Source organism: Streptomyces clavifer (assembly GCF_036345975.1).
Taxonomy (GTDB): domain Bacteria; phylum Actinomycetota; class Actinomycetes; order Streptomycetales; family Streptomycetaceae; genus Streptomyces; species Streptomyces clavifer.
Map to the genome: position 1 here is coordinate 7,274,449 of NZ_CP107793.1, position 227,451 is coordinate 7,501,899.

The window sequence follows — 227,451 nt, forward strand, 5'->3', positions numbered from 1 at the left end:
GGGTGGGGATGGTGGTGGGGATGTTGGCGGTGTTGAAGGCGGGGGGTGGTTATGTGCCTTTGGATCCTGGTTATCCGGAGGCGCGGTTGCGGCATATGGCGGTGGATAGTGGTGTGGGTGTGGTGGTGTGTGATTCGTCTGTGGTGGGGGTGGTTGGTGGGTTGGTTTCCGGGGGTTTGGGTGTGGTGTGTGTGGATGAGGGGGTGTTTCGTTCGGGGTCGGTTGTGGGGCCTGGTGTGGGGGTGTTTTCGGGGGGTGCGGCGTATTGCATTTATACGTCGGGTTCGACGGGTGTGCCGAAGGGGGTGGTGTTGTCGCATGGGAGTGCGGTGGCTTTTGTGGAGTGGGCGGTCGGTGTTTTTGGTGGTGTGAGTGGGGGGTTGTTGTCGCGGGTTCTGGCGTCGACTTCCATGTGTTTTGACTTGTCGGTTTTTGAGGTGTTCGCGCCGTTGGCTGTGGGTGGGTCGGTGGTAGTGGTTCGTGATGTTCTGGAGTTGGCGGAGCGGGCGGTGGTGCCGGTTCCTTCGTTGATTAATTCGGTGCCGTCGGCGGTGGAGGCGTTGGTGGGGGCGTCGGCTTTTCCGGTGGGTGTGGGTGCGGTGAATGTGGCGGGGGAGGTGTTGCGTTCGTCGGTGGTGGATGCGGTGCGTGGGGTGGATGCGGGGGTGCGGGTTTTCAATTTGTATGGTCCGACGGAGGACACGACGTATTCGACGTGGTGTGAGGTGGGTGGGGGTGGTCGGATTACGGTGGGCCGGCCGATTTCGGGGACGCAGGTTTATGTGTGTGACCGGTGGGGTGAGTTGGTGCCGGTGGGTGTGGTGGGGGAGGTGTTTTTGGGTGGTGCGGGTCAGGCGCGGGGGTATTTGGGTCGGCCGGTTCTGACGGCGGAGAGGTTTGTGCCGGATCCGTTCGGTGTGGGGGGTGGTCGTCTGTATCGGACGGGGGATCTGGGGCGGTGGTGTCCGGATGGTGAGTTGGAGTTCCGGGGCCGGGTCGATCATCAGGTGAAGGTGCGTGGTTTCCGGATCGAGTTGGGTGAGGTCGAGGCGGTTCTCGACCGGTCGGGTCTGGTGGGTGAGGCGGTCGTCACCGTGGACGAGGCCGGCCCGGCCGGCGGCACCCTCGTCGCCCACCTCGTCCCCGGCCCCGGGCGGACCACGGGCCAGGGACTCCTCGACGAGATCGAGCAAGCCCTGCGAGCCACGCTTCCGGGTTACATGGTGCCGTCGGTGCTGATGGTGCTGGAGGCGCTGCCCCGCACGCCGAACGGGAAGGTCGACCGGGCCGCACTGCCCCGCCCGGGTGACGTCTCCCGGCACGACCGCACACCGCCGCGTACCCCGGCCGAGGAGACCCTCGCCGGCATCTGGCAGGACGTCCTGCACCTGGACCGCATCGGCGTGCACGACAACTTCTTCGACCTCGGCGGCCACTCGCTCCTCGTCACCCGACTCGTCGCCCGCATACGGGACGAGATGGGCGTGGAGGTACCGCCGCAGAGGTTCTTCGAGGATCCCACCGTGGCGGCCGTCGCGGCGTTCACCGAGACCCGGACCATAGGAGTGCTGTGAGCATGTCTAGTGAGGCAGGCGCTGTTTTCCCCTGTGCGAACGGCCGGCCGGCCGCCGAGGTCGCACCCGGGCCCTCCCGGGGAAGCCATCCGGCGGATCCCTACGACCTGATCGGCGTGGGCTTCGGTCCCTCCAACCTGGCTCTGGCGATCGCGGTCGAGGAACTCGACCCCGGACGAAGCTGCCTGTTCCTGGAGCGCAACACCGGCGTCCGCTGGCATCCGGGCATGCTGATCGAGGGCGCCAGGATGCAGATCTCCTACCTCAAGGACCTGGTCTCCCTGCGGAACCTGGCCAGCCCCTATACCTTCCTCTCCTACCTGAAGGCCAAGGGCAGGCTCGAGAAGTTCATCAACGTCGGGGCGAGCAGGCCGACACGCCTGGAGTACCAGGACTATCTGAGCTGGGTCGCCGAGCACTTCGGCCATGTCGTCAGGTACGAGTCCGAGGTGGTCGCCGTCGTCCCGGTGGCGGGCCCCGGTTCGGAGACACTGGACCTCCTCCGCGTCCGGGTCCGTGACGCGGGATCCGCCGAGTTCCGTGACCTCTATGCCCGCAACGTCGTCCACGCGGGCGGCGGCACCCCGCGCCGGGGAGCGCCGGGACAGATATGCGACGCGTCGTCGGTCATCCATTCCAGCACCTTCCTGGACGCCTTCCCCGCACGGTTCCCGGACCACGACGCCGCCCTCGACCTCGGGGTGGTGGGCGACGGCCAGAGCGCCGCCGAGATCACCAGCCATGTGCTCAAGGGCTACCCGAACGCGCGGGTCCACCTCTTCGTCCCCGGATACGCACTGCGGGCCACGGACAACAACCCCTTCGCGAACGAGCAGTTCTACCAGCGCAACGCCGGGGAGTTCTACGCCAGTGGGGCCCGACGGCGGACGATACTCAGGACCGAACTCCGCAACACCAACTACGGTGCGGTGGAGGCAGGACATCTCGACGAGCTGTACGACATCACCTACGCGGACGAGGTGCGGGGCGCTCCGCGGCTGGTGGTGCACCGTGCCTCACACGTCTCCCGGGTGGTCGAGGACGGCGAGCGGCTGAGCGTCGAGGTGCGCGACCGGACGGACGGTCCCGACCGGACGATGGTCTGCGACGGCCTGGTGCTCGCCACCGGCTACACCCGGGAGCTGCACCCCGCGGTCTTCGGGGAGCTCACCCCGCTGCTGTCGCGTGACGAGTCGGGTGAACTGCTCGTCACGGCCGACTGCAGGGTGCGCACCGACGAGCGCGTCACCGCCGGTTTCTACGTCCAGGGGTACGCGGAGTCCGCGTACGGCATCGGCGACACCCTGCTGTCGCTGCTGCCCTTCAGGTCACAGCAGATCGTCGACGACATCCGGGGCCGGCTCCCCGCCGGACGCCCGGTGGCCGTCGAGGAGTCGGCCCCCTACCCGCCGAGCCACTACGTGGAGACGGACCTGGACCGGATCCGTTCCCTGATGGAGCGGTTCAACTTCGCCACGGTCATCTCCGTCGCCCGGGACGCGCGAGTCCTGGTGACCCATGTCCCGCTGGTGGTGGAACGCGACCGGGGTGGCGAGCACGGCATGCTCATCGGCCACCTCGACCGGTCCAACCCCCAGGTGGAGCTCCTGCGCGACCGTCCGGTCACCGTCGTCTTCCACGGCCCCGACGCCTATCTCTCGCCGGACGTCCTGAAGGCGGACAGGCTGCCCACCTGGAACTCGATGTCCGTCCACGTCCGGGGGCACGCCAGGCTGTTCTCCGGCAGGGACGAACTGATGCGCGTCTTCAACGGCCTGTGCGAACAGGCCGAAGGGGAGTCCGGCTCCTACTGGCTGCGGCCGGACGACACCCGGATCGAGCAACTGCGCGGCCAGGTCGTCGGGTTCGAGGTCGACATCCATGAACTGACCGGCAGGTTCAAGCTGTCGCAGGAACTCGACGAGGCCAACCGCGAGCTGGCGGCCGCCGACATGGCTCGCGGCACGAGTGCGGAACGGCAGGCGTTCATCGAGCGGGCCTTCGACCTGCAACCGAGGCCCGACGTCCTCGGTCCTCCGGGCGGGCCCGGCGTCGGCGGCTGCCCGGTGGGCGGGGCCCGGGCCGCCGGCGGGACGACAGCCGTCGCGGACAACGAGAGGGAGACCGCGCGGTGACCGCACGCTGACCCGAATCAGGCCCACGATCCCGGACCGGCCCGGCAGGTGCCGGACGGGGAGCCGGGGACGACAACTCGGAAGGAGACCGTGTCCCATGCGGTGGAACGGAATCTATGTCAATGCCTGCGCGGCCGTGCTCGGCCGCGGTGAGCAGACCGCGGTCGCCGTGGCAGAGGGCCGCTACGACGCCGACGAGGCCGCCGCGGACGGCTTCCTGTCCATCAGCGTCATCGACGACGGGCCCGCGGTCGAGCTCGCCGTGAAGGCGGGCGGCCTGGTGATGGCCCGCAGCACGGCGTCCGACGACATCGCCCTGGTCGTCCACTCCAGCTGCAACTACCAGGGCCTCGACCACTTCGCCCCGGCCTCCTACGTCCAGGGCCGCACCGTCGGCGGCTGCGCCGCCGCGGTCGAGGTCAAGCAGTACTCCAACGGCGGGCTCGCCGCCGTGGAGATCGCGGCGGCCTATCTCGCCAACTGCTCCGACACGTCGAGCGCGTTGCTCACCACCAGCGACATCTTCGCCTTGCCCGCCTTCGACCGGTACCGCTCCGACAAGGGAGTCGTGTTCGGTGACGGTGGCACCGGCCTGGTGCTCTCCCGGGCCGGCGGGGTGGCCCGGCTGCTGTCGACGGCCGTGATCAGCGACGGCACCTACGGCGCGGTCTACCTCGGCAACAGCCCCTTCGAGGAACAGGCTCCGGACGCCGGAGTGGTCGACCTGCGGTCCAGGCGCGCCGACTACCTCGTCGACAACGGCGAACTCCTCCTCAAAATAGTCCAGTCGCTCACCGAACGGCAGCAGGAGAGCGTCTCGGTCGCCCTGGCCGACGCCGGTCTCGAAGCGGGGGACATCGACCGCTGGGTCCTCACCAACGTCGGCCGCACCCTGGACGACGTCGAGTTCCGGGAGATGTTCGGGATCGAGGAGGAGAAGACCACCTGGGAGTGGGGCCGCAGGGTCGGTCACATCGGCGCCGCGGACCAGATAGCCGGCCTCACCCACCTCCTGGAGACCGGTGATGTCGGCCCGGGCGACCGGGTCGCCCTGTGCGGCATCGGCATGGGATTCACCTACGCCTGTGCCGTGGTCGAGATCCTCGAGCGGCCCCAGTGGCCGGCCGAAGCGTCATGACCGGTCCCACCTCTTCCGGTCCCACCCCTTCCGGACCCGCGCCGACGGACGACCTGCTCGAACGCGTCGACGCCCTGCTCCGGTCACCGGAGGCGACGGACCCGGACCTCGGGGACCAGCTCGCCCGGGCCGAGGACCCGCTCCTGCTCTGCGAGGCAGGCATCCTGCTGGAGAACGTCACCGCGGCGCGGGTCTCCCGTACCGCACCACGCCGTACGACGCCGCTGCGGATCGCCGTCGCAGCCACCTTCACCGCCGACGGAGTGGTGCCGCTCCTGCGGACCGCACTGCTGGCCTCCGGACTCGACGCCGAGATCCACCTCTGCCCCTACGGCCGGCTCGACGACCAGCTCACCGACCCGGCGTCCGCCCTGGCGGCCTTCCGGCCCGAGGTGACGCTCTGCCTCCGGGATTCCGGCTCGCTGCTCCCCGCCGACTGGGACCCTTCGGATCTGGACGCGGTGCGTGACGTCCTCCTCGAACAGGTCGCCGCCACCGGCATGGCGGCGGCCGGCTTCGCGGAGCGCACCGGCTCCGCCGTCCTGCTGCACACGGTGCCGTTGCCCCGCCCCGACCGGGACAGCGTGATCGGCTACCGGTCCAGGGCCGCGCTCGGCCGGATCTGGCGGGAGGCCAACACCCTGCTGCTGCGAGCGGGCGAAGAGCACGCCGGGGTGTACGCCTTCGACCTGGAGGCGGCGCTCGCCGACGCCCCCGGTCCGCTGCGGGACGAACGGCGCTACCGCTTCGGCCGGATGGCATGGACGCCCCACGTCGAACTCGTCTGCGCCCGGGAGGCGGCGGCGTTCGCCCGCGGTGTCACCGGCCTCGGCCGCAAAGTCCTCGTACTCGACCTGGACAACACCCTGTGGGGAGGCGTCGTCGGTGACGACGGCCCTGCCGGCATCGAACTGGGCACCCTGTACCCGGGGGACTGCTACACCGACCTCCAGCGCCGCGCCCTCGCCCTGCGGCGCCAAGGGGTATTGCTCGCCGTGTGCAGCAAGAACGACGCCGGCCTGGTGAACCAGGTGCTCGCCGACCATCCGGACATGGTGCTGCGGCCGGACGACTTCGTCGCCGTGCTGGCCGACTGGCAGCCGAAGGACACCCGGATCGCCGCGTTGGCCGAGGAACTCTCGCTGGGACTCGATGCGTTCACGTTCGCCGACGACAGTGCCTTCGAGTGCGGCCTGGTCCGTGGCTCGCTGCCCCAGGTGGACGTCGTCCATCTGGAGGGCGACCCGGCGGGCCACTCCTCGAAAATCCTCGACCCGGCCCGTTTCGCACAGCTGGGCACCACCGTCACCGACACCGAGCGCACCACCCTCTACCGGAAGCGGCGTGCGAGACACCGGTTCGGCGCCACCCAGGGATCGGTCGAGGAGTATCTCAGTGGGTTGGGCATCCAGGTGCTGGTGGGTGCGGCCGACGAGTTCACCCTGCCCCGTCTGGTCCAACTGGAGTTACGCACCAGCCAGTTCAACATGACCGGCGCAGCCCACGGTGAGGCACTCACCCGCCGGATGGCCGGATCGGCCGACCACGCCGTGCTCACCGTGGAGGTGACCGACCGCTTCGGCGCCGAGGGCGTGGTCGGAGGGGTGTGGCTGGACCGCGGCCCCGAACGCTGGACGGTGCGGAACATGGTCCTCAGCTGCCGGGTGCTCTCCCGGGGCGTCGAACGGGCTGTGCTCCAGCACGTCGCCGACCGGGCCGGGGCGGAGGGAGCCACCCTGCTGGAAGCGGACTACACACCGACGGAACGCAACGGGCCCGCGGCGTCCCTCTACCCCGACGCCGGCCTCTCCCGCCGAGAACAGGACCCCGACGGCACCCTGCACTACCTGGCACGGCTCGACGAGCTCATGCCCCTCACCCCCGACTGGATCGCCCTCGCCCCCAAGGAGACCCTCGACCATGCCTGACGTGATGAGCACCCTGCCCGGCCTCGTAGCCCGCGTCACCCGGCACCCGGCGGACGAGATCACCGCCGACTCGCGGTTCTCGGGGCTCGGCCGCTGGGGCAGCCTGGTGGCCGTACGCCTGCTCGCCAACATCGAGCAGACCTATGGAGTCCGGCTCGACCTGCGGGACTACCTGAAGATCGGGACGGTGGGGGAGCTGGCCGACGAGATCTCCCGCCACCTCGCCGCCCGGGCCACCCCCGCCGGATGACCACCGCCGCAGACGAGGGGCCCTGCCATGATCCTCGGGATCGACCACGTCGGGTTGGTCACGTCCGACCCCGTGAGGGCGGGCGCCCAGCTCGCCGCACTCGGCCTGACCAGGACCGACCACGGCATCGCCACTGCCTACCGGGTCGCCTGCGAGTTCTGGGGCCTGCCCGGACTCTCCTCGGGGACGGAGATCGAGCTGGTCTCCCCGACCGGCCCGGGTTCCGCGGTCGACGGGCGCCTCGACGAGCAGGGGCCCGGTCTCTACCACCTCGCCCTGATCGTGGACGACCTCGCCCACGAGACGAGCAGACTGCGTGAACAAGGGCTCCTCGCGCTCGACACCGAACCCTGCCGCGGGGCCCGGCCAGGCATGAGCGTGGCCTTCATGTACCTGCCGGAGCCCACGGAACTTCTGGTCGAACTCGTCCACTACGAGCGGTTCCCGGCCCGATAGCGCCTCGACGCGACGCGGGTCGGGTACGAACAGAGAGAGGAATCCCCATGGATGTCATGACCGCGGTGCTGACACGCCGCAGTGAGCACGTGCTCCACGCGCCCGCACCGGACGACGCGGAGTTCACGTACCTCCTCAGGGGGGCGAGCCTCGCTCCCGACCACGGCAGGCTCCGCCCCTGGCGCTGGATCCTGCTGCGCAGCGAAGAGCGAGCCGAACTCGGACTGAGCATCGCAGCCGAGACGGACGCCGGTGCGGCGGAGACGGAACGGCTGAGGAACAAGTACCAGCGAGCCCCCTTGTCCGCGGCGCTGGTCTTCGCCCCCCGCGAGCACCCGGTCCCGGAGTGGGAACAGCTGGCGGCCGCCAGCTGCATGGCGCACTCGCTGATGCTGCTGCTGCACGCCAGGGACTACGGCAGCATATGGCGGACGGGCCGGCTCGCCACCAGCTCCGCGGTCGGGGAGTTCCTCGGCCTGCGAGGCTCCGAGCGGCTCCTCGGAATCCTGGACATCGGTACCCCGGACGCCGCCTCGGGGCGGAGCCGGCGGGTCCCCGACGACGTGTCGGGGAACATCACCCGCTTCAAGGTGCCCGGAGACCGGGCGCCAGGCCCCGCCCCGGCCGGGAGCCAGGGCGGGAGGTGAACGCCTGGGCGGGCCGGTCGCGCCGTCGTCGGTCGCCGTCCCCGCGGCGACCCGGCTCAGCTGTGGGTCCGTAGTGCGCGCCGGCGGTGTACCGGTCTCGTACTGTCGTAGCACGGGGCCCCGGGCAGCCGCTCTTCCGGGACCGAGCGCCGGTGCCGGCGCCGGAGGGAGGACGAACGCGCCCCGGCCCTCGGCGCCGCGGATCGCATGGGTGCCAGGCAGCGTCCGGCGCCGGGAAAGCACGTGCGATGCAGTGACGTGACGGAGGGCCGGAGCAGGTCACTGCGCCGCGCGAGCACCTGACCGGGTGGCCTTCTCCGTTCCGTGCCAGTCCAGCATGAGGACGGTGGCGTCGTCCTTCAGATTGCCGCGGCAGGCGTTCAGTACCGCTGCCGTCAGGGCGCGAACGGCCTCCCTGGGATGCCAGGAGCGGGTGTCGCGCACGAGCGAGGCCAGGTCGACAGCCGAGGCGCCTCGTTCCTGCATGCCGTCGGTGAGCAGGACCAGACGGTCGCCCGGATTCAGCTGCAGCTTCTGGAGCTGGTACGAGTTGGGAGCCGCCACACCGAACGGCAGATTGACGGCCAGCTTGACCTCCTCGGCCTCGGCCTCTCCCTCCCGGAGCCGCAACGGCCAGGGATGCCCCGCATTGACCAGCTCGCAGGCGCCCGTGTCGAGGCGGACGCAGAGCAGTTGTCCGGTGGCCAGCCCACGACTGTGGGTCAGCAGGGCCTCGTGGACCTGATGGGCCTGGCGGAGGGCGTCGCAACCGGTGCGGCGGGCCCCGCGCAACGCACCCGTGACCAGCGTGGCCAGCAGGGCGGACTCCGTGTCGTGGCCCATGGCATCGGTGATGGACAGGTGCAGCGTCTCCCGGTCGAGCGTGTAGTCGTAGGTGTCGCCCCCGATGTCGTCCGCCGGCACCAGGCCGGCGGCGAGGGTGAACTGAGGCGCCTCGCAGCAGGAGGACGACGGAAGCAGCTGGTGCTGGATCTCGGCTGCGAGGCTGGTCCGGGTGGTGCGCCGTCCCGCGTGGTACAGGTCGGTGAAGCGGCGATCCGTGACGATGATGTAGGCCAGCGCATGGGCCACGTCGTTGATCTGCCGCAGAACGGTGTCGTCTGTGTACTGCAGAGTCACCTCCAGCAAGCCGATGCAGTCACCGCGATTGGTCACGGGCGAGATCACGCGCCGCCCGCCTTGACCGTCCGTCTCCACTTGCTGGAGCTGTCTGCGCAGAACCGTCTCGTAAATGCTGCCCTGCAAATCGATCTGCTCGGCCGTGTCCTCCTTCTCTCCTTCTGTGGGCGCGTTCAGGCGTAGTAGGCGCTGCCCCAGAAGATCGACGAACAGGAACGACACCGACTGCGCCCCGAAGCGCTTGCGAAGGTCGTGCGCGATGACGTCGACGGACTCTCCGGGCGGCCGGGACTCCGCTGCGGCCAGAAGTTCGGCCAGTTCCAGATCTCCCACATTCATGGCAGCCTCCCATCGTTTGTCGACAACTCCTGCCCCGGAATTCGCCGACCGCACCCGGTACGTCCTGCGTGCCCGGTCGCAGGGTTCCGTTTCTCCGGCACGTTCACGATGCGGTGTGATGCAGCCGGCCTTGCAGCTGGTCCGCCTGACGCCGCGCCACGGTCCTCCGGCGCCGGGCCGCGGCGGTCCCCGGAGGCGATGAGGCGGCTTTGCAGGGCCGACCGGGGCATTGGACGGTTCCGGGCCGCATCGAGTCGGCTCGCGGGGGCATATGGAAGTCCCGCGGCCGTACGATTCGGCTCTTGCAAGAGGAGACGACATGGAAACGCTCTGGGCCTGCCCCGCACAGCTGAACCGCTCGCTGGACGATGAGGTGATCGGTTACGAGATGGAAGCCCCGGACGGGAGTGTCGGCACCGTCGTCAGGACCTCCCAGGTCCCTGGCTTCGACCACCTGGTGGTCGATGCCGGGATCTGGAAGTTCGGCAGAAGCGTCGTCGTGCCGGCCGGCATGGTGACCAGCGTCGATGACGCCGCACGCGTGATCCATGTCGGATGCAGCAGGGAGCAGATCAAGGAGGCCCCTCGCTTCGAGCGCGACCAGGACACCGGCGATCTCTTCTATCTGCAGAAGCTGGGCGCGTACTACGAGTCGCCGGCCGTTGCCGCGGAATGACGGCGCGGCCCGGCCGCCGGACGGGAACGCATCGACGGCGGGCACGCCGGGCCCCTCCTGGGGGACCGGCAACCCGCCGTCGCCGTAGAACTGCTGACCGATCAGGCGCTCTGGAGACTGTCGTCCTGCTGCGTCCCGGTGGTCCCGCACCTGGCAGAAGAGCCCAGGGGCTGAACGCCGAGCATGCTGTCGGCGAGACGGAGGGCCTCCGCGATCTGCCGGGTGCCGGTCATCACGCACAGCGTGTACGTGGCGTCCTCGACGGCCCGGGCCGTCGAACCCGTGGAGCGGCGAGCGTCCTCGATGCGCGCGTCGGCATAGCGGGCCAGAGCATTTCGCAGGTCCTGAGGACCAGGTGTCAGCACAGCGTGTTCTCCTTGGGATTCGATACACGTCCGGTGCGGGCCGCGCGTCATCGCGTGTGCCGCCGTCACGCGTGTACCCGCTTCCGAGCGGAGTACGCTCCCCGCCCGTGCGCACACCGACCATGCGTCCGGCCCGCGACGATGTGTCATCGCGGGCCGATGACCGGAAACCACGTCCGGTACGTGAGCGGTGGGACGGGATGCGGAGACCGAGGCAGGCTTCGGCTTCGCCGGAGCGGCGCCGACCGGTGGTGTCACCCCTCGACGCGGGTCAGGTCGACCTGGTCATCCAACCGGAGCACGAGCCTGCCTTGATCGTCTTGGGTCCCCAGTTACCGAGGCAGGCACGGAAACGGATGCTGTCGTTGGAGCCGTCGGGGAAGTCCTTGTTCTTGTAGCGGACGGCACCGACACCGTCCGCATTGAAGGTGGCGCCGTAGCGGACGACGCGGTTCTGGCCGTCTCGGATTTCCCAGTCCACAACGGCGGAGTAGCCGTCCGACTTTCCGTCGTAGAGGTAGAACCAGTCTCCCAGCGCGGAGTAGCAGACGGTGGCCGACCGGTCGTTTCCGCCGATGCCGGCGCATTCCCAGCTGTCCACACTGGAAGGGCCCGTGGTCGCGGTGGCACGTTCGGTCTCGGCGGAAGCGGCGGATGCCTGGGTGACGGTCAGGAGAACAGCGGCGGACAGGGTGCCGGCGAGAGTGCCTATGCGCCGGAGGGAGCGATTTTTGATCACAAGGTTCCTTTGCTGAGCTCTACGCGGTCGAAGGCCGCCATCATTCCCAGCCACCCGAGCATGGTCAACCTGTTAAACGAAGGCCCTACGCCTTTGTGCTGAGGTACTCCGTCAGGGGTGGGGCGCCGCGCGCACCGCTCGGCCGCACTGCCTGGTGGAAGCCGGTCCCGGTTTCGGTGGTGCCACAACCACGCTTTCTCGGCTACGAGTTCACCCTGGAAGCGGACACACGACCGTGACGATCCCACCGGTGCGGGAGTATGCAGGTATGACCGTATCCATCGCGCACCTCAGTGATCCGCACCTGAAGACCGGCTCGCTCGCCGGCGCTCCCGCAGAGGGTTTGTACCGAGCCCTCGGCCGTGTTCTCACGATCGATCCGGCGCCCGACTGCGTGGTGATCACCGGCGACCTGGTGGATCGGGGCGGTGCGGAGGACTACAGGGCGCTGCGTGAGGTGATCGAGCGCTTCCCCCTGCCTCTGCACCTGGTGGCCGGCAACCACGACGAACCCCGAGCCCTGTTGGACGAGTTCGCCGGAACGCGATTCATGGGTGACGGGGCCGAGGCGCGCTATGCGGTGGACTACGCCGCGTTCACCCTCGTCACCCTGGACTCGACGGTGCCCGCGTCGCCGGGCGGCCATCTGGGCGCCACCCAGCTCCGATGGCTCGATGAAGTGCTGCGGCGCAGGCCGCAGGTTCCGGCGATCATCTGCCTGCACCACCCTCCGATGGCGGTCGGCATTCCGTACCTGGACGGGATGGGCCTGGACGACGGCAAGGACCTGGCCGACGTACTCGCCCGGCACGGGAATGTCGTGCGCGTGCTGGCGGGTCACGTTCACCGCTCCATCACCGCCCCCTTCGCGGGCAGCACCCTGGCCATCGCCCCCAGCACCCACCTCCAGAGCGGTTTGGCTCTCCAGGGCGGCATCCCCGACTTCGTCCCTGAGCCGACGTCGTTCCTGCTTCATCTGCTGGCCGGCTCCTCCTGGGTCACCCACAGCGTTGCCGTCAGCCATGCCGCAGGTCCGGTCGCCACCTTCTGACAGGTCCGGGCCGCGGTCCTCAGGCCCGCGACCGTGACGGCATCACGTTCCGCCGTACGCGGAGCGGCAGCCGGCACGGACGCGGTCAGCGTCTACGGTGCCACCACGCCACATCCGGATCCGCCAGAGGCTCGGGGTACGTTCGTCCGAGCAGCACCACGTCCAGACGTTCGACCTGTACCCGCAGTTCGGTGGCGGCCTTCGGCGGCAGCAGACGCAGGGCATCCTGCAGCTTGTCCCGGGCCCACCCCTCTCCGCAGCACCGGCAGGTGAATTCGGCCTCCCACTGCCTCCACCGGCGCTCAGTTCCGTGGACGCGCACGGACCATACGCTCAGTGCCACTGACACGACGCCCGGAGACAACCGCTCCCGTTCGAGAACGCGGATGGCGGCGTTCGCCGGTCCCGACAGACCCGGAACATCGCGATACCGGATCCAGGGCCTTCCTCGAGGGAGTTGCCGCGGTCGAAGTGAGGCCGGTCTTCTACGAGGCACGACCCCTTCGCATGCACGTCATGCACGGCATCCTCCCACGACCCGTGTCGGGCCGGACACGTCTGCGAGTCGGAGGGCGGGGAGCGTGGGAGCGCCCCCGTGCACAGGACCTCAGCCGGAGGTCCCGCGAACCCGCCCCCGGGTGTCAGACCCGCGCGACCTTCTCCTTCTTCTCGCTCTTCCAGAAGCCCGAGAAGGTGATGCGCCCTTTCGGCAGACCTGCTCGGACGAGGTGGCGCCGGCCCTCGGCGGCGAGGGTCGACTCGCCCACGACGAACGCGTAGCCCGCCTCGTCGACGGTGTCGTGCCGACGGAGTTCCTCCAGGGCGGCTGCGCCGGGCACGGCGGTCGCGTCGTCGCGGATCACCCAGGTCACCGACACACCGGCCGGCGCGTCCAGTGGACGGCGGTCCTCGGCGTGCGGGATCTCCTGGATGACCCGTCCTACGGTGTCGCGCGGGAGGGAGCGGAGGATGCCCGCCGTCGACGGCAGGCCGCTCTCGTCGGCGACCACGAGCACCTCGGTGGCGTCGTCCGGGCGGTCGAAGATGAGGCCCTGGTCCAGCAGGGCGACCGGGTCACCGGGGCGGGCCGCGCACGCCCATATTGCCGCAGCGCCCTCGAGTTCACCCTCCGGCCCGCAGTGCACGACGAAGTCGATGTCCATCTCGGCTGCTTCGGGGCGGAAGCCGGCGACGGTGTAGTTGGCGCAGTGCGGCCGCACGTCCTCCGGGATGGCGAAATAGGGGTCCCACCATCGCGCGCCGGTCAGCTCGGGGAGTACGAACTCCACCTGGTGCGGCAGGCGCAGGAAGAGCCGGAACCAGTGGTCGTACCCCAGCCACGGGAAGTCGACGAGGGTGGCACCGGTGATCGTCACCCGTTGTATCGACGGAGTGAAGCGCTCGCTGCGGACCACTTCGCCACGGAACAGACCGGGATGCTTGGGCATGAGCCTGGGGGTTTTCGACACGAACGAAGGTTAGCCTAAGCTAATCTCATCCCCAACCCCCGGGTGAGCCGGCACGTTGCCCTACCGACGTCCCCTTCACCCTGGGGGTCAGTGGTCGGGCACCGCGTGCTCAGGGAGTGTCCCGAGATGCGGTCCCGGGCTCACTCCGCACTCCGGGCGGCGTGGAGCAGGACGTCGGAGGTGTACCGGAACTCTTCCAGGAGCCGTGTCGCCTCGGTGACGAGGACGCCGTACGGGGCAGAGGGGTCGGCGAGGGACAGGGACAACCGGCGGGTCTCCTCGATCACCTCGTCGCGGCGGGCCTCCGCCCTGTCGGTGAGCAGATCCAGCTCCTCCGCCTGAGGGAGCAGAGTCGTCTCGTCCAGGGTCGTCAGCACTTCGGCGACGGCGCCGACGGACTCCAGGAACGCCGCGTACCGCAGGAGGAAGGGTCGTCGGGCCTCGTCCTCCTCGCGGTACCGGTCGAGTCCGCGTGCGAGGGCCGCCACCTGGTAGAGCGTGCGTTCCAGGGCGCCGAGCACCGCCTCGTAGCCCTGGAACCCCGGGTGGCCCCGGTAGCGCAGCATCAGACGCCGAGGATTGAGCAGGGCGCTCTCCTTGGCTGTCCGGAGCCCCGTCCGAGCCTGTTCGATCATCCCTCCCGTACGTGCGGCGCGGGCCCGCCACTGCCCTGTGGAGTCCTGGTCGGGTACTCCCTCGGCGAGCACGGGATACATGTCGGCGAGGAGGCCGTGGAGGGTGTGAGCGAGGCTCCGGATGCTGTACTCGGCGCTTCGGTAGCGCAGCGGCGGCGCCACGAGGACGTTGACGGCGGTGCCGATCGCGCAGCCGATCAGGACGAGCAGCACGATCTCTCCCAGCTGGGAGAATCGTTCGGAGTCCCCGGACGAAGAGGTGTAGGTCGAGAAAGCGAAGAAGGCGGCAGTGGCGACCTGAGGACCCTGGACGCCCAGAAGGGGCCAACGCCCGATGGTGAGGGCGATGAGGGCGACAAGGACGAAGGTCAGGAGGTCGGGGCCGGCGAGGAAGCCGAGAGCGGCCTGCACCAGGACCCCCGCGACGACCGCCCCGACGTAGCGCAGAGATTGCACGACCGAGCGGTACACGGTCACCTGCATGATCAGCACCGCCGAGAACGGGGCGAACGCGGGCGAGCTCGCGTCGAGAGCGTAGGAGGAGGTCGCCCAGGCCAGCGTGGCGGCGAGGGCGCTCTTCCCGATCACGAGCAGGGTGTCGCGCTCGTCTCCCGAGTACGAGAAAGCGCGCCGCCACCAGTGGGTCAGCGCGGCGAACCGCCCCGTGTCCGGTCGTCCGGTCGTCGTGCCAGGAGTCATGAAGGCTTCGTCCTCCGGCTCTCGGAGTCTCTGGAACCGCTGTCGGTCCGGTTCAGGTGTCCGCGTCGCGGTCTTTCCACGGCGTCCGCCAAGCGGAAGCCGAGCCGGACGAGGGCTCTGTGTCAGTGGGCGCGCGTCGCCCGATCCCGGGGCGTCGACGTCCTCCGCCCCGGTCCGGCGGCGTCAGTCGAGCGTCCGTACCCGCTCCGCCAGCCGCCCGAGGTGGTCGCCGTACCCGTCCCGGGCGCGCGCACTCAGGCGTGCGGACGTGAGGACGGGAAACCGTCGCGTGCGCAGCACGCGGTGCCCGGTCGTGCGGAGGGCGGCGACCAGAGCGCGGTCCTCCCCGGTCGCCAGTGCGGGATACCCGCCGCAGCGCAGGTAGGCGTCCGCCCGCACGCCGAGGTTGGCCCCGTGGACATGCGGGTGGTCGTCGGGTCGGCCGCTGCAGCGGCCGACGGAGTCGTACTCCCGTATGTGGTCGCGGATCACCTCGGTGAGCCCGGGGTGCCAGCCCTGCGGCCTGACCGTACCCACGACCGCGTCCCACCCCTCTTCGGCGCGTGCTCGCTGATGAGCCAGCCAGCGCGAGGGGACTTCGCTGTCGGCATCGGTGGATGCGATCCACACGGTGGCCGGGTCCAGGCCGAGCGTGCGAAGCGCCAGCGAAGTGCCTACGGCTCTGGCCCTCCCGGGGTTGCGGGATCGCAGCGGGGCGATCAGGGCGCCCCCCTGCGCGGCGACCGACCGGGTGGCGTCGGTGCAGGCGTCCGCGGCGACCACCACGATCAGCTCGGTGGAGACCATGGCGGGATGCCGGGCGGACCGGGCCACGGCCTCGAGCGCGACGGGCAGGAGAGCCTGTTCGTTGTGTGCGGGAATCACCACGGCCACGGCGGCGATGCCCGTCACACCAGCCCCTCGTGGCCGGCGGGGGAGAGGGGCGGGGACTCGCCGGGCGAGAGCCGGCTGAAGGTCTGCAGAACGAAGTCCTCTTCCCTGTGGTCGGACCGGAGCAGCAGGTCGCGCTCATGAGCGAGCCGATCGGCCAATTGGGCACCTGTGTGCAGATGCTCGGGAACAGGGTGGTTCCAGTGGACCGTGACCAGCGTTCCGCCGGGTTCGAGCGAGCCGATCGCACGTGACAGCAGTTCGCTCAGCTGACCTTCGTCGAAGTAGTAGAGCAGTTCCGAGAGCACGACGAGGTCGAAGCGGCCCTCGGGCCACTCCTGTGGCACGGTGAGCCGCTCGACCTCGACGTGGGGGAGATGGGAGGTGCGCTCGCGGGTGGTCCCGACCGCGGACGCGACCCGGTCCGCAGCGAGGAGCCGTTCACACCGGGGAGCGAGGAGCTGGGTCAACTGCCCTACGGAGCAAGCTGGTTCGAAGGCCCGGCGGAACGTGGGCCTGGGCAGCGAGGCGACGGTCAACGCGTACTTGCGCTGTTCGTACCAGCGCTCCCGGAGCCCCCAGGGATCCGGCTTCCCCTTGTACATCTCTTCGAAGTATCCGGCCGGAGTGCTCACTGGAAGACCACCTCCACAGGGCGCAGATGGTGGGCGAGCTCCTCGGGCGGGAGGACTGCGGCCTCGTGCTCCCCGGGCCCCAGCGGCAGGATCTGCGAGACGAAGGCATCGACGGCGTGCCGCTTGCGCTGCTGGATCTCGGCGGGCAGGGAGAGGCACCTGGCCCGCTCCCACGGCACGCGGGAGTCACCTGGGTGTGCCCAGTGCCACATCCACACCGGGTACTCGGCAAAGGGTGCGTCGACTTCCGCGGCCGCGGCACGGGCCGCACGACCGGCCGCCTCATGATCACTGTGCACGTCGCCGGTCCAGGGCGCTGCGACGAGGGCCGCGCCGGAACACAGTGGGACGAGGGCTCGCCGGACCTCGTCCTCGTGCCGGTCCACTCCGGAATCGGGGACGTGCAGCCGTACGATCTCGGCGCTGCCGGCCCCGAGCCGTTCCAGGGCGGTCCGTGTCTCCGCCGCCCGTTTGTCGGCCAGTTCCCGAGGGAGCAGGATCCTGCTGTCCGGGTGGGACGCTTCCCCGTCGGTGACGGTCACGACGGTGATGCCGCGCCCGGCGGCGGCAAGCCGGGCGAGCGTGCCACCGAGACCCAGAACCTCGTCGTCGGGGTGGGCGGCCACCACGACGACCCTTCCCCCGGGCGGCAGGGGGAACTCGCGAAGATGTTTCCAGCCCGTCCACGCCCGCCAGACGCTCTCGTCGGTACCGGGGGCCTGGATGGCATCCGCGTAGCCTGCCGCGCCGTCGGTACGTGTGGTCATCCTTCTTCCTTGCCGCTGACGAGGGCGCCGAGCTCCGCGAGGCTGCGCTCGGCGTGGTGCTGACGGGTGTACACCGTGAGGTCGGCGACGTTGCGCGCGTGCCGCTGGTCGCGACAGAGCGGGCCCGCTCCGGTGGAGCGGCCGACGTGTCCGAGGGTCCGGTCGCAGACGGCCTCCACCAGGCCCCGCACCCGCAGGCTGTGCAGGCGTGCCTCACCCTTGCGGTCCATGGGGTCGGCGTCGATCGCCGCTGCGGCAGCCGACAGCAGCAGGCCGGCCGCGCGCAGATCGATGTCGACGGCGCCCAGGTGGGCCTCGGCGTGGGGACCCGCGCCGCGGGCGACCGCCGCGCGAAGGGGGCGGGCGACGGCATGGGCCCCGCCCAGCCAGCAGGCCGCCACCCCGATGCCTCCGTGCTGGAACCCGGGCCGGTTCACGTACCCCTCGATGTCACCGACCGGATCCGCCGGGGCAGAGCGGAAACGTACATCCGGTGTGTCCGAGCCGGCCATGCCGAGCGCCTGCCAGGTGCCCTCGACCGGTTCGGACGTGTCCGAGGCGAGGGCGACGGCGAACAGGCGCCGGCCTTCCTCCGTGCGGGCGGTGACCAGCGCGTGCGTGCAACTGTGCGCTCCGGAGCAGTACTGCTTGAGCCCGCTCACGCTCCACCGGCCGGCGGGGTCCCGTGCCGCGGACAGGCCCTCGCCAGGGGGCTCGGCCGCCCACACTCCCCAGCGTTGGCCAGGTACCGGCGCCGGTCCGTCCAGTTCCGCGAGGACGGCCAGGGCGTCGACGTGGCCCTCGACCAGGCGGGCGAGGCACAGGTCCTCCTCGGCCACTGCCTGAAGGGCGGCGAAACGCTCGGCGGTCGCCCCGCTCCCCGGCAGGGGGAAGCGCGATTCACCCGCGTCGATGGCTGCGACGGCCGCGGAGAAGCGTGCCGAGACCTCGGCGCGCCACGTACGCGCGTCGAAGTCATCGGCTCCACCGGGCGGGCGCGAAGCCTGGAGTACGGCGGTTTCCCGCGCAGCGTCCTGAGTCATTCACGTGTCCTTCATCTGTGCTGCCGCGCTGTCCCCCACCGGCTGCCCCCGCAACGGTCCGGGTAACGTGCGGCCGCGGCCCGGTCCCGTGCGGCGACACCGGCACTCCACGCCGCGTCCCCCGTGGTCCGGGGCCACGTCCCTTCCACCACTGGGAAGCGCTCGCGGCGCCCGGATGCCGGGACTCTGCCGTGCCGTGGGCATCGCCCCGTCGGGGTCCCGGGAGCGCCCTCCACCACGTCGGCCGAGGTGTCTGCCGTGCGGGCCATAGCCTCACGATCTCCCCTCCACGCTTCGGCAGCACGCGGAGACGTCCAGACGAGGCCACTTCCGGGAGCCTCGTCGACGCGCGGCTCACCATTCGTGGACGCGGTCGACCGGGAGGTCGCTTCCGCGGACCGACGACGACGTCCCGGTGACCGACGGACGGGGCCGAGGTCAGAGCGGCTCCGTCTGGTCCGAGCCGGGCAGCGGCTGTTCGGCCCAGATGGTTTTGCCGGTGCCGGTGTAGCGGGTTCCCCAGCGCTCGGTGAGGCCGGCGACGAGGAGGAGCCCCCGTCCCCCCTCGTCGAAGATCCGGGCGCGACGCAGATGGGGAGCGGTGCTGCTGCTGTCGGAGACCTCGCAGATGAGCGCGTGGTCCCGGATGAGGCGGAGCCGGACCGGATCGCCACCGCCGTAGCGGATGGCGTTGGTGACCAGTTCGCTGACGACCAGCTCCGTGGTGAACACGAGGTCGTCCAGACCCCATGCCATCAGTTGCGCGGAGGCGCCTTTGCGGGCGGTGGAGACGACAGCCGGATCGGCAGCGAGGTCCCACGAGGCGTAATGGCCTGCATCCAGGCGGCGGGTACGGGCGAGTAGCAGAGCGACGTCGTCGTTCGGCTGCTCGGGAACCAGCGCGTCCATGACTGTGTCGCAGGCCTCGTCGAGGGAGTGTGCGGGGCGGCCGAGCAGGTCGCGCAGCTCGGCGAGGACGGTGTCCACGTCCCTGTCCACGTTCGCGATCAGCCCGTCCGTGTAGAGGGCCAGTCGACTGCCCTCGGGAAGCTCGAACTCGGCTGCTTCGAAGGCCAGGCCACCCACGCCGAGCGGCGGCCCGCAGGGCAGTTCCAGTTGCTCGACGGTGCCGTCGGGGCGGACCAGCATCGGCTCCGGGTGGCCCGCCCTCGCCATCGTGCAGCATCCGCCCGTCGGGTCGTACACGGCGTAGAGGCAGGTCGCACCGGCGACCGTCGCGCCTTCGGCGCTGTCCGCCGGCTCTTCACGGTCGAGCGTCAGCACCAGCTCGTCGAGCTGGGTGAGCAGTTCCTCGGGAGTGAGGTCGACGTCGGCGAGGGTCCGTACCGCGGTGCGGAGCCTGCCCATGGTCGCCGAGGCGTGGAGGCCGTGACCGACGACGTCGCCGACGACCAGGGCGACCCGGGCGCCGGACAGCGGGATGACGTCGAACCAGTCTCCCCCGATCCCGGCGCCGTTGGTGTTCGGGAGGTAGCGCGACGTGACCTCGACGGCACTCTGGCGGGCTGCGCGACGGGGGAGGAGGCTGCGCTGCAGGGCGAGTGCTGTGGCCCGTTCGCGGGTGTAGCGCCGGGCGTTGTCCACACACACGGCCGCCCGCGACACGAGCTCCGCGGCCAGCTGCAGATCCGTGCTGCCGAACCCTGCGGGGGTGCGGTGCCGGGCGAACACCGTGATGCCGAGGGTGATGCCACGTGCCCGTAGCGGAACAACCAGGACGGAATGGACCTTGTTGACCCGCATGCGCCGCCCGCGCGCCGGTTTCTCCGTCGTCCAGCGCAGCAGAGCCTCTTCGTCGACTGTGTGACGCGACGGCTCTCCGTCGATCAGGGCGCGGCCCACCACGGAGTCCCAGTCGTAGTCGTGGGTCCTACCGAGCGGGACGACCGATTCAGGACACCCTTCGAGCACCGACCGCTGGGCCACCCGGTGGAAGGAGAGCTTGTCCCGGTGCAGCACGGAGCGTGCCTCGTCGCCCGCCAGCACCTCCGCGAGGAGATCGACGGTCACGAAGTCGGCAAAGCCCTCGATGCCGAGTGCCGCCAACTCCTCGGCGGTACGGCCCACATCGAGCGTGCTGCCGATGCGCTTGCTCGCCTTGTCGAGCATGCCCAGGCGCTGGCGCGCCCAGAACTGGTCCGTCGTGTCGAGTGTCACGACGGACACACCCTGGACCTCGCCCGCGGCGTTCCGTACGGGCGACATCGCCGCCTGCCAGACGTGCTCGCTTCCCGCCATCATGAGATGCGTCTCGTAGGGCTCTCCCTCGCCTGTCCTCAAGACGCGGGCAATGGCTTCCGCCAGCCCCTCGCCGCCCTCCAGGAACAGTCCCGGCTCGATCTCGCCGGGCCGCAGCCCCAGAATCGACGCCTCGGGTCTGCCGACGGAGCCGGCCGCCGCGGCGTTGGCCATGGCGAGCAGCTGGTCCCTGCCGAAGTAGGCCACCGGTACCGGCAGCTGGTCCAGGATCCAGCCGCGCACTTCGTCGGACGGTACCCCGGTCGTTCGGCTGCCCTCCGCAGCAGCCGGTGTGGGCTCTCCGCCGTCCGCAGGCGGACCTTCACGGTCCATCTCGTCCTTGCTCATGGACCCATCACTCGTCCTCCCCGCCTGGGCAGGTCGTTACCGAAGCGCACACAGGTGACCTCTGTTCAAGAATGCCCCTGAGTGTCCAGGCTCTCAACCGCCCCTCTCCCCGGCACGGCCGTTTGGCTCAGCCCGCGGCCGTACGGCATCCCCCTCAGCACACCGTGCACGACCGGGCGGCGACGCCCTGCGGCGGCAGCCGGTGGCACGGCGGGACGTGTCACGTCTTCGGGACGGGCGGGAGCCGGCCGTCGGCCGGGCTCGTCGGCGTGACGGTCGTGGCGGGCACACCGTCTCCCCGGACGGGAAGCCGGGTCCTCTGCGCCCCGCTCCCGCCCGGGCATACCCCACGGACCCGTCGACTCGAGGCGGGCCCTACGGCGAGGTGTACTACTGCGGAGAGCGGAGTACGAGCAGGGTGATCTCGCTGGGGGCGAAGACACGGAAGGGCGGGCCCCAGAAGCCGGTGCCGCGGCTGGTGTAGAGGAGGGTGCGGGCGCCGTGACGGCTCAGACCGGCGACGGCTGGCTGGTCGAGGCGGACCAAGTAGTGGAAGGGCCAGATCTGGCCACCGTGGGTGTGGCCGGAGAGCTGCAGGTCGACGCCGTGGGCTGCCGCACGGTCGATGAACTTCGGCTGATGGGCGAGGAGGAGGACGGGGAGGTCGGCGTCGGCGCCGTGAAGGGCTCCGGCGAGGTGGGCGCGGTGGCCCGCCAGCCCGGAGGACTCGGCGGTGACGTCATCGACGCCGGCGACCACGAGGGCGTCACCGCCGCGTTCGAGCAGGAGATGGCGATTGCGCAGCGGCTCCCAGCCCAGCTCGTCCATCAGGTCGACCCAGCCCTGGGCCTCGCTGTAGTACTCGTGGTTGCCGGTGACGTAGACACGGGCCCGAGTCGCCTGCACGGTGCCCAGCGGGGCGGCCTGGGCGCGACGGCGTTCGGCCGTGCCGTCCGCGATGTCGCCGGTGTGGCAGACCAGGTCGGCTTCCAGTGTGTTCACCGTCTCGCAGACCCGGGCCGACCAGCGGGCGCGGTCGAGCGGACCGTAGTGGGTGTCGGTGATCAGGACGACTCGGGTGCCGTCCAACCCGGCTCCCAGACGCGGGAGCCGCACGTCCAGCCGGCGTACGCGTGGCACGCGCCTTGCCTCGGCGTACCCCCAGACGAGCAGCACCGCGGCTACGCCGAGGACGGCCCAGGTGACGATGCGGGCCCGGTCCTGACCGTCACCGACGCCGGTCACGGTCAGGGTGAGCCGCAGCAGGACGCCGAGCAGGACGGACCAGGTGAACAGGACCCAGATGCCGCCCAGCAGCGTGTCACCGATGATCGCCGCCCGGTCCTGCTGGCGCCGACCATGGCCGCGCGTCATCGCGAGCGGCATACCGATCAGGCCGAGGACGAACAGTGCGGTGCCGATCAGGGCGACGGGAAGCGGCCAGTGCTGGCCGGTGTGCAGCAGAACCCAGCACGGCACGGCCCACAGCAGCACGGGGGCGATCAGTGGGACGTAGCGCATCAGGAGCTGCAGTCGGCTCCGTGGAGCCCCTTGCGCTTCACCGGCGGCGGATCGGGTGTTGCTTGTCTCGGTCACGCTTCCCCTCCCGAGGTGCTGCCCGGCGGATCGTGCCCGTATCGGAGCCGAGCGGTGGCCACGGCACAGTCCTCGTACCAGTCGTTCGACCGTCGGCCCGGCACGATCCGCCGATTATGCCCTGATTGTGTTCCGGCCTCAGCTGCCGGAGCCCTTCGGAGAGTTCATTGTCCGCCGTCGCGGAATCCGGCCGACCTCCAGGGTTCGGTGAGTCCGTTCCGGGCGGCCTGCGGGCTCGCGGCCGTGTCACGTCCGGGCACGGCGACCCGATGGATGACGACCTCGTCCGGCGAAGCCGACCCACGACGAGACCTCCAGCGGGTCGAGGAGCACATGTCCCGACGGTGAGGCCTTGCGAGCATCGGCGGGTGACCGACGACAACGAGGAGCTGTGCGCCGCCGACCTGATCGGGAGGCGACTGCTGAAGGTGACCACGGCCCGGCTCCACTACGCCGACGACGAGCCGTCCCTGGTGCATCTGTGGCTTCATCTGGACGGGCTGGGACCGGTTCTGTTCCACACGCCGTCGACCGGTCTGAGGCTGCTCCTCGATGAGCCGCACGGACCGTATGCGGTGGAGGGGCACGGCAGCGTCAGTGTGGTCGACGATTCGCCGGATGGTCCGGTGACCGGATTCCTCGGTCAGCCGGTCCGTTCGGTGCGGGAGATCGACTACAATGACGGCCACGTCGGCTTCACAGCCGGCCTCACGCTCCAGTTCCCCGGCGGCAGCATCCGCCTGCTCGGGCTCGTGGACGAACTCCTCGTCGCCCGCGCCCAGGACCTGGGCGCCGTCGAGGCCCACCTGCACGAGGACGTGACCATCGCGCGGGTGGTGCAGACCTGTGGTGGCTTCCCCTCGCAGTGGGATGCCTGGACCACCAGGGGCCGGTACCTGTACCTGCGGTACCGGCACGGTGAGGGGACCGTCGAGCAGCATCCGAGCGAGGACGTCGGCACCTGGGACGGCGGGGCGTCGAGGCTCTGGACCAGCTGGGACGACGGAACCGGCGGAGGTGTGATCGAACTCGCCGACTTTCTCGCCATGGCGGGACTGCGGCCGGCCCCGGACGCCGAAGTCCGCACCGCACCGCTGACCGGCCGGAAGGCCTGAGGGCGGCGAGGGGCGCACGCCCCGGTGCGCCTCGAAGCCGGACCTCCGCCACGGACCCTCGCCGCTGAGTCGCGCCCGAACAGCAAGCGGCGCATCGTCAGCGGCCTCTGGACTGTCAACCGTCCAGGTCTTCCGGCAGTGTTTCGACTCAGGCCGGGGTGTCCCGGCGTCGGTCGGGAGTGAGGAGGTAGGCGATCGCCATGTCGCTGAGCTCGTCGGCGTACCGGCGCACTGCCGCTTCGCCGGTGACGGGGTCGGGGCGCACGGAGTCGTGGAAGCAGGCGCCGAGGATGGCGCGGGCCGCGGTGTCCAGAGCCGTCTGCGGTGGGGAGCGCCGGATCTGGTCGGTGTACGGGGCTGCCGCTTCGAGCAGGAGGCGATGGATCTCCGTGATGGTGCGTGCCCCGCGGTCCAGTGATCTGGCCCCCCGCGCGCGCAACAACTCGGGGAAGAGGCGGCTGCTGTCGGCGAACGACTCCATCAGGGCGTGCGCGTAGGCGTCCATGACGCCGGACAGTGACGCCTCGGCCATGCGTAGCCGCTCGGCCACGTACTCCTCGCGCTGCTCCAGCATCCGCTCGGACAGGGCGGTGATCAGATGTTCCTTGTCCTCGAAGCGGCGGTAGATCGTTCCGACCGAGACGCCGGCGCGTTCCGCGACCCCGGCGATCGTCATCTCCTCCAGGCCGGACGAGGAGGCGATCTCCTCGGCGGCCCGCAGCACGCGGGCCAGGGTCGCGGCGCTGCGTGCCTGCCGGGGTTCCCGGTACGACGCTGGGTGATCCGGCTTCTCGGTCATGTCCCGCATGGTAGCCGCGGCGGTCTCAGCTGGTCCCTTCGACAACAGGAACGTCGACCGACAGCGAGTAGGCACCGGTAAAGGCGTGCCGGGCCGCAGACGCCCGAGGCGCTCCGGCGGTACGGGGGCTTCAGGCCCCTTCCTCCGGTGCGCGGGCGGTGCTGCCGTCCGGGGTGAGGCAGCGGCGTACGAGTGCGAGGGTGCGCTGTGTGACCGTATCGAGGGGGGTGCCGTTCTCGACGGCGGCCAAGGCGGTGTGCAGCATTCCGGCGATCAGGTCGGCCGTGAGCGCCGGCTCAGGAGCGCCGAGCTCCCGGACGGCGGCGCGGAACGGTTCGACCTGATCCAGGTGGAGTTCCATCAGCCGCTGCTGGCAGGCCGGAGGAAGGCCGGCGTTCATGAGGGCGACGGCGGGCCGGTGTGCGCCTTCGGCGCCCAGGCGGAGGCTTTCCCTGAAGAACGCCTCGACGCGTTCCAGTGGGCCTTTCGCGGTGGCCATGGCGCGGGTGAGTGCCTCGTTGGAGCGCCTGAAGGCTTCCTCGGTGATGGTGGCCAGGAGGGCTGCCGAGGAGTCGAAGTACTGGTAGACGCTGGAACGGGCCAGGCCCGCGCGGGCGCCGACCGCCGCCGGTGTGACGGCGGCGGCGCCCTCGTTGACCAGGATGTCGATCGCCGCCCCGATGAGAGCCTCGCGTTGCTGGGCACGGTGCTCGGCGACGGTGGAGGCGTTGATCTTCGGCATGAGGGGCGGGCTCCTGGAGGGGGGACAGGCCCGGGAATGCGGCGCCGGTTGGCGGCCCCGTCAGGACAGGCGGCCGTCGACCATCTCGTACACCCGGTCGGCAGCCTCCATTATCGCCGTGTCGTGGGTAACCATGACCGTGGCCGTGCCGCGCTCATGGGTCTGCTCGGCGATCAGTCGCACCGCCTCGGCGGACCGTACCCGGTCCAGTGCCGAGGTTGGTTCGTCCACCAGCAGGACGCCGGGGGAGGTCATCAGGGCGCGGGCCAGGCCGGCGCGCTGACGCTCGCCGCCCGACAGCTGGTGCGGACGGGAGCCGGCGCGTGCCTGTCGAGCGCACGAACGGTGCGCTCGTCGGGCCTCTCCGCTCATCCGGACAGTTGGTGCCACGACCGGACCACCCGCACCAGGTCGCGGTAGTCACCAGGGCGGGCGTTTCCCGGGGCACCATCCAACTCTGGGACACCCTCGCCGGCCGACAGATCGGGGTCCTGTCCGGGGACGCGATCAGCCCCGTCTCGGGGGACTTCATGCAACACAGCCTCGTCTTCTCGGCCGACGGGCGCAGTCTGTTGGTGCAGAGTGCGGACGTCACCGTCCGCCGGTGGTCGGTGGACCAGCGGAAAACCACAGGGCACCCCATGGCCGTGGACCACCTGGACAACTTGGTCTCCCTGACCTCGGACGGCACAGCGATCACGGAATCCGCCGACGGCTACGACCTGTGGGCGACTGACACGGGCCGTCATATCGGCGCCTTACCCACCGTGCTCGACATCAGGCGGACAGCGGTCGTCTACGAAGACCGCTGTCCGCCTACGCCAAGGGCTGGAGGCAGTCCTACGATCTACTTCGCGCGAACTGGTTCCCCCACCTCTGCTCCTCGGCCGGGCAAGATTGCACCGAAGAGGAGCGCGAACGCTTCCTGCCCGCGGGTACCCCTCGGGTCCTCCGTGCGAGAACGCGAGCCCCTGGCGTGGGGCGCCGACCGCCAGCTGACTGGTCGCGACTGGAGGAACTGCGTGAGCAGGCCGCCGACTGGGCCGGGTGGTGAGCTTCGTGGTGCGAGTTTCCTACTGCTCCCCGCGCACGCGGGAATGGCCCCCGGATTCAGCCGCGCCTGACGACGTCTCGGAGCTGATCCCGCCTACGTGGGGATGGTTCCCCGTCCCCCGCTCGCAAGAGCGGACCCACGAGTAGACCGTCACGATGCTGACGCCCGTCAGCTCGGCAGCCTCTCGGTCGTCAGCCAGGTCTCGTCCTCTGCTGAAGCCCTCCCGAGCGCATACAAAAGGCCCCGTACCTCCAAAGGCGTCGGGGCCTGCACGTGGACGCAATTGTCCCGTTGTTCGAGAATATGCGTTGCACTAATGCAAAGCGTAAGTGCCTGTTCCGGCGGGCGTCATGACGTGATGGCGGCGAGTTCCTCGCCGGGCAGATCGACGGTCCGTGAGACGCCGAGTTCGGCCTTGATTACGTCGGCCTCGCTGTGCCTGTGGTCATCTAGTTCGTGGTACTCAGTCTCTTCTTCGATTTCGTGCAGTCGACGTGCGAGCTTGAGACGTCGTCTCTTCGTTCGCTCCATGCCGATCCGTGCCTCCAGATCGGCGACAACGGGGGTCGGGGGTCGACCACTCGAATAGGTCCCCATCGCCTCCTGTGCGTCCTGCAAGGCCATCCTGGTGAGGAACACGTAGTCGTCCCATGTGACATAGCCGGTGAAAGGCTGAATCAGTGCGATGGCCTCTCGGCACCGCGTCCTTCTGGCCTCCTCCGACATCGGCAGCACGTTGGCTCGTTTACGGGCCCGACTGAGGAGGACCCGCTGCTCGGCGTTCCAGGTGGCCATGTCCGCACCCGATACCGTCGTCTTCCCGAGGAGTGCGGCTTCCAGGTCACCCAAGATGAGGTACCCCTCCAGTGCAGCTGCTCTTGCGGCTGTGTCGCGCGCGATCTTGTCCGAGGACTTGGCCTGCATACGGGCGCCCAAGATGCTTGCAGCACCACCGATACCGGCACCAATAAGACCGGAGGCGAAGTTGCTCGTCAGGAGGTCGATCCAGTTGCTCATGCCATCATCATGCCGACGGATCAACCCGTCTGGGGTTGATCCCGCCAACTGCGCGAGCCGGCTCGCCGGTTGAGCGACGAGCAGAGGCAGCGCCTGGAGGACATGCGGGAGGAGCGGGAGCTGGCGGTGACGCGGGCCTGGAACCAGCGCCCGTACGGCGGCCACACCGACCAGGAGCTGACCCGGCTCCTCGCCACCGACCCCGTCGACGCCCGCCGGGAGGAGCGGGCCGCGGCCGCCGCCGACGAAGCCAAGGCCGCGCTGCTGCAGGAGATCGAGGACGCCGCCGCCGGCGGAAGCACCCTGGGCGGATCGAGGTCGCACCCATCTACGCGCTACTGGACCACGCCGAGCGAGGAGACCTCCTCGGACTGCCCGGCAACGCCGAACGCCGGCGTCGCCAGGGCCCGGTCGCGCAGCCTGGCGAGCTCGGTCAGATCTTGGGTGCCGCAGCGTCGGCCGAGCATGGGCTGCGGGCGGGCCGCGGGCGAGGTGTTCATCGCCTTCAGGTGCGCCGGGGTGGCGGCGATCGCCTTGCTGCGGCCGCGCGTCCGTACCGGGTCGAGCTTCATCGGCTTGAGCGCCTCGCGGGCCCGCCTTCGTGGCCTGCTTGAGGACTTCGATGCCGTGCCGGCGGGCGGTGACCGTGACGCCGGTGATGCGGCGGGCGATGGTGCTGGGCGCGGCCTTCGTCATCTGGTCGAGCCAGATGACGAAGGCGACCAGGGTGCCCTTGGTGACCGCGGTCAGCGGCAGCGTGTGGCCGGTCCGCCCGGCGAGCCGGCGGTGGAACTCGGCCCAGAGCTCCCAGTCGCGGGCAAGGAGGCGCGGGTCTTCTGCGGCCGGGCGTCCACCAGGTGCTCCACGGCACTCTGGTCGAGCGCGGCGAGCGCGGCGGCCGGTCGCGCTGTCGTACGTCGCGACGTCCCCGGCGGTCTTCGCCTCGTCGGTCGGCAGCAGCTCCGCCTCGACGACGTCGGTGTGCTGCGGTTCCGCGGTCATCCGGCGAGCCTCTCCGTGACCGGCGGGCATGACCGTATTACCGCCCCGGATATCGCATCTTGTCCAAGCCGGTTCACCGGTATCCTTTCCGGCCTGACCACCGCAGGGTCTTCGGATTGTCGAGCACAGGGATGGCATCGTCAGCGTTGAGCCCCTGCCCTGCGGGCGTACGGGCCGGTCGAGGGCTTCGCCCATCTTCCGCAGCGCCGCGCCTGCCGGCGGTGGGCGGGTGGTCACCGGCAGCGGATGCGGGAGATCCGACCAGTCACTGGCCCGATGACGCGCGCCCGTGGGCATGCTTCAGCCGCATGCGCGCCGCCGTCACCTCGCCGGCGCCCACGATCGCCCAGAACACATGGCGCCAATATGCGGCCTACGTAAACCAGTTGCGGACTGCAAAGGAGTGTTGCGTAGGGTGGCCGCACGATCATTGCATCTAGGGGGCGATCAGGATGGTCGAGCGTTGCGATAGCCATGCTCAGGCACGGGGTGGACATCGCGCTCGCGTAGCTGCCCCGCGCACGCGCTGAGCCATGAGCCGCCCCGGCTGCCTTTGCGCCTCGGGCCCGAGAGATCCCCGCGCACCGCACTGAGCGTGATGATCCTGCCGAACACGATTTCAAGGAGAGCTGATGAACATAGCGCGCGCCCTGACCGCTACCGCCGCGACGGCGGCGCTGGTCGCGGGGGCTACGGTCCTCGGCACCGGCACCGCGTCCGCTGCCAGCTACAAGTGCACGACTTCGAAGAAGTCGGTTGACCACCCCGGCAACACGGTCAACGACAACTTCAACTTCTCCGTCAAGACCTGCGCCAAGCGTGAAGGGGGCTACATCTACACCAAGGCGTACGTCTCAGTCGATGGCCCCTGGGGCTTCGCCGGCTCGTCCTCCGTCAACGACGCACGCGCGCTGATCCAGGTCAAGCGGAGCGTGTCCGGGACCGACCCCGTGTCCAAGTACGCATACGGAAATGGTCTGGGCAGCAAGCTGAACAACCTCGACGCCTACGGCAACACGAGCTACACGAGCCCGACCGTGAAGCACAAGGCCGCCGCCGGTAGCCGATACCTCGGCGACAGCGTCATGCAGATCGACTGGAGGAACGACGGCAAGGGGCGGATCAGCTACAACTTCTCCGCATCGCCGACTGTCTGACGCTCACGCGCGCTTGGTGTCCCGCTCTGAAGAAGTGGGGCACCAAGCGCCGGGCCCACACGGAGAGCGAGGTGCTGCCTTGACTGCACGCCTCCAACGCCTCACTCCTCCCACGCGCCACGGGCCACTTTGGCCATGACCTCCGTAGCGATGTCGAGGAGGGGGCGGAAGTTCCCGTGGGCGGCTTCCCACCACGCCCAGGTAAGCGGGTCGAGGATATGGCACGTGATAAGCGCGTCCCAGTCGGCCGCCGCCCGACACCGTTGCGTGTGGTGGTCCTCGTGCGGGAAGTGCCCCGTGCCCGGCGCACTCTCAACACGCTGTCCCGTGGGACAACGTCGCTGCTTTCGTCGAGCAGACGCAACGCGCGGTCCGTGTCGGTGAGGTTGGTCGTGCTGACCATGTCGATCAGGCTGACCATGCCGTCATCGGGCGTGGATCCCGGTTTGTAGCCCTGCTCCTCCATCAGCTCGGGAAGGCGTCTTGCCCGACGCTTGACGGAGAGGAATGCCCCTTCCAGGGCCTTCGCCGGCCTCGCGTCCGCAGCGACGGAGGTGGGGCGTCCGGTCAAGGCGATGGGCGCCACTGCCCGGGACGCGGCGAAGGCCTGCGCCCCGCACGCTCTGGCGGTCAGGGACACGATCGACGCGTTCCGCCAGTCCTCACCGTCGCCCACGAAATCCGTCGCCCGCCGCACAGACACCACCATCATCGCCGCAGTCCCTGAGCAGGTGCGTCCGCTGCTGACCCGGCTGCCGGGCTTGGGGCATCTGCGGACTGGGAGACAGAGGTGCCCCTCCCGGTCTCAGGGACGTTCACCACCCCCGCCCCGGGAGTCTGCGTGCGGACGCGGTGCTGACGGCGCCGGAGGACGGGGTGCCGGTGATGTCCGTGGAGGTCGACAACCACACCGAACCCGCCGCCGCCGTCGCCAGGAAGATCGAGAACTACCCGCCGCTTCTGGGCCCGCCTCTCGATGATCTTCCCGTCCTTGAGCGTGAACAGGTTGAGCATGGGAAAACGTACGTGCGCTCCGCGTGGGGGATGCCGTAGTGCTGGTGCACTCCTCGGTGTACTCTCAGAATGCGAATGCGAATGTGAATTCACATTCGCATCAAATTGGAGGTTCGACCATGACCGACGACCAGACTCTTACGCCCGTCACCGTGACGCTCGAGGCCGGCCCCACCGGCGCCGGGAGCATCGACGACCTCGAGCTCTTCTACGCCCGCCGTGCCCTGGACCGTTTCCGGACACTGCTGGGCCGCCAGGGGCTCCTCGACCTCCTGGCCGCGGACATCGAGGAAGGCAACGCCTTCCTGCGTGAAAGCGCCCGGACCTCCGACGGCAGCTTCAAGGCAGGCACCACCGTCCTCGCCACGCGAGGCCTCAGCTCGGGCACCTTCCTCGCCTGGATGGACGAGGCGTTCGCAGGCGACGAGAGCGCACTCCTCGCAGCACACCCCGAGCACTACGTGATGGGAACCGACGCCATCGGAGCGCGTGTGGTGGAGAACATCGGTCCCCACGTCGCCTCCTTCTACATGGGCGGCTGGGGAACGGACGCCCTGGGTTGGGCCGCGGACGCCGACGAACTGCTCCCGGAGTCGGAATTTCCGCGCAAGATGTCCTCCAACCTCTTCCTGGCCGACGGCACCGTCGTCGGACGGTCACTGATCCAGTTCGGCGACACCGCCGACGGCTTCACGGCCCACCTGACGGTCTACTTCCCGGTCACGTGCCCGGACGAGGTCCTCGACCACCACCTTCGGCACTACGCCGTCGAGTTCAGGAACTGGATCGAGGCCGCCGCGGCTGCCCGCGCCTGAATTGCCCACAGTGCGCGGGGCCGCCCCGGCCCGCCCGGTGGGCAACGCCGCGCCTGTTCTTCGACTGGCCGGAGCTGGACACCGTGCTTGCACGGACCCGGATTCGGCAGAGGCGGACAGGGGGTCGCGAGGGAAGTGTCCACGCTCGTCCTTTCGCCCGTGCTCAGTGCGGTGGACGGCGGGACGGGCGTGTGGCGTGGCGTCGGTCAGCGGCCCGGCCTCGCCAGGGCTCACGGCGCTCATCGCAGGGCCGGCGAAAGTGACAGCCGGGCGGCGATGCGTGAAGCGCGCGGTATCGGAAAGGCGCCGTCCGCTCCACCAGGACACTCCAGCGGGAAGGATCATCGCCGCTGGCCGACGGTGATCCTCTTCCGGGTGCGGACCGGTGTGCAGTGGCGGAAATCCGCCGGAATGATTCGGGCCGTGGGATGAGAGCCAGCCGGGGCCGTCGGGTGCAGGGGTGAGGTGCTGTGGCTTCCGGAGCAGGATGGGGGTGCTGTCAGGGCGGGCCCGGTTCCTCCGGGGCCAGCGCCACCAGTAGTTGACGGATCTCGATGAGCAGGCCGCAGCCGACGGCGGTCGCCGAATTGTCCGCCTGGCTGTGCAGCCGGCCGAGCAGCTGCTCGTAGCGCTCCCAAGCGGCGACCGCGGTCTTTCGAGGGGTGGTTCCGTGCTCCTCGAACCGGGCAAGGGCCTCGGCCCGGTCCGAGCACAGGCGTGCGAGGTCACCGGCCAGAGCCGCGTAGTCACGGGTGAAGCTCCGCGTCGGGGCGGAGAGGGCGTGGGACCGGGCCGCGATGCCGGACATGGTCCGGATGAGCGCCGTGAGGTGGTGCACGACGTTCTCCCACTGGTGGTCGGCCTGAGGCGGCGGATGCGGCACGAAGTGAGCGCGGCGCAGGCGTCGTGCCGGGTTCAGACGGGTACTCTCCGCGGACCGCCGCCGCGCAACCGCCACGGCCTCCACGGCGCTGCGGAGTCTGCGTGCCCGGTCCTCCCACGCCTCGGCTTCCGCCGCGCCCCATGGCTGCGTCAAACCGTCGGCGATCGCTCGCAGGAGACCGGAGCATTCGAGTGCCAGGGCGTGGAGGTTGGAGCGTACGTCGTGGAGGCGTAGGGGCGGCAGGACGAACGCGTTGACCGAGAGGCCGATGGCTGCTCCGATGAACGTCTCCAGGAGACGGTGGCCGATCTCTCCCGGCTGGTAGGAACCGTAGGCGATGACGAACAGGGCGGTGGTCGCACCGTAGATGCCGTGCGGGCCGAGCCGCTGATAGGCCGCTATCAGCGTCAGGGGAGGTAAGGAAATGGCCATGGCGTGCAACGTGCTGCCATTGGTGAGGTACATCGCCACGGAGGCCCAGACCGCGCCCAGGGAGATGATGGCGAGTTGCTGCACACCGGCGCGCAGCGATCTGTAGACGGTCGTGTCGACCAGGATCAGGGCGGTCCACGGAGCCATCAGGGCCATGGGGCTCTCGATCCAGAATGCTGCCAGTGCCCAGGCCAGCATGGCCGCGCCGGCTGCCTTGAGAGCCTGTACGGCAGTGGCGCGCTCGGGGCCGGAGTGCCGCAGGGCCCTGCTCGCACTCCGTCTCACCGCGTCGAGCTCGTATCCCGTGTGCCGCCATACAGTCATGACGAGTGTGCGCAATGCCGACCCTTCCCGCGTGTGGCAGCAGTCGTGTCCATCGGCCAGTCGCGCGCCCGCGCACCCGTTATGCGAACGAGGCAGGACAGGCGCGTGGCCCGGCGAACAGGGCGCCGGGCCACGAACTGGGTTGACGCGGGCCGACAGGGGGAGGCCGGCCGGGGGCGGGCCGCCGCTGCCCGTGGTGGCCGGGTGCCCTGAGGCCCGGTGCGGGTTCAGGCTGCAGCGGCGTATGCCGACTCGAGAGCGACATCGACACGGGGATGGACGACGAGCCTTGCACCTCGGGAGTCGGCATTGTCCTCCAGCAGCCGCCGCACGGGGGCGTCGTGGGTGGCGACCGAGAACAGCACGTTCAGATCGCTGCACTGGCGATGGGCACGCAGGACGGCGCTGGCGGTGGCAGGGCTCGCGGCACCGTCGTTGATGACGACGAGTACCGGTGACGGCTGGTACGCCTGTGTGAAGTCCATGATCCTGGTTGCCAGTTCGGCACGTCCGTTGATCCCCGGGTCCTCCCGCACGGTGAGGACGAGGACATCGTGTTCACGTCTGTGGGACAGCATCGCGACCTCCGCTTCCAGGCCCGGCAACGGGCTCGTGTGCACTGCGTCTGCCCCTCCCGCCTGTTCCCATGCAGGGCATTCCGTCCGCTCGGGTGGCCTCACGGGCGAGGCGTCGGCCGCTGCGTCAGACACCCGGTCGGCAGGACGCTCCGTACCAGGTGAGAGCAGGTCTGCGCTACGGCGGGACGATCTCCGCGGCCGGCTGACGGGACACCGGCTGACCGGCGCACCCGGCACACCGCCCGGGCGCGCGCCGACGCCGCTCGGGCCCGTCGAGTCCGGAACCCCGGGCCTCCAGGCTCCGGGCCGCGGGTGGCCTCGCGTGCAGCTCCTGCCGGGCTAGTGACCTGAGTCGGAGGTTTGTCGTTGGTCGGGTATGGGGCGTCCGGGGTCATCGTCGAAACCCTTGAGCAAAGGCCGAAAAACGCCACCCATCGGTCGACCAGATCGATGGCGGCCGCCACAGGGATGTCACAGTCGGCGATCTCCCGAATCTGGCGGGCGTTCGGACTCGCCCCCACACTGCTCGCAGACGTTCAAGGCAGTGCTGTGGCCGTGAACGTTCACCAGGGCAGGGGCAGGGGCAGGGGCAGGGGCAGGGGCGGGCGCTCGGCCTGGCTATGCTGCACCTCGGGAGTAGCGCTCGGCTGTGAGGGGTTGCGGAATGTTGGTCGACGTGGCCGGGGTGCGCGTACCCATAGGACGAGCGGCGGAGGCGGCGCGAACAGTCTGCGTGGAATACGCTGATGACGCGCTGTATCACCACTCTGTGCGGTCCTACTTCTTCGGTGCAGCCTGGGCGGAGGCTCGCGGCCTCGACTTCGACCGCGAACTGTTCTTCGTTGCAGCGATGCTGCACGACCTGGCTCTCACCCCGCCTTTTGACAGTCACACTCTCGCTTTTGAAGAAGCCGGTGGGCACTTGGCCCGCGTTTTCACAGCCGGTCTTGGCTGGCCGGTTGAGCGACGCGACAGAGTGGCTGACCTGATCGTGCTCCACATGCGAGACGACATCGCGCCGGAAGTGGACGTGGAGAGCCGGCTGTTGCAGGTGGGGACCAGCGCAGATGTGTCTGGAACGGGACTGGAGGCGTTCGGCATCTCCTTCACGGACACCCTTGTCAGTGCCTACCCCCGGCTGGGCTTCGCCCGTTCATTCGTGCGTCTGTTCCAGGACCAGGCGGAACGCAAACCGGGCTGTGCGGCCTCGGAACTGGCAGCAGGAGAGTGGGCGGAACGGACTCTCTCCCATCCGCTCGATCAGGGTTGAAGCCGGACAGGTGTAGGGCGCTGTCATTCGGCTCGGCGACGACACGGCCTCCCCAGCGGATGCCCTTTCTCGATTCGAATGCGGGCGCACTCCTTGCGTTGGGCTGCGAGGACGTCAGCTTGGCGGGCGTTGGTGTTACACCCGCGCGTCCCTGGCAAGCAGACGTTCCCCGCGTGGGCACAGCCCCGCTGAGGCGTTGGGGCGTTCCCGGGGCGGGCTGACGACGAAATCACCTGGCTAACCGTGCACAAGCTCGTTAGTGACCCGAGGAGACCGTTGCGGGCGGCGGCACCCATCGGCTGGTGCGGGGCGCCGTGTCGGTGATGCCGAAGTCCTTCCTGAGTTCCTCGGGGACGGCGTAGTGCATGACCCGCCCGCGGGTGAGGGAGGACAGCTCGAAGAGGGTGGTCAGGTGACCGATGCGGTCCAGTGCCCGGGCGGCGAGGGGTGATCGGTCCTCGATGGCCTCCATGACACCGAGAACATGCGGCATGGCTCCGACGACGGTGTCCCACGTGGTGCGCGGCACCTGGAGCCAGTCGGCACAGGTGTCGCCGACGAGGTAGCGGATGAGCGCGGAGACGACCGGGTCGAAGAAGGTTCCGGGTACGACCTCTTCGTAGAGGTCGATGAGCTGGCGGGTCAGGTGTGCGCCCTCCTCGGAAGGACCCATGTGCCGGAGCATGTACAGATCGAGGAACTGCCTGGCTTCGTCGAGCGACTTGGGTACGGCGTCCTGGTCGACCCCGAGCATCGCGCCGACCACACGCCAGGCGTAGTAGTACGCGTCCGCGCCCTCTGCCGACATGTGGATCCCGAGCCGGTGAAGGCTGTCCAGCACGACCAGGGAGAAGAACATCTGGCCGCCGATCAGGTCCTCCTGACAGATGGGCGTCCCGAGCGCATCGGTGTCCCAACGGTCCTCGCGCCGCAGGTGATGGCGGATGGAGGCGTGGAGGAGGCGCACCTTCTGGGCTGCGGGGATGAAGCGGCTGCCCGTCTCGAAGGCGTCCGGCTGCATCAGGTAGACGGTGAACTGCCCCGTCTCCGCCATTCGCTTGGACGGGTACGAGAGTCCGTGGGTGGCCGACAGCAGCTTCGCCACATGGGGGACGACGTAGCAGGCGGGCATGGAGGCGAAGGACAGGGCGGTGGAGATGTGTACGTTGTTGTCGATGAAGAACAGCCGGGCCTTCTCCATCTCCTCCCAGTCCACCCAGGCCGGCGGTGCACTGGTGGCAGACAGGTACTCCCGGGCGACATCGGGCAGTCCGTCGGGGAGTGGGGCGCCGGCGGTGGAGACGTAGCGCATCAGCGTGTTGAACTTCCCCACCTCGCCGCGCTCGAAGAGTGCGGCGACAGTGGCGTCCGCGAGCTCGTCCCCGGACCGGCGCAGGGCGTCCAACGACGTTTCGGTGTAGGTCATGGCAGTACTCCTTGGGTTGCTCCGAGTCGTCCACACGAGGGCGGAGGCAGCGGCAGCCGGGGGAGGGCCCGTTTCCGCCGAGCTCCCGCAGCGCGTGGTCAGGAGAGGCGGACGGTGACCGAACGTGCCAGAGCGGTCAGGGCGTGCGTGGCGGGTGCGGGCACATCCACCGCGTGCAGGGCATCGAGGGCCTCATCGACCCGTACGGTGATCATCTCCTCGATACGGTCGGGGGCGTGGAGCCGGCGCATCACCTCGCGCACCGTGTGCAGGCCGTCCTCACCCACGTCGCGGCGGCCCAGGATCGTGCGCAACTGCCTCCGCTCGCCCTCACCGGCAACACGCCAGGTTTCCGCCAGAAGGGCCGTGGGCCGGCGGCCGCGCAGATCGTCGGCGTTGGCCTTGCCGGTGGTTCCGGGGCTTCCGAACAGGCCGAGCAGATCGTCCCGCAGCTGGAACGCCTCACCCAACGGCAACCCGTACGCCGTATAGCCCTCGCGCAGCCGCTCCCCGGCCCCGGCCAGGGCGCCGCCGATCAACAGGGGCTGCTCGACGGTGTACTTGGCGGTCTTGTACCGGATCACCTTCAGGGAATCCGTAAGGTCCGGGTCCGCTCCGGTGCGCAGAATCTCCAGGCACTCACCCGCGACGAGTTCCCGGGTCAGCACCGACCACAGCGGGCGGGCCCGGGCGAGGTAGGCCGCCGGCAGACCGCTGGTGGCGAACAGCTGTCCGGCCAGACCCATCAGCAGGTCACCCACCAGCATCGCCAGCGACCTGGCGGCGCCGGCGGCACGCGGGCGGCGGCGAAGCGCACTCCGCAGGGCCACGTGCGCCGTCGGCCGGCCGTGCCTCAAGGGGCTGTCGTCGATGAGGTCGTCGTGCACCACCGCCGCGGCGTGCACCAGCTCCATCGACGCCGCCGCCCGCACCAACGCGTCGTTGTCCGGCTGGCCCACCGCGCGCCAGCCCCAGTAACAGAACGCCGCCCGCAGCCGCTTCCCGTCCGCGACGGCCGCCTCCAACTGCTCGGCCACCGGTCCCAGGGCTGCATCGATCTCGGTGAACCGGTCGGCCTCCTGGGCCACGAACCGGTGCAGTACGTCGTCGACGCGGGCCTTGAACGCGACGGGCTCCCACCGGTCACTCGCCACCGGCGGCCTTCCGGGCCAGTGATTCCCGGGCGAGGACCTCCAGATGGGCCGGGGGAGCGGTGGCGTAGCGGTCCAGGACCAGGCGTCCGCGCGCCAGCAGGTCGTGTTCGGCCCCGGCTGCCAGCTCCGCGGCGTCCGAACGCCGGAGCAATCCGCGCATCGTCCCCAGGGCCGAACCCACCGTGCTCACCGCCAGGTCCGCCAGCCCGGCCAGCAGGAGCACCACCTGCGCCTCCGGGCCCCCACCGTCTCTCGCATCCTGCGTCATGCCGTCTCCCCACACCCACTGCACATCCGGGCGGCGCCGGTCGAGCGCCGTCCCTCTCAGGATCGCGCCGCACCTGGATCGGGAGGGGAGCAAATCACCATCGAGTGAGCACCTCGCCCGGCCGTACGGATGGTGGCGAACACCCTCCCGCGGCGCTCAAACCTCAGCGCCGACGTTGTCCGCTCCTCCGGCGACGGAGCCTCTTCGGTCCGGGCACGGGCTTCGCGGAGTCGTACGTGCCGTCTTCTCCGCAGAACCGGGCATGACCGTCCAACTCGTGAAGTACCGTGCACGGGAAGTTCCCTGACGCTTCGTCAGGACGCCGAGCGCGGAGCGGTCGGGGTCCGCCGTTCCATTACGTCACCCTGCCCGACGGTCACCAGGGCTGGATCGACGTGGCTGGAGCGGGCCGACGGGCAGCTGACGCCGGACCGGCTGCAGGTCACCCTCTTGAGGTGGTTCCCCACGCCGCCCGACGGATCCTGGACAGCTGAGGACCGCGCCGCGACGGGACATCCGCCGGGGCGCGGTTCCCTCCGTGTGCCGGGAGAGGATGGCTTCCGGACGGCCTGTGCCCGGTCGTCCAGCGCCTTCGCGGCGTGGCCGCAGCGCGGGCCGGACACCTGGACCTGGACCTACATCACGTGGTGCGTATGCGGCGAGCCGCTCCGAGCATCGCGTCCACCATGAGGAAGCCGATCAGGGTCACGCCCAGGACAGGCAGCGCCCAGCACAGGGCGGCCACGGCCGGAATGCCCAGGACGAGGGCCGTGAGGGGAAGCCGGCGCCACGCGCCGCGCTCGGGTGCCTTGCCGGCGAGCGCGGTGCGATCGGTCCGTGTCGGGCGACGCTGCCACCACATGCGGTAGCCCCAGATGATCACCGCGGTCAGGCCGAGCGCGATCACCGCGAGCACGATCTGGTTCACGATCCCGAACAGCACGCCCATGTGACCCTGCACGCCGAGCTTGCTGAGCTTGGCCAGGACCGGATACCCGGCCCACCTGTTGTGGGAGACGACCTCGCCGGTCGTAGTGTCCACGGCGACCTGGTCGTAGTGCACCGGCCAGACGTTGTCGGTCTGCGCCACCACCCACGCGCTCGCCGGATCGGCGGGGGGCGTCACCTCCACGGTGCCGTCCAGTCCCGCGCCCCGCGCCGCTGTCAGGGCCGCGGCGAAGGCCGCCGGATCGGCGTCGCCCGCCTCACCCCCGGATCCGCCGTGCTCGGCGTGCTCCGCGTGGTCGCCGGCCGGTGCGTCCCCACCGGGGAGGGCGGTGTCCAGGGCCGGCGCCCGGCCGTTCGTCGCGTCCAGGGCCTGCCCGAACCGCTCACCGGCGTGCTGCGACCAGGTGAGTCCGGTGGCGCTCAGGAACAGCAGACCGAGAGCCAGCCACACCCCCGTGGCCGCATGCCAACTGCGCGTCCGGCGCACCCCGCCCGCCGTGCGGTCCGGGAGCAGCACGCCCCGGGCCGACTTCGCTCGCCTGCCCCTGCTGCGCCCCAGCCACAGGACGAGACCACCCGCGACGATCACCCACAGCCAGCTCGCGGCGACCTCGGAGTACAGGCGTCCGGTCTCCCCGAGATGGAGATTGCGGTGCAGGTCGTCGAGCCACGTGGTGAGCGGTGTCGACCCGAACCAGGTGGTCAGCTCGCCCTGTACCTCGGCGGTATAGGGGTCGACGAACACCGTGCGCTGTTTGTCTCCCAGCTCGGGCACCGAGAGCACCACACGGGTGGTGTCCTCCGGCCCCGGCGGGGTGGTGACGGACATCGTCGTGCCCTCGGGGTGCGCCGAACGCGCGGCGGCTATCTGTTCCGCCAGCGGGCGGGTCTCGCCCCCGACGCGCTCCACACGCAACTGGTCGCCGTACACGAGCGCGTCGAGCTGCGGCGCGAGGGTGTAGGCGAGCCCTGTCAACGCGGCCACCAGCAGGAACGGGGCCACCAGGACACCGGCGTAGAAGTGGAGCCGGACCAGAAGGTGCCGCAGCCCCGCCCAGGACCGGACCGGGCCGAGGTGCTCGGACACCGGCCCGGCCGACGTGGTCCGGTCCGGCGCGGCACCCGTCGGATCGTGGTCGTTCTGCGGCAGCTCTTCGATTCTCGGAGACATGCGTGGTCCTCATCGGTAGGCGGCAGGGCGGACGGCGTGGGCCGGCTCGGGAGGGGCCCGGGCCATGCCCGACGGCCGGTGGGGGGTGGCGCGGACCGGCCTCGGCAGCCGCCGCGCACAAGCCTCGTGAACGGCGGATCGCATCGGCCCCTTCGTCCTTCCACGGGGCAGTAGTCGGTCCGGGGCCCCGGAAAGTTCCCGGCCGATCGACTCCGTTCCGGCAGGCGTCGAAGACCGCTCACGCAGACGTGCGACGGCAGTCTCCCGTGCCCTCGGGCATCAGGGGGTGCGAAGGCGGGTGGTGGGCCGGCCAAGGACTTCCCGCGCCCTCACCGCAGGGGGAACAGCCGCTCCGTCGTCCACGGGGTGAACGGCAGGACACGGATCGGCGCCACCGGCCGCCGGGCGTCCGGCCCTCGGTGGAGCCGTCCGCGCAGGCCCGGACCCGTGGCCAGGCCGGCCGTCGTCCGCCCCCGCGGCCTACGGCGCCGTGTTCATTCGAGGGGCCGGCCCCTGCGCCCCCCTCTCACCATCCGGTCCACAGTAGGTGGTTGATCAGCAGCGCCAGGATCGCCTGCGCGGCCAGCCAGCCCCGGTGATCGCGCCGGGGGAGCAGTGCGGTGGCGGGGAGCAGCCACAGGAGGAACGGTTGCCAGATGCGTTCCGTCTCGGCCTTGCTCATCCCGGAGAGGTCCGCTGCGGCGATGGCCAGCAGCGCCGCCAGCACCAGCAGGGCCAGGCACGTTCCGCCGGTCACCGCGCCACCGCCGCGGGCGGGAAGCAGGCTGCGTACGCCTCCGGGGGCCGCCACGACCGCTCGCCGCAGCCCGGCGACGGTGGCGAGGCCTGCTGCCAGGGTGGCGCAGGCGAGGTTGCCCCAGACCCAGTAGGAGTACGGCCGGACGCCGCCCGCACCCTGGTAGTAGCGCTCGACCAGCAGGTGGTAGGCCTCCCACCAGCTGAATCCGGCCACGGTGAAGGCGACGGGGGCGACCAGCGCCCCGGCGAGGAAGGGCAGGACCGGCCGCGCGGTCCGGGCGAGCAGGAGGACGGCGCACAGGAGTACGCCGATGAGCGTCAGGCCGTAACTCAGGTAGCAGGTCAGCCCGAACAGCACACCGGATCCCGGGGCGGCGTACCGGGCGAGGCGCGTCCTTGCGGTCGCGGCGAGGGCGAGCAGGGCGATCGACCAGGCCGCCACCCCGGCGAAGTAGCCGTCGGCCGAGGTGCCGGTCCAGACGGCGAAGGGAGCGAGCACCAGGAAGGGGGCGGCGCCGCGTGCGAGGCGCTCACCGGCCAGGGCGCGTACGGCGATCAGGACGGCCATCACACCCGACGCGCCGAGCACGATGCACCAGACCCCGGCCCAGGCGCCGCCGCCGAGACCGATGCGGTCCAGGCCGACGAAGGTCAGCGTGGCGCCCGGCGGGTGACCGGCGACATGGGCGGGCCAGTTCCCCGGCGGGCCGATCACGATGTGGTCGGTGAACCCGCGCAGGGCCGACGGGACGTCCTCGAAGCGGTCGATGACCCGCAGGTACTCGTGCTTGGTGGTGAGCCGGCGGGCGACACCCCGGTCCCAGCCCTCGATCAGCGCCAGCGAGAGGATCCAGGCCAGGGACGCCGCCCACGCGGCCACCAGCAGGCGCCGCCACGGCAGCCGTTCCGCGAGGCCGGGCCCGTACGCGACGACGGCGGCCGCGACGGCCACCGCGGCCGGGGTGCCGGGGCCCACGTGCGGGTCCCAGGTGGCGAGCAGCGGCGGCCAGTGGACCTGCAGACTGCCGTTCGCGTTCTGCACCGCCCACCCCACGGCGGACGCCGCCGCCACCAGCAGCAGGCCCACCGCGGCGGCGGCCAGGTCCGGGCGGCGGTCCCTCCGCCCGGCGGGAGGTGCGAACTCCTCGGCGGGGCGGGTGCTGTCGCTGCGCTCCTCGGTCTTCACAGGGGCACGCTATGCACGCCGGTGCCCCGGGCCGCGGTGCGACGCCGCGGCGTCACACAACTGTCAGATCCTCCGGGTGACGTCAGACTTCCGTCAGGAGTCGTACACCCCGCGGGGCCATGGGCCCGGCATAGCGTCGGCCCATGGACGACTCACGTCTCAAGACCCGAGCGCGCCTCGCCGCGCCGCAGCTCCCCTCCACGCCCGCGTTCTGGCGCAGCCCCGTCCGGGGAGTCAGGTTCACCGCGGTGCTCGGAGTGGTCCTCCTCGCCGGGATCACCCTGCTGTTCGTGACCGGCCTGCTGTCGTACGCGGCGTACAACCCGGACCTGGCGGCGGTGAACGACAAGACGCCGGACAAGGGGCTGCTGGGCTTCTACCTCTTCGCCTGGCCGACCGGCCCTCACTGGCTGTACCGCCTGACGCAGGGGCTGCACGTGACCGTGGGCATCGTCCTCGTCCCCGTCCTGCTGGCCAAGCTCTGGTCGGTGGTCCCGAAGCTCTTCGTGATGCCCCCGGCCCGGTCCGTGGCGCAGGCGCTGGAGCGCGTGTCCCTGTTGCTGCTCGTGGGCGGCGTCCTGTTCGAGTTCGTCACCGGGCTGCTGAACATCCAGCTCGAATACCTGTTCCCCGGGTCCTTCTATCCGCTGCACTTCTACGGGGCCTGGGTGTTCGTCGCCGGGTTCGTGGCGCACGTGGGCCTCAAGCTCCCCCGGACCCTGCGCGTCCTCCGGCACGGCATTCCCCCCGCCGCGGACGAACTCGCCACCCCCGACCCCGCACCCCCGACCCTCTCGCGGCGCGGCGCGCTCACCGTCGTCGGAGCCGGGTCCCTGCTCCTGCTGGTCACCTCGGCGGGCCGCAGCTTCGACGGGCCGCTGCGCCGCGTCGCGCTCCTCACCCCGCGCGGCGGCGCCGAGCCGGGAGAAGGGCCCAACGGCTTCCAGATCAACAAGACGGCCGCCAAGGCGGGCATCGTCCCGGCGGACACCCGGGAGCGGTGGCGGCTCACCCTGGCCGGGCCCGCGGGAGAGGTCCGGCTCACCCGGGCACAGCTTCTGGCCATGCCCCAGCACAGTGCGGCGCTGCCCATCGCCTGTGTCGAGGGATGGTCGACCTCCGACCAGTGGTGGCGGGGGGTGCGCCTGCGCGACCTCGCCGCGCTCGCCGGACACGCGGACGGGAGGGCGCCGGACGTCCTGGTCGAGTCGCTCCAGCCCAGCGGCCCCTTCCGTACCGTCGCGCTCCGGGGCAACCAGGTGGCGGACCCGCGCTCACTGCTCGCGTTCGGCGTCAACGGCGAGGAGCTGTCCCTGGACCACGGCTACCCGGCACGGATCGTCGTACCGGCGGCCCCTGGGGTGATGAACACCAAATGGGTGGCCCGGATGACCTTCGGAGGAGTGCGATGAGGAGGCTGCGCCGCTGGTACGGGGCAGGGCCGCTGCACCTGGTCCTCATGGCCGCCTCCTTCGCCATCGCCGCGTACGCGGGGATCCGGCTGCTGGAGGGCGGCGACACCTACCTCGTCGTGCTGTGGTTCGTGGGTGCCGCGCTGCTGCACGACCTGGTCCTGCTGCCGCTGTACACGCTCGCCGACCGGGCCGTGACCGGGGCACTGGGGCGACGGAGGGGACTGGTCAACTTCGTACGGGTCCCCGCGCTCCTGTCCGGGCTGCTCCTGCTGATGTGGTGGCCGCTGATCACACGCCACTCGCACCGCTACGAACCGGCCGCCGGGATGTCCCCCGACAGGTTCCTCGGGAACTGGCTCCTGATCACCGCGGCACTGTTCACACTGTCGGCGCTCTGGCTGGTGGTGCGCACCGTGCGGTCGAGGCGCAGGGTGACGAAGGGACGCCCGTCGGCCTCCCACTGATCGGTGGGCCGCCAGCCGCACAGTCGTGCGTACCGCAGCAGAGCGGGTCTGCCCAGGCGCGCCCAAGGGAAGGGAGGGCCGGGGACGGCCGGTTCGCGCCCGTCGTCCAGTCGGACCTGTACGCGCTCGTCCACGTCCTCCGGCGCCGTCTCCGCGAGGAGGAGGCCGCCCGGGGCGAGCAGCGCGGCGGTCCGGCGGAGCAGGGCGCCGGGGTCGCCCCCGATCCCGAGGTTGCCGTCGAGGAGCAGGGCCGTGCCCCACCGGCCCTCGTCGGGCAGCTGGTCGAAGACGCTGCGGCGCAGCGCCGAACCGCCGAGGCGCCGCGTGTGGGCCACCGCCGCCTCGCTGACGTCGATTCCCAGGGCGCGGTGCCCGTGTGCGGCGAGCGCCGCCACCAGCCGGCCGGGCCCGCAGCCGATGTCCACGACCGGCCCCTCGCAGCGGCGGAGTGCGGAGAGGTCCGCCGCGTCGGCGTCCGCACACCAGCGTTCGACGTCCAGCGGCAGCAGCCAGCCGTCCGCGCGGCGCAGGAAGAGCGGGCCCCGGCCGGTACGAAGGGCGTTGGCGTACGGATCGGCGGCCCAGGCGGTGGGGAGCGGCGGGCCGGTGGGCGGCAGGGTGGTGCTCATCCGACGGCCGTCCGGGTCAGCCGGGCCAGGGTCGCCGCGAACTCCCCGTGTGGCGCGGCCTGCGCGACGTGCCACGCGTCGTCGGCCTCGTCCACGTCCCGCAGTTCCGGCAGATCGCCCACCGTGAGACCTGCGTCTGTCAGGCGGGCCCGCTGGACACCGCCGGTGTGCGGCAGCGACATCGGGATCCCCAGGACCAGCTCCGGCCGCGGTTCGGCCAGGCCCAAGGCCCAGAAGCCACCGTCCTCCGCCGGTCCGAACCAGGCGTCGCACTCGTCCCAGCCGCCCGGCGACAACGCGGGGGCGAGGTGCGCTGCGGTCAGCTGGGGTGTGTCCATGCCGATCAGGAGCGCCGGGCCGGTGCACTCCGCGAACGCGCCGGCGATGCGCTCGTCGAGGCCGCCCGCGCACTGCGGCCGCACCTCGATGCCGGGCGGCAGCCAGGGGCCCGGCCGTCCGTCGAGGACAAGGATCCGGCGACGGGCCGGCAGCGTGCGCACCTGGCGCAGGGTGTCCGCGAGGGAGGCGGCGGCGAGCTCCGCGGCCTCGTCCGGCGTGAACGGCGGAGTGAGCCTGGTCTTGACCCTGCCGGGGACCGGTTCCTTGGCGAGGACGAGCAGCGTCGTCGGCCCCGGCGTCACCGGCAGGTCCCCGCGCCCACGCTGCCCGTCCCGGTCGGCACGCCGGGCGGCCGCCGCAGCACGGCCCGCATGTCGCGGACGGCGTGCCAGGTGCCCCGCCAGGTGCCGGTGACCTTGGACCTGCCGGTACGGGCGAGATAGGGCACATCCGTCTCCGTGACCCTGAGCCCGGCGTCCGACGCCCGGACCACCATCTCCAGCGGATAGCCGCTACGGCGGTCGGTGAGGTCCAGGGCCAGCAGAGCCTCCCGGCGGGCCGCCCGCATCGGCCCCAGATCGCGCAGCCGCAGGCCTGTCCGGGTACGGAGCATCCTGGAGAGGGCGATGTTGCCGGCGCGTGCGTGCGCGGGCCACGCGCCGAAGCGCTCCGGACATCGCCGTCCGAGCACGAGATCGCTCTCGCCCGCGGCCACCCGGGCGACGAGGCCGGGAAGCAGCGCCGGATCGAGGGAACCGTCGCAGTCGCAGAAGCACACGTACGGGGCGGTGGCGGCGAGCAGCCCGGCGTGGCAGGCGGCCCCGAAGCCGCGCCGGGCCTCATGCACGACCGTCGCGCCCCACGCCCGCGCGATGTCCGCGGACCCGTCGGTGGATCCGTTGTCGACGACGACGGCGCGCCAGCCGTCCGGAATCCGCCCCAGCACCCAGGGCAGGGCCGCTGCCTCGTCGAGGCAGGGCAGCACGATGTCCGCGGTGACAGGGGCGGTGAGTTCTGCCGAAGAGTCGTTCACGCCGATCACCCTACGGAGCAGAAACCGGCATTTCGGGCTACAGGTTCTTACGAAACGTGGACATCGACCGTGTGGCGGCGCACGGCCGTCCGAGGCACGGTGCAGGGATGCCAAGGTTGCGGCATGCAGAACAGCCCGTTCGAACCCGCCCCCGGCCCGGCTGCCCACGCCCTCTCCGGACCCGCCCCCGGGGCGTGTCCCGACGGCCCCGCCCGGGTGCCGGAGCCGGACCCGGCCCGGGGATCCGGCCCGCGCGGGCGGGTACTGGTCGTCGACGACGATCCGACGGTCGCCGAAGTCGTCGCCGGATACCTGGACAGGGCCGGCTACGGCGTGGAACGTGCCGTTGACGGTCCCGGGGCCCTGGAGCGCTTCACCGCGAACCGGCCCGACCTGGTGGTCCTCGACCTGATGCTGCCGGGCATGAACGGATTCGAGGTGTGCCGCCGGATGCGCGCGTACGGACCGGTGCCGGTCATCATGCTGACCGCACGGGGAGACGAGGAGGACCGCGTACTCGGCCTGGAGACCGGTGCGGACGACTACGTCACCAAGCCCTTCAGCCCGCGCGAGCTCGTCCTGCGCGTCGCCTCGGTCCTGCGGCGCTCCAGGTCCGGAGCGCCGGAACAGGGAGGCGGGACCCTGAGGACACTCACCGGAGCCGGGCTCTCCCTCGACCCCGGTGCCCGCAGCGCCACGCTCGACGGAGGCGCACTCGCCCTCACCCTCCGCGAGTTCGACCTCCTCTCCTTCTTCCTGCGCCACCCCGGCCGGGCGTTCGCCAGGGAGGAGCTCATGCGCGAGGTGTGGGGCTGGGACTTCGGAGACCTGTCGACGGTGACCGTCCACGTCCGGCGGCTGCGCGGCAAGATCGAGGCGGACCCGGCGAACCCCCGGCTGATCCGGACGGTGTGGGGGGTCGGCTACCGGTGCGACCTGCCGGACGCCGGGGAGCCGGCATGACCGACACGCTGCTCATCGCACTGTTCGCGTTCCTGGGCGCCGGCGTCGCCGGTCTGCTGGGCGCCCTCGCGCTGCGGCTCCTGCGCCACCGTTCCCTCGCCGTCTCCCTGGCCGTGGTGGCCGCGGTCGCGGTCGTCGCCATGCTCGCGGGCACCCTCGCCGTCGCCTGGGCGATGTTCCTGTCACCCCACGACCTCGAGGTCGTCACGACCGTCGTCGCCATGGCCGCCGTGGTGTCCCTGGGCACCGCGATCCTGCTGGGCCGCTGGGTGGCGGCCAGGAGCCGGGACCTGGCACTGGCCACCCGTACGTTCGGAGAAGGAGGCACGTTCGCCGTCCCGCAGGAGCGGACCACCGCCGAATTCGCCGCGCTCAGCCGTGAGCTCGCCGCCACCAGTGCCAGGCTCGACGCGTCGCGGGAGCGCGAACGCGCCCTGGAGGCGTCCCGTCGTGAACTGGTCGCCTGGATCTCGCACGACCTGCGGACACCACTGGCCGGACTGCGCGCGATGTCGGAGGCGCTGGAGGACGGCATGGCCGCAGACTCCGGCCGCTACCTGCGCCAGATCCGTACCGAGGTGGAGCGCATGAACGGCATGGTGGGCGACCTGTTCGAGCTCTCCCGCATCCACGCCGGGTCGCTCACCCTGAGCCCGGCCCGTGTCTCCGTCCACGACCTCGTCGCCGACGCCCTCGCGGGAGCGGACCCACTCGCCCGCGAGCACGGGGTGCGGCTGATCGGGCACCGCGTCGACTCGATGCCCGTCGAGGTCGACAGCAAGGAGATGAGCCGGGTCCTGGGCAACCTCCTGATCAACGCGATCCGCTGCACACCCGCCGACGGCACCGTCGCCGTGGCCGCACACGGCAGGGCCGATGCCGTCGTGCTCTCGGTCACCGACGGGTGCGGCGGCATCCCCGAACCGGATCTGCCGAGGGTCTTCGACACCGGATGGCGCGGTACCCACGCCCGCACGCCCCCGGCCGGGGCAGGACTGGGCCTCGCCATCGTGCGCGGCATCGTCGAGGCCCACTCCGGCCACACCGAGGTCCGGAACGTCGCCGGCGGGTGCTGCTTCGAAGTGACCCTGCCCGCGGTGTGAGCAACCGGGGCGCGAAGGGGGTCAGGCCGTGCCGCCGCGCAGCGGGGCCGCGGCGAACTCCGCCATTCCGTCGGCGAAGCCCACTTCCGGCTTCCATCCCAGCTCGTCACGGAGCCGCCGCGAGTCGGCCGTCACATGGCGCACGTCCCCGAGCCGGTACCCGCCCGTGACGACCGGGTCCGGCCCCCCGCAGGCAGACGCCAGCGCGGACGCCATCTCGCCGATGGTGTGCGGCTCCCCGCTCCCCGTGTTGTACGCGGCGAAGGAGCCCCGCCGCCTGTCGCCGAGTGCGGTCAGCGCCACCGTGTTGGCCGCCGCCACGTCCCGTACGTGCACGAAATCGCGCCGCTGCGCCCCGTCCTCGAACACCTGGGGTGCCTCGTCCCTGGCCAGGGAGGAGCGGAAGAAGGAGGCGACACCGGCGTACGGGGTGTCGCGCGGCATCCCCGGACCGTAGACGTTGTGATAGCGCAGCGAGACGGCCCGCCCGCCGGTGTCGCGGGCCCAGGACGACGCGAGGTGCTCCTGCGCGAGCTTCGTCGCCGCGTACACGTTGCGGGGGTCGGCGGGGGCGTCCTCGGAGACGAGGCCCGGCAGCAACTCCGCACCGCACCGCGGGCAGTACGGTTCGAACCGACCGGCCGCCAGATCAGCGTCCGCACGCGGCCCGGGCCGGACCGTGCCGTGCCGTGGGCAGTCGTACCGGCCCTCCCCGTACACGACCATCGATCCGGCGACGACCAGGTCGCGCACTCCCGCCGCGGCCATCCCGGCGAGCAGGACCGCGGTGCCGAGGTCGTTGCAGCCGACGTACTCCGGCGCGTCCGCGAAGTCCTTGCCCAGGCCGACCATGGCCGCCTGGTGGCACACGGCGTCGACGCCCGTCAGCGCTCCGGCCACCCGCTCCGCGTCGCGCAGGTCCGCGATCACCGCCTGCGTCCCCGGAGGGGGCTGGTAGGAGGCGTCGGGATGGGCCGTGGACAGCAGAGCGTCGAACACCACTGCTTCGTGCCCTGCCGAAACGAGTGCCCGGACGATCTGTGCTCCGATGAATCCGGCTCCGCCGGTGACCAGTACGCGCATGGCCGCCACGCTAGGCCCGCGAGTGGAGGCCGGAGGGCCGTGGTGCGGGCGTGTCACGTAACCGTAAGAACCGGATAGCCGGGGAGCGGTGTGTCCGTCGGCCCGTAAGTCGTGCAGGCCACCGGCACAGGAACGGTCTTCGTACCGGCTGTCGCCGCGGCGTTCCGGCGGCTGGCCGTGATGCCGGCGACGACGTCACCCGCCTGGCGGGCGGCGCGGACTGTCAGTCGTCGTCATCACGGGGCCCCTCTTCGACGACGCCCCTCTCGTCACGCGGGTAGGGAACGATCTGCACCGGACAGTGGGAGTGGTGCAGCAGCGCGTGCACGACGTGGCCGAGTCCCAGCACGGATGCTCCTCGCCGCTCGTGGCTTCCCATGACCAGGAGGCCCGCCCCGCGGCTCGCCTCGACGAGCGCGGACGCCGTGGACCGGGCCGTGAGCACCTCGGTCCGCACGGTGAGACCGGGGTGGTCCTCGCGGATCCGCGCGGCCAGGTCGGCCAGGAGGCGTTCGCCGGGTGCGGCGAGCCGTCCGGCCTCGTCGGGCCGGGCCTGTCGGCTGCCGAACCGGGAGAGCAGATTCCGTACGTTCAGCAGGCGCAGGGAACCCTTGCGGGCCTGTGCCTCCTGAGCGGCCCGGACCAGCCATGCGGCATCCTGCTCGTCCCGGACCGCCGCTGTGACCAGCGATCCGTCCTCGTCCTCGGTCCCACCACGCACCACGACGACGGGTACAGGGCTGCCGACGACCGCTTCGAGGCCGACCGATCCGAGAAGGAGGGGCCCGAACCCCCCGCTGCCCCGACTGCCGACGACGATGACGTCACCCGGCCGGGCCGCCGCGTGGAGCGCGGGGACCGGACTCCTACGGCTCAGCTTGAGGGTGAGGTCGAGCCCGGGGAACCGGTGTCGTACCTCCTGCGCGGCTTCCGCCAGCACGGTGTTGCCGTGCTCCCGGACGTGCTCGGACGTCTCGAACGACGCGAATCGTTCAAGGCGGTCCAGGTCCGCTGCGTGTACGAGACACAGGCTGTGGTGGTTCCGGACGGCCCCCGCCGCACTCCAGAGTGCGGCGGCCCTGGCGTACTCCGAGCCGTCCACCCCCACAACGGTCCTCGCGTCTTCCCTGTCGCCGGACGTGTCGGTGCGCATCACTGCTCCTCGTGCCGTGCGGCTGTCCGCACCTTCATGCTGACACTGCCGGACGTGATGCGGCGACCGCGAGGAGGTTCACCGGGGGCCGTAGGCCCCGCCCGGCGGACGAGCGACCGTGCCGAACGGGCGTTCGGCGCGGCGTCGGCTCCCCGGACGGGCATGACCGAATGGGGCACGTCGGCGACGTCCGCACGGTGGGGCGACGAGCGCGGACGTGCGGACGTCGCCGACGTGGCCGTGCCTCGCGCCTCCGCGCGCGGTCGGCCGCCCTACTGAGGAAGTGTCGCGATCTGGATCAGGTTGCCGCAGGTGTCGTCGAAGACGGCAGTGGTGACCGGGCCCATGTCCAGGGGCTCCTGGGTGAAGCGGACGCCGAGGTCGCGCATCCGCTCGTACTCGCCCCGCACATCGTCGACGGCGAACTGGGCGAGCGGGATACCGTCCTCGGTGAGCGCGTCGCGGTAGGACTTGACGGCCGGGTGGCCGGCGGGCTCCAGGAGGAGCTCGATTCCGCCGGGCTCGTCGGGGGAGACGACGGTCAGCCACCGGTCCTTCTCTCCCACAGGGACGTCGTGCTTCTTCACGAAGCCGAGGACCTCGGTGTAGAACTGCAGGGCCTTGGCCTGGTCGTCCACGAAGACGCTGGTCAGACGGATTTTCATGGGGAGCTCTCTTCCGGTCCGGATCTGTCGGGTGCGAGCCATCGCTCGGCGATCTGCCGTAGCGGGGCCGTGTTCAGGTCGTGGAACTTGTAGCGGCCCTCCCGTCTGGTCTCGACGAGCCCGGCGGCTTCCAGCACGGCGAGGTGCTGGGAGACCGCCTGACGCGAGATACCGAGCTGATGCTTCATGCTGAGCCGCGCGCAGATCTCGAACAGTGTCTGTCCGGACGTGTCCGTGAGTTCGTCGAGGATGGTGCGGCGCGTGGGATCGGCCAAGGCTTTGAAGAGGTCATCGGCCACCGCCACAGCATAGGCAAGCATGTACTTGCCTATCAAGCGGACATGCACCGTGTCCTGAGCCGGTCGGGAGTGCCCGGCCGGGGTGGCGCGGCGTCGGTGGCGCGCAGCCGTGGTCGGGCCCGCGCTGCCCGTGTGCGGTCCGGTTCCGCTCGTCGGGCGACTGCGCTGCCCCGAACGGATCCTCCGTAGCGGTTGTGCAGGGTCCGGGCCGCGGGCGGTGGACACGGGTGGCGCGGTGTTCGTTGGTGGCGGCCTCATGAGGGCTCCGGGACGGGCGGCGCGCTGGGGTGCGGCACGGACGCGCGGCCCCGGGCGGCGTATTGGGCGGCCTGGGTGGCGAACATGGCCGCGTAGCGGCCCCGGGCGGCCATGAGTTCGTCGTGGCTGCCGTGCTCCGTGAGACGCCCCCGGTCGAGGACGTGGATGGTGTCGGCGTGACGGACGCCGGACATCCGGTGGGTGACCAGGACGACGGCCCGGTGCGGGCCGGCGAGCCGGCGGATGGCGTCGAAGGCGGCGATCTCGGCCTCGGGGTCGAGGGCCGAGGTGGGCTCGTCGACGATCAGGACGCTGTCCGCCGGGCAGGACTCCGTACGCCAGTGGGTGCGGGCCAGGCCGATCTTCTGCCACTCGCCCCCGGAGAGTTCGGACGCTCCGCGGAACACCCGGGCGAGCAGGCTGAGCAGGCCGTGGGGGAGCTTCGCGATGACGGGAGCAGCCCCGGCGAAGTCGACGGAGGGCTGGAGGTCCTCGTGCCCGCCGGGTCGGCCAGGGCGGCCGATGCGGATGTTGAGCGCGGCGGTCACCGGCCAGCGCTGGAAGTCCTGGGTCAGCAGGGACACGCGGTCGAACACCTGCGAGCGGTCGAGCCCGGACAGCTCGGCATCCCCCCAGTGCACCGTGCCGCTCTGCGGCAGCAGCAGCCCGGCGAGGACCTTCATCAACGTGCTCTTCCCCGAGCCGTTCTCGCCGACGACGGCCGTCACCGAGCCCATGGGAAGGACGAGGGAGACACCGTCCAGGGCCGGGGCGTCACGCTCCGGGTAGGCGTAGGTGACGCCCTCGAGGAGGACCTGGCCCACCCTCTCGGGCAGCTGCTGCCCGCCGTCGGGGATGGCCCGCCCCGCGGCCTGGGTCAGGAACCGGTCGTGGTCCCGCACATAGAGGCTCTCCTCGTGCAGTTGGTTGACGTTCATGACGAGGGCGCCCAGGCTCGCCGATCCGGACCGCACGGCGATCACGGCGGTACCCGCCACGGCCAGACTCATGTGACCCGCCATGATCAGCCAGAGCATCACACCGTACGTGCTCGCCATCGCGAGCCCGGAGAGCGCTGCGGCCACCAGCTCGGTCAGTGCCTTGCCGTTCGCCAGCCGCTTCTGCTCGGCCTCGGCGCTCTCCGCCATGCCGCGGTACTTCTCCAGCAGGAACGCGCCCACCCCGTGGATCCGCACCTCCTGGGCTGCGGTGCGCTCGGTCAGCAGATTGCTGATCAGGCGGCCGGCCCGCACGTGCTCGACCCAGGTCATCACCGAGACGTACCGCTGCTGCGCCACCCGCATCGCACCCCAGCCGCGTGGGGCGGCGATCAACAGCAGCATCGGAAGCAGGGCGGGGTGCAGCACGGTCAGGATGCCGGCCGTCGCGATGAGGGAGATCGTGCCGTTCAGCGCGGCCACACAGGCGCTGATCATGCGGCGTGCCGAGGCGGCCCCGAACTGGGCCACATCGATCAGGCGGCGGAACTCAGGATCCTCGATCGCCTCCAGTTCGACCACCGTTGCCGCCGCCAGGTACTCCGTCGTGGCGATCCGTTCGACCAGCGGTTCCAGACGACCGGCCCGTGACGTGGACAGGCCGGCGAAGCCGGCGTTCACCACCGCGACCACCGCGCCGACGATCAGCCCCGGCAGCGCGGCGTGCAGCCGGTCGACGGGCGCCCCGCTGCCGAGCAGGGCGTGCATCACCGAGTTGACGGCCAGCAGACCTACGGCTGCCGCGATGCCCTGGCCGACTTCGCTGATACCGACGACGAGGAGCGCGGGCCGGTCGGCAGCCCATGCCCGGCGCAGCGTGCTCGCGACCAGCCGGGGCATGGTCCGGATCGCCGAGAGCATGGTCAGGTCCAGAGGGGCGCCCTCGTGTTCGGCGAAGCCCATGTCGTAGCGCAGGGGGCCGCCGAAAAGCTCCTGCTCGGCGGCGGAGATCGTCGGTTCGACCATCCGAACCCGTCGTAAGTAGTTCCTCATGTGCTGCCTCCTCGGTCGGAGTTCATCCGGTCAGGGTCGTAGGGCCTTCGAAGCGGGGTGCGGAAGATCGCCACTGTGAAGTGGCGGCGGCTCGCCCGGGGTGCTCCGCCGGAACCCGGAAGCGGTCTTCGTACGGCGCGGATTCCGCGTTGCAGAGGGCTGCCCCGTCCGGCGCCGCGCGACGCCACCGCCCCCGGCCGCCCGCCGCCGAGCGGCCCGGGGCGGCGCCGAGCCCGTACTCCTGGTGACGGATGTCGACGTCGGTCCCGGTCTCTTCCGCTGCCGGGCATCGGGCGGCCCGTGCTTGGCCGGCCGCCGGGGCGAACTGCCGACCACGGCCGCTGCCTTCACCGCGCCGAACGCCGGTACCGCGTGCCGGTAGGCGAAGGTCTCGCTCGTATGGAACTCCGGTTCGGGGGTGGTCTTCACGGAGTACCGGACTCCTGTGCGAACGGTCACCTCCCAGACCCGGGAACCCCCTCGCCCCCGCGACGTGGCTCGCACGCCGGAGATCGGGCCCCCCGTCTTCGCGGCCCGGCGTGAAGCCGGCCGGCACGGCTGTGGCCGCGCTCGTGCCGCGTACCTCGGATCCCGGCGGGGCGAGACCACGGCCACCGGCCGGTGCTCGGCGGTGCGCCGTGCGGGAGTGGGAGCGGGCAGGCTCAGTTCGAACACAGGATGAAGGACGGGGAGGAAGGGCGAGCGATGCATGACGTCTCCTGTGCTGCGGTGGAGCGGACGGATGCTTGGACAACGGGGGTACTTCGTCCCCCGTCACGGGTCCGCGAGGGCGAAATCTCGAACGTGATGTCGTATCGGCCGCGAGGCCCCGGCGGGGCCCATCCCGTGGGACGTGATGTTGAGTTCGAATCACTCCTGTGGGTGTGGGTACTCCCGTCGGGGGATTGCCCGGCCGGGGACGATCCGGCCCCGGGTGCGCCCCGTGCCCAGGGGGAGGCGTGCACCCTCTCGCCGCTCTTGTGTGTGAAGGGCAGGGCGGGGCGGCGTCCGGTGCTGTCGGCGGGAGGGAAACCTTTCCGCGGCGCGGGACGTCGAGCGCCGATGATCCGACTGTCGATCAAGATCATTCATGTTGCAGGGGTGAACGGTTCCGGACACATGTGTGACGGTGCACGGTCGGGTGCTCCCGACTCGTACGTACGTGCGCGCACGGCAGCCGGGAAGGGGTGCGTCACGGCGGGTGCTCTCCCGGGGCCGTGCACACACCGGCGATACGTACGGGCCACCCCGCAGCGAACCAGGGTGGCCTGACGCGTTCACGGCGTAGCCGGTGGCCGATAAAAACGCGTGGACCCCGCGGACACTGCCACGGGACACTGCGACGCCTGACCTCCCGTACTCGCGCGGACACCTCGCCGCGAGCCGCGCGGAGGCTCCGCCGTCATGCCCGGCTCGGTCGCGAGGCGACCGGCCGAGGGCATGCCGCACCGGATCGCCCCCGCGGCCGGTACCGCGACGACGCCTCCCCGGAGGCGCGCGCAGCGGGCTCGCCGCACGAACGCACAGGGTGGGGATGGGATTGTCCGAAGCGCGTGAGGAATGGCCGGGCAAGGGGTCGGTGCTCCTGGCACTGCGCTACTACGGGAGGGAGTTGGTCCGCCACCGCTGGCTTACGGCACCCGCGATGCTCCTGCCGGCCCTGGGCAACATCGGCATCAACTACATCGCCCCGCTGATCGTCGCCAAGCTCGTCGGCCACATCGCCGACGGCGGGGGGACCGCACTCGGTTCGCTGCTGCCCTACGTGGTCGCCTTCGCCGGCGTCCTGCTGCTCGCGGAGGCCCTGTGGCGCGTCGGTCTGCACTTCCTGAACCGCCTCGACGCCCGGGGTATCGAGGACCTGTACGTGATCGGAATGGATGAGCTGTTCGCCAAGGACGCCACCTTCTTCCACGACAACTTCGCCGGGTCGCTGACCAAGCGTGTCCTGAGCTTCGCCTCCCGCTTCGAGGAGTGCGTCGACACGCTCACCTTCTCGGTCGTGGGCAGCTTCGTGCCGCTGATCTTCGGGTCGGTCGTGCTGTGGAGCTACGAACCGCTGCTCGTCGTGGGCCTCCTGACGATGATCGCCCTGACCGCGCTGTGCGTGCTGCCACTCATCCGCCGCCGGCAGAGGCTCGTCGACCAGCGCGAGGAGGCGATCGCCCAGGTGTCCGGCCACGTGGCCGACAGTCTGATGAACATGGACACGGTCCGGGCCTTCGGCGCCGAGGAACGCGAGGCCGCCGAGCACCGCTCCCGCGTCGCGGAGTCCCGCCGGCTCACCCTGCGGTCGTGGGACTACGGCAACCTGCGCATCGACACGCTGGTCGCCCCGATGTCCGTACTGACCAATGCCATGGGCCTGCTGCTCGCGGTCACCCTCGGCGGGGGCGGCCACGGCGTGGAGGCGGTCGTCGTCGCCTTCACCTACTACAGCAACGCCACGCGGATCATGTTCGAGTTCAACCAGATCTACCGTCGCCTGGAAAGCTCGATGACGGAGGCGGGGCAGTTCACCGAACTGCTGTTGTCACAGCCGACCGTGCTCGACCCGCCTTCGCCGGAGCCGCTGCGGTCCGAGGCCGCCGGCGTCCGCTTCGAGCAGGTGACCTTCGCCCACGCAGGAGGCAGACCGCTCTTCGACGGCCTCGATCTCGATGTGCGCGCTGGCGCGAAGATCGGGCTCGTCGGCCGGTCCGGCGGTGGCAAGACCACGCTCGGCCGCCTGCTGCTGCGGATGACGGACATCGACGCCGGCCGGATCCTGATCGGCGGACAGGACATCAGCAAGCTCCGGCAGGCCGATCTGCGCAGCCTGATCGGCTACGTGCCGCAGGACCCGGCGATGTTCCACCGCTCCCTGCGCGACAACATCGCTTTCGCCCGGCCGGACGCGACCGAGGCGGAGATCCGCCGCGCGGCCGAGGCGGCGCACGTCACGGAGTTCGCCGACGCGCTGGCGGACGGCTTCGACACCATGGTGGGCGAGCGGGGTGTCAAGCTCTCCGGGGGACAGCGGCAGCGTGTCGCGCTCGCCCGGGCGATTCTGCGGGACGCGCCCATCCTGCTGCTCGACGAGGCGACCAGCGCCCTGGACTCCGAGAGTGAAGTCCTCGTCCAGAAGGCGTTGTGGCACCTCATGGAGGGGCGGACGGCGCTGGTGGTGGCGCACCGGCTCAGCACAGTCGCCGGCATGGACCGGCTCGTCGTCCTCGACCACGGACGAATCGTCGAGCAGGGCACGCACGAGCAGCTGCTCGCCACGGAAGGCGCCTACGCGAAGCTGTGGCGGCACCAGTCGGGCGGCTTCCTGGACGGCGCCCGCGAGCAGGCCGACCTGGCCTGAGCCCGGAGCCCGGAGTTCGAGGACACGGGTCCGCGGCCCGGGCCCGGTCGCGTGGCACCGGCGTACGAGCGGCCCCCGGCACCCTGCCTGGGCCCCCGGATGCCCGGCGCCCCCGTCCGGCACGGCCCCCGGGGCCCGGGCAGCCCCCTCACGCGTCACCCCGGCGGAGCCTCCGATGCGAGCCATGCCGTCCCGAGTCCGTCCAGCCACGCCGGGGGCAGTTCCGCGTGCTCCCACTCCGTCCGGAGCGCCAGCGGTGCGGCGGTGAGGCGTTCGAGCACGGCGATGCTCGTGGGGGAGTGGAGGAGGGAGTAGCGGCCGTGAACGGCGATGCGGCTGCGGGGCCCGTACCGCGCGTACAACCGTGTCAGTCGCTCCCGATGGGACTCGGTGAACTGCTCCAGCCGTCCGGCGTACCCGACCCGTTCCACGACGCTCATCGTGCCGAGTGCCGCCGTGAGGACCTCGTCCGAGACCTCCGGGTCGAGAGCGGAGACGTCGCCGAATGCGAGGGAGAGCGGCGTCACGGCCACCTTCGCGCGCTCCACGTCCACTCTCCCGACGGGGTGATGGCCTCGCGCGGCGTCCCCCGCCGGGGCCGGTGTTCCCGCGCCGATGGCACGCTCCAGGGCGCGCCCGGCGATGCGGGCGAGCTCGTCACCGACGGCCCGGGCGCCGTCACGCCAGCCGACGGCATACAGCTCCCCCTTCTCGTCCGGGACGCCCTCGGCCCTCCCGGCCTCACTGCGCGCGTCCGCGACCGCGCCGGCCTCGACGAGCGCGATCAGTTCTTCGGCCTCGTCCCGGAACACTCCGGCGCGGCCCAGGAGTTCGAAGAGGGTCTCCTTCGCGTTCATGACACTGGCGGAGTCCAGCGGGTCCACTTCGGCGGTGTCGATCGGGTCCTCCTCGTCGGCCTGGGACGGTGCCGGCGCTCCGGCAGGACATGGCACTCCGGTCACCCTCTCCCTGCCCCGGCTGTGGGGCTGCCAGTCGGGGCGGCCGACGTCCAGCTTCTCAAGTGTCCACTCTCCATGACACGGAAGGCCGCCGCCGTGCCCAGGTCTCCCCGTGATCGCTTCGTGTCGCGAACCACTCCCCGGGGGCCGCCGGTCGTGAACGGGGCGGTCCTGCGACTGCCCGGTGTCCGCGTGTGACCACCCCGGCCCGGCACGAGTCCGGTCGGAGCCGTGAGGGGTCTCACCGGGGAGGCACCTGGGACGTGAAGCAGGACGCGCAGGCGCAGGGCGCCGAGGGGGATGTCGTGCAGTAGGGGGCATCGCTCCGCCCGGCATGGGATGCCGGGCCGTATAGCCACCGGGCCGTGTGATCCGGGGTGTCACACGCCGTTGCCGGGGCACCTGGAAAGTCAGAGAGGCTGGGAGGAAGGACATGATGGTGCGGACGGTGGGTGTCGAGGAGGAGCTGCTGCTCGTCGACGAACAGAGCGGTGAGCCCCGTGCTCTTTCGACGGCTGTGCTGGCCTTCGCGGAGAGCCGTGCGGACGGGGACTCGGCCTTCGAAGCGGAGCTCCATGACCAGCAACTGGAGTTCGCCACCGAACCGCGCGCCGACATGCGTGAGCTCGCGGACGAGATACTCCGGTGGCGGGCCGAGGCGGCGGAGAGCGCCGCCCGGGCCGGGGCCGCGGTGGCGGCCCTCGCCACCGCGCCCCTGCCGGTCAGTCCCGCGATCGGTAACGGTGAGAGGCACCGTTGGCTGGCCGAGAGGTTCGGTCTGACCGCGCAGGAGCAGCTGACCGGCGGATGCCACGTACACGTCTCGGTGAACTCGGACGATGAGGGCGTCGGTGTGCTGGACCGCATACGGCCCTGGCTGTCGGTGCTGCTCGCGATGAGCGCCAACTCGCCGTTCTGGCAGGGCCGCGACTCGGCGTACGCCAGTTACCGGAGCAGGGTCTGGGGACGCTGGCCGTCAGCCGGACCGGTCGAGATCTTCGGCTCCGCGGAGCGCTACCACGAGGAGGTCGACGCCCTCGTCGGTACGGGAGTCCTGCGCGACAAGGGAATGATCTACTTCGACGCACGGCTCTCGCACCGGTACCCGACGGTCGAGGTCCGCGTGGCGGACGTGTGCCTGGATCCGGCCGACGCCGCGCTGCTCGCCACACTCGTGCGCGGGCTGGTCGAGACAGCGGCACGCAGCTGGTCGGACGGTGAGCCGGCCGATCCGGTCGGGGTGGGTGTCCTGCGTATGGCCGCCTGGCAGGCCGGCCGCTCGGGGCTGGAGGGGAAGCTGCTGCACCCGGGCACCATGCGCCCCGAGCCCGCGTCCGACGTCGTGGGCGCGTTGCTCGCGCACGTCCGTGACGCCCTGGAGGAGAGCGGCGACCTCGCATCGACCGAGACCGCGCTCAAGAGTCTGCTGGAGCGCGGGACGGGGGCACGGAGCCAGCGGGAGGCACTCGCCCGCACGGGCAGTCTCCGCGCCGCCGTGGCCGAGTGCGTGTCCAGGACGCGCGGCTGACCCAGGGGCTGTCGGCCCGTACGGTGTCCGGACGCGGCGCCCGCCCTCACGGTCGGGCCGCCGTCCTCCGCGCCGGTTGCATCCCCGCACCGGGACCCCGGCCCCGCACGGCGCTACTGCTTCCCGGGTACGGACGTGCCGGCACGCGTCGCGTCCGTACCCCAGCTGGCGAGCAGGCGCAGCGCCTCAGCGGACGCCGAACCCGGCTCCGCGTGATACACGACCACCGACTGCTCGGCGTCGTCGGGCAGCGCGAACGTCTCGAAGGAGAGTGACATCTCACCCACCAGCGGGTGGTGCAGCCGCTTGACGCCGTGGCTCTTCTCCTTGACGTCGTGGGTGGCCCACAGCCGCCGGAACTCCTGGCTCTTCACCGAGAGCTCGCCGACGAGAGCGGAGAGTCGCGGGTCGTCGGGGTGGCAGCCCGCGTCCATCCTCAGGTAGCTGACGATGTCCGACGCCTTCTGGTCCCACTCCACGAACAGCTCTCGGTACTCCGGCTTGAGGAACACCAGCCGCGCCCAGTTCCGCTCCTGCGGCTGCAGCTCCGACCAGTCACCGAAGACCGCCGCGGCCATCCGGTTCCAGGCGAGGATCTCCGCCCGCCGCCCGGACACGTACGCGGGGACACCGTCCATCGTGTCGAGCAGCCGGCTCAGGGATCCGCGCACCCGCTGCTGCCGTGCCGACGACTTCTTCCTGTGCTGCTTGGGCTTCGCGAGGTGGGTGAGATGCGCCTGCTCGGCGTCCGTCAGTCTCAGCGCCCGCGCGATCGCGTCCAGTACCTCCCCGGACACGTTCCGTCCGTTTCCCTGCTCGAGGCGGGTGTAGTACGCCACGGACACACCCGCCAGCTGGGCCAGCTCCTCGCGACGCAGCCCCGGGACCCGGCGGTGCCGTCCGTAGTCGGGCAGCCCGACGTCCTCCGGCTTCAACCGGGCACGCCTGCTGCGCAGGAACTCGCTGAGTTCTGCACGCCGGTCGAGGGACCGCCCCATGTCGTCACCGGGAGCGGCGCCGCCGCCCGGCCGTCGCTCGTCAACCGGCTGCTCGTCCATGGGGCCCAGTATCCACCGTCGTACGCACAGCATCCTGTCCCCGCCAGTGGTAGGACCGCTGGACGTAGGCAGAACCGTGGTCTGGGTGAAGCCCGCGAGCTGGGGCAGGCTGGACGACGTGCCCGGACGGAAGGCTGCCGGGCACCGGACCACTCCTTAGGAGAACTCCCGTATGACCACTGTCGCCGCGTACGCCGCACCCGCCGCCAAGGCTCCGCTGGAGCGCACCACCATCGAGCGTCGTGCGGTCGGCGAGTACGACGTCCTGATCGACATCAAGTTCGCCGGCATCTGCCACTCGGACATCCACCAGGCCCGCGACGGCTGGGCCGAGGGCATCTTCCCGATGGTGCCGGGCCACGAGATCGCCGGTGTCGTCACCGAGGCCGGCCCCGGCGTCACCAAGTTCGCCGTGGGCGACCGCGTCGGAGTCGGCTGCATGGTCGACTCCTGCCGCGAGTGCGACAACTGCAAGGCCGGCCTCGAGCAGTACTGCGTGAAGGGCAACACCGGCACCTACAACGCCGTGGACAAGAACGGCGAGCCCACCTACGGCGGCTACTCGTCGCACATCGTCGTGGACGAGAACTACACCCTCCGCATCCCCGACGGCCTGGCGCTGGACGAGGCCGCGCCGCTGCTCTGCGCAGGCATCACCACGTACTCCCCGCTGAAGCACTGGAACGCCGGTCCGGGCAAGAAGGTCGCCGTCCTCGGTATGGGCGGCCTCGGGCACATGGGCGTCAAGATCGCGCACGGGCTCGGCGCGGAGGTGACCGTGCTCTCGCAGTCCCTGCGCAAGCAGGAGGACGGACTGAAGCTCGGCGCCGACCACTACTACGCCACCAGCGACCCGAAGACCTTCGAGGAACTGGCCGGCACGTTCGACATCATCCTCTCCACGGTCTCCGCACCGCTGGACTTCGGTGCCTACCTCTCCCTCCTGAAGACGGATGGCGCGCTGGTGAACGTCGGCGCCCCGGAGGAGCCGATCTCCGTCAACCTCTTCTCGCTGATCGGCGGCCGTAAGTCCCTTTCGGGCTCCGGTATCGGCGGTATCCAGGAGACCCAGGAGATGCTCGACTTCTGCGCCGAGCACGGCCTCGGGGCGGAGATCGAGCTGATCGCCGCGTCCGAGATCAACGAAGCGTACGAGCGCGTGCTGAACAGCGATGTGCGCTACCGGTTCGTGATCGACGCGGCGACGATCTGAGGTCGTGAACCTTCCGTCCCGGCCCTGCGACCGTCTTCGGCGCGGAGTGCCGGGACGGCAGGTGCCCGGCTGGGCTCGGACACCCTCCGCGGCCGGGCACCCGGCCAACACTTCGGCAGCACACGAGGGCCGAGGCCGGCTGCCCGTACGAGCGGGCAGCCGGGCCCGGTGCCGGCGGCCGGACCGGCGCTGTCGTCGGCCGTGAGGGACGGCCACCGGGAATGTGGTCCCGCCACGCGTCCCGGACCTGCACAATTCACCGTGTGACTGATCGTGATCCGTACCTGTGGCTGGAAGACATCGAGAGTGAGGCCGCGCTCGCGTGGGTGGCCGAGCGGAACGCGGAGACGGCGGCCGAGCTGGCCGGCGGTACCGGGTTCGCCGCCCTGAAGAGAAGCCTGCGGGAGGTGCTGGACGCCTCGGACCGTATCCCCTACACCGTCCGTCGCGGCGCTTTCCTCTACGACTTCTGGCAGGACGCCGAGCACGTGCACGGTCTCTGGCGGCGTACGACCCTGGAGCAGTACCGCAAGGACGACCCGGAATGGGACGTCCTGATCGACGTCGACGCGCTCGTCGCCGCGGAGGGCGAGCCATGGGTGTGGGCCGGTGCACGGGTGCGTTGCCCCGACTACGACCGGGCACTGGTGTGCCTGTCACGCGACGGCGCCGATGCCGTCGCCGTGCGCGAGTTCGACCTGGTGACCCGGACCTTCGTCGAGGGCGGCTTCCAGGTGCCCGAGGCGAGGACGAGGATCGGGTGGATCGACGCCGACACCGTTTTCATCGGTACGGACTTCGGCCCCGGCTCGCTGTCCGACTCCGGCTACCCGCGCACGGTCCGCCGGTGGCGACGCGGTACGCCGCTGGAAGAGGCTGCCCTGGTCTTCGAGGGCGGGGCGGGAGACGTGTCGGTCGGGGGATGGCATGACAACACACCGGGGTTCGAAAGGGACTTCATCGCCCGTTCGCTGGACTTCCACCGTAGCGAGACGTTCCTCCTGGCCCCCGACGCCTCGCTCGTGAGGATCGATGTTCCCGACGACGCCAGTGCTCACGTCCATCGCGAGCACCTGATCGTCACCCTCAAGTCGGACTGGCTGGGACACCGGGCGGGCTCCTTGCTCGTGTTCGGCTTCGACGCCTTCCTGGCGGGCGACCGCACCGCTCAGGTGCTGTTCACCCCGGACGCGCGGACTGCCCTGGCCGGGTACGCGTGGACCCGTCATCACCTCATCCTGGAGACGATGCACGACGTGAGCACCCGTATGGACGTGCTGACCCCCACGTCCGACGGCCCGTGGGCGCGTGCGCCGCTCACAGACGTCCCGGCACTGTCCGCCGCCGCGATCGTGGACACGGACCCCGACGTCTCCGACGAGTACTTCCTGGACGTGTCGGGGTTCCTGCAGCCGTCCACGCTCCACCGCGGGCAGATCGGCGCCGACACGGAAATCCTCAAGCAGGCTCCGGCCCGCTTCGACGCGGCAGGCCTGGCGGTACGGCAGTTCTTCGCGACTTCCCGGGACGGCACACAGGTGCCCTACTTCGTGGTCGGGCCCGGCGGTGCCACCGACGGCCCCGGCCCTGCCCTGCTCTACGGATACGGCGGCTTCGAGGTATCTCTCACCCCCTACTACAGCTCGGTGACGGGCCGGGCGTGGACGGCGCGCGGCGGCACCTACGTGCTGGCCAACATCCGTGGGGGCAGCGAGTACGGACCGGACTGGCACCGGGCCGCGCTCGGCGCGGACCGGCCGCGAGCCTTCGAGGACTTCGCGGCCGTCGCCGAGGACCTCGTCGCGCGGGGCATCACCACCCCGCCCATGCTGGGCGCCATGGGCGGCAGCAACGGTGGCCTGCTCATGGGCGCGATGCTCACCCGCTATCCGCAGTCGTTCGGTGCGATCGTCGCCGAGGTGCCGCTGCTGGACATGCTCCGATTCCACCGGCTCCTCGCCGGTTCGTCCTGGACCGCCGAGTACGGCAACCCGGACGACGAGGCCGATCGCCCGCATCTCCGCGAGCTCTCGCCCTACCACCGGCTCACCGCGGGCCGGCCCTACCCGCCGGTCCTGCTCATGACCTCCACCCGCGACGACCGGGTCCACCCCGGCCATGCGCGCAAGGCCGCCGCCCGGCTGCGCGAGCTCGGCCACCCGGTCCTGCTCCACGAGGACGCGGGAGGTGGCCACACGGGCGCCGGTGACAACGAACGGACCGCCCACAACAGGGCCCTCGTATACACCTTCCTGTGGCAGCACCTCGCACCGGCGGTTCCGCCGGTCTCCGGCTGACCGGGAGGAGGCCGGAGTAGGTGCGACATCGGTCGTGCCCCTCCCGGAGGCTTCCGGGAGGGGCACGACAGGGTGCTGCACACCCTCGCGCTCGACGTACTCGACGGGCGGATCCGGACGATCCGCTCGGTGATCAACCCCGACAAGCTCGGGCACGTGGGCCCGGTGGCGGACGCATGGGCGATCGACCGCGAGCTACGACAGACGCGCCGGCCCCCGGTACGGTGCCCGTCCTTCCGCCTCCGGGCACCCGGCTCGCCCATCGAGTGAGGGACGCTCCGTTCGCGCCGGGCCGTCGTCCGCGAGAGCTCAGGCACCGGTGGTCGGATCACGCGGGCTGCGGCGTGAGTCGCTTGTGGCCCTTCCGGTCGTAATACGCGGTCATCACGAAGCCGAAGACCAGAGCGAGCACGGTACCGACCGCGATCATGGTCCAGGCCCGGGCGAGCCCGGCGTCACCGCGCGCGTCGAAGTAGAGGATCGCGCGGACGCCGTCGCTCAGCTGTCGCATGGGCTCGAAGTGGGAGAGGAAGCGGTAGAACCCGGGTACCGCCTGCAGCGGCACGGTGGCGCCCGAGGACGGCAGTCCCAGAACGATGAACACGAACATGGAGACGAGTTGGCCGATCCCGCCGAACGCGGCGTTGATGGCCTGTACGCCGAGGCCGACCGCCAGGGCCGCGCAGTAGGAGTAGATCCACAGCAGCGGGATGTGGGTCGCGTCCATGCCGAGGATGCCGACGCAGGCGAGCACCACGAGGGAGACGCTGAGGACGGTGATGCCCGCCGTCATGGCCATCTTCAGAAGCAGCGTCTGGGTGCGGCTGATCGGCACGGTCGGCCGGCGCGTGTGCCACGGGCCGATCTCGTTGTCGGCGTAGCCGAGGCCGGTGTCTACACCGTTGCTGATGACGTTGCCGCCCATGAAGCCTGCCAGTACCAGCAGCAGGGTGTAGTAGAAGGCGCTCAGGCCGAGACCGCTGTGGCTTCCGACGGGATGGCCGACCCGGGTGGTGACGGAGACGGGGTCGGTGAGCAGGAGCTTCTGCGTGGGGTCTGCTTCGGGGGCGGACGACGTCAGCTGTTTTCCGATCGTCAGGGAGGCCCGGTGCGCGGCCGCCGTGGCGATCTGGCTCGCGAGGGAGGAACCGAGGCTGCCCTTGCCGGGGTTGGTCAGCACCGTCAGCGTCGGGCGGGAAGTGGCGCTCGTGGTGGTGAGCGCGGCGACGGAGCCGGTGAAACCGGCCGGGATGACCAGGGCGCCGTAGATCCTGTCGGAGTCCAACTGGTCCTGGGTCTGCCGGAGAGTGAGCGTGCGCCACTCGGCCTTTCCGCCCGCCCCGTCGGAGACGACGGCCCGCGTGATCTGTGTGCCCAGATTCGTCTCCTGCCCGGGCAGGGGCTTCCCCCGGTCTCCGTTGACGAGCGCGATCGGCAGGTCGCGCAGTTCGCTCTGCGGGCTGACGATGCCGCCCATGTAGAGCAGGGACAGCAGCAGGGCGAGCAGCCCGGTGAGAACGGTGGGCACCAGCCACAGCTTGGGGAGGCGCAAGAGAGCGCCGGCGCGTGCCTGCGGGCCGGTGTCGGGGGTGGTGCCGTCGGCGGTCATCATTCTCCGTCGTGTCGGGGACCTGCGGTGGGCATCGGCTCGGGAGCCGATCGTGGGCGAGATCGCCGGGGTCCGGACGGGGGAGTACGGCGAGTCGTCCCGAGCCGTGCCGTACTTCGCTCGGCTGGAGCATCCCGAACAGTCAGGCGGTCTGCTCGCGGAGGGGCTACGGACCGGACCGTTCCACCCGGCTCTGCTCGTTCGCCGGTGCCGGGACGATCCTTTCCGAGCACCGTGGGATCGCCGGAACGGCAGGCGACCGGAACCCGCGGCCAACGGGCACCGGGCGCGTACCCGTCCGGCCTCGCCGATTCCGGGCGACCGCGCTGTGCGTCGACGCGCGGCCGGGCCGGCTCCACCCGTCCGGAGCCCGCGGCACCGGTCAGGGAGACCGGCGTTGCACGGCCGAAAGGGTGACCATGGGTCTCGGCCGCGCCGACGCGGGCGCCGGACAGATCTACTACCGGCTCACCTTCGAGAACACCTCCGAGGCCCCCTGCACCCTGCGCGGTTTCCCCGGCGTCTCACTGATAGCGCGTGACGGCGGCGTGATCGGCGCACCGGCCGAGCGAGAGGGTGCTACGAGGGCGCAGACGGTCATCGGTCCAGGGAAGACCGCGCACGTCACCCTGCACACGCTGAACCGGGGCATCGACGACTCCGCCTGCTGGGACCCGCCCGACCACCTCAGGGTCTATCCGCCCGGCTCCGCCGAAGCACCCACCCTGCGTGCCCCCGAACTCCGCATCTGCGGCGACCGCTTCACGACCACCGCGGTGGGCGGATGACCGGCCGGGCCGGGCTGGAACCGCTGCGCGGGGAGCTGGTCGGTTCGTCGACCGCGGTTTCACTGCGGAAGCTGCCCGACAGCCGGTTCGCCACCCGCGTGTGACCGGCCGTCGCTGTCCGCGCTGTCGGCCTCCATCCGGGAGATGGCTTCCAGCGGATGGGGAGTCGCCCGGCTCACCTGCTGGAACGCCCGATAGAAGTCACCCATCACCGCGGCGACCGGCGCGTCACGGAGAAGGAGCGTCGCGACCGATGCCGGCACTTCCGCCGGGGATACGCCTTCGGCGCAGCCGTGCACGAACGCTCTGCGTTCCTCCGGTGTGTATTCGTGGAGTGCGACGGCCAGCCAGTTCACCAGGTGTGTGCTGATGTAGCACTGGTCGTAGGTGCGGTGTTGGCCGAAGAAGTCGGCCTCGTCCCGTGCGAGCTCGAAGCGGGAGGAGATCGCGAGGCCGAAGTCGGTGAAGAAGAGCTGTCGGCCGTCGGTGAGGATGTTCTCGAAGTGGGCGTCGAAATGCAGCAGCCCGCGGGCGTTCATGAAGGAGATGCCGGCTCTCAGCTCGTCGTCGACCATGGCACAGGCCCGCTCGGCCGTCTCGTCATCGGCCCCGATCCGGACGCCCAACCAGTCGTGCAGGTTCTGGGGGATGTACTCCAGGAACAGCACGAGGCTTGCGGTGGACTGCTGGAGGGCTTCGATCCGGCGGCGTACCTCCGATCCGCCTCCCCAGTAGGCGACCGCTCGATCCACATCGGCCAGTTCCTCGGGAAGTGGCCGGCCGGCATCTGGTACCACCCGCCAGTGGTACATCAGGGGGAAGCCCTCGTGTTCTCCCGCGACCACCCAGTTGGTCGTCATGGTGTGCACGGCCAGCTCCCGCCAGGCCCCGAACCCCGGGCCGCCGATGGTACCGATGCCGTAGTGGCAGAAGGCCGGGAGGTCGAACAGATTCGCGGTGGAGTGAACATGCTCAGGCCGTCGTTCCAGATCGGTCAGCCGTACCTGCTTGACGAAGACGGGCGTTCCCTCGACCTCCAACAGGACCGTATTCCCACCGATGCCCGACCCCAGCGGTGCGCCGGCGTCCACGAACGCGCGCAGACCGCGGTCACTGCGCAGCGCCAGCGACGTGGAAACGGTGCCGTGGGCGGTCAGACGAGCACCACGGGACATGTCGGGGCCCTTCATCGCGCCTCCCACCGTGCCCCGCCTCTTGCTCAACGGCCGCCGTGGCACCGGGGCGGGGGTCGAAGGCCACCCTCCCACGTCGGGCCCGGTGGGTGTGGCGTAACCGAGTTGCCTCTGGGGCCGTTGCGGCTGGGTGGCGACAATCGGAGACCAAACCGCGCACCCCCGGGCGCCGGCTCACCGCTGCCCGCCACGACCACGTCGTGGCTCACCCTGCTGCTTGTGGTCTCACGTGGAGCTCAGTGATCGTCCCAGTGCCCTTCGTGCGAGGCGTGCCGGTGGCCGTCGTGGACGTAGTCGACATGGTCCTCGTGCGGCACAGAGACATGGCCGCAGTCCACTCCGTGCTGGTGCTCGTGTCCCTCGTGCACCGAGTGCTCCGGGTTCACGCACTCGTCCACGTGGTCCTCGTGGGTGCGGTGCAGGTGCTTGTCGTGCGCGTAGTCGATGTGGTCGTTGTGCGGGATCGCCACGTGGCCGCATCCCGGGGCGTGCTGGTGCGCGTGCGAGGTGTGGGGGTGGTGCGCCGTGGTCGCGGACATCTCGCTGACTCCTTGTGGGTGCGCTGCCGTGGGGAGAGCCGGGCTCGCCCGCCGGAGAGGGCACTGCAGACGATTCCGGTGTTCATCGCAGCGTAAGCCTGTCCGGGCGCGGACACCTCCGGACGGGGCTGCCGGAGGTACCGGGTGTCACCCACGGCCACCGGACGTCGCTCCGGGTCCTGTCGGGGGAGGCGCGGGAGCGCGCGAGGCGCACGCTCCCGCCCGGCGGGAACGCGCGCCTCGCGCCTCGGAGCACGGTCAGTGCTGCTTGACGCCGCTCAGCTCGTTGGGAGCCTTCGGCAGTTCCACCGAGGCCAGCTGCTTGCCCGACTCGATGTCGATGGCCAGCAGCTTCTTGCCCGACGGGTCCGAGACGTACGCGGTGTGGTCACGCACGAAGAGCGCCGGGCGGGGCTGCTGCCAGTCCAGCGGCTCCTGCCAGGATCCGAGAGCCGGGATCCTCTTGGTCACCTCGCCCGTTCCGGGGTCGATGACATGGATCCTGCCGTCGGTACCCAGGACGAGCGCCTCACCGTGCGGACCGCGTGCCAGCGAACGGAACGTGTAGCTCGTGCCGATGTCGACGAGCCGCATCTTGCCCGTCTCCGTGTCGATGAGCGACACCTGCTCCGGGCGTTCCAGCTCGGCGTCCTTGTCCTTCTTGTAGTCGCCGAGGACGACGGGGGACTCGTCGGACCCGGCCTGGTTGCCGATCCGGCCGTACTTCGTGGGGCTCTTCACCTTCTTGATGGCGCCGTCCTTGTAGACCAGGACACCGTCCTCGCAGCCGATGACGACCGCCTCGTCCTGCGCGGCGGCCTCCCCGTGGACGCCGGGGCACGCCTCGCTGCGCGTGATCTCCTTGCGGTCCTTGTCCAGTACGGCGATTCCGACGCGCTTCTCCTCCGTACCGAGGGTGGTGACCAGCTTCCCGTCGGCGAGCTGGATGGCGACACCGTGGTGCGGAGCGGCGGAGGTGTACGTCTCGCTCTTCGGCTTCGTGGCACCGAGGTCCTCGGGGTCGAAGACCGTGACCACGCCCGTGCCGTCGGTGAAGAGGATGGTCTTGCCCGCGTGGCGTACGACGTGTCCCGGCTTGCTGCCCTCGAACTCGACGTCGGTGAGCTTCTGCCCTGCCGCGTCCAGCACCTGGAAACCGGTCGCGGTCGACACCATCACATGGCGGTCGTCGCCCGCAGGATTGACCCGGTTGAAGCCCTCCAGCGGTATGTCCTCCGCGAGCTTCAGTGTCGTCCCGTCCAGTATGAAGAGGCCCCCGTCGTACGTGGTGACGATCGGGTCCGCGATCCGGGCGGCCGGCGACTTCGACGCCTTGTCCGTCGTCGTCGCGGCGGACTCCTCGGTGTCGCCTCCGCAGGCGGTGAGCGCGACGGAAGCCGCGAGCAGGACGCTGACGGCAACTGCCGTCCTCGGGCGGGCTACATACTTCATCGTGTGGTTTTCCTCTCCCTTGTTGTCGCTCATGACCGGCGACAACGTGGCTATTCGGTGGTCAGACCCTTGGTGATGGATCTCGTGTTGGCGCGCATCATTTCCAGGTACGTGGCCGCGCCCTTTCCCTTCTCGGTGAGGGATTCGGAGAACAGCGGCACGACGTCGACCTCGATGTCGCTCTCGTGTTTCAGGACCTGGGCCAGTCGGTCGGGTTGCGACGAGTCCGCGAAGATCGCCTTCACGCCGGCCGTCTCGATCGCGGTGGCCAGCGACGTGAGGTCGGATGCGCTCGGCGACGCGAGGGTGGTCCCGCTGGGGATCACCGCGCCCACGATCCGGAACCCGAAACGCTGGGCCAGATAACCGAAGACGTGGTGGTTGGTCACCAACTGGCGTCGCTCGGAGGGGATCGTGTCGAACTGCTTCCGCATCCACGAGCTCAGCCCGGTCACCTGCGCCCCGTAGGCGGACGCGTTCTTCTCGACGACGGCCCTGTCGACTCCCTCCACGTGCTCGATGACCTGATCCGCGATGAGTCCGACGGCCGCGCCGACCCGCTCGGGGTCGGTCCAGAAGTGGGGGTCGGGCTCGTCCGCGGACTCGCCCGCCGTATAGGTGAGCGGATCCACGGCGTCGCCCACCGCCAGAGTGGAGACGCCGGCCTCCTCGGCGGCCTCCACATGCCGAAGGACGTTCTCCTCCAGGCCGAGGCCGTTGTAGACGACCAGGTCGGCCTGCTCGATGGACGCCGCCTGCGGAGCCGAGACACCGAAGGAGTGCGGATCGGCGCCGGCCTGCATCAGCACGGTCACCTCGGCCTCGTCACCGATGATGTTGCGGGTGATGTCACCGAGGATGTTCGTCGTGACGACCACCGAGGGGCGGCCCGGGTCGGCCGTGCCGCAGCCGCTCGCGCCCAGGAGCACCACGGCGGTCAGGGACGCGAGGAGGAGACGCGCGGGCCCTCGGCGCCTGCGTGCCGTCGCGCAGTCGTCGCTCATCGGCCGGTCTCCACCATGTACGTCGGCGCGAAGTCGAGCCGGAAGGTCCGGGCCAGTCGAAGCCGGTCGTTGTAGTCGATCTCGTAGACCTTGCGTCCCGCCGCGTCGTTGACGTACGCGCGGGTGGTGTCGACCTCGATGGCGCCGGGCCCCGCCCCCTCCGCGAGGAGTTCCTTGCGCGCGACGCTCTTCCTGGTGGCGGTGTCGTAGGCGGTGAGCACGCCGTCCTTGCCGAGCGCGAGCAGCGGAGAGCCCTCGCCCGCGGTGTTGGCGGCCGCGACCGGCCCGGTGTCGATGTGCGTCCAGGTGCGGGCGGTGACGTCGAGGACCCAGACGGCGTCCTCACCGGATGTGGCCGCGAGCGTGGTGCTGCCCGCCCGGTGATGGAACTCCACGGCCCGCTCCGATGCCTTGACCGCTGTGCCGTACGGGATCTTCTCGGCCTCGAACGTGCCCTCGTCCTCGCTGACCAGGAGCGCACCGTCGGCACACCCGAAGATCACACCCCTGCGGGTGACGGCCTCACCGCGCTGCTGCGCACACGGCTCGTTCAGTGAGGCGACCCGCGCTCCCTTCCGGTCGCGGACCTCGACGGTGGCACTGTCGGCATCCGCCGCTGTGACCAGCAGATGTTCCTTGTAGGGGACGACCGCCCCGCTGCCCGCGCCGGTCAGCACGCTGCCACGCGGGACGCTTCCGCCCTCCAGCTTCCGGCGGTCGAGGAGCCGGGTGCCATCTACCGTGGAGGAGACCGCGGTGACGGCCTGATCGCTGTGGATGTGAGCGGTGCCCTCCACCGCGATCGGCCCCACGTCGCGTATCGCGGCGCGGTAGTAGTGGACGTGGTCGCCGTGGTCCACCGTCCAGGCGCCGGTGTCCACGACGTGGGTGTCGTCGGTGGTGCTCAGGTAGGCGAACCGGCCGTCGGTGCGCAGCCCTTGTACGCCGTCCCTGTCTTCGAGCGGCGTGATGTCCTCGGTGATCAGATCAAGGACCTTGACCGCCCCGGTGCCCGCGTCGGCGAGCACGAGCCGGGACTGCTGCTCCGAGGCTTCCTCGGCTCCCTCGACGTATCCGTGGGGTCGGGCCGGTGCCGAGGCATTGGAGGGTGTGTCCGAGTGGCCGCCGCTCTGGCAGCCGACGAGCAGTCCGGTGCCGACAAGAGCGGCGCAGGAGAGCGCTGTGGCGGTTCGGGTCTTCCTGGGTGTCATGACGGATGTCCGTTTTCCATGTGCGGGCGGTGGGTCGTGGACGAAGGGGGAGTGGACCGCGCCCACCGGTTGTGGAGGCCGGAAGCCGCGGTGGACAGCAGGAACTGGACGACTGCCGTCGCCGCGATGCTCGCCCCGGCAGCCGTGTGGAGGTGCCACGAGAGCAGCAGGCCGATGAATGTCGCGGTGGCTCCGAGGCACGCGGCGCCGATCATGATCACCGGGATGCGCCGGGCCCATGGCAGCACGGCTGCGGGCGGCGCGATCAGCAGCCCGAAGACCAGCAGCGTCCCCACCACGTGGAAGGACGCCACGATGGCCAGCGTGAGCAGGGCCAGCAGAGCCGCGTGCGCCAGGCGTGGCCGGAGTCCCAGTGTGTGTGCCTTGCGCTCGTCGAACGCCAGCGCGACGAAGGGCCGGTAGCCGAATACGGAGATCGCCAGGGCGATGACCAGCGCGCCCCCGAGGTAGGCGAGGTCGGCCGAACGCACGGCGAGGACGTCGCCGAAGAGGAAGCCGGTCAGGTCGACCGCGAACGACTGGGAACGCGAGACGATGATCACGCCCAGCGACAGCATCCCCACGAAGAGCAGGCCGATGCTGGTGTCCTGCGACAGCCGGGGGGACCGGCCGACGACACTGACGCCGAGTGCCATGACCGCGGCGCTCACGGCCGCGCCGACGAGCAGATTGCCGCCCAGCAGTGAGGCCAGAGCGATACCGGGGAGCATGCCGTGCGACATGGCGTCCCCGAAGAACGCCATGCCGCGAAGAACGACCCACGTGCCGGCCAGGGCGCAGATCAGCGACACGAGAATGCCGCCCCACAGGGCCCGTTGGACAAAGGTCACCTCGAAGGGGCCCATCAACCATTCCATGTCGCCGGACACTACAATGAAAATGATTATCACTACAAAGACGCGGGACGGGAAGAGGTTCTGAGATGCAGCGACAGGTAGGACTCGAAGGGGTGTCGGCCGGTTATGCGAGCCGTGCGGTGCTGGAGCAACTCACCCTGCACATACCGGCGTTCACCACAACGGCCGTGGTCGGGCCGAACGGATCGGGCAAGTCCACGCTGCTCGGAGTGATCGCCGGTGTGATCCGGGCAACAGCGGGCGAGGTGGAGCACCGGACGGCCGGGCGCGTCGCGTTCGTGACGCAGCGCAGCAAGGCGGCCGACGTGCTCCCGCTGACGGTGCGCGACGCCGTGGCGATGGGGAGGTGGGGTCGTCGAGGGCTGTGGCGACGGCTGTCGCGGCGGGACTGGGAGGTCGTGGAGACGAGTATGGGGCGACTCGGCATTGCCTCCCTCGCCCACCGGCAGCTCGGGGAGCTGTCGGGTGGTCAGCGCCAGCGCGCCCTCATCGCACAGGGGTTGGCGCAGGAGGCGGACCTGCTTCTGCTCGACGAACCCACTACGGGCCTCGATGCGACGGCTCAGCGGTTGATCGCCGATGTGCTGGCCGAAGTGACGGAGGAGGGCGTCACGGTCGTCCAGGCGACCCATGACCTCGGGGTGGCCAGGTCTGCAGGGCACCTTCTGCTGCTCCAGGAGGGGCGCCTGTGGGGGGAGGGTGATCCTCGGGAAGTCCTCACCGACGACGTCATCGACGCGGTCTGGCGGCTGCCCCGGCGGGTATGAGGTGCGGCAAGGGGTTGACGAGACGGATCGTCTCGTCTAGCTTACGTGCATCGGCCGGCAGCGGGTGCCCCTCTGTCTGCCGCATGACCCCGCTCACCCAGCAAAGGACTGCTCTTGCACCGTGCTCCCGTCGCCACCTCCGTCACTGCCCCCTCTCCCGCCACGTCCCAGATCGCTCTCGCCGAGGTGACCAAGCGCTACGGCGACCGGCTGGTGCTGGACCGTGTGTCCCTCACCGTCCGGGCGGGCGAGAAGGTCGGCGTCGTCGGGGACAACGGCGCCGGCAAGTCCACGCTCCTCCGGCTGCTGGCAGGACAGGAGTCGGTCGACAACGGCAGCCTGACCGTCACTGCACCGGGCGGGATCGGTCACCTTCGCCAGACTCTGGATCTGCCCGGTGCCGCGCGTGTGGGCGATGCCGTGGATCACGTACTGGGTGAACTGCGCGCCCTGGAGCGCCGTATCCGGGTCGCCGAGACCGGACTCGGTACGGCCGGCAGTGCCGAGTTCGAGCACTACGCCGCGCTGGTGGCCGAGTTCGAGGCGCGAGGCGGGCATGGTGCGGATCGCCGGGTCGAGGTGGGCCTGCGCCGTCTCGGCGAGCTTGCGCCCCTGGACCGGAGGCGCAAGCTGAGCACCCTTTCCGGAGGGCAGCGCTCCCGGCTCGCGCTCGCCGCGACGCTGGCCTCGGCTCCCGAGCTGCTGCTGCTCGACGAGCCGACCAACGACCTGGACGATGAGGCCGTGGCATGGCTCGAAGGACATCTGCGCCGGCATCGCGGCACGGTCGTCGTGGCCACGCACGATCGGGCCCTACTGGAGCGCGTCACCGACACCGTTCTGGAGGTGGACCAGGACCGGCGCACGGTACGGCGCTACGGCAACGGTTACGCCGGCTTCCTCACCGCCAGGGCAGCGGCCCGGGCCCGGTGGGTGTGGGAGCACGAGCAATGGCGCAACGAGGTCGCCCGCCAGGAACACCTCGCCCACTCCGGGGCCGGGCTGCTGGCCGGGATCCCCCGCAAGGGGCCGTGGGCGTTCAGCGGCGCCGGGGCGTTCCGGGCCCGTTCCCGGGCGCACGGCGCACAGAGCCGCATCAGGAACGCACGTGAGCGCTTGCAGCGGCTCACGAAGCACCCGGTGCCGCCCCCTCCGCAGCCCCTGCGGTTCACAGGCCGCGTCGAAGGCACGCCGACCGCCGAGGGGGCGACCATGTCGACGCACCTGGAAGACGTCCTGGTCGAAGACCGGTTGTACGTTCCGTCCCTGGAACTGGCTCCTGGTGGCCGGCTCCTCGTCACCGGCCCCAACGGTGTCGGTAAGAGCACCCTCCTGCAGGTGTTGGCAGGCGAACTGATGCCTGACGCCGGTGTCGTGCGCCGGCCGCGGCGGGTCGGATTCCTGCGTCAGCAGAGTGCGCCCGATGACGCTTTCGACGCCCGGACACTCCTCGCCGCCTTCGCAGCAGGCAGGGAGGGCCGGCCCGAGGATCACGTCGGGGCACTGCTTGCGCTCGGCCTCTTCCACGCCGCCGACCTCGCGGTCCTCGTACGGGACCTGTCCGTCGGGCAGCGCCGCAAGCTCGAGCTGGCCCGCCTCGTGACGGCGGGCCCCCTCGACCTGCTCCTGCTCGACGAGCCGACGAACCACCTGGCTCCCGCCCTGGTGGAGGAGATCGAGGCGGCCCTGGCCTGCTACACCGGCACGCTGGTCGTGGTGTCGCACGACCGACTTCTGCGGGAACGCTTCCATGGGCCCCGCCTCGAACTTCCCGTGGCCGCTGGGGAGACGCGCCGGGAACGGACACGACCGGACCGGCCCTCCTGAAGGGTTCGCACTGCCGAAGCCCGTCGGGACCCGGACCATGGTCCACCCCGATCCTTCCTTCTGCGGTCTTGGACCGTGTCTGCTGAATGATCACCCATGGGCTCAGAATGCCGGATGCTTGTTGACGGAGGGTGGCCACCGGTATAGGGCGTCACGTCTTCCCCGTGGCGGGCCATGACGACGAGGAGTGTCAGCGGTGTTGGAGACCTACCTGTCCTGGTACCGCGAGGGCCGGATGGACGAGTCCGCGTTCCGCGCGGTCACCAACCAATTGGCTCAGTCCGGGCTGACCGTCGAGCACCCGACGCTGGGCTGCGGGATGCTGTTGGACGTCGCGGGGGAACAGGTGAAGCTGCCTGTCCAGCGCATCCTGGAGCTTATTGGCCTGTCGGTCGGGCCGCTCTGCATGCAGTTCTGGATGTCGGCCGACACGGACGTGGTGTGCGATATCAGGTACGTGGCGCCGGACACCCAGGTCCTCACCTTCGTGCTCGGAGGATTGACCGAGAACGAGCGTAAGCAGGCCACGGACGCGGTTCAACGGCTGATCCAGCGGGAGTTGGACAGGACTGTCGCGCTGCTCGTCGATCTGGGCGGCGAAACAACGGACGAGGACGATGACGCGCTGGTCCTGTTTGACCGACTGCCGATGGGCCCGCGCCCGGACCGAGTGCAGTTCCGGACGGACCGGCTCAGCGCCGTCCCGGCTGTTCTTGCTGGAGCAGAGGTGACGGATCTCAGCAACGGGCTGAGTACAGTCCGCTGGTAATGATCATCGGGAAGGTTCGCGAAGCCATCGCTCGGGCGCTGCGGTCTGAAGGACAGCACGGAGAAGCATGTAAAGAGCATCCTTCACTCACGACGTTCCCGGCCGGACCGCCGACCGGAGACTGATGAGTCAGTCAGCGAGTTCCGGACCGTGCAGCGGCCGACCGGTGCACCGACTGCCCCGGTCCGGCCCGCGAGGGCGCGGCCGATCGCGGCCGGCGCCGAGCGGAGCCGCTCGGCCTCCTGCCCCGATGTCGGGTGCCGCTCGACGCGGCGTCCCCTCGATGGGGGAGAGGCCGGCGCCCTGCGCGGGGGGAGCGGCCGCATGCGGCGAGCGGACACCAGGGGTGAAACCGGTGCGGCGACACCTTGCACGTAGACGGTTACTCAGCGGTCACTCCGCTGAGCAGCCCTTCCGGCAGACCGGGCCGTCACGTGCCGCAGGTGTCAGGATGTTCTCTATGGACGTGCGGAAAAGGAACCGGGTGACGGTGTCCGGCCGGGATAGCGGCCCGGTGGTGATGCTCGCCCATGGATTCGGGTGCGATCAGAATCTGTGGCGCCTCGTCGCGCCCGTGCTCGAGGAACGCTTCCAGGTGGTCTGTTTCGACCATGTGGGGGCCGGGCAATCCGACGTGTCCGCCTGGAGCGCGAAGAGGTACTCCACCCTGGACGGCTACGTGCAGGACGTGATCGAGATCTGTCAGGAACTGGACCTCGGACCCGTGACCTTCGTCGGGCATTCGGTCAGTTCCATGATCGGTGTCCTCGTAGCCGCTCGGGAGCCCAAGCTCTTCGACAGACTCGTCCTCCTCACGCCTTCGCCGTCCTACATCGACGACGGTGACTACCGGGGCGGGTTCAGCGAACAGGACATCGGCGAACTGCTCGAGTCGCTGGACAGCAACTATCTGGGCTGGTCCGCGACGATGGCCCCGGTGATCATGGGAAATCCGGAACGTCCGGAGCTGGGTGAGGAGCTGACCAACAGCTTCTGCCGGATGGACCCGGAGATCGCCCGGGTGTTCGCGAGAGTGACCTTCCTGTCCGACAACCGGGCGGATCTCGCCGAAGTGAGCGTCCCCACGCTCATCGCCGAGAGCGCGCGTGACACGCTGGCCCCGCGCGAGGTGGGCGCCTTCGTCCACGAGCAGATCCCCGGCAGCGAACTGGTCACTCTGGACGCGACGGGCCACTGCCCCCAGCTGAGCGCCCCCGAGGAGACGGCCGAGGCGATCATTGCCTTCGTGCAGGGGGCGTGACGGTGCCCCCGAGCTGGGAGGAACCCGACGGATGCTGGGCCGTGGGGGACCGGGACCAGGAGCAGCTGCCGTTCTCCGCCCTGCTGGAGGACAGTGCGGAGGACCTGTACGAGAACGCGCCGTGCGGCTACCTCTCCACCTTGCTGGACGGCCGGATCGCCAAGGTCAACCAGACCCTTTTGCAGTGGCTCGGCTACCGGCGGGAGGAACTGGTCGGCCGCAAACAGTTCTCCGACCTGCTGACCATCGGCGGCAAGCTGTACCACGAGACGCATTTTTCGCCGCTGCTGCAGATGCAGGGCGGGATCAGCGGCATCGCACTGGAGCTCAGGACCGCGGACGGCAGCCGGCTGCCCGTCCTGGTCACCTCCACCGTGAAGCAGGACAGCGACGGGCAGCCGCTGCTGATCCGCACCACCCTCCTGGACGCACGGGACAGGCGCACCTACGAGCGCGAGCTGCTGCGAGCCCGGCAGGAGGCCGATCTCGAACGCGAACGACTGCAGCGCCTCGCCACGACCCTGCAGCGCACCTTGATCCCGCCGGCGCTCGAGCCGGTTCCAGGACTGGAAGTGGCCGCGCAGTACCACTTCGCGTCCCCCGACGAGGTGGGAGGGGACTTCTACGACCTGTTTCCGCTGGCTCCGGGCCGCTGGGGATTCTTCATGGGCGACGTGCGCGGCAAGGGCGCGGGCGCGGCTGTGGTGACCTCTCTGGCGCGGTACACCCTGCGGGCCGCCGCGGTCTCGGACCCCGTGCCGGTCACGGTTCTGGCCAACCTCAACAGCGCCCTCAACCGTGAGTTCCAGGAGGACGAACCGCGCTTCTGCACCGTGATCTTCGGCCTGCTCACCCTGGACGGGGAGGACGTGGGTTTCCATGTCGTCCTGGCCGGTGGCGGCCACCCCCCTGCCGTGCTGCTGCGCGCCGACGGCAGCGCCGACTACCTGCCCACGCCGGGAGGACAGCTGGTCGGGGTCGTGCCGGACGCACAGTTCACCACGGCCGCCGTGGAGCTGGGCCCCGGGGACACGCTGCTGCTCTACACCGACGGTCTGACCGAGGCCCGTACCCCGGACCCGGGTGGACGCTACGGCGACGAAGCGCTCCTGGAATTCGCGCGAGGCCTCGCCCCCACGTCGGCTCCCGGCGCCGTCGAGGCGCTCAACGAGCTCCTGGACTCGTTCGGCGAGGGACTCGACGACGACACCGCGCTCCTGGCCATGGGGGTGCCCCGTGCCGAGCACGAGGACGGTGAGGAGACCGGCGCCGAACGGAGGTGAGCAGGAACTGGCCACCGCGAGTTCCTCGCCGGCCCCTCCGCCTCGGCAGCGGATGCCCTACGGGCGGGCCGGCCGCGTGGGAGGGACCGTGCGACCGCGCGGCGCGAACCATGCGCACCTCACGCCGCGAACCGTGCGCACCGCTCGCCGCGCCGTCCGGCCGGTGCTCCGCCGGCCCTGCGACCGGACTGAGCACGGCATCGCTCCACCGCACTCACGGCTCTCGGCAAGTTGCACAAGCCCTGCCGCCGGTCATTGCCGCGATTGCGCAGAGACGGCCGCCGGTTGCTGCCGCAAAATGCGATCACACACCGAAGTGATCCGGATGAACCATTCGGTTCGCCCTGACGTCAGGAGTCGCCTTGCTGTGGAGAAGAAGCCTGCTCGCCCCGTTGGCCGCACTCACCCTTGTCCTGTCCGTATCGGCGGGCGCCGGTACAGCGTCGGCATCCGCTCCCACGGGTACGGCCGCTGCCACCCCCGGCCCTCCCGCGGCCTCGTCCGCCGGTGACTTCGGCGCCCCGGGGCCCTACGCCACCGCCGTGGAAGTCGGAGCGATCACCACCCTCTACTACCCGCGCGACATCGCGGACAGCGACCGCCGCCACCCCGTGATCGTGTGGGGCAACGGCACCAACGGCACTCCCCTCGCCTACCGGGACCTGCTGCTCCACTGGGCGAGCCAGGGGTTCATCGTGGCAGCCGCCAACACCCCGCAGTCCAATCTCGGCATCTCCATGCGAGCGGGCATCGACATGCTCACCCGCAGGAACGCCGACCCGGGCAGCATCTTCCTCCACCGCGTCGACCTGGAGCACATCGGCGCATCGGGGCACTCGCAGGGTGGTGCGGCAGCGATCGTCGTCGGAGCGGACCCCCGCATCGACGCCATCCTGCCGATCCAGCCCGGCCCGCTCGCCGACATCAACGCAGTGCACGTACCCGCGCTCCTTCTGGCCGGCCAGAAGGACAGCATCGTCTTCCCCTTCCTCGTCAAGGCCTTCTACAACGCCGCCGATCACATTCCGGCTGTCTACGGTGAGCTGCGAGGCGCCGACCACTTCACGGTCGTGGGCGACCCAGGCCCGTTCGCCGCACCGACCACCGCGTGGTTCCGTGCCCACCTCATGGGCGACCGGACGGCACGTACGCAGTTCTTCGGCACCGGATGCGGCATCTGCGCCGATACCGCCACCTGGTCCGACGTCCGTCGGAACGCACTGGCCCTGAGCGTCCCGGCCGCCACTCCGTAACCCGCTCCAGCCGATCACCGACGCCCTGGCAGACGTCGTTCCGGTCTGCCCTCTCCACCGCTTCCCCTGCCGCTCCCGCAGGAAGGGGGAGCGGTTCCTTCTCGTGAGAGGACCGCCATGGACATCATCGCGACCACACGCCAGGGAAAGGTACGAGGCCGTGTCCGGGACGGGATAGCCTCCTTCTTCGCCATCCCCTACGCCGCCGCGCCCTTCGGCATCCACCGGTTTCGCGCTCCCGCGCCCGTCCAGTCCTGGGACGGGGTGCGTGACGCGCTGGAGTTCGGGCCGACGGCCCCGCAATGCCCCTACCCGCCGCCCCTCGACCGGTTGATCCCCGAGGTGGAGATCCCGGGGGAGGAGTGTCTCAACCTCAACATCTGGGCTCCGGCGGGCGAGGACGGGCCGCTGCCCGTGATCGTGTGGATCCACGGGGGGTCCCTGCGCAGTGGCTCCGCCGCCGTGCCGCTGTACGACGGCCGGGCCTTCGCGCGCGACGGCGTGGTGCTTGTCTCGATCAACTACCGTCTCGGGGTCGAGGGGTTCGGAGTGTTTCCCGACGCCCCCGACAACCGGGGCCTGCTGGACCAGATCGCCGCCCTGACCTGGGTGCGGGACAACATCGCCGCGTTCCGCGGAGACCCCGGACGCGTCACGGTGTGCGGTGAGTCCGCCGGAGCCGTAAGCATCGCGGCCCTGATGGCCGGAGCTCGTGCGGCCGGACTGTTCCACCGGGCTGTCCTGCAGAGCGGCGCACCGCAGACCGTGACGCGCGGCCAGGGCGCGAAGACCGTGAGGGCGATGGCGAAGAGACTGCGGGTGCCGGCCACGGCGGAGGAGTTCGCCGCCGTGAACCGCGAACGACTGCTGGACGCGCAGGACGCGGTGGTCGGCAGAGCGAACCCGATCAGCGGCGGGCCGGGCTTCCACATCGTCGTCGACGACGACGTGGTACCGGCCGACCCCCCGCTCCCGTCGGTCGACCTCCTGCTCGGCTGCAACCGGGAGGAGTACCGCTTGTGGTTCGTACCGAGCGGAGCGCTTGACCGCGTCAACGGGCTCACGCTCCGGCTGGCCCTGCTGAAATCGCGGATCTCCGGCCGGGTCGCGCGGTTGTACCGGGCGTCCCGGCCGGGGGCGAAGCCAGGTGTGATCCTCGGTGAGATGGCCACGGACTTCCTGCTGCGCGGGCCCCTCAACCGGCTTGCCGACTCCCGGCCGGCCCGCACGTACCTCTACGAGTTCGCCTGGCGTTCCCCGGTCATGGAACTGGGGGCGTGCCACGCCCTGGAGATCGGGTTCGTCTTCGACAACCTCCGCCGCGGTGAGACGCTGACCGGGCCGGACGCCCCTCAGCCGCTGGCCGACGCCATGCACCGGGCCTGGGTCGCCTTCGCCACCACGGGAGATCCGGGCTGGCCCGCCTGGGACGCCCGCCGCCCGGTCATGGTCTTCGACCATCCGCACGCGGGGACCGTGCTCGCGCCGCGCCAGGAGGAGCTGGAGGCCTGGCTCCAGCTTGATCTTTAACCTCGGAGCCCGAACGAGTCCTCGTACTTGATCACTCGGGTTGGTAACTGCCGTACGTGCAGGCGGCCTTCGGCTGAGCATGTGATCCGACCAAGGAACACACAACGCTCAGCACGAAGGCCGTGGGGATGAGTCTGTCGCATCATGCTGTCCGGCAGGATCCGTTTGCGGGACTGTCGGCAGCGCCCGTGGTGTCCGCCAGCGGCAGACACCACGGGCGCCCTCCACCAGGGCCGTTCCCACCCCGTTCCCGTACTACCCTCACCAACTTCTCGTACCGGCTCATCCGCAGGCCGGTGAATGTCTCCACCGACAACGGCTCAGCCGGCAACACCCCACCCGTACAGGAGGAATGCCCTAACTCAGGCGTTCTGCTACACCCTTTAGACCCACGTCTTCCCCTTCGCATTCGACTTCAACTTGTGCTTCTTGACCTTGTCCTTGCAGAGCCGGCACGCGGTCTGCTTCGCCTTGCCGTAGGTCCAGGCAGTGATCTTTCCTCCCACACCCCTGCCGACCGTGTTGTTGTACGAGTCGGCCTTGGAGTCGCGCTTTGCCGCGGCGGACTTGCCGGCGTTCTTTTCGTGCGCGTTGCCGAGGGCCTTCGCGAGGTACGACCCGACCGACCAGGTGAGCATCGCCTGCCAGATGCAGTGGCGGTAGGCGTTCTGCTTCGCTCCGTTCGAGTACCTCTTCTTGGCCTCGCTCAGTGCCCAGTTGGTCACGTAGATCATGTCCGCGCACCACAGGAAGAACAGAGCGCAGATCGCGGCTTCCGGTACGAGCCCGCCGATGGCGTAGTTCCCGCTGATGTCGTAGCAGTTCACCGGGTCGCCGAAGCAGTAGTCGTAGGAGCTGGCGTTGCCTCCGACGATACGGTCGGTGGAGAGGAACCGGCCCGTGGCCGAGTCGTACAGGCGCGCCCCCATGAGTGTGGCGGTGCTCGGCGTTTCCGACGAGCGCCGCTCCGCGCCGATCCAGCCGTACCGGGCCGGGTCGGTGCCGGGAAGGCGGTTGCCGAACTCGTCGTAGCTGTTGACCACCGGAGTCGTGGCGTCCACCAGCGGCAGCTGCGTAGCCACGTCGCCGTGGATGTTGGTGAGCTGGAGGACCACGTCACCGGTGGCGCCGGTCGTGGCGATCAGGTCTCCTGTCAGGTCCGACAGGTTCCGGGTGATCCTGCTGTCACCCTCGTTGATCCACGTGGGGTTGTCCCCGTCGGCGCCGTAGTGGTTGCGCTTGGTCGAGGCCGTCGACCAGGTCCCGTCGTCATCCTTGTTCTCGGTCGTGAACGAGGCGAGCCTGCCGGCCGAGTCGAGGTCCCAGGTGGTGCGCTCGGAGCCCGCCGTGATCTGGCGGACGAGATCGTTGGCGAAGTAGGAGTTCTGGGCTCCGCTGCTCTGGGCGGTGGTGCGGCCGAAGGCGTCGTAGACCGTGCCGGTGGCGATCAGCCTGTCGGCGGTGTCGTACGTGGAGTTGACCGCCTTCGTGGTGGGCGCGCCGCCGTCCACGTCGTCGACCGTGGTCACCAGGGACGTACGGTTGGTGTTGGCGTCGAACCCGTAACCGCGGTGGGTGGTGACGCCGGCCTGGGTGTCGTCGGCCCTGGTCAGGCGTCCTGCCGCGTCGTAGGTGTAGCTCTGGTACGCGCCGCCGCCCGTGTAGGTGGTGCGGGACACGACCTGGCCGTGGATGTTCTCACTGACCGACTCGCCCTGGATGGTCCAGCCGGATTCCCAGTGCCAGTAGCGCGAGGTCTCGTTCCCCGTGGGGTCGAGGTTGTATTCGACGTCGATGTTCCATGGCAGCCTCTGCTTGTAGAGGCGGCCGTCGGAGTCGTAGGAGGCGCTGACGTCGCCCGTGCTCCCGAGGGCCGAGTCGTGCATTCCGGTCGGCTGGCCGGTGAGGCTCTGGTAGCTGTAGGTGGTCTCCGAGGGGACTGAGTCGGTCCTCCGCGTCACCCGGTCGCGGCGGTCGTACTCGGTGCGTGTGACATTGCCCGCACCGTCGTCGTACGAGATCTCACGGCCCAGCCTGTCGGTGACGTGGCGCACCGTGGTGGTCCCGTCGGAGACGGTGACCGCCTGCCCGTTGGCCGGGTTGTAGGTGATGGTCTGCGTCGGTACGGCGGTGCCGGCTCCTCCCGTGATCGTGCTCCTGGTACCGCGCCCGACGGCGTCATAGGTGGTGACCGTGGTGCGCGTCACGCCGTTGGCGGTCTCGGTGACCTTGGCCACCTGGCCCAGGCGGTTGTACTCCAGGGTCTTGGTGGGCAGTTCGTCGGGGTTCGAGCCGCCACCGGTGATCTTGCCTGCCGGGCCGCTGGAGCAGAGCAGGTCGGCCCATTCGGGACGCCCGGAGCAGGCGCCGGTCCCGTCCGCGGTCCAGTAGCGGGAAGCCACCGTCCCCGCGTCCGCGCCGTTGGACTTGGGCTGGATGCTCTTCAGGATGCGGCCCTGGGCGTCGAACTCGGAGGAACGGGTCAGCTTGATCCCGTTCGGGTCCGTGACCGTGGCAGTGGGCAGGCCCTTGACCCAGTCGTAACGGGTGTTGGTGGTACGGACATCGCCGTCGTTCAGGTACCCCTCGATGAATGCGCCGGTTGATGTGGTGGTCGGCTGGTCCGCGACCCGGGCCGACCCATCGGTGGGACGGCCTTCGTCGTACCGGGTGATGGTGTGCTGGCGCGCCGCCACCTGTGTTCCGGCCGGGATGGTGGGGCTGTCGGAGTCGCCCTGGAACTGCTGGGTCAGGGTGACCAGGTGGAGCGGGCCGTACTGCTGCAGCTGCCGTTTGCCGTCGGCGGAGAACTCCGAGACCGTGGCCAGCTTGCGGGCACGTTCCGCAGGCGAGTCGGCGAGGATGCCGAGTTGGCTCTGCGTGGTGACCTGGTAGTCGGCGTTGCCGAGTGCGAGTTCGCGGTTGGTGGCGCCCAGCTCCAGGACGGCGTTGCCGAAGGAGTCGTACTGGGTGGTGGTCAGGTGACGGCCGGGCAGGCCCATGTTGACCTGGAGGCCAGAGGCGTTGGTGTAGGTGGTGGTCGCCTTGTCGTAGTCACCGGCGTTGAGGTCGTTCCCGTTGTGGGATGCGGGCACCTGGTCGGCAGGGAAGACGGCGGTGGCGTCCGTCGGTGCGTCCGTCTGGCCCCACGTCAGGGCCTCGGCAGGGGAGAGCTGATTGGGTGCCTTGGCGCCGGTGAGCGGTACGTCGTAGACCAGCGAGGTGGCCGACGTACCGCCGTCGGTCTCGTCCTCGCTGCCCGGCTTCAGGGTCGGCCGGGACACGGAGAGCAGCATGCCCTCGCCCGCGACCGTGCTGGAGCCGGCCTTCCCGTACGAGAAGGTCCACGGCAGCTCGCCCGGCGGGGTCTGGGTGACCACGCGGCCCGCGCTGTCGTAGGTGTAGGTCGTCTTCAGCGCGGGGGAGACCCTCGGGTCCCACTGCTCACGCAGGCGCCCCGAGGCGTCGTAGGCGTAGTTCGACACGACCGTGGCCGTGGCGTTCGCCGCGCCGGGATCGGTGGACCACAGCCGGATGCGGGCGACCTGCCCGGCGTAGTCGCCCGGTGTGCTCCCGGTGGCTGTGGTGGTGGCGTACTGGTACTCCAGGATCCGGCAGCCCTTGGTGGAAGGGGTGCTCGCGCACGTGGCGTTGGTGACCGCCGAGGTGGGAGCGATCACGTACTTCGGGCGGGCCAGGACGGCGCTGCCCACGACGACCTTCTCCGAGATCAGAGAGGTAGTGGAGTTGTCCGTCGGGAGGCTGCTCTGGGAGAGCTGCCAGATCGTGGCGGCCGCATCGATCTTGGTGAACTGGGAGACGGTCCCCTCGGTGTCCTTGAGGGTGAAGGAGCCGGTCAGACTGCCCGTCAGCGTGAGGGCCTCGGCGCCCTCCTCGGGCTTCCAGCCACCTCCGCTCGTCGCCGTGAACCCGGTCTCCTCGCCGTCGATGTCCACCACCGCGACCGAGGTGTTCGACGTCTTGCGCAGGTACAGCGATTCGGTGGCGGAGAGCTCCGCGGCAGCGCCCGCGGTCCACTGGGGACCGAAGATGGCCACCTGGCCCTCCTGCTGTCCGCCCTCGGAGGGCCGGCGTGAGGACGCCGTGCGGCTGGCCGTCAGGCCGAACGCCGAGCTGTCCGTCTCGGTCAGCACGAAGTCGCCGGTGAGCATGTTGACGTCACCCGGACCTGCGGCCTGGGTGGGCGCGGCGCCCGCCTTCCGGTCGACGGTGATCGAGGTGGCGGGGGAGGCGTCGGTGCTGGTGCCGTCGGTGAAGACCGCGCGGACGTTGATCGGACCGTCCTCGGTGAGGCTGCTGGTGATGTTCCACACCAGCGCCTCGGACAGGCCACCGCTCACAGCGGCCGGCCAGGAGGCGAGGGCGGTGTTGTCCGCCCGGCGACGCACATCGGCGAGCGGGACGTCCTTCCAGGCGTCGGTCTCGCCGCGGCGGTACTGGTAGCGCACCCCGGTGTCGGAGGGCTTGCCCTGACCGGTCAGCACGGCCCGCCGTGCCGGACGGTCGCCCTGGCCCGGCGAGAGCAGGGCCGCGCCCGAGCCGGCGAAGAAGGTGAAGGAAGTGGTGGCGGAGACGTTGCCGGCGGCGTCCCTGGAGCGTGCCGCCAGGGTGTGCTTGCCCGCGCGGAAGACCGGCGTGGCCGTCACCGGCGAGCCGGTGGTGGCGATCGACTGCCACGCCCCGCCGTCCAGCTGCCACTGGACCGACTTCACGTCCGCGGCCGGGGGAGTGAGGGTGAAGGCACCGGTGAAGTCGCCGTTGCCGTCCGGCGTGCCGGACCACTGACCGGCAGGGAAGTCGGCCGAGGCGACCGTGGTCGCGGCAGGCGCCGTGGTGTCCACGACCAGTGTGCGGAACGCCGACCAGGCGCTGGTGGCGGAGCCGTCGGTGGCCCGCGCCCGCCACTTGTAGGAGCCGGCCGACAGCGCGGCGGGGGTCCAGTCCGCCTGGGCGCCCGAGGCGACCGCCGCGCTGTTGCCGGTGCGCAGGGCGGAGGTGCCGGTGGAGGTCCACACCTCGTAGTTGAGGGTGACCTGCGAACCGTCGCCGTCCAGGGCCTTCGCCGACAGCGTCGGCGTGGTGTCGTTGGTGGCGGCTCCGGCAGCCGGGGCTATGAGGGTCGGCAGGTCGGGAACCGAGTTGTAGGTGACCGAGAGATAAGGAGTGTTGGAGGCGGCGTCGCCGGAGTTGAAGCGCTTCCAGCCGGCCGGCTCGTTCTCGTTCGTGGCCCGCAGCCCCAGGTGGTTGCTTCCGTTGCCGTTCCCCGCCCACGCCGTGGCCAGCGAGGTCACGTCCGCGTTGACCCAGCCGTCGTTGCAGGCGCTGGAGAAGCCCTTGGTCTGGGTGCTGGTGGCGTACTTCGTCGTCCAGGCCGGCTGCGCGGTCCAGCGTGATCCGGTCCCGGCGGCCCCGGTCGACCACACTTCCCAACTGGCGGGGGTGCAGGACCAGGAGTGGTAGGCGAACAGGTTGAGCTTCGCCGCGGTGATCTGCTTGCCCGTGATGTTCTTCATCGGGAACGAGAGGAACGACCGGGCCACCTGCGAGGAGCCGTTGTTGCCGAGCTTGAGGTCCGTCGAGGTCGACTGGTCGGTCGTGTAGCCCTGTTGGACGAAGGTGTCGAAGCTGGCCCCGACGCTGATCGCGGGGTCGATCGTCACGGGGAACTGTGTCGTGGGGTCGGCCAGGAACTTTGCGTCCGGCGTCAGGGTCAAGGTGACGGTGTCGCCGTCCTGGACCACCTTCACCGCCACCGGGGCGGTGCGCTCGTGCTCACCGGACGACGTGTGCACCCTCGCGTCCCACATCACCGGCGCGGGCATGGCGCCCACGGGCCTGCCCTTGGAGTCCTTGAAGGAGACCGAACCGTCCGGGTTCGCCTCGGCGGTCAGGCCCTTGGCCGTGAGGCTGTAGGCAATGGCACCGCTCGCATCGACGGCGGAACGATTCTTCAGTTCCAGGAACTGCTCGTAGCCGCTGCGCGTCGACTTGATCAGGAGGTCCGCCGAAGGGAGGGCGTTCCGGTACCGGGCGACGGTGTTCTCCTCACCCTCGATCTCCGGCGCGGGCAGCGCCCCGTACCAACCCAGCTGAATCCGCTGACCGGTCCGGCCCTCCAGCGTCACCAGGGGAACGCCGGCCGAAGCGGTTTTCCTGCCAGTGCTCCTCAGCCCCTTGGGAGCCGCGCTCCGGCCGGCCAGGCGCAGTCCGTGGGGATGCCTGCGGGCCCCGACCGAACCGTCCGAGAGCTTCTGCAGGGAGATGTCGATGTCCTGCCACGCGCCCCGGTCGTCCTTGAACCGGATCGGTCCGGTGTGCGCCTCCTCGGTCACCGAACCGTTGGGGTTCACGTGGACCGTCGAGGTCTCGGTACGCGCGTCCACCGCCTCGATCCGACGGTTCTGGATCTTCGCCTTCAGCCGGGCGGCAGCCACCGACCCCGCGGTCGCCGGCCCGAGATCCTTCGCGTCGGCGGCCTTGTCGGCAGGAACGGCCGTGCGCTCGACGCCCATCGCCAGATTGGCGGTTCCGACCATGACGGTGGCTTCGAACGCCATCGTCAGCACGACGGCCGCTGCCACCGGGCGCAGACGCCTCAACTGAACAGGCGGCAGGAAGGGCTGAACGGACGGTGCGTTCGGTCTTCTTCCTGGCCGCAGGAACTTGCCTGTCACTCTCACTCCTCGCACATGGTGCGGGTGTACCCCGCATGCACATGGGATCCTCACATGTCGCACACAGGTGTCAATGAGTCAGTAAGCGGAGCAGGTGTTTCCCTGGCGGGTGCTCAGAGCCCCACGAGGGGGCATCCGGGCCATCCGGCCGAAAAGGAAGGGGCGTTCGCGGCAAAATGATCATTTGTGGAGCGTGGCGAGCGGCCCACTCTTTGCGTATTCTTGACCCTCCCCGCGCCCCTCCTTCGCACGGAGGCAGCCCTGCCCCGGTTCGATGGGTCATCAGATACCGCAGCGCCAGGTCACGTTGAGTCACCTGGCGCCGCAGGTCTCTTCGAGGGCGAGGCTGTGAGGACCGCGGTGGTGGGCAGCGCAGGGCTGTCGTGGACCTGTTTCAGTCCGAGCAGTCCGCGGGTGAGCCGTCGGCGGCCGCGGTGATCTCCACGCGGTATCCGGATCCGGAGCCGAACTCGGGTCCGGGCTTCCGCTCCTCCGCCTCCAGGATCTCCTTGGTCAGGAAGTAGACGTCCAAAGCGGTCGCCCGGTCTCCTTCGGCCCTGGTGAAGCACAGGCCGGCGAACTGTCCGTCGTTCGATGACCCCTGGTCGGGGCGGGCCGGCTTCCAGCCCTCCTGCTCCGCCACGGTCCGGTAGTGCGCGGCCACTTCGGCCTTGTCGCCGCGGAGCACGTAGGTCCGCGAGGCGTACAGCTGCGCGTCGCCGCTGTCCTGCCAGCAGTCGGACTCCAGCTTCTCGAAGCCCTTGGGGATGATGGCTCCTTCAGGCCGTGAGCCCAGGACGCCGTACGACTCCAGCTTCTCGACCCGGCTCTCGGTGCCATCGCACCCCGAGGCGGACGCGTCGGCGATCGACTGGCATCCGGTGAGAGCTCCGGCTGCCACCGCTACCGTCGAGAGCAGGGCGGCACAACGGCCGGTTCCCGTGTGAAGTGCCAAGTTGACTCCCCTGGTTGATATGCCCGGGCGGCCGGACTTCCGCAGGCCCCGGGGCACTCACGGCGGGTCACGTTAGCACGCTGCTCCTCGGCTCTTGTGCGTAGCCCAACGACCGGCACAGGAACAAGGATCGATCATGTCTGCTTCCTCCACTTCTCCCGCCTCCGGCGAGAACCAGCCGCCCACGGCCAACGATCCCCTGGCGTGGCGGCGGCATCTCCGGCGCCGGCCTCGGCCGCCGCCGGCATCAATGAGACGTGCGACGCCTGGGAAGCGGTCTCGGACTCCCTCTGCGACGCGGACGGCTGGCCGCTGGACGACGAGCTGTACGCGGACGGCAGGGTCGAGCGAGACGCCGCAGCGTGGAACCACGCCGAGGTGTTCCTCGACCACGGACCCGAGGTGCTGGCCGGGGTCCGCGCCGGCGCCGACGGCCCCGACTACGTCGAGGGGCCGATCAGCGACGACCTGTGCCGACTGCGCGGGATCGACACCACCCTGGCCCGAGCGCATCAGCTTCGGCATGAGTGGGACCAGGTCATGGCGCTCATGGACGGCTCGCAACCAGGCTCGCTCCAGCTCTACCAGGAGCGCGCGGGGGAGCACCGCAACTCCGAGGGCCGGCACTACGCGCACGAGCTGTCCTACCAGGGCCCGGCACTCGTACGGGCCAACGAGTACCTGGTCGGCCGGGCGGAGGCGCAACGGCCCGCGCAGACCGAACGGGCGCGCGTGGCCCTGACCCGGTTCACGCCCGGCGCCCGCGGTATTCCGCCTGCTTCGCCTCCCGCTCCCCCGGTGGCGAATCCAGCGGCCCTCGCTCGCACCGCGGACGCTCCTAGCTTGACTCTGAAGCTCCTATGGATCGTCAAGCTGCGAAGTCGTTGTCGGTGAGCTCGTGCATGCGCTCGTGAGGTGGCGGTAGGTCTCTCGCACGACGAAGCGCTTGAGGCATCTGAAGATGTCCTTCGTCTTGAGCCCTTCGAGGGTGCGTCGTGCCCGTAGTCGCGGGTGCGCGGTTCGTGACGCATGCGGACCAGCACGATGGTGTGCAGCGCACGGTTGGCCTGGCGGTCTCCGCCGCGGTTGAGTCCATGGCGGTCGGTGCGACCGGGGATCTTGGAGTTTCCCAGTGGGCCAGCATGATCAGCGGGCATGCTCGGGTGGTTCCGATGACCGATGCAGCTGTCGAGGTGCCCGTTGTCCCTGCGCCCGCGTTCCGGTGAGCACGTACCGTCTCTGACTGCGCGGATCGCGCGGGCGAGCAACCCGGGCGACACCTCGGCCCGTTATGCGCGCCATGGACACATCATCAGCTGGAAGGGGTTCTCCGCTCACCTGACCGAGACCTGTGCTCCCGGCAGCCCCAACGTGATCACGGACGTGGCACCACTGCGGCCACGCGTGCCGCCCGCGGGATCTGTGACCGGTTCCCGTGGCCAGGTCGCCCGGTAGGCCCTCCGTCATGCGAGGTCTCTTGCGACGAGTGCCGCTTGGAGCAGCCGGGCCTCGGCGGGGACGGCGAGATCCAGCCCGGTCAGCACGCTCACCCGGTGCAACCTGTAGTCCAGCGTGTTGCGGTGGACGCAGAGCTCCGCCGCGCTCCGGCTGCGGTTGTGTCCGTGGTCGACGAACACCCGCAGTGTCTCCAGCAGGTACGCATGCTGCGCCAGCGGGTCGAGCTTGGCCGCCAGCCGCAGCAGCGCGTCACCGGGACGCGCGAGCTGGTACTCCAGGAGCACGTCGTCGAGCCGGTACAACCCGGGCGGACGGCCCAAGCGCTGTACGAGTTCGAGTACGCGCCCCGCCTCGGCCGCCGCTGCGGGAACGGTCGCAGGTCCCGCAGCGAGGGCAGCGGCCATGAACACGCACTGGCCCACGTCCTTGCTGAGCGGATCCGGCAGGCCGGACAGGTCGCAGCTGTCCGGCAGCAGCGCGATCCCGGCGACGTGATCCATCAGCACGGGGACGCCCGCGTAGGCCTCGAGGGATGACTGCACGAGCCTGGTCGGCGGGTTCGACTCGAAGGCCAGGGCGACGACCACATGCCCGCCGTCCACCGATATCCGTGCCGTCTCCGCCAGTTCCTCGTAAGGCCGCCCGGCCAGCAGAGCGGTCAGCAGCGCCCGCCGTGCCCGCTTGTCCTCGCTGTGTATGTCCTCCTGTGCAGTGCGGTGCGCGAGGACGACGGCGGGCATGGCCGCGTGCAGGCAGGCCAGCAACTTCGCGCCCGCGCCGGTCAACTCCTCAGGTTCGGCCGTCTCTGCCAGGGTTTGCCACCACACCTCCGCACCGATGAGATAGGCGGCGATCACCGCTTCCAAGGGCACGCGTTCCTCGGCCCGGCGCCCGGACCACTCGATGAGCCGGGTCAGATCCCCCGGGCCCATCGCACCGTCCTCGCGCAGAGCCCGGAGTAGCAGATCGTGCACGGCCGTGATCGACCGCGTCACCTCGCCATCGAGCGTCCTGCGCGACAACTCGCCGTAGAACGGCACCTCCGCCACACAGCGTGCGACGACGGCAGCGGTGAAGTCATCACCGCGCAGCGCCATCCGTGTGTGCAGAGCAGGCATCGACGTATCGTCACACCGCCCGAACACCTCCGTCAATCACTCGATCGTGCGACCCGACCCCGCTCCCACGCCGTCGTCCACCACCGGAAGTCGCCGTCTTCCGGGGTCATCCGATCTGTGCAGTCGATAGTTCGGGACGACTCTGTGACTGCGCCGAGGCCGGTGGGCGTCGGACGAGGCGTGAACGCGCCTCGCCCCTACTGCAGTGATGTCTCCGACGCCTTTGAGGCTCTGATCGAACCGGTCCTCACCACCGAGCGAACCGGGCCCGGAACAGCTGCTCGGGTCCATGGCCTGCAGGCGATGGGGGCGGTGTACCGAAAGGGTTTGTCACGAGGTCGGGACGTCGACGGTGATCACCCCATGACGACCGGAATGTGCCATGCCGACCAGTCCGTGTCTCAGGTTGCGGGTGAGTCCTGGACGGGTAGTTCTTCCGCCAGTTCCATACAACGCAGGCGGGCTGGGGAGAAGTCGTAGGGCATCTTGCCGATGGCTTCGAACGCGCTCATGGAGCCAGCCTCCCGCTTGCCGGAGCCGAGGTCGGTCTCGGCCTCGCCGTCATCGGGGGTGGCAGGGTGCAAAATGTCCCAGGCGTCGAAGAGGGCATCGTCGTCCTCGTCCATGCCGGACTCCTCGATGACGGCGTGCAGGGCGCTTTCGAAGGCGCGCCGCTCGACGGCCACTTGAGCCACCCGTGGATCATCGACGGCGACGCTGTCATCGAGTGCCTCCTCGGCTTCGTCGATGCGGTCGGAATCCTCCCGCAGAGTGGGATGCGTGGCCAGAACAATGAAGCGGGTGGCCTGGACGGCCGCGCCGAGTGGGCCGAAGATGCGCTCGGTGACCAGCAGAGTGTCCAGGTCCGCCTGACGCAGGGAGCCCTCGGGCAGGCTCTTGAGGCGTTCGGTGACGAAGTCGGAGAGCAGGCCCATCCGGCTGCCTTCGGTGCGCATCCGCTGCACGGCGTTTCGTTGCCGCCGCAATTCCGCCTCCTGCTCGGCGAGGGTTTCCTCCAGCCGCTCCAGGATGCCCGCGATACCTTCTCCACTGTCCGCGCCGACGGAAGCCGTGCCGGTGGTAAAGGCGTCACGGATGTCGTCGAGGGCGATCCCGGCGTCGGCCATCTTGCGAATCCACAGCAAGCGGATCATGTCCTCGTACCCGTAGCGGCGGCGGCCGTCGCCGCCCCGCTCGGGCTCGGGGAGCAGACCGATCTCGTGGTAATGACGAATCGCCCGTGGCGTGCTGCCGACGAAGGCCGCCGCGTCACCGATCTTGACCTGACGGGGTGGGATGAAAGACGAGTGCATGAGCATGGACCTTTCCTCAAGGCATCGGGACGTAAGTCCACCGGACCACATGCCGCTACGGAAGGTGCAAGTCCGAACACACCGCTCTGCGCCCACGGCAGGAAATGCGCCCTCTCCGCAGTGACGGCAGGGCCGTCGTTGCCTGCTGGGGCATCCGCACGACGGCAGTGTGGGTTCACAGCCACTGATGAATCGCCGCGACCTGAACCCTGCCTCGAACCGCAAGTGTGTCGAACCGGGTCACCACGGCCGGTGCTGCTTGAGACGGCTGATCCCGCCTTCGACCGCGTGCCGGGCCGGGGGTGGACGCCTGCCGGCAGGCGTCCACCTGCTGGATGGCCGACGGGGCCACTGCCCGAGTCTGCTGTCCCCTCGGGGAACCAGGTGCACCGTATCCGCCGTATGCGTGTTCGGTAGGCTTGCCTTACCTGGTGTGGGTCCCGAGTGTGCGGGTTCCGGTGTCGCAGGTCGGAAGCAGGGGCAGGGCGTAGGTGGGAGACGGTGACCAGGCTCGTGTGCGTCGTGCGTTCGGCAGGCCGGGAACGCTCACGCCGATAGCGGGGGACGCAGGTTTCGGCCGGGCGCCCGGGACGAGGCAGCGTGGATAGGATCGCGCTCGCGGCCGGAGTCCTGTACGTCATCGTCCTGCTGCGCGCCGGAGGGACGTTCGCCATCGGGTGGCTCGCGGGCGCCGGTGCCCGGCGCAGCAGGTTCGCGGGGCGGATCTCTTCGGCGAAGTTCCGGCGTGCCGAGCAGGCGATCCAGCGGTGGGGCGCGCCGGTGGTGGCGGTCTCCTTCCTGACTGTCGGTTTCCAGACCGCCGCCAACTTTCTCGCGGGGAGCATGCGCATGCCGTTGCCGCGCTACCTCCCTGCCCTGTTCGTGGGCGGAGCGGCCTGGGCGCTGATCTACGCGACGGCGGGGCTCGGCCTGCTCGAAGTGCTGGTGCGACTCCTCACCGAGCGGACGGCCATCGAGGGGGCCGCCGTGGCCGTCCTCCTCCTCGGGGCGTGCGGGGTGGTGGTGTTCCGCAGAAGAAGGGCGGTCCCGTCCACCGGTGACACCGGGGACACGGGCAACACCCGGCCCGACGAAGAGTGAACCCGTGGCTGCGGGTTGTCGGTGCCAGGTGACGCCGCTGGAGCGTCGGGTGCCACCATCCGACGCCGCGCCAGAAGCGGGCGTCGGCTGTGCGTCCCGCGCCACCGAGGTCGGCTGCCCGCGAGGCCGGTCATGTCCGGGCTCTCGGGGGTGCCCGGGGCGCGGGCGCAGGGCCTCGGCGGGTGCCTCCCGGCTCGTCGGATGCGAACCTGCCCCCGGACGTCCGGGCCGGCGCTCACAGGCCGGCCCGGACGACGGGATCAGACGAGGTCGAACCGGTCGAGGTTCATCACCTTGTCCCACGCCGCGACGAAGTCCTTCACGAACTTCTCCCTCGCGTCGTCGCTCGCGTAGACCTCCGCGAGCGCCCGCAGCTCGGAGTTCGACCCGAACAGCAGGTCCACACGGCTGCCGGTCCACCTGACCTCGCCCGTGGCGCCGTCGCGTCCCTCGAACGTGCTTGCGTCCTGTGACGTCGCCGTCCACGTCGTGCCCAGGTCGAGCAGATTGACGAAGAAGTCGTTGGTCAGCGATCCAGGGGTCGCGGTGAAGACGCCGAGCGGCGACTGCTGGTGGTTCGCGCCCAGGACGCGGAGACCGCCGACGAGGACCGTCATCTCGGGGGCACTCAGGGTCAGCAGGTTCGCCCGGTCGGTCAACAGGTACTCGGGGGACAATCGGTTGCCCTTGCCGAGGTAGTTGCGGAACCCGTCGGCAGTCGGCTCCAGTGCGGCGAACGACTCCACGTCGGTCTGCTCCTGAGACGCGTCCACGCGGCCCGGTGTGAACGGGACCTCGACGTCGAAGCCCGCGTCCTTGGCGGCCTGCTGGACGGCCGCGGCACCGGCGAGCACGATCAGGTCGGCGAGCGAGATCGCCTTGCCGTCGTCCCTGGCGGAGTTGAACGACTGCTGGATCCCCTCCAGCGTGCTCAGTACCGTCGCCAGCTCGTCGGGGTTGTTGATCTCCCAGCCGCTCTGCGGCTGCAGTCGGATGCGCGCACCGTTCGCGCCGCCGCGCTTGTCGCTGCCGCGGAAGGACGCGGCCGAGGCCCAGGCGGTCGACACGAGCTTTGACACCGACAGGTCCGAGGCGAGGATCCGGCTCTTCAGCGAGGCGATGTCCTCGGCGTCGACCGGCGTGTGGGACACCGCGGGCAGGGGGTCCTGCCACACCAGGGTCTCCGCCGGGACCTCGGGACCGAGGTAGCGCACGACCGGACCCATGTCACGGTGGGTCAGCTTGAACCACGCCCGGGCGAACGCGTCCGCGAACTCGGCGGGGTTCTCGTGGAAGCGCCGAGAGATCGCCTCGTAGGCGGGGTCGAACCGGAGCGAGAGGTCGGTGGTGAGCATCGTCGGGGCGTGGCTCTTCGCCGCGTCGTGGGCGTCGGGGACGGTGCCGGCCCCGGCACCGCCCTTCGGACGCCACTGGTGCGCGCCCGCGGGGCTCTTGAACAGCTCCCATTCGTAGCCGAAGAGGATCTCGAAGAAGCTGTTGTCCCAAGCGATCGGGGTGTTCGTCCAGATGCCCTCGAGGCCGCTGGTGATCGTGTCGCCACCCTTGCCGGTGCCGTAGGAGTTCTTCCAGCCGAGGCCCTGCTCCTCGATCGGGGCGGCCTCGGGGTCGAGGCCCACGCTGTCCGCGGGGCCCGCGCCGTGGGTCTTGCCGAAGGTGTGACCGCCTGCGATCAGGGCGACCGTCTCCTCGTCGTTCATCGCCATCCGGCGGAACGTCTCACGGATGTCGCGGGCTGCGGCGAGCGGGTCCGGATTACCGTTCGGGCCCTCCGGATTGACGTAGATGAGACCCATCTGGACGGCGCCGAGGGGGTTCTCCAGCTCCCTGTCGCCGGTGTAGCGCTCGTCGCCGAGCCACGTGGTCTCGGGACCCCAGTAGACGTCCTCGTCGGGCTCCCACACATCCGCGCGGCCGCCGCCGAAGCCGAAGGTCTCGAAGCCCATCGACTCCAGGGCGACGTTGCCCGTGAGGATCATGAGGTCGGCCCACGAGAGGCTCTGGCCGTACTTCTTCTTGACCGGCCACAGCAGTCGGCGGGCCTTGTCGAGGTTCCCGTTGTCCGGCCAGCTGTTGAGAGGGGCGAAGCGCTGCTGTCCGGCCCCGGCCCCGCCGCGTCCGTCGCTGATCCGGTAGGTGCCCGCGCTGTGCCACGCCATCCGGACCATGAACGGACCGTAGTGGCCGAAGTCGGCCGGCCACCAGTCCTGAGAGGTCGTCAGCAACTCTGCGATGTCCTGCTTCACGGCTGCGAGGTCGAGGGTCTTGAACGCCTCGGCGTAGTCGAACTCCTCACCGAGGGGATTGGCCACTGCGGGGTTCTTGGCAAGGATCTTGAGGTTGAGCCGCTCCGGCCACCACTGGCGGTTTCCGCCACCCTGCGTCGGGTGAGGGGCGCGTCCGTGTGCGACCGGGCAGCCACCTCCGCCCTCCGTCTTCGCGTCTACGACGATTGCATCATGGTTCTCGGACATGGGAATCCTTCCGGGCTGGGCGGATCACATTGCTCAGGACTGCGGGCGGTCGAGCGGTCGGGGGACAGGGACGGGTGGTGCCGGCCCGGCAGGCCGAGAAGCCGCGTCGCCGGGCGGGGCCGGCGAGGGGCGCCGCGCCCCTTGCCCGTCCGACCTCGACGACGGCACGGTATGTCGCACGGACCGTGCCCGGGCCACGGCCCGTCCCAGGCGGTACGGGCGTTCTGCCGTGGGAGGTGCGAGGAGGGCCCCGCTCCGGGGGTGCCGGGAGGTGCCCGGGCAGTGCCGCGCACTGCGGGGTGTGAAGGCCTCGGCGACGCCGGGGCGGTCGCCGTCGTGGACGGTTTCGAGGAGTTCGACGTGCGCGGTTGTCATCCGGTGGCCGGCACCGCGCAGATGCCCGGTGGGTGTCCCGTCACGTCTCCCACTCCTGCCGCACTGGAGTCTTTCTGTCCCTTGGCTATCGCCGGAACCGATCCTACGATGGATCCAGTCCAGGTCAACAAGCGCGCCAAACTCGTATTCAATCGGATCCCGGACGCCTGCCCGGTGAACTCCGGGTATCCCGCCCAACCTGAATAGGTGAACCGATATGAGTGACCTGCTGGTGCGGTTGCGGGGGCGTGGCTGGCGGATGACCTCGCAGCGGCGTGTGGTCGCCGAGGTCCTCGACGGCGACCACGTGCACCTCACGGCCGAGGAGGTGCACGCCCTCGCCGCACAGCGGCTGCCCGAGATCTCGCGTGCGACCGTCTACAACGCCCTGGGTGAACTGGTCTCGCTCGGTGAGGTCGTGGAGGTCTCCGCCGACGGGCGTGCCAAGCGCTTCGACCCCAACGCGCACAGCCCGCACCAGCACCTGGTGTGTGCCGGCTGCGGAACCATCCGTGACGTCCACCCGACCGGCGATCCGCTGGCCGACCTTCCGGCCGGGGAACGCTTCGGCTTCACCGTGCTCGAGGCCGAGGTGACCTACCGCGGGCTGTGCCCGACCTGTTCCCAGGGGCTTCGGCCGGACCCGGATCGATAGGCCGTCCCGACAGTCCGTCCCGCGCACTCACCCGGCAGCCCCTCGCGCGGACTCAACGGAGCGTCGCGTTCGCCCGCGCCGGTGGTGTCCGAGCCCGAGGCGCGTCGGTGGCGTACGAACCGGGCGTCGCGCGAGACGCTCCTGTCCCGGGCACACCGCATCGGACGGGGCGTCGGCGCCCGTCCCCACCGGCGTGAGGTATCTCCCACCGGCGTGAGCCATCTCCCTCTGGTGGGAGATCGACGCCACCGCTACTGATCGGTACCGTCCACGAGGACAGCGGATGCCGAACCCGGCAGCCGGAATGACATCTCCACCTGGGGCCCCGTGCCCGCAACACGACAGGGGACATTGATGTTCCGCAAGGTATTGGTCGCCAACCGGGGCGAGATCGCGATCCGCGCGTTCCGCGCGGCGTTCGAGCTCGGCATCTCCACCGTGGCCGTGTTTCCCTACGAGGACCGTAATTCGCTGCACCGCGCCAAGGCCGACGAGGCCTACCAGATCGGCGAGAAGGGCCACCCGGTGCGGGCCTACCTCTCGGTCGACGAGGTGATCAAGGCCGCGCTGAAGGCGGGTGCCGACGCCGTCTACCCCGGATACGGCTTCCTGTCGGAGAACCCGGGTCTCGCCGCCGCGTGCGCCGAGGCCGGGATCACCTTCGTCGGCCCCCCCGCCTCCGTACTGCACCTCACCGGCAACAAGTCCCGTGCGGTGGCGGCCGCCCGCGAGGCCGGGGTTCCCGTGCTGCAGTCGTCGGAACCGTCCACCGACGTGGACACGCTGGTCGGCGCGGCCGACTCCATCGGCTTCCCGGTGTTCGTCAAGGCCGTCGCCGGCGGCGGCGGACGGGGAATGCGGCGTGTCGCCGAGCCCGCCGAGCTGCGGGAGTCGATCGACGCGGCCATGCGCGAGGCGGAGTCGGCGTTCGGGGACGCCACCGTCTTCCTGGAGCAGGCCGTCCTCAACCCGCGCCACATCGAGGTGCAGATCCTCGCCGACACGCAGGGCAACGTCGTCCACCTGTACGAGCGGGACTGCTCGTTGCAGCGGCGCCACCAGAAGGTCGTCGAGATCGCGCCCGCCCCGAACCTCGACCCGGAGCTGCGCGCGCGCATCTGCGCCGACGCCGTCGCGTTCGCCGAACACATCGGGTACGTCAACGCGGGCACCGTGGAATTCCTGGTCGACGAGCGCGGCAACCACGTCTTCATCGAGATGAACCCGCGGATCCAGGTGGAGCACACGGTCACCGAGCAGGTCACCGGACGCGACCTGGTGATCGGGCAGCTGCGGATCGCCGCGGGGAAGTCGCTTCCGGAGCTGCACCTGACGCAGGACGACATCGTCCTCAACGGCACGGCCATGCAATGCCGCATCACCACCGAGGACCCCGCGAACGGCTTCCGCCCCGACACCGGCACCATCTCCGCGTACCGGTCCCCGGGCGGCCCCGGCGTACGCCTCGACGGCGGGACCGTCCACACCGGTGCCGAGGTGTCCGCCCACTTCGACTCGATGCTGGTCAAGCTGACCTGCCACGGTCACGATTTCGCCAACGCGGCCCGCCGCGCGCGCCGGGCGATCGCCGAGTTCCGTATCCGGGGAGTCGCCACCAACCTGCCGTTCCTGGGCGCGGTGCTCGATCATCCGGGCTTCCGCGAGGGCCGCATCACGACGAGCTTCATCGCCGAGCATCCGGAGCTGATCCGGGCGCGACCCACTGCGGACCGTGGAAGCCGCATGCTCGCCTATCTCGCCGAGACGACCGTCAACCGTCCCCACGGCCCCCGCCCCCGGGTGATCGACCCGGCCGCCAAGCTCCCCGACCTGCCCCCGGGCGCACCGTTCCGCGAAGGCTCACGGCAGCGGCTCGCGGCACTCGGGCCCGAGGCGTTCGCGGCGGAGCTGCGTGCGCAGCGGGCCGTGGCGGTGACGGACACGACCTTCCGGGACGCGCACCAGTCGCTGCTCGCCACCCGGGTGAGGACGCGCGACCTGCTGGCCGTCGCCCCTCACGTCGCCCGTACGGCGCCGGAGCTGCTGAGCCTGGAGTGCTGGGGCGGTGCCACGTACGACGTGGCGCTGCGCTTCCTCGCCGAGGATCCCTGGGAGCGGCTCGCGGCCCTGAGGGAGGCGGTGCCCAACATCTGTACCCAGATGCTGCTGCGCGGGCGCAACACCGTCGGTTACACGCCCTACCCGGTCGAGGTGACCGAGGCATTCGTCGCCGAGGCGGCGTCGACCGGCATGGACATCTTCCGGATCTTCGACGCACTCAACGACGTCTCGCAGATGCGCCCCGCCATCGACGCCGTACGGTCCACGGGCACCGCGCTGGCCGAGGTCGCCCTCTGCTACACCTCGGACCTGTCGGACCCGGCCGAGCGGTTGTACACGCTCGACTACTACCTGCGTCTCGCGGAGCAGATCGTCGAGGCCGGCGCGCACGTCCTCGCCATCAAGGACATGGCCGGTCTGCTGCGCCCGCCGGCCGCCCGGACCCTGGTCACCGCGCTGCGCGAGCGCTTCGACCTCCCCGTGCACCTGCACACCCACGACACGGCGGGAGGCCAGCTCGCCACGCTGATCGCCGCGATCGACGCGGGAGTCGACGCGGTCGACGCCGCCGTCGCCTCGATGGCGGGCACCACGAGCCAGCCGTCGCTGTCGGCACTCGTGGCGGCCACCGATCACACCGCCCGCGCCACCGGCCTCTCGCTCGACGCGGTCGGCGCACTCGAGCCGTACTGGGAAGCCGTGCGCAAGGTCTACAAGCCCTTCGAGTCGGGTCTGGCGTCACCCACCGGGCGCGTCTACCACCACGAGATCCCCGGCGGCCAGCTCTCGAACCTGCGTCAGCAGGCCATCGCGCTCGGTCTCGGCGACCGCTTCGAACTGATCGAGGACTGCTACGCGGCCGCCGACCGGATGCTGGGCCGGCTGGTCAAGGTGACCCCCTCGTCGAAGGTGGTGGGGGACCTCGCCCTGCACCTGGTCGGAGCCGGGGTCGACGCGGCCGACTTCGAGTCCGACCCCGGCAAGTTCGACGTACCGGATTCGGTGGTCGGATTCCTGCGCGGCGAGCTGGGCGACCCGCCCGGGGGATGGCCCGAGCCGTTCCGTACGCGCGCGCTCCAGGGCCGCCCCGCGGAGGCCGGGGCGGCGACCCTGTCGGAGGAGGACCGCGAAGGACTGGGCCGGGAACGGAAGGCGACGCTGAACCGGTTGCTGTTCCCCGGCCCGACCAAGGAGTTCGACGCCCACCGGGAGGCCTACGGCGACACGTCCGTCCTGCCCACACAGGACTTCTTCTACGGGCTGGAACCGGACACCGAGCACACGGTCACGCTGGGAACCGGTGTCACCCTCCTGATCGAGCTGGAAGCGATCTCGGAGGCCGACGAGCGCGGCTTCCGTACGGTGATGGCCACGCTCAACGGGCAGCTCCGCCCGGTGTCGGTGCGGGACACGTCCGTCGCCACCGAGGTCAAGGCCGCGGAGAAGGCCGAGCGGGGCAACGACGGGCATGTCCCCGCACCGTTCGCGGGGGTCGTGACGCTGCAGGTGGAGCAGGGGGCCACGGTGTCGGCGGGTCAGACGGTCGCCACCATCGAGGCGATGAAGATGGAGGCGTCCATCACCGCTCAGCGCGAGGGCACGGTCGCGCGGGTCGCGATCGGCAGGATCCAGCAGGTCGAGGCGGGCGATCTGCTGATCGAGATCGGCTGACGCCGACTTCGTCGGTACGGAAGGCCGGCCGGATGCGATGCCCGGGCGGCCTTCCGTGCGGAAGGCGTCACCCGGTGGACGGGGCCCGTTCGGCCTCGATGCGGCGCAGGCGTTCCGCGTCGGAGCTGCGGGGGCAGGTGCCGCACGCCTCCGCCGGCCGGATCGTGTAGTAGAGGCAGCAGCCCGCCCGGTCCCGGGTGGGGTGCTGCCTGCCGTCGATGTCCGTCAGGTGCCGGAACCCGGCGCCGGCCGGATAGGGCGAGACGGGTCCGGGCAGCAGCCGTCCGGCCGCGGCGACCGCCCGTTCCTCCTCGCCGAGCATGCGGCCCACGTACCAGATGCCCGAGACGAGGTCGTCCTCGACCATTCCCCACAGCGCTCGGGGGCCGCGCCGCACCCGGGGCCCCAACGCCGCGCACAACGGGCGCACCAGATCGGCTACGGCCTTCCTCAGCACATCGCCCAGCGCCGCCTCGTCCGGCATCACGCGCACCCCGGGAAGCCCTTCCGCCGGGTCGCCCGGCAGGCAGGCGAACGTCCCCGGCACCACCTGGTAGCGGTCCTCGCACCTGCCGATGCGTACGTCCTCCGGGCGGGCCAGCGGCACCCGGCGGTCCAGGTACCAGGGCCCGCTGAGCAGCAGGCACATCGACCAGAGGCAGTCGTGGAGGAGGCGGGAGGCGACCACGTCCGGGCGTGCCCGGTGGTCGTAGCGCTCAGCGATCCGGGTGTCCTCCGCGTCGAGGAAGGCATCCAGCAGGCCGGGCCTGAGTGCCAGTTCGGCCACATCGACCCAGCTCTGCCCGGCCGGGGCTCCCGGCTCGGCGATCTCCGCCTCCAGGGCCGGACAGTGCCCGGCCAGACGCCGGTACGTGGACGCGAGGAGGGCCGCGGAGCTCTCGGCGGGCCGGAGGGATGCCGGTGCCGGGGCGAGGATCACGAATGGCTCCTAGAAGGGAGTGCGCACGACGGGCGCGACCCACGGCAATGGCGGCTGCCTGCGGATCAAGCTGCTTAGGGGAGGCTCACCTTACTACCCGTCAGGTGCGTTTACGACGAACCCCCCGCTCATGTCGATCAGTTGGTGGAAATAGGTTTGCCTAACCTAAGCTTCCACACGTTTCTCGTCGTACCAGCGCGCCGGAAGTGACCGCCCATGCAGACGTACCTGCTTGCCCTCAATCCGACCGATTCGGTCATCAGTGGCTTTCTCCCGGCCGCCGGGCGGCTCGGCCTGGCGGTGACGCTGCTCACCGACCAGCCGACGGCGTACGGGCCACCCGGCTCACTCGGGCCGGACGTGGAGGTCGCCGCCTGCGACGTGCGCGACCACCACGCCGTGATCACCCACATCTCCCGGCGAGGGCGACCTGCCGCTGTCTTCACCAACAGCGACCACCTCCAGACCCAGGGCGCCCTCGCCGCCGAGTTCTTCGGCCTGCCCGGCAAGAGCTGGCACGCCACGCTGCGCACCAAGGACAAGGCGCTGATGCGCCGCCACCTCGCCGCCACCGGAGCCGAGCCCGTCCGCGCCGTCGAGATCCTGCCCGGCCAGTCACCGGACGCGTGCGTCGAAGCCGGGGGAGTGCCCTACCCCTGCGTCGTGAAACCGCGCGAGGGTGTGGCCAGCGAGGACGTCGTACGGGCCGACGACCCCGCCGCGCTGCTGCGCCTGTGCGCGGAGATCCGCACACGCCGGCCGGACGCCGCCCTGGTCGTCGAGGAGCTCCTGCCCGGCGAGCTGTACACCCTGGAGACCCTGGGCGACGGCCGGCACCTGCACGTCCTCGGCGGATTCCACACCCGACTCTCGCCCCCGCCCCACTTCATGGAGGAGCGGCTGACCTACGTCCCCGGCCACCCGGCCCCGGTGCGCGAGCAGATCCTCGCCCGGCTCACCGCGCTCGGCGTGGGATTCGGCGCCTGCCACACCGAGTTCGTCGTCCACGAGGGCCGGGCACGCATCATCGAGGTGAACTACCGGGCCATCGGCGACCAATGCGACCTCCTCCTCGCCGATCTGCTCGACATACCGCTCTTCGACCACATCCTCGCCACCCATCTGGGGGAGCCCCTGCCCGAGGACCTCGGCGCCCGCACGGACCGCGCAGCCAGGGTCGACTCCCCGTGTGCCGACCGGGCCGGGGTGCTCACCTCCGCGCCCGGCGCGTCCGACCGGACCGAGGGGGACGTGCGCCTCACCTACCGGCCCCTGCGCCCCACCGGTGAACGCCACCCGCTGCACCGCACCAACCGCGACTACCTCGGCATCCTGCGGACCATAGGACCCGACCAGCACGCGGTGGACCGCGCCGCCGACGAATTCCTCGCGGCTCAGCGGTGGGAGATCACCCCGTGACCGCCGCCCCGGCCCGTACCCCCGACGAACCCGGGGCGACCGGGCCCGATGGTGCCGCGCGCGCCGTGCCGGCCGAAGCCCGCCAACTCCTGCGCGTGCTCGGAGCCCTGCTGCGTGAGGACGTGGCCGGGCTGCGCACCCGCACCACCCTCCTCCACCGTGCCGACGGCCCCTGGCTGCGGCTCGCCACCGGCCCCGGCCACGCCCTGCTCCTCCCCGTGCGCGAGGACGGCTTCCAGAGCACCTGGGCCGCACGGTCGCCCCTCCTGCGCAGGGAACCCGGAGGCGGCGAACTGACCACCTGCGAAAGCGTGCTCGCCGCTCTCGCCGGGCTGGCCGCCCCGGAGGACGCGTCCGGCTACGCGGCCTTCGCCGAGGAGTGCCGCAGCGACCTCGCGGCCCGCCACCTGCACGCCGCGACCCGGGACACGGTCCTCACCCGCCTGACGAACAGCCACGGGCCCCGCCCGGCCCACTGGCACGGCCATGCCGGAACCCTCGCCCACGACACCCTCGCGGCCCGGACCGACCACCCCGTGCACCCCGTCCCCCGAGGCCGGAAGGGGCTGGGAGAGCGCGAACTGCGTGCCTACGCACCAGAGTTCCACCCCCGCTTCGCACTCCGCTGGCTCTCCCTGCCTGCCGAGCTCGTCACATCGTCACCCGCCACGGACGCGCCCGCCACGGACGGCATCGCCACGGGCCCGGCTGCGCACACCGGGGCCGCGTCGGGATCGGCTCCACGCACCGGCCCCGACGCGACGCCCCGCACGGGGCCCGGGACCTCTCCGGCTGCCGGAGGCGTACGGCTGCACGACGGCTGGCCCACCCCCGCCGAGCTGGGGCTGCCCGCCGGCCACCACGAGGGACACGTCCTGCTGCCCGTCCACCCCCTCACCGCGGCCGGCCACCTGCACGACGCGCTGGCCCGGACCGGCCTCGCCCGGCACGCGATCCTCGCCGAGCGGCCCCTGCTCGATGCCGTACCGACCCTGTCCATGCGCACCGTCGCACTCGTCGGCCGACCCGACACCCATCTCAAACTCCCGCTCGCCACAGCCACCCTGGGCCTGCTCAACCGGCGTACCGTCACCCCCGGTTCACTGCGCGACGGTGCCGCCGGACAGCTGCTCCTGGCGGGGGTACTGCGCCGCGAACCCCGGTTCGCCGGGCGCGTCCTGCTGGCCGACGAGACCTGCTATGCACACGCCGGACACGAACTCCTCGCCGTACTCCGCCGCACCATGCCGGCCGGGCTCGACGATGCCGTGGTCCTCCCGCTCGCCGCGCTGCTGGCGCCCGCCCCGGACGGGCGCCCCGTCATCGGCCACCTCGCCGACCGCTTCCACGGCGGCGACCGGATCGCCCTCGCCGACGCCGTCCTGACCCTGCTGCTGGACTGGCAGACGACCCTCTTCGGCCACGGCATCGCCCTGGAGTCCCACCAGCAGAACATCTCCCTCGTCCTCGGCGGCGGCACGGAGGGCCCCCGACTGCTCCTGAAGGACAACGACGGTCCGCGCGTTCACACCCGGCGGCTGGCCGAGGCATGGGGATGCGCGGAGCCGACCGGGGAAGGCCTCGGCTTCACCGACCGGCGGATCTGCGTCACGGAGGACGGGCCCCTCGCCGACCTGTTCACCGCCATCACCGTCCACCTGTGCGCGGGCTCCCTGGCCTTCGGCCTCGCCGCGCACGGCGCCGCGCCCCTCGACCGGCTGCTCGGCCTGATACGCGACCGGCTCACGGAGGCGATCGACCGGACCGCCGCCGTTCGGCCCGACGCCGCTGCCGTACTGCGTGCCCGCGTCCTCGACGCCCCCGAACTGCCCGTGAAGGCCATGGTGACGGCCGGAACCCTGCTCACCAAGGCACGGTCAGGCGCCGCCGACATCAACAAGCACTACACCACCGGCCCCAACTACCTCTTGCGGAAGGCATGACCCCGATGCCCAGCACCACCACGCCCCGCACCCCGGTACGCACACCGGTGCGCCCGCCCACCGCCGACGAGGCGGTCGGCCACACCCTCCTCAACTGCCTGCTGCGCGAGGCGACGGCGCCGGAGGACCGCACCCTCGCCGACGGCCGGCTGGTGCTGCGCCTGCCCCGTCTCGACATGCTCCTGAGGGTCGGCGTGCGCCGGGCCTCCGTCCTGGGCGCCCACCGGTTCAGCGGCCCCGTCAGCATCCTGGAGGGCCTGCCGGGCGGAGCCTGGACGACGATCGGATGGCAGCGGCTCGCCGAGCTGGTGCACGCCGAACTCACGCTGCGCACCGGCACGGAGAACGACGAGTTCCTGGCCCAGGTGGCCGCAGGCCACCGTGCCGTCGACAGCGCCCTCGGCCGCTGGGCCACCGCGGACACCGCCACCCCTGTCGGCACCATCACTCGCACCGCCCCCGACACCACCGGCGACCCGGCCGACGGCGGTGCCCGGTCCGAGGACGACGAGCCACCGGCCGTCCGCGCCGCGGGCCGCCCCGGGGACCCGCTCACCACCTACCTCGCCTCCGAGCAGTCCCTGCTCCTGGGGCACCGCTTCCACCCCACGCCGAAGGCCCACGGCGCCGACCCCGGCACCTGGACGGCGTACGCCCCGGAGGAAGGCGCCCGCTTCCCGCTGCACCTGCTCGCCGTCCGGGAAGGGCTCATGGCCGAGGAGACCGCCGAGCCCGGGGGAGCGGCGGCCCTCGACCGGACCGGAGAGGCGCCGCCCGGCTACCGGCTGCTGCCCGCGCACCCCTGGCAGTACCGACTGCTCGGCGGCCATCCCGCTCTGCGGGCCGCCGTCGCCCGCGGGGACGTGCTCGACCTCGGTCCGGCCGGGCCCCCGGTCACCCCCACCGCCTCCGTGCGGACCATCCACGACGGGCACGCCTTCCTGAAGTTCAGCCTGGACGTGCGCATCACCAACTGCCTGCGGAAGAACGCCTCGTACGAGCTCACCGGCGCGGTCGCCCTGACGCGGCTGCTCGCTCCCGTCCTCGCCGACCTCGCCCGGAGCCATCCCTCCGCCGCCGTGCTCCGCGAGCCCGCCTACCGCTCGCTCGCCCTCCCGGGGCCGGACGGCCGCCCGGACCGTACCCTGCTCGAAGGCTTCGGAGTGATCGTCCGGGAGGGCCTCACCCGCCACACGCCCACGGGCACCACCCCGCTGCTGGCCGCGGCGATCGCCGACGAGTACCCGCTCGGCCCCGGCCGGGTCTCCGCGCTCCTCGCGGGCGCCGGACCGGACGAGGCCGCCGAGTGGTGGCGCCGCTACACGGCCCTGCTCGTCCCGCCCGTCCTCACCGCGTACTTCCGCCACGGCGTGGTCCTCGAACCGCATCTCCAGAACGTCGTCGTCTGCGTGGGCCGCGACGGTGCGCCGGAACGGGTCCTCTTCCGCGACCTGGAAGGCACCAAGCTCCTGCCCGACCACTACGCCGCCGCACTGCGGAGCCTGCCCGGTGAGGTCGCCGAACCCCTGACGTACGACCGGCGGCGCGGCTGGGACCGGGTCGTCTACTGCCTGTTCGTCAATCACCTGGCCGAAGTCCTCGCCGCCGTCGCCGATCTCCACCCCGAGACCGAACCCGCCCTCTGGCGGCAGGTGCGCGCCACTGTGGAACGGAGCGCCGACGCCCTCGGCCGGCCGTCGCAGCTGCGTGCCCTGCTGGCAGGGGCACCGCTGCCCGCCAAGGCCAATCTGCTCACCCGCTGGCAACGGTCGGCGGACCGTGACGCCGGGTACGTCCGACTGCCGTCCCCCCTCGCCGCTCCACCTCCCGGCGGCCGCCCGTACGCTCCCTGACCCCGCGCCCTCCGCACGCCGACGAACGGAACACCGGTGCCCCCCTCCCTGCTCACCCCCGCCGTACGGGTCGAGGCGCAGACCCTCACGACCGGCGAACTGCCGTGTTATGTACACGATCTGACGGCCCTGCAGCGACACGCCGCGACTGTGCGTGCCACCCTCCCGCGCACGGTGGAGCTGTACTACGCGGCGAAGGCCAACCCCGAACGTGAGATCCTCGCCGCCCTCGCGCCGTGGACCGACGGTTTCGAGGTGTCCTCCGGCGGCGAGCTCGCCCATGTCCGGGCCGCAGTGCCGGGGCACCCCCTCGCCTTCTCCGGCCCCGGCAAGACCGCCGACGAACTCGTCGCCGCACTGGCCGCCGGGGTGGAACGCGTGCACGCCGAGAGTCTTCACGAGGTGCGGATGCTCCGGGCGCTGGCGGCCCGCACCCACGTCCCGGGCCGCGCGCCCACCCGGGTCCTGCTCCGCATCAACCCGGCTGTCCCGGACGGGACGCTGGCGGGCAGCGCCCTCACCATGGGAGGGCGCCCCACGCCCTTCGGGATGGGCGCCGAGGAGGCGTCCGAAGCGCTCCGCCTGCTCGCCGGCGACGACTGCCCCGGCCTCGAACCCGCCGGTGTCCACGCGCACCTGGCCAGCGGTCTTCCCGCCGGGGCCCTGCTGCGCGTGGCCGAGGCGATCGTGGTCGCCGCCGCCGAACTGTCCCGTCGTCACCGGACGGCCCTGCCCGAGGTCGGGGTGGGCGGGGGCATGGCCGTGGACTACACGCGCCCCGGGGACCGCTTCGACTGGACGGCCTACGGCACGGGCCTGGACGCCCTGGCCCGGCGTCACCCCGGCCTGCGCCTGCGGGTCGAGCCCGGCCGTGCCCTGACCGCCTACTGCGGCTGGTACGTGACCGAGGTGCTGGACGTGAAGCGCAGCCACGGCGAGGACGTGGCCGTGGTCCGGGGCGGTACGCACCATCTGCGGACGCCCGCGGCGAAGGGGCACGACCAGCCGGCGGAGGTGGTTCCCGTCGAGTCGTGGCCGCACCCGTGGCCCCGGCCGGCGGCGGCCGACGGCCGGGTGACGGTCACCGGTCAGCTCTGCACACCGAAGGACGTCCTCGCGAGAGGGCTGGCCGCGCCCGGTCTCAGGGCGGGGGACCGTGTGGTCTTCGCCCTGGCCGGCGCCTACGCCTGGAACATCTCCCACCGTGACTTCCTGATGCATCCTCCGCCCGGCTTCCGCTTTCTCGGTGGATCGGAGACACCGCCCGCGACGGGGTGCTAGCTTAGGTAAGCCTAACCTAAGGAGCTGAGATGGCAGTCGCCTCTGCCCGTACCGCCGAGCTCTCCCACGCGGAGCGGATCCGCTCGGTCGTCGCCGCCGCGGGCTCACTCGGCCTGACCACCGCCGGCGCGTCCTACGACCTCATCGCCATGCACGTGGTCGACAGCGGGAGGTTCACGCTCCGCGTGCCCGACGACACCCCGCTCGCCGCCGAGGTGGTGTGCGCTCCGCGCGGTGCGCTGGGCGCGCTCGTGGAGTTCACCGACATCGCGCCCGTGCGGGCGCGCGACCGGGTCCGTGCGCGGGTCACGCTGTCCGGCCGTCTGACGCAGTCGGGGCGCCGGGACGGGAACGTCCTCGTCCTCGGCCTGGACCCGGCGCGCGCCGCCATCCACTGGCAGGGGCGTGTCGAACACGTGGACCTCGACGAGGTGTTCCGGACGGAGCCGGACGCCCTCGCCGTCCATGAGGCGGCGATGCTCGGGCACCTGGACGACGACCACCGCGACGTCGTCACCCGGCTCGCCCGCCTCGCCGCCCCGGAGGTCCGCCGCGGGGTGGTCGCCGTCCGCCCGTACGCCATGGACCGGTACGGATTCACGCTCCGCTACGAGTACGCCCGGGGTCACCGCGACGCACGCCTGCTCTTCCCCTCCCCGGTCCGTGACGCCACGGAGGTCGGGGTCCAGGTGGAGGCGCTGCTCGCGCAGTCCCGGCGGTGCCGGGGCGAGTACCGCTTCTGAAGGCCGCTAGCGGTGCGGTCCGGTGCGGGGAGAGCCGCCCGCCCTGCCCGCCGCCACCTGCGCCACCGGCCCCGCGCTTCTTCCCGGACGCCGCAGCCCGGCTGCCGGAGCCTCCGGGATCCGAGCCGCCGGAACGCGGCTCGAAGGCCCTGCCCCGCTGCCGGTCCGCGCGGGGGAGGGCCCTCGGCCCGGGCTCGGGCGTCGACCGCTTACCGACAGTCCGGGGCGGCCGGACCGGCGGTGTTCACGGCTTGCGGGCCACGAACCCCCACTGGTCGACAGCGGTCGGGTGCTCCTCCGTGGGGCGCCAGAACGTGATGGACACGAAGCCCGGCTCGAGCAGCTCCAGGCCCTCCGCGCATCCGGTGATCTCCTCCGGTTCCCGTACCAGGTACGGGGGGTTGTCGCCGGAGTCGTACGCCTCCTGCGCCGCCAGGGTGCGGGGCGTCTTCACCGTGTCGCAGAGCACCAGATAGCTGCCGGAGGGCATCCGGTCCATGTACTGCCGGACCACCTTGATGCCGTCCGCCGGGGTGAGATGACCGAGGGTCGACATCAGGAGCACGGCCACCGGCTTCGACAGATCCAGCGTCGTGCCCGCTTCGTCCACCACCGTGTCCGTCCTGGACAGGTCGGCGTCCACGTAGGCGGTCCTGCCCTCCGGGGCGCTGGTCAGCAGCGCCGCGGCGTGGACGAGGACGATGGGGTCGTTGTCCACGTAGACGATCCGTGCCTGCGGGATGACGGCCTGTGCGACCTCGTGGGTGCTGTTCTCCACCGGCAGTCCGGTGCCCACGTCCAGGAACTGATGCACACCCAGCGTCGCGAGATGGCGGACGGCGCGGGCCTGGAACGCACGGGAGGCCTGTGCGATGTCGGCCATCTGCGGGTAGGCGGCGGTGACCGCGTCCGCCAGCTCCCGATCGACCGGATAGTTGTCCTTCCCGCCCAGCCACGCGTTCCACACCCGCGCGGAATGCGGAACGTCCGATCGGATCTTCTTGCGGAACTCGACGTCGTCGACGGACACGACACTCTCCTACTCACCCGGGGTGCACAGCAGTTGACCCCGGTTCGAGGGGCACACCCACAGGCACGACCGTACCTCTGTGCCGGTGGGGGGACGTACCCGGGCGTACCCGAGGAGCCGCCTTCAGCTCCGCCTCCCGGCCCGGACAACCGGAGCCGGGGACGGCGCGACGCCCCGAGGGGCGGAAGTCCCCCGGGGCACCCGTGCGCCGGGACGTCATGCGCAGTACTGCGCCTGCTTCCCGATCGACCGGTACATGCAGTCCGCGTTCTCCACCAGTTGGAGTACCGCGTCCCTGTTGCGCGAGGTCTCCCGCTCGATGACCTCGTCGGGCGGGTAGAAGCCGCCTCCCGAGGACGAGCCGGGGTACATCTCGAAGGTGTAACCGAAGATCTTCTGCGAGCCCCACAGCCAGTCGTCGATCGAGCCGTCGGTGATGTAGAGGTCGCTGGACTGCTCGGCGGTGTAGCCGTTGCTCGCGCCCATCTTCTGTCCCACGGCGGCGAACGCGTTGCGGTCGTCGGCCGTCATCCCCGCGGCGGTGTCGTTGTACGTGTAGCCGAACGGCCACAGCACCAGCTCGCTGTAGGTGTGGAAGTCGATGCCCGCCTTGATCTGCTGCTTCCCGCCGACCACCCGGCTGCGGACGAAGTCGGCCACGACCTTCGTCTCGGGCGCGGACTCGGCGGCGGTGCCGCGGTAGGTCTCCGACGAGCGGCTGGACGAGGAGCCGCCGCAGCAGCCCCAGTTGTAGGCCCAGTTCCGGTTGAGGTCCGTCCCCACATAGGTGGAGCCGGAGTTGGGCTGCCGGTTCTTGCGCCAGCTCCGGTACGAACCGGAGGCGATGTCGTACTCACCGCCGTCGGGGTTCATGTCCGGCACGATCCAGAGCTCACGGCCGTTGACCGCCTGCGTGATCCGGGAGTCGGTGCCGTAGTCCTCGCCGAGCTCGCGGAGCAGGTAGAGCGCCATCTCCACGGTCAGGTGCTCGCGGGCGTGCTGGTGCGCGGTGAAGAGCACCTCGGGCTCGGCCTCGTCGGTGCCGACGTTGTCGCTCACCTTGATCGCGACGATGTCCCGGCCCTGGTAGGTCTTCCCGATCACACGCTTGTTCATGATCGAGGGGTATGCCGCGATACGTGCGTCGATCTCCGCGTTCATCTCGGCGTAGTTGTGGTACTTGGAGTCCGCCGACGGGAAGTCGAGCACGCCGACGGAACTCTGCGCGTGTGGTTCCGCGCTCGGCGCGGGGAGGACCTCCAGCACGTATCCGTCGGCCCGGAGCTTCTTGGCCTGGGCGGAGTCGGCGGTGATCACGACGCCGTGCTCGTGCACTTCGTCGATCGAGACACCGGTCCGGGCGATCGCGGTGCGGTCGGCGGGGGTGTGGTGCCCGGTGATCTCGTACTGCCGGGTCCGTTCGTCCGCGCTGACGGCCGCGCTGCGGGACGAGGCGTCGGCGCCGGTCACGGCGGTGACGGGGGCGGCGAGGCCGAGGGCGAGCAGGACGGCGAGGGTGGCGGTGCGTCTGACTTTCGTCGGCCGGGGTTTCCGTGCGTTGACGAGTCGCATGCTGGCAGTCTCCTGAGTCCGGTGGGATGGGGGTGGAGCTGTGCGACGCGCACATGGTCCTGACAGGAACCGACCGGGTCAAGAGAGTGGTTCTGGCCACCGACGGTTGGGTCGCGCCCCGCTTCGGCCACCCTCTCCCGGGCGCTGTCGGCCCGCACCCGGTGCGGGCAGTTGCCTCGGACGCCCCGGCCGGGCTCGGGTCGGGGCGGGCGCGCACGGGCGGCCGGCAAGGTCCGCGCAGCGTCCTTCGCCCGGTGCGACACGCGGGGATCGAGGGGAGTGGCGGCCCGCGTTCCTTCAGTCCGCGGCGGTTCTCGCCTGCGGCGGTGCCCCGTCGATGGCGTACCAACTGTTCCTGCTCGTCGGTGAAACGCCGTCACGGGAGCGCATGTTCACAGAGGACCTTCTTCTCGCCGAGGCCGTGGGTGCGCGAGCAGCCGGCGGGCTTCGGTGCGGGCAGGGCGCGGGCCGGTGCGGGTCGGTGCGAGCCGGAACGCAGTACGAACGGGCGCCCGGCGGGCCGGGCCCCGACACGCATCAGGACCGGCTGAAAGGGTGTGGCGACAGGGAGCAGGTACCCGGCGCGCGGAGGCCCGGCCGGGCTGGGAGGCTCACCGCCCCACCCGGGCCACCAGGGTCCATCCGGGCCGCCCGCCCCACGGCCGCCGTGGCAGTCGACCCGGGTGGCGCTCGGTCAGCGTGCGTCGCGCAGCTGAAGAACGTAGGCCGCGGTCAGCGCGACGGCACGGTCCGCGTCATGGGACAGCTCCACGAGGGCACCTGACGCCGTCGGCCCGGGGATGCCCGCCAGAGCCTGGGTCAGCCGTCCGCGTGCGGGCGCTTCGGAGGTGTCACGGGCGAGGTGGTCGACGAGCTCTTCCGCGATCCGGTCCGCCGTCGCGGGGTCGCTCGCCAGCACGCTCAGCGCATCGGCCGCATCGGTGTCGTTCCGTCCCGCCACGATCATGTCGATGAGCGTCGGGAGCGCTTCGGCCGCACCACGGGCCCCCAGCGCCAGAGCCGCGTACCCGCGGACCACGTCGTCGGGATGCGTGAGGGCTTCCCGCAGTCGCCCGGCGGCCTCACTTCCGGGCATCTCGGCGAGGGACTGGACGGCGCGTTCCCGCACCGCGGCCACCGGCGAGCCGAGGCCCTGCGCCAACAACGCCGGGCCATCGTCGCCCGATCGTGCCAGCGCCCACCTCATGGCACCGGCGACGTACGGGTCCGTCTCGCTCAGCGCCGCATCGACCAGTGCCTGCACCGGAACCTGATCGACCGAGGAAAGGGCCGCGCGCTGGCGCGCGTCGGCGCTCTTCGACTCCAGCGCCTGGAGGAGCGCGACGACCTGGAGAACCTCCTCCCAGCCGACGGGATCCACGGCATCGATGCGACACAGGCGCGTCAGCAGTTCGGTCTCCGCCGCTATGCGTTCGCGTGTCCGACGGATGAGGTCGTCGACGAGCACGGAGGGCGTGAAGCCGGAGTCGTCGAGCGCGCGTCCGATCTCACGCAGCGACAGCCCCAGAGACCGCAGGCTCTCGATGTGGAAGATCCGCCGGATGTCCTCGCCGGAGTACTCCCGGTAGCCGGAGCCGGTACGACCCGAGGGACTCACCAGACCGAGCGACTCGTAATGCCGCAGCATGCGGGCACTGACCCCGGACCGTCGCGCCACCTCACCGATCAACACGCTCTATTGTCCCTCGATGCCGGTTCCCCCGAAGGCCACGACGCGTTTCGCCTCCTCGATCGCGCACTCGAATCCGGCGTCCGGGTCGCGCAGCAGCCGTTGGGTGGCGAGCGCGTGGGTGCGCGTGCGCGGGTCGGAGGCCGTGGTCGCGGCGACCAGAGCCGGCTCGATCGCTTCCCCCAGTGCGACCAGCGCCCGGCTGAGACTGAGCTGCGTCTCCCGCTCGCCGCGCCCGAGCTGCGTCGCCAGCACGGTGGCCAGTGTGGACTCCTCGCCTTCCGCCACGAGCACGACAGCGGCCCGCCAGGCGCTCCGTGCCACCTCGTCGTCGGCGTCGGTCAGGAGCGTCCGTGTGATGGCCGGCCATGCCTGCCGGTCTCCGATCTTGGACAGCGTGTGCAGCGCCTGGCTGCGTGCCCGCGCGCGATCCGAGCGGACTTCTCGGAGCAGCCCGGGAAGCGTCAGGGACACCGGATGTCGGGTGAGCGCCCAGGTCAACATCTCGCGGACGAAGAACTCGGGCTCGATCGCGCAGCGTTCGATGAGCTTGTCGACGAAGCTCGGGTCGGGTGCCGTGCCGACCGCCAGAGCAGCCCGCAATCGTACGGACGCATGACCGTCCTCCAACGCATCGAGCGCTCGTGCCGTGTCCGTGTCCCGCTGTGTGATCGTCATCGGGATCACCTCCTTGGCAAGCAGTGAAAGCCCTGTCACGGTGTCAAGGTCAAACAGCGCCCGTTGCGCGCGCACCAGTCACTTGCCGCGTCCCACGCCGCGTGCGGACACAGGGTCGCCGGTCAGCTCCGCGACCTCCGCGAGAAGTCCGGCCCGGTCGATGGCGTCACACCCGGTGGCCGGGACGGTGCAGGCGTAGGCACCGGCGACCGAGCCGTAGAGAGCGCACCGGCGCAGATCCTCGCCCGTCAGCCGCCCGAAGAGGAAGCCGGAGGCGAAGGCGTCACCCGCCCCGTTGGAGTCGACCACCGGCTTGCGCGGCTCCACGACCGGAATGTGCACCAGTCCGTCGGCGGTGAGCAGGTATGCGCCCTCCGCGCCGGCGGTGGCGATCACGGCCTCGGCCCGCCCGCGCTCCAGGATGCGGCGCATGGTCTTCTCGGTGTCGGCCAGGGCGGTGGTGGACACGAAGACGAGGTCTGCCCCGTAGGCGAAGGGCTCGTGATACGGGTTCTCGCCGTCCCAGTCGTGGAGGTCCGTGGAGATGGAGAGGCCCGCTTCCTGCAACTGGGGAAGGGCGAAGGCGCACGGATACGTGAGGGAGACGTGCGCATGGCGGCTCACCGAGGCCAGGGAGCGGACCACGTCCTCGGGCAGGCGGTCCGACTCCCGGGAGCGGCTGTCGTCATAGAGGGAGAGACGCCGCCCGTCGGGGCCGACGAGGTTGACCGCGCGCTTCGTCCCGCCGGGCAGCGGAACCTCGGTGAATCCGATGCCCCGATCGCGGTGGAAGGCCCGGACGAGATCCCCGGAGGGATCGTCCCCGATCATGTCGAGGTGATGCGTGCTCAGCCCCAGCGCGCTCAGGCCCAGTGCCACGAAGTCGCCGGTCTGCCCGGCCCGGGTTTCGATACCGGGCCGGATCATGTAGCTGTCGGCGTACGGAAGGGGGAGCTCGGGGACGTACACGATCGTGTCGACGCCCGCCCCTCCCAGGACGAGGACGTCGTACGCGTTGCCCATCGCTGCTCCTCCGGTATGCGAACCCAGCCCTCGCACCGACGACGGGTTCACGGATGCCTGTGACCGCAGGTGAGTCAAGCAGCCGAGGATGTTCCCGGCAACGGGTTGCAGTGTGTTTCAGCAAGATTTTGCAGCCAGTGGTGACAGTGCCGACGGGGACCGTGGCTGTGTTGCAGGGGTCTCCACGGCGGCTTCCGCGCGAGGCTCTTCGGTCGTGGGTGATCGGGGCGTCTGCACCGGGCGCCGGCTGCGGCGTTCGCCCCGGATCCGGTTCCGGGCCGTGCCGAACGGCGGCGAGGCCGGTCTCCGGGCGGCCGGATGGGCGGGTCGCGGGGTGTCAGCGCGTGCGGTGGTCGGCGATCCACTCCGCCAGGGCGAGCAGTGTGGACTCCGCGCTGTCGGCCATGTGGTCGCGCAACGCTTCGACGTCCGCGCGTGTGTCGCCGAGGACCGGATCGGTGCGCAGCACTTGCCACGACTGTCGCACGATGCTGCCCCTGCCCTGCTCGTGGAGGCTCCACCCCATCGCACGATGCCGTCTTCGGCACCACCGACTACAAAGGCGAACGCGACGCCGAGGTCGGCCCGCACCACCTCGGAATCAGTGACCCATTCGCGCCCGTCACGCCGGTTACGGCCACTGAAACGCGCACCGGCCCACGGACCGTCTCCCGGTGCGTAGCGGACGGCGGCAGCGCTGGGGCTCCATGTCTCGATCAGTGACACGTCACTGATGAGGCGGTACACGGAGTCCGGTGCCGCGTCGACCCAGCAGCGGCGACTGAAGGTGAACGGTGTCAGGTCGAGCCCGTCGAGCGGGTGTTGAGGGGGCGGAGCCGCAGTCGTGGGTTCTTCGGGGGAATCAGGATCGAGAAGGGGCATGCGTTTCATCCTGGAGCCCGGGGCGGAGACGAGCCAGACCCTATGGGTGCCTACCCCCGGAGGGTGCGGCGCCGACAGCCCGGGGCGGGCAGGCCGAGGCGGAGGTGCTGTCGGGCGGCCGGTAGGTGTCCGGCTTCGGGCAAGCCCGGCGGCGAAGCCTCGCGCCGGGCGGAGAGCAGCCGGGCGGCCGCTCGGCGCATGCCGTACTTCTCCCTGCTCACGGCGTGGGGCCTCCTGGTGTTCGCGCGTATCGTTCGGGCGGGTGCCGATGTGCGCGCGGATCTGGAAGGGACCGTCTGAATGGCGACCGGCGACGCGGACGACCATGCCGTCGAGGTACATCTCGACCGGCTCCCGGCCGAGCGCCGCACGGCCTCGACCGAGCCGGCCCTCCGTGTCGGCGTCACCAACGTCAGTCTCTCGGTTCTGAAGAACGGCCGTGCCAAGGCAATGCGATCCACCACGCTCACCCGCGTCGGCACCGTACTCGGCGGTCGGCCGGGCGACCTGCTCTCGTACCCCGGCGGTCGCGACTGACGCGTACGGGAGGGCATCGGCCGCTGTCACCGGCGTGCGCTCCACCATGTGTCTGGCGGAACGGCCGCGCCTCCACAGCGCACGGGTCATCCGTGCCCCCGCCTCCACCAGCGGCACCTCCCACCATCACTCCGTGCCCAGGAGAACCACACGAAAAAGGAGCACCATGGACTGCCTCTCCACGACCTCTGTCCCCGCCGTCGCCGCCCTGCTGAGGGACTTCTCGCTGGAGATGACGGCCAAGGACATCCCCGGACTCGAGGAGGCCCGCACACATATTCCGGCCGGCACCCGGATCAACGTCACCTTCCTCGGCAGCGAGGACCTCGCTATGCGGCTGGCCGCCGCCCGCGCCGTCCAGCAGTCCGGTTTCACCCCCGTTCCGCACATATCGGCCCGCCGTCTGCGCTCACGGTCGGAACTGGATCAATTCCTGGGCGCTCTCAGCTCCGACGGCACCGCGGGCAGCGTCTTCGTCATCGGTGGCGATCCCGTCACGCCGCACGGCCCCTATGGCGACTCCCTCGCGCTCATCCGGTCCGGGCTCCCCCAGAAACACGGTGTACGGCACGTAGGTATCGCCGGTTACCCCGAGGGGCACCCCGCCATCGCGGGCCCGGCGCTCTGGTCGGCCGTCAAGGACAAGACGACCGCCCTGGCACAGCACGGCCTGTCCGGCGATGTCATCACCCAGTTCGGCTTCGACGCCGAGCCGGTGCTCACCTGGGTCGAGGAGGTCCGGAAACGGGGCATCGACGTGCCCGTGCGCGTCGGAGTCCCCGGCCCCGCGGGTGTCAGGCGGCTGATGACGTACGCCGCGCGCTTCGGCGTCGGCACGAGTGCGTCCCTCGCGAAGAAGTACGGATTCTCGGTCACCCAGCTGATGGGCACCGCCGGCCCCGAGCGCTTCATCCGTGCCCTGGCCGATGGTTACGACGAACGCCGCCACGGCGTGCTCAAGCTGCACTTCTACACGTTCGGCGGGCTGGGGGCCACGTCGCGGTGGGTCTCCGACTTCCGTACCGGCGAGGAGAGCTGACGCGATGCCCTCCCGGGGGAGGCCCCGCGTACCTGGCCCGGGAGGGCGGGGTCAGGGCTCAGGCCGCAGGGGCTGATGTCGCAGCGCGTTCGAGGGAGCCCGTGGTCGTCCCCGTCCCGACGGCCGTAGGGCAGCACGATTCGGTTCCCGCGCCGGGCCGAGGGCGAAGAGGCCGTCGTCGATCCGGTGTCCTGATCCCGGTCAGGCATCCCAGGCGCGAGGGCGGCTCAGGGCCTCCCACTCGGGCCGGAGCAGTGAGAGCACTGCAAGGTCGTGGCGGCGGCCGCGGTGGAGACAGGCGGCGCGGCTGACCCCTTCGTGCACGAACCCCGACTTGGTGAGGACCGCGAGGGCGGGGGCGTTCTCCGTATGGGTCTCCACCGCGAGGCGGTGGAACGGCAGTTCGCCGAACGCCAGGTCCACCAAGGCGTCCAAAGCGGCGGAGCCGTGGCCTTGCCCGCGATACTCGGGGGCCAGCATCAGCTCGACCTGTGCCGTGCCGTTGACGATGTTCTGATTGCTCAGCGCGATATGGCCGATCGGGGTGCCGTCAGGGAGGAGAACGAGGAAGTCGTCACGGTCGTCGTCCTCGGTGTCGCGCTCGATGCGCTCGCGCATCGCGGTGAGGGAGCGCGGCCAGATGCCGATCTCGTAGGCGGCGACCGGGTCGGATCGCCAGCCGTGCAGAAGCTCCGCATCGTCCACGTCCACGGCGGCGAGACCAACGGACTCGGCGCGCCGGCAGAGTTCGCGCCCGGTCTCCGCGTCGAGCCCGGCGTCCGCGGTGCCGCTGTCTTCAGTCATGGGTGGATGCTACGAGTGTCTTTCACCCCACGACCACCGGATTTCCCCGCTCCTCCTTCCGGCGCCGCGGGTTCTTCGCCCGTCAGCCGTCGATGAGCGTGGCCCCGCGAGCAGGGCGGGGGCGAGCCCGTCCCTTCGGCGCGCCTGACGGCGGTACGTTCGCCCCGGCGTCGGCGCTGGTCGGCGCGGCGGGCAACGATCCTGCCGATGCCGGACGCGCCGGTCACCGCAGGCGCGTCCCCGGCCCTCCGTCGCGCGGAACGGCCGGTCAGGGCTGGTCGGGATGCCGGTACGGGCCGTCCAGAGCGGCCCATTGGAGCAGCATGATGGTCTTGGCGTCGGCGATGTCCCCGCTGCGAACCATGGCGAGCGCCTCGTCGAAGGGGAGTTCCACGGTCGTGATGTCCTCGCCCTCGGCTGCGATCCCGTAGCCGTCCGCCGCACGGGCCACCCGGTCGTACGGTGCGGCGAAGAAGTGCAGACGTTCGGTGACGGACCCCGGGCTCATGTAGACCTCGAAGACCGGCTCGGGGGTGCCGATGGTGTGTCCGGTCTCCTCGGCAGCCTCCCTGCGGATGGCCTCCTCCGGCGCATCGCCGTCGAGGAGCCCCGCGGCGGTCTCGATCAGCATCCCGTCGCGGTGCCCGTTGACGTAAGCGGGCAGCCGGAACTGACGGGTCAGCAGCACGGTCCGCCGGCCGGTGTTGTAGAGCAGGACCGTCGCGCCGTCGCCCCGGTCGTAGGTCTCGCGCTGCTCCCGGCTCCAGTGCCCGTCGCTGTGCTGGTAGTCGAACGTCGTCCTGCGCAGGACGTACCAGTCGCAGGAGAGCACGGCCACGTCCGTCACACGCACCCGCGGGTTTCCGGACAGGTCGCGGCCGTGCCGGTCCAGGCCCGTGCGGCCGCGCCGGTCGGGGGTGTCCAGGCCGGCGGTCACCGGGCGGCCGGAATGTCGTCGATGCCGGTGTAGACGTCCAGGCCACGGGTCCGGGCGACCTCGGTCATCCGGTCCGCGCCCTTCGAGGGCCCCCCTATGCGCAGGACTGCGTCGCAGCGCTCGAGAAGCCGTTCGGCCAGCGGGTGGAAGATCTCGTCGAAGACCGCGTCGCCCGGCCCGGTGCTTCCCGCGGCACGCACCAGGGGGAGGGCCAGGGCCTCACCGGTGACCGCCAGGTGACCGGCGCGGAAGAGTGTCAGTGCGGCGCGGTCCATCGCCCGTACGTTGGCTTCGAGCAGGGCCGGGTCGTCGCCGGTCCCCGCGCGGTACGGGCCGGCGACCAGGATCATCAGGGGGTGCGGCGCAGAGGTCATGCCAGGTACTCCTCGGTGGTCCCGGCTCAGGCCAGGACGGTGTGGACGCCCGCGTCACGCAGGGCTGTCAGGGTCAGGGGGCCGTTGGGGTGGGTGGCGGGGTCCTCGGCGGCGGAGTCGGTGACGAAGTCGTCCACCGCGCCCACCGCGGCGACCTGGCTGAACGCGCGCACCCCGAGCTTGGTCGCGTCCGCCACCGCGATCGTGCGGGTCGCACCCGCGAGGGCGGCCTGCTTGACGGCCGCGTCGTCCAGCGAGAACTCCGTCCACCCGTGCTCGGCGTGCACACCGCCGATGGACAGCACGAAGCAGTCGAAGGCCAGGGCTTCGAGCGTGCGCAGGGCCAGTGGGCCGACCAGGGACCGCTCGCCGGGACGGGACCGGCCGCCCACGATCAGGAGCTCGATCCCGGGGCGGTCCGCCAGGCACACGGCGGCCTGCAGGCTGAGGACCGCCACCGTCAGAGGGGCCCGTGCGGCCAGGTGCTCCGCGACGTGCACGGTCGTGGTGCCCGCGTCCAGCAGGACACGCGAGCCCGGCTCCACCATCGCCGCCACCGCCGCACCGAGCCGGTCCTTGGTCGCGGCCTGCCACGGCTCGCGCGCCGAGAAGCCCGCGTCCTCCTGCCGGGACCGCGTGGCGACTGCGCCACCGTGCACCCTGCGCACCAGCCCCTGGCGCTCAAGCACGTCCAGGTCTCTGCGCACGGTCATTTCGGAGACCCCCAGGCGATGGGAGAGCTCCGACACGGAAACCCGGTCGGAGCCCTGCACCAGCCGCAGGGTCAGGTCCAGACGATTGGCGACACCCATGGCTCATTTCTAACACAAGCGCGTTTGTTTGAACATCAAGATGTGAGAACAGTGCGGGTCGCACGTCCCGGTCCGTGCCCTCGTGAGGCCATGACACCGACGGGGCCGACCGGCATCCTGGGCGCCATGGACACGAAGACGTCGAGCGCCGACCGGGTCACCGTCGCGGCCTAGGAGAACGTGCCGGGGCGCCTACGGCCGCTGGAGGCCGTACGCGCTTGACTGCGTGAACGCGGCATCGACTGGACGCCGTTCGCCTTCGACGAGATCCGCCGGGGACATGCCCGCGGCATCGGCCCCGACGGGCACCGGCACGGCTGGTCGGGCTTCGCCTGATGGGACAGCCCGGTGTCACGGACCTTGCTCACCTTGCAGCTGTCCTCGGACGTACTCGTCCAGGAGACCGGCATGAGGGCGGGCCCACGGTGGGGTTGCGGCACGGAGAGCGATGCTCGCAGGATCCGCACGGAAGGCGTCGGTGTGAGCCCGCACCTCGCTACGTACGGGCTGTCCGCTCCACCCGCGCGGATGTACGTAGGACGTGTCAGGGAAACCACGGACGCGCGGCGCCGCACCGAGTGGGAGGGTGTGGGCGGTCCAGCGAGCTGCGCTCATCCCGGGCGGCCCGAGGGCCATCGCGAGGGGGGCGGCGAGGTGGAGCGCATAGCGGTCAGGGCCGGACGGGGGGCGGCCCTGACCGGAGGGTGGGTGATCCTGGCGGTGGCCGGATGGCTGATCTGGCTGTTGCCGGGACCCCACCTCGCGGCTGTTCTGGGGGTCGGCCCGTCGGACGGGTCCGTCAGGATCTCCGGGTGCCACGAGGCCACCGACGAGCAGGGCTACGCGGACGGCACCGCCTGCATCGGTGTCTTCATGCCTCGCAAGGAGGGCGAACCCCAGCGGGAGATCACACTGGACAAGGCAGCGAAGCCGCACCCGGCCGGCAGCGTCGTGGAGGTGCGTACGGCCAGAGGGAGGGCTTACGAGCTGTCGGGCGATGCGTTGCTCACGTGGGTCAGCGTCTCCGGATTCATTCTCGGGCCGTTCCTCTTCGTGTCGCTCTGGCTGTTCGCTTGTGCGCGCCACGGCAGATGGGAGAGCGGCGACGGTTACTTCCTGGGCTTCCTCACCTGGGTGGTGGGTGTGCTCGTTCTCAGTGTCGTGGTGGCCATTCCGGTCTGGATCTTCACCGCCCTGTTCGGCTGAGGCCGGTCGCGCACGGAACTGCCGGGCTCGGTGGGTGTGCGCGAGGCTGCGGACCGGCGGCCGTCGAACGGCTGTCCGCTCAACGTGGTAGACATTGCCGTGGAGTTCGGCAGAGGTATCACACCCGTGGGAGCGTCGAGTGACGCCGCCCCACACCGCGACGGCGGAAGCCCACTCGTCGGCCGGTCGGCCGAACTGGGGAAGCTCGACACGGTGATCGACCGTATGGGCCGGGGCGGCCCGTCGCTCGTCGACATCACCGGTGCGGCCGGGATCGGCAAGAGCCGGCTGATGGCGGAGCTGTGCCTGCGCGTCCGGCGACGCGGGGTGACGGTACTGCGCGGCCGGGCCACGGAGTACGAGCGGCACCTCCCGTTCCAGCCGTTCGCCGACGCGTTCGCCGACCTGGACGACCGCCCGCTGCGCGCGGCACCGGCGCTGCTCGACGCGGTCTCCCCGATCCTGGGCGGCCGGGGTGCCGGGCCGTCCCCCGGGCCGGCGTCTGCCACCGCCGACCGCTTCGCTCTCCACCGTTCGGTGGCACGGCTGTTGGCACAGCTCGGCCGGGGCGGCGGGCTGGTGGTGGCGCTGGACGACATGCACTGGGCGGACCCGGCGTCACTGGAGCTCCTGAGCCATCTCGTCCGGCACCCGGTGTCCGGCCCCGTCGTCCTCGTCGTCGCCCGCCGTGACCGGCAGACCCCGTCCGCGCTCACCGCGGCGCTCACCCGCGGAGCCGACACCGACGCGGTGACGCGGATCGGACTGACGCCGCTCGCGGAACAGGAATGTGTCGAAGGATTGGCCTCCGATCTGCCGAGCGGCCGGGCCGCGCAGCTCTACGCCGCCGGTGAGGGCAACCCCCTGTACTTCCTCTCCCTCCTGCACGCGCACCGCGAGCGCGCGGCGCGAGGCGGCACGTCCGCCACGGTCCTCACGAACAGCCTCGGCGAACTGCCGACCGGACTCGCAGCGCTGCTGCTGGACGAGCTGACCCCGCTGACCCCGTCGCAGCGTTGGACCCTGGAGGCGGTCGCCGTACTCGGCGATCACGCCGTGCCCCAGGTGATCGGCAGGGCGACCGGCCTCACCGATGCCGCACTCGACGACGATCTGGGCGCCCTGGAGCGGCGTGACCTCGTGCGGCCGGGCCCGGGCGGCCGGCTGGCGCTGCGCCACCCGGTGATCCGGACCCTGGTCCACGAGTCCACCGCCGCCCGCAGGCGCGTCGAGATCCATCGTGCCGCAGCAGCCGAGCTGGCCCGCGCGGGCGCACCGGCCGTCGAGCAGGCCCAGCACATCGAACGGTCGGTGACCGTCTGGGACCCGCAGGCGTACGCCGTACTGAGGCAGGCCGCCGAACAGACCGCGTCGACGGCACCCACGAGCTGCGCACACTGGCTCGGGGCCGCACTCCGGCTGCTGCCGGACACGGTCGAACACGGACCTGAGCGACGCGATCTGATGCTGCGGCGGGCCCGTGCGCTCGGTGTCGCCGGCGGGCTGCGGGAGTGCAGGGACCTGCTGCACGAGGTGATCGGCTCGGCCGGTCCTGACGAGACCGGTGTCAGGACGCCGGCGGTCGTGCTGTGCGCCTTGACGGAGCGGCACCTCGGAAGGTATCCCGAGGCGATCGCGCTCCTGCGCCGCGAACTGCGCAGACAACCCGAACCGTCACCGTCCGACAGGGTGTCGATCGGCCTCGAACTTAGCTCGTCCGCACCGCACAACACCTCTTACCCGCAGATGCGGGGCGAAGTCGCACGGACCCTCGCGGAAGCCCGCTCCCTGGGCGACGAACTCGGAGAAGCGGGGGCACTGGCGGTCGCCGCCTTCGGCGAGGCCTACGAGGGCGGTGTGGCCGCCGCGGGCGCGTTCGCGGAGCAGGCGGCCGAACTGCTGGACGGACTTCCCGACGGCGACCTCACGGCGGTGTGCGAACCGCTGGCCAGACTGGGCTGGGCGGAGGCGTTCCTCGGCCGCTACACCGACGCCGAGCGCCATGCCGACCGGGGACTGGAGATCGCCCGGCGCAGCGGGCAGGTCTACCTCCTGCCGCTCCTGCTGCTGTGCAAGGCACACGTAGGGATCCAGACCTGCCGACTGCCGTCGGCCCGTGATCTGGCGGCCGAGGCCGAGGACATCGCTCGGGGCATCGGAAGCAGCGAACTGCTCGCGTTCGTCCTGGCCAACAAGGCCCAGGTGCTGGTGGCGGCATCCGAGCCCGGCGCCCCGAAGGCACTGGCGGCCGCCGAGGAAGCCGTAGCCACGATGGGGCCCAGCGACAACTGGCGGGCCTCCATGGCCTGGTCCATGCTCGGCTACGCGGCGCTCACCGGCGGCGATCCGCACCGCGCCCGGGACGCCCTCCTTCGCGCCGGTGGCGACGACCTGCAGGGCCTGCAGCCCTCGATGCGCCCCCTCCTGTCGGAGCTTCTGGTCACGGCGGCCCTCTCCACGGGGGATGTCGACTCCGCGTCGGTCTGGGCCGAGCGGGCCGGTAAGGAGGCGGAGCGGCTCGGGCTGCCGGTGCAGCGCGCCTCCGCACTGCGGAGCGCGGCACAGATCGCACTGCACGGCGGTGACCCGGCCACGGCGGCGACGCTGCTCACCGAGGCAGTGGCGGAAAGTGCACGCTCCGGTGCGGTGTTCTGGGAGGCGCGGTCCCTGCTGCTCGCGGCCCCGGTGATGACGGCCGCCGGGTTGGGCGCGCGGGGCGCGGCCATGTGGGAGCAGGGCCACCGGATGGCCGTCACCGGAGGCGCGGGCCTGCTGATCGGCCTGGCGGAGATGACGCGGCCGCCCGTACCCGGCACCTCCGCACCGGCCACGTCCTTACCCGCCGCGCCCTCCATCACTCCGCCCCGGCTCGCCTCGCTGACGGCGCGCGAACGGGAGGTCGCCGAACTGGTCGCCGAGGGTCTCACCAACCAGGCGATCGCCGCCAGGCTCTACCTCAGTCCTCGCACCGTCGAGACCCACCTCTCCCGGGTGTTCCGAAAGACCGACGTTGCCACCCGGGCGGGACTCGCCGCCCTCATGGCCCGTTCCTGACACCTCGGAGGCATGTCCCGGCGCCGCACGCCACCCGTTGCGGAGCGGGCCGGTCCCCGACGGGGACAGGAAGGCCGACCCGGGACCGGTCAGAGGCGTTCCACGGTGCCGGCAGGCAGCCGACACCGTGGAACGGCCCCTTCCGTGCCCCGGCCCCTCGCGACCGTCCCGCCGAAGGCGCGGAACGGCGCGGCGCAGCCGAGCAGGGTGGCGAAGTCATCTCGCGCACGCACGGCCACCGCTGGTCGCGCGGCTCTGCCGGGAATCACGGCGGCCCGGGGGCGTTGAACCATGCGTGAGCTCTGCCATCGCATCCACCCGGTTCTCCTTCCTCGACCGTTCCCGCACCAGGGAGGGGTACGACGGCCCGCAGGCGCTGCGGGACACCGTCCGGCTGGCCGGTACGGCCGAGGCGCTCGGCTACTACCGCTTCTGGGTGGCCGAGCACCACAGCGTGCCCGGTGTGGCAGGCTCGGCGCCGACCGTCCTGGCCGCGGCCGTGGCGGCCGCGACCTCCACCATCCGCGTCGGTACGGGCGGGGTCATGCTCCCCAACCACCAGCCCTTCGTCGTCGCCGAACAGTTCGGTGTGCTCGCCTCCCTGTTCCCCGGCCGCATCGACATGGGACTGGGGCGCTCCGTGGGCTTCACGGACGGGATCCGCAGAGCTCTGGGCCGGGACAAGGAGGACGCCGACGCCTTCGCCGGTCAGCTCTCCGAGCTCCTCGGCTGGTTCGACGGCACCCAGCGGGCCCACCCTCAGGTGCACGCGAGGCCGGCCGAGGGCCTGCGCGTACCTCCGTACGTCCTGGCGACCGGCGAGGGCGCCGCCATCGCGGCGGCGGCCGGGCTGCCCCTGGTCGTCGGTGATCTCCGCGGTCGCGAGAAGCTGATGCGGGCCGTCGAGGGCTACCGCAGCGGATTCCGTCCCTCGGCCTGGGCCTCGGAGCCGTATGTGGTCGTGGCCGGCACGGTGGCGGTCGCCGAGACCGAGGAAGCCGCCCGCCGGCTCCTGGTACCCGAGGCCTGGTCCATGGCGTACGCGCGCAGCCACGGCAGCTTCCCGCCGCTGGCCCCGGCCGAGCGCATCGAGGGGCTGACCATGACGCCCAAGGAACGTGAGTTGTACGAGAGCGGCCTGCGCGGCCACCTGGCGGGCACGGAGGACGCGGTGGCCGCCGGACTCGAGCTGGTCGTCGGGGAGACGGGCGCGGACGAGGTGCTGGTCACCACGAGTACGTACGACCGGGAGGCTCTGGTGGACTCCCTGGAACGTCTCGCCCGGATCGCAGGGCTGCGAGGAACGCCGGACACGGCGGCGGCCTGACGGGCGAGGCGAGGAGCAGCCCTACGGGCGGGCCGGGGCGGCCCCGCCCGCGGAGAGGGAGGGGCCCGCCGCTCCGCGCGGACGGATCATCGCGACTCCCGGTCCGGAGCGCCGACCGGGGACGTCAGCTGCGGCCGACCGCAGGGGTATCGCGCGCGGGTCCCGGCCGCGCGCTACTCCATGGGATAGATGTCCCCGCTCGCCATTCCGCTGACCTGCACGCTCTCCGATTCCAGCCGACGGGCCCGGTCCTTCAGACGCCGGCGTTCCGCGGGGTCGGTGGCGCGTTCGGCGGCCTCTTCCAGATCCTTCGCGTCGGCACGCATCTGCCGTGCGCGACCGTGGACGTTCTCTGACTCGCTCATGATCACTCCTGGGAGCCGTGCGGAGCGGACCCCTCCACCGAACCAGCCCCCGAGGCGTGGGGCATCTCGGCGGGACCCCCGAAGCGCGGGGTGTGCGCGCCGGCACGGGCTATTCGAACCGGGTGACGTCGCCCGCACCCCGCCGTACGATCTCCACCTCGCCGCCTGAGAAGTCGATGACCGTGGTCGGTTCGGTGCCGCAGTCACCCGAGTCCAGCACGACGTCGACCACGTGGTCGAGGCGTTCCTTGATCTCCCAGCCCTGCGTCAGCGGCTCCTTCTCGTCGGGCAGGAGCAGCGTGCTGGAGAGCAGGGGCTCGCCGAGCTCGGCGAGGAGCGCCTGGGTGACGGCGTGGTCCGGGATCCGGACGCCGACGGTCTTCTTCTTGGGGTGCTGCAACTGCCGCGGCACCTCCCGGGTCGCGGGGAGGATGAAGGTGTAACTGCCGGGGGTCGCCGCCTTGATGCTGCGGAACACGTCGTTGTCGACCTGCACGAACTGCCCCAGTTGTGCGAAGTTCTCGCACACCAGGGTGAAGTGGTGGCGGTCGTCGAGATTCCGGATCGACCGGATCCGTCCGATGCCGTCGCGGCTGCCCAACTGGCAGCCCAACGCGTAGCAGGAGTCGGTCGGGTACGCGACCAGCGCACCCGACCGGATGCTGTCGGCCACATTGCTGATGGTGCGGCGCTGAGGATTCTCGGGGTGTACGTCAAAATACTTCGCCATTGGCCGAGTCTAAGGCTCGGAGGCATACCCGGAGTGCCCGCCGCCCCGCCCTGTGCGAGGCCCTCGCCCCGCGGGCACCTCACGCACACGCCCCCGGACCCACAGGGGTTCCGGGGGCGCTCACGGCCCGAGGTCAGGCGCCGGACGCGTCCAGCATGGCTGCACGGTCGACGACCTTGATCCGCTCCCTGCCCTGCTCCGCCCCGAGCGCCTGCTCGTGGGCGTCCAGGCTGTGCCAGCCCTCGCGGGTGGTGTACCGGACGCCGCGCTGCTCAAGGAAGTCGACGACGGCGTCGGGACCGGGCTGCGCGGGCTCGGCCAGGCGTCCGGCGGCGTGGTCCTCCAGCAGGCAGGCCACCGTCTCGTTGGCGTCGCCCTTGGTGTGCCCGATCAGGCCGATCGGGCCCCGCTTGATCCAGCCGGTGACGTACACCGACTCCATCGGCTCCCCGCCGGTCAGGACGCGTCCCGCGGCGTGCGGGACCGTGCCGGAGGCCACGTCGAACGGGAGCTTCGGGAGCTCCTCCGAGTAGTAGCCGACCGCGCGGTAGACGCTCTGTACGTCCCAGTCCGTGAACCGGCCGGTGCCCTTGACGTTGCCCGTGCCGTCCAGCTCGGTCCGCTCGGTGCGCAGGCCGGCGACGCGGCCGTCCTCTCCGATGACCTCGACCGGGGACTCGAAGAAGTGCAGGAAGAGCTTGTGCGGACGGTCGCCCACGTCCCGGATCGCCCAGTTCTCCAGCGTGGAGGCGACCATGTTGGCCTGCTTGTTCTCCCGCCGCGTCGCGATCGAGCCGTCGTCGTAGTCGATGTCCTCGGGGTTGACGATGACCTCGATGTTCGGCGAGTGGTCCAGCTCGCGCAGTTCCATCGGGCTGAACTTGGCCTGGGCCGGACCGCGCCGCCCGAAGACGTGCACCTCCAGGGCCTTGTTCGCCTTGATGCCGTCGTACACGTTCGCGGGGATCTCGGTCGGGAGCAGTTCGTCCGCCGTCTTGGCCAGGATGCGCGCCACGTCCAGGGCCACATTGCCGACGCCGAGCACGGCGACCTTCTCGGCCTCCAGGGGCCAGGTGCGGGGCACCTCGGGGTGGCCGTCGTACCAGGCGACGAAGTCGGCGGCACCGTAGGAGCCGTCGAGCTCGATGCCGGGTATGTCGAGGGCGCGGTCGGCGTCGGCGCCGGTGGAGAAGATCACGGCGTCGTAGAAGGACCGCAGGTCGTCCAGGCCGATGTCGTTGGGGTAGTCGACGTTGCCGAACAGCCGCAGCTGTGGCTTGTCCAGGACCTGGTGCAGCGCCTTGACGATGCCCTTGATGCGCGGGTGGTCCGGAGCCACCCCGTACCGGATCAGGCCGAAGGGCGCGGGCATGCGCTCGAACAGGTCGATCGATACACCCGGGTCCTGTGCGGCCTCGGATTTGAGCAGCGCGTCCGCTGCGTAGATTCCGGCGGGACCGGCTCCGACGATGGCGACGCGGACGGGGCGTGTCATGGAGGTTGTTCCTTTGGGCGGACGAGCACGGGCAGAGTGCAGCGGAGTAAGGCTTGGCTTACTCCGCTGCCCCCACGGTATGCCCTGCGCCGGAGTGTCCCTGGAGCGGGGCGAGTGCATATTCGGGAAATATCGGGACGTAATTACCTGAAGGGGTCCGGATTCTGTGAGCTGGGACCGCCATGAGCAACTGATTGCCTCCCGGATGCTGAGACGGAAGGGTCGAAAGGTGGGCAGGAGCCTGCCCGACGGAACCCGCCCGCCGGTGGTTCCTGCGCGTCCCCGATCTTCGAGGGCGTCATGATGGGTACACGACGCAGGACTCCTACGAGAGGACAACGCCATGCCGATCGAGGGCGAGTACGAGCCGAGCCCGACGACATGGGTGCGTGAACAGGTCGAGCTCATCGAGAGCTCCGGCGGCACCCAGGGGACCACACTGCGCGGGATGCCCGTCATCCTCCTGACGACACGCGGCGCCAAGAGCGGCAAGCTCCGCAAGACCCCGCTCATGCGGGTCGAGCACGGCGGCGAGTACGCCGTCGTCGCCTCCCTCGGCGGCGCCCCCAAGCACCCCGTCTGGTACTACAACGTGCTGGCCGACCCCCACGTGGAACTGCGCGACGGCACCGTGCAGCAGGACATGACCGCCCGCGAGGTCACGGGTGAGGAGAAGGCCGTGTGGTGGGACCGCGCCGTCGAGGCGTTCCCCGACTACGCCGACTACCAGACCAAGACCGACCGGGAGATCCCCGTATTCGTCCTCTCCCCGTCCGGGGCGCGGTAGCCCCGGACGGGGACGGTCCGGACCGCTACCAGGAGAGCCGGCCGATCCGGGAAGTGATCCGCTCGCGGTCCCAGGCGCCGTCCGCCACCAGCACCCGGTAGCGGCGGGTCAGCGTCGCGCCGGGGGCCAGGGCCAGCTCCTCGTGGAAGGCGAGCGACGGGGCGACGGCTGCGAAGGGCGAGCTGCGGACGAACCAGTGCGCCGGGTGCGCACCGCCCGCGCCGGTGTGATCGTTCCCCGGGGAGTGGATGAAGACGAGCGTGGCGTACCCGTCGACCTCGTCGTGCTCCCCGGTGTACGCCAGCCAATCCGCCTGCTGTCCCATCAGCCCGGGGCCCTCGGCGTCCGGGGTCAGGATCCGCCCGTCCCGGAAGGCGCGCGGACCCCTCCAGAACAGGCCCGTGTACCCCGCGTTCTCCCGCCCGTGCGTCGTGGGGCTGCCGAAACGGAGCGGCTCCTCGCGCCGGTTGGTGATCGCGGACGACCAGGTCAGCGTCCAGCTGCGGCCTTCCTCGTCGATGTCGTGCACCTCGATGCGGCGTGTCTCGTCGGCCCAGTGCTCACCGCTGTGCGGATGCCAGGTCAGCCGCTCGGCGAGGCGGATCCCGTCGTCGTGCACCGACACCTCGTCGAAGCCGGCGTGCGCCATGGAACCGACACGCTCCGGCAGGGCCTGGTACCCCTTGCCGTGTACGTAGCTGTTGCCGCCCCACAGATTCTGGCCCGACAGGTGCGAGGCGGTCATCTGCAGGCCCTTGTGCCAGCGGTGGTCGTTGGGGCGGTAGTCGGTGACCACCCGGCCCGACAGTGTGCGCAGGGGGTGGATGTACGGCTTCGGGGCCTCCCAGGGGTCCTCGGCCCGGTACACGTAGCGCAGCAGCTCGACGCCGCTGTCCGCGACGGTCACCGCGATGTGGTGGCCGTGATGGTGGGTGAGCTCCAGGGAATGCGTCATGCCGGGTCCTCCATGGTCGGCGCCCCGGGCTCCGGCGCCCAGCCGGGAGCATCGCCGTGCAGGGCGGAGTAGTACGGGTCCCCGGGGCGGATCCCGCCCGCACGGACGGTCTCCCCGGTGAAGGCCGCCTTGTAGAGGGCGGCCACCAGTTCGAGGCTCTTGCGGCCGTCGGCGCCGCTGCTGCGTGGCCGGCGTCCCGCCCTGAAGTCGTCCAGCAGCCCACGCAACTGTGCCTCGTGCGAGCTGGGCACGTCGGGTCCGAAGTCGTTCCAGGCGGCGGCCTCTGCGGTGGGGACGCCCGGCGCCGGTGTGATCCGCCAGTCGGCGTTGCGGTGTCCGTACAGGTGGGTGAGCTCGACCGTCGCCCGTTCGCAGTCGATCCGGATGCGGCTCACCTCGTCCGGACTGAGGACGCTGTTCACGACCGTCGCCATCGCGCCGTTCTCGAAACGGACCAGCGCGGTGGACACGTCCTCCGTCTCGACGTCGTGCACCAGCCGTCCCGCCATCGCGCGGATCTCCGACCAAGGGCCGAGCAGATCCAGCAGCAGGTCCATCTGATGGATGCCGTGTCCCATCGCGGGGCCGCCGCCCTCGCTGCTCCACCTGCCGCGCCAGGGAACGGAGTAGTAGGCCTCGTCCCGGTACCAGGTGGTCTGGCAGTGGGCCACCAGGGCCCGGCCCATCGTCTGCCCGGCCAGCAGCTCGCGGACGTGCCGGGAGCCCGAGCCGAAGCGGTGCTGGAACACGATCGCCGCGTACGGCCCACCGTCCCCGGTCCCTTCCGCGGCCTCGATCGCGTCGAAGTCCTCCAGCGACGGGCAGGGCGGTTTCTCGCACCACACCCACGCCCCGGCACGCAGCGCGGCCACGGTCTGGTCGCGGTGGAACCGGGGCGGGGTGCCGATGACGACCAGGTCGGGCCGCTGCTCAGCGAGCATCCGGTCGAGATCCGTGTACGGCCGGGCGATTCCCGCATCCGCGCAGAACGCCCTGACCGCGGTCACGTCGACATCGACCGCCGCGACGATCTCCAGCGGCTGCTCGGCGGCGAGCGCGGTCAGCGCGGACAGATGACTGCCTCGCGCGATCGCACCCGTGCCGACGATCGCGACCCGCACCGTCCCTCGGTGGGAACCATGGCTGGGCGTGACAAACACCCCCTGAGGAGGAGAGATGGCCGCCCACTGGATAGCAAGCGCTTTCTTTCTCCGGGAAACCTAGGCTCCGTGCACAAGCCCGGTCAAGGGGGTCCGGGCCGGTCCGGGGCGTCAGGCCTTCAGCAGCCGCGGCAGCCTGGCCAGCTGCACCGCTTCCTGGAACGGGCCGCCGCCCTCGTGGTCGTTGAAGTCGTACACCTCGATCTCCTTGTCCGGGTGGGCGTACGCGTTGAACGCGGCGAAGACCGTCGACGGCGGGCAGGTCTGATCCTCCAGGGCCACCGAGAACAGCGCGGGCGCCCGCCCGCGCGCCGCGAAGTGGACGCCGTCGAAGTACGCCAGGGTCCGGGCGACCTGTTCGGCGCGGCCCCGGTGCGTCTTGAGGTAGTTGGCGATCTCGCGGTACGGGTTCCGGTCGGTGATCCGGACGGCCCGGGGGAAGTCGCAGAGGAACGGCACATCGGGTGCCACGGCCGCCAGGTCGGGTATCAGGCCACCGACCGCGAGGGCGAGACCGCCGCCCTGGCTCACACCGATCGCGGCGGTGCGGCTCGCGTCGGTCAGCGGGTGCGAGCGGGCCGCCTCCACCGCCCGCGCCGCGTCCGTGATCAGCCGCCGGTAGTAGTACGTGAGCGGGTCCTCGATGCCCCGGGTCATGAATCCGTTGAAGGAGGGGCCGCTGCCCACGGGGTCCGCGGTGTCGCCGGGAGCCCAGCCGCTGCCCTGGCCGCGGGTGTCCATCACGAAGTGGGCCAGGCCCGCGGAGGCCCAGAGCAGGTACGAGTGCGGCAGCCCGCGCCCGCCGCCGTATCCGAGGAACTCCACGACCACCGGCAGCTGTTCCGTGGTGCCCGTGGGCATGACGAGCCAGCCCTTGACCGGGTGTCCGCCGAAGCCGGCGAACGTCACGTCGTACACGTCGACCGTGGTCAGGCCGGTGTCGGTGCGCAGTTCGAAGCGGGCGTCCAGGTCATGGGTCCGTGCCTCGTCGAGGGTGGCCGACCAGAAGGCGTCGAAGTCCTCGGGCTCCACCGAACGGCTGCTGTGGGCGCGCAGTTGATCGAGGGGCAGGTCGAACAGGGACATGCGGGACCACCTTGTGTCGTAGAGATGAATGGTCATACCGTACGACGGTCGGTGCGAGAATCCGATGGGGAGTGCGCGGCGACCGGGCAGGGGGAAATGGCGTTGCCGCTTGATGCGGTGCCTGCGAGGCTTCCGGGATGGCCGACACGGATACCCGCAGTTCGCATCAGGTGACCGCACTCTTCTCGCACGGGCGCCTGACGGCGATCCCCCGGAAGGTGGCCCGTCGCGAGCAGCTGCTCGAACACCTCGCCGACACGCTCTTCGAGCCCGGTCGCGTCTACACGGAGCGTGAGGTGAACGACGCGCTGCTCACGGTGCACGAGGACTGCTCGGCCCTGCGCCGCTACCTCGTGGTCGCCGGCCTGCTCGTACGCCCGAAGGACGGCAGCAGCTACCGGCGGGGGCGGTAACGCTCGCCCGGAGCGGCGAGGGGGCGTCGCCCGCCGGAGCACAGGGCACGCCGGTGCAGCGGATCGGGCCGCAATCGCTGCCGTGGTCGGGGGAGACGGCGCTGGACGCGGAGTATGCCCGGGTGCCCGCTCCCGCCACGTGCGGGGCGGTCGGGCACCCGGGCTCCCGCTCCTCGCCGTGGCCTCTGCGTGGCGTGGCCCGCGGGAGCGGCCGTACACACGAGCCCTGGGTCACGCGGTTCGCGCGCTGCGGGACCGGCCGCACGTGGTTCGCGCGCCGCCGGACCGGCCGGGACCGGGCGGCAGGGTTCAGTTGAGGGTGTCGGGGTCCGGGCCCGTGCGCATGCCGCGGTCGAGGCCGGCGATCGCGGCCATGTCGGCGTCCGAGAGCTCGAAGTCGAAGACATCGATGTTCTGCCGGATGCGGGCGGGCGTGACCGACTTGGGGATCACGACGTTGCCGAGCTGGAGGTGCCAGCGCAGGACGACCTGGGCGGGCGACTTCCCGTGGCGGTCCGCGAGGGAGACCAGGACCTCGTCGTCCAGCAGTGCGCCCTGCGCCAGCGGGCTCCAGGCTTCGGTGGCGATGCCGTGCTCGGCGTGCAGGGCACGCAGCTCGTTCTGCTGGAGGCCTGGGTGCAGCTCGATCTGGTTGACCGCCGGGACGAGAGGGCTCTCGTCCATCAGGCGGCGCAGGTGGGCAGGCTGGAAGTTGGAGACTCCGGCGGCCCGGATCCGGCCGTCGGCCACCAGCTTCTCCAGTGCGCGCCACGTGTCGAGGTAGAGGTCGCGCGCGGGGGTGGGCCAGTGAATGAGGTAGAGGTCCACGAAGTCGAGGCCGAGCTTGGCGAGGCCGGCGTCGAAGGCGGCGAGTGTGGAGTCGTAGCCCTGGTCGGCGTTCCACAGCTTGGTGGTGACGAAAAGGTCCTCGCGCGGCAGTCCGGAGGCCTCGAGGGCGCGGCCCACGCCCGCCTCGTTGCCGTACACGGCAGCCGTGTCGATGGAGCGGTAGCCCGCTTCCAGGGCGGAGGACACGGCTGCGGTCGTCTCGTCGTCCGGGACCTGGAAGACGCCGAAGCCGAGCTGCGGAATGGTGATGCCGTTGTTGAGTGTGACGGTGGGGACCGAGGACATGGTGGGTCCTTCCTGGAGTCGGGCTGCGCCGAGCTGCGTACGATGGTTACTGGCGTCGACAATAGTTGCATGCGCGGGTTAATGGCAAACGCTGGCAACCTGGGCGGTTTGCGACCAGGTGTCGCCGCAGCGCCGGCCGCCCTGGCACCGTCCGGCGTGGCGCCTCGTGGTGCGTCCGCCGGCTCCGGGCGCAGGGAAAGGCGGGACCGACCGGCACCGCCGCCCACCGTGCCACGGTCACCGGTGATCCGCAGGGCGTCCGCGGCCACCCGGCCGCGGATCGCGTGGTGCCGGGCGAGAGGGCCGGTGCCCGTGGCCGTCGGGTGCCGGTCGATGCGGACCGTGCCCGGTGTGGTCATGGGCCGGGTGGGGCGGCCGACCGGGCCGGCGTGCCGTCCGGGCCCCGTGGCGGCGGCGCGTGCGGGACCGCCTCGTCGAGGGGTGCCCGGCCCGGGGCCGTCCCGGGCGGGGGCATGTGCTGGACTGTCCGGGAACACCGGATACAGGAGCTCCTTTGAACAGCTATCGCCACCCCGGCCTCGTCTTCACCGACCACCGGTTCACGGTTCCCCTCGACCACGATGCCCCGGACGGCGAGAAGATCGAGATCTTCGGCCGGGAAGCCGTGGCGAGTGCGAACGTCGGCCAGGACCTGCCGTGGCTGGTCTATCTGGAGGGCGGCCCGGGCTTCGGCGCCCGCCGTTTCATCGGCACGGAGGCATGGCTGGGGCGTGCGGTGCGGGAGTTCCGCGTGCTGCTCCTGGACCAGCGGGGCACCGGCCTCTCCACCCCGGCCAACCGGCAGACCCTGCCGGTGCGCGGAGGCCCGCGGGAGCAGGCCGACTACCTGGCCCACTTCCGGTCCGACAGCATCGTGCGGGACTGCGAAGTGATCCGCCCGCAGCTGACCGGCGGGGCGCCCTGGACGGTCCTGGGGCAGTCCTTCGGCGGCTTCTGCGCGGTCCAGTACCTGTCGTCCGCGCCCGAAGGGCTGGAAGCCGTCCTGATCACAGGGGGGCTGCCTTCCCTGGACGCGCACGCCGACGACGTCTACCGGGCGGCCTATCCGCGCATCGAACGCAAGGTCGCCGCGCACTACGCCCGTTACCCGCAGGACGTCGCCCGTGCCCGCGCCGTCGCCGGTTACCTCGCCGAGCACCGCCCGGAGAGCGGCGGGCACCTGCTGACGCCCGAGGGGTTCCAGTCCCTCGGCATCGTGCTGGGCGGCAGCAACGGCAGCCACCAACTGCACTACCTCCTGGAGAACGCCTTCGTGGAGGGCGCGCACGGGGCCGAGCTCTCGGACACCTTCCAGGAGGCCATGCGCACGGCCACCTCGTTCGCCGGGCACCCGCTGTACGCCCTCATGCACGAGGCGATCTACGGCCGGGGCGCGCAGCCCACCGACTGGTCCGCCGAGCGCGTCCGCGCCGAGTTCCCGCAGTTCGACGCCGCCGCCGCGCTGGCGGGCGACGGGCCGCTGATCTTCACCGGGGAGAGCATCCACCCCTGGCACTTCGAGGTCGATCCCGCGCTGCGCCCCCTGCGCGAAACGGCCGAACTGCTCGCCGCCCGCACCGACTGGCCCGTCCTGTACGACGCCGACCGGCTCGCCGCCAACGAGGTGCCGGTGGCGGCCGCCGTGTACCACGACGACATGTACGTGGACACGGGGCACGCGCTGCGCACCGCCGCCTCGATCCGCGGCCTGCGCACGTGGGTGACCAGTGAATTCGAGCACGACGGGCTGCGGGCGGGCGGCCCCCAGGTGCTGGACCGCCTGCTCGGCCTCGTACGGGGGGAGAGCGACCGGTAGGAACCGGCCGCCCGGGGGCGGGTCAGCGCTGCAGGGCCTCCAGCGTTGCGCCCAGGTCCGCCCCCGAGCGCGGCGCGCTGTTGTACGGCAGCTTCGACAGCGCCGCCGCCATGCCGCAGGTGTTGCTCGCCGCGGAGTACACGAGACCTGCGCCGATGGCCGCGGAGAGCCAGCGCGCGGCCGGGATCCGCCTGCCGGCCAGCAGGCCCACCACGACGAGCGAGCCGGCGGCGAGGCGCACCTGGCGTTCCATGGGCCAGGTGGCCCCGGCGCCTTCCGGGCGGTCCAGGTCGTGTCCGTCGCCCTCCCAGGCGGAGGTTCCGCCGGTCAGGGTGGCGGCGTCGATGTCGGCATCGGCAAGGATCTCGCAGGCCCGGGTGGAGCGGACCCCCGAGGCGCACACCACGAGCAGCGAGCCGCGGGCCGAGGCCGACTTCAGGGCCGGCACCGCCTCGGGGAGCCGGTCCAGCGGGACGTTCAGAGCGCCGGGCACGTGCCCGGCCGCGTACTCGCCGGGAGCCCGCACGTCGATGACGGTGAATTCCTCCAGGCGTGCCGCGGCCTGGGCGGGGGAGAGGGAGGCGGGGCTGATCACGAGCGATTCCTTTCGTTGCCGGAGCGGGGGAGGGACCGGTGTCCCGCACGCCCGCACACCAGAATACCCCTAGGGGTATTTCTCGAGGCTCCGGCTCGCGCGTGGGGCCGACCGGAGCAACTCCGACTTCCCCTGCCCCGGTACGCCTCCGCAATGCCCCGTGCCGCGACGGTCCCCCGGATAGCCTGCCGGTCATGACAGAGCAGTTGGAACCCATGCCCTCGGACTGGCAGCGGGCGCTGGCAGTCGTCGCCCACCCCGACGACCTGGAGTACGGCTGCTCCGCAGCCGTGGCCGGCTGGACCGACGGGGGACGCGAGGTCACCTACCTCCTGGCCACCCGGGGCGAAGCCGGGATCGATACCATCGCCCCGCACGAGTGCGCTCCGCTGCGGGAACGGGAACAGCGGGCGAGTGCCGCGGCCGTCGGCGTACGCGCCGTGGAGTTCCTCGACCACCGCGACGGCGTGATCGAGTACGGCACGGCCCTGCGCCGCGACATCGCCGCGGCCATCCGCCGGCACCGGCCGGAACTGCTCATCACCCTCAATCACCGTGACACCTGGGGCGGTGTCGCCTGGAACACCCCCGACCACCGGGCGGTCGGCCGGGCCGCGCTGGACGCCGCGGGCGACGCGGGCAACCGCTGGATCTTCCCGGAACTGACCGAGCAGGGCCTGCACCCGTGGGACGGGGTGCGCTGGGTGGCGGTCGCGGGCACGGACAGGCCTACGCACGCCGTCGACGCGACGGCGGGATTCGAACGTTCCGTCCAGTCGCTCCTGGCCCACCGCACGTACATCGAAGTGCTTACCGACGAGGATCCGGAGGCATACTGCCGCACCTTCCTCTCGGGAGCGACCGGCGCGAGCGCGGAGCGGTTCGGCGGGCGGCCGGCGGTCGCCTTCGAGGTCTTCGCCCGCTGACGGCGGCCGGGCTCTCCCGTCCGGTTCGGGCTCGATCGGGAAGCGGGGCGGTGCTGCGCGGCGGGGTGGGGGCCGCGCGATCAGCGGTCGAGCCCGTGAATCGGGCGGGCTCCAGGGTGTGGCGAGTCGGCGGCGCGTGTGTGGCGGCCGTCCCGTCGGTGGTCTCCCGGGCGGCCCCCGGGCACGTGGTGGGTGTCCACATCCCCGTCGGCACCACCCCCACCCCCGGAATCCAGCCACCGTGACCCCACGGCCGACCGTCTCGCGGTCGTGCTCGTGCTCGTGCTCGCGGTCAAGTACAACAGCCTTGTCCGCGGGGCGAAGCAGGCCCGGCACGCAGGTACTCGGGGCCGGAAGTCCTCTGCCGTGCGCCCTGACATGCAGCCGGTCCGGCTGGCACGATACGTCCCGGGGGCGGCCCGTCGGGGCGCCGGGGGCGAGGGGGAAAGATGGGCATGGTGGACATCGCGGTGGCCGTCGGGCTGGTGGCGCTGGTGCTCCGCGCGGTGGTGCGCCGCGGGCTGACGCCGGGGTCGTTACTGCTGGCGCTGGTGGTCGGCGGGCTCGGTCTGTGGCGGGGGCTCGGCCCGGGGCCGGGCTGGCTCCTCTGGCCGGCCGTCGCGCTCCTGGTGGTGACGGCGGCGGACTTCTTCCTCTCCGCTCGGTCCTACGCGCGGATGCCGCGTACGGACGCGGCCGAGGTGAAGGCTCAGCTGCTGGCGGACTGCCGCAGCGGCGACGGGCGGCAGCAGCTGACGCTGGCCGTGGCCCCGGGCGGAGCCGTGCTGATGGACGGCATCTGGGGGGACACGGTCCGGCGGGACGTCGTGATGCCGGTGGGTGGCTGCCCGGTCTGTCTCGTCGAGGAGGTGACGGCCGAGTTGGCCGGCCCGGACGCGAACGCCCTGGCCTCGTACCGTCGCGACCGGGCCGCCGGTACGAACCGCCTGGTCGTCCTGGGCCGCGGGGAGGACGCCTGGACGGCGGCCCTGGAGCCGGTGCGGGCCTCGCAGAGGCCGTTCAGGCCGGTGGGCTGCCCGGTCCACAGCTGAATCGTCCCGTCGACCGGCGGGCGCGGGGCCGGTGACGTGGCCACGGCGGATTCCGGCCGAAGTACGATGCGTTCGCGACGCGGACACCGAAGGCGTCCCTCCGGTGTCCGCAGCACTCTGACACGCCGCCGGAAGCGTGGACCGCCGTACGAACGGCGGTCCACCACCGCGACCCGCTCGGCCCCGCTCGACGCCCGAGGGACCTGGGCCCGCACCGCGTGATCCTTCGGGCCCGGGCGCCTTCACCGCCGCTCGGCCGCACGCGGCCCCTGCGCGGCGGCCGGCTGCCACCGCCCGTACTGCCGCAGTGCGAGCAGACCGCCCACGCCCGGGAGGAGCGCGTACAGCTTCGTCCGGCCGTTCGTACCGGGCGTGCGCATCACCTGGACGGTCACGAAGAGGTAGGCGCAGCCATGGATGGGGCCGGTCAGCGAGGACACGGCGGGCCAGTGCACCGTCGCAAGGTTGACGAGGAGCACGAGCAGGGAGGCGAACTCGACGCCGGCGGCGGTCCGGAGCGCACGCATTCGTCACACGCCCGTCGTCGAGCCGGGGCGGACGATCATGAGTACGGTCACCGTCGCCCAGAGCAGGTTGAACAAGCCGGTGTACATGCCCAGTCGACGGGTCGCCTCCGGGCCGGCCGAGGCGTCCCCGGCGGTGAGCGCGTTCTGTCCGGGCAGGATCAGTGCGGCCAGCACCCCGGCCGCCAGGGCGGTGAGGACGATCGAGACGATCAGCCAGGCGTCGCCCAGGACCCCCAGGCTGCTCGCCGTGGCGAAGCCGAAGACGGGGACGACGATGCCGACGCCCGCGTAGACACGGCAGATGCGGTACAGGGTGTGCAGGGTGGCGGAGGCCCGGTCGTCACCGGGATCGTCCATTACACGCCGGGCGGCGGGCGGGAACATGCTGGCCGCCACGGTCACGGGTCCGATCGCGACGATCGCGGCCAGCACGTGGACGGCCAGGAGGAACTTGGTCACAGCGAGAGTGCTTTCCGGTGGCGGAGACGGGGAGAGGGATTGCCTGCGGTGTTCATGCCGGCGCCCGCCACACCACCCCGCGCCGCTCATGGGCGAAGAGCCGCTCCACGAAGAGCGCAGGCTGCGGGCCGAGCTCCCGCTCCAGCAGATGCAGTCCGAGGTCGAGCCCCGAGGTCACGCCCCCGGCCGACACCAGGTCCCCGTCGTCCACCACCCGGGCCCGCACCGCACGCACCCCGGTGGACGCGAGCGCATCCATCCCCTCGTGGTGGGTCACCGCGTTGCGGCCGCCGATCAGCCCCGCCATGGCGAGCAGCAGCGAACCGCCGCACACCGTCGCCACACACACGTCGGGCAGGTCCACCGCCTCCTTGAGGAGTGGTGGCAGCCCCGTGTCCAAGGCGCGCGCCAGGATCGCCGGGACGCTGCCGTCATCGGTGGTGCCCGTGCCCCGCGGCATGCGCCCGGCGGCTCCGGGGACCACGACCAGACCGGCGCGCGCGGGGTCGAGCCTGCCGACGGCCCGGAGGGACAGGGGCGCGATCCCGGCGGTCACCTCCCGCGGCCCCTCGGCCGTCACGAGTTCCACGGTCAGGGCCCCGTCCGCGGCGGCACCTCCGGCATGCAGAACCTCGTACGGGGCGACGACGTCCAGTGGGTCGAAACCGTCGAACAACACGATCTGGGCGAGCATCCGGCATCAGTCCCCTCGGTACGGACCGCGTCACTGTCCGGCACGGCCGGAACCGACGCTAGGCGCCCGTCCGGACCGGCGGGAGTGGCGAAAATGCCACCCTTCAACGGATTCTCGCCACCGCCGTCTCCACCCCTCCGACCTGCCCCTATCGTCATTCCCGGGCGTAGGGCCCACGGGTCCGGGCAGCGACCGGACCCGGAGATCGGAGAGGATCCGTCATGCATATCGTGGCCGTACTCGCCCTGGACGGCGTCATCGCCTTCGACCTGTCCACGCCGCTCGAGGTCTTCACGCGCACGCGACTGCCCGACGGCCGCCCCGCCTACCGGGTCCGGGTCTGCGCTGCCACCGAGGAGGTCGACGCGGGAGCCTTCACGCTCCGCGCCCCGTACGGTCTCGACGACCTCGCCGACGCCGACACGATCATCGTCCCCGGCTGTGCCGATCCGTCCGTGCCCGTCCCGCCCGACGTGCTCGACGCCCTGCGAGGCGCCGCGGCCGACGGCACCCGCATCGCCTCGGTCTGCGCCGGAGCCCTCGTGCTGGCCGCCACCGGCCTGCTCGACGGGCTGAGGGCCACGACCCACTGGGCCGCCGCCGGGCTGCTGGCCGCCAGGCATCCGGAGATCGACGTGGACCCCGACGTGCTGTATGTCGACAACGGCCAGTTCCTCACGTCGGCCGGGGCCGCCGCGGGGCTCGATCTGTGCCTCCACCTGATCCGGCGCGACCACGGCTCGGCGGTGGCCGCCGATGCCGCCCGCCTCTCGGTGATGCCACTGGAACGCGAGGGCGGCCAGGCGCAGTTCATCGTCCACCCTCAGCCGCCCGAACCGGGCGGCGCGGCTCTGGAGCCGTTGCTGCGGTGGCTGGAGGACAACGCCGGACGCGAGCTCACCCTCGACGACATCGCCGACCGGGCCGGCGTGAGCACCCGCACGCTGAACCGCCGCTTCCGGGAGCAGATGGCCACCACTCCGCTCCAGTGGCTGCACCGGGCGCGGATCCGCCGGGCTCAGCACCTCCTGGAGACCACGCCGCACGCGGTGGACCGGATCGCCGGGCAGGTCGGATTCGGCTCGCCCACGGCTTTCCGCGACCGGTTCAAGCGAGTCGTGGGCGTCAGCCCCCACGCCTACCGCCGCGCCTTCCGCGGCACGGGCACGGTTCGCGATCGGCAGGGTGCCGGACGCGGCATGGACGCCCACCCCTGTCCGGCAGTCGCCGACCTGCCGCGGAGTACCGGAGTGCTGCCGGTCCGCCCGGGGTGAGGTCCCCGTCCTTCGGGATCGGTGCCGGTGCAGCCGATCACGGGCCTGTGCGGACGTGGGATGCCCCCGCCCCGGGAGAACCGGCCGGATGCTCAGTGCCCGGGTGTCGCCCGGCCGAGGGCGAACCGTGCCGTCCCGGGCCTTCCCTCGACCAGGTCGGCCGCCAGGTCACCGATGGCCGGTCCGAACTTGAATCCGTGCCCGGAGAAGCCCGCCAGCACGGTGACCGGGCCCTGCCGGTCGATGACGAAGTCCTCGTCGGGCGTCGTGGTGTAGAGGCAGGTGAGGGGGGTCGGCTCGGTGCCGGCCACCCCGGGCAGCCATGCGTCGGCGTAGGCGCGGAGCCATTCGACGGCCGCGGGGTCCGGCGTACGGTCACGGTGGTCGGGGTCCACGACCTTCCCGACGCCGTGCAGACCCACCTTGACGCCGTCCACACTGCCCAGCCCGTACACACCACCCGGTTGATCGAAACCGGCTCCCGGGTGGTGGATGAACGAAGGCCAGTCCAGCGCGTCCGGGGCCGGGAAGTGCACCGGCTGCTCCTGGGTGACCCGCATCGGGGGCAGGCCGGTCACCAGGGCAGGCAGGAAATCGGGCGCCCAGCCGCCCACGGCGACCACGACCGCGTCCGCCGTCAGAGCGTCCTCGGTGTCCGTCACCACGGTCACACCCTCTCCGGTACGTCCCGAGTGCCGAATGCCGGTCACGCACACCCCGTGCCGCACCTCGGCGCCCCGCTGCGCCGCGGCCTTCAGCAGCGCGGACACGGCGTCGTCGGCGTGCAATCGGCCGGCGTCCGGGTGGTACATCGCGGTGGTGTCGGCCCGGAGCCCCGGCCACCGGTCGGACACCTCGCCGGGGGACAGGCGCTGCACCGACCGGCCCGCTCCCGCCAGCACGCGGGCCAGCACGTCCACCGTCTCGGGCGAGCCGTGGTCGACGGCCCCGGTGAGTGTCAGCACCGACTGCCCGCTCTCCTCCTCGAGCCGCTGCCACAGGGGCAGTGCCCGGAGCGCCAGCTGCGTGTACGAGGGTTCCGGGTACGCCAGCCGGAAGATGCGGGAGGTGCCGGACGAGCTGCCGCGGTCATGGCCCGGGCCGAAACGTTCCAGCACCGTGACCCGATGGCCGCGCGCCGAAAGGCGCCAGGCGGCAGCCGCTCCCATCAGTCCGCCGCCGACCACGAGAACCCGAAGAGCCATGAGCATGTGTCCTTTCCTGTGCCGGGTCGTCCCGGCTCGGTGACGGGAAGGCCCGGCGCGTCGTCCGGTGTCCTGGAGCGGTCGGAGGGAGACCGAACAGTTCACCTCCGCCGTCCTGGCCAACCGGTCCTTGCGGTTCCAGGTGGCCGGCCACGTCGTATACCGGCCATTCTCGATCAAATGGTTGACCGCCCGAGCAAGGGGGTGGGTCGAAGGACCCTCTTCGTCCTCACGGGCACGCCGGCCTGTCCTGGACGGTGGCAAGGCCGGGTATGCCCGGCGCGATGCCCGTGGCCGGACTTCGGTATGAATGGCCGTATGAAGGAACAGACTCAGGACGACCCCGAACTCGACGCCGTGCTCACCGGAGTGGGCCCCCGGCTGCGTCGGCTGCGCAAGGACCGGGGCGTGACCCTCTCCGCGCTCTCCGAGGCGACGGGCATCTCCGTGTCCACGCTCTCGCGTCTGGAATCCGGCGGCCGGCGTCCCAGTCTGGAGCTGCTGCTGCCGATCGCGAGGGCCCATGAGGTTCCGCTCGACGATCTCGTCGGTGCGCCCCCCGTCGGTGATCCCCGGGTCAGGGCGAAGCCGATCGTGGTGGGCGGGCGGACCGCGCTCCCGCTCACCGGCAGGCCGGGAGGGCTCCAGGCGTACAAGTTCATCCTGGAGGCGGGCTGCGCCGATCCGCCCGAGCAGCGCACCCATGAGGGGTACGAGTGGCTGTACGTCCTCTCCGGCCGACTGCGGCTCCTGCTCGCCGAGCACGACCTGGTCCTGGGTCCGGGGGAGGCCGCCGAGTTCGACACCCGGCTGCCGCACTGGTTCGGGCCCGCGGGTGACGGGCCGGTCGAATTCCTGAGCCTCTTCGGTCCGCAGGGTGAGCGGATGCACGTCAGGGCCAAACCGAAGCGCTCCTGAAACGGGCCGCGGCCGTCGCGGCCCGAAGTGTTCCCAGACGGGCAAGCGACCGCTTAGTATGCCTCGGAGCAGTGGTAATGCCGACAGTGTTGTGGAGGCCCCTCATGCAGGCATGGCGAGTGCACCGGAACGGCGAACCGAGCGAGGTGATGGAGCTCGAGGAGACGGACCGGCCCACCCCCGGCGACGGGCAGGTGCTGCTGAAGGTACTCGCGGCGAACATCAACTTCCCCGACGCGCTGCTCTGCCGCGGGCAGTACCAGGTGAGGCCCCCGCTGCCGTTCACGCCCGGAGTCGAGATCTGTGGTGAGACGGAGGACGGGCGCCGGGTGCTCGCCACCCCCGCCCTTCCCGACGGCGGTTTCGCCGAATACGTCGTCGCGGACGCGGCGGCCCTGCTGCCCGTACCCGACGCTCTGGACGATGCCGAGGCGGCCGCTCTGCACATCGGCTACCAGACCGGATGGTTCGGCCTGCACCGCCGCGCCCACCTGCAGGCGGGCGAGACACTGCTGGTCCATGCGGCGGCGGGCGGGGTCGGCAGCGCGGCGGTCCAGCTCGGCAAGGCTGCCGGTGCCACCGTCATCGGAGTCGTCGGTGGACCGGAGAAGGCCGCGATCGCCCGTCGACTGGGCTGCGACCTCGTCATCGACCGACGGAGCGAGGACATCGTCACGGCGGTGAAGGAGGCCACCGGCGGGCGGGGAGCGGACGTCGTCTACGACCCGGTCGGCGGGGACGCCTACGCCAAGTCCGTGAAGTGCATCGCCTTCGAGGGGCGCGTCGTGGTCGTCGGCTTCGCGAGCGGGACCATCCCCGCCCCGGGTCTCAACCACGCGCTGGTGAAGAACTACTCGATCGTCGGCCTCCACTGGGGTCTGTACAACACCAAGGACCCGGCCGCCGTCCGTGCCTGCCACGACGAGCTCACCAAGCTCGCCGCGCAGGGTGTCGTCAAGCCCCTGGTCAGCGAGCGGCTTCCGATGGCCGACGCCGCACGCGGCGTCCAGCGGGTCGCCGACGGCACCAGCACCGGCCGCGTCGTCGTCCTGCCGGCAGGAGGCACGCGATGAGCACCGCCATCGACGCGACGGAGATCCGCCGGCGCACCCAGGAGCTCCTGACCGCGTACCCGCCGGCCAGCACCGGCCGCACCGACTTCCTCAAGGCGCGATTCGACGCCGGTCTCGCCTGGGTGCACTACCCGCCGGGGCTCGGCGGACTCGACGCGCCGCGTTCCCTGCAGCCCGTCGTCGACGCCGTACTCGCCGCCGCGCAGGCCCCCGACAACGACCCGCGCCGCATCGGCATCGGTCTCGGAATGGCCGCGCCGACCATCCTCGGCTACGGCACCGACGAGCAGAAGCAGCGCTTCCTGCGCCCCCTGTGGATCGGCGAGGAGGTGTGGTGCCAGCTCTTCAGTGAGCCCGGCGCCGGATCCGACCTGGCCGCTCTCGGCACGCGCGCCGTCCGGGAGGAGACGGGCGACTGGGTGGTCGACGGCCAGAAGGTCTGGACCTCCAGCGCCCACGTGGCGCGCTGGGCCATCCTGATCGCCCGCACCGACCCCGACGTCCCGAAGCACCGGGGCATCAGCTATTTCGTCTGCGACATGACCGACCCCGGCGTCGAGGTCCGGCCGCTGCGTCAGATCACCGGCGAGGCCGAGTTCAACGAGGTCTTCCTCACTGGTGTGCGCATCCCCGACAGCAGGCGGCTCGGACCCGTCGGCGACGGCTGGAAGGTCGCCCAGACCACCCTGATGAACGAGCGCGTCTCCATCGGCGGAGCCCGGATCCCGCGCGAGGGCGGCATGATCGGGACCGTCGCGAAGACCTGGCGGGAACGCCCGGAGCTGCGTACCCACGACCTCCATCAACGCCTCGTCACCCTGTGGGTCGAGGCCGAGGTCGCGAGGCTGACGGGCGAGAGGCTGCGCCAGCAGCTCGTGGCCGGACAGCCCGGCCCCGAAGGCTCCGGCATGAAGCTCGCCTTCGCCCGCCTCAACCAGGAGATCAGCGGCCTGGAGGTCGAACTCCTCGGTGACGAAGGCCTGCTGTACGGCGACTGGACGATGAGCCGGCCCGAGCTCGTCGACTTCACCGGCCGCGACGCCGGGTACCGCTACCTGCGCTCCAAGGGCAACTCCATCGAGGGCGGTACGAGCGAGGTCCTGCTCAACATCGTCGCCGAGCGCGTCCTCGGTCTGCCCGTCGAACCGCGCAACGACAAGGACGTCGCCTGGAAGGATCTCGCCCGATGAACGCGCAGAACGAACCCGCCCAGGCGCCCGACCTGCTCTACTCGGAGGCGGAGGACGACCTGCGCTCCGCCGTGCGCTCCCTGCTCGCCGACCGGGCCGACGCGCCGACGGTGATCGCTGGAATCGAGTCCGACACGCCGTACGACCTGCGGCTGTGGGAATCGCTCGCCGCCGGGATCGGGGCGGCGGGTCTGCTGGTGCCGGAGAAGCTCGGAGGGCAGGGCGCCACCCACCGCGAAGCCGCCGTGGTCCTGGAGGAGCTCGGCCGCAGCGTCGCCCCGGCCCCGTACCTGACCAGCGCCGTCGTCGCCACCGAGATCCTCCTCGCGCTCGACACGCAGGACGGCCCGGTCGGTGAACTCCTCGGCGACCTGGCCACGGGCCGCAAGGTCGCCGTGCTCGCGCTGCCGTTCGCCACGTCCGCCACAGACGCCGCGTCGACGATGACCGGCACCCTCGACCGGACCGTGACCGGCGTCGCGGAGGCAGCCGCGGCCGATGTGCTGCTGGTGCCCACCGCCGAAGGCCTGTACGTGGTCGGCACCGCCACCGAAGGCGTCCACGTCGAGCCGCTCGTCCCGCTCGACCTGACCCGTCCCCTCGCCGCGGTCACGCTCGAAGGAGCGGCCGGCACCCTGCTCGCGCCGGCCGAACGCTCGGCGGCAGCCGTGGCCAGGGGCCTGATGACCGGTGCGGGACTACTCGCCTCCGAGCAGCTCGGCCTCGCCGAGTGGTGCTTGACCGAGACCGTCCGGCACACCCGTGAACGCCACCAGTTCAACCGGCCGGTGGGATCGTTCCAGTCGCTCAAGCACCGGATGGCCCAGCTCTGGCTGGAGGTCGTCTCCGCGCGGGCCGCCGCCCGGAACGCCGCGGACGCCCTGGCGGCCGGCAGCCCCGACGCACCCCTCGCGGTCGCGGTCGCCCAGGCATACTGCTCCGGGGTCGCGGTCCACGCGGCGGAGGAGTGCGTCCAGCTCCACGGCGGGATCGGCATGACCTGGGAGCACCCCGCGCACCTGTACCTGAAGCGGGCCAAGGCCGACTCGATCGCGTACGGCACGGCGGGGCGCCACCGCGAGGCCGTTGCCGAGCTGGTGGAGCTGCCCGCGCCGTAGGGCGAAGCCGGAGCGGGGGCACGTGCACCACGTGCCCCCGCCCCGGTGTGCCCGGGGCGGGTTCCGTCGTCCGGGCGGGCCCCGGACAACGGCAGGCGCGACGCAGCCGACGGGCGGACGACGTCCGCCCCAACTCTTGGCAGGTACCTGCCTTTCGTCTCGGCCGGGGCCCCATACTCGTCGCGTCCCCCCGCCCGCTCTGCCCCTCACCGCTTCAGGGAGACCCCATGGCACACCTGACCCGTCGCAGAGTCGTCAGTACCGCCCTCGCCACCGCAGCCGCGGGCGCGTTCATTCCCGCCCAGGCGGCTGCGGCGGCCCCCGCCCGGCCGGCCCGCCCGCGCCCGCTGGCCCCCGCACACGCGCACAACGACTACCTGCACCCCCGCCCCCTCCACGACGCGCTCGCGCACGGGTTCACCAGCGTCGAGGCCGACGTCTTCCTCGTCGACGGGGAACTGCTCGTCGCCCACGAGGAGAGCAGCCTCGACCCGGCCCGCACCCTCACCGCGCTCTACCTGGACCCGCTCCACGCCCTGGTCCGGGCGAACCACGGCTCGGTCCACGCCGGACACCGCGCCCCGCTGCAACTGCTCATCGACATCAAGAACGACGGCGCCGCCGCCTACCTCGCACTCGACCGGTTGCTCCGGAGCCACCGGCACATCATGACCCGCTGCAGCCACGGCCGGATCCGCACCGGCGCAGTCACCCCTGTCATCTCGGGAGACCGCGCCGCCCGTGTCCCGATGGAGGCACAGACCACTCGGTACGCCTTCTACGACGGCCGGCCCGACGACCTCGGCACGGCGGCGCCCGCCTCCCTCATCCCGCTCATCAGCGCGAACTGGACCCAGGGCTTCGGCTGGCAGGGCACCGGCCCGTTCCCCGCCGCCGAACGGACCAGGCTGCGCGGCCACGTCGACGCCGCCCACGCGGCGGGGCAACGCGTCCGCTTCTGGGCCACGCCCGACACGCCGGGTCCCGCCCGCGACGCCGTGTGGGACGAGCTGCTTGCCGCGGGTGTCGACCACCTCAACACGGATGACCTGGCAGGACTCGCAGCATTCCTCCGCCGCCGCGGCCGCCCCCGCGCCTGACACCACCGCCGGCCCGTCACCCTGCGTCATCACCCGTGCGGCGGACACGCCAGTCCGTCGGACGGCCTCCCCGCTGCGCCACACTGGCGGCCGAAAGCCGCCATTCCGGCGCGGCGGAGGAGGTTGGCCATGGCCATTTCGATCTCACTGGTGCTCTTCCTGCTGATCCTCGCGGTGATCTTCCTGCGCAACGGCGGACTCAAGCCCTCGCACGCGATCGTCTGCGCGCTGCTCGGCTTCCTCCTGGCCAGTACGAGCATGGCGCCCACCATCCATGAGGGGATCACCGCCACCGCGAACGTGGTCAGCGGCCTGCACCCCTGACCCCGCGCACGCTCCGGGTGCGGGACAATCGACACGATCGCGGCAGAAGCGCCGCACGGGCCCCGCACGGGGCGGTACGGTCGCCGTCGGCCCCGCGCACGCTTCGTCGACCTGGCCAGGACCTGATCGCTCCTCGCCACGCACCTGGAGAACGCAGCAATGTCATTCCCGCAACCCGGACGGCAATCGGCCGCCGCCCACCACGAGCACTGCAACAGCGCCCTCTGCTGCCGGTGCCAGCAGCGGCAGTGGTCGACGCACCTGGGCAACGAGCGCCTCTGCGGCCCCTGCGCCGCCTGCTGCCGTGACTGCGGCAGGGCGCCCGCCCCTCACCTGGACGGCCTCGACGAGGGACTCTGCGCGGAATGCCGCGGCCAGTGCGGCCGGTGCGGGAACCGGCTGCCCGCCGAGGGCCCCTGCTCGTGCCGGAAGTGGAAGGAACGCGGGGCGATCACCCCCGTCGGCTACGTCCTGCAGGCCTTTCCCCAGCCGCTGCTCCAGGCCCTCGCCCACCGCACCCCCCGGTCCGTGTACGACCTGGTCCACCAGGAGCTCGTGCGCCGCACTCCCGACCAGCTCCTGGAGCGCCTGGAGCGACGGTGGAACAGCCGCTGGGCCCATGCCCTGCACGAGAAGGACGAGGACGGCCGGCGCCGCTGGGCCCCGCAGGAGATCGCGGAAGCGCTGCTGAGCCCGGGCCGGTGCGCGGACTCCCTGTGCGAGGACGGCTACCTGATCACGACCGACACGCCCTGTGGACAGTGCCTCCGCCCCACGCACCGCTTCGTCACCGCGGTGGCCGACCACACGGCGACCACGGCACACGCGAGGGCCAGCGCCGCGTGGATCCGCCGGGCGATCGTGGAGGGCCGCTCCACCAAGCCGGGCAAGCCGCGCCCGCCTCGCTGAACCCCGGCATCTCAGGCCGCGGACCGGACCTGAGCCGTGAGGTCCTTGTCCAGAGCGGTCCGTACCAGAGCCGCTGCGAGTACTGCGGGATCCCGTCCCTCCGCCAGCCCGGTCAGCCCCGCCGGCGAGGTGGGCAGACCCAGCCGCTCGGCCCCCTGCAGCGCTTTCGCGTCGAGGAAGGGGGCCGTCTCCGGCCACACCGTCTGCACCTCGCGCACGAAGATGTCGGCGCCGGTGGGACCCATCCCGGGAAACCGCTGCAGCGCGCGGCGCAAGGCGCCGTCGTCGCCGTCGGCCTCCCGGCGCAGCCGCCGCAGATCTCCGCCGTGCTCGTCCAGCAGAAGGACGGCACCGTCCCCCAGCTGGGTCGCCGTGCGCTCGTCGTACCGCCGGTAGCCGCCTTCGCCCAGTGCGTCGACACGCTGCTGCCACGTCGCGTCGGCCATCCGGCGCGGGGTGCGCATCCCGTGCGCGTACAGCGCACGTGCCGCTGCCACGGCGACGGAGGCCCGGATGCGGGCGCTCAGCAGGTGGCTCAGCACGAGGAGCTGGTACAGCGGCTGAGGGGTGTCACGCAGCCGGATGCCCGCCTCCTCCGCGTACGTGGTGCCGTGCAGGTCCAGCAACGTGTCCAGCGTGGTCCGGTCACTCATGTGAAGCCGAATATGCGGGCGATGAAGTAGCCGGCGACGACCAGCGAGCCGAACATCACGAGCGAGGCCCAGAAGACGGGGTGCTCCCAGATGCCGCCGTCCGCACGCTCGACGTGTGCCTCGCTGATGCACCCCTCGCACGGGGGCGTCTCGCCCGGCGGCGTGAGGGGGCGCGCGGGCGACAGGGAACCGGGGGGAGTGTGTGAGATAGCCATACATCCACCATCCCTCCGCACCGCCCGGATCGCACCGCAGAGGCGTGAGGGGTGCCCGAATGCGTCCGTACGGAGCCTGCCTGGACTCCGAAGCGCTGCGATGCCCGGAAGCGGGGCACGGTCAAGGAATGCCTGGAGTATCTGCGCCCGCGCCCGTCATCAAGCTCGTGCAGCGCACCACCGAGCCTGCCGCGGCGCAGCTGCTGCGCTCCACCGCTGCGGCCGTCATCGCCTTCGCCGTGGCCCAGTGGGCGCTGCCCGAGCCCCATCCCGCGCCCCTGACCGCCCCTCTCACGGCTCTGCTCGTGGTGCAGGTGACGCTCTACGCCACGCTCACCACGGGGATCCGACGGGTGAATTCGGTTGTCGTCGGCGTGCTGATCGCCAGTGGTTTCAGTTCCCTGGTGGGGCTGAGCTGGTGGAGCCTCGGCCTGACGATCTTCACCTCGCTGCTGATCGGGCGCTTCGTCAGGGTGAACGAGTTCGTGCCGGAGGTGGCCATCAGCGCGATGCTCGTGCTCGGTGTCGCCCAGGTCGCCGACACCGCCTGGGAGCGGGTGTTCGAGACGCTCATCGGTGCAGGGGTGGGGCTCCTGTTCAACCTCCTGTTCGCGCCGCCCGTCTGGGTCGAGACGGCCGGTGCCTCCATCAGCGGCATGGGGCAGCGGATGGGCAGCATGTTCCGGGTCCTCGGCGAGGAGATCGGCGGCAACCATCCCGTGGCGGAGGCAGCCGCACGCCTGCACGAGGCCCGTCGGCTGGACCACGACATCGTGGAGGTGGACGCCTCCTTGCGGCAGGCCGAGGAGAGCCTGATGCTCAATCCCCGGGTCCGCCAGGGGCTCCTGTACCGCGTGGTCCTGCGCACCGGTCTCGACACGCTGGAGATCTGCGCCGTGGTGCTGCGCGTACTGACGCGGACCCTGACCGACCTCGCGAAGGCGCGCACGGAGGAGGCACTGTTCCCGGAGGACGTGGCCGCATGCCTGAGGGAGCTGTTCGGACACATGTCGGACGCGATCGAGGGTTTCGCGGTGATGATCACGACCCCGATCGCGGCCAGCGGGGAGGAGGCCGAGGAACGTCTCGCCGAGGCGCTCAGCCGCAGTCGCACGACACGTGACCGGGTGGCGGACCTACTCCTGGAGGACGTCCAGGAGCACCCCCGGCAGTGGCAGTTGCACGGTGCCCTGCTCGCCGAGATCGACCGCATCCTCGACGAACTCGACATCGACAAGCGCACGGAACGTCTCGGCGAGGAGCTCGACCGCCGCTCGGCGGAGATGCACGAACGACACCCCCGTCTCCGGGCGGTGGCCCGTCGGCTGAGGGGTGCCACGCAGAGCAGGCCGCGCGCGGAGACCTGAGAGGGCGGCAGGACGGCCGTCGCGCGGGCGGGCGCACTGCGTCGGCCGGCCCGGGAACCCCCTCCGGTCACCCCTTCGCCGGAGACGGTTCAGTTCTCCCGTCCTCGCAGAGCTCGGCGAGCCGGTTGAGCATGGCCCGGTGCCGGAGCTGAATCACCGCCTCGAAGGCCACGTTGTGCAACGTGGCGCCGACGCCGCGCAAGGGATGCTCGTCGACGATCAACAGGGTGTCGTCGCCCCAGGGGCGCACGTCGATGGCGACCCTCGCGGTACCCAGCCAGCCGCTGTTCACCTCGAGTTCCAGGATTCGGGGAGGCTCGCACCGGCGTACGACCGTCTCGTTGTCCAACTCGAAGGGGCCGATCCTGACCCGGTAGGCGATGGTGGACCCGACTTCGGGCCACCGACCCTCAGCCGGATGGGACTCGGCCGTGCCGACCACCCAGCGGTCGTAGCGCTCTCCGTCGGACAGGACGGCCCAGACCGCGTCCGTGCTCCTCCTGACCAGCTTGTGCCGTACAGCCATGAGTTCCTCCTGCTCCCGGTGGTTCGCCAGTCCCGCAGTTTTGACGCAGGGCGGTCGGCTGCCTCGTTCGTCAGTCCGGCGTGGGCGCGTTTCACGCCCCGCAGTGGTTCACGCGTGCCAGCGCACGCCCGTCCGGTGCACGGTGCTTGTCGTCACCGCGGCCGGCCGGCGGGCCCATCGGATGTGGTCGTCCCTCCATCCGGGCGGGGCGGCCGGGCCGGCACCGTGCGGTCGCCGGGCGCACGGGCCGTATCGCTCCCCGCGGTATGGGCTTCCTCGCCGTGCGTGCGACGCCGGTGACTGGTGTCGCACCAGGGGTACATGCGGCTCCGCCGACAGGTGCAGACGGCAACGACGAACCGATCCGACACGGCCACACGGCCGTCGGCACAGGTGATCTCCACCGGCCCTTCGATCAGCAGCGGCCCCTGGTCGTCGACGGAGATCCTCCGGGGAAGCTCAGGGGTGTTCGGCACGGATGACCACCAGTTCCTCGCTCGCCTCGTTCCGGCCCACGAGGCCGGACTCCCTCAGCCACCGGAGTCTGGAACGCAGTACGGGCCCGAGGGGTACGCGGGCGCGCTCGCTCACACGCGCGTCCAGACCGGCGTCCGACAGACGGCGCAGGGTCGTGTCGCTGTCGCACAGGCCGGAGTGGACCATCAGCAGGAGGCCGCCGGGACGCAGCGCGGCCGGAGCCGCGACGCAGACACGGTCGAGGACCGCGCGCCCGTCGTACCCGGCGTCCCACGCCCGCGCGGAGCCGTGCCCCGGCAGCCGGCCGATCGGGGACGGGACGTACGGCGGATTGCAGATCACCAGGTCGTAGGACCTGCCGGGCAGTGCGGACAGGAGGTCGCTGCGCTGCACGGTGACGCGCCGGCGGTGCAGCAGCGCGTTCAGCCTCGCGGTCAGTACGGCCCGCCGCGCGATGTCCACGGCCGTCACCCGCGCCCCGAGCCGCGCCGCGTGCAGGGCGAGCGCGCCACTGCCCGTTCCGAGGTCCAGGACGTCAGCGCCGGGGCGGACGTCCTCGCGGTCCAGGGCCGTCATGAGGAGGCGTGTGTCGTGCTGCGGCGCGTACACGCCGGGGAGCGTCAGCAGCCGGTCCGGGCGGGTGGGTTCCTCGGTCAGTTCCGTGGACATCCAGGGCTCCTCAGCATCCGTGTGACGACTGGGTGGCTTCGATTCGGTGCATCGGGCTCCGCGACGCCACTCGTCCGTGCGGAAAGGGCGCCGCGAGCGACTGGATCAGGTCTGCCAGTCCGCCAGCAGACGGGCCTCGAGCCGGTCCTCCAGAAAGGAGGTGGCGGTGATCCCGAAGGAGATGTCGGACGCCAGTTCCGGTTCGTCCTCCAGCAGCCCGCCGATGACGTCACGGCGCACCACCTGTTCGTGGACGGCGTCCGCCTCGACGTGCTCCGTGTAGAAGAACTCCGCCGCGTGCCCCGCTCCCGTGCGCTTCATGGCACGGGCCAGGCGCCGGGAAGCGGGTGAGGAGGTGATCTCGACAGCGCCGAAATGTCCCACCAGCGCCCCGCGCAACCGCCGGTGCAGGCCGAAGAGCGACATCATGTTCACCAGGGCCAGCATTTCGGCGCAGCCGTCGTCCAGATAGCGGCCGTACGTGCTGTCGAGCCCCAGACCGGTCATCAGGTCGGCGAAGAGCCGGGCGTGGACGCGCTCCGCACGGCCACCCCCGAATTCGTCATACTCGATCGCGGCCATGCCCGCCTTCGCCCGACCGCTCAGCCGGGGCAGCACCCAGGCGTGCGGATCGGCCTCCTTCAGGTGGTAGAGGGAGCGCTGCACGGCGTAGGCACGCAGGTGCCGCAGCTCGCCCCGGTCCTGCAGGAACCACGAGAGACCAGAACCGTGTACGGGCTCCACGAGCAGGCCGGCCAGTACGTCGTCCAGATCCGCCGAATCCGTGGCGTCGGACCGCAGCGCCGTGAGGAAACGTTCCTCCAGCTCGGCGCGGACGGTGAGCAGCCCCGGATCCCACTCCAGCTCCGGTCGTACGCCGGAGAAGCCCCGGTAGTGCAGTTCGTAGCAGACGTACAGAGCCAGATGCAGATCCTCACCGTACGGATCGGCGTCCCCCGCGGTGCCCGGGCCCGGCAGGGCCGCGTCACCGTGTACATAGCCGATCACGCCCGCGGACACCGGGCCGCGCGTTCGTGGAAGGGATGGTCCAGTGTGCTGATCGGACATGGGACCCTCCTGCCCCGTCAGCTGCGGAAACCACACAGACATCGTGATCGACTGTACGCCGGAGGCCCCGCCGCAGCCTTTCGGCGCGTGCCGGGCCCGCCGACCTGGCAGACAATCGCAGAAGGGGCGGGAACACCGTCCCGCTCGAAGGAGCACGCATGTGCGCTGACCGGGACGACCGCCCGAGTGATCCGTCGGACGGTGAGGACGCGTACGAAGTGGACCAGGAGGTCCAGCACGCGCTGGACCGGCTGACGCTCCTGATCAACGCGGCGGAGGCGCTGGCCAGCACCCTGGACGAGGAGACCGGCCTGCGCAGACTGTGCGACACCCTCGTACCCGGCCTCGCCGACTGGTGCGCCGTCGACCTGCTGGACCAGCGGGGCCGACTGCGCAGGATCGTCGTCGAGCACCGTGACGCCGACCGGCTCTCGCCCGGCCTGTACGAAGGACTCCTCCCGACCAGCGAAGGTTCCGCCGCGGCCGTTGTACGGGCCCTGCAGGGCGCCGGGCCGATGCTCCTGACGGACTTTCCCCCGCCCGACCGTGCCGCCGACCCCCTTCAGGCGCGCGAGCTCGAACTCTTCGACCGGATGACGGCCGACACGGCCGTGATCGCTCCGCTGCGGGCGAGGAGACAGGTGCTGGGCGTCATCACGCTCGCACGGACCACGCGTGGGGCCCGGTTCGACGAGGACGTGCTCCCCCTGGTCGAGGACCTGGCCCACCGGGTCGCCCTCGCCGTCGACAACTCACGCCTGCACTTCGAGGCCCAGCACACCGCCGAACGCCTGCAGCGCTCGCTCCTGCCCGACCTGCCGGCCGACGGGCCCGTGGAGCTCGCCGCCCGCTACCAGTCGGCTGTGGCGACCGCCCAGGTCGGTGGCGACTGGTACGACGCCTTCCTGCTGGACGAAGGCGCCACCGCGCTGATCATCGGAGACGTGGCGGGCCACGACCTGCGCTCCGCGGTGACGATGAGCCAGATGCGCAACATGCTGCGGGGCATCGCCTGCGACCGGAAGGAGCCGCCCGGAAAGATCCTGGCGCGGCTCGACGCCGCCACCCACATCCTCTACCCCCATCAGACGCTGACCTGCATCTACGGCCTCATCGAGAAACCGGCCCCGACCGGGCACTGGCAGTTGCACTACGCCGTGGCCGGCCACCCCGCGCCGCTCCTGGTGACCTGGGACGGCGAGACCCGCTTCCTCGAGGGCGGCCGGAGCATGATGCTGGGAGTCGACCCGGACGAACACCGTACGGACGACACGGAGGTGCTCCCCCCGCAGTCGACCGTCCTGCTCTACACCGACGGGCTCGTCGAGCGTCGCGACGAGATGCTGGACCGGGGTCTGGCCCGACTGCGCCAGCACGCGGCAGCACTGGCCCGTGAGCCGTTGGAGACCTTCTGCGACGAGCTGCTCAACGGTCTCGCAGCGGCCGGTACGGACGACGTGGCCCTGATCGCGGTCCGGGTGGCCGCCCTCGCGGAAGGCCCGGCCACCGCCTTCGCGCGATGACCGCACGGTCAGCCGGCCGCCTTACCGCGGGTCCACTCCAACAGCCGGTCCGCCGTCCACGAGGTGATGACCCGGTCGGCCGGGACCTCGCACTTCTCCGCCCGCGCGCAGCCGTGGATCTGCCAGTCCAGCTGCCCCGGGGCGTGGGCGTCGGTGTCGATGGAGAAGAGGACCCCGGCGGCGACCGCCCGCCTGAGCAGGCGGAGCGGGGGATCGAGCCGTTCGGGCCGGCAGTTGATCTCGACCGCCGTCCCCGCTTCCGCGCACGCCGCGAAGACCTCGTCGGCATCGAACTCCGACTCCGGCCGGGTCCGCCCGCCGACGAGACGCCCCGTGCAGTGACCGAGCACATCGGCGTGCGGGTCACGCACGGCCGCGAGCAGCCGCTTCGTCATCGCCGCCGCGCCCATGCGCAGCTTCGAGTGAACCGAGACGACGACCACGTCGAGGCGTTCCAGAAGCTCGTCCTCCTGGTCGAGGGAGCCGTCCGGCAGGATGTCGCACTCGATCCCGGTCAGCAGGCGGAAGGGCGCCCACTGCTCGTTCAGTTCCGCCACGACGTCCAGCTGACGGCGAAGGCGTTCCGGGGACAGCCCGTTGGCCACGGACAGCCTGGGGGAGTGGTCCGTGAGTACGGCCCACTCGTGGCCCAGTTCCGCCGCCGTCCTCCCCATCTCCTCGATCGGACTCCCGCCGTCGGACCAGTCGGAGTGCGTGTGGCAGTCGCCGCGCAGGGCCGCCAGCAATGACTCACCTCCCCGGGCGAGGGGCACCGAGGCCTCGTCCTCCAGGCGTTGCAGGTAACGGGGCGTAGCGCCGGTCAGCGATTCCCGGATCACCTCCGCCGTGCGGGGGCCGATACCCCGCACGGCCTCCAGCGAGCCGTGGGCCACCCGGTCCGCCAGCTCGTCCCCTCCCATGGCATCGACCGCCTCTGCGGCGGTGCGGAAGGCCTTCACCCGGTACGTGGCCGCCTGGGACCGCTCCAGCAGGAACGCGATCCGCCGCAACGTGCTGGACGCTTCCACGGTCACGGCCTCGCGGTGTGGTCGGGGTGCCCGCGGGTGCGACGGGCTTCCTTCATCTCGGCCTCGTACAGATGCTGCCGTCCTGCCGCCAGTTCCTCCCGCACCCGGGCCTCGACCTCCACGAACGGCCGGTAGTAGGTCACGTCGTACTCCTCGACCACCTGAAAGGTCCAGCGGCCGGGGAGGACATTGCGGCCGAGGATCTCACGCTCCACCAGGTCGGCATGGCCCATGTGCCCTGCCGTCCTGAGCAGTTCCACCGCCCGGTCCAGGGTGAGGTCGGCGCCGCCCGTCAGCTGATGGAAGTCGTAGAGACGGCCCCGCGCCCGCTCCACCGTCTCCAGCGCCTCCGTCAATGCCCCGAGGGCCTCCACCGTGGTGTCCCCGACCGCAGGCGGGCGCCTGTGACCGTCGTCGGGCCCGCTCTCGTCACGTGTCTCGCGCATGACTACGACTGTGCACCCCTTCCGCCGCCCTTCGTCCATCGAGCGCGCCGAAGGGGTGAGGGCCGGAAACCTTCCTGCACCGCCCCGAGATGCGCGGAGCCCCGCATTCATGAGACTGGATCCATGGCAGAGAAACCACGCACCCGTGTCGGGCACGCGAAGAAGGCGACGGCCTCGCGACCTTCGTCCCGGCGGGGCCCTGAGCACGCCGCCCGTGCTGCCTGCAGAAGTCTGGAAAGCCTTATCGGTCATCCCTCGGAGGGAGTGTCCGCCGTGCGGCGGAGCGATGACGGCTGGTGCGTCGTGGTGGATGTGCTGGAGGTCGCGCGCATCCCCGACACGACGAGCCTGCTGGCTTCCTACGAGGTGCAGTTGGACGAGGACGGCGAGCTCCTGGAGTACAGCAGGGTCCGTCGGTACCGACGGGGCGCCGCCGACGAGTGACCCGTGTTGCCCCATCAGCCGGAAGGAACTCCATGACCACCATGTACGCCGACGAGATCGCCCCGTGCCCGCCGCGTGCCGGCACCCTCTACGACGTCCTCGAACTCATTCTCGACCGGGGCATGGTCATCGATGTGTTCGTCCGGGTCTCGCTGGTCGGCATCGAGATCCTCAAGATAGACGCCCGCATCGTGATCGCGAGCGTGGACACGTACCTGCGATTCGCCGAGGCCTGCAACCGCCTGGACCTGGAGCGGGATTCCGGCAGCCGGACCATTCCCGAGCTGTTCGGCGCGGGGGCGGCCAAGTCCGTCGGCAAGCGCAAGGTGCGCAAGGCCGCGGAGTCCGTCGGTGACAGCGTCCGCAAGGCGGTGGGCGGTGGTGACGACGACGACTCGGACGGCCAGGAGGAGCAGCACGAGCGACCCAGGAAGCGCCGGGCGCCGGCACGTGACTCATCCAGCCGACGACGCCGCGCGGAGGCATGAACGTGACAGCTACCGGCGTGTACGTCTACGCCATCGTCCCGACGGGTGAACCACTGCCGCGGAAAGCCGTCGGCGTGGGCGACCCGCCCGCCGAACTGCGGCTGATCAGCGAAGGACCGGTCACCGCGGTGGTGAGCGACGCGCCCCCGAACCTGCGCGCGCGGCGCAGGGACCTCATGGCGCACCAGGACCTGCTGATGCGCCTCACGGACACGGGTCCGGTGCTTCCCATGCGCTTCGGAATGGTCGCGGCGGACGAGGCCACGGTGCTCAGGGAATTGGCCGGGTCACGGGAAGGCCATCTCGCCTCCCTGCGGCACCTCACCGACGGTGTCGAGATCAATCTCAAGGCCCTGCCCGCCCAGGACGCACTCGCGGTGGTCGTGGCCGAGGAGCACCAGGTGCGACGGCTACGGGACGAGGTACGCCGACGCCCCGGTTACGAGGCGAGTGTGCGACTGGGGGAGGCCGTTGCCGCGGCGCTCTCGCGCAGGGCCGGCGACGCCGGCAAGAAGATCCTGCGCACGCTGACGCCCATGGCCCGGGCGGTGGCAGCCGGGCCGGAGGTCCACGGATGCGCGCTGAACGTGTCGTTCCTCATCGACCGGCACGACAGCGACCGCTTTCGGATCGCGGCGCAGTCCTTCGCGGACAGCCACCGCGCCCACGTCGAACTCCGTATCGCCGGACCTCTGCCCTGCTACAGCTTCGTCCCCTCCCGGCCCGCCCGGGCAACGGCAGCGGGGACCTGAGATGGGCCTGATCAGCGGGATCCTCCTGCTCCCTCTCGCACCGGTCCGTGGAGTGGTCTGGGTGGCGGAGAAGGTGAACGAACAAGCCGACCGCGAGATGCACGACCCCGGTGTGCTCAGAGCGCAACTGGCGGCACTGAACCAGGAGCTCGAGGACGGCAACGTCAGCCTGGAGGAGTTCGAACGGGAAGAGGAAGCACTGCTCGAACGGCTGCACGTCACTCGGGCCCGCTCCGTGCGAAACGATCGAAGGTGAATCACTCATGGAAGACCAGACGAAGGTGACTCTGGCGGCCGCAGTCGTGGGCGGATATGTGCTCGGCCGCACGAAGAAGGGCCGGATGGCCATCACCATCGCGACCTATCTGGCAGGAAGGCGCTTCGGACTGGAACCGCGCCAGCTCGCCGCCGAAGGGATGCGCAGGCTGGGGGAGGTTCCTCAATTCGCCGAATTGCAGGAGCAGTTGAAGGGCGAGGTCCTCGAGTCGGGCCGAAAGGCTCTGACGGCCGCGGCGGACCGCGGCATGAGCTCGCTCGCGGACGCACTCAGCGACCGAACGTCCCGGCTCACGAACCGGGGCGAGGAGGACGAAGAGGAAGAGCCGGAGGAGGAGTACGAGGACGAGTACGAAGGCGAGGACGAAGAGGAAGAGCCGGAGGAGGACGGCGAGTACGAGGAAGAAGAGGGAGAGGAAGAGCCGGAGGAGGAGTTCGAGGACGAGGAGGAGCCGGACGAGGAAGAGCCGGACGAGGAAGAGCCGGACGAGGAAGAAGAGGACGAGGAAGAGAGCGGAGGGAAGCCGGAGCCGAGCAGGTCGGGTCGAGCTGCGAAGCAGACTCCAGCCAAGAAGTCGGCGGCGAAGAAGGCTCCGCCGAAGAAGGCTGCCGCCAAGAAGTCGGCTCCGGCGAAGAAGGCTCCGGCCAAGAAGTCGGCTCCGGCCAAGAAGTCGGCGGCGAAGAAGGCTCCGGCGAAGAAGGCTGCCGCCAAGAAGTCCGCGCCGCGAACGAAGGCCGGGAAGAAAGCAGCCCCCGCCAAGAAGTCCGCGCCTGCCAAGAAGCCCCCGGCCAAGAAGTCCCCGGCCAAGAAGGCCGCGTCAACGAAGCGATCTGCGTCCAAGCGCACCGAACGGCGGAGGTAGCCAGTCATGGCCAAGACGGACAAGGACGAGCCGGAGGCTGCGGAGTCGGGCATGTCGCGGCTCCGCGGAGAGGCATCGAACTTTCTCAGTGCGCAGGTGGAGAAGCTTGCCGAGAAGGCCGGCGGAAAACTGACCGACGTTACAGGGCAGCTCACGAACATCGCGGAGAACGGGGGCTCGCTTCCGGCGATCGGCTCCCGTGTCCTGAAGGGCGAATCGCCGGTGAAGGCGTTCGTCTCCGAGAAGGCCAAAGGCGTCAAGGACAATGTCGTGGACAAGGCAAAAGACGCCTTCGGCGGGGGAAAGAAGAAGCGAAAGTCCAGCAGCAGCAAGATCACAAGCATCATCGAGGTCCTTGATGTGGGTGTGCCGCTGAGGGACGCGTACGACTACTGGACGGAGTACGACAAGTTCAGCAGTTTCGCGAAGGGTGTACGCGACGTCTCGACGAGCGACGAGGTGACCAGCGACTGGAAGGTGAAGGTCGGTCCCTCGTCCCGCAGCTTCAAGGCGACCGTTCAGGAACAGGTACCCGACGAACGGATCGTGTGGACCTCCGAAGGCGCGAAAGGCACCACCCGAGGTGCTGTCAGCTTCCATGAGATCGCGCCCAGCCTGACACGGATCGTGCTGGTCGTGGAGTACTACCCCTCGGGCTTCTTCGAGAAGACAGGCAACCTGTGGCGGGCCCAGGGACGCCGTATGAGGTTGGACTTCAAGCACTTCCAGCGGTACGTCACGCTCACCGAGGAAGAGCCCGAGGGCTGGCGCGGCGAAATCCGCGACGGCGAAGTCGTGGAATCCCACGAAGACGCCGTCGAAAGAGAGGAAGCCGAGTCGGAGGAGGGGGCCGAGGAGGAAGAGCAAGACGAGGAAGAGGGTCAGGAGGAGGACGAAGAGGAGGAGCCCGAGGAGGAAGGCGAAGAGGAGGAGGACGAGGAGGAGCCGGAGGACGAGGAAGAGGACGAAGAGGAGGAGGACGAGGAAGAGGACGAGGAGGAGCCGGAGGAAGAGGACGAGGAAGAGGAGGAACCCGAAGAAGAGGAAGAGGACGAGGAGGAAGAGCCCGAGGAGGAGGCCCCCGCACGCAAGAAGCGCCGAGGGCGGAGCCGTAGCCGTGACTGACGGAGACCTCGTGCAGGCCGGGTACCAGATTCCCGGCCCTCAGACGACCAACCTCGCCGACATCCTCGAACGCGTCCTCGACAAGGGCATCGTCATCGCCGGCGACATCAAGATCGACCTACTCGACATCGAGCTGCTCACCATTCGGCTCCGCCTGTTCGTGGCCTCCGTGGACACTGCGAAGAAGGCCGGGATCGACTGGTGGGAGACGGATCCGGCACTGAGTTCGCACGCGGCCCGCAATGCGCTGCAGGACGAGAACCGCGAACTTCGTGAGCGGCTGGAGGCATACGAGTCGAAGGCGGACGAACTGCCGGTGGGACAAGACGCAGCTGCCACGCACTGAGGAGGACCGAGGTACATGAAGGAATCGGGCGCCGATTCTCCGGACGGCCATGCCGTCTACGTTTTCGCTGTATGCGGGGCCCCGGTCCAGACCGCGGTCGCGGACCTGCCGGGCGTCGCAGCAGGCACGGCGGTACGCACCCTGCCGTTCGGGGAGCTGACGGCCGTCGTCCAGACCGTCCGTGCCGCGGACTTCGCCGACGAGGCCTGGCAGGCGCGTCTGTCCGACACCCGTGAACTCGAGCGCTACGCACGTGCCCACCACCACGTCGTGACGGTGGCCGCAGCGGCCTGCCCCACCGTCCCGCTGCCGCTCGCCACCCTGTATCACGACGAGGAACGGGCGCTGTCGGCGCTCAGCGGCGAGACCGGTCGATTCCGTGCAGCGCTCGCGCGCACCGCGGACCACTCCGAGTGGGGGGTGAAGGTCTACGCGGCCGAGCGTCCCCCGCAGGACGCCGAACGCCCTGTGGCGGAGGTGGGTACCGCCCCGCGCGGGCCGGCGGAGCCCGCCGGCCGGACCCGTCCGGCACCAGGCGCCGGTCTCGCCTATCTGGACCGCAAACGGGGGGTGCGGGCCCGGCGCGAACAGCAACAGGAAGAAGCCCTCCGGATGGCGGAGACGGTGGACGCGGAATTCCAGCGGGTGGCGGCGGCTGCTCGAAGGCTGCGGCCGCACAGCCCCGAACTGGCCGGTGACCCACGGGTCCAGGTGCTCAACGCCACCTACCTGGTCGCGGACCGCCGGTCCGGCGAGTTGGAAACGCTGACCAGGACGCTGCAGGACAGCACCGGGGCGCAGATCGAACTGTCGGGGCCCTGGGTTCCGTACTCCTTCGTCGGCGAGGTGTAGCGGATGTCGCACGATGTCGTGCCCTGGAACAATCCCGAGCCCTTGAGCGGGCCCATCGGCGTACCGCTCGTCGACCTGCTGGACCGGGTGCTGGCAACCGGCGTGGTGGTCAGCGGTGACCTGGTGATCGCGATCGCGGACGTCCCGCTCGTACGGCTGTCGCTCCACGCCCTGCTGTCGTCCGTCAACGAACGGATCCCGTCACCGTGGGCGGACGGGGGCCCGCTGTGACCGCCTCCCGGGTCGACGTGGACTCGGACCAGCTGGGAAATGACCTAGTGGCGCTCGTGCTGACCGTGGTGGAACTGCTGAGGCAGCTGATGGAGCGCCAAGCCATTCGACGCATCGACCAGGGCGATCTCACCGAACGGCAGGTCGACGAGATCGGGACCACACTCATGCTGCTCGACCAGCGCATGACAGAGCTGTGCGAGCAGCACGGCGTGCGGCCCGAGGACCTCAACCTCGACCTGGGGCCGCTGGGAACACTGCTGCCGCGCAGCTGACGGTGCCGGACGCGGTGGACCGTGTCCGGCACGGAGTGTCCGGCACGGAGTGTCCGGCACGGACGGTTGACGGTGTCAGACGGTCAGAAGGGTCTTGACCATCCCGTCCTCCTTCGCCTGGAACGTGCGGTAGGCCTGCGGGCCCTCCGCGAGGGGCAGCCGGTGTGTGGCGAAACCGTCGACGCCCAGGGGGTCGGAGTCGTCGAGCAGCGGGAGGATGTCGTCCACCCAGTGCCTGACGTTGGCCTGGCCCATGCGCAGCTGAATCTGCTTGTCGAACAGGGTCAGCATCGGAACGGGGTCGATCGCGCCTCCGTAGACACCGACGATGGAGACCGTCCCGCCGCGGCGCACGGCGTCGATGGCCGTGTTGAAAGCGGCCATGCTGTCGAGGCCGGCTCGCTCCATGACCTTGGCGCCCAGAGCGTCGGGCAGCCGCGTCGCGATCCGCTGAGCCCCCCTGGCGAAGGGGGCGCCGTGTGCCTCCATGCCGACGGCCTCGACCACGGCGTCCGTGCCGCGTCCCTGTGTGAGCCGACGGATCTCGTCGGCCACGTTGGCGTGCTCCTTCAGGTCCAGTGCGATGACGCCGCGTGCACGCGACCTGGCCAGCCGCTCCGGCACCAGGTCCACGCCGATGACCTGCTCCACACCCTGGTGGAGGGCGATCCGGGTGGCCATGTCACCGATCGGGCCCAGACCGAGAACCGTCAGACTTCCGCCCGGCGGCACATCGGCGTACGCGACCGCCTGCCACGCGGTGGGCAGCACGTCCGACAGGTAGACGAAGCGGTCGTCCGGCGGTCCGTGGGGCACCTTCACGGGCAGGGTGTTGCCGAAGGGGACTCGGAGCAGTTCCGCCTGACCGCCCGGTATCTGCCCGTACAGCTTGGAGAACCCGAAGAGTGAAGCTCCTGTGCCGCGCTTGCGGACCTGTGTGGTCTCGCACTGCGAGTGCAGTCCCTGATCACACATCCAGCACGTACCGCACGAGACGTTGAAAGGGACCACGACACGGTCGCCGACCGATACCGCGGTGACCGCGGGGCCGACCTCCTCGACTATTCCCATCGGCTCGTGGCCGAGAATGTCGCCGGCATCCAGAAAAGGGCCGAGGACTTCGTACAGATGCAGATCGGACCCGCATATACCCGTGGAGGTAATACGCACGATGATGTCCGTTGGGTCGATGATCTTCGGATCCGGCACCGTTTCGATGCGTACGTCGCGCTTTCCTTGCCAGGTGAGTGCCTTCATCGTGCCCTTCTCCCTGTTGCGCAGCTGTACCGGGGCCGTGTGGAAAGACCCCTCCTCCTGTATACGCCGTCTGGTGACGTCGGGCGCAACGAGGCAGGGAGTCATCTCGGGCGATGTGTTCTCGGCAGTCCTATGCTCATAAGTGTCACCTGCGTGTGCGGGCCGCGTGATCGGAGAGAATGATGATCATTATTGGAGCAATTCTCCTTGTCATCGGATTGGTGACCGGGCTCGGCGTTCTGTGGACCATCGGCATCATCCTGCTGGTGATCGGACTCGCCCTGTGGCTACTGGGGTCCATGGGTCGCGCGGTCGGCGGCCGGAAGCACTACTGGTGACCTTCTTGTAGAAGCCGGTCCAGGGTGGATTTGACCGGGGTCCTGGGGCGTCGGTCACTCCGCCCCCAGGGGTTTCGATCGTTGCGCAAATTGTCATGCTCAAGACGAAACTGGGCGTGGCGCAGGTGGACTCCGTGTGCTGGCGGGCGTGGCAGGCGGGCCGCAACGCCACGTGGGACTGAACGGTCTGTACCGCAACGGCTCCGGTGGAAACTTCCCAGCGGCGTGCTCGACAGTCACTGTGCGGCGGCAGGCGGACCGAGCGGCCCTCCCTCGACGGCGAGAACGGCCGTCACGGCTCCCTCGACGCCGGGGTGACTGGAAGACCACGGACATCTGCGGTCGGCGGTGACCCCACCGTGAAGCTGTATGAGCAGGCCAATCACGGCGCCGACAGCGGGGCGGGCGCATGCGATTGGCGAGGAACGTCCGTTCGGCCTACGGTCGATGGGTGAACGTTTCCTTTCACTGCCTGGCTCGAACGGCTTGATTTGCTGCAGCCCAATGACGAAATCACCGGCGGAATCCTCGAAGCTTGCCTCATCCCCGGAGCGGGGCCGCGGCAAGGGGATAGCGCTGCTCGTCATCGCCTCGTGCCAGCTGATGGTGGTCCTCGACATCACCATCGTGAACATCGCGCTTCCGCACATCCAGACCTCACTGGGCTTCTCGACCGAGAGTCTGTCCTGGGTGATCAACGCCTACACGCTGACCTTCGGCGGGCTGCTTCTGCTGGGCGGGCGGCTGGGCGACATCCTCGGGCGCCGCAGAGTGTTCATCTTCGGCGTCCTGCTTTTCGTCTTCGCCTCGCTCCTCGGCGGACTCTCCCAGGAATCCTGGCAGTTGCTCGCGGCACGCGCCCTGCAGGGTGTCGGTGGTGCGATCGCCTCCCCGACCGCGCTGTCCCTCATCACCACCACCTTCCGCGAAGGCCCCGAGCGGAACAGGGCGTTCGGAGTGTTCGCTGCCGTGTCCGCGGGCGGCAGCGCGATCGGGCTGCTCGCGGGCGGAGTCCTGGTGGAGTGGCTCGACTGGCGATGGGTCTTCTTCGTCAACGTGCCCATCGGTCTGCTGATCGCCGCTGCGACACCCCGGTACATCAGGGAGTCCGAACGTCATCCAGGTCATTTCGACGTCCTCGGCGCACTCACCTCGACCATCGGCATGGTGCTTCTCGTCTACGGTTTCATCCGTGCCTCGGAGGACGGCTGGAGCGACACCCTGACCATCGGATCGTTCCTCGCGGCCGTGCTGTTCCTCGGTCTGTTCCTCGCCGTCGAGAGCCGCTCGAGGCAGCCCATCACCCCCTTGAAGATGTTCCGCGACCGCAATCGCGCAGGCACCTACGGAATCATGCTGAGCCTTGCGGCCGCGATGTTCGGCATGTTCTTCTTCCTGACGCTCTTCGTGCAGAACATCCTGCACTTCAGCCCGCTGCAGGCGGGGCTCGCGTTCCTCCCCATCAGCGTGGTCATCGCGATCAGTGCGGGAATCGCCTCGCAACTGCTGCCGAAGTGGGGGCCGAAGCCCTTCATGGTGGTGGGCGCGATCCTGGCTGCACTGGGGCTCGGCTGGCTCACGTTCACCGATATCGACAGCACCTACCTGGGGAGCATCCTGGGCCCCATGCTGGTCTTCGGCTTCGGCATGGGCATGCAGTTCGTGTCGCTGACGCTGATGGCGGTCTCCGGAGTCGTACCCCGGGAGGCGGGAGCCGCGTCCGGCGTCCTCAACGCCACCCAGCAGGTCGGAGGATCGCTCGGGCTGTCCATTCTGGTCACCGTCTTCGGTACGGCCAGCCGCAACGAGGCCACCGACCAGGTACCCCGCTTCCTGGCGGAAGCGACTCCGGCCCAGCAGCTGGAGTTCCGCAGGACGGGCGAACTCCCGGCACCCTGGGGAGACCAGGTGCTCGCCTCGGGAGTGTCCAGCGCATTCGTCGTCGCAGCCGTGATGGCCGTCGTCGCGGCACTGATCGCCCTGCTGGTCATCCAAGTACGCTCCAGCGACCTGGAACGCCTGCGCGGTGGAGCGGTGTCGCCGCCCGCGGACGGCGCGGCCCCCGGAGGCGACCTGTCGGAGGGTGAGGGGGCCACGGACGCGACTGCTCCGGTGCGGAGACGGGGAGAGGGCGGGAATGAAGAAGCGGGCCCGTCCGGCTGAGAGCCGATACAGCCGCGGTGTGCCCCGCCGGGTCGGCGCTGAGGGAGGTGCGCGCCGAACGGTCAGAACTGATTGACGAGACGCATGTAGCGCGCCCAGTCCCAGTTCACCCCGGGGTCGGTGTGATCACTTCCCGGGACCTCGTGGTGGCCGATGATGTGCGCGCGGTCCTTCGGAAGGCCGTGCCGGTCACAGATGTCCGCCGTGAGCTGCGCCGACCGCTCGTACATGGCGGGGGTGAAGTACCCGGGTTCGTCGACCCAGCCCTCGTGTTCGATGCCGATGCTGCGGGTGTTGTAGTCCCAGTTCCCCGCGTGCCAGGCTATGTGCTCCTCGCCCACGCACTGGGCCACGAATCCGTCACCCGAGCGCACCACGTAGTGGGCGGAGACCTGCTTGACCGGATTGCGGAAGATGCCCACCGTCTGCGTGAAGGTCTGCTGGGCGACGTGCACGATCACGAGGTCCACGGACTGGCCCGAAGGCCGCCCTGACACCGTGTAGTTGGACGGGGAAGCCGGGGCCCAACGGGCCGAGGAGTGGTCCGTGCCGGCTGCGGTGGAGGCCACGGCGCGCGCCGAGGCCGGCACAAGCGCCACGGCGGTGATGGCCGCCGCCCCCTGGACAAGTCTTCTGCGCTGCATCGGCTCCCCTGATGTGCGGCCGGCTCCGTACCCCGGCCACGTCGCCCCCGTGCGGCCGGTGACACACCCCGGTCCGCGTCGTCCCCCCTTACGGCCGGAGACCGCCCCACCCTACGGGCTGCACCACGCGCGGTGGATGCCGCGGTGCCATGGGGGTGGTACCGCAACGGTTCGCGCGACCGCCGGGCACAGTACGGGAGACGTGCCGGGCGACCGCGTGTCCCGCAGCGGAGTCAGCCGGTCAGGGGGCGGGGGAGCCTCAGCAGGGTCACCGACGTTTCGATGCCGCTGTCCACCAGACGGCCGTTCGCATCGAAGGCCTCCGCGCCGTCCGTCATCCCGAAGTCGTTGTCGTTGATGAGCGCCAGGGTGTCCCGGCCCGTCACCGCCACGCCCTCGATCTTGCCGGGGACGCCCGCGATCGTGCCCAGGTCGACGACCAGGCTCTTGCGCAGCACCCGGACCCCCGAAGCGGAAGGGTCCTCCAGTTGCTCGTAGGCGGGCGAGGTGGCCGGGTCGTCCCACACCGAGCCGAGGATGCCGGAGCCGCCGGGCAGCGTCACCCGGTGCAGCCGGGCCGACCTGTCGGTGCGCTCCTCCACCAGCAGGCCGTCGCGGCCGAGCGCGACGACCGAGGAGATCTTCAGCTCGGAGGTGTCGTCCTCACCGGGGTCGACGACCCCCACCGGGTCGAAGCGGTACGCGTACTCGGCGGTCACCTTCTGCTTCTTCGTGGAGAAGCGCAGGAAGCGGACGTTGCGCGACTCCTCGCCGGCCTGCTGGTCCGGGAGCGACAGCGGGCTCTGCACGGCGAGGACCAGATCGCCGCCGGGCAGCAGCGCCAGCCCTTCGAAGCCGCGGTTGACCTTGCGGTGCAGCAGCACGCCCGGCAGCGCCTCGACGACCCGGTAGTCGGCACCCTTCAGCTCCAGGCCCTCCGGGACGTACCGCGCCACGACCCGGCCGCGCGAGGAGACGTGGACGAGTGACGGACCGTACTCGTCGACCAGCCAGAACGACCCGTCCGCCGCACGCACGACGCCCTCGGTGTCGAGGCCGTTCGGGTCGTATCCGAGAGGGGTGCGCGCGTCAAAGGTGTACGGGGCCTCGTCGCGGCCCTCCTGATTGGGCAGGCCCGTCACCGCGGCGCCCGAGCGGGTCGTCAGCGGCAGGGAGTCCAGCACCTTGATCTGCTTGCCGTCGACGCGGATCCTGACGATCGCAGGGTCGAAGCCCGGCACGGGGAAGGTGCGGCGCTTCTTGCCGTCGATCTTGATCTGGCCGTTGGGACCGCGGTCCGTCACCGTCCAGAACTCGCCCCGGCGGCCCGCCGGAAAGATGTCGCTTCCGATGCCGCCCAGCATCACGCCGCGGTCATCGGGGACCGTGCCCGGCAGCAGGCCGTTGCTGAATCCGGCTAGGGGGACATCGCCGAGCACCGCACTCCCGGTGACCCGTGCCGTGCGCTCGGGATGGCCGGCCGGCCCGTGACGGCCCTGCGCACCGGCTGCGGTGCCCGCCACGCAGACCATGGAGAGCAGAGCGAGCGGCAGCCCGAGAGCGAGGGAACGACGGACAACGCGGGTGGGCATGGGGCCTCCTGGCGACGCGGGCTGCGGTAACGGTCGCAAGGCTCTGCCCCCACGCACAACACCCGGTGACACCGAGCTGAACGTGGGGGCAGCAGGTGGCGAACGCGGTACGCGCCCCCGGGCGGTGGTGCTCAGGCCTCCAATGACACGCCCGCCAGCGCCCCTGCCGGATCGTCGTCCGCCGGCCCGGCCGGTACCCATCGGCTGCGCTCCTTGCGGTACGGCCACCAGCGGCCGTCGCGCCCGTACCGCAACTGTGCGTCGGAGCCCACCACGGTCCAGCGGTTGCGCACCGCACGCAGGTGCGGGCGCTCGCCCTCCTCCCATGCCGCGGCGAGCTGCGCCTGGGCCCGTGCGAGCTCCTCCGGACCGGGCAGCCACTCCTCGTCGTACACGGCCAGCCCGGCCGCCCCACCGTGGCGCCACGCCCCCACCGCAGCGTCCAGCCCGGCCGGCTGCCGCCCCGACGCCGTGGCGAGACGCGCGGTGATCAGCGTTCCGGGACGGGCAGCGGCAGCCAGCCGGACGGCATCCTGATCCGGACTCAACTCGGCTGCCGGGGGCCGCCGTTCATGCCCGTCGGTGACGGCGTCCGCCAGCAGCGCGAAGGCGCGCGCCGCAGCGTCGGCCGCCAGGAACTCCAGCGCCGCAGGATCGACGTCCGCCCCAGGCTCCGTCTCCACGTGCAACGAGGCCGGAGGACCTGGCTCCACGGGCAGCGGCGGTGGCGCGGGCAGGGGCGGCAGGATGTCCCGCGCCGCGAACGCCTCGTCGGCCCGGACACCACGCGCGGGCCCTGAGGGCTCCGCTCCCGGCGGGCCCGGGGCGTGGGATCCGCGGACCGCACGCGCCGTGCTGCGCACCTGGAGCTCGTCGAGGAGCCGCCGCTCGTCCCTTCCCCGCAGCAGCAGGAGGACGAAGGGGTCCTGGTCCAGCAGCCGTGCCACCTGGTAGCACAGGGCACCCGTGTGCGGGCAGTGGTCCCACGCCTCGCAGCTGCACTCGGGTTCCAGATCACCGATCCCCGGCAGCAGATCGACCCCGGCGGCAGCCGCGTCCTCCACCAGGTCCGGCGGCATCTCACGGTCCAGCAACGCGGCGATGTGCCCGGCCCGTTCGGAGGCCATGTCCAGGAAGCGGTCCCAGTCCTCGTCGTCCAGCCGCTGGAGCAGCACGTCGCTGCGGTACGCCGTCGAGTCGCGGTCCTGCACGACAGCGGTGATCCGGCCGGGCCGTACGGACACCGCGCCGACACCGCCCTCCCTGGCCAGCTTCCGGCCCCGCTTCAACTGCTCACCGTCCAGAGCCGTGTCCTCCAGGGCCTTCAGCCACGCCTGCCCCCACCAGGACGAGGCGAAGCCCCGGCCCCGTGACGGTGGCAGAGCGGCAAACGTACGCTCCGGCTCGTGACCGTCGTTCATCGTGCGCCCCCTCGCAGCTCGACCAGGTCGGCCAGTTCCGCGTCGGTCAGTTCCGTCAGTGCGGTCTCGCCCCCGCCGAGCACCGCGTCCGCGAGCCCCTGCTTCCGGACCAGCATGTCGGCGATCCGGTCCTCGATGGTGCCCTCGGCGATCAGCCGGTGCACCTGCACCGGCTGCGTCTGGCCGATCCGGTACGCACGGTCGGTGGCCTGCGCCTCCACGGCCGGGTTCCACCAGCGGTCGAAGTGCACCACGTGACCGGCCCGGGTGAGGTTCAGGCCCGTGCCCGCCGCCTTGAGTGACAGCAGGAACACCGGTGCCACGCCCGCCTGGAAGCGGTTCACCATGGCCTCCCGCTCGGCCACCGGGGTACCGCCGTGCAGGAACTGGGTGGGCACCCCGCGTGCCGCCAGATGCCGTTCCAGCAGTCGTGCCATCTGCACGTACTGCGTGAACACCAGCACGCTCGCGCCCTCGGCCAGAATGGTGTCGAGCAGCTCGTCGAGCAGCTCCACCTTCCCCGACCGGTCCGCGATGCGGGGCTGCTCCTCCTTCAGGTACTGCGCCGGGTGGTTGCAGATCTGTTTGAGTGCCGTCAGCAGCTTCACCACCAGCCCGCGTCGCGCGAAACCGTCGGCGCCGGAGATCTCGGCGAGAGTCTCCCGCACGACCGCCTCGTACAGCCCCGTCTGCTCGGCGGTGAGGGACACCGCGCGGTCGGTCTCCGTCTTCGGGGGCAGCTCCGGGGCGATGCCCGGGTCGGACTTGCGGCGCCGCAGGAGGAACGGACGGACCAGCGCGCCCAGACGCTCGGCGGCGGCCGGGTCGTTGCCGCCCTCCACCGCGCTCGCGTACCGGGTGCGGAACGTACCGAGCCTGCCCAGGAGTCCGGGCGTCGTCCAGTCGAGGATCGCCCAGAGTTCGGAGAGGTTGTTCTCCACGGGGGTACCGGTGAGTGCCACGCGGGCCCGGGCACCGATGGTCCGCAGCTGCTTCGCGGTCGCCGAGTGCGGATTCTTGACGTGCTGCGCCTCGTCCGCCACGACCATGCCCCAGGACGCCTGCGCGAGGCGAGGAGCGTCGAGGCGCATGGTGCCGTACGTGGTCAGGACGAACTCGCCGTCCGCCAGGCCTTCCAGCGAACGCGACGCGCCGTGGAAGCGGCGTACCGGCGTGCCCGGGGCGAACTTCTCGATCTCGCGCTGCCAGTTGCCCATCAACGAGGTCGGGCAGACCACCAGCGTGGGGCCCGCGGCCGAGGCGATGTCCTGCCGGTGCAGATGCAACGCGATCAGCGTGATGGTCTTGCCCAGCCCCATGTCGTCGGCCAGGCAGCCGCCGAGGCCGAGCGACGTCATGGTGTGCAGCCAGTTCAGGCCGCGCAGCTGGTAGTCGCGCAGGGTCGCCGCGAGCGAGGGCGGCGGGCCGACCGTCTGCCGGTCCTGTGACTCCGGATCGGCGAGCCGCTCCCGCAGCTGTTCCAGCCAGCCGGTCGCGGCCACCTCCACCCTGCGCCCGTCGACTTCGGTGGTTCCCGTCAGCACGGCGCTCAGGGCGTCGATGGGCGTCACCTTGCGTGCCCCGGCATCCCGTGCGCGCCGGGCGTCCTCGGGGGTGATGAGGACCCACTGGTCACGCAGCCTGACGAGTGGCCTGCCCGCTTCGGCGAGGCGGTCGAGCTCCGCCCGGCTGAGCCTGTCGTCGCCCAGCGCGAACCACCAGTCGAACGCGAGCAGGGCGTCGGCCGACATCAGGGACGGGAGCTGCGAACCGGTCCGCCGGGAAGCCCGGGTGCCGTCGGCGTCGTCGTCCGGGCCGGACGCGTGGGCCGGTCCGATCACCGCACGCGCGGTGAGCTTCCTTGCCAGCTCCCTGGGCCAGTGCACCTGTACCCCCGTCGCGGCGAGGGCCCGCGCGGCGGGGCCGAGCAGTTCGGCGATCTCCTCGTCGGCCGGCTCGATCGCGTCCGGGACCGCGGCCGACAGCAGCGGTGTCAGCGGAGGCCAGGCCCGGGCTGCTCGACGCAGCGCCAGCAGCGCGTCCATCCGGGCGCGGGGCCCGAACAGGGAGGCGGCGGGGGCCCGGTCCGCCCAGACGTCCGCCGCGTCGGCCATCAGCGAAGGGTCCTGGACGCTGTGGATCTGCAGGACGGCACGGAACGACGGGCCGCCGGCCGAGCCGTCCTCCTCTGCCCGGTCCAGCCCCGACACCTCGACGCGCAACGAGAGCCGCACACCCGCGTCGTGCCCGGCGGCCACATCGGCCGCCCACGGCCGGAGCGCCGGCAGGTGCCGCGCCGCCGGGGCGGCGAACGCGGGGCCTCCGGCGGCGTACTCGGCGGCGGGGGAGCGCGGCAGGGCATCGGCCACCGCGTCGAGGAACGAGCGCAGCAGGGCCTCCGGTTCGGCCAGCACGACCGGATCGGCCGCGGCGTCGAGCGGTACCGCATGGGCGGTGGGCGGCATGGACGCAGCCAGCACCCGGATCCGCTCCAGGTCCTCAGCCGTCAGGGGGCCGACACGCCAGGCATCGTGGTCCGCGGCGCTCAGCCCCGGCAGCAGCAGCCCGCGCGCCACCAGTTGCAGGGCGAGCACCGCGGCAGCGCCCCAGAACGCCGCGGCGGGGGACGCGTGCGCGCTCGTGCGCGCACGCGTCAGGACCGGCAGGGCGTGCGGTACCGGCATGAGCAACGCCGGTACCGCGCAGGGCCGGAGGTCGCTTCCGACGACGGTCAGCTCCTCCGAACTCCCGTGATCGGCAGGCGGAGTGCTACCGTCCGGGTTCCAGAACGCGATCAGGCCGGTACGGGCCGGATCCGCGGGGAGAAAGACTGCGGAGCAGCGGGACAGTTCGGAGATCTCGTTGAGTGTGGCCGCAGGGAGCCTGTGCACAGCGATGTCAGATTCCTCAAATTTGACTAGTGGGGCCCGGGGTCGCCGAGGGTACTCCATCCACGGTCCGTCCCGGGAGAAACGCACAGTGACTCGGCTCACGTGTTTCTGCCTTCTGAAGCCTGGGTGCGGCCCGCGCCACCACCACCGGCCACTGGGGCTTGCCCCCGTAAGGCCGGGGTGATGGCGCCATGGTCGCCACAGGCCCGCGATCCGTACGTTTGACGAGGTCAGTGCAGATGCCCAGAAACCGGAGACGTCATGCCCCAGGCGGTAGCCACCGTTGCGCAGAACACCCGCGACGGATCGGAGGATCCAGCCGGCCGGCAGGGCTCCGGAAGTGATTTCGCACCCCTCCTCAAGACCGTCAAGGGGCAGGGGCTGCTGGACCGCCGCACCGGCTGGTACGCGGCGGGCATCGCCGTGAACCTGGTGGCCCTCGGAGCGGTGATCACCGGTATGGCGCTCCTCGGCGACACCTGGTGGAACCTGTTCCTCGCCCTGCCGCTGGCGATCGTGTGGACCCGTACCGCGTTCGTCGGGCACGACGCCGGACACGCCCAGATAACCGGCGACCGCAAGGCGAGCCGGATCATAGGGTTCGTGCACGCCAACCTGCTCCTCGGGATGAACGAGGCCTGGTGGAACGACAAGCACGTCCGCCACCACGCCAACCCCAACCACATCGACAAGGATCCCGACGTCGGCGTCGGCGCCCTGGTGTGGACCCAGAAGCAGGCCGCCGAGCGCGAGGGCTTCCTCCGCTGGCTCACCCGCAACCAGGCGCGGCTCTTCTTCCCGATGCTGCTCCTCGAAGGCATCGCCCTCAAGATCTACGGCTTCCAGTACCTGCGGAACCAGCCCGTACGCGAACGCGCGCTCTCCGGCCTCCTGCTCGTCGGCCACCTGGCGCTCTACGCGACGCTGCTCCTCACCGTCATGTCGCCCGGCAAGGCCGTCGTCTTCGCCCTCGTCCACCACGCGCTCTTCGGTCTCCACCTGGGTATGGCGTTCGCGCCCAACCACAAGGGCATGGAGATGCCCGACCCGGACGGCGACCGCTGGGGCCACCTGCAGCGCCAGGTCCTCACCTCGCGCAACGTCCGCGGCGCCTTCCTCACCGACTGGTTCCTCGGCGGCCTCAACTACCAGATCGAGCACCACCTCTTCCCGAGCATGCCCCGTCCCCACCTGCGCCTTGCGCAGCCCCTGGTGAAGGCGCACTGTGCGGAGATGGGGATGCCCTACGCGGAGACCGGACTCATCGAGTCCTACCGGCAGGCACTCGCGCACATGCACGAGGTTGGCGAGCCCCTGCGGTAGGCCTGGTCCGGCTTTGAGGAACCGACTGACGGGCGCGGGCGTTCTCACACCAAGGAGCGGCTCCGGCCGCGAAGGAGGCACGGATCATGTCGAACGGTGCAAAGATCGCCATCGGGGGCGTCGTCGCGGCAGTCATACTGATTCCGTTCATCGGATTCTGGTGGTCGCTGCTGATCCTCGTCGGAGTGCCCGCAGTGGGTTACCTGATGCTCGACCCGGCCCAGCGACGCCGGCTCCGCAGGGTCGGCCGCAAGGAGATAGGGCGCTGAACAGCACAGTCACAGCGGTGAGCAGCAACGGCGTATACGCCTTCACCAAGCCGACCAGGGAAAGCATCACCCTCCTTGCCGGACTCGGCGTGGAAGGCGACGTCCACGCCGGTGTCACGGTCAAGCACCGCTCCAGGATCGCCCAGGACCCGACGCAGCCCAATCTGCGTCAGGTCCACCTGATCCATGAGGAGCTCTTCGCCGAGCTGCGCGGAGCCGGATTCGACGTCTCGCCGGGCGAGCTCGGAGAGAACGTCACCACGGGTGGCATCGACCTCCTGGCCCTCCCGGTGGGGACCCTGCTGCACCTCGGCGACGAAGCCGTCGTCGCGGTGACGGGGCTGCGCAACCCGTGCCTGCAGATCGACAACTTCCAGGACGGCCTGCTCAAGCAGGTCGTCGGCCGCGACGGCACAGGCGCCGTCGTCCGCAAGGCCGGCGTCATGGGCGTCGTCGTGGCCGGCGGAACAGTACGGCCCGGCGATCCGGTCACCGCGGAGCTGCCCGCCGAGCCGCACCGTCCGCTGGAGCGGGTCTAGCCAGGGCCCCGGAGTCCGGATCGTGACGGGCACGGGGCCCTGCTCCCGGCTCCGGCCGGGACGACAGACCTGGCGATCCGGGTTACCTCGTCGCCCGGGTACAAAACGGCCCGCTCGGCCGAAGTGGAACAGCGGGGGCACGGTACGAGCTGCGTCTCGCCCCGCCGGTGATCGTGTCTCCCCCGCCCGACGCCGGGGGAGCCCTCGTCCGCCGATGGCTCAGGCAGGCCGGGCCGCCAGCGCCTCCAGCGACTCCAGCAGCCCCGGGAGCCCGGGTCCCCGGCCGATGGTCAGCACCTCGCGCGGCTCCTCGTCCAACAGCACGAACGCGATGTCGTCGGTCCTGGCGACCAGGGACCAGCCGGGACCGTCGACCCGCAGGGTGCGGGCCCCGCCGGGGGCGAACGCGGAGCGTATCCGACCGGGCGGGGGCGGGGTGGCCACGTAGGCGAGGGCCTCTTCGAGCACCCTGCGCACCCCGGGATGCCGCCCGGAGCCGTCGCCCTCCGCATTCCTCGGCGCATCCGCGGCGTCGCCCTCAGCCGCGTCCCCGGAAGCCTGTGAGCCCTCTTCTTCCGGCGTCTTTCCCCCCGTCCGGCCGAACGCTGTCCCGTCGTCGATCTGCTCGCGCCAGGAGGCCCACTGCTGGGCGATCTCGTCCGCGCCGAGGCGTCGCTGAGCAGCCCCCCAGACCTCGGCGTCCGGTGGCGTCAGGGGCGCCGGGCCGGCTTCCCCGGCAGCAGGGTCCGGCTCCGGATCGTGCGGCTCGGGTACGCCGGGCGCCGCGACCGCGAGGGCCAGCGGCCAGCCCGGCAGCGCGCACACCACCGAGCGGTCGTCGGGGGAGAGGTCGTACTCCATGCCGCAGTCCCAGGACGCGATGGCGACGGCCACCAGCGAGACGTCCTCGACGACGACCGTCCAGCGGGCGCCGCCGCCGTCCTGGCCGAGCACGAGACCGTATCCCTCGGCGTACGGCTCGAGCCCGAGCGCCTCGCACGCCGCCACGTAGTCGTCGCCGAGCACGCTCGGGAACTGCGCCGGGGTCATCAGTACCGCGGTCAGCACAAACAGCGCGTCCTCGTCGGCGACCGTGTCGTCCGTCCCGGCCACAGCACCCTCCCCATCCATGTCGTCCGGTCACTCATCGCTTGGTCCGTCGGCGCACCTTAACTAGTCGGTAACCTCGGCGTCGAGGCCCTGACAAGGGATCCCGCCCCGGTGAGGGAAGGCCGCCGGTAGCCGCTCCGGCGCTTCGGAGCGGTTCCCGCGCCGTGGTGCGCGCTCATCCCGCGCACGTAGGCTCGTGGATCCGGCCGACGAGGGGACACCAGGGTGAAGCGGTACGAACGGCTCAAGCAGATCCAGCGGCTCGACCCTGAGCGGGACTTCCTCGAGATCTACCGGCTCGCCGTGACGTACGAATTCCCCTGGGACATCACCCGTGCACTCGAGCTCGCCCTGTACCGCACCTATGCCGTCCCCAGCATCGGCCGACTCCTCGCGGAGACGGGGGAACTGACGGAACGCCCACAGAAGCGGTACGACGACACCACGCTCCTCCTCGACACCGTCGTGGAGCACGGCTTCGACAGCGAGGCGGGACGGACGGCTGTCCGGCGGATCAACCGGATGCACCGCAGCTACGACATCAGCGACGACGACATGCGCTACGTCTTGTGCACGTTCGTCGTCACCCCCAAGCGCTGGCTCGACACCTACGGCTGGCGCAGGCTGTCCGACCACGAGCTGCGCGCCTTCGCCGCCTACTACCGCACGCTCGGCACACACCTGGGCATCAAGGACGTCCCGCACACGTACGAGGACTTCGAGCGCACCCTCGACAGCTACGAGGACGAGCACTTCGGCTGGGACGAGGGCGCACGTGCGGTCTCCGATGCGACGCTGGCCCTCATGGGCTCCTGGTATCCGGGTCCGCTCGCGCCGGTCGTACGCACGGCGGCTCTCGCCCTGCTCGACGACTCGCTGCTGAGGGCGTTCCGCTACGAGCGTCCCGGGCGCGTCGCCCGGGGTCTGACCCACGGAGCACTCCGCCTGCGGGCCCGTGCCGTACGGCTTCTGCCGCCGCGCTCCCATGCCCATCACGCGCGCCAGAATCCCGAGATCAAGGGCTATCCGAACGGCTACGACATCGCGCGGCTCGGGACGTTCCCCACTCCCGGTGTCCGTGGCTGCCCGGTCCCGCACGGCCCGCGTCCAGGCCTCCCGGCCGAGTGAGCCGAGGAGGGCCGGGGTGCGGCGACGGCCGCACAGCGCAGACGACCTGTGCGACGACCGCCGGTCACCGGATGCGTGCGGCGAGCACCAGATAGCGGTCGTCCTCGTCCGTGTACGACTCCACCTCCCATCCCGCGCGGGCCAGCAAGGGAACGAGCCGGGGTTCCGCCCGCAGATCGTCGTCCGAGAGGGTACGCCCGTGCCGTGCCGCCAGTGCGGCGCGGCCGATCGGGTGGAACAGCGCCAGCCGGCCGCCTGTGCGCACCGTTCGTGCCAGCTCGCGCAGATCCCGCTCGGGACGGGCGAGATGCGAGACCAGCCCGGCCGCGAACACCGCGTCGAGCGCGTCGGCGCGCAGCGGAAGCCGAGCGACGTCGGCGACGAGCAGCGCACCGCTCCCACCGCGCCCCGCACGTGCCGCCGCGCCCAGCATGGCAGGCGTCAGATCGGCCCCGAGCACCGTGCCGCCGGGCCCCACCGCCGCTCGCAGAGCGGGCAGCGCCCGCCCTGTTCCGCAACCGGCGTCGAGCACGGTGTCGCCCGGACGGAGGCCGAGCTCGACGACCGCTGCGGCATACGCCGGACCGTCGTCGGGGAAACGGCTGTCCCAGTCCGCGGCCCGCACGGAGAAGAATTCCTGGACGTGTGTGTGGTCGTCGGCCATACGGACATGATCGCGCAGACGGGACCTGAGCGAAACGGCATGAAACGGCGCGCGGGTTCTCGCGTTGCCCGATCGTCGGGAACATCGAGCTGTCACATTTCAGCAGTTCTCGCATGAGCCCCGGAGCGCGCCCGTGGGCGGGCCGGCATCCCCCGTCCATGGGACACCTGGACCACGCCACCTTCGGCCGACTGACAGCCGTGCTGCCGTACGCGATGGCATCGATGGGCGCCGCACGGACTGCGCCGTACCGTGCGTGCGCTCGGCACCAGCGGCCGTTCCCGACGCAACTGGCTGTTCACCGCCGCCGCCATCGCCACCGAGATCTGGACGATGCACTCCGTCGCCCTCCACGCCCGGCGCGGGATCAGCATCACCGCCTGCCCGCCCGCGTGCCCGCGTGCCCGGGCCTCGGCGCGGCCGAGGCGCGTTCGTCGGCGAGCACGAACCGGACGGTCAGCTCCCTGCCCGTGCTGCCGGCCGCTTGCCCAGGAACTGCTGCGCCGCCTCGGCTGCCTCCTGGTGGAGGTCGTCGGAGCAGACTCCCAGCTCTGCTCCCCGCCGTCCCGGTTGTGCGCGTAGTGGGCCAGCGGTTCCAGCTCTTCGGGGTCAGCGCCCCGGTTCCTGTTCCTCCGGCACGGGAAGGTCCCCTACTGAACGGCTGCGGGGCAGGTCGGGCGGTCGATGCGGTAGACGTAGTGGGCCCGGTCGTCGATGGGGTTGTCGGGTTCCAGCGAGGCCTCGGCGACACGGTGGAAGCCCGCCTTCTCCAGCGCCCGCCAGGATGCCCGGTTGGCCACCTGCACGGGGACGATGATCGCGGTGACGTCGGGCTGCTCGGTCCAGGTCGCCCCGACGACCGCGCGGATCATGCGTACGCCGTGTCCCTGACCGACCCGGCATGGATCGCCGATCAGGTAGTCGATGGTCACCGCCCCGTCGGGCACGTCGACTTCGGCCGCCAACTCCGCCAGGTAGTCGGGGTAGTCGGCGAAATGGCAGCGCTGCACGAGGCCGATCGGCTCGCCGTCGAGCAGGACGAGCAAGTCCTCCGACGGCTCCTGCCCCCGGGCTGCGGGTCCGAAGTCGCGCTTGACGGCCTCGGGAGAGGTCTCGTGGTTCCACCATCGCGCGACATGCGGCTGTGCCAGCCACTGCCTCAGCTGGGGAAAGTCGGGTTCGCCGAGCCGGCGCCAAGTGATCACCAGGACTCCTCGGTGGGTCGGTAGTGCAGTACCTCGTCGAAGAGCGCCGATGCGTCGGGCTCTTCGCTCCGAGTGAGGCCGGCCGGCATGGTGAGGGAAGGGCTCTCACCCCCGGCGATCACCGCGTCCAGCCCTGCCTGGATGAGCCGGTCAGACCCGACGTTCCTACCGAATGCCCTCTCGCGCGCGATGTGGCTGAGCTCTTCGAGGACGTCATCACGGGTCATCGGAGTCCTCCCGGCCGGCGTCTGGGAGAAGAAGGCTCGCACATCCGCCCACACTGCCGCCTGGAGTCTCTTCCCGAGCCAAGCGCGCTGACGGACGATCTACTGCTCAGACTGTCGCCCACGACCAGCGGGAGCACCCCGAGAGCCGGTCACACCAGCTCTTTGACCTGCGATTTCAAGTCGACGTAGGCCCAGCGGTACGCATACAACGTGGTGCGACGTCAACCTCACGGCTCGGTACAGCGAGGACTGGTCCGGCACACGATGGTGGCGCGACGGAGCAGCCAGGCATCATGCATCGGTGAGCACCATAGTGAAGTTCTTCGCGGCACCGGACGACGCGTCGGCCGCCCTCGCGGTCGGGATCGGCCCGGGACCCGCTTACGAGTCCCTCTCGTTCGGCAACTTCGACGTAGAAGAAGCTGTGGTCGATTGGGAATGCCTCTTCCTCGGCAGCGATTTCGAAGAGCTCCTCGAAGCCGGCGAACCGCGCATCGTTGCCGAGGACGATGACGGCCCCGTCGTCGTCGCGCTCTCCGAGCGCTTGGCGGACGCCCTGGCCGAGGCGGAGCCCTCCCGGCTGCATGAGGTGGCCACGGTGTGGGCAGGGCAGCAGGCGGAGGACGGCGCGACGATCGACTCCGGTGTGGCCGGAGAGATATTGGCAAGTCTGGGCAGTCTCGCCCGTGGCGCGGAGCGATCTGGCCACGGCTTGTACTGCTGGGTTGCTTGAAGGCTGTCCCGTAGTCCCTGGCGGGCGCACGACGACAGCTACGGCACCTCGCTGCGTTGTCGGAACGCCCGCACACATCCAGTGTGCGGACGTCCCTCCGCCATGCGCTGCACCGCATCTGACGCCGCACGCCGATCCACCAGGGATTCCGGGAAGGCCATAGTCGGAGCCTGTCTCCTGGACACGAGAAGAAGCTGCTCAGACAAGAAGGGCCAAGCGCTCGAGCGGTTCCCCGGGCTGCTCGGCCCCGCCCTGTGGTGATGGCGACACCATCCTCACCGGGGACCTCGGGCGTTCGCTTCGCTCGGCCCGCGCCAACGGCGCCGGCCCGGGCGCAATGTGATGCCCCGGCATCCTGGCACTCAGGACTGTCAGTCGGCGACGTCAGCCATCGCCAGAACCTTGTCCATGCGCACGCGCACGAGTAGCTCCCCGGCCACGCCGTTGCGCGCGCCGAACTCCTCGGCTGCCTCCCGGCCCATGTACCGGGAGGCGATGCGGGTCGCCCACTCCCGCAGCGCGCCGAGGTCCTCGCTCAGTTCCGCGGTTCCTCGCACCACCGCGAACGCGAACGGCGGCCGGTCGTCGTCGACACACACCGACACCCGGCCGTCGCGCGCGAGATTGCGGCCCTTCACGCTCTCCTTGCCCGTGTTGAAGACCAGATCGTCACCGTCGAGCAAGAACCAGACGGGCGCGATGTGGGGACTGCCGTCCTCCCGCACGGTCGCCACCTTGCCGGTACGGGTGCCCTCCGAGAGGAACGCCCGCCATTCGTCCTGAGCCATGTGGTGTGCCATGCACCCATCCTCGACGGACGGGAGGGCCGTGGCGTGAAGCGACGCCCCGCCGAGAGGGGGACGCTTGCCCGCAGGGGAGTGGTACGCAAGGCTGGCGCACGACGTGGGGAACAGGTGAACGGGGAGGACGAGCACATGGCGCTGGACCGGGGACTTGACTGGCTCCTTGATGATCTCACCAGCCGGGTGGAGCACATACAGCACGCGCTGGTCCTGTCGAACGACGGCCTGGTGACCGGGGCCAGTACGGATCTGGCCCGCGAGGACGCGGAGCACCTGGCCGCGGTCTCGTCAGGACTGCAGAGCCTGGCCCGGGGGTCGGGGCGGCATTTCGGGGCCGGAAGAGCCCGCCAGACGATGGTGGAGTTCGATGAGGCGTTACTCTTCGTGACCGCGGCGGGGGATGGTAGCTGCCTGTGCGTGCTCAGCACCGCAGAGGCCGATGTCGGCCAGGTCGCCTACGAGATGACTCTGTTGGTGAACCGCGTGGGTGAACACCTCGGTGTGACAACACGCGAAGGGATTGACGGTCTGAGGCGCCTCTGACCTGCAGCTTCCTGCGAGGCTGCGAAGTTTTCCACAGGCTGCGCGAGAACGTCCTCCGCCGGTTACCTTGGTCACGGAGAGTATTCGACCTCTCGGGAGCGCATGGGACCCGGGGGCCTCACGGGGGAGGACGGTCATGACCGTTACGGAACGCGCCCGCACGGGGGCGGCAGGCGCAGGGGAGCGAGCGGCAGGCAGCCGCAACAGGATCGCGGAAATCGACGCGATCGCCGAAGGCGCGGTGCGCGCGGGGCGTGCCGCTCAAGAACTGGCCTTGAAGCAAGGTGAGTTCGAGCTCGCCCTCCATCTCGGCCTCATCAGTGCCGAGGACTCACCCGGCGGGAGGCCGCGGATCCGCCGGGAGGAGATCGACCGACTCCGCGCAACCGAGGGGTTTCCCGAGACGCTTCGGGCCAAGGTGCGCACGGCAGGGACGGCGGAAAGCGCCGAGCTCCTCGGCATCAGCCCCGGCCGCTTCACCGGCCTCGCGCGGATCGGCTGCGTCTCACCCGTCGCGTTCTACCTGAACCGGTACCGCGCGGTGGTCTGGATCTACCTCGTGGACGAGCTCTCCGCCTTCGCCGCCAAGGAGCCGGAGCTGCTCACCGGCAGAAGCCCTGTCGGGATGCGCGCGCTGTTGGAGGCCGGGACTGACCGGCGCGCACGCAACTGGCGTTCACGCAGGAGCGACAGGCTGCTGCGCCGCACTCAGGATCCATGGATCCGGGCGGCGGTGCAGGCATCGGCTCTGGACCCGGTCCAGCTCGCGGAGGTGGTCGACGATCCCTATGAGCGCGCCTACCTGGCCCTGGTGCGCCCGGATCCCGTCTTCGGACGGCCGGGGTCCGTCTCCGGGCGGGAAGCCATGGGCCACCTGATGCTGGCGGACGATCCGGACGAGATCCTCTGGCGCAGGGTCAATCTCGGGTTGGAGCTGGAGCGGGCGCGTGAGTCCCGCCCCGCGCCCCGCCCGGGCCACGATCCCGCGTTCCGGCCGGTGACGGAGCGGCCGCAGGTGGCCGCTCCGGCAGCGGGCTGCGGCAGCGCGCGACCTGCAGCCGGGCGCAGGCTGCTCGACCGCGTCGGACTGGGCGGGCGACGTAGCCGTGATCATTAATGGATTGCGTAGGCCCGTCGGCGCAGGCATCTTTGCTCCATGCTGATCAGGGAAGCCACTCCTGAGGACTGGCCCGCCATCTGGCCGTTCTTCCAGGGCATCGTCACCGCGGGTGAGACGTTCACCTACCCATTGGAGCTGGGTGAGGACGACGCTCGGGGCTGGTGGCTCGTGCCGGCGCCGAGCCGTGCGGTCGTCGCGGTCGACGACGCCGGGACGGTGCTGGGTACGGCCAAGATGAACAGGAACCACATGGGCAACGGCTCCCACATTGCCAGTGCCAGCTACATGGTCGATCCCCGGCATGCGGGTCGGGGTGTGGGCAGGGCCCTGTGCGAGTACACCGTGGAGTGGGCGCGCGCGACCGGATACCGCGCGATGCAGTTCAACGCCGTGGTGGAGACCAACATCCATGCGGTGCGGCTCTACAGGTCCCTCGGTTTCGAGGTCATCGGGACTCTTCCCGAGGGCTTCAAGCACCCCACCGAGGGCTACGTCGGACTGCACATCATGCACAAGGCCCTCTGACTTCATGGGAAGTCCGCCGGAAGGGCGCGTTCCGTCCCGGTGTCTTCCAGCCATCTTCCGGCCTCGTTTCGGGTGCCGAGACTCTGAAGCGGCCCAGCGCAAATCGTGTTCAACCATGACAGAACACCCGCGAAGGGCGGCGCGGGGCCCTGCTCCCGGGCCTGCTCGTGGTACAGCAGCGGGTAGCTGTACCGCATCGCCGCCTTCATCGAGCCAACCGGAGGGGAGCCGTCCGGAGTCGCGTCTGTCCGTGATGTCATAAACGGCAGTGGTGTGGGAGCAGTTGGGGCGTCGGTGGTGCATGGGCCGGTTGCACGCCCGGGGTGCGTGGGCAGTACTGTGCGGCCCATCGCCATACCGGCGGTGCACTCGTACGAAGGAAGAATCCATGACCATACCCAGGAGATCGTGGCGTGGCGCGGGAGCATTCGCGGCCGCCGCGGTTGTCGGTCTGGCCGGCGGGGTCATCTCCGCAGGTCCGGCCGCAGCTCACACTCCCACCTGGGACGTGACCTGCTCCGAGGTCACCCTCAACCTGACGGCCTACTCCAGTAAGGCCGTCAATGAAGTCACCGTCTCCGTCGAGGGTGGCGAGGTCCTGCTCCCCACGACGGAGTTCGGCCGGGAGTACCGCACCTCGACCCCCATCAAGCTCCCCGCGCACGACAAGGAGCTGACCATCCGTCTCGTCGTCAAGGCGGGCGATGACGACAAGTTCTCGCGCAACGAGACGAAGACGGCCGAGGTGTGCGAAGGCAACACCCCGTCGGCCCCGCCGAGCACGGAGCCGCCGGCGCCTGAGACCCCCGAGCCGAGCGAGACCGCCACGGAGCCCGCGACGGCCCCGAGCGAGTCCGCCACGGAGACCGCGCCCGCCCCGGCCGAGCCGAGCAGCAGCGCGCCGGACCTGGCCGAGACCGGTTCCTCCTCCGCCACTCCCGTCATCGGTGGCGCCGCGGTCGCGGTTCTGCTCGCCGGTGGTGGCATCCTGTGGTCCGTCCGCAAGCGCCGCACCGCGCAGCACTGACGCATTCCAGGCAGTCCGGCCGAGGGGTCCGCTCCGACGGGCCGGGCGGGGGCGTACCGCATCAACTCCGATGCGGTACGCCCCCATTGCCTTTCGACGTGTTCAGGCGCGGGGGAGCCGGACCGATCTCGCACCAGACCGCCTTGCCCTCCCCACGAGGCTCGATGCCCCAGCAGGTGGCGACGGCGTCCAGCAGGAGGAGGCCCCGCCCGGAGGTGGACGTCTCGCCCGGTGTGCGGCGCCGTGGCCAGACGCTGGACCGGTCCTGGACCGACAGTCTGATCCGTCGGACGGGCTCGGGCAGGACCTCCAGTGTGAGTACTGCTCCGCCCTCCGTGTGCAGCAGTACATTGACCAGCAACTCCCCGGTGACCAGCTCGGCGTCGTCCGCCAGCTCGGCCATCTCCCAGTCCGAGAGGGCCTGGCGCACGATGGCGCGAGCCTCCGAGAGCCCTTCCGGGTCTGCCTGGTGGATGTACTGGTGCAGCCGCGGAGCGCGAGGCGATCCGAGGTCCGGGCTGCGCCGCAGTACGAGCAGGGCCACATCGTCCCCCGAACCCCAGCGTTCCCACAGCCGGTCCGACAGGTGGTCTGCCAGTTCCTCGGCCCCGGCGGGCCCGTCGCTGACCTCGTGGATCAGTGCCGCCACTCCCACGTCGACATCGGCCCCGGGTTCCTCGACCAGCCCATCGGTGTACAGGACGAGCGTCTCGCCGGGCACCAGATCGAGACGGGTCTCCGGGTACTCCTCGTCCCTGAAGGCCGTGGAGATGCCGAGCGGAAGCCCTCCGCGGACCTGAGGTGTCCCGACCCGTCCGTCGCTGTGCCGGATCAGTGGTCCGAAGTGTCCGGCGCGCACCACGCGGACGGTGCCCGTGGCGAGGTCCACCTGTGCATACGTACATGTGGCGAAGCGATCCGTGTCCAGCTCGGCGAGGAAGCGGGAGGCGCGTGCCAGCACCGTCGACGGCGGGTGGCCCTCGCCCGCGTACGCACGCAGGGCGATGCGCAGCTGGCCCATGATCGCGGCGGCGTGGGTGTCGTGGCCCTGTACATCGCCCACCACGATGCCGAAGCGGTTCTTGGGGAGGGCGATCACGTCGTACCAGTCGCCGCCGACCTGGCGGCCGCTCCACGCCGCGTGGTAGCGCACCGCGATCTCGCCGCCCTCGATCTCCTGGATCCGCCGCGGGAGCATGGCCGACTGGAGACCGGTTGCGAATTCACGTTCCTCGTCGAACAGTATCGCCCGCTGCAACGACTGCGCCACGATGGCGGCCAGCCCGAGGCAGAGGATGCGTTCGTCGGCGCTGAACACCGTGCGCTCGCGGTAGAATAGCGCCAGCCCGCCCAGGGAGCGCGCCTGAGCCACGAGCGGGAGGTACGCGGCCGCCCGGAAGTTCAGCCGCCCCACATGGGGCTCGAGCGCCGGATAGCGCCGGACCAGAGAGGCGAGCGAGGTGATGAAACGGGGGCGTCCGCTCAGGATCGTGTCCCCGAGGGGGAGGCCGGCGTCGAGTGCACCCGAGCCCAGACCGTCCAGGACCTCCAGGGAGTCCCCGCTCAGCGCGATGATGTTGAGCACGGAATTCTCCACCAGCCCGAGGGCCACACCGTCGGCTCCGAGACCGGTCAGCCCGCCAGGGCCGGTGAGGGCGGCGGTCACGTCGTCCACCGTCACCGCCCGGGACATCGCACTCGTTGTGCGTTCAACGATGTTGGTCTGGCGCTGATGGCGTTTTTCCAGATCGGACACGAAGGCCGAATGGGTGACCTCCGCCGTCGCATCCCTCACCACGCCGATGACACGGTGTGCCCGGCCGTCCACCGACCGCAGGATCCGCGCCTGGACGTGGGTCCACTGGCGCGACCCGTCAGCCAGGGGCACCTGGAAATGGACGCTGTACGAATTGTGGCCGCCACTGATGGCCTCGTTGATCGTCATCTCCAGCCGGGCACGCTCCGTAGGATCCAGCCGCTCCAGCACCGTGGACGGGCGCCTGTCGAAGGCCGCCGGATCCACCCCGAAGACCATCAGACCGGCTTCGTCGATGTCCAGGATCCGGGCGTCCAGGTCCCACTCGAAGCTCCCGGTGCGGTTCATGGCGAGGCGCTCCGCCGTACCGGTCTCGCAGCTGGGGCTCCGGCCGAACCCGGCCTCGTCCGGGTCTGCGGGAACTGCTGGCCGTGAAGAGTCGGTCATGCGCGCTCCGGAGGTCGTCCGGCGGGCCTGCTGGACGTCGCGGGCCCGTACATCTCAATTGTCGAGCCACGGCTGCGGGACTGCCACAGCGGTTTCACCGGAGCCCCGGCTCCGGGCCCTCACCGCGGACGTCGCAGAATGGCACGCAGAGATCTCCCACGGCTGACCGGAGCGCACACATGTATGACGACGAGCCCGTCCTGCTGCACACCGAGGGCCGTATCCTCCACATCACTCTCAACCGGCCCCGGGCCCTGAACGCCCTGACGCACACCATGGTGCGGAGGATCGACGAGGCACTCAGCGCGGCCCAGGACGACGACGCGGTCACCGCGGTCCTGATCAGCGGGGCCGGTGACCGAGGTCTCTGCGCGGGCGGCGACATCCGGTCGATCTACGAGGACGCCCGGGCCGGCCGCAGCGCCTCCCTGGACTTCTGGCGCGACGAGTACCGCCTCAACGCCAGGATCGCCCGATTCCCGAAACCGTACGTGGCCCTCATGGACGGCATCGTCATGGGCGGCGGGGTGGGGGTGTCGGCCCACGGCGACGTCCGTGTCGTCACCGAACGTTCCCGCGTCGCCATGCCGGAGACCGGTATCGGGTTCGTCCCCGATGTCGGCGGTACCCGCCTCCTGGCAGCGGCGCCCGGCGAGCTCGGCACCCACCTCGCCCTCACCGGGCAGGCCGTGAACGCGGCCGACGCCCTCGTGTGCGGCCTGGCCGACCACTTCGTCCCGTCGAACCGTCTGACGGACCTGACCACGGCGCTCTCCCGGAGCGCCAGCCCCGCCGAGGTGACGGACACGGTACTCCGGTACACGGATACGCCCCCCGAAGGGGAACTCGTCTCCCAGCGCCCGTGGATCGACGACTGCTACGCGGCCGACACCCTCGGGGAGATCATCGAACGGCTCATGGACAGCGGCATCCCCGCAGCGAAGGAGACCGCCGAGACACTCCGCACCAAGTCGCCCACAGCGCTCGTGGTCACCCTGGCCGCGGTGCGCCGGGCCAAGCGCCTCGGCAGTCTCGAAGAGGCCCTCGACCAGGAGTTCCGGGTCTCCTGCAGGGCTTTCACCGGACCCGATCTGGTGGAGGGCGTCCGTGCCCGGATCATCGACAAGGACCGCAACCCCCGGTGGAATCCCGCGCTGCCGGGCGACGTCACCGACGCCGACGTCGCCCGCCACTTCGAGCCCCTCGGCGACCAGGAACTCGGTCTGTCCTCACTCTGACCCCGCGGCCGGCCACCGGCACGCGTTCACAGCTCTCCCGGCCCCGCCACCACCCGGAACGGGACACCCAGGAGGTCTGCCGCCGCCCTGAAATCCTTCGCACGGTGCCCCGTGCACACCGTCCAGTGGTGGCCGATGCCGGTGGCCGACCAGGCATCGACCCACTCACCGGGGTCGAAGCCGAAGTCCACACGAGACGTGGTGTTGCCGATCTCCAGCAGCGGACCGGGGACGACCTCGCCCTCCGAGGCGACGAAGACGAACGAGCCGTCCGCCTCCTGCCCGACGCCGAACGTGGTCATGGGGCCGTGCCGCACATCGAACTCGACGCTGACACCCCAGCCGCGCTTGCCGTGATAGACGCCGAGGCCCCGAAGCAGCGGGTTCTCGGCGCTGATCCCCAGGTGGGCCGGGCCGTCGTGCCCCATCTCGACGACGCCGTCGCTGAAGTTCAGGGCCTGCAGTTCGGTGAAGGATCCGCCGGCGCCCATGGTGTCGGCGATCAGCATGGCGAGACTCGTACGGAGCTCGTACTCACCCGCGACGGGGACCCCGCGCGCGGTGAGCAGAGAGGAGCCGAGGATCATCCCCGCACCGAGCCGCTCGTGTATCTCCCCGTCGAGCCCGCGGTGGTAATAGGCGAGGCTGTCCAGCGCGAAGCCCTCGACGAGCCGGTCCAGACCCACCGAGACCCGTGCCGCCCAGCCGAGGTCGGACTCGTCGACCGAGTCGTCGAGCGTGAACACACTCCGGGCCAGCGCGACCCGGTCGGCGGTCTCCTCGTCGGTCACCGCCGCGACCCGCACCCGCAGATCGTCGAATTCCAGGACCTCGACATGGCCCCCGAACTGCGCGGACACCAGCGTCATGTCCGTCGAGACGTCCAGCATCCCCGGATAGAGATGCCCCATGAGCCCATGTCGGCCATGGCGCAGGGCGCCCCGCACACCGGCTGCGGAGATCCACCGGCCGATCCGTTTCCAGGCGTTCTCGTCCCGCAGATACCCGGAGACCGAGCGGAAGGCGATTCCGCTGCGCCGGAACACGTTGGCGACCTCCGGCAGCGGACACTGGCCGCAGTAGGCCAGCCACTCACCCGTGCCGGTGTTCGGGTGGTCCATCGCCTCCGTCGGCTGCAGATCGATGACCAGCACCGGAGTGTGAGTGCGCTGGGCGATCGGCAGGACCATCGAAGCGGTGAGGTAGGTCGTCAGGAACGTCACCACGATGTCGCAGTCGGCCTTGCGGAGCTGCTCCGCAGCACGGGCCGCCTCCTGCGGATCGGAGATGAATCCGGCGTCGACGACCTCGCAGCCCATCTCCTCGAACCGTCGCGTCACGAAGCGTGCCGATTCCTGCAGCTGTTCCAGGAGGCGGGGGAACTGCGGCCAGTAGGCGGCCAGTCCGCCGGCTACGAGGCCGACCCTGGTACGTCGTCGTGCGGTGCGCAGGAGTGCGCTGTCGGGCACGGCAGTGGGTACGTCGGACATCGGGATTCCCTTCATCTGTTCCAGCCGGCGCTCAGGCGCCGGGCGACGCGCCACCACCGGGGGAGCGGGGCGCGCTTACACCCGTGCCGGCCCCAGGCGGTCCGCGGCCCTGTCCCAGGCCCCCGGATCCCCCTGCGGCGTGTAGTGACGCAGCTCCTGCGTACGTGCGACCAGACGCCGCGTGTCGGCCGTCCCGCCCACCAGCCCGTGGGCCCGCGCCTGGAGCAGCACATTGCCGAGCGCCGTCGCCTCGGCCGGCCCCGCGGTGACGGGCAGGCCCGTGGCGTCGGCGGTCCACTGGCACAGCAGTTCGTTGCGCGAACCACCCCCGACCAGATGGATCCTCGACAGCTCGCGGCCCGCCAGCTGGGCGGCCCGGCGCAGCGTCCTGCGATGGGCGAGCGCCAGGCTCTCCAGTACGCACCGCACGTAGCCGCCGGGGCCGTCCGGCGGCGCCTGACCCGTCCCGGTGAGCACGGCGTCGATCCGCGACGGCATGTCACCCGGTGCCAGGAAGACCGGATCGTCCGGGTCGATCACCGCGGCGAACGGCCGGGCACGAGCCGCATCCGCGAGGAGCCCGGCCAGACTCGGGGACCCGCCCTCGCGCTCCCAGGTACGGCGGCACTCCTCGAGCAGCCACATGCCCATGATGTTGCGGAGGTAGCGGACGGTCCCGTCCACCCCTCGCTCGTTGGTGAAGTTCGCGGCCCGGGACTCCTCGGACAGTACGGGCGCGTCCAGTTCGAGACCGGCCAGCGACCAGGTTCCGCACGAGACGTACGCGAAGCCCGGCTCGGAGGCCGGAACCGCGGCCACGGCCGACGCCGTGTCGTGCGACGCGACCGCCGTCACCGGCGTGCCCGCCGGCAGACCGGTGAACTCGCTGACGTGCGGCAGGAGCGTGCCCGCCGGGTCGCCCGGTTCACGCAGCGGCGGGAACAGCGAGCGCTCCAGGCCGAGCCGTCCGATCAGCGCATCGGACCAGGTGCCGGTCCGCGCGTCGAACAGACCGGTCGTCGACGCGTTGGTCACCTCCGCGCCCACAGTCCCCGTCAGCCAGTACACCAGCAGATCCGGCATGAGCAGCAGCGTCCGCGCCGCTTCCCACTGCGCCGTGGACCGATGGGCGGCGAGCTGGAAGACGGTGTTGAACGGCAGGTGCTGCAGACCACTGACGGCATACAACTCCTGTGCACCGCACACGGCCAGCACCGCGTCGGAAGCGGAGGCGTTGCGGCCGTCCCGGTAGTGGAACGGGAGACCCAGCAGCGCCCCGTCGGAGTCCAGCAGACCGTAGTCCACGGCCCAGGTGTCGATGCCCACCGACGTGACGGGGCCGCTGCGGGCCGCGGCGCGCAGACCGTCGAGCATCCCCTGATACAGGGAGAGCACGTCCCAGCGGAGCCCGTCGGGCAGCCGCACCGGAGTGTTGGCGAACCGGTGCACCTCGGTCAGCACCAGCTCGTCGGGGCTGACCCTGCCGGTGATCACCCGACCGCTGGTGGCACCCAGGTCCACCGCGGCGAACACCGGGTCGTGTCGTGAAGTCGCAGACATGGAGCTCTCATCCGATCCGGGCGGGGCCGCGCCCCGGGGAGGTTCACAGGACCGCTCCCCGAGGTGCGGCCGGCCGCACGTGGTCAGCGCAGGAAGGCCGCCGCCACACCGGCGTCGACGGGAATGTGCAGGCCGGTGGTGTGCGTGAGGTCTCCGCCGGTCAGTGCGAAGACGGCGTTGGCGACGTGCTCGGGAAGCACTTCGCGTTTGAGGATTGTGCGCTGGGCGTAGAACTCGCCGAGCTTCTCCTCCTCGATGCCGTACGTCGCCGCGCGCTGGGCACCCCAGCCCGCGGCGAAGATCCCGGAGCCGCGCACCACGCCGTCCGGGTTGATGCCGTTGACCCGGATGCCGTGCTCGCCCAGCTCGGCCGCCAGCAGTCGTACCTGGTGCGCCTGGTCGGCCTTGGTGGCCGAGTAGGCGATGTTGTTCGGCCCCGCGAACACGGCGTTCTTGGACGCGATGTAGATGATGTCGCCGCCGAGGTTCTGCGCCTGCATCACCCGCGCCGCCTCCCGGGACACCAGGAACGAACCGCGCGCCATGATGTCGTGCTGGAGGTCCCAGTCCCGGGCCGTGGTCTCCAGCAGCGGCTTGGAGATGGAGATCCCCGCGTTGTTCACGACGAGGTCCACACCGCCGAAGGCGAGTACCGCCGCCTTGAACGCGTCGGTGATCTGATCCTCGTCGGTCACGTCGACCGTCACGGCGACGGCCTTGTCCGGCCCGCCGAGCTCCTCCGCCACAGAGGCGGCGTTCTCCGCATGGAGGTCCGCGACGACCACACAGGCGCCCTCCGCGACGAGCCGGTGCGCGATGGCCCGGCCGATGCCCGACCCGGCACCGGTGACCAGCGCGACCCGGGTGGCCAGCGCCTTCGGTTTCGGCATCCGGCGGAGCTTCGCCTCCTCCAGGTCCCAGTACTCGATGCGGAACTTCTCGGACTCCTCGATCGGGGCGTAGGAGGAGACCGCCTCGGCACCCCGCATCACGTTGATCGCGTTGAGGTAGAACTCTCCGGCCACCCGGGCGGTCTGCTTGTCCTTGCCGAAGGAGAACATGCCGACCCCGGGGACCAGCACGATCGCCGGGTCCGCGCCTCGCATCGCGGGTGAGTCGGGGGAGGCGTGGCGCTCGTAGTACGCGCGATATGCCTCGCGGTACTGCCCGTGCAGTTCCCCGAGGCGGGCCACGGCCTCGTCCAGCGGCGCGTCGGCGGGCAGGTCCAGAACCAGAGGGCTGACCTTCGTCCGCAGGAAGTGGTCCGGGCAGGACGTGCCGAGGGCGGCCAGGCGCGGGTGCTCGGCGCGGGAGAGGAATTCGAGCACCGGCGCCGTATCGGTGAAATGTCCCACCTGCGGACGGTCCGTGGACGCGAGACCCCGGATCACCGGTGCGAGGGCCGCAGCCCGCTCCCGGCGCGCCCGTGCCGTGAGGGCCTCCCGGCCGGGCAGGACCGCACCGAACGGCTCGGGCCTGCCGCGCTCCTCCAGGAACGTCTCGGCGGTACGGATCATCCAGAGCGCGTTGCGTTCGCACTCATCGGAGGTGTCGCCCCAGGCCGTGATGCCGTGACCGCCCAGGACGACACCGACCGCCTGCGGGTTGGCCTCCTTGACCGCCGCGATGTCCAGACCGAGCTGGAAGCCGGGGCGGCGCCAGCCCACCCAGGCCACCCTGTCGCCGAAACACTCGGCGGTGAGCTTCTCACTGTCGGCCGAGCAGGCCAGCGCGATGCCGGAGTCCGGATGCAGGTGGTCGACGTGAGCGGCCTCGACGAGGGCGTGCATGGCGGTGTCGATCGACGGTGCGGCGCCACCCTTGCCGTGCAGGCAGAAGTCGAAGGCCGACACCATCTCGTCCTCGCGCTCCACCCCCGGATACACGTCCTTGAGCGCCCGCACCCGGTCCAGCCGGAGCACGGCGAGGCCGGCCTCGGTCAGCGTGCCGAGGTCGCCGCCGGAGCCCTTGACCCAGAGCAGCTCGGCCTCGCCGCCGGTGACCGGGTCGGTCTCCGTCGCTTTGGCGGAGGTGTTGCCACCGGCGTAGTTGGTGTTGCGCGGGTCGGATCCGATCCGGTGGGCGCGCTCCAGGAGCGCGGCGACTTCGGCGTGCGTCGCGGACGTCATGAGGGTTCCTTCGAGGTGAGAGGGCGGGCGGGTGCGCGGAGCGTACGGGGCAGGGCTCAGGCGCCCCAGCCGGCCTGCTCGCCGCCGACCCGGTCGGTGGCGATGCGCTCCTGGTTGCCGGAGGCGAGATAGGCGGCGAACGGATTCCGTGCCAGGCCCAGTTCCTCGCGGACCTCGGCGAGCAGCGGGCGCACGTCGGTGTTGAACGCGTCCATGAGCACGCCGTTCGAAGCGAGGACGTCGCCGGAGCGCTGTGCCGCGGCCAGCGCCTCGGAGTCGATCAGCAGCGCCTTCGCGGTCGCTTCCTGCACATTGGTCACGGAGCGGATGACGGCCGGGATCTTGGCCTCGATGTTGTGGCACTGGTCGAGCATGAAGTTGACGTTGGTCTCCGCTTCGAGACCGCCGTTCTTGACCACTTCGTGCATGATGCGGAAGAGCTGGAAGGGGTCGGCGGCTCCCGCCATCAGGTCGTCGTCCGCGTAGAAGCGGGAGTTGAAGTCGAACGCTCCGAGCTTGCCCTCGCGGAGCAGGAACGCCACGATGAACTCGATGTTGGTTCCCGGTGCGTGGTGTCCGGTGTCCACCACGACCTGCGCCTTCGGGCCGAGCTTGAGGCAGTGGGCGTACGCCGTGCCCCAGTCCGGTACGTCGGTGGTGTAGAAGGCCGGCTCGAAGAGCTTGTACTCGAGCAGCATCCGCTGGTCGTCGCCGAGCCGCTCGTACACCTCGGCGAGGGCCTCCGCGAGCCGGTCCTGGCGGCCCGAGATGTCGTCCTGGCCGGGGTAGTTGGTGCCGTCCGAGAACCACAGCTTGAGGTCGGGCGAGCCGGTGGCCTCCATGATGTCGACGCACTCCAGCAGATGGTCGGTGGCCTTGCGGCGGACCTTCGGATCCGGGTGCGTCACCGAGCCGAGCTTGAAGTCGTCGTCCTGGAAGACGTTGGAGTTGATCGCACCGATCCGCAGTCCGAGATCCTCGGCGTGCCGGGTGAGCGCCGGGTAGTCCTCGACCTTGTCCCACGGAATGTGCAACGAGACCTTGGGGGCCACCCCCGTGTACGCGTGCACCTGCGCGGCGTCCGCCAGTTTCTCGAACGGGTCGCGCGGGACTCCGGGCTGGGCGAAGACCTTGAAACGGGTCCCGGAGTTGCCGTAGCCCCAGGACGGCGTCTCGATGACCTGAGACTTCAGAGCTGCCTTGACGGCCGACACATCAGACATGAACACCTCGTAAGCAGAGTCATCCGGCGACCGGTCAGGATCGGGGATGTGAATCGTTTCATCCGGAACGTACGCTAGGTTTGGCTGATGCTGCTAGTCAAGCAGCTAGTCAAGTTTCTTGTGGATTTGAATCAATTCATCGAAAGCGCTTGCTGTTCCGGCCGTTTTGACAGGTGACTAAAAGGTCACATATTTTGGTTCCATGGACGCCGTATTCAAGGCCCTGGCCGACCCGACGCGACGCGGTCTGCTCGACGAGCTGTTCCGTGAGGACGGGCAGACACTGAGTGCGTTGGAGGCCCGCTTCGAGATCACGCGGTTCGCGGTGATGAAGCACCTCAAGCTGCTGGAAGCGGCGGGCCTGGTCGTCACCCGACGGCGAGGCCGGGAGAAGCTGCACTTCCTGAACCCGGTGCCCATCCGGCTCGTCCACGACCGGTGGGTGAGCAAGTACGCGGAACCCTGGGCGGCAGGGCTCGGCGGACTCAAGAGCCGACTGGAGGATCCCATGGAGAAGGTCTTCGAGATCTACATCCACACCACCCCCGAGCGCCTGTGGGAGGCGATCACCGACCCCGAGATCCGGAGTAGGTACAACTTCGGCGCCCGCGTCACCTCCGACTGGACACCTGGCTCACGCTTCGAGATGGGCGCACCGGGAGCCCCCGGGCCGCTGGGGGAGGGCCAGAACCTCGAGGTGGATCCGCCGCGCAGACTGGTCCAGAGCATGGTGGCGCTCTGGAGCGACGAGGTGAAGGACGAGGGGCCCACGCGCATCACCTGGGAGATCGAGCAGGTCGGCGACTCCTGCCGGCTCACCGTCACCCACGACGAACTGCGCGAGGGCGCCAATGACGAGCTGTACGGCGGTTGGCCGATGATCCTCTCCGGCCTCAAGACCTGGCTGGAGACGGGCGAGCTCCTCACGACACCCGGTTCGCTCATGTACACCGACCAGTAGCGGAGGCCCCGCGGCGGTGGGCGCCGGCTCCCGCTGCCGGGGAGCGCGGCCCCCACCGAACACCGGGAACCGTCAGCGACCGGACCCGGACAGGCTCGGATGCAGCACCCGCACGAGGGCGAAGAGCCGGTCCTCGTTGCCGCTGAGACCCGCGCTTCGCAGGGCCTCGTCCGCCTCCTCGATCGGTGAGGCGAGCAGCGGCATGTACAGCGGAGCTTCGGCCGGGTCCGCGAGCACGGCGCGGGTGGCCTCCAGTAACCGGACGTACGCCTGCGCGGCGGCGACTTCGTGATTGCGCATCTCAGCATCTCCTGGTCAGAGGTGTCGGGCCGTCAAGCATCCCCCGCAGGTCTGACAACGCTTTTCCGGCCGGTCCGCAGGGCTCACCCGAGCCCCACGCGACCCGCACCGGCCGGCGGTTCGACCTCTATGAACCGACGGCGCCGAGGCCCCCTGTACAGCAGAGCCGTCCAGCCCAGCCTCCGCAGCACCGCGACGCATCCGCTCAGCGCCTCCTCCTCGTCGTGGGCCGCGCCGCTCCCCGCCGGACCGACCCATTCCACCCGCACGGAACCGGACCGTTCGCCCGCGCACACCCGGTATCCCGAGGCCGTCCGCTCCCCGGACACACGGACCGCCGACGCGGGAATCGAGGCGGCCTCCAGCGCCAGCGCAACGGCCCGCACCGGCCGGTGCAGCTCCCACTGTGCCGGTGTGCCCTCGGGGTCGCCGGGCCCCGTGTGGGTGAGCCGGCGGATCTGCAGCATCCCTTCGAACGCCGTCCGCACCGCCCCTGCCCGAGCGTCCCGCGGCCCGGGATCCGGCGGGCCGTCACCGGTTGCGGGCTCGAACCCGGTCTCCTGCGAAGCCCCCATGAACCGTCCCCTCCGCCGACACCGCTGTGCTGATGAGTCCAGTGTGCGCTGCCCCACCGACAGTGGTGTGACAGCCCGGATAGGCTTCGTCCCCACACACCGGAGGAATGAGGCACGTGCCCGACAACGACCCGACCGCCGCAGCCGTGACGGATCCTGCCGCTCTGCGGGCCGACTGCGCGAACTGTTTCGGGCTGTGCTGCGTAGCGTTGACCCTGACCGCGTCTGCGGACTTCGCGATCAACAAGGAAGCGGGCGACCCCTGCCGCAACCTGCAGGAGGACTTCCGCTGCGGGATTCACACCCGGCTGCGTTCGGAGGGTTTCGCGGGGTGCACGGTGTACGACTGCTTCGGTGCCGGCCAGAAGGTCTCCCAGGGGACCTACGGCGGCCGGGACTGGCGGCAGGCCCCTGACAGCGCCCGGCAGATGTTCGAGGTCTTCCCGGTGATGCGACGGCTCCATGAACTCCTGCGGTACCTCACCGAAGCGCTCGCGCTGCCCGACGCCGGACCCCTCCACACCGAACTCCGCAACGCGCGGGACTCCACCGAACGCCTCACCCTCGGCACGGCCGAGGAACTCGTGGAACTGGACGTGTCGGTGCACCGCGACGGGGTCGCCGCCCTGCTGGGCAGGACGAGCGAGCTCGTACGCGCCACCGCCCCCCGGGGCAGGAAACGCAGTCACCGGGGCGGCGACCTCATCGGAGCTCGCCTCAAGGGCGCCGATCTGCAGGGTGCCGACCTGCGCGGCGCCTATCTCATCGCGGCCGACCTGCGCGCCGCGGATCTGCGCCTGGCCGATGTCATCGGCGCCGACTTCCGGGACGCCGACCTGGCGGACGCAGACCTGACAGGCGCCCTCTTCCTCACCCAGACGCAGCTGAACGCGGCGAAGGGCAACGCCGCCACACGGCTGCCCCCGTCCCTCACCCGGCCCACGCACTGGGTCGGCACCCCGCCCGGCGGAGAGTGAAACACCGGTAACCGGCCCAGCGGCCCGCGTTCTGCGCATGCGCGGGCAGGGCTCCCGGTCCGCCTTTAGAGGTCCTAACAGAAGTCTCTGGTGGTGTGACTGTCGGCTTGGATGCTCGTTGGGCTGTTCGTGGGGAAGGGAGAGTCGCGCCCGTGGCTCGTCTCGGATGAACTGTGTTTGCTGATCGAGCCGTTGCTACCTGTTCCAGGCCCGAAGCTGGTGGCCGGTCGGCCGAGAGTGCCTGACCGGCAGGCACTGTGCGGGATCCTGTTCGTCCTGCATATCGGGATCCAGTGGGAGTACCTGCCGCAGGAGCTGGGTTTCGGTTCGGGCGTGACGTGCTGGCGCCGGCTCGCTGCCTGGAATGAGGCCGGTGTCTGGGACAGGCTCCATGTCGTGCTGCTGGCCAGGCTACGAGCGGCGAACCAGCTCGACTGGTCGCGGGCGGTGATCGACTCCTCCCACGTCCGGGCCGCTCGGCGAGGCCCAAAAGCGGGCCCAGCCCGGTCGACCGCGCACGGCCGGGCAGCAAGCACCACATCCTCGTCGACGGTCAGGGCATCCCCCTCGCGGTGTCTCTGACCGGCGGAAACCGCAACGACGTCACCCAGCTCATGCCGTTGCTTGCCAAGATCCCGTCGGTCCCGGGGCTCGTTGTACGGCCGCGTCGACGGCCCGACGCGCTATTCGGGGACCGCGGTTACGACCACGACAAGTACCGCCGCCTCGTCTGGGCTCGGGGCATCAAACCCGTCATCGCCCGCCGCGGCGTCGCCCACGGTTCTGGCCTCGGTGTTCACCGATGGGTTGTCGAGCGCACCATCGCCTGGTTCCACGGCTTCCGACGTCTCCGCGTCCGCTGGGAGAGACGTGATGATATCCACGAAGCCTTCCTCGGCCTCGCCACCTGCCTCATCACCCACCGCCACGTCCAACGCCTTTGTTAGGACCTCTAAAGGGAGGTCTTCCCCGTGGGGTGCCTGCGGCCGGCGGTCCGCGCCCATGCGACGAGCCCGTTTTCGCGAGCCGACCGGAGCCGAATGCGGGCGGCAGATTCCGGGAACCGTGCGCAGAGCGCAGGGGCGGGCCCGATCAGTTGGCCGACGTGTTCCGTGTCATCTCGGCTGCCTCGGTGATGGCGCGTTGTCTGAGATCGCCCAACAGATGCATCGTGACGGCGGCCAGGACGTCGTCCCCGCCAACAGTCCGCCCGTCCCCGCGACGGGTGGACAGGGCGAGGAGGGGGTTCTTGAGCAGCGGGCCCGGGGCTGGCTCGCCTGGCACCACCAGACTGACCGTCCCGAACCGCTTGACCCCGCCCTCGCGGACGACCTTGGCTGCGTCCCGGGCCAGGGCCGTCAGGAACACGCTCGCGATTCCGTCCAGGTCGCGGACCATCGCCGGGACCGCCCTCACCCCCCGGCTCCCCAGCAGCCTTCTCACCCCGGCCTCGAACCGGTGGGCGCCAGCCACACCACTCGGTGTACGCGCCCCGCGGCGCTCACGAAGAGACACGAGCGCACCATCGGCGTTGCGTACCTCGCCCATCAGGCCGTGGAAGGTCGGGCTGTGCAGGTACCACGCCGATCCCACCTCCGCCTCGACGTTCCGTTCGATCGCCGAGATGAGGTCCTTGGGAATCAGCTTCTTCCTGGCCTCCTCGGCCGCCGCGCTTCTCGCGCCGTCGATGATCTCCGTCAGCACGGTCTGCGTCACCGACGCGGCGGCCCACGCGGCCGGCCGGGAAACGTGCAACGAGGTCACGTCCCTGAAAACCGCTTTGACGAGCTGAGGCTTGAACGGCAGGTCGGTCACGACGGAAGGGGTCTGCGGACCGCTGCGCTCGGTGCGTAGGGGTTGTGTGGTCATCGAAGAATGTGCTTTCTGCTGTCGGAGGTGTCAGTGGCCCATGCCGCACCGGGCTGCGAGGCCACAGAGCTCTACGGAGGGCGCCGAGCCGACACAGGGCTTGCCGGGCGAGGCCGCCAGCACACAGAGGTGCAGGCGGCCCCGCCCGGATTATCGGCGTTCCGGCGACCGGGCGTGCGGCAGGGGGTGCCACCCGGGCGACGCGCTGTGGTGCGGCGCCGTGCCAGTCAGGCGACCTGGTACCTGCCGACTTCCAGGAAGTGGCGCAGTGCTTCGGGTGTGTTGTCGTCCAGGGCGGCGTTGGCTGCCGCGCGCAAGGCCGGGCTGATGGACGAATCAGCGAGGATGCGGGCGATGGCGACGCGGTCGTCCTCGGCCTGGGCGATGCGGTAGCCGGTCTCCAGCCAGGCGCGCATCGCGTCGGAGTCGTTGGCGTCCAGAAGGGCGTTGACCTCAGCGATGACGCGCCGGCCGCTGTCGGGGTCGGCGAGCAGACGCGTGATGGCGACGCGGTCGTCCTCGGCCTGGGCGATGCGGTAGCCGGTCTCCAGCCAGGCGCGCATCGCCTCGGGGTTGTTGGCGTCCAGGAGGGCGTTGGCTTCTCGTGTCACACGCCGGCCGCTGTCCGGGTCGGCGAGGATCCGGACTATGGCGACTCTCAGGTCGTCGGCGTCCGGCTCGTCTGCGGACGAGGACACCGCGGGCACCGTCACCACGGCCGGTGCCGCCGTGGCGGCGAAGGACGGGGTGGTGAGCAGGAGGGCCGGGGCAAGGATGCCCGCGGCGATGCCGGGCACTACGCGATGCAGTCGCAAGGGGAATGCTCCTCTTCGTTCGCTACAGAAGTGAGTTGAGGACGCCTCAGGGCGTTCACTTCGGTGATGCTGCCACCTGGTTCTGACAGTGGCAGTCGCCCCGCTGCGGTCGCAGGGCACCGTCGCCGCGGACGTGGCCGGTGTTTCATGGCGACGCACCTTCGAGAAGGGCGGCCTTGAGCGCGGCTCGTGGCGGCTGTCGGGGCGTGATCGGGCGAGACGATTCTTGGGGGCGGTCGTGGTGTGGTCCGAGCGTGTGGTGGTGCGCGACGGGGTTCGGCTTGTCTGCCGGGACCGGGGCGGGCCGGGGGAACCGGTCGTGCCGCTGCACGGCTTGGCCGGTCATGCGGGTGAGTGGTAGGTGGTGGCCTCACGGCTTATTGCCCGGTATCAGGTCGTCGCGGTGATCAGCGCGGGCACGGCGCGAGCGAGCGTCATCCGTACGCGCGGACATCCATCTCAACCTGCTCCAACTCGCTTGCAGCATAATCTGCTTGAGACGACTCCAAACTTCATTTTGAAACGATCAGTTAGTCGTGAAGCGCGGTCTCCCCGCCCCGCCCGGCCGCGTCCCCGTCGTGCTCCAGCGCCGCCTTGAGCCGCTCCAGCGTCGTGCGGATGTTGCCCCGCTGGAACTCCGCGAAGGTGTGGCCCCGCGTGGCCACACGGTCGAACGCGTCGGCGAGGAAATCGGGCCACGCCCGCCGGTTGTCCGTCCAGGTCTCCGTGACCCGGGTGAAGCCGTCGACCGCTTCGAAGCGGTACTCCCACAGGGCGATGGCCCCTGGCAGTCGGGGCCGCTTCGCCCCGATCGCGTGCACCCGGAACGCGAAGCGCTGACCCGGATCGGCTGCGGTCACCGTGCACCTCGTCGTCCAGCGGAAGGGACCGCGCTTGTTGCGGCCCTCGAAGACCATGCCCACATAAGTGGAACGGCGGTCGCCGAGCACCCGCGCGCCCTGGTTCTCCGGACTCCAGCGCCCCATCGAGGTGGGGTCGCTCACCTGCGCGTACACGGCCGAGGGAGTCGCCTCGACCAGGATGCTGTCCGACACGGACATGATGCGGGGCATAAGCAGAACTCCTTGTCCACGTACGGCCTGCCGCTCTGCGGAAGCCGGACGGATCAGGTGCGAAGGGCTGACGGTGCTGGTCCGCTGGACAGTGTGGCCTACACGCATCAGCGTCCCGGACGCCGGACCCGACAAGCTCCTCAGCGACTACGAGCACGGTGCCATCGAGCCGAAGTCGTACCGCGTCTTCTCCGTGGACTGCGCCACCCGGCACGGAGGAGGAACGCCGGTACTGCCGCACCGGCCCCCGCGGCCGACGATGCCAAGCGGCGGTGCGTGCTTGGGGCGAAGAACCCGCCATCCGAGGTGAAGGACCCGCAGGGCCGGCCGTGCGGCGGACGACTGCCGCGGGAGGAAGGGCATGACTTCGAGTGCGCTATGGCCGATGGAATCCGCGGCGTCGCCGCAGGCGTGTGGCGCAAGGACACCAGGGGGACGGATCATGAGCGCGTCTCCGGTCACACTGATCACCGGCGGCGGAAAAGGATCGACGCCGCAACGGCTCGCCAACCGCTGGACCGCGGCCACCGTCACGGGTGTGAGGACAGGTTGCGGGCTTCCGCCCAGGAACGTGGCACGTCCGAAGGCCTGTTGACGCTCACGGGGTACGCGCCCGGCGGCGATGCGGTGCGGTCCGCCCTCGGCACCACCGTAGAACGCTTCGGGAGGCCGGACGCGGTCGTCGCCGACGCGGGATCCGCCGCTCGGCGTCCCCGGGCCGCACCCCGCCCACCGCGCGGCCCCGGGACGCTGTCGGACGGTCAGGCGCGCCACTCCGCCGTACGTTCGGGTGATGCGTCTGCCAGTGCCTTCTCGATGGTCTCCGCGTCGCCCCGGTTCCCGTAGACCGGTGTGCCCGGCTGCTGGCGCCAGGAGTCGTCCAGTCCACCCGCGTCCACCGTGTCGAAGCCCAGCTCGTCGATGAGGGCCCGCACCGCCTGCTTGGCCGCCGGGTCGTCGCCGGCCACCGGGAGGGCCTGCCGGCCGGGGGCGCCCTGGGCGAGTCCCTTGTCGAGGATGTCCTGGGCGTACGTCCCGTTGAACGCCTTGACCACCGGGTGGCCGAGCTGCTGCTCGGTCCAGCGGCTCTCCGTCAGCCCGTCCTCGATGGCGCCGATCCGCCCGTCACGCTGCGGGTAGTAGTTGCCGGTATCGATGACGACGGCGCCCTCCGCCGCCTCCTCGAGGATTCCGGACGGCAGGTCCGGGACCGCCTTGAGGGGCACGGTCACCACGACGACACCGGCGCCGCGTGCCGCCTCGGCTGCCGTGACAGCGGTTGCTCCGGTCTCCTCGACGAGCGCCGTCAGAGTGTGGGGTCCGCGCGAATTGGCGACGGAGACGTCATGCCCCAGCGCGGTGAGGCGGCGGGTGAGATTGCCGCCGATGTTGCCCGCCCCGATGATGCCGATCTTCATGAATCCGACCTTCCGATGCCGAGTGCGTGAGGGTGAAAGAGTGTCGTCGAATCATGAACTCCGATCGGGAGCACACTATTCCGCTACTGCCGAATCGATTCTGCGGTAGCCCGGACGGATGAGAACCGCTGGGACGGGCACCTAGAGGGGGAGGCAAACGGAATCAGAGCGCCCCACTTGGAGGTGGTGCCCGTGCTGCACGGCGTCGATGTCAGCTCGCATCAGACGGACTTCGACACGGACGGTGTGGACTTCGTCCTCATCAAATCCACCGAAGGGCGTTCGTACGTCAATCCGAAACTCAAGGGCCAGGTCGGTCGTGCCAGGGACGCCGGGTGCCTGGTCGGCTTCTACCACTTCCTGTGGCCGGGGCACGCGAAGGAACAGGCGGCGTATTTCGTGGACAGCACCCCGGAGAAGGCGGGGGACCTCCTCGCCGCCGACTGGGAACAGACCGCCGAGGGTACGCGCGCGAGCAACGCGGACAAGGACCGCTTCATCCGCGAGGTGAAACGCCTGCGGCCCCACCATCGCGTCCTGCTCTACTGCAATCGCACCTTCTGGCTCGACCACGACACGTCCTCGTACGCGGGCGACGGACTCTGGATCGCCGACTACGTACCGGAGGGCCGACCGAGGGTCGAAGCCTCCTGGCGCATCCACCAGTACACCGACCGGCCGCTGGACAAGAACGTGGCCGACTTCTCCTCCCGGCAGGCGATGCGCGCCTGGGCCGAGGCCTGAGGGGCGCGTCAACACGGGCATCATCGCCATCGGCCAGTGGAGTGCCCTTTGCCAGCCACTGGTGCAGTGCTCACGGGGATGTACCGCGGTACCGCTGCGGAGGAGTCCATCCTGGTCGCCGAGTCCACAATCGGCCGTCGACCGAAGGAGTGCCGCAGTGACGACGAGGGGTGCCGCAGAATCGGTGGAAGCCGATGCCGCCTACCAGGACGAACTGCCCGTCCGGCCGCGGCAGCCGGGGAGAATGGTCGTCACGTGGCTGACCACCACCGACCACAAGACCATCGGAACGATGTACCTGGTCACCTCGTTCCTGTTCTTCCTCGTCGGCGGTGTGCTGGCACTGGTGATGCGTGCCGAGCTGGGCCGCCCCGGTAATCAGATCGTCTCGAACGAGCAGTTCAACCAGGCGTTCACGATGCACGGCACGATCATGCTGCTGATGTTCGCGACGCCGCTCTTCGCAGGTTTCGCCAACTGGATCATGCCGCTGCAGATCGGCGCGCCCGACGTGGCGTTCCCGCGACTGAACATGTTCGCGTACTGGCTGTACCTCTTCGGCTCGCTCATCGCGGTGTCCGGCTTCCTCACCCCGCAGGGTGCGGCCGACTTCGGCTGGTTCGCCTACTCCCCGCTCACCGACTCGATCCGCTCGCCCGGGGTCGGCGGCGACCTGTGGATCATGGGTCTGGCATTCTCCGGCTTCGGCACGATCCTCGGCTCGGTCAACTTCATCACCACGATCATCTGCATGCGTGCCCCCGGCATGACGATGTTCCGCATGCCGATCTTCACCTGGAACGTCCTGCTGACCGGTGTTCTCGTGCTGCTGGCCTTCCCGGTGCTGGCCGCGGCGCTTTTCGCGCTGGAAGTCGACCGAAAATTCGGCGCACACGTCTTCGACGCGTCCAATGGCGGCCCGCTTCTCTGGCAGCACCTCTTCTGGTTCTTCGGACACCCGGAGGTGTACATCATCGCCCTGCCGTTCTTCGGCATCGTCTCCGAGATCATTCCGGTTTTCAGCCGGAAGCCGATCTTCGGTTATGTCGGCCTGATCAGCGCGACGATCGCCATTGCCGGTCTTTCCGTGACTGTGTGGGCGCACCACATGTACGTCACCGGTGGTGTGCTGTTGCCGTTCTTCTCCTTCATGACATTCCTGATCGCGGTGCCGACCGGTGTGAAGTTCTTCAACTGGATCGGCACGATGTGGAAGGGGTCGTTGTCCTTCGAGACACCGATGCTCTGGTCGATCGGATTTCTCGTCACATTCCTCTTCGGTGGTCTGACCGGTGTCATCCTGGCCTCGCCGCCGCTGGACTTCCACGTCTCCGATTCGTACTTCGTCGTCGCGCACTTCCACTACGTCGTGTTCGGCACGGTGGTCTTCGCGATGTTCGCCGGATTCCACTTCTGGTGGCCGAAGTTCACCGGCAAGATGCTGGACGAGCGGCTCGGCAAGATGACGTTCTGGACGCTGTTCATCGGCTTCCACGGCACGTTCCTGGTGCAGCACTGGCTCGGTGCCGAGGGCATGCCGCGCCGGTACGCGGACTACCTCGCGGCCGACGGCTTCACCACGCTCAACACCGTCTCCACCGTCGCCTCCTTCCTGCTGGGCCTTTCGATGCTTCCCTTCCTCTACAACGTCTGGAAGACCGCCAAGTACGCAAAGCAGGTCGAGGTCGATGACCCGTGGGGATACGGCCGTTCGCTCGAATGGGCCACATCGTGCCCGCCGCCGCGCCACAACTTCCTCACGCTGCCGCGTATCCGCTCCGAGTCCCCGGCGTTCGACCTGCATTACCCCTCCATCCGCGCTCTCGAGGAGGAGACGAACCGTCCCGCCGACTCCGTCACCGTGGCACCCGGGGACAAACAGGAATGAGGCCGGCCCGGGACGACCGTCCATCGAGAGGAGGAGTGCGTGAAACCCGACAAGGAGAGCGCCGCCCGCGGCCTGGCACAGGTGGAGGGGTACCTGCTCTGGAACGCCGAGGTGGAGGAGGCCCGCCGCCGGGCCGTCCGTTTCACCGAACAGCTGCCCTGGCTCACCACCGCGCAACGTGAGAACGTCGAACGCGTCTACGTCACGGACCGGGTCGCGGCCTGCCGGGAGTCCCTCACCAAGGTCGCCGACCGGGCGGCCGAGCTCCGGGGCGAGTACACCGCGCGGTACGACCGGCTGAGAGCGCGCTGCGTGGCGGTGTCGGCGCTCACCGTCGGCGCGGTGAGCGGCACCTTCATGGCACTGGTCCTGCTCGGCCGGTGACGATCGGCCCCCGGGTGTCCGAAGCGGTGACCGGGCAGCCGGGGGATCGGACACCGGCCCGGGTCACAGGGCCGACATCTCCCGGCGCGGCCCCGTCCACGCCTGGTCGAGCTCGGACAGGTGTACGGCGAGCCGCTCGGCATGCGCAGACGGCAGTCGGTCGGCCCGGTGGCCCAGGTGCACGGCGCACGCGGTCGTGGTGTCGATGAGCCGCTCCACCGCACCCGCGACCCCGTCGGACCCCGCGGAATGCCGTGCCACCGGGGGCAGTTCGGCCGCTGTCAGATCGATGGCCGTACGCGCCGCGGCCAACGACCTGTAGGCGTCACGCCGCAGCGCGCCCCGCCCGGCGTGGTCCTCCGGAGCGTCCAGGACGTGGCCGAGATAGCGATGGGCCGCACCCACCGCCGTGTCCAGAGCGGCCCGTACGGTGTGCCCTCGCCGGCCGGGCAGCGGAAGATGACCGACGAGCAGCACCGTCCCGCACGCCAGCAGGGATTCCACGACCCGCCCCCAAGCGGCGGGAGGTTCTCCGCCCAGCAGGACGAGGGACAGCACGAGCACGGTGACGACCGCCGTCTGCACCGCGAAGTGGCGGGTGGCGACCGGCAGGAGCGCACCGCAGAGCGCGACCGCACCGACGAGCGGGTACGGGCCGGACAGCACACCGGACAGCAGCAGCGCCGACAGACCGAAGACCGCGGCACCCGCGACCGTGCCCACGGCCCGGCACAGGACCCGGGAGACCAGCGGTCCCAGATCCGGCTTGACGAGGAACACGGTGGTGGCGGGCAGCCAGTACCAGTGCTCGTGATGCAGCCACTGCGCGACGACCGTACTCGTCGCGCAGCACACCGCCACCCGCAGGCCGTACTCGCGGCCCGCGGCACTCCACGCCCGTTTCGGGGCCGAGCCTTCAGGGCGCCCCTTCGCCGTACCCGGGGACGACCCTTCAGGCCGGTCGAAGACCGCCGCGGCCCGCAGCAGAGCGTCGTCGAGAGCGCGCAGTCCGGCATCCGTCCGTGCCGGGGCGGGCAGCGGACCGCAGGACCCGCCCGTACGCACCGCGTCCGCCAGCCTGCGGGGACCCGCCACGAGACGGGCGGGCAGCGGCACACCTGCCCAGGCCAGCGCGGTCGCCGCCTCGACCAGTGGGAAGGCCGCCGCGTACAGGGCGTGCAGCCGGCGCTCGGCGGCCGAACCCGACCGGCTGCGCAGCCGCGGCCCGGCCAGTGCGTCCTGCGCCTGGTCGAGGGCGGCGCTGAGGGCCGCCCTGCTGTCCAGGGCCCGCGGTCCGCCTGTCGCCCGCAGCAGCCGTGACACTGACTCGTACACGGCGGCCACCGCCTCCCGCTCCCCGTCCAGGCGGTACGGGCCGTTCCCCGGGCGGCCGGGGGACGGGAGCACCAGCCGCAGCAGCAGGAGCCAGCCCGCACCGGCCAGGAACAGCAACGCGCGGGCCGGGCCGGGCTCCGGCAACGGCATACCGGCCCCGATCACCGCCGCGACCAGCACCTGCGTCCCACACGAGGAGGCCACCGGCCCCGTCGAGCTGAAGGCTCCGGCGACCAGCCCCAGGACCCCGAACACCAACGGCAGCACGACGAGGGACCGGCCACCGCCCGCGGCAGCCGCGATCATCGTGCCGAGCAGCAGCCCCGCCGAGCCGGCCAGCGCCGGAACGCCCAGCCGGGTGACCGCGGCACGCCTGCTGCCGGGCCGGTCGTTGATCCCGGCCAGCATCGCGCCCAGTGCGACAGGCACTCCGGCGGTCGGCCGTTCGGCGAGCACCGCGAGGAGCAGCGGCAGCGAGGCCAGCGCCCCCCGCATCACCGCATGCCACGGAACCGGCCCGCGCTGGGCCCGCAGCACATGACCGAGCCACGGGGGGAGGGGAGGAGGACTGGACGCAATAGCGGGTGTGAACACCGGGCTCCTGTCCGCGCGGGGATAGCGTCATATCGCCGGCGGACGCCTTCGGCCTGGGCGTGACCCCCAGCCTAGATCCCTCACGTGGAGAGGGTGCTACCTGATCATTTCCGCGGTGTGACGGCGCGCGGGACCGACGCGGTCCCGCGCGTCGTCACAGCGCCGTGCCGAAGTTCTGCGTCCAGACGGGGCCGCCCGACGACTCCTGCCGGCCGACGCCGATCTCCTTGAACGCGCAGTTGAGTATGTTCGCCTTGTGGCCGGGGCTGTTCATCCACGCCTCCATCACCGCGGCCGCGGTGGGCTGCCCCTTCGCGATGTTCTCGCCGTACGTGCTCCAGCGGTACCCGGCGGAGGTGATGCGCGCGCCGGGGTCCGTACCGTCCGGCGACGTGTGCGAGAAGTAGTCGCGCTCCACCATGTCCGCGGAATGACGCGATGCGGCCGTCGCGAGTCGGTCGTTGGTGCTCACCGCGCCGCAGCCCTCCTTCGCCCGCTCCGCGTTGACCAGGTTCATGACCTCCTCCGCATCCGAGTCGGAGGTCGGCTTCGCGGGCTCCGGCGGCGGCGCGGCGGACGGCTTCGAGGACGAAGTGCGCGGACTGGGGACAGCCTCGGGGGTTGGGGAAGCGGTCTTGGCCTTGGTCCTGGACGGTGAGGGAGAGGCGGATGCCGACGAGGGCGAGGGCGAGGGCGAGGGCGAGGGTGATGGTGAAGCGGCCGGCGGCGCCGACGTGGTATCCGGGGCCGACGGTCCCGACAGGGGCGCGACCGCCGTCGATGGCCCCTCGTCCCCGTCATCCGTGTAGAGGTGGACCGCGGCGCCACCGCTCCCCAGCGCCGCGACCGCCACCAGTCCCGCCACCACGATGGTGCGGCGGCGGCGCCTGACCTCGTCCCGGCGTCGGTCGGCGCGTCCGGGACCCGACAGCCGTGTGACCCCGGTGCGTACGGCGCCGGTGGAGAGGATGTCCGCCGGACCGCCGGCGGCGGACGCCGCCGGGGGGACCAGCACCAGGCCCACCAGCAGACCCTCCGCCGGGACCAGGCCGGACCCGTGCCCCGAGCAGACCGTGCAGTCCCGCGCGTGCCTGGCCAGACGCTTGCGCCAGAGAGCCGACGGCGCACCGTCCCACTGGGCGGTGAGGTCCTCCAGCAGGATGCAGCGCGGCCGTGCGGCCAGCGCCCGTACCACCAGTCTGGCCGCCTCGAGCTGCGCCTTCATCCGCTGCACACGGACCGCGGTGTGCTGCGGCGACAGTTCGAGCGCGCCGGCGACCTCGCTCCGGGACAGTTCACCGGCCGTCTCCAGCCACCACAGGGACAGCAGCGCCCGGTCGTCCTCGTCCAGCCACCGGGTGGCCTCGGCGGCCTCGCGGCGCTGCCCCGTCAGGCCGAGGCGGACGATCGTCAGCTCCACGAAGTCCGACGCGGGATCGACGACGTCGTATGCGACCTCCATCGGGTCGGCGGATATCTCCCCGGTCCTGCGCGTACGCCAGTGACCGCGTATCTCGTTCATGGTGATGGCCACGAACCAGGACCGGAAGCTCCCGGGGGAGCGCAAGGAGGGCAGGCCGCGAAGCATGCGCAGCACACTGTCCTGCACCACGTCGTCGACGTCCGCGTGACCGTTCAGCGCACGGCCGACGATGTTGTAGACCAGAGGCAGATACGACGCGACGAGCTGGTCCTGCGCCTGCTTGTCCCCCTTCTGCGCCGCCTTGATCAACGCCGACTCGCGTGCCTCGCCCATACAGTGCTCACTCTTCCGGGGTCCTGTTCCGTCACTTCCCACACTCGGGAGACGCTGTGCGGCGGGGACGATAACAGGAATCCGGCCACGCGGTCGCCCGCCCCTCACGTATCCGGGCATACCGCGCGCCGGGCCCCAGCACTGTCACGGGGCCCGGCACGTGAGGTCGGCGGGTACGGCGGCACCGTCGCCGCCTTCGGGTCAGTGACGCCGAGGACTGTCGGGGCCCTGATCCTCGCCGAGCTGCTGCCGCAGCTTCTCCTGGCCGGTGTCGACGTGTTTGCTGTACTTGCCCTGAGTCCGGTCGTCGATCATGTCGCCGGCTTTGTCGATGCCCTTCCCGGCCTGGTCCTCGTGCCCCTTGAGCATCTTCTTGATCTTGTCCAACGCGGACATGGTTTCCCTCCTGGACTCGGCGTCCCCCGCCCGTCCAGGGTCACCGCTGATGGCCCCGCCCGCATCCGCGAGTGATCGCGACGCAGGTCCGCGCGGCCCCGGAGGTGTGAAGGCCGTGTGGATGGGCAGATACCGGTTGACCAGGAGGAGGTGGTGGCCGTGGGCCGCATCCAGATCGTCCGCCGTCCGCAGCCCCCCACGGGGCCGCCCCCGCTGGACCTGCGCACCCCGTCCGGACGGACCCTCCCGTACTGACCTCCGGCCGATCCCCGTGGCGGTCTCGTCGTCCCGCGCGGTGAGCGCGGAGTGGTGAGGTTTCTGCCATGACAGATCCCCGACAACCACCGGCAGCAGACCGGCTGCAGACCGACCGGCCGCACTCCGCCCGTGTCTGGAACTACCTCCTCGGAGGCAAGGACCACTACCCGGCCGATGCCGCGGCGGGCGAGATGATCCTGAAGACGTTCCCCGACATCGCGGGTATCGCGCGCGATCAACGGGCCTTCCTGGCCCGTGCCGTCCGCTTCCTGACCGGCGAAGCGGGGATCCGGCAGTTCCTCGACATCGGTACGGGCCTGCCCACGGCGAACAACACACACGAGGTCGCCCAGTGGTCGGCCCCCGAATCCAGGGTCGTGTACGTCGACAACGATCCGCTCGTGCTGACCCATGCCCGCGCGCTGCTGACGAGCACGCCCGAGGGCGCCTGTGCCTATGTCGACGCGGATGTGCGTGACACCGGCCGCGTCCTCGACGAGGCCGCCCGCACCATCGATCTCACCCGGCCCGTCGGTCTGACCCTGCTGGGCATCATGGGCCAGCTCCCCGACGAGGAGGACCCGTGGGACCTGGTCCGACGACTGCTGGCAGCTCTCCCCTCCGGCAGCTATCTGGCGCTCGCCGACGGCACCGACACCAGCGAGACCATGACCCGGGCCATCGACGCGTACAACGCCAGTTCTGTCAGCTCGTACCATCTGCGTAGCCCGGCGCGGATCGCCGAGTTCTTCGACGGGCTGGACGTGGTCGCGCCCGGCGTCGTCAGGATCGCGGCCTGGCGCCCCGAGCCCGGCCGCGACGGCGAGCACCTTCCGCCCGGCCACGCGGTCAGCGGCGTGGGACGCAAGCCCTGAGACGGGGCAGGGCCCGAATCGACACGCACGGCCCCGCCGGGAGCGGACAGGCGGAGCGTAAGCTCCTGAGGCATGATCGATCATTCGGCGCCGGCCCCGTCCGCGCGACAGACGAACTGGGCGGGCAACGTCACCTTCGGGGCCCGCAGGCTCCACACACCCACCTCGGTGGCAGAGCTCCGGGCCGTCGTCGCCGCGGGGACGGCGGTACGGGCGCTGGGCACCGGCCACTCCTTCAACACCGTGGCCGACACCCGGGGTGACCTGATATCGGTCGCGGGGCTGCCCCGCACCATCGAGATCGACAGGCAGGCCAGGACGGCCACGGTGAGCGCAGGGCTGCGCTTCGGCGAGCTCACCGGCACCCTGCACCGCAGTGGACTGGCGCTCCACAACCTGGGCTCACTGCCCCACATCTCACTCGCCGGCGCCTGCGCCACCGGTACCCACGGGTCGGGCGTCGCCAACCGCTCCCTCGCGGGTGCCGTCCGCGCCCTGGAGTTCGTCACCGCCGACGGCGCGATCCTCGTACTGGAGCGCGGCGACGCGGACTTCCCCGGGGCCGTGGTCTCCCTGGGCGCACTGGGAGTGGTGACCCGCCTGACCCTGGACCTCGTGCCCGCTTTCGACGTGCAGCAGTGGGTGTACGAGGGGCTGCCCCAGGAACAGCTGCTCGGCCGCTTCGACGAGGTGATGTCCGCGGCGTACAGCGTGAGCCTGTTCACTGCCTGGCGCGGTGGCCCGGTCGATCAGGTGTGGCTGAAGCAGCGGGTCGGCCAGGAGGGGCCCCGCATCGCGCCGTCCCGGTGGCTCGGCGCCACGCTCGCGGACAGGCCGAGGCATCCCGTCCCCGGGATGCCGGCCGAGCACACCACGCAGCAGCAGGGGGTCCCCGGCCCCTGGCACGCCCGGCTGCCCCACTTCCGGCTCGAGTTCACCCCGAGCAACGGCGACGAACTGCAGTCGGAGTACTTCGTGGCCCGGCACGACGCCGTGGCGGCCTACGAGGCCCTCGACCGGATCAAGGAGCGCATCGCGCCACTCCTGCAGATCGGCGAGATCCGTACGGTGGCCGGCGACAACCTGTGGCTCAGCCCGGCCCAGGGCACGGACGCGGTGGCCTTCCACTTCACGTGGGTGCCCGACACAGCCGCAGTCCTACCCGTCCTGGGGGCGATCGAGGAAGCGCTGGCACCGTTCGGCGCCCGGCCCCACTGGGGCAAGGTCTTCACCACCCCGTCCGGCACTCTGCGCGGCCTGTACCGCCACTACGCCGATTTCGAGCGCCTGACCGCCCGTCTCGACCCCACCGGAACGTTCCGCAACGCCTTCCTGCAGCAGCACTTCCCCCGGGCCGCCGACGGCCCCGACGCCGAGCGCACCGGCTGAGCGGCCGCAGGGCCCGTCAGGCCGATCCGTGCCCGTTCCTGAGCTCCGCGGCCCGGTCCTTCCTCGTCTGGAGCGGTGCGAGCTCCTCCACCAGGGCGGCGAGCTCGTCGCACGCCAGCTCCGTCTCGTAGCGGATGTTGTTGTGCTCGGCGACGATCGCAGCCAGCAGGAGCGCGGTGAGGGCCACACAGCCGTTGAGGACACAGAGGTTGAGCATGACCTCGAGCACGGAGTGGTCGGCGAACGGGCCCACCCCGTCGGTTCCGGCGACGATCGCCATGACGGACATCAGGAGCGCGCAGGGGGCGCTGCCGGCCAGCTGGAAGCGGAGGGCGGCCCAGATGAGCACCGGGAAGAGGACGTAGATCATCGACAGCGTGCTGCGGGTCGCGACGACCGTCACTCCCACGGTGACGACGGCCAGCGCTGCCGCCTCCACCCACGGGTCGCTCAGCCGGGGCATCCTGGCCCTGCGCAGGGCCAGCAGCAACGGGGTGACCATGAGCACCCCCATGGCGTCCCCAGCCCACCAGGCGGACCAGACCGACCAGAACTTCGACACGGGGAGGTCGCCGGTCAGCATCAGGACGCCGGTGCCGCAGGTCGCACTGAGAAGCATGCCGCCCAAGGCGCCCAGGAAGACCAGGGCGACACCGTCGCGCAGACGGTCCAGCTCACTGCGGAACCCCACCGCGCGCAGCGCGAGGTAGGAGCACAGCGGGGCCAGTGTGCTTCCTGTGGCGATGCCTAGGCCGGAAAGGGTCAGACCGCCACTGATAGAGATGACCGTGAGCAGGGCCCCGAGCGCGATCCCCGGCCAGACCCGGAGCCCGAGGTACAGCAGGGACGCCACGGCGATTCCCGTGGGCGGCCAGAGCGGGCTGACGACAGAACCCTCCACGCTCACCTGTCTGAGGAGGCCGACCCGGCCGGACGCGTAGTAGGCGGCGGCGATGCCCAGAATCTGCAGTACGGCCACGGTCCGACGTCTGGCTTCCTCGCTTCGGATCACGCGCCTCATCAGACACCGCGCATGACGGCGGGCGGCCGTGACACGCGCGGCGGGTCCTCACGTCACCTGCGGTCCGGTGGGGACGGCGCCGTGGCGCAGAACGAGTACCGCCGCATCGTCCTCGTGACCGGTGAGCGCCGCGGCCTTGAGCACGGTCTCCGCCAGGTCCGCGGCCGGGTCGCCGGAGTGCGAGCTCACCAGACGCCTGATCAGCTCCAGCCCCTCGTTGATCGGCAGTGAGGGCCCCTCGATGACCCCGTCGGTGAGCAGGACGAACGCACCGTCGGCATCCAGGGTGCGCCGGGTGACGGGGTAGTGCTGGCGGGCTTCGATGCCCAGCGGAAGGCCGCCGGCGTCCGCCGTGATGCCCGACCCCCCGTCGGCGGTGGCCCAGACGGACGCGACATGACCGGCGCGGGCGCTCTCCAGCTCCCGGGTCACCGGATCCAGCCGGAAGAACGAGCAGGTGGCGAAAAGGCTCGGGCCCATCGAAAGGATCAGGTCGTTCGTGCGGCCCATGACCTCGCCTGGATCGACAGCCGTACTCGCGATGGCCCGCATGGCGATCCGGATCTGCCCCATGTAGGCGGCGGCCTCCACGTCATGGCCCTGGACATCGCCTATCGCCAGTGCCAGGGAGCCGTCCGGCAGCAGGAACCCGTCGTACCAGTCGCCGCCGATGTCCAGCCCGTTACGGGCCGGCGCGTAGCAGGCCGCGGTGTCGAGCCCGGGAAAGGAGGGAAGAGTGGCCGGAAGCATGTTGCGCTGCAGGGCCTGGGCCAGTTCCACCCGGGCCTGATGCAGCTCCACTTCCTGCCGGGCCCGGGCCGTCAGGTGCTGCAGAGTACTGAGCAGGTCCTCGGCGCTCGCTGATCGGGGAGTTCGACGCCGGTTCATGGGCTGCTCCGCGGTACGTAAGTCCCTGCATCCTAATTCGCCGGAGACACTCCTGCGAGTGCTGCGGCGCCGGGGCCCACCCAGCCGGACCTGCCGCGGATTCCGCCGGCCCCGGGCGGGATCTCGTCAGCCGGTTCGGCCGGCCCGGCTCAGGGAGTCCGTGAGCCGGGCGAGGGTCTCCTGCAGCGCGAGGACCTCCTGCACCGACAGACCCGTGGCTCCGAGGATCGTGCGGGGGACGGAGAGGGCGCGCTCACGCAGCCCGGTTCCGGCCTCCGTGAGGTGAACGATGACCGACCGCTCGTCCTCGGGGCTCCGCTCACGCCTGACGAGCCCGGCCGACTCGAGCCGCTTGAGCAGGGGGGACAGCGTCCCCGAGTCGAGGTGCAGCCGCTCCCCGATGGTCTTGACGGGCAGCGGGCCGTGCTCCCACAGGACCATCATCGCGAGGTACTGGGGATAGGTGAGTCCGAGCTCCTTGAGCGCGTCCCGGTAGACGCCTCCGAAGGCGCGGGAGGCTGCCTGGAGGGAGAAGCAGACCTGGTGGTCCAGCCGGAGAAGCTCGGCGTCCGGCAGACCGGGATCGGATGGTGGCGGTGAGGTCATGGATCCAGAGTAACCTGCCGTCCGTAATTGAGTTGTGCGCAATTAAGTTATGTGCAATCCTTTTGGCGGTGGCCGACTCGCGGTCGCCGTCGAACGAGAGAAGGTCACTCCATGGACGCGCTGTACACCGCTGCCGCCACCGCGAACGGCCGTGAAGGCCGGGCAGTGAGTTCGGACGGCCGGATCGACCTCGCGCTCGCCCTGCCGCCGGCCCTCGGGGGCAACGGCGAGGGCACCAACCCCGAGCAGCTGTTCGCTGCCGGATACGCCGCCTGCTTCGCCAGCGCGATGAGCTCGGTCGCCCGTGAGATGAAGGTCGACACCAAGGACGTCTCCGTGACGGCCGAGGTCTCGATCGGCAAGGACGACACGGGCTTCGGCCTCGCGGTCGTCATGCGCGTGGAGCTGCCGGACGTGCTGGAGGGGGAGACCGGCCGTCGGCTGGTCGAGGCGACGCACGCCTACTGCCCCTACTCCAAGGCCACGCGCGGCAACATCGACGTCGAGCTCGTCATCGAGTAGTCACCCGAGTCCCCCACCCCCGCGCGGGGGTGGGGGACTCGTCGTCGGGCAGGGGAGACAGGAGTCGAACCTGCGGCATCCGGTTTTGGAGACCGGCGCTCTGGCCTCTGAGCTACACCCCTCCGGTGCGCTCTAAGTCTGGCAGCCGCGCAGGGTGCGGACAACGGGATTTCCTCCGGATCCGGTCCGCTTCCCGGTCTGCCCCGCGGTGATCCGCGGGGACCGCGTACACTCGGCTCCCGTTTCCGCTGATTGGCGGGCATACCCGATCGATAGGCAGTTTGACGTGAGTTTCGCAGACAGATCCGACGCACCGATCTACGCCGGCCTCGTGGAGGAACAGGGAGATGTCCCGGCAGAGGTGCGCCGGGTGGCCGAGCAGACTCTGCTGGAGGTGGACCGCGCACTCGACTTCAGCTCGGTGCACGCTCCGGCGTCCTTCCGGTAGGTCCCTGCCGCAGGGCTGCGCCGGGCCCTTCATCCGATCCCGGCCCAGCCCTGCAGCAGCGACCCCAGGGAGGCCCTCGCCGGGGCCGTTGCGGGGCGAGCGCGTCAGCCGCGTACGTGCACCGCGTGCCCGCTCCGGCGTGCGGCGCCGTGGTGGCGGAGGGTGGCCCGGTCCCGGTGGGCGGAACCGGGCTTCTGGTCGGGGAGATCACTTGCTAGGTTGCGGATGCCGCCGCCGGGTGGGCGGCGCACCGATCTCACTTCCGCGTTCCTCACCGTTCGGAGCATTGCGTGACCATCAGCCTGCACGGCTCAGCGACCGTCCTGTTCCAGGGGGACAGCATCACCGACGCTGGCCGGCTGTCGGACCCGGACAGCCCTCTGGGCAACGGGTACGCCCGTATGGCGGCCGACCGTGTGCGCGCCGCGCGAGGCGACAGCGGCATCACGTTCCTCAACCGGGGGATCAGCGGAAACCGTGCGGCGGACCTGCGTGCCCGGTGGCGCGAGGACGCCGTCGACCTCGAGCCGGACGTGGTGTCCGTCATGATCGGTGTGAACGACACCTGGCGCCGCTACGACTCCGGGGACATCACCTCGCTGCAGTCCTACGAAGACGACTACCGCGCCGTCCTCACCCAGATCCGGGACGGGCTGGACACCCAGCTGATCCTGATCGAGCCCTTCCTCGTCCCGGTGACGGACGAGCAGTGGGCATGGCGCGAGGACCTCGACCCCAGGATCCGAACGGTCCGCCGACTGGCCGAGGAGTTCGACGCGGCCCTGCTGGCCGCGGACGGGCTGCTCAACCAGGCCGCCCGTACGGCGGGAGGGGCCGAGCACATCGCGGGGGACGGGGTCCACCCGACCCCGCTGGGCCACACCGTGCTCGCAGAGGCATGGACGGAACTGGTCGGACTGTAGCGGCTGCGGCGCGGGCGGCGTCGTAGCCGACGACGGAACCCCTCAGGCGACGGGAATCCTGGCCCAGACCGTCTTGCCGGAAGGTGTGGGCCGGGACCAACCCCAGGAACTGCTCAACGCGTTGATGATGCGAAGACCCCGGCCGCGCTCCAAGGAGTCGTCGGCCCGGCGCAGCACGGGTACGTCGGGGCTCGGGTCGTTCACCGCGCAGACCAGCGTGCTGTCCTGCCGCGCCAGGCCGAGCCACGCCGTGGCCCGGACAGCGGGGCGGACGGTGAGCGGCAGCGCGTGACAGACGGCGTTGCTCACCAGCTCGCCCGCCACCAGGCCGACCTCGTCCGTGCCGGACCGCAGCCCCCACCGCTCCAGCGCCTCACGGACGAACGCCCTTGCCTGCTGCAGGCTTTCGGCATCGGCGGCGAGGCTGTGCGTCATGAACCCCGGCGCACCCACGCCGAGGTCCCGCGCCCAGTCCACGTGCGGGGATCCGCTGTTTTCGGCCAGATGAGGTGGGTGGGCCGCCGCTCCGTGACGGGGCGCGTTCTCCGCGTACATGAGCGCTGATCACCCTCCGGTGAATGCCGGTTCGTTGTGCCGTGGGGGCCGGACGCCCACTAGTATCCCTGCCGTCCGCGCTTCCGTGCAATTGCACCCGGAATTGCACCCCGGGGTGTGAGCAGGGGACATCTGTTCACCCGGTGCGGACCCTGGCGCGGTGCCAGGAACAACTGCCGTAAAGGAATGGACCGCATGCAGCACATAGACAACGGCGTCCCGGCCGGCTCCCTCACCGGCGTGACGTGGAAGAAGAGCCATCACAGCAACCCCAGTGGAAACTGCGTCGAGATGGCGCTGCTTCCGGGTGGCGACGTGGCCGTCCGCAACTCCAGGCACCCCGACGGACCTGCTCTGGTGTACACCGAGGCCGAGGTGCGTGCGTTCCTGGCGGGCGTGAGGGACGGTGACTTCGACGGCATGGTCGGCTGAAAGCGCCGGGCTCTTCGCTCCGGCCCGCCCCGGCGCGGGCTCCTGATGGCACACTGGCGTCCAGCCGCCCGCCCTCAGGAGCCCGCATGCCCGGCATCGAACCGCTTCAGCCGTCTCGGAAGTCGACACTCGCTCCGGCCGCAGGGTCAAGTCCCACCGCGCTGCGCCTGGTTCTGGGTGCGCAGCTGCGGCGGATGCGCGGCGAGGCGGGCATCACCTCCGACAGCGCCGCCGCCCGGATCCGCTGCTCCACCGCGAAGATCAGCCGGATGGAGACGGGCCACTCGCCGTGCAAGGAACGCGACGCAGCCGATCTGCTCAAGCTCTACGGCGTCACCGACCCCGACAGGACCGCCGAGTTCGTGGACCTGGTGCGCAGGGCCGGAGAACGCGGCTGGTGGCGGTACTACGCGGACGTGCTGCCGGACTGGTTCGAGCCCCTCGTGGGCCTCGAAGAGGCAGCCGCCTCCATCCGGACCTACGAGAGCCACTACATTCCGGGGCTGCTCCAGACCGCCGACTACGCCCACGCCGTCGTGCGCTCCGGGCATCACCTGGAGCCGGAGGAGACCACCCGGCGGCGCGTGGAACTACGGCTGAGAAGGCAGCAGTTGCTGCGCCGCCAGGACGCACCCAAACTGTGGGTGCTCCTGGACGAGGCCGTACTGATGCGGCCGACGGGCGGTGCGCGGGTGATGCGGGAGCAGCTCATCCACCTTCTGGCGATGACCGAGCTGCCCCATGTCGTCGTCCAGGTCGCGCCCTTCGAGGTGACCGCGCGTACGTCCCCGGGCAACGGCATCACGTATCTGCGGTTCGCGATGGCCGGGCTTCCTGACGTCGCCTACATCGAGCACCTGACCAATGCCACGTCCGTGAACAAACAGGAGAGCACGGACGAGTACCGGTGGATCCTGGACTCCCTCAGCGCCCAGTCCCCGAGCCCGGTGGAGAGCAGAAGCCTGCTGATACAGGCGCTCGAGCGCTACACCTGACCGGGGCGGGGACCGGCGCGTCGATCAGATCACCCCTTGCGGCCCACGCCGCCGAACTCGATCCACTCCCGGGTCGCCTGCTTCGGCGCGAGATCCGAGTCGGGCCACCAGGTGGACACCTCCACCAGGCCGGGAGCCAGGACCTCGAGGCCCTCCAGGAAGACGCCCACGTCCTCCTGGCGGCGCACCCGCCCCCACTGGTCGCCGGTGCTCTTCGCCATGAAGTCCGTGACGAAGTCGCGGGTGGCGGCGTCCTCGCTGACGAGCTGGCACACCACCAGGAAACTGCCCGGAGCCAGGCGGTCGGCGACCCGGCGGACCAGGCCCGCGGGATCGTCCTTGTCCGGGATGCAGTGCAGTACGGACACGAACAGCGCGGCCACCGGCTCGTCGAAGTCGATCAACCGGACCACTTCGGGGTGCCCGAGGATGCCTTCGGTGTCACGCATGTCGGCCTGGATGACCGCTGTCCTGTCGTTCTCCTCGAGTATCGCCTTGCCGTGCGCCAGGACGATGGGGTCGTTGTCGATGTAGACGACGCGGGCGGCCGGATCCACGAGCTGGGCGACCTCGTGGACGTTGTCCTGGGTCGGCAGGCCGGATCCGTGGTCGATGAACTGGCGGATCCCGTACTCCGACGCCAGGTGGTGCACGACGCGCCGCAGGAACAACCGGTTGTTCACCGCCAGGACCTTGGTGCTCGGCACGTGCTCCAGCAACTGCTCGCACGCGACCCGGTCCGAGGGGTAGTTGTCCTTGCCCCCCAGGAAGTAGTCGTACATACGTGCGACGCTCGGCACGTTCACATCGATGTTCTTCGGAATGGAGGTGTCCCCGTTGCTCATCCAGCCCCTCGCCAGTTCCAGGAGAAGTAGTTCGTATGCGTGAGGGGCCATGCTAGGGATCTCGCCGAAGGGCTGACAGTCCTCGGGGGAGTGAGGCGGGGTGTACGGCGGTGAACCGGCCAGTCGCGGAGGCGGCGGTGCGGCGGCTGCACGCGAATTCGCCGCCCGGGACAGGTCGGACGCGAGTGATCCGAGGCGATGAAGCCTCATATCACGGTGCTGAAAGGTGATTTGCGGAGAATCTGCGGATCGCTGCGCAGGGTCCGGGGCTGTGGACGAGGTGCCGCACCAATGCGGCCGGAAATCGTCGTGCGGAGAAGGTGGACAACGCCGGGCGCCCGCGAGGGGCAGGTGCCACCGCGCCGGACGATCGTGGCTCGAGCCCGGAGGTCTATCGTGGACGCATGTCCGCCCCTGAGCTGATCCGCATCGTGTCCCGCGACTCACCCATGGCCCTGGCCCAGGTGGAACGCGTCCGGGCCGAACTGGCCTCCCTCCACCCCGGCACCGTCACCGAGGTCGTCCCCGTCAGGACGACGGGCGACAAGTGGATGGGAGACCTCTCACAGGTCGACGGCAAGGGGGCGTTCACCAAGGAGGTCGACGCCGCCCTGCTCGCGGGCGAGGCTGACCTCGCCGTGCACTGCGTCAAGGACATCCCCGCCGACCGGCCCCTGCCCGCGGGCACGACCTTCGCCGCCTTCCTCGAGCGTGACGACATCCGCGACGCCCTCGTGCACCCGGGCGGACTCACCCTCGACCAGCTCCCGGCCGGCACAAGGGTCGGCACCTCCTCCGTGCGCCGCGCGGCCCAACTCGCGGCATCCCACCCGCACGTGGACTGCGTTCCCTTCCGGGGCAACGCCAACCGGCGCCTCGCCAAGCTCGCGGCCGGTGAGGCCGACGCCCTGCTCCTGGCCGTCTCGGGCCTCCGCCGCATCGGCCGGGGCGACGTGATCAGCGACATCCTCTCGCCGGAGACCATGTGCCCCCCGATCGGAGCGGGGGTCCTCGCCCTGCAGTGCCGTGAGGACGACACCGCCACCATCGACGCCGTCGGCGCCCTCAACCACCCCGACACCTACCGGGAGACGACGGCGGAGCGCATGTTCCTCCACGTCCTCCAGGGCCACTGCAACTCGCCGATCGCCGGCTACGCCACGGCCCACCGCAACGGGGATCTCTCGCTGCGCGCCCGTGTGTTCACTCCCGACGGCAAGACTGTGCTGAACGCCCACGAATGGGCTGGCCCGCTCGACCCCGCCACCCTCGGCACCTCCGTGGCCGTGACCCTGCTGCGCCAAGGAGCGCGCGAGCTCATCGACAGCATCGCCCACTGACCGACGCCGCCCCACCGCGGGCCGGCCCCGTTCGCCGTACAACCCTTTCGGCCCACGCGCGGTCCAACAGGATGCCAGGAGGGAACGGGCCCCTCCCGGACATCCCCGGACCGACCCGACGCGTACGACCGCAACGGCGCTCCCAGCAGTGACCGCTGCGCGCACGTACGGCGAGTCACTCGGCGTGCCGGCACTCGACGCGGGGTGCGGGGGCTTCGTCGGACGAGCAGCCCGGCAGTCGCGGTCCGGCGGAAACCCCATGTCCGCCGGGCCGCGCACCGACTCGTCCCGGAGCAGTACCGGCTGCGGCGAGGAAGCGTCCGGGAGCAGGGACGTCACCGCGACGAGGCCGCCAGGATCGACAGCCGACGACCGTCACACGGAGCTCTGGCGCGGCGGGCCGGCGAGCTTGCGCGCTCCGATCTTCATCACCTGCACCTGCATCTGCCGGGCGACGAGCTTGGGGTCCACGTCCGGCCCCGTCACCACGGCGAGGTACGCGCCAACAGCACTGCGCATGAACAGGAAACCGCCGTTGAACTCCACCATCTGCTGGTGCACGGCACCGCCGTCCTCCCCGAACTCCCGCCCCAGGCCACGGCCGAGCGACTGAAGACTCGAACAGCTCGCCGACAGCCGGTCGGCGGAGTCACGCTCCATGCCGTCCGACTTGGCCAGCAGGAGGCCATCGGTACTGAAGACGATCGCCAGCCGCACGCCGGGCACTGTGGCGACCTCGGAGGTCATCCAGTCGCGCTGCTCCGGGTTCTCCGCGTCATTCATGCTCACATCTTTCCTTCCGGGGAATGGGGGAGGGGCCGTAACGAGGACCGTACGGGGTGCGCTCCGAGGGTACGGACCCGGTCGGCGCTGTCCCGGTCGCAGGGGCCGCGGCTACCGCCGGAAGCGCGCTGCGACCGCCCTCGAAGAACTGCTCCATCCAGTCGCCGGCGTCCTCCGGTGAGCCGGGCGGAGTGGCAGCGGTCGGTGCCTCCTCCACAGCGGGAGCGAGTCCGTCGTGCCGCGATCGACGCCGGGGCAGCCCACGGTGCTGTTCGGCGGCGGGCGGGTGAGGCTCGGGCGGCGGGCCATGCCGGGCCCCGGCCGCCGGGTCCTGCACGGGAACGCTGTGATCGGGGGCGGCCAGTGCGGCCCCGGAGGAGGCCGCACCGGCCGGCGGGTCCTGCCGCTGTCGACCCGGCCGCTCCCCGCGCAGCACCCGCGGGCTCGGGGTGCGCCCGGCCGACCGGGGCGCGGCGTGGCCCCCCTGTGCCATGGCCTCGAACACGTCCGCGTCACCGGGGTGACGTGCCGCCACACCCGTGACCGTCGCCGGCACCCCTCGCACCCAGGCGTGAACCCGGCTCCCAGGTTCCGCCGGGGCGACGCGTCGCGACTCCGCGCGGTCGTCGATCACCTCGGAGGCCTGCGCGAGCAACTGGTCGAGCCACTTGGAGACTCCCGCACCGGGCGGCCGGCCGCTCTCAGGAGAAGGAACCTCACGCCTGCCGCGAACCGGAAGCCACTCCGTCACGAGGAACCCCACCCCTTGAAGTGCCGCAACGGATTGCGTACGCACATGGGTGTGGGCGACGTGCGGCCTCCGCCCCACGCTCACGATTCCGGGCCCGTGGGCGCGAAGCCACGCCTGCCCGCGCTGCCCGTGCAGAGGGGCGAGGCAGCCGAAGACGGCAGGGAAAGCGACGCCGAAGGCCGGGTCCGCGGCGGTGACGGGCACCACGATCGCCGCGAATGCGCGGGACGCGGGATCAGGGGCCACGGCGTGCAGGGCGCCGCCCCCTCGGAGTTCAGCGAACGCGGGGAACGGACCATGGAGAACCTTAGGATCGGCGCTGAGCCGATGTCCGGTGGCCGCGAGGCGTAGGACATCACGAGATGTGCGTGGGAGGGCCCGGTGAGCGGGGACACGGGCGTGCGCCGACTCGGAGGCACCATAGGCATCGCCCGGGTTCGTCGTCTCAAGGGAGGAACCACTCCTGCACCAGAGGTTGTTCGAAGATCGTATCTCCGATTCACCCAAGCGGAAGCGTGCTGCGGTGTGAACCCCCCTTCCTCGATTGCTGCTTGCTGATGCCGAACCACAGGTCACCGGCCACGGGATCCCGATCGGGCGAGGTGGGGACGGGGAAGGACGGACGAAAGGGAACCGGCCCGCGTCTCACTCGGTGGCGAAGTGCCGTCCGATGGTCATCTTGACGGGGGCCAATACCAGCCAGGACCACATGGCGGCGACGGGGGAGACGAAAGCGATCGGAATCGTCGCCCCGAACACCAGGATGGTCGCACTCAGATCCGCGACGATGTTCCGGCCGGCACGCCCGGCGAGGGGATGGTCCGCGACCAACTGCTCCCGGACCGACAGGAACAGGGCGAGCTGCAGCACGTCGACCACGGCGATGGTCAGTGCGTAGAAGGCCACGGCCAGAGGGCGGGAGGCATATTCGGAAAGCATCGCGGTGGGGAAGGGGACCAGAGCGATGACCCCGAGTCCTGCGAGCGTGAGGCGCTCGGACAGCGCGTCCACCCGCTGGATCATGTGCAGGATCCGCCGGTGGTCTCGCCAGAAACCGGCCAGAATGGTGAAGCTCAGAGCATAGGCACCGAGCTTGGGCAGCCAATCACCCACAGCCCCGCGGAAGCCGTCGACACCCAATCCGGTCGGTACATGGATGTCAAGGACCAGCAAGGTCATCGCGATGGCAAAGATCCCGTCGGACAGTGCGATCAGCCGATCGGGGCTCTTCTCTTCCGTTCTGACTCTGCTCACACGACACAGAGTGGTCGGGCGGGAGCGCGCGGTCTCGGATTGAGCCGACTGCGGGCAAGCCCCGCCACGCCCGCCCGCCCCGCAGTCCCCCCGAACGGCCCAGCCGCCGTTATGCGCCCAGGTGGCCGCCGTGACCGTGCCGGCACCCTGCCCGGGCCCGGCCGCCTCTGCCGTACGGCTGCGGAGCGGTAGCGGGACCCGGATCCTTGGAGGCAGCGTGCACGCGAGGAGCCACCGACACATCCGAGGAGAACCCATGGCCCAGTTCGAGGCTACGGTCGAAATCGACCGCCCCGTCGCCGAGGTCTTCGCCTTTCTCGCGGACGGCGAGAACGACAGGAAGTTCAGCCCGCGTGTACAGGACATCTCCAAGTCCCCGTCCGGGCCGACGGCGGTGGGAACCGTGTTCCGCAGCACGGTGAAGGACGCGGGTATGACCACCCGGAGGGAATTCCGGATCAGTGAACTCGTGGCCCCGAGCCGGATCCGCTGGAACGAGCTCTCCACCAACCTGGTGACGGCCCGGGAGGGCGGCTACGACCTGGAACCCCTGGCGGACGGCAGGACGAAGGTGAGGATCTTCAACGATCTGGAGGGCCACCGTCTGGGCAAACTCCTGGTGGGTCTCGCCGTCAAGGCCGCGCGGAAGGACGCCCCCGCGTTCGGCCGCCGCATCAAGGCGGCGGTGGAGGCGGCCTGAGAACCGTGCCCGGCTCCGCACAAGGGCAACCCGCTACGCTCGCCGAGGACACGGTCGAGGGACGGGGAAGGGCGCCATGGAAGCGCGGGTCACAGCGGTCAGCAGCAACGGTACGTACTCCTTCAGCAAGCCGAACCGGAGCGGTATCAAGCTGCTCGCCGGTCTCGGCGTGGAGGGCGACGTCCACGCCGGCGAGACGATCAGGCACCGGTTCCGCATGGAGTACGAGCCCGACCTGCCCAACCTGCGCCAGGTACACCTCATGCACGAGGAGCTCTTCGACGAACTCGCAGGGAAGGGCTTCGCCGTCGCCGCGGGCGACCTCGGGGAGAACATTACGACGCGCGGGATCGATCTGCTCGGTCTGCCCACCGGTGCGCTGCTCCGCATCGGTGCCGAGGCGGTCGTGGAGGTCACCGGCCTGCGTAATCCCTGTGCGCAGATCAACACCTTCCGGAAGGGCCTCCTGCGAGAGGTGTTCGAGATCGACCCGACGAACGGGGACTTCACCTTCAAGGCCGGGATCATGGGCGTCGTCCGGCAAGGCGGCGGGATCCACCCCGGCGATCCGGTCGAGGTATCGGTCCCAGCAGGTCCGTACCGTCCGCTGGAGCGCGTCTAGAGTCCCGTGCGGTGCTCGACCGCTGGATCTCGGACAGCGCCGCGGCGTTCCGGGTGAAGCGCGCCGCGACGCTGACGACGGGCGCAGCGCCCGAGCCGGTGCGGAAGGGCGGCGACGCCCACCGTCAGGGGCAAGCTCTCGCGGGCCCACGCACCTGAGCCACCACGGCTCCACGAAGCAGGTGGCGAGGCTTCGGTATGAGGAGCCCGACGACTCGCACCGCACGGTGAAGACGGCGACCACCGACAGCGAGGAGCACCTCAGGACGACCGTGAAGACTTCGGTGTCGGGCAGTCGGCGCCGGGCGCCCCGTGGGAAGACGGCCATGGAGGTCGGGTCGCCACCGGTGATGCGGTCGCAGCGAGGCAGGAATCCGGCGGACCGGCACCCCACCCGTCGGTCACTCGTCGTCCGGCGACGCGACGCGAGCGGCGTCAACCACACCCAGGTCGTCGCTCCCTGGAGTGCACTTCAGGAGAGTCGGCCGCGTCCGGCGGTTCAGTGGTGCAGGAAAATACCGTTGTTGGTACATCTTGCCCGTCACATATCGCTCGGGGTCCGGCCTGTCGAGCCGAACGCGCCCGGCAGGCCCACAGATGGGGTGTACATCGCACATGAGTTACGGAGACGCGCTGCGCGACGAGGTCGCAGCCCCAGGGACGACACCCCTGATCGGCATCTACGACATGTACTCGGCATCGGTCGCGGCGAGGCACTACAACGGCTTCTTCGTCTCGGGCTTCGGCTTCGCCGCGTCCTACTACGGCTTGCCGGACATCGGATTCATCGCATGGCCGGACATGGTCGACTTCGTCGGGCGGCTGCGCGGAGCCTTCCCGCACCATCACCTCCTGGTCGACATCGACGACGGTTACGTCGATCCGGAGGTCGCCTGTCACGTCGTGCAGCGGCTGGAGCGGATCGGGGCGTCCGGCGTCATCCTGGAGGACCAGAAGCGTCCCCGCAGGTGCGGGCACGCGGACGGTAAGCAGGTGCTGCCGCTCTCCGAGTACCTCGACAAGCTGCACCTGGTCCTGGACAGCCGGAGCGACCTGCTCGTGATCGCGCGCACGGACGCCACCGAGGAGGACGACATCCTGCGCAGGGCGAAGGCCCTGGCCGCGACGGACGCGGACGTCGTCCTCGTCGACGGCGTACGCAGCGTCGAATGGATCCGGCGGGTCCGGGACGCGGTCGGTGACAAGCCGCTGCTGTTCAACCAGATCGCCGGAGGTAAATCGCCCCGGCTCTCCCTCCCCGAACTGGCCGATCTGAGCGTGGACATGGCCATCTACAGCACGCCGTGCCTCTTCGCCGCGCACCGGGCCATGGACGCGGCACTGGCCGATCTCAAGTCCGCCGACGGACGCCTGCCGGCCCCGGACGACCGGGGCGCGATCGGTGTCAGCCAGTCCACGGAACTGCTGACCAGGAACATCAGCCGTCACCACGGGCCCCGGAATGAGCTGCTGGGCGCGGCAGCGGGATCGTTCAGGACTCGCCGAGGTCCGAGCTGAGCCAGCGTTGGGGCCGCATGTGGATGACCACCTGCTCGCCGTGCTCCTTCCAGGCGAATTCGACGTAGTCGTCGACCTTCTCGCGCGGGAGGTAGCGCCCCGAGATCTCCACCAGCTGCTCGCGGGTGGCAGGAAGCGTCGCGACGACGGGTCCCTCGACCGAGACGTACCGGACGGTCGGCGTCACACGGTCGGCCATCAGGCTGAACCGGCCCGCACCGGCGATCAGGGTGCCCTTGCGGGAATCGCGGCCCGTCATGATCCAGATGTCGCCGCCGGGCTCGTACTGGTACCAGATCGGCACGGTCAGCGGTGCCCTGCCGGACTCCGCCGCGTCCACGGACAGTGCGGCAACGTGTGGCTCGGCCAGAAACCGCTCACGTTCTTCACGGGTCAAAGCCACGGATGACTCCTTCACTTGCTCGGTGTCGTGCGTACTCGCTCGCATCATGCAACGGAATGTCGCGATTCCTGGTTGATGTGTCCGAGAAGCAGCCGGACGAGAAGCCGAACAGCGCAGGTCTGCGTCCGTCCGTCGTACGCATGCCCGCCCGCCGTACTCATGCCCGGTTCATCGGCGCAGCGCGGCAGTGAAACCACGCCCGTACGCGTGGTGGGTCCTGACGCTCAGCCGGATGCCACCGGGGACACGACGGGCACGGACGCCCTCGTCGGCGGAGAGCAGCCGGAGGGAGCGGCCGCGGACGGTGACGGACACCGAGCGCCGCTTCGTCGTCGGGTCGGAGACAGCGATCGCGCACCTGCCGTCGGGGGCGCGGCGGAGCATCACCGACGCCGGGCCGTCGATGGAGAGCTCCTCCACGTGGTGCGTTCCGCGGGCGAAGGTGTTCGCGGCGACCAGGCCCAGGCCGCTGTGCGCGATGGCCTGCAGGCGGACGGTGTTCGCGAGCACGGAGAGCGGGCGGCCGTGGGAGCAGTACGACGCCAACTGCCGCTCCGAGGCGTTCGGAACAAGGACATGGGCCATCGAGGCGGGCCCCGCGTCGGCGGCTTGGTCGTAGGACAGCGTGAAGACCTGTTTGCGCACCGGCGTGTCTGCGTTGGACAGGCGGATGAGGCGCCGGCTCCTGGTCACCGTGCCGAGCGCGACGACCGGCCGTGGCCCGGAGAGGAAGACGTACCCCACCACGGACCCGCGCCCGGTATCGGCGTACCGCAGCCATGCCGTCGGGCCGGTCGCGGAGTTCCGCCAGGGCGTCCCGTCGCGGAGGCCGCCCGTGAGGGCCACGGGG

Annotated in this window: 206 protein-coding genes, 1 tRNA gene and 9 pseudogenes (2 of these 216 cut by a window edge); 104 read left to right on the forward strand and 112 right to left on the reverse strand. The window is 70.7% G+C overall.

Annotated elements, in window-relative coordinates:
• From OG927_RS31430 to OG927_RS31460, 7 genes are all read left to right on the forward strand, one after another.
• Positions 1–1,574, forward strand: the final stretch of a protein-coding gene (locus OG927_RS31430; RefSeq protein WP_330321181.1) for an amino acid adenylation domain-containing protein. It extends 5,032 nt beyond the left edge of the window; the window shows 1,574 of its 6,606 coding nt (coding positions 5,033–6,606); the start codon falls outside the window, past its left edge; it ends in the stop codon at positions 1,572–1,574.
• A 2-nt stretch (positions 1,575–1,576) separates the two neighbouring features.
• Positions 1,577–3,709 carry a SidA/IucD/PvdA family monooxygenase gene (locus OG927_RS31435; RefSeq protein WP_330321182.1) on the forward strand — a complete coding sequence of 711 codons (2,133 nt, stop codon included), beginning with the start codon at positions 1,577–1,579 and terminating at the stop codon, positions 3,707–3,709.
• Positions 3,710–3,806: 97 nt separating this feature from the next.
• Positions 3,807–4,847, forward strand: a complete 1,041-nt coding sequence (locus OG927_RS31440; RefSeq protein ID WP_124280266.1) for a ketoacyl-ACP synthase III family protein — start codon at positions 3,807–3,809, stop codon at positions 4,845–4,847.
• Positions 4,844–6,775, forward strand: a complete 1,932-nt coding sequence (locus OG927_RS31445; protein ID WP_330321183.1) for an HAD-IIIC family phosphatase — start codon at positions 4,844–4,846, stop codon at positions 6,773–6,775. The genes OG927_RS31440 and OG927_RS31445 overlap by 4 nt, the downstream gene beginning before the upstream one ends.
• Complete coding sequence (locus OG927_RS31450; RefSeq protein WP_056788331.1) at positions 6,768–7,025, forward strand: acyl carrier protein; 258 nt, start codon at positions 6,768–6,770, stop codon at positions 7,023–7,025. Before OG927_RS31445 ends, OG927_RS31450 begins: the two co-directional genes overlap by 8 nt.
• A 27-nt stretch (positions 7,026–7,052) precedes the next feature.
• Positions 7,053–7,481 carry a VOC family protein gene (locus tag OG927_RS31455; RefSeq protein ID WP_056788334.1) on the forward strand — a complete coding sequence of 143 codons (429 nt, stop codon included), beginning with the start codon at positions 7,053–7,055 and terminating at the stop codon, positions 7,479–7,481.
• A 47-nt stretch (positions 7,482–7,528) separates the two neighbouring features.
• Positions 7,529–8,128 carry a nitroreductase family protein gene (locus OG927_RS31460; RefSeq protein ID WP_056788338.1) on the forward strand — a complete coding sequence of 200 codons (600 nt, stop codon included), beginning with the start codon at positions 7,529–7,531 and terminating at the stop codon, positions 8,126–8,128.
• Between the two features lie 279 nt (positions 8,129–8,407).
• Here the strand turns inward: OG927_RS31460 and OG927_RS31465 are convergent, their stop codons facing one another.
• The gene (locus OG927_RS31465; RefSeq protein ID WP_056788342.1) at positions 8,408–9,607 is read right to left on the reverse strand and encodes a PP2C family protein-serine/threonine phosphatase; all 1,200 of its coding nucleotides are present in this window, start codon (positions 9,605–9,607) and stop codon (positions 8,408–8,410) included.
• A gap of 319 nt (positions 9,608–9,926) precedes the next feature.
• Between OG927_RS31465 and OG927_RS31470 the strand changes: the two genes are divergently transcribed.
• Positions 9,927–10,283: a hypothetical protein gene (locus OG927_RS31470; protein ID WP_056788345.1), complete on the forward strand. Its 357-nt coding sequence runs from the start codon at positions 9,927–9,929 to the stop codon at positions 10,281–10,283.
• A 101-nt stretch (positions 10,284–10,384) separates the two neighbouring features.
• Here OG927_RS31470 and OG927_RS31475 read toward each other — a convergent pair whose 3' ends face one another.
• Together OG927_RS31475 and OG927_RS31480 are read right to left on the reverse strand one after the other, a co-directional pair.
• On the reverse strand, positions 10,385–10,648 hold the full coding sequence (locus OG927_RS31475) for a DUF5133 domain-containing protein (RefSeq protein ID WP_124280264.1): 264 nt from the start codon (positions 10,646–10,648) through the stop codon (positions 10,385–10,387).
• Positions 10,649–10,919: 271 nt separating this feature from the next.
• Positions 10,920–11,387, reverse strand: coding sequence for a hypothetical protein (locus OG927_RS31480; RefSeq protein WP_056788353.1), 468 nt, complete (start codon positions 11,385–11,387; stop codon positions 10,920–10,922).
• 268 nt (positions 11,388–11,655) lie between these two features.
• Here OG927_RS31480 and OG927_RS31485 point away from each other — a divergent pair, with 268 nt between their 5' ends.
• The gene (locus OG927_RS31485) at positions 11,656–12,438 is read left to right on the forward strand and encodes a phosphodiesterase (RefSeq protein ID WP_056788357.1); all 783 of its coding nucleotides are present in this window, start codon (positions 11,656–11,658) and stop codon (positions 12,436–12,438) included.
• 641 nt (positions 12,439–13,079) lie between these two features.
• On the opposite strand, the gene OG927_RS31490 is transcribed toward OG927_RS31485, so the two are convergent.
• From OG927_RS31490 to OG927_RS31525, 8 genes are all read right to left on the reverse strand, one after another.
• Positions 13,080–13,907 (reverse strand): siderophore-interacting protein, encoded by an 828-nt coding sequence (locus OG927_RS31490; RefSeq protein WP_056788362.1) that lies wholly within the window; start codon positions 13,905–13,907, stop codon positions 13,080–13,082.
• 140 nt (positions 13,908–14,047) lie between these two features.
• Positions 14,048–15,241 carry an aromatic acid exporter family protein gene (locus OG927_RS31495; protein WP_056788365.1) on the reverse strand — a complete coding sequence of 398 codons (1,194 nt, stop codon included), beginning with the start codon at positions 15,239–15,241 and terminating at the stop codon, positions 14,048–14,050.
• A gap of 183 nt (positions 15,242–15,424) precedes the next feature.
• Positions 15,425–16,153, reverse strand: coding sequence for a glycosyltransferase (locus OG927_RS31500; protein ID WP_056788368.1), 729 nt, complete (start codon positions 16,151–16,153; stop codon positions 15,425–15,427).
• Positions 16,150–16,767, reverse strand: coding sequence for an SAM-dependent methyltransferase (locus tag OG927_RS31505; protein ID WP_319102067.1), 618 nt, complete (start codon positions 16,765–16,767; stop codon positions 16,150–16,152). The genes OG927_RS31500 and OG927_RS31505 overlap by 4 nt, the downstream gene beginning before the upstream one ends.
• Positions 16,764–17,534: a PIG-L deacetylase family protein gene (locus OG927_RS31510; RefSeq protein ID WP_330321184.1), complete on the reverse strand. Its 771-nt coding sequence runs from the start codon at positions 17,532–17,534 to the stop codon at positions 16,764–16,766. Before OG927_RS31510 ends, OG927_RS31505 begins: the two co-directional genes overlap by 4 nt.
• Positions 17,531–18,577: an acyl-CoA/acyl-ACP dehydrogenase gene (locus tag OG927_RS31515; protein WP_209471674.1), complete on the reverse strand. Its 1,047-nt coding sequence runs from the start codon at positions 18,575–18,577 to the stop codon at positions 17,531–17,533. The genes OG927_RS31510 and OG927_RS31515 overlap by 4 nt, the downstream gene beginning before the upstream one ends.
• 438 nt (positions 18,578–19,015) lie before the next feature.
• Positions 19,016–21,184 carry a SpoIIE family protein phosphatase gene (locus OG927_RS31520; protein ID WP_330321185.1) on the reverse strand — a complete coding sequence of 723 codons (2,169 nt, stop codon included), beginning with the start codon at positions 21,182–21,184 and terminating at the stop codon, positions 19,016–19,018.
• Positions 21,185–21,574: 390 nt separating this feature from the next.
• Positions 21,575–22,780, reverse strand: coding sequence for a metallophosphoesterase (locus tag OG927_RS31525; protein ID WP_330321186.1), 1,206 nt, complete (start codon positions 22,778–22,780; stop codon positions 21,575–21,577).
• A 368-nt stretch (positions 22,781–23,148) separates the two neighbouring features.
• Between OG927_RS31525 and OG927_RS31530 the strand changes: the two genes are divergently transcribed.
• Positions 23,149–23,895: a hypothetical protein gene (locus OG927_RS31530; RefSeq protein WP_330321187.1), complete on the forward strand. Its 747-nt coding sequence runs from the start codon at positions 23,149–23,151 to the stop codon at positions 23,893–23,895.
• A gap of 148 nt (positions 23,896–24,043) precedes the next feature.
• Here the strand turns inward: OG927_RS31530 and OG927_RS31535 are convergent, their stop codons facing one another.
• The 4 genes and pseudogenes from OG927_RS31535 to OG927_RS31550 form a co-directional block, all read right to left on the reverse strand.
• Positions 24,044–24,694, reverse strand: a complete 651-nt coding sequence (locus tag OG927_RS31535; protein WP_330321188.1) for a TetR/AcrR family transcriptional regulator — start codon at positions 24,692–24,694, stop codon at positions 24,044–24,046.
• Between the two features lie 130 nt (positions 24,695–24,824).
• The gene (locus OG927_RS31540; RefSeq protein WP_209471670.1) at positions 24,825–25,436 is read right to left on the reverse strand and encodes a TetR/AcrR family transcriptional regulator; all 612 of its coding nucleotides are present in this window, start codon (positions 25,434–25,436) and stop codon (positions 24,825–24,827) included.
• 60 nt (positions 25,437–25,496) lie between these two features.
• Positions 25,497–25,760: pseudogene (locus OG927_RS31545) on the reverse strand (ATP-binding cassette domain-containing protein); the annotation flags it as partial.
• Positions 25,761–26,838: 1,078 nt separating this feature from the next.
• Positions 26,839–27,507 (reverse strand): hypothetical protein, encoded by a 669-nt coding sequence (locus OG927_RS31550; RefSeq protein ID WP_330321189.1) that lies wholly within the window; start codon positions 27,505–27,507, stop codon positions 26,839–26,841.
• Between the two features lie 69 nt (positions 27,508–27,576).
• Here OG927_RS31550 and OG927_RS31555 point away from each other — a divergent pair, with 69 nt between their 5' ends.
• The 3 genes from OG927_RS31555 to OG927_RS31565 all read left to right on the forward strand — a co-directional run bounded on the left by OG927_RS31555 (position 27,577) and on the right by OG927_RS31565 (position 31,495).
• Positions 27,577–28,659 carry a hypothetical protein gene (locus OG927_RS31555; RefSeq protein WP_330321190.1) on the forward strand — a complete coding sequence of 361 codons (1,083 nt, stop codon included), beginning with the start codon at positions 27,577–27,579 and terminating at the stop codon, positions 28,657–28,659.
• A gap of 482 nt (positions 28,660–29,141) precedes the next feature.
• On the forward strand, positions 29,142–29,666 hold the full coding sequence (locus tag OG927_RS31560) for a hypothetical protein (RefSeq protein WP_245377943.1): 525 nt from the start codon (positions 29,142–29,144) through the stop codon (positions 29,664–29,666).
• Between the two features lie 1,133 nt (positions 29,667–30,799).
• On the forward strand, positions 30,800–31,495 hold the full coding sequence (locus OG927_RS31565; protein WP_209471666.1) for a hypothetical protein: 696 nt from the start codon (positions 30,800–30,802) through the stop codon (positions 31,493–31,495).
• A 499-nt stretch (positions 31,496–31,994) separates the two neighbouring features.
• On the opposite strand, the gene OG927_RS31570 is transcribed toward OG927_RS31565, so the two are convergent.
• Positions 31,995–33,134 (reverse strand): FUSC family protein, encoded by a 1,140-nt coding sequence (locus OG927_RS31570; RefSeq protein WP_330321191.1) that lies wholly within the window; start codon positions 33,132–33,134, stop codon positions 31,995–31,997.
• A 227-nt stretch (positions 33,135–33,361) separates the two neighbouring features.
• On the reverse strand, positions 33,362–33,712 hold the full coding sequence (locus tag OG927_RS31575; protein ID WP_056789078.1) for a hypothetical protein: 351 nt from the start codon (positions 33,710–33,712) through the stop codon (positions 33,362–33,364).
• 390 nt (positions 33,713–34,102) lie between these two features.
• Between OG927_RS31575 and OG927_RS31580 the strand changes: the two are divergent.
• Both OG927_RS31580 and OG927_RS31585 read left to right on the forward strand, forming a co-directional pair.
• Positions 34,103–34,231, forward strand: a pseudogene (locus OG927_RS31580) (IS630 family transposase); the annotation flags it as partial.
• A gap of 145 nt (positions 34,232–34,376) precedes the next feature.
• Positions 34,377–34,982 (forward strand): HD domain-containing protein, encoded by a 606-nt coding sequence (locus OG927_RS31585; RefSeq protein ID WP_330321192.1) that lies wholly within the window; start codon positions 34,377–34,379, stop codon positions 34,980–34,982.
• A gap of 256 nt (positions 34,983–35,238) precedes the next feature.
• Here OG927_RS31585 and OG927_RS31590 read toward each other — a convergent pair whose 3' ends face one another.
• The 5 genes from OG927_RS31590 to OG927_RS31610 form a co-directional block, all read right to left on the reverse strand.
• Positions 35,239–36,408, reverse strand: coding sequence for an oxygenase MpaB family protein (locus OG927_RS31590; RefSeq protein WP_319106996.1), 1,170 nt, complete (start codon positions 36,406–36,408; stop codon positions 35,239–35,241).
• Positions 36,409–36,506: 98 nt separating this feature from the next.
• Positions 36,507–37,562, reverse strand: coding sequence for a polyprenyl synthetase family protein (locus OG927_RS31595; RefSeq protein ID WP_124280251.1), 1,056 nt, complete (start codon positions 37,560–37,562; stop codon positions 36,507–36,509).
• Entirely contained in the window at positions 37,552–37,830 is a 279-nt protein-coding gene (locus tag OG927_RS31600; protein WP_124280250.1) for a polyprenyl synthetase, read from the reverse strand. The genes OG927_RS31595 and OG927_RS31600 overlap by 11 nt, the downstream gene beginning before the upstream one ends.
• A gap of 640 nt (positions 37,831–38,470) precedes the next feature.
• Positions 38,471–39,949, reverse strand: coding sequence for a PepSY-associated TM helix domain-containing protein (locus OG927_RS31605; protein ID WP_330321193.1), 1,479 nt, complete (start codon positions 39,947–39,949; stop codon positions 38,471–38,473).
• A gap of 526 nt (positions 39,950–40,475) precedes the next feature.
• On the reverse strand, positions 40,476–41,894 hold the full coding sequence (locus tag OG927_RS31610) for a hypothetical protein (RefSeq protein WP_056788429.1): 1,419 nt from the start codon (positions 41,892–41,894) through the stop codon (positions 40,476–40,478).
• Between the two features lie 143 nt (positions 41,895–42,037).
• Here OG927_RS31610 and OG927_RS31615 point away from each other — a divergent pair, with 143 nt between their 5' ends.
• Positions 42,038–43,306 (forward strand): molybdopterin-dependent oxidoreductase, encoded by a 1,269-nt coding sequence (locus OG927_RS31615; RefSeq protein ID WP_056788431.1) that lies wholly within the window; start codon positions 42,038–42,040, stop codon positions 43,304–43,306.
• A gap of 310 nt (positions 43,307–43,616) precedes the next feature.
• Here OG927_RS31615 and OG927_RS31620 read toward each other — a convergent pair whose 3' ends face one another.
• From OG927_RS31620 to OG927_RS31630, 3 genes are read right to left on the reverse strand one after another with little or no spacing between them, the layout of a single operon-like run.
• Positions 43,617–44,402, reverse strand: coding sequence for a class I SAM-dependent methyltransferase (locus tag OG927_RS31620; protein WP_056788433.1), 786 nt, complete (start codon positions 44,400–44,402; stop codon positions 43,617–43,619).
• Positions 44,399–45,043: a TIGR04282 family arsenosugar biosynthesis glycosyltransferase gene (locus tag OG927_RS31625; RefSeq protein WP_056788435.1), complete on the reverse strand. Its 645-nt coding sequence runs from the start codon at positions 45,041–45,043 to the stop codon at positions 44,399–44,401. The genes OG927_RS31620 and OG927_RS31625 overlap by 4 nt, the downstream gene beginning before the upstream one ends.
• Positions 45,040–45,783 carry a glycosyltransferase family 2 protein gene (locus OG927_RS31630; RefSeq protein WP_403089562.1) on the reverse strand — a complete coding sequence of 248 codons (744 nt, stop codon included), beginning with the start codon at positions 45,781–45,783 and terminating at the stop codon, positions 45,040–45,042. The genes OG927_RS31625 and OG927_RS31630 overlap by 4 nt, the downstream gene beginning before the upstream one ends.
• A 114-nt stretch (positions 45,784–45,897) precedes the next feature.
• Between OG927_RS31630 and OG927_RS31635 the strand changes: the two genes are divergently transcribed.
• Together OG927_RS31635 and OG927_RS31640 are read left to right on the forward strand one after the other, a co-directional pair.
• Positions 45,898–46,737 carry a response regulator transcription factor gene (locus OG927_RS31635; RefSeq protein ID WP_079100676.1) on the forward strand — a complete coding sequence of 280 codons (840 nt, stop codon included), beginning with the start codon at positions 45,898–45,900 and terminating at the stop codon, positions 46,735–46,737.
• Positions 46,734–47,840, forward strand: coding sequence for a sensor histidine kinase (locus OG927_RS31640; RefSeq protein ID WP_056788439.1), 1,107 nt, complete (start codon positions 46,734–46,736; stop codon positions 47,838–47,840). Before OG927_RS31635 ends, OG927_RS31640 begins: the two co-directional genes overlap by 4 nt.
• Positions 47,841–47,861: 21 nt before the next feature.
• Here the strand turns inward: OG927_RS31640 and OG927_RS31645 are convergent, their stop codons facing one another.
• The 5 genes from OG927_RS31645 to OG927_RS31665 form a co-directional block, all read right to left on the reverse strand.
• Complete coding sequence (locus OG927_RS31645) at positions 47,862–48,923, reverse strand: NAD-dependent epimerase/dehydratase family protein (RefSeq protein WP_124280245.1); 1,062 nt, start codon at positions 48,921–48,923, stop codon at positions 47,862–47,864.
• Between the two features lie 223 nt (positions 48,924–49,146).
• On the reverse strand, positions 49,147–50,076 hold the full coding sequence (locus tag OG927_RS31650) for a universal stress protein (protein ID WP_330321195.1): 930 nt from the start codon (positions 50,074–50,076) through the stop codon (positions 49,147–49,149).
• Between the two features lie 272 nt (positions 50,077–50,348).
• Positions 50,349–50,741 carry a VOC family protein gene (locus OG927_RS31655; RefSeq protein WP_124280244.1) on the reverse strand — a complete coding sequence of 131 codons (393 nt, stop codon included), beginning with the start codon at positions 50,739–50,741 and terminating at the stop codon, positions 50,349–50,351.
• Positions 50,738–51,040 carry an ArsR/SmtB family transcription factor gene (locus tag OG927_RS31660; protein WP_199862880.1) on the reverse strand — a complete coding sequence of 101 codons (303 nt, stop codon included), beginning with the start codon at positions 51,038–51,040 and terminating at the stop codon, positions 50,738–50,740. Before OG927_RS31660 ends, OG927_RS31655 begins: the two co-directional genes overlap by 4 nt.
• A 254-nt stretch (positions 51,041–51,294) precedes the next feature.
• On the reverse strand, positions 51,295–53,262 hold the full coding sequence (locus tag OG927_RS31665; protein WP_372450676.1) for an ATP-binding cassette domain-containing protein: 1,968 nt from the start codon (positions 53,260–53,262) through the stop codon (positions 51,295–51,297).
• A 1,561-nt stretch (positions 53,263–54,823) separates the two neighbouring features.
• Between OG927_RS31665 and OG927_RS31670 the strand changes: the two genes are divergently transcribed.
• Positions 54,824–56,638, forward strand: a complete 1,815-nt coding sequence (locus OG927_RS31670) for an ABC transporter ATP-binding protein (protein WP_330321196.1) — start codon at positions 54,824–54,826, stop codon at positions 56,636–56,638.
• Between the two features lie 155 nt (positions 56,639–56,793).
• Here OG927_RS31670 and OG927_RS31675 read toward each other — a convergent pair whose 3' ends face one another.
• Positions 56,794–57,600 carry a hypothetical protein gene (locus OG927_RS31675; RefSeq protein ID WP_307840678.1) on the reverse strand — a complete coding sequence of 269 codons (807 nt, stop codon included), beginning with the start codon at positions 57,598–57,600 and terminating at the stop codon, positions 56,794–56,796.
• Positions 57,601–58,033: 433 nt separating this feature from the next.
• Here OG927_RS31675 and OG927_RS31680 point away from each other — a divergent pair, with 433 nt between their 5' ends.
• A complete protein-coding gene (locus OG927_RS31680; RefSeq protein WP_199862888.1) occupies positions 58,034–59,125 on the forward strand; it encodes a glutamate--cysteine ligase in 1,092 nt (363 codons plus the stop codon).
• Between the two features lie 113 nt (positions 59,126–59,238).
• Here OG927_RS31680 and OG927_RS31685 read toward each other — a convergent pair whose 3' ends face one another.
• Positions 59,239–60,183: a helix-turn-helix transcriptional regulator gene (locus OG927_RS31685; RefSeq protein WP_056788458.1), complete on the reverse strand. Its 945-nt coding sequence runs from the start codon at positions 60,181–60,183 to the stop codon at positions 59,239–59,241.
• Positions 60,184–60,355: 172 nt separating this feature from the next.
• On the opposite strand from OG927_RS31685, the gene OG927_RS31690 reads away from it, so the two are divergent.
• The 3 genes and pseudogenes from OG927_RS31690 to OG927_RS31700 form a co-directional block, all read left to right on the forward strand.
• Positions 60,356–61,396, forward strand: a complete 1,041-nt coding sequence (locus tag OG927_RS31690; protein WP_056788464.1) for an NAD(P)-dependent alcohol dehydrogenase — start codon at positions 60,356–60,358, stop codon at positions 61,394–61,396.
• A 221-nt stretch (positions 61,397–61,617) separates the two neighbouring features.
• Positions 61,618–63,693 (forward strand): prolyl oligopeptidase family serine peptidase, encoded by a 2,076-nt coding sequence (locus tag OG927_RS31695; protein WP_124280241.1) that lies wholly within the window; start codon positions 61,618–61,620, stop codon positions 63,691–63,693.
• 69 nt (positions 63,694–63,762) lie between these two features.
• Positions 63,763–63,963 (forward strand): annotated as a pseudogene (locus tag OG927_RS31700) (hypothetical protein); the annotation flags it as partial.
• Between the two features lie 58 nt (positions 63,964–64,021).
• Here OG927_RS31700 and OG927_RS31705 read toward each other — a convergent pair.
• Positions 64,022–65,302 (reverse strand): YhgE/Pip domain-containing protein, encoded by a 1,281-nt coding sequence (locus tag OG927_RS31705; protein ID WP_124280240.1) that lies wholly within the window; start codon positions 65,300–65,302, stop codon positions 64,022–64,024.
• Between the two features lie 419 nt (positions 65,303–65,721).
• Between OG927_RS31705 and OG927_RS31710 the strand changes: the two genes are divergently transcribed.
• Positions 65,722–66,090: a DUF4232 domain-containing protein gene (locus OG927_RS31710; RefSeq protein WP_330321197.1), complete on the forward strand. Its 369-nt coding sequence runs from the start codon at positions 65,722–65,724 to the stop codon at positions 66,088–66,090.
• Positions 66,091–66,149: 59 nt separating this feature from the next.
• Here the strand turns inward: OG927_RS31710 and OG927_RS31715 are convergent, their stop codons facing one another.
• The 6 genes from OG927_RS31715 to aztB form a co-directional block, all read right to left on the reverse strand.
• Positions 66,150–67,265 (reverse strand): protein kinase family protein, encoded by a 1,116-nt coding sequence (locus OG927_RS31715; protein ID WP_330321198.1) that lies wholly within the window; start codon positions 67,263–67,265, stop codon positions 66,150–66,152.
• Positions 67,266–67,519: 254 nt separating this feature from the next.
• On the reverse strand, positions 67,520–67,822 hold the full coding sequence (locus OG927_RS31720) for a hypothetical protein (protein WP_124280238.1): 303 nt from the start codon (positions 67,820–67,822) through the stop codon (positions 67,520–67,522).
• 258 nt (positions 67,823–68,080) lie between these two features.
• Entirely contained in the window at positions 68,081–69,274 is a 1,194-nt protein-coding gene (aztD, locus tag OG927_RS31725; protein ID WP_209471654.1) for a zinc metallochaperone AztD, read from the reverse strand.
• Between the two features lie 50 nt (positions 69,275–69,324).
• Positions 69,325–70,278, reverse strand: coding sequence for a zinc ABC transporter substrate-binding protein AztC (gene aztC, locus OG927_RS31730; RefSeq protein ID WP_209471653.1), 954 nt, complete (start codon positions 70,276–70,278; stop codon positions 69,325–69,327).
• On the reverse strand, positions 70,275–71,489 hold the full coding sequence (locus tag OG927_RS31735; RefSeq protein WP_319102589.1) for a hypothetical protein: 1,215 nt from the start codon (positions 71,487–71,489) through the stop codon (positions 70,275–70,277). Before OG927_RS31735 ends, aztC begins: the two co-directional genes overlap by 4 nt.
• Positions 71,486–72,367 (reverse strand): zinc ABC transporter permease AztB, encoded by an 882-nt coding sequence (gene aztB / locus OG927_RS31740; RefSeq protein WP_056789096.1) that lies wholly within the window; start codon positions 72,365–72,367, stop codon positions 71,486–71,488. The genes OG927_RS31735 and aztB overlap by 4 nt, the downstream gene beginning before the upstream one ends.
• Before the next feature lie 65 nt (positions 72,368–72,432).
• Between aztB and aztA the strand changes: the two genes are divergently transcribed.
• The 7 genes from aztA to OG927_RS31775 all read left to right on the forward strand — a co-directional run bounded on the left by aztA (position 72,433) and on the right by OG927_RS31775 (position 81,057).
• A complete protein-coding gene (gene aztA / locus OG927_RS31745; protein WP_124280237.1) occupies positions 72,433–73,134 on the forward strand; it encodes a zinc ABC transporter ATP-binding protein AztA in 702 nt (233 codons plus the stop codon).
• Positions 73,135–73,248: 114 nt separating this feature from the next.
• Entirely contained in the window at positions 73,249–74,961 is a 1,713-nt protein-coding gene (locus tag OG927_RS31750) for an ABC-F family ATP-binding cassette domain-containing protein (protein WP_124280236.1), read from the forward strand.
• A 196-nt stretch (positions 74,962–75,157) separates the two neighbouring features.
• On the forward strand, positions 75,158–75,730 hold the full coding sequence (locus OG927_RS31755; protein WP_330321199.1) for a hypothetical protein: 573 nt from the start codon (positions 75,158–75,160) through the stop codon (positions 75,728–75,730).
• 460 nt (positions 75,731–76,190) lie between these two features.
• Complete coding sequence (locus OG927_RS31760; protein ID WP_056788502.1) at positions 76,191–76,991, forward strand: alpha/beta fold hydrolase; 801 nt, start codon at positions 76,191–76,193, stop codon at positions 76,989–76,991.
• Positions 76,988–78,274 carry a PP2C family protein-serine/threonine phosphatase gene (locus tag OG927_RS31765; RefSeq protein ID WP_371613279.1) on the forward strand — a complete coding sequence of 429 codons (1,287 nt, stop codon included), beginning with the start codon at positions 76,988–76,990 and terminating at the stop codon, positions 78,272–78,274. The genes OG927_RS31760 and OG927_RS31765 overlap by 4 nt, the downstream gene beginning before the upstream one ends.
• A 362-nt stretch (positions 78,275–78,636) precedes the next feature.
• Positions 78,637–79,527 (forward strand): alpha/beta hydrolase family protein, encoded by an 891-nt coding sequence (locus OG927_RS31770; RefSeq protein ID WP_330321200.1) that lies wholly within the window; start codon positions 78,637–78,639, stop codon positions 79,525–79,527.
• Positions 79,528–79,644: 117 nt separating this feature from the next.
• Positions 79,645–81,057, forward strand: coding sequence for a carboxylesterase/lipase family protein (locus OG927_RS31775; RefSeq protein WP_330321201.1), 1,413 nt, complete (start codon positions 79,645–79,647; stop codon positions 81,055–81,057).
• A gap of 193 nt (positions 81,058–81,250) precedes the next feature.
• Here OG927_RS31775 and OG927_RS31780 read toward each other — a convergent pair.
• The 3 genes and pseudogenes from OG927_RS31780 to OG927_RS31790 all read right to left on the reverse strand — a co-directional run.
• Positions 81,251–81,391, reverse strand: a pseudogene (locus tag OG927_RS31780) (IS5/IS1182 family transposase); the annotation flags it as partial.
• 49 nt (positions 81,392–81,440) lie between these two features.
• A complete protein-coding gene (locus OG927_RS31785) occupies positions 81,441–87,659 on the reverse strand; it encodes a DNRLRE domain-containing protein (protein ID WP_330321202.1) in 6,219 nt (2,072 codons plus the stop codon).
• Between the two features lie 487 nt (positions 87,660–88,146).
• Positions 88,147–88,707: a hypothetical protein gene (locus tag OG927_RS31790; protein ID WP_330321203.1), complete on the reverse strand. Its 561-nt coding sequence runs from the start codon at positions 88,705–88,707 to the stop codon at positions 88,147–88,149.
• Positions 88,708–88,906: 199 nt separating this feature from the next.
• Here OG927_RS31790 and OG927_RS31795 point away from each other — a divergent pair.
• A pseudogene (locus OG927_RS31795) lies at positions 88,907–89,535 on the forward strand (hypothetical protein); the annotation flags it as partial.
• A 635-nt stretch (positions 89,536–90,170) separates the two neighbouring features.
• Here OG927_RS31795 and OG927_RS31800 read toward each other — a convergent pair.
• Entirely contained in the window at positions 90,171–91,283 is a 1,113-nt protein-coding gene (locus OG927_RS31800; RefSeq protein ID WP_330321205.1) for a PucR family transcriptional regulator, read from the reverse strand.
• Between the two features lie 401 nt (positions 91,284–91,684).
• Complete coding sequence (locus OG927_RS31805; RefSeq protein WP_330321372.1) at positions 91,685–92,596, reverse strand: MerR family transcriptional regulator; 912 nt, start codon at positions 92,594–92,596, stop codon at positions 91,685–91,687.
• Positions 92,597–93,196: 600 nt separating this feature from the next.
• Here OG927_RS31805 and OG927_RS31810 point away from each other — a divergent pair.
• Positions 93,197–93,697: a DedA family protein gene (locus OG927_RS31810; protein WP_056788532.1), complete on the forward strand. Its 501-nt coding sequence runs from the start codon at positions 93,197–93,199 to the stop codon at positions 93,695–93,697.
• Positions 93,698–93,957: 260 nt separating this feature from the next.
• Here OG927_RS31810 and katG read toward each other — a convergent pair whose 3' ends face one another.
• Entirely contained in the window at positions 93,958–96,189 is a 2,232-nt protein-coding gene (gene katG, locus OG927_RS31815) for a catalase/peroxidase HPI (protein ID WP_330321206.1), read from the reverse strand.
• Between the two features lie 592 nt (positions 96,190–96,781).
• Between katG and OG927_RS31820 the strand changes: the two genes are divergently transcribed.
• Entirely contained in the window at positions 96,782–97,219 is a 438-nt protein-coding gene (locus OG927_RS31820) for a Fur family transcriptional regulator (protein ID WP_209471646.1), read from the forward strand.
• Between the two features lie 354 nt (positions 97,220–97,573).
• Positions 97,574–100,951 carry a pyruvate carboxylase gene (locus tag OG927_RS31825; RefSeq protein WP_124280223.1) on the forward strand — a complete coding sequence of 1,126 codons (3,378 nt, stop codon included), beginning with the start codon at positions 97,574–97,576 and terminating at the stop codon, positions 100,949–100,951.
• Between the two features lie 67 nt (positions 100,952–101,018).
• Here the strand turns inward: OG927_RS31825 and OG927_RS31830 are convergent, their stop codons facing one another.
• Positions 101,019–101,891 carry a (2Fe-2S)-binding protein gene (locus tag OG927_RS31830; RefSeq protein ID WP_330321207.1) on the reverse strand — a complete coding sequence of 291 codons (873 nt, stop codon included), beginning with the start codon at positions 101,889–101,891 and terminating at the stop codon, positions 101,019–101,021.
• 216 nt (positions 101,892–102,107) lie between these two features.
• Here OG927_RS31830 and OG927_RS31835 point away from each other — a divergent pair, with 216 nt between their 5' ends.
• The 5 genes from OG927_RS31835 to OG927_RS31855 all read left to right on the forward strand — a co-directional run bounded on the left by OG927_RS31835 (position 102,108) and on the right by OG927_RS31855 (position 109,130).
• Complete coding sequence (locus tag OG927_RS31835) at positions 102,108–103,310, forward strand: ATP-grasp domain-containing protein (RefSeq protein ID WP_124280221.1); 1,203 nt, start codon at positions 102,108–102,110, stop codon at positions 103,308–103,310.
• 65 nt (positions 103,311–103,375) lie between these two features.
• Positions 103,376–105,253, forward strand: coding sequence for an IucA/IucC family protein (locus OG927_RS31840; protein ID WP_330321373.1), 1,878 nt, complete (start codon positions 103,376–103,378; stop codon positions 105,251–105,253).
• A 5-nt stretch (positions 105,254–105,258) separates the two neighbouring features.
• Positions 105,259–107,106 (forward strand): IucA/IucC family protein, encoded by a 1,848-nt coding sequence (locus tag OG927_RS31845; RefSeq protein WP_206431708.1) that lies wholly within the window; start codon positions 105,259–105,261, stop codon positions 107,104–107,106.
• 36 nt (positions 107,107–107,142) lie between these two features.
• On the forward strand, positions 107,143–108,387 hold the full coding sequence (locus OG927_RS31850) for a type III PLP-dependent enzyme (protein WP_056788555.1): 1,245 nt from the start codon (positions 107,143–107,145) through the stop codon (positions 108,385–108,387).
• 29 nt (positions 108,388–108,416) lie between these two features.
• Entirely contained in the window at positions 108,417–109,130 is a 714-nt protein-coding gene (locus tag OG927_RS31855) for a DUF2470 domain-containing protein (RefSeq protein ID WP_056788559.1), read from the forward strand.
• 244 nt (positions 109,131–109,374) lie between these two features.
• On the opposite strand, the gene OG927_RS31860 is transcribed toward OG927_RS31855, so the two are convergent.
• The 7 genes and pseudogenes from OG927_RS31860 to OG927_RS31890 form a co-directional block, all read right to left on the reverse strand.
• On the reverse strand, positions 109,375–110,160 hold the full coding sequence (locus OG927_RS31860; RefSeq protein ID WP_056788563.1) for an SAM-dependent methyltransferase: 786 nt from the start codon (positions 110,158–110,160) through the stop codon (positions 109,375–109,377).
• 216 nt (positions 110,161–110,376) lie between these two features.
• Positions 110,377–111,732, reverse strand: a complete 1,356-nt coding sequence (locus OG927_RS31865; protein WP_056788568.1) for a M14 family metallopeptidase — start codon at positions 111,730–111,732, stop codon at positions 110,377–110,379.
• A gap of 694 nt (positions 111,733–112,426) precedes the next feature.
• Positions 112,427–113,425 (reverse strand): MerR family transcriptional regulator, encoded by a 999-nt coding sequence (locus tag OG927_RS31870; protein WP_124280219.1) that lies wholly within the window; start codon positions 113,423–113,425, stop codon positions 112,427–112,429.
• A gap of 3 nt (positions 113,426–113,428) precedes the next feature.
• Positions 113,429–114,100, reverse strand: coding sequence for a HEAT repeat domain-containing protein (locus OG927_RS31875; RefSeq protein WP_330321208.1), 672 nt, complete (start codon positions 114,098–114,100; stop codon positions 113,429–113,431).
• 78 nt (positions 114,101–114,178) lie between these two features.
• Positions 114,179–115,123: an adenosine kinase gene (locus OG927_RS31880; protein WP_124280217.1), complete on the reverse strand. Its 945-nt coding sequence runs from the start codon at positions 115,121–115,123 to the stop codon at positions 114,179–114,181.
• Between the two features lie 337 nt (positions 115,124–115,460).
• The gene (locus OG927_RS31885) at positions 115,461–115,610 is read right to left on the reverse strand and encodes a hypothetical protein (protein ID WP_330321379.1); all 150 of its coding nucleotides are present in this window, start codon (positions 115,608–115,610) and stop codon (positions 115,461–115,463) included.
• Between the two features lie 95 nt (positions 115,611–115,705).
• Positions 115,706–116,347, reverse strand: a pseudogene (locus OG927_RS31890) (SRPBCC family protein); the annotation flags it as partial.
• Here OG927_RS31890 and OG927_RS31895 point away from each other — a divergent pair.
• Both OG927_RS31895 and OG927_RS31900 read left to right on the forward strand, forming a co-directional pair.
• Entirely contained in the window at positions 116,306–116,542 is a 237-nt protein-coding gene (locus tag OG927_RS31895; RefSeq protein WP_330321209.1) for a helix-turn-helix domain-containing protein, read from the forward strand. The pseudogene OG927_RS31890 and the gene OG927_RS31895 sit on opposite strands and share 42 nt — an antisense overlap.
• Positions 116,543–116,708: 166 nt before the next feature.
• Positions 116,709–117,581, forward strand: coding sequence for a methylenetetrahydrofolate reductase (locus tag OG927_RS31900; protein WP_124280213.1), 873 nt, complete (start codon positions 116,709–116,711; stop codon positions 117,579–117,581).
• Positions 117,582–117,782: 201 nt separating this feature from the next.
• On the opposite strand, the gene OG927_RS31905 is transcribed toward OG927_RS31900, so the two are convergent.
• The 4 genes from OG927_RS31905 to OG927_RS31920 all read right to left on the reverse strand — a co-directional run bounded on the left by OG927_RS31905 (position 117,783) and on the right by OG927_RS31920 (position 120,508).
• On the reverse strand, positions 117,783–118,385 hold the full coding sequence (locus tag OG927_RS31905) for a GNAT family N-acetyltransferase (protein WP_124280212.1): 603 nt from the start codon (positions 118,383–118,385) through the stop codon (positions 117,783–117,785).
• 268 nt (positions 118,386–118,653) lie between these two features.
• Positions 118,654–119,322, reverse strand: a complete 669-nt coding sequence (locus OG927_RS31910) for an NUDIX domain-containing protein (RefSeq protein ID WP_056788599.1) — start codon at positions 119,320–119,322, stop codon at positions 118,654–118,656.
• On the reverse strand, positions 119,319–119,696 hold the full coding sequence (locus OG927_RS31915) for a hypothetical protein (protein ID WP_056788603.1): 378 nt from the start codon (positions 119,694–119,696) through the stop codon (positions 119,319–119,321). The genes OG927_RS31910 and OG927_RS31915 overlap by 4 nt, the downstream gene beginning before the upstream one ends.
• 26 nt (positions 119,697–119,722) lie before the next feature.
• Positions 119,723–120,508, reverse strand: coding sequence for a DeoR/GlpR family DNA-binding transcription regulator (locus OG927_RS31920; RefSeq protein WP_330321210.1), 786 nt, complete (start codon positions 120,506–120,508; stop codon positions 119,723–119,725).
• Between the two features lie 654 nt (positions 120,509–121,162).
• On the opposite strand from OG927_RS31920, the gene OG927_RS31925 reads away from it, so the two are divergent.
• From OG927_RS31925 to OG927_RS31935, 3 genes are all read left to right on the forward strand, one after another.
• Positions 121,163–121,714, forward strand: a complete 552-nt coding sequence (locus OG927_RS31925; protein ID WP_330321211.1) for a hypothetical protein — start codon at positions 121,163–121,165, stop codon at positions 121,712–121,714.
• A 117-nt stretch (positions 121,715–121,831) separates the two neighbouring features.
• Positions 121,832–124,768, forward strand: coding sequence for a helix-turn-helix transcriptional regulator (locus OG927_RS31930; protein WP_408058135.1), 2,937 nt, complete (start codon positions 121,832–121,834; stop codon positions 124,766–124,768).
• A gap of 295 nt (positions 124,769–125,063) precedes the next feature.
• Positions 125,064–126,095 carry an MsnO8 family LLM class oxidoreductase gene (locus OG927_RS31935; RefSeq protein WP_330321213.1) on the forward strand — a complete coding sequence of 344 codons (1,032 nt, stop codon included), beginning with the start codon at positions 125,064–125,066 and terminating at the stop codon, positions 126,093–126,095.
• A 173-nt stretch (positions 126,096–126,268) separates the two neighbouring features.
• On the opposite strand, the gene OG927_RS31940 is transcribed toward OG927_RS31935, so the two are convergent.
• The 3 genes from OG927_RS31940 to OG927_RS31950 form a co-directional block, all read right to left on the reverse strand.
• Complete coding sequence (locus tag OG927_RS31940; protein WP_056788614.1) at positions 126,269–126,460, reverse strand: DUF6381 family protein; 192 nt, start codon at positions 126,458–126,460, stop codon at positions 126,269–126,271.
• Between the two features lie 109 nt (positions 126,461–126,569).
• Positions 126,570–127,190 carry an L-threonylcarbamoyladenylate synthase gene (locus tag OG927_RS31945; protein ID WP_056788617.1) on the reverse strand — a complete coding sequence of 207 codons (621 nt, stop codon included), beginning with the start codon at positions 127,188–127,190 and terminating at the stop codon, positions 126,570–126,572.
• Positions 127,191–127,323: 133 nt separating this feature from the next.
• Complete coding sequence (locus tag OG927_RS31950) at positions 127,324–128,685, reverse strand: FAD-dependent oxidoreductase (RefSeq protein ID WP_056788619.1); 1,362 nt, start codon at positions 128,683–128,685, stop codon at positions 127,324–127,326.
• 343 nt (positions 128,686–129,028) lie between these two features.
• Between OG927_RS31950 and OG927_RS31955 the strand changes: the two genes are divergently transcribed.
• Positions 129,029–129,472, forward strand: a complete 444-nt coding sequence (locus OG927_RS31955) for a nitroreductase family deazaflavin-dependent oxidoreductase (protein WP_056788621.1) — start codon at positions 129,029–129,031, stop codon at positions 129,470–129,472.
• A 25-nt stretch (positions 129,473–129,497) separates the two neighbouring features.
• On the opposite strand, the gene OG927_RS31960 is transcribed toward OG927_RS31955, so the two are convergent.
• From OG927_RS31960 to OG927_RS31970, 3 genes are all read right to left on the reverse strand, one after another.
• Positions 129,498–130,427 (reverse strand): DUF6807 domain-containing protein, encoded by a 930-nt coding sequence (locus OG927_RS31960; protein ID WP_209471635.1) that lies wholly within the window; start codon positions 130,425–130,427, stop codon positions 129,498–129,500.
• Positions 130,424–131,587: a Gfo/Idh/MocA family protein gene (locus tag OG927_RS31965; RefSeq protein WP_319104320.1), complete on the reverse strand. Its 1,164-nt coding sequence runs from the start codon at positions 131,585–131,587 to the stop codon at positions 130,424–130,426. Before OG927_RS31965 ends, OG927_RS31960 begins: the two co-directional genes overlap by 4 nt.
• A 111-nt stretch (positions 131,588–131,698) precedes the next feature.
• Positions 131,699–132,673: an acetylxylan esterase gene (locus tag OG927_RS31970; RefSeq protein WP_330321214.1), complete on the reverse strand. Its 975-nt coding sequence runs from the start codon at positions 132,671–132,673 to the stop codon at positions 131,699–131,701.
• A 137-nt stretch (positions 132,674–132,810) separates the two neighbouring features.
• Between OG927_RS31970 and OG927_RS31975 the strand changes: the two genes are divergently transcribed.
• Positions 132,811–133,086: a DUF2087 domain-containing protein gene (locus OG927_RS31975; RefSeq protein WP_056788629.1), complete on the forward strand. Its 276-nt coding sequence runs from the start codon at positions 132,811–132,813 to the stop codon at positions 133,084–133,086.
• A 309-nt stretch (positions 133,087–133,395) separates the two neighbouring features.
• Here OG927_RS31975 and OG927_RS31980 read toward each other — a convergent pair whose 3' ends face one another.
• Positions 133,396–134,220 (reverse strand): aldo/keto reductase, encoded by an 825-nt coding sequence (locus OG927_RS31980; RefSeq protein ID WP_209471634.1) that lies wholly within the window; start codon positions 134,218–134,220, stop codon positions 133,396–133,398.
• Positions 134,221–134,734: 514 nt separating this feature from the next.
• Here OG927_RS31980 and OG927_RS31985 point away from each other — a divergent pair.
• Positions 134,735–136,036, forward strand: coding sequence for an alpha/beta fold hydrolase (locus OG927_RS31985; protein WP_124280203.1), 1,302 nt, complete (start codon positions 134,735–134,737; stop codon positions 136,034–136,036).
• Positions 136,037–136,058: 22 nt separating this feature from the next.
• On the opposite strand, the gene OG927_RS31990 is transcribed toward OG927_RS31985, so the two are convergent.
• A complete protein-coding gene (locus tag OG927_RS31990) occupies positions 136,059–136,631 on the reverse strand; it encodes a rhodanese-like domain-containing protein (RefSeq protein ID WP_056788636.1) in 573 nt (190 codons plus the stop codon).
• A gap of 194 nt (positions 136,632–136,825) precedes the next feature.
• Here OG927_RS31990 and OG927_RS31995 point away from each other — a divergent pair, with 194 nt between their 5' ends.
• Together OG927_RS31995 and OG927_RS32000 are read left to right on the forward strand one after the other, a co-directional pair.
• Positions 136,826–137,557: a PIG-L deacetylase family protein gene (locus tag OG927_RS31995; protein ID WP_330321215.1), complete on the forward strand. Its 732-nt coding sequence runs from the start codon at positions 136,826–136,828 to the stop codon at positions 137,555–137,557.
• Between the two features lie 455 nt (positions 137,558–138,012).
• Positions 138,013–138,609, forward strand: coding sequence for a hypothetical protein (locus OG927_RS32000; protein WP_330321216.1), 597 nt, complete (start codon positions 138,013–138,015; stop codon positions 138,607–138,609).
• Positions 138,610–138,851: 242 nt separating this feature from the next.
• On the opposite strand, the gene OG927_RS32005 is transcribed toward OG927_RS32000, so the two are convergent.
• The 3 genes from OG927_RS32005 to OG927_RS32015 are packed head-to-tail and all read right to left on the reverse strand — an operon-like array spanning position 138,852 to position 140,289.
• Entirely contained in the window at positions 138,852–139,136 is a 285-nt protein-coding gene (locus OG927_RS32005) for a DUF3817 domain-containing protein (protein WP_124280201.1), read from the reverse strand.
• Between the two features lie 3 nt (positions 139,137–139,139).
• The gene (locus tag OG927_RS32010; protein WP_330321217.1) at positions 139,140–139,595 is read right to left on the reverse strand and encodes a hypothetical protein; all 456 of its coding nucleotides are present in this window, start codon (positions 139,593–139,595) and stop codon (positions 139,140–139,142) included.
• A 52-nt stretch (positions 139,596–139,647) separates the two neighbouring features.
• Positions 139,648–140,289 carry a DJ-1/PfpI family protein gene (locus tag OG927_RS32015; RefSeq protein WP_330321218.1) on the reverse strand — a complete coding sequence of 214 codons (642 nt, stop codon included), beginning with the start codon at positions 140,287–140,289 and terminating at the stop codon, positions 139,648–139,650.
• 221 nt (positions 140,290–140,510) lie between these two features.
• Here OG927_RS32015 and OG927_RS32020 point away from each other — a divergent pair, with 221 nt between their 5' ends.
• Positions 140,511–141,563 (forward strand): GlxA family transcriptional regulator, encoded by a 1,053-nt coding sequence (locus OG927_RS32020; protein WP_330321219.1) that lies wholly within the window; start codon positions 140,511–140,513, stop codon positions 141,561–141,563.
• A 92-nt stretch (positions 141,564–141,655) separates the two neighbouring features.
• On the opposite strand, the gene OG927_RS32025 is transcribed toward OG927_RS32020, so the two are convergent.
• Positions 141,656–142,768 carry an FAD-dependent oxidoreductase gene (locus OG927_RS32025; RefSeq protein WP_124280197.1) on the reverse strand — a complete coding sequence of 371 codons (1,113 nt, stop codon included), beginning with the start codon at positions 142,766–142,768 and terminating at the stop codon, positions 141,656–141,658.
• A 318-nt stretch (positions 142,769–143,086) separates the two neighbouring features.
• Here OG927_RS32025 and OG927_RS32030 point away from each other — a divergent pair, with 318 nt between their 5' ends.
• From OG927_RS32030 to OG927_RS32060, 7 genes are all read left to right on the forward strand, one after another.
• A complete protein-coding gene (locus tag OG927_RS32030; protein WP_056788656.1) occupies positions 143,087–143,686 on the forward strand; it encodes a helix-turn-helix domain-containing protein in 600 nt (199 codons plus the stop codon).
• A gap of 104 nt (positions 143,687–143,790) precedes the next feature.
• A complete protein-coding gene (locus OG927_RS32035; protein WP_330321220.1) occupies positions 143,791–144,759 on the forward strand; it encodes an NADPH:quinone oxidoreductase family protein in 969 nt (322 codons plus the stop codon).
• Entirely contained in the window at positions 144,756–145,949 is a 1,194-nt protein-coding gene (locus OG927_RS32040) for an acyl-CoA dehydrogenase family protein (protein WP_209471628.1), read from the forward strand. The genes OG927_RS32035 and OG927_RS32040 overlap by 4 nt, the downstream gene beginning before the upstream one ends.
• Positions 145,946–147,067: an acyl-CoA dehydrogenase family protein gene (locus OG927_RS32045; RefSeq protein WP_124280193.1), complete on the forward strand. Its 1,122-nt coding sequence runs from the start codon at positions 145,946–145,948 to the stop codon at positions 147,065–147,067. The genes OG927_RS32040 and OG927_RS32045 overlap by 4 nt, the downstream gene beginning before the upstream one ends.
• Positions 147,068–147,294: 227 nt before the next feature.
• Complete coding sequence (locus OG927_RS32050; protein WP_330321221.1) at positions 147,295–148,167, forward strand: phosphatidylinositol-specific phospholipase C/glycerophosphodiester phosphodiesterase family protein; 873 nt, start codon at positions 147,295–147,297, stop codon at positions 148,165–148,167.
• A 129-nt stretch (positions 148,168–148,296) separates the two neighbouring features.
• Positions 148,297–148,491 carry a hypothetical protein gene (locus tag OG927_RS32055; RefSeq protein WP_056788678.1) on the forward strand — a complete coding sequence of 65 codons (195 nt, stop codon included), beginning with the start codon at positions 148,297–148,299 and terminating at the stop codon, positions 148,489–148,491.
• 159 nt (positions 148,492–148,650) lie between these two features.
• Positions 148,651–149,400 carry a hypothetical protein gene (locus OG927_RS32060; protein ID WP_330321222.1) on the forward strand — a complete coding sequence of 250 codons (750 nt, stop codon included), beginning with the start codon at positions 148,651–148,653 and terminating at the stop codon, positions 149,398–149,400.
• Between the two features lie 11 nt (positions 149,401–149,411).
• On the opposite strand, the gene OG927_RS32065 is transcribed toward OG927_RS32060, so the two are convergent.
• Positions 149,412–150,053, reverse strand: a complete 642-nt coding sequence (locus OG927_RS32065; protein WP_124280191.1) for an endonuclease — start codon at positions 150,051–150,053, stop codon at positions 149,412–149,414.
• Positions 150,050–150,268 carry a hypothetical protein gene (locus OG927_RS32070; protein ID WP_056788685.1) on the reverse strand — a complete coding sequence of 73 codons (219 nt, stop codon included), beginning with the start codon at positions 150,266–150,268 and terminating at the stop codon, positions 150,050–150,052. The genes OG927_RS32065 and OG927_RS32070 overlap by 4 nt, the downstream gene beginning before the upstream one ends.
• A 128-nt stretch (positions 150,269–150,396) precedes the next feature.
• On the opposite strand from OG927_RS32070, the gene OG927_RS32075 reads away from it, so the two are divergent.
• Positions 150,397–151,635, forward strand: coding sequence for an FUSC family protein (locus OG927_RS32075; RefSeq protein WP_056788688.1), 1,239 nt, complete (start codon positions 150,397–150,399; stop codon positions 151,633–151,635).
• A 67-nt stretch (positions 151,636–151,702) separates the two neighbouring features.
• On the opposite strand, the gene OG927_RS32080 is transcribed toward OG927_RS32075, so the two are convergent.
• The 4 genes from OG927_RS32080 to OG927_RS32095 form a co-directional block, all read right to left on the reverse strand.
• On the reverse strand, positions 151,703–152,161 hold the full coding sequence (locus OG927_RS32080) for an SRPBCC family protein (protein WP_124280190.1): 459 nt from the start codon (positions 152,159–152,161) through the stop codon (positions 151,703–151,705).
• A gap of 152 nt (positions 152,162–152,313) precedes the next feature.
• Positions 152,314–152,637, reverse strand: a complete 324-nt coding sequence (locus OG927_RS32085) for a CDGSH iron-sulfur domain-containing protein (RefSeq protein WP_124280189.1) — start codon at positions 152,635–152,637, stop codon at positions 152,314–152,316.
• Positions 152,621–153,307, reverse strand: coding sequence for a HemK2/MTQ2 family protein methyltransferase (locus OG927_RS32090; RefSeq protein WP_124280188.1), 687 nt, complete (start codon positions 153,305–153,307; stop codon positions 152,621–152,623). Before OG927_RS32090 ends, OG927_RS32085 begins: the two co-directional genes overlap by 17 nt.
• Positions 153,308–153,412: 105 nt before the next feature.
• Entirely contained in the window at positions 153,413–154,375 is a 963-nt protein-coding gene (locus tag OG927_RS32095; protein ID WP_056788698.1) for an iron-containing redox enzyme family protein, read from the reverse strand.
• 158 nt (positions 154,376–154,533) lie between these two features.
• Here OG927_RS32095 and OG927_RS32100 point away from each other — a divergent pair, with 158 nt between their 5' ends.
• A complete protein-coding gene (locus OG927_RS32100; protein ID WP_330321223.1) occupies positions 154,534–155,898 on the forward strand; it encodes a PP2C family protein-serine/threonine phosphatase in 1,365 nt (454 codons plus the stop codon).
• A gap of 8 nt (positions 155,899–155,906) precedes the next feature.
• Here the strand turns inward: OG927_RS32100 and OG927_RS32105 are convergent, their stop codons facing one another.
• Both OG927_RS32105 and OG927_RS32110 read right to left on the reverse strand, forming a co-directional pair.
• Positions 155,907–156,926: a PHP domain-containing protein gene (locus OG927_RS32105; RefSeq protein ID WP_330321374.1), complete on the reverse strand. Its 1,020-nt coding sequence runs from the start codon at positions 156,924–156,926 to the stop codon at positions 155,907–155,909.
• Positions 156,927–156,928: 2 nt separating this feature from the next.
• A complete protein-coding gene (locus OG927_RS32110; RefSeq protein WP_124280186.1) occupies positions 156,929–157,372 on the reverse strand; it encodes a hypothetical protein in 444 nt (147 codons plus the stop codon).
• 123 nt (positions 157,373–157,495) lie between these two features.
• On the opposite strand from OG927_RS32110, the gene OG927_RS32115 reads away from it, so the two are divergent.
• The 10 genes from OG927_RS32115 to OG927_RS32160 are packed head-to-tail and all read left to right on the forward strand — an operon-like array spanning position 157,496 to position 163,024.
• Complete coding sequence (locus tag OG927_RS32115) at positions 157,496–157,816, forward strand: gas vesicle protein GvpO (RefSeq protein WP_209471624.1); 321 nt, start codon at positions 157,496–157,498, stop codon at positions 157,814–157,816.
• 32 nt (positions 157,817–157,848) lie between these two features.
• Complete coding sequence (gene gvpJ / locus OG927_RS32120; RefSeq protein WP_056788714.1) at positions 157,849–158,304, forward strand: gas vesicle protein GvpJ; 456 nt, start codon at positions 157,849–157,851, stop codon at positions 158,302–158,304.
• 2 nt (positions 158,305–158,306) lie between these two features.
• Positions 158,307–159,056, forward strand: a complete 750-nt coding sequence (locus OG927_RS32125; RefSeq protein WP_330321375.1) for a GvpL/GvpF family gas vesicle protein — start codon at positions 158,307–158,309, stop codon at positions 159,054–159,056.
• A gap of 1 nt (position 159,057) precedes the next feature.
• On the forward strand, positions 159,058–159,312 hold the full coding sequence (locus tag OG927_RS32130) for a gas vesicle protein GvpG (protein WP_056788720.1): 255 nt from the start codon (positions 159,058–159,060) through the stop codon (positions 159,310–159,312).
• A 7-nt stretch (positions 159,313–159,319) separates the two neighbouring features.
• Complete coding sequence (locus OG927_RS32135; RefSeq protein ID WP_330321224.1) at positions 159,320–160,195, forward strand: histone protein; 876 nt, start codon at positions 159,320–159,322, stop codon at positions 160,193–160,195.
• A 6-nt stretch (positions 160,196–160,201) separates the two neighbouring features.
• Complete coding sequence (locus OG927_RS32140; RefSeq protein ID WP_209471622.1) at positions 160,202–161,320, forward strand: SRPBCC family protein; 1,119 nt, start codon at positions 160,202–160,204, stop codon at positions 161,318–161,320.
• Positions 161,313–161,666 carry a gas vesicle protein gene (locus OG927_RS32145; RefSeq protein ID WP_056788728.1) on the forward strand — a complete coding sequence of 118 codons (354 nt, stop codon included), beginning with the start codon at positions 161,313–161,315 and terminating at the stop codon, positions 161,664–161,666. The genes OG927_RS32140 and OG927_RS32145 overlap by 8 nt, the downstream gene beginning before the upstream one ends.
• Positions 161,667–161,681: 15 nt before the next feature.
• Positions 161,682–162,518, forward strand: coding sequence for a GvpL/GvpF family gas vesicle protein (locus OG927_RS32150; protein WP_330321225.1), 837 nt, complete (start codon positions 161,682–161,684; stop codon positions 162,516–162,518).
• 3 nt (positions 162,519–162,521) lie between these two features.
• Positions 162,522–162,749 (forward strand): gas vesicle protein, encoded by a 228-nt coding sequence (locus OG927_RS32155; RefSeq protein WP_056788734.1) that lies wholly within the window; start codon positions 162,522–162,524, stop codon positions 162,747–162,749.
• Positions 162,746–163,024, forward strand: coding sequence for a gas vesicle protein K (locus OG927_RS32160; protein ID WP_056788737.1), 279 nt, complete (start codon positions 162,746–162,748; stop codon positions 163,022–163,024). Before OG927_RS32155 ends, OG927_RS32160 begins: the two co-directional genes overlap by 4 nt.
• Before the next feature lie 75 nt (positions 163,025–163,099).
• On the opposite strand, the gene OG927_RS32165 is transcribed toward OG927_RS32160, so the two are convergent.
• Entirely contained in the window at positions 163,100–164,281 is a 1,182-nt protein-coding gene (locus OG927_RS32165; protein ID WP_330321226.1) for an alcohol dehydrogenase catalytic domain-containing protein, read from the reverse strand.
• A 182-nt stretch (positions 164,282–164,463) separates the two neighbouring features.
• On the opposite strand from OG927_RS32165, the gene OG927_RS32170 reads away from it, so the two are divergent.
• Together OG927_RS32170 and OG927_RS32175 are read left to right on the forward strand one after the other, a co-directional pair.
• The gene (locus OG927_RS32170) at positions 164,464–164,619 is read left to right on the forward strand and encodes a DUF6131 family protein (protein ID WP_164494074.1); all 156 of its coding nucleotides are present in this window, start codon (positions 164,464–164,466) and stop codon (positions 164,617–164,619) included.
• 504 nt (positions 164,620–165,123) lie between these two features.
• Positions 165,124–166,782, forward strand: a complete 1,659-nt coding sequence (locus OG927_RS32175; protein ID WP_209471620.1) for an MFS transporter — start codon at positions 165,124–165,126, stop codon at positions 166,780–166,782.
• A 62-nt stretch (positions 166,783–166,844) separates the two neighbouring features.
• On the opposite strand, the gene OG927_RS32180 is transcribed toward OG927_RS32175, so the two are convergent.
• The 4 genes from OG927_RS32180 to OG927_RS32195 form a co-directional block, all read right to left on the reverse strand.
• On the reverse strand, positions 166,845–167,426 hold the full coding sequence (locus OG927_RS32180; RefSeq protein ID WP_330321227.1) for an N-acetylmuramoyl-L-alanine amidase: 582 nt from the start codon (positions 167,424–167,426) through the stop codon (positions 166,845–166,847).
• Between the two features lie 233 nt (positions 167,427–167,659).
• Positions 167,660–169,018: an esterase-like activity of phytase family protein gene (locus tag OG927_RS32185; protein ID WP_330321228.1), complete on the reverse strand. Its 1,359-nt coding sequence runs from the start codon at positions 169,016–169,018 to the stop codon at positions 167,660–167,662.
• Positions 169,019–169,149: 131 nt separating this feature from the next.
• Positions 169,150–170,439 carry an SWIM zinc finger family protein gene (locus tag OG927_RS32190; RefSeq protein ID WP_319104168.1) on the reverse strand — a complete coding sequence of 430 codons (1,290 nt, stop codon included), beginning with the start codon at positions 170,437–170,439 and terminating at the stop codon, positions 169,150–169,152.
• Positions 170,436–173,330 carry a DEAD/DEAH box helicase gene (locus OG927_RS32195; protein ID WP_124280178.1) on the reverse strand — a complete coding sequence of 965 codons (2,895 nt, stop codon included), beginning with the start codon at positions 173,328–173,330 and terminating at the stop codon, positions 170,436–170,438. The genes OG927_RS32190 and OG927_RS32195 overlap by 4 nt, the downstream gene beginning before the upstream one ends.
• A 261-nt stretch (positions 173,331–173,591) precedes the next feature.
• Between OG927_RS32195 and OG927_RS32200 the strand changes: the two genes are divergently transcribed.
• From OG927_RS32200 to OG927_RS32210, 3 genes are all read left to right on the forward strand, one after another.
• Positions 173,592–174,653, forward strand: a complete 1,062-nt coding sequence (locus tag OG927_RS32200) for a fatty acid desaturase family protein (protein WP_056788759.1) — start codon at positions 173,592–173,594, stop codon at positions 174,651–174,653.
• Positions 174,654–174,739: 86 nt separating this feature from the next.
• On the forward strand, positions 174,740–174,922 hold the full coding sequence (locus tag OG927_RS32205; protein WP_056788763.1) for a hypothetical protein: 183 nt from the start codon (positions 174,740–174,742) through the stop codon (positions 174,920–174,922).
• Positions 174,919–175,461: an MOSC domain-containing protein gene (locus OG927_RS32210; RefSeq protein WP_319104181.1), complete on the forward strand. Its 543-nt coding sequence runs from the start codon at positions 174,919–174,921 to the stop codon at positions 175,459–175,461. Before OG927_RS32205 ends, OG927_RS32210 begins: the two co-directional genes overlap by 4 nt.
• A 219-nt stretch (positions 175,462–175,680) precedes the next feature.
• Here the strand turns inward: OG927_RS32210 and OG927_RS32215 are convergent, their stop codons facing one another.
• Complete coding sequence (locus tag OG927_RS32215) at positions 175,681–176,592, reverse strand: hypothetical protein (protein WP_392928096.1); 912 nt, start codon at positions 176,590–176,592, stop codon at positions 175,681–175,683.
• Between the two features lie 204 nt (positions 176,593–176,796).
• On the opposite strand from OG927_RS32215, the gene OG927_RS32220 reads away from it, so the two are divergent.
• On the forward strand, positions 176,797–177,699 hold the full coding sequence (locus tag OG927_RS32220) for an oxygenase MpaB family protein (protein WP_319106595.1): 903 nt from the start codon (positions 176,797–176,799) through the stop codon (positions 177,697–177,699).
• 64 nt (positions 177,700–177,763) lie between these two features.
• Here the strand turns inward: OG927_RS32220 and OG927_RS32225 are convergent, their stop codons facing one another.
• Positions 177,764–178,363 carry a class I SAM-dependent methyltransferase gene (locus OG927_RS32225; protein ID WP_056788772.1) on the reverse strand — a complete coding sequence of 200 codons (600 nt, stop codon included), beginning with the start codon at positions 178,361–178,363 and terminating at the stop codon, positions 177,764–177,766.
• A 158-nt stretch (positions 178,364–178,521) separates the two neighbouring features.
• On the opposite strand from OG927_RS32225, the pseudogene OG927_RS32230 reads away from it, so the two are divergent.
• A pseudogene (locus OG927_RS32230) lies at positions 178,522–178,714 on the forward strand (MHYT domain-containing protein); the annotation flags it as partial.
• A gap of 299 nt (positions 178,715–179,013) precedes the next feature.
• Here OG927_RS32230 and OG927_RS32235 read toward each other — a convergent pair.
• On the reverse strand, positions 179,014–179,568 hold the full coding sequence (locus OG927_RS32235; RefSeq protein WP_330321230.1) for a GNAT family N-acetyltransferase: 555 nt from the start codon (positions 179,566–179,568) through the stop codon (positions 179,014–179,016).
• On the reverse strand, positions 179,565–179,795 hold the full coding sequence (locus OG927_RS32240) for a hypothetical protein (protein WP_199862882.1): 231 nt from the start codon (positions 179,793–179,795) through the stop codon (positions 179,565–179,567). Before OG927_RS32240 ends, OG927_RS32235 begins: the two co-directional genes overlap by 4 nt.
• Positions 179,796–180,096: 301 nt before the next feature.
• On the opposite strand from OG927_RS32240, the gene OG927_RS32245 reads away from it, so the two are divergent.
• Entirely contained in the window at positions 180,097–180,528 is a 432-nt protein-coding gene (locus tag OG927_RS32245) for a hypothetical protein (protein WP_056788778.1), read from the forward strand.
• Positions 180,529–180,899: 371 nt separating this feature from the next.
• On the opposite strand, the gene OG927_RS32250 is transcribed toward OG927_RS32245, so the two are convergent.
• A complete protein-coding gene (locus tag OG927_RS32250; RefSeq protein ID WP_056788781.1) occupies positions 180,900–181,328 on the reverse strand; it encodes a PPOX class F420-dependent oxidoreductase in 429 nt (142 codons plus the stop codon).
• A gap of 135 nt (positions 181,329–181,463) precedes the next feature.
• Between OG927_RS32250 and OG927_RS32255 the strand changes: the two genes are divergently transcribed.
• The 4 genes from OG927_RS32255 to OG927_RS32270 all read left to right on the forward strand — a co-directional run bounded on the left by OG927_RS32255 (position 181,464) and on the right by OG927_RS32270 (position 184,546).
• Positions 181,464–181,874, forward strand: coding sequence for a roadblock/LC7 domain-containing protein (locus OG927_RS32255; RefSeq protein WP_330321231.1), 411 nt, complete (start codon positions 181,464–181,466; stop codon positions 181,872–181,874).
• A 136-nt stretch (positions 181,875–182,010) separates the two neighbouring features.
• The gene (locus OG927_RS32260; protein ID WP_241191642.1) at positions 182,011–182,991 is read left to right on the forward strand and encodes a DUF6397 family protein; all 981 of its coding nucleotides are present in this window, start codon (positions 182,011–182,013) and stop codon (positions 182,989–182,991) included.
• A gap of 39 nt (positions 182,992–183,030) precedes the next feature.
• Positions 183,031–183,519 (forward strand): GNAT family N-acetyltransferase, encoded by a 489-nt coding sequence (locus tag OG927_RS32265; protein ID WP_056788783.1) that lies wholly within the window; start codon positions 183,031–183,033, stop codon positions 183,517–183,519.
• Positions 183,520–183,907: 388 nt separating this feature from the next.
• Positions 183,908–184,546, forward strand: a complete 639-nt coding sequence (locus tag OG927_RS32270) for an LAETG motif-containing sortase-dependent surface protein (RefSeq protein ID WP_056788788.1) — start codon at positions 183,908–183,910, stop codon at positions 184,544–184,546.
• 61 nt (positions 184,547–184,607) lie between these two features.
• On the opposite strand, the gene OG927_RS32275 is transcribed toward OG927_RS32270, so the two are convergent.
• Entirely contained in the window at positions 184,608–186,749 is a 2,142-nt protein-coding gene (locus OG927_RS32275) for a SpoIIE family protein phosphatase (RefSeq protein WP_056788791.1), read from the reverse strand.
• A gap of 179 nt (positions 186,750–186,928) precedes the next feature.
• Between OG927_RS32275 and OG927_RS32280 the strand changes: the two genes are divergently transcribed.
• A complete protein-coding gene (locus OG927_RS32280) occupies positions 186,929–187,987 on the forward strand; it encodes an enoyl-CoA hydratase/isomerase family protein (protein WP_330321232.1) in 1,059 nt (352 codons plus the stop codon).
• Between the two features lie 26 nt (positions 187,988–188,013).
• On the opposite strand, the gene OG927_RS32285 is transcribed toward OG927_RS32280, so the two are convergent.
• The 4 genes from OG927_RS32285 to rhaI all read right to left on the reverse strand — a co-directional run bounded on the left by OG927_RS32285 (position 188,014) and on the right by rhaI (position 194,389).
• A complete protein-coding gene (locus tag OG927_RS32285; protein WP_330321233.1) occupies positions 188,014–189,477 on the reverse strand; it encodes an L-fucose/L-arabinose isomerase family protein in 1,464 nt (487 codons plus the stop codon).
• A 75-nt stretch (positions 189,478–189,552) separates the two neighbouring features.
• On the reverse strand, positions 189,553–191,037 hold the full coding sequence (locus OG927_RS32290; RefSeq protein ID WP_209471609.1) for a rhamnulokinase: 1,485 nt from the start codon (positions 191,035–191,037) through the stop codon (positions 189,553–189,555).
• A gap of 83 nt (positions 191,038–191,120) precedes the next feature.
• Complete coding sequence (locus OG927_RS32295) at positions 191,121–193,166, reverse strand: bifunctional aldolase/short-chain dehydrogenase (protein WP_330321234.1); 2,046 nt, start codon at positions 193,164–193,166, stop codon at positions 191,121–191,123.
• Positions 193,167–193,222: 56 nt separating this feature from the next.
• Entirely contained in the window at positions 193,223–194,389 is a 1,167-nt protein-coding gene (gene rhaI, locus OG927_RS32300; protein ID WP_330321235.1) for an L-rhamnose isomerase, read from the reverse strand.
• A gap of 202 nt (positions 194,390–194,591) precedes the next feature.
• On the opposite strand from rhaI, the gene OG927_RS32305 reads away from it, so the two are divergent.
• Positions 194,592–195,350 carry an ArsR/SmtB family transcription factor gene (locus OG927_RS32305; protein WP_330321236.1) on the forward strand — a complete coding sequence of 253 codons (759 nt, stop codon included), beginning with the start codon at positions 194,592–194,594 and terminating at the stop codon, positions 195,348–195,350.
• Positions 195,351–195,422: 72 nt separating this feature from the next.
• Here OG927_RS32305 and OG927_RS32310 read toward each other — a convergent pair whose 3' ends face one another.
• Positions 195,423–195,650: a hypothetical protein gene (locus OG927_RS32310; RefSeq protein ID WP_330321237.1), complete on the reverse strand. Its 228-nt coding sequence runs from the start codon at positions 195,648–195,650 to the stop codon at positions 195,423–195,425.
• 83 nt (positions 195,651–195,733) lie between these two features.
• The gene (locus OG927_RS32315) at positions 195,734–196,225 is read right to left on the reverse strand and encodes a hypothetical protein (RefSeq protein WP_330321238.1); all 492 of its coding nucleotides are present in this window, start codon (positions 196,223–196,225) and stop codon (positions 195,734–195,736) included.
• Between the two features lie 116 nt (positions 196,226–196,341).
• On the opposite strand from OG927_RS32315, the gene OG927_RS32320 reads away from it, so the two are divergent.
• Positions 196,342–197,202, forward strand: coding sequence for a pentapeptide repeat-containing protein (locus OG927_RS32320; RefSeq protein WP_056788812.1), 861 nt, complete (start codon positions 196,342–196,344; stop codon positions 197,200–197,202).
• 111 nt (positions 197,203–197,313) lie between these two features.
• A protein-coding gene (locus tag OG927_RS32325; RefSeq protein WP_330321239.1) for an IS5 family transposase occupies positions 197,314–198,149 on the forward strand; the annotation gives its coding sequence in 2 pieces (ribosomal slippage) (positions 197,314–197,689 and positions 197,689–198,149; 837 coding nt in all).
• Positions 198,150–198,294: 145 nt separating this feature from the next.
• On the opposite strand, the gene OG927_RS32330 is transcribed toward OG927_RS32325, so the two are convergent.
• Entirely contained in the window at positions 198,295–199,071 is a 777-nt protein-coding gene (locus OG927_RS32330; RefSeq protein ID WP_056788818.1) for a hypothetical protein, read from the reverse strand.
• Between the two features lie 227 nt (positions 199,072–199,298).
• The gene (locus tag OG927_RS32335; protein ID WP_330321240.1) at positions 199,299–199,886 is read right to left on the reverse strand and encodes an ALF repeat-containing protein; all 588 of its coding nucleotides are present in this window, start codon (positions 199,884–199,886) and stop codon (positions 199,299–199,301) included.
• 238 nt (positions 199,887–200,124) lie between these two features.
• Between OG927_RS32335 and OG927_RS32340 the strand changes: the two are divergent.
• Positions 200,125–200,327: pseudogene (locus OG927_RS32340) on the forward strand (alpha/beta fold hydrolase); the annotation flags it as partial.
• Between the two features lie 89 nt (positions 200,328–200,416).
• On the opposite strand, the gene OG927_RS32345 reads toward OG927_RS32340, so the two are convergent.
• Both OG927_RS32345 and OG927_RS32350 read right to left on the reverse strand, forming a co-directional pair.
• On the reverse strand, positions 200,417–200,959 hold the full coding sequence (locus tag OG927_RS32345; RefSeq protein ID WP_124280167.1) for an SRPBCC family protein: 543 nt from the start codon (positions 200,957–200,959) through the stop codon (positions 200,417–200,419).
• A gap of 761 nt (positions 200,960–201,720) precedes the next feature.
• A pseudogene (locus tag OG927_RS32350) lies at positions 201,721–202,395 on the reverse strand (NADPH-dependent F420 reductase); the annotation flags it as partial.
• Between the two features lie 174 nt (positions 202,396–202,569).
• On the opposite strand from OG927_RS32350, the gene OG927_RS32355 reads away from it, so the two are divergent.
• The 3 genes from OG927_RS32355 to OG927_RS32365 all read left to right on the forward strand — a co-directional run bounded on the left by OG927_RS32355 (position 202,570) and on the right by OG927_RS32365 (position 205,393).
• Entirely contained in the window at positions 202,570–203,121 is a 552-nt protein-coding gene (locus tag OG927_RS32355; RefSeq protein ID WP_056789136.1) for a GH25 family lysozyme, read from the forward strand.
• A 157-nt stretch (positions 203,122–203,278) separates the two neighbouring features.
• Positions 203,279–205,009, forward strand: coding sequence for an aa3-type cytochrome oxidase subunit I (ctaD, locus tag OG927_RS32360; RefSeq protein WP_209471602.1), 1,731 nt, complete (start codon positions 203,279–203,281; stop codon positions 205,007–205,009).
• Positions 205,010–205,048: 39 nt separating this feature from the next.
• Positions 205,049–205,393 (forward strand): hypothetical protein, encoded by a 345-nt coding sequence (locus OG927_RS32365; protein ID WP_056788832.1) that lies wholly within the window; start codon positions 205,049–205,051, stop codon positions 205,391–205,393.
• A gap of 63 nt (positions 205,394–205,456) precedes the next feature.
• Here the strand turns inward: OG927_RS32365 and OG927_RS32370 are convergent, their stop codons facing one another.
• From OG927_RS32370 to OG927_RS32380, 3 genes are all read right to left on the reverse strand, one after another.
• Positions 205,457–207,223 carry an FUSC family protein gene (locus tag OG927_RS32370; protein ID WP_330321241.1) on the reverse strand — a complete coding sequence of 589 codons (1,767 nt, stop codon included), beginning with the start codon at positions 207,221–207,223 and terminating at the stop codon, positions 205,457–205,459.
• Positions 207,224–207,476: 253 nt separating this feature from the next.
• Positions 207,477–209,078 carry a sigma-70 family RNA polymerase sigma factor gene (locus OG927_RS32375; RefSeq protein ID WP_330321242.1) on the reverse strand — a complete coding sequence of 534 codons (1,602 nt, stop codon included), beginning with the start codon at positions 209,076–209,078 and terminating at the stop codon, positions 207,477–207,479.
• A 201-nt stretch (positions 209,079–209,279) separates the two neighbouring features.
• On the reverse strand, positions 209,280–209,474 hold the full coding sequence (locus OG927_RS32380) for an antitoxin (protein WP_056788841.1): 195 nt from the start codon (positions 209,472–209,474) through the stop codon (positions 209,280–209,282).
• A gap of 117 nt (positions 209,475–209,591) precedes the next feature.
• On the opposite strand from OG927_RS32380, the gene OG927_RS32385 reads away from it, so the two are divergent.
• The 3 genes from OG927_RS32385 (at position 209,592) to OG927_RS32395 (ending at position 211,996) form a co-directional block, all read left to right on the forward strand.
• A complete protein-coding gene (locus OG927_RS32385; RefSeq protein ID WP_330321243.1) occupies positions 209,592–209,729 on the forward strand; it encodes a hypothetical protein in 138 nt (45 codons plus the stop codon).
• A 68-nt stretch (positions 209,730–209,797) separates the two neighbouring features.
• Positions 209,798–210,607: an SAM-dependent methyltransferase gene (locus OG927_RS32390; RefSeq protein ID WP_056788844.1), complete on the forward strand. Its 810-nt coding sequence runs from the start codon at positions 209,798–209,800 to the stop codon at positions 210,605–210,607.
• Positions 210,608–210,679: 72 nt separating this feature from the next.
• Positions 210,680–211,996, forward strand: coding sequence for an FAD-binding protein (locus OG927_RS32395; protein WP_330321244.1), 1,317 nt, complete (start codon positions 210,680–210,682; stop codon positions 211,994–211,996).
• Between the two features lie 16 nt (positions 211,997–212,012).
• Here OG927_RS32395 and OG927_RS32400 read toward each other — a convergent pair whose 3' ends face one another.
• The 3 genes from OG927_RS32400 to OG927_RS32410 all read right to left on the reverse strand — a co-directional run bounded on the left by OG927_RS32400 (position 212,013) and on the right by OG927_RS32410 (position 214,511).
• A complete protein-coding gene (locus tag OG927_RS32400; RefSeq protein ID WP_056788851.1) occupies positions 212,013–213,008 on the reverse strand; it encodes an MASE1 domain-containing protein in 996 nt (331 codons plus the stop codon).
• Positions 213,009–213,065: 57 nt separating this feature from the next.
• On the reverse strand, positions 213,066–213,905 hold the full coding sequence (locus OG927_RS32405; RefSeq protein WP_056788855.1) for a PP2C family protein-serine/threonine phosphatase: 840 nt from the start codon (positions 213,903–213,905) through the stop codon (positions 213,066–213,068).
• Positions 213,906–214,031: 126 nt separating this feature from the next.
• Positions 214,032–214,511: a MarR family winged helix-turn-helix transcriptional regulator gene (locus OG927_RS32410; RefSeq protein WP_124280163.1), complete on the reverse strand. Its 480-nt coding sequence runs from the start codon at positions 214,509–214,511 to the stop codon at positions 214,032–214,034.
• Between the two features lie 111 nt (positions 214,512–214,622).
• Here OG927_RS32410 and OG927_RS32415 point away from each other — a divergent pair, with 111 nt between their 5' ends.
• Entirely contained in the window at positions 214,623–215,033 is a 411-nt protein-coding gene (locus tag OG927_RS32415; RefSeq protein WP_330321245.1) for an organic hydroperoxide resistance protein, read from the forward strand.
• Between the two features lie 49 nt (positions 215,034–215,082).
• Here OG927_RS32415 and OG927_RS32420 read toward each other — a convergent pair.
• A tRNA-Trp gene (locus tag OG927_RS32420) sits at positions 215,083–215,155 on the reverse strand.
• A gap of 164 nt (positions 215,156–215,319) precedes the next feature.
• Here OG927_RS32420 and OG927_RS32425 point away from each other — a divergent pair.
• Positions 215,320–215,481 carry a hypothetical protein gene (locus OG927_RS32425; RefSeq protein ID WP_157866813.1) on the forward strand — a complete coding sequence of 54 codons (162 nt, stop codon included), beginning with the start codon at positions 215,320–215,322 and terminating at the stop codon, positions 215,479–215,481.
• A gap of 104 nt (positions 215,482–215,585) precedes the next feature.
• On the opposite strand, the gene OG927_RS32430 is transcribed toward OG927_RS32425, so the two are convergent.
• Positions 215,586–215,741, reverse strand: a complete 156-nt coding sequence (locus OG927_RS32430; protein ID WP_330321246.1) for a hypothetical protein — start codon at positions 215,739–215,741, stop codon at positions 215,586–215,588.
• A gap of 30 nt (positions 215,742–215,771) precedes the next feature.
• On the opposite strand from OG927_RS32430, the gene OG927_RS32435 reads away from it, so the two are divergent.
• A complete protein-coding gene (locus OG927_RS32435; protein ID WP_209471598.1) occupies positions 215,772–216,404 on the forward strand; it encodes an SGNH/GDSL hydrolase family protein in 633 nt (210 codons plus the stop codon).
• A gap of 42 nt (positions 216,405–216,446) precedes the next feature.
• Here OG927_RS32435 and OG927_RS32440 read toward each other — a convergent pair whose 3' ends face one another.
• Complete coding sequence (locus tag OG927_RS32440) at positions 216,447–216,959, reverse strand: ATP-binding protein (protein WP_124280161.1); 513 nt, start codon at positions 216,957–216,959, stop codon at positions 216,447–216,449.
• A gap of 195 nt (positions 216,960–217,154) precedes the next feature.
• Here OG927_RS32440 and OG927_RS32445 point away from each other — a divergent pair, with 195 nt between their 5' ends.
• Together OG927_RS32445 and OG927_RS32450 are read left to right on the forward strand one after the other, a co-directional pair.
• On the forward strand, positions 217,155–217,391 hold the full coding sequence (locus tag OG927_RS32445; protein WP_056789138.1) for a DUF397 domain-containing protein: 237 nt from the start codon (positions 217,155–217,157) through the stop codon (positions 217,389–217,391).
• Positions 217,392–217,477: 86 nt separating this feature from the next.
• The gene (locus tag OG927_RS32450; RefSeq protein WP_330321247.1) at positions 217,478–218,386 is read left to right on the forward strand and encodes a helix-turn-helix domain-containing protein; all 909 of its coding nucleotides are present in this window, start codon (positions 217,478–217,480) and stop codon (positions 218,384–218,386) included.
• 29 nt (positions 218,387–218,415) lie between these two features.
• Here the strand turns inward: OG927_RS32450 and OG927_RS32455 are convergent, their stop codons facing one another.
• A complete protein-coding gene (locus OG927_RS32455) occupies positions 218,416–219,231 on the reverse strand; it encodes an SAM-dependent methyltransferase (protein WP_056788878.1) in 816 nt (271 codons plus the stop codon).
• A gap of 404 nt (positions 219,232–219,635) precedes the next feature.
• On the opposite strand from OG927_RS32455, the gene hemC reads away from it, so the two are divergent.
• Positions 219,636–220,571: a hydroxymethylbilane synthase gene (gene hemC, locus OG927_RS32460; protein ID WP_330321248.1), complete on the forward strand. Its 936-nt coding sequence runs from the start codon at positions 219,636–219,638 to the stop codon at positions 220,569–220,571.
• A 375-nt stretch (positions 220,572–220,946) separates the two neighbouring features.
• Here hemC and OG927_RS32465 read toward each other — a convergent pair whose 3' ends face one another.
• Complete coding sequence (locus OG927_RS32465; protein ID WP_056788884.1) at positions 220,947–221,354, reverse strand: roadblock/LC7 domain-containing protein; 408 nt, start codon at positions 221,352–221,354, stop codon at positions 220,947–220,949.
• Between the two features lie 1,396 nt (positions 221,355–222,750).
• Positions 222,751–223,368: a TMEM175 family protein gene (locus OG927_RS32470; RefSeq protein ID WP_056789140.1), complete on the reverse strand. Its 618-nt coding sequence runs from the start codon at positions 223,366–223,368 to the stop codon at positions 222,751–222,753.
• Positions 223,369–223,615: 247 nt separating this feature from the next.
• Between OG927_RS32470 and OG927_RS32475 the strand changes: the two genes are divergently transcribed.
• From OG927_RS32475 to OG927_RS32490, 4 genes are all read left to right on the forward strand, one after another.
• Positions 223,616–224,059: an SRPBCC family protein gene (locus tag OG927_RS32475; protein WP_124280160.1), complete on the forward strand. Its 444-nt coding sequence runs from the start codon at positions 223,616–223,618 to the stop codon at positions 224,057–224,059.
• Between the two features lie 76 nt (positions 224,060–224,135).
• Positions 224,136–224,681 (forward strand): MOSC domain-containing protein, encoded by a 546-nt coding sequence (locus OG927_RS32480; RefSeq protein WP_124280159.1) that lies wholly within the window; start codon positions 224,136–224,138, stop codon positions 224,679–224,681.
• Between the two features lie 11 nt (positions 224,682–224,692).
• Entirely contained in the window at positions 224,693–224,839 is a 147-nt protein-coding gene (locus tag OG927_RS32485; RefSeq protein ID WP_330321249.1) for a hypothetical protein, read from the forward strand.
• A gap of 456 nt (positions 224,840–225,295) precedes the next feature.
• Positions 225,296–226,198, forward strand: a complete 903-nt coding sequence (locus OG927_RS32490) for an isocitrate lyase/PEP mutase family protein (protein ID WP_124280157.1) — start codon at positions 225,296–225,298, stop codon at positions 226,196–226,198.
• On the opposite strand, the gene OG927_RS32495 is transcribed toward OG927_RS32490, so the two are convergent.
• Complete coding sequence (locus OG927_RS32495; protein WP_056789143.1) at positions 226,173–226,601, reverse strand: pyridoxamine 5'-phosphate oxidase family protein; 429 nt, start codon at positions 226,599–226,601, stop codon at positions 226,173–226,175. The two genes, OG927_RS32490 and OG927_RS32495, sit on opposite strands and share 26 nt — an antisense overlap.
• Positions 226,602–226,657: 56 nt before the next feature.
• On the opposite strand from OG927_RS32495, the gene OG927_RS32500 reads away from it, so the two are divergent.
• Entirely contained in the window at positions 226,658–226,792 is a 135-nt protein-coding gene (locus OG927_RS32500) for a hypothetical protein (protein ID WP_274923044.1), read from the forward strand.
• Here the strand turns inward: OG927_RS32500 and OG927_RS32505 are convergent.
• Positions 226,770–227,451 carry the final stretch of a polysaccharide lyase family 8 super-sandwich domain-containing protein gene (locus OG927_RS32505; RefSeq protein ID WP_330321250.1) on the reverse strand. 1,889 nt of this gene lie beyond the right edge of the window, so 682 of the gene's 2,571 nt are visible here — the last part of the coding sequence; its start codon lies off the right edge, out of view; its stop codon occupies positions 226,770–226,772. The genes OG927_RS32500 and OG927_RS32505 overlap by 23 nt on opposite strands.

Excerpts from the sequence above, each read along its gene's own strand:
- OG927_RS31435 (WP_330321182.1), top strand. The coding sequence starts at position 1,577 with ATGTCTAGTGAGGCAGGCGCTGTTTTCCCCTGTGCGAACGGCCGGCCG.
- OG927_RS31440 (WP_124280266.1), top strand. The coding sequence starts at position 3,807 with ATGCGGTGGAACGGAATCTATGTCAATGCCTGCGCGGCCGTGCTCGGC.
- OG927_RS31445 (WP_330321183.1), top strand. The coding sequence starts at position 4,844 with ATGACCGGTCCCACCTCTTCCGGTCCCACCCCTTCCGGACCCGCGCCG.
- OG927_RS31450 (WP_056788331.1), top strand. The coding sequence starts at position 6,768 with ATGCCTGACGTGATGAGCACCCTGCCCGGCCTCGTAGCCCGCGTCACC.
- OG927_RS31455 (WP_056788334.1), top strand. The coding sequence starts at position 7,053 with ATGATCCTCGGGATCGACCACGTCGGGTTGGTCACGTCCGACCCCGTG.
- OG927_RS31460 (WP_056788338.1), top strand. The coding sequence starts at position 7,529 with ATGGATGTCATGACCGCGGTGCTGACACGCCGCAGTGAGCACGTGCTC.
- OG927_RS31465 (WP_056788342.1), bottom strand. The coding sequence starts at position 9,607 with ATGAATGTGGGAGATCTGGAACTGGCCGAACTTCTGGCCGCAGCGGAG.
- OG927_RS31470 (WP_056788345.1), top strand. The coding sequence starts at position 9,927 with ATGGAAACGCTCTGGGCCTGCCCCGCACAGCTGAACCGCTCGCTGGAC.
- OG927_RS31485 (WP_056788357.1), top strand. The coding sequence starts at position 11,656 with ATGACCGTATCCATCGCGCACCTCAGTGATCCGCACCTGAAGACCGGC.
- OG927_RS31495 (WP_056788365.1), bottom strand. The coding sequence starts at position 15,241 with ATGACTCCTGGCACGACGACCGGACGACCGGACACGGGGCGGTTCGCC.
- OG927_RS31510 (WP_330321184.1), bottom strand. The coding sequence starts at position 17,534 with ATGACCACACGTACCGACGGCGCGGCAGGCTACGCGGATGCCATCCAG.
- OG927_RS31515 (WP_209471674.1), bottom strand. The coding sequence starts at position 18,577 with ATGACTCAGGACGCTGCGCGGGAAACCGCCGTACTCCAGGCTTCGCGC.
- OG927_RS31520 (WP_330321185.1), bottom strand. The coding sequence starts at position 21,184 with ATGAGCAAGGACGAGATGGACCGTGAAGGTCCGCCTGCGGACGGCGGA.
- OG927_RS31535 (WP_330321188.1), bottom strand. The coding sequence starts at position 24,694 with ATGACCGAGAAGCCGGATCACCCAGCGTCGTACCGGGAACCCCGGCAG.
- OG927_RS31540 (WP_209471670.1), bottom strand. The coding sequence starts at position 25,436 with ATGCCGAAGATCAACGCCTCCACCGTCGCCGAGCACCGTGCCCAGCAA.
- OG927_RS31550 (WP_330321189.1), bottom strand. The coding sequence starts at position 27,507 with ATGAGCAACTGGATCGACCTCCTGACGAGCAACTTCGCCTCCGGTCTT.
- OG927_RS31560 (WP_245377943.1), top strand. The coding sequence starts at position 29,142 with ATGAACATAGCGCGCGCCCTGACCGCTACCGCCGCGACGGCGGCGCTG.
- OG927_RS31565 (WP_209471666.1), top strand. The coding sequence starts at position 30,800 with ATGACCGACGACCAGACTCTTACGCCCGTCACCGTGACGCTCGAGGCC.
- OG927_RS31570 (WP_330321191.1), bottom strand. The coding sequence starts at position 33,134 with ATGACTGTATGGCGGCACACGGGATACGAGCTCGACGCGGTGAGACGG.
- OG927_RS31575 (WP_056789078.1), bottom strand. The coding sequence starts at position 33,712 with ATGCTGTCCCACAGACGTGAACACGATGTCCTCGTCCTCACCGTGCGG.
- OG927_RS31585 (WP_330321192.1), top strand. The coding sequence starts at position 34,377 with ATGTTGGTCGACGTGGCCGGGGTGCGCGTACCCATAGGACGAGCGGCG.
- OG927_RS31590 (WP_319106996.1), bottom strand. The coding sequence starts at position 36,408 with ATGACCTACACCGAAACGTCGTTGGACGCCCTGCGCCGGTCCGGGGAC.
- OG927_RS31600 (WP_124280250.1), bottom strand. The coding sequence starts at position 37,830 with ATGACGCAGGATGCGAGAGACGGTGGGGGCCCGGAGGCGCAGGTGGTG.
- OG927_RS31605 (WP_330321193.1), bottom strand. The coding sequence starts at position 39,949 with ATGTCTCCGAGAATCGAAGAGCTGCCGCAGAACGACCACGATCCGACG.
- OG927_RS31615 (WP_056788431.1), top strand. The coding sequence starts at position 42,038 with ATGGACGACTCACGTCTCAAGACCCGAGCGCGCCTCGCCGCGCCGCAG.
- OG927_RS31620 (WP_056788433.1), bottom strand. The coding sequence starts at position 44,402 with ATGAGCACCACCCTGCCGCCCACCGGCCCGCCGCTCCCCACCGCCTGG.
- OG927_RS31635 (WP_079100676.1), top strand. The coding sequence starts at position 45,898 with ATGCAGAACAGCCCGTTCGAACCCGCCCCCGGCCCGGCTGCCCACGCC.
- OG927_RS31640 (WP_056788439.1), top strand. The coding sequence starts at position 46,734 with ATGACCGACACGCTGCTCATCGCACTGTTCGCGTTCCTGGGCGCCGGC.
- OG927_RS31645 (WP_124280245.1), bottom strand. The coding sequence starts at position 48,923 with ATGCGCGTACTGGTCACCGGCGGAGCCGGATTCATCGGAGCACAGATC.
- OG927_RS31650 (WP_330321195.1), bottom strand. The coding sequence starts at position 50,076 with ATGCGCACCGACACGTCCGGCGACAGGGAAGACGCGAGGACCGTTGTG.
- OG927_RS31655 (WP_124280244.1), bottom strand. The coding sequence starts at position 50,741 with ATGAAAATCCGTCTGACCAGCGTCTTCGTGGACGACCAGGCCAAGGCC.
- OG927_RS31665 (WP_372450676.1), bottom strand. The coding sequence starts at position 53,262 with ATGGTCGAACCGACGATCTCCGCCGCCGAGCAGGAGCTTTTCGGCGGC.
- OG927_RS31670 (WP_330321196.1), top strand. The coding sequence starts at position 54,824 with ATGGGATTGTCCGAAGCGCGTGAGGAATGGCCGGGCAAGGGGTCGGTG.
- OG927_RS31680 (WP_199862888.1), top strand. The coding sequence starts at position 58,034 with ATGGTGCGGACGGTGGGTGTCGAGGAGGAGCTGCTGCTCGTCGACGAA.
- OG927_RS31685 (WP_056788458.1), bottom strand. The coding sequence starts at position 60,183 with ATGGACGAGCAGCCGGTTGACGAGCGACGGCCGGGCGGCGGCGCCGCT.
- OG927_RS31690 (WP_056788464.1), top strand. The coding sequence starts at position 60,356 with ATGACCACTGTCGCCGCGTACGCCGCACCCGCCGCCAAGGCTCCGCTG.
- OG927_RS31695 (WP_124280241.1), top strand. The coding sequence starts at position 61,618 with ATGTGGTCCCGCCACGCGTCCCGGACCTGCACAATTCACCGTGTGACT.
- OG927_RS31705 (WP_124280240.1), bottom strand. The coding sequence starts at position 65,302 with ATGACCGCCGACGGCACCACCCCCGACACCGGCCCGCAGGCACGCGCC.
- OG927_RS31710 (WP_330321197.1), top strand. The coding sequence starts at position 65,722 with ATGGGTCTCGGCCGCGCCGACGCGGGCGCCGGACAGATCTACTACCGG.
- OG927_RS31715 (WP_330321198.1), bottom strand. The coding sequence starts at position 67,265 with ATGTCCCGTGGTGCTCGTCTGACCGCCCACGGCACCGTTTCCACGTCG.
- OG927_RS31720 (WP_124280238.1), bottom strand. The coding sequence starts at position 67,822 with ATGTCCGCGACCACGGCGCACCACCCCCACACCTCGCACGCGCACCAG.
- aztD (WP_209471654.1), bottom strand. The coding sequence starts at position 69,274 with ATGAAGTATGTAGCCCGCCCGAGGACGGCAGTTGCCGTCAGCGTCCTG.
- aztC (WP_209471653.1), bottom strand. The coding sequence starts at position 70,278 with ATGAGCGACGACTGCGCGACGGCACGCAGGCGCCGAGGGCCCGCGCGT.
- OG927_RS31735 (WP_319102589.1), bottom strand. The coding sequence starts at position 71,489 with ATGACACCCAGGAAGACCCGAACCGCCACAGCGCTCTCCTGCGCCGCT.
- aztB (WP_056789096.1), bottom strand. The coding sequence starts at position 72,367 with ATGGAATGGTTGATGGGCCCCTTCGAGGTGACCTTTGTCCAACGGGCC.
- aztA (WP_124280237.1), top strand. The coding sequence starts at position 72,433 with ATGCAGCGACAGGTAGGACTCGAAGGGGTGTCGGCCGGTTATGCGAGC.
- OG927_RS31760 (WP_056788502.1), top strand. The coding sequence starts at position 76,191 with ATGGACGTGCGGAAAAGGAACCGGGTGACGGTGTCCGGCCGGGATAGC.
- OG927_RS31775 (WP_330321201.1), top strand. The coding sequence starts at position 79,645 with ATGGACATCATCGCGACCACACGCCAGGGAAAGGTACGAGGCCGTGTC.
- OG927_RS31800 (WP_330321205.1), bottom strand. The coding sequence starts at position 91,283 with ATGCCTGCTCTGCACACACGGATGGCGCTGCGCGGTGATGACTTCACC.
- OG927_RS31805 (WP_330321372.1), bottom strand. The coding sequence starts at position 92,596 with ATGCACTCGTCTTTCATCCCACCCCGTCAGGTCAAGATCGGTGACGCG.
- katG (WP_330321206.1), bottom strand. The coding sequence starts at position 96,189 with ATGTCCGAGAACCATGATGCAATCGTCGTAGACGCGAAGACGGAGGGC.
- OG927_RS31820 (WP_209471646.1), top strand. The coding sequence starts at position 96,782 with ATGAGTGACCTGCTGGTGCGGTTGCGGGGGCGTGGCTGGCGGATGACC.
- OG927_RS31825 (WP_124280223.1), top strand. The coding sequence starts at position 97,574 with ATGTTCCGCAAGGTATTGGTCGCCAACCGGGGCGAGATCGCGATCCGC.
- OG927_RS31835 (WP_124280221.1), top strand. The coding sequence starts at position 102,108 with ATGCAGACGTACCTGCTTGCCCTCAATCCGACCGATTCGGTCATCAGT.
- OG927_RS31845 (WP_206431708.1), top strand. The coding sequence starts at position 105,259 with ATGCCCAGCACCACCACGCCCCGCACCCCGGTACGCACACCGGTGCGC.
- OG927_RS31855 (WP_056788559.1), top strand. The coding sequence starts at position 108,417 with ATGGCAGTCGCCTCTGCCCGTACCGCCGAGCTCTCCCACGCGGAGCGG.
- OG927_RS31865 (WP_056788568.1), bottom strand. The coding sequence starts at position 111,732 with ATGCGACTCGTCAACGCACGGAAACCCCGGCCGACGAAAGTCAGACGC.
- OG927_RS31875 (WP_330321208.1), bottom strand. The coding sequence starts at position 114,100 with ATGACGATCACACAGCGGGACACGGACACGGCACGAGCGCTCGATGCG.
- OG927_RS31880 (WP_124280217.1), bottom strand. The coding sequence starts at position 115,123 with ATGGGCAACGCGTACGACGTCCTCGTCCTGGGAGGGGCGGGCGTCGAC.
- OG927_RS31895 (WP_330321209.1), top strand. The coding sequence starts at position 116,306 with ATGGCGACCGGCGACGCGGACGACCATGCCGTCGAGGTACATCTCGAC.
- OG927_RS31900 (WP_124280213.1), top strand. The coding sequence starts at position 116,709 with ATGGACTGCCTCTCCACGACCTCTGTCCCCGCCGTCGCCGCCCTGCTG.
- OG927_RS31905 (WP_124280212.1), bottom strand. The coding sequence starts at position 118,385 with ATGACTGAAGACAGCGGCACCGCGGACGCCGGGCTCGACGCGGAGACC.
- OG927_RS31915 (WP_056788603.1), bottom strand. The coding sequence starts at position 119,696 with ATGACCTCTGCGCCGCACCCCCTGATGATCCTGGTCGCCGGCCCGTAC.
- OG927_RS31920 (WP_330321210.1), bottom strand. The coding sequence starts at position 120,508 with ATGGGTGTCGCCAATCGTCTGGACCTGACCCTGCGGCTGGTGCAGGGC.
- OG927_RS31940 (WP_056788614.1), bottom strand. The coding sequence starts at position 126,460 with ATGAGCGAGTCAGAGAACGTCCACGGTCGCGCACGGCAGATGCGTGCC.
- OG927_RS31945 (WP_056788617.1), bottom strand. The coding sequence starts at position 127,190 with ATGGCGAAGTATTTTGACGTACACCCCGAGAATCCTCAGCGCCGCACC.
- OG927_RS31950 (WP_056788619.1), bottom strand. The coding sequence starts at position 128,685 with ATGACACGCCCCGTCCGCGTCGCCATCGTCGGAGCCGGTCCCGCCGGA.
- OG927_RS31955 (WP_056788621.1), top strand. The coding sequence starts at position 129,029 with ATGCCGATCGAGGGCGAGTACGAGCCGAGCCCGACGACATGGGTGCGT.
- OG927_RS31960 (WP_209471635.1), bottom strand. The coding sequence starts at position 130,427 with ATGACGCATTCCCTGGAGCTCACCCACCATCACGGCCACCACATCGCG.
- OG927_RS31970 (WP_330321214.1), bottom strand. The coding sequence starts at position 132,673 with ATGTCCCTGTTCGACCTGCCCCTCGATCAACTGCGCGCCCACAGCAGC.
- OG927_RS31975 (WP_056788629.1), top strand. The coding sequence starts at position 132,811 with ATGGCCGACACGGATACCCGCAGTTCGCATCAGGTGACCGCACTCTTC.
- OG927_RS31980 (WP_209471634.1), bottom strand. The coding sequence starts at position 134,220 with ATGTCCTCGGTCCCCACCGTCACACTCAACAACGGCATCACCATTCCG.
- OG927_RS31995 (WP_330321215.1), top strand. The coding sequence starts at position 136,826 with ATGACAGAGCAGTTGGAACCCATGCCCTCGGACTGGCAGCGGGCGCTG.
- OG927_RS32000 (WP_330321216.1), top strand. The coding sequence starts at position 138,013 with ATGGTGGACATCGCGGTGGCCGTCGGGCTGGTGGCGCTGGTGCTCCGC.
- OG927_RS32005 (WP_124280201.1), bottom strand. The coding sequence starts at position 139,136 with ATGCGTGCGCTCCGGACCGCCGCCGGCGTCGAGTTCGCCTCCCTGCTC.
- OG927_RS32015 (WP_330321218.1), bottom strand. The coding sequence starts at position 140,289 with ATGCTCGCCCAGATCGTGTTGTTCGACGGTTTCGACCCACTGGACGTC.
- OG927_RS32020 (WP_330321219.1), top strand. The coding sequence starts at position 140,511 with ATGCATATCGTGGCCGTACTCGCCCTGGACGGCGTCATCGCCTTCGAC.
- OG927_RS32025 (WP_124280197.1), bottom strand. The coding sequence starts at position 142,768 with ATGGCTCTTCGGGTTCTCGTGGTCGGCGGCGGACTGATGGGAGCGGCT.
- OG927_RS32030 (WP_056788656.1), top strand. The coding sequence starts at position 143,087 with ATGAAGGAACAGACTCAGGACGACCCCGAACTCGACGCCGTGCTCACC.
- OG927_RS32035 (WP_330321220.1), top strand. The coding sequence starts at position 143,791 with ATGCAGGCATGGCGAGTGCACCGGAACGGCGAACCGAGCGAGGTGATG.
- OG927_RS32040 (WP_209471628.1), top strand. The coding sequence starts at position 144,756 with ATGAGCACCGCCATCGACGCGACGGAGATCCGCCGGCGCACCCAGGAG.
- OG927_RS32045 (WP_124280193.1), top strand. The coding sequence starts at position 145,946 with ATGAACGCGCAGAACGAACCCGCCCAGGCGCCCGACCTGCTCTACTCG.
- OG927_RS32050 (WP_330321221.1), top strand. The coding sequence starts at position 147,295 with ATGGCACACCTGACCCGTCGCAGAGTCGTCAGTACCGCCCTCGCCACC.
- OG927_RS32055 (WP_056788678.1), top strand. The coding sequence starts at position 148,297 with ATGGCCATTTCGATCTCACTGGTGCTCTTCCTGCTGATCCTCGCGGTG.
- OG927_RS32060 (WP_330321222.1), top strand. The coding sequence starts at position 148,651 with ATGTCATTCCCGCAACCCGGACGGCAATCGGCCGCCGCCCACCACGAG.
- OG927_RS32065 (WP_124280191.1), bottom strand. The coding sequence starts at position 150,053 with ATGAGTGACCGGACCACGCTGGACACGTTGCTGGACCTGCACGGCACC.
- OG927_RS32070 (WP_056788685.1), bottom strand. The coding sequence starts at position 150,268 with ATGGCTATCTCACACACTCCCCCCGGTTCCCTGTCGCCCGCGCGCCCC.
- OG927_RS32075 (WP_056788688.1), top strand. The coding sequence starts at position 150,397 with ATGCCTGGAGTATCTGCGCCCGCGCCCGTCATCAAGCTCGTGCAGCGC.
- OG927_RS32080 (WP_124280190.1), bottom strand. The coding sequence starts at position 152,161 with ATGGCTGTACGGCACAAGCTGGTCAGGAGGAGCACGGACGCGGTCTGG.
- OG927_RS32090 (WP_124280188.1), bottom strand. The coding sequence starts at position 153,307 with ATGTCCACGGAACTGACCGAGGAACCCACCCGCCCGGACCGGCTGCTG.
- OG927_RS32095 (WP_056788698.1), bottom strand. The coding sequence starts at position 154,375 with ATGTCCGATCAGCACACTGGACCATCCCTTCCACGAACGCGCGGCCCG.
- OG927_RS32100 (WP_330321223.1), top strand. The coding sequence starts at position 154,534 with ATGTGCGCTGACCGGGACGACCGCCCGAGTGATCCGTCGGACGGTGAG.
- OG927_RS32110 (WP_124280186.1), bottom strand. The coding sequence starts at position 157,372 with ATGCGCGAGACACGTGACGAGAGCGGGCCCGACGACGGTCACAGGCGC.
- OG927_RS32115 (WP_209471624.1), top strand. The coding sequence starts at position 157,496 with ATGGCAGAGAAACCACGCACCCGTGTCGGGCACGCGAAGAAGGCGACG.
- gvpJ (WP_056788714.1), top strand. The coding sequence starts at position 157,849 with ATGACCACCATGTACGCCGACGAGATCGCCCCGTGCCCGCCGCGTGCC.
- OG927_RS32130 (WP_056788720.1), top strand. The coding sequence starts at position 159,058 with ATGGGCCTGATCAGCGGGATCCTCCTGCTCCCTCTCGCACCGGTCCGT.
- OG927_RS32135 (WP_330321224.1), top strand. The coding sequence starts at position 159,320 with ATGGAAGACCAGACGAAGGTGACTCTGGCGGCCGCAGTCGTGGGCGGA.
- OG927_RS32140 (WP_209471622.1), top strand. The coding sequence starts at position 160,202 with ATGGCCAAGACGGACAAGGACGAGCCGGAGGCTGCGGAGTCGGGCATG.
- OG927_RS32150 (WP_330321225.1), top strand. The coding sequence starts at position 161,682 with ATGAAGGAATCGGGCGCCGATTCTCCGGACGGCCATGCCGTCTACGTT.
- OG927_RS32155 (WP_056788734.1), top strand. The coding sequence starts at position 162,522 with ATGTCGCACGATGTCGTGCCCTGGAACAATCCCGAGCCCTTGAGCGGG.
- OG927_RS32165 (WP_330321226.1), bottom strand. The coding sequence starts at position 164,281 with ATGAAGGCACTCACCTGGCAAGGAAAGCGCGACGTACGCATCGAAACG.
- OG927_RS32170 (WP_164494074.1), top strand. The coding sequence starts at position 164,464 with ATGATCATTATTGGAGCAATTCTCCTTGTCATCGGATTGGTGACCGGG.
- OG927_RS32175 (WP_209471620.1), top strand. The coding sequence starts at position 165,124 with ATGACGAAATCACCGGCGGAATCCTCGAAGCTTGCCTCATCCCCGGAG.
- OG927_RS32180 (WP_330321227.1), bottom strand. The coding sequence starts at position 167,426 with ATGCAGCGCAGAAGACTTGTCCAGGGGGCGGCGGCCATCACCGCCGTG.
- OG927_RS32185 (WP_330321228.1), bottom strand. The coding sequence starts at position 169,018 with ATGCCCACCCGCGTTGTCCGTCGTTCCCTCGCTCTCGGGCTGCCGCTC.
- OG927_RS32190 (WP_319104168.1), bottom strand. The coding sequence starts at position 170,439 with ATGAACGACGGTCACGAGCCGGAGCGTACGTTTGCCGCTCTGCCACCG.
- OG927_RS32200 (WP_056788759.1), top strand. The coding sequence starts at position 173,592 with ATGCCCCAGGCGGTAGCCACCGTTGCGCAGAACACCCGCGACGGATCG.
- OG927_RS32205 (WP_056788763.1), top strand. The coding sequence starts at position 174,740 with ATGTCGAACGGTGCAAAGATCGCCATCGGGGGCGTCGTCGCGGCAGTC.
- OG927_RS32215 (WP_392928096.1), bottom strand. The coding sequence starts at position 176,592 with ATGGATGGGGAGGGTGCTGTGGCCGGGACGGACGACACGGTCGCCGAC.
- OG927_RS32225 (WP_056788772.1), bottom strand. The coding sequence starts at position 178,363 with ATGGCCGACGACCACACACACGTCCAGGAATTCTTCTCCGTGCGGGCC.
- OG927_RS32240 (WP_199862882.1), bottom strand. The coding sequence starts at position 179,795 with ATGACCCGTGATGACGTCCTCGAAGAGCTCAGCCACATCGCGCGCGAG.
- OG927_RS32250 (WP_056788781.1), bottom strand. The coding sequence starts at position 181,328 with ATGGCACACCACATGGCTCAGGACGAATGGCGGGCGTTCCTCTCGGAG.
- OG927_RS32255 (WP_330321231.1), top strand. The coding sequence starts at position 181,464 with ATGGCGCTGGACCGGGGACTTGACTGGCTCCTTGATGATCTCACCAGC.
- OG927_RS32260 (WP_241191642.1), top strand. The coding sequence starts at position 182,011 with ATGACCGTTACGGAACGCGCCCGCACGGGGGCGGCAGGCGCAGGGGAG.
- OG927_RS32265 (WP_056788783.1), top strand. The coding sequence starts at position 183,031 with ATGCTGATCAGGGAAGCCACTCCTGAGGACTGGCCCGCCATCTGGCCG.
- OG927_RS32270 (WP_056788788.1), top strand. The coding sequence starts at position 183,908 with ATGACCATACCCAGGAGATCGTGGCGTGGCGCGGGAGCATTCGCGGCC.
- OG927_RS32275 (WP_056788791.1), bottom strand. The coding sequence starts at position 186,749 with ATGACCGACTCTTCACGGCCAGCAGTTCCCGCAGACCCGGACGAGGCC.
- OG927_RS32280 (WP_330321232.1), top strand. The coding sequence starts at position 186,929 with ATGTATGACGACGAGCCCGTCCTGCTGCACACCGAGGGCCGTATCCTC.
- OG927_RS32285 (WP_330321233.1), bottom strand. The coding sequence starts at position 189,477 with ATGTCCGACGTACCCACTGCCGTGCCCGACAGCGCACTCCTGCGCACC.
- OG927_RS32290 (WP_209471609.1), bottom strand. The coding sequence starts at position 191,037 with ATGTCTGCGACTTCACGACACGACCCGGTGTTCGCCGCGGTGGACCTG.
- OG927_RS32295 (WP_330321234.1), bottom strand. The coding sequence starts at position 193,166 with ATGACGTCCGCGACGCACGCCGAAGTCGCCGCGCTCCTGGAGCGCGCC.
- rhaI (WP_330321235.1), bottom strand. The coding sequence starts at position 194,389 with ATGTCTGATGTGTCGGCCGTCAAGGCAGCTCTGAAGTCTCAGGTCATC.
- OG927_RS32305 (WP_330321236.1), top strand. The coding sequence starts at position 194,592 with ATGGACGCCGTATTCAAGGCCCTGGCCGACCCGACGCGACGCGGTCTG.
- OG927_RS32310 (WP_330321237.1), bottom strand. The coding sequence starts at position 195,650 with ATGCGCAATCACGAAGTCGCCGCCGCGCAGGCGTACGTCCGGTTACTG.
- OG927_RS32315 (WP_330321238.1), bottom strand. The coding sequence starts at position 196,225 with ATGGGGGCTTCGCAGGAGACCGGGTTCGAGCCCGCAACCGGTGACGGC.
- OG927_RS32330 (WP_056788818.1), bottom strand. The coding sequence starts at position 199,071 with ATGACCACACAACCCCTACGCACCGAGCGCAGCGGTCCGCAGACCCCT.
- OG927_RS32345 (WP_124280167.1), bottom strand. The coding sequence starts at position 200,959 with ATGCCCCGCATCATGTCCGTGTCGGACAGCATCCTGGTCGAGGCGACT.
- OG927_RS32370 (WP_330321241.1), bottom strand. The coding sequence starts at position 207,223 with ATGCGGGGGGCGCTGGCCTCGCTGCCGCTGCTCCTCGCGGTGCTCGCC.
- OG927_RS32375 (WP_330321242.1), bottom strand. The coding sequence starts at position 209,078 with ATGGGCGAGGCACGCGAGTCGGCGTTGATCAAGGCGGCGCAGAAGGGG.
- OG927_RS32380 (WP_056788841.1), bottom strand. The coding sequence starts at position 209,474 with ATGTCCGCGTTGGACAAGATCAAGAAGATGCTCAAGGGGCACGAGGAC.
- OG927_RS32390 (WP_056788844.1), top strand. The coding sequence starts at position 209,798 with ATGACAGATCCCCGACAACCACCGGCAGCAGACCGGCTGCAGACCGAC.
- OG927_RS32395 (WP_330321244.1), top strand. The coding sequence starts at position 210,680 with ATGATCGATCATTCGGCGCCGGCCCCGTCCGCGCGACAGACGAACTGG.
- OG927_RS32405 (WP_056788855.1), bottom strand. The coding sequence starts at position 213,905 with ATGAACCGGCGTCGAACTCCCCGATCAGCGAGCGCCGAGGACCTGCTC.
- OG927_RS32410 (WP_124280163.1), bottom strand. The coding sequence starts at position 214,511 with ATGACCTCACCGCCACCATCCGATCCCGGTCTGCCGGACGCCGAGCTT.
- OG927_RS32415 (WP_330321245.1), top strand. The coding sequence starts at position 214,623 with ATGGACGCGCTGTACACCGCTGCCGCCACCGCGAACGGCCGTGAAGGC.
- OG927_RS32440 (WP_124280161.1), bottom strand. The coding sequence starts at position 216,959 with ATGTACGCGGAGAACGCGCCCCGTCACGGAGCGGCGGCCCACCCACCT.
- OG927_RS32445 (WP_056789138.1), top strand. The coding sequence starts at position 217,155 with ATGCAGCACATAGACAACGGCGTCCCGGCCGGCTCCCTCACCGGCGTG.
- OG927_RS32450 (WP_330321247.1), top strand. The coding sequence starts at position 217,478 with ATGCCCGGCATCGAACCGCTTCAGCCGTCTCGGAAGTCGACACTCGCT.
- OG927_RS32455 (WP_056788878.1), bottom strand. The coding sequence starts at position 219,231 with ATGAGCAACGGGGACACCTCCATTCCGAAGAACATCGATGTGAACGTG.
- hemC (WP_330321248.1), top strand. The coding sequence starts at position 219,636 with ATGTCCGCCCCTGAGCTGATCCGCATCGTGTCCCGCGACTCACCCATG.
- OG927_RS32465 (WP_056788884.1), bottom strand. The coding sequence starts at position 221,354 with ATGAATGACGCGGAGAACCCGGAGCAGCGCGACTGGATGACCTCCGAG.
- OG927_RS32475 (WP_124280160.1), top strand. The coding sequence starts at position 223,616 with ATGGCCCAGTTCGAGGCTACGGTCGAAATCGACCGCCCCGTCGCCGAG.
- OG927_RS32480 (WP_124280159.1), top strand. The coding sequence starts at position 224,136 with ATGGAAGCGCGGGTCACAGCGGTCAGCAGCAACGGTACGTACTCCTTC.
- OG927_RS32490 (WP_124280157.1), top strand. The coding sequence starts at position 225,296 with ATGAGTTACGGAGACGCGCTGCGCGACGAGGTCGCAGCCCCAGGGACG.
- OG927_RS32500 (WP_274923044.1), top strand. The coding sequence starts at position 226,658 with ATGTCGCGATTCCTGGTTGATGTGTCCGAGAAGCAGCCGGACGAGAAG.